Origin of the sequence: Allostigmatella hybrida, from assembly GCF_020103775.1 — a bacterium.
GTDB classification, from domain to species: domain Bacteria; phylum Myxococcota; class Myxococcia; order Myxococcales; family Myxococcaceae; genus Hyalangium; species Hyalangium aurantiaca.
The window spans coordinates 1-230686 of sequence record NZ_JAHXBH010000001.1; the positions used below are offsets into that span (position 1 = coordinate 1).

172 protein-coding genes and 2 pseudogenes (1 of these 174 cut by a window edge) are annotated in these 230686 nt (G+C 69.6%); 97 read left to right on the plus strand and 77 right to left on the minus strand.

The window, feature by feature from the left end:
- From KY661_RS00005 to KY661_RS00035, 7 genes are all read left to right on the plus strand, one after another.
- Nucleotides 1-1194, plus strand: a 1194-nt coding sequence (locus KY661_RS00005; protein ID WP_225408213.1) for a HEAT repeat domain-containing protein, incomplete at its 5' end; no start/stop codon positions are given.
- Nucleotides 1195-1237: 43 nt separating this feature from the next.
- Nucleotides 1238-2194 carry a ParA family protein gene (locus KY661_RS00010; RefSeq protein WP_225409155.1) on the plus strand — a complete coding sequence of 319 codons (957 nt, stop codon included), beginning with the start codon at nucleotides 1238-1240 and terminating at the stop codon, nucleotides 2192-2194.
- Between the two features lie 36 nt (nucleotides 2195-2230).
- Nucleotides 2231-3352: an extensin-like protein gene (locus tag KY661_RS00015; protein ID WP_225408214.1), complete on the plus strand. Its 1122-nt coding sequence runs from the start codon at nucleotides 2231-2233 to the stop codon at nucleotides 3350-3352.
- An 85-nt stretch (nucleotides 3353-3437) separates the two neighbouring features.
- Complete coding sequence (locus KY661_RS00020) at nucleotides 3438-4010, plus strand: hypothetical protein (RefSeq protein ID WP_225408215.1); 573 nt, start codon at nucleotides 3438-3440, stop codon at nucleotides 4008-4010.
- A 142-nt stretch (nucleotides 4011-4152) separates the two neighbouring features.
- On the plus strand, nucleotides 4153-5355 hold the full coding sequence (locus KY661_RS00025; RefSeq protein ID WP_225408216.1) for a hypothetical protein: 1203 nt from the start codon (nucleotides 4153-4155) through the stop codon (nucleotides 5353-5355).
- Nucleotides 5355-6113, plus strand: a complete 759-nt coding sequence (locus KY661_RS00030) for a ferritin-like domain-containing protein (protein ID WP_225408217.1) — start codon at nucleotides 5355-5357, stop codon at nucleotides 6111-6113. The genes KY661_RS00025 and KY661_RS00030 overlap by 1 nt, the downstream gene beginning before the upstream one ends.
- Nucleotides 6114-6154: 41 nt before the next feature.
- Complete coding sequence (locus KY661_RS00035) at nucleotides 6155-6667, plus strand: TspO/MBR family protein (RefSeq protein ID WP_225408218.1); 513 nt, start codon at nucleotides 6155-6157, stop codon at nucleotides 6665-6667.
- 42 nt (nucleotides 6668-6709) lie between these two features.
- Here KY661_RS00035 and KY661_RS00040 read toward each other — a convergent pair whose 3' ends face one another.
- The 3 genes from KY661_RS00040 to KY661_RS00050 all read right to left on the minus strand — a co-directional run bounded on the left by KY661_RS00040 (nucleotide 6710) and on the right by KY661_RS00050 (nucleotide 10157).
- Nucleotides 6710-6871 (minus strand): hypothetical protein, encoded by a 162-nt coding sequence (locus KY661_RS00040; protein ID WP_177233792.1) that lies wholly within the window; start codon nucleotides 6869-6871, stop codon nucleotides 6710-6712.
- Nucleotides 6872-7033: 162 nt separating this feature from the next.
- Entirely contained in the window at nucleotides 7034-8959 is a 1926-nt protein-coding gene (locus tag KY661_RS00045) for a PAS domain-containing sensor histidine kinase (protein WP_263436631.1), read from the minus strand.
- Nucleotides 8960-9188: 229 nt separating this feature from the next.
- A complete protein-coding gene (locus tag KY661_RS00050) occupies nucleotides 9189-10157 on the minus strand; it encodes an endonuclease/exonuclease/phosphatase family protein (RefSeq protein ID WP_225408220.1) in 969 nt (322 codons plus the stop codon).
- A gap of 118 nt (nucleotides 10158-10275) precedes the next feature.
- On the opposite strand from KY661_RS00050, the gene KY661_RS00055 reads away from it, so the two are divergent.
- The 5 genes from KY661_RS00055 (at nucleotide 10276) to KY661_RS00075 (ending at nucleotide 17389) form a co-directional block, all read left to right on the plus strand.
- Entirely contained in the window at nucleotides 10276-11121 is an 846-nt protein-coding gene (locus KY661_RS00055; protein ID WP_225408221.1) for an AAA family ATPase, read from the plus strand.
- A gap of 12 nt (nucleotides 11122-11133) precedes the next feature.
- On the plus strand, nucleotides 11134-12339 hold the full coding sequence (locus KY661_RS00060) for a vWA domain-containing protein (RefSeq protein WP_225408222.1): 1206 nt from the start codon (nucleotides 11134-11136) through the stop codon (nucleotides 12337-12339).
- Between the two features lie 200 nt (nucleotides 12340-12539).
- Nucleotides 12540-14330 (plus strand): hypothetical protein, encoded by a 1791-nt coding sequence (locus KY661_RS00065; protein WP_225408223.1) that lies wholly within the window; start codon nucleotides 12540-12542, stop codon nucleotides 14328-14330.
- Between the two features lie 102 nt (nucleotides 14331-14432).
- Nucleotides 14433-15602 (plus strand): Ig-like domain-containing protein, encoded by a 1170-nt coding sequence (locus KY661_RS00070; protein WP_225408224.1) that lies wholly within the window; start codon nucleotides 14433-14435, stop codon nucleotides 15600-15602.
- A gap of 14 nt (nucleotides 15603-15616) precedes the next feature.
- Entirely contained in the window at nucleotides 15617-17389 is a 1773-nt protein-coding gene (locus tag KY661_RS00075) for a serine/threonine-protein kinase (protein ID WP_225408225.1), read from the plus strand.
- A gap of 9 nt (nucleotides 17390-17398) precedes the next feature.
- On the opposite strand, the gene KY661_RS00080 is transcribed toward KY661_RS00075, so the two are convergent.
- Complete coding sequence (locus tag KY661_RS00080) at nucleotides 17399-18142, minus strand: hypothetical protein (RefSeq protein ID WP_225408226.1); 744 nt, start codon at nucleotides 18140-18142, stop codon at nucleotides 17399-17401.
- 84 nt (nucleotides 18143-18226) lie between these two features.
- Entirely contained in the window at nucleotides 18227-19876 is a 1650-nt protein-coding gene (locus KY661_RS00085; RefSeq protein ID WP_225408227.1) for an endo-1,4-beta-xylanase, read from the minus strand.
- Nucleotides 19877-20125: 249 nt separating this feature from the next.
- Between KY661_RS00085 and KY661_RS00090 the strand changes: the two genes are divergently transcribed.
- From KY661_RS00090 to KY661_RS00140, 11 genes are all read left to right on the plus strand, one after another.
- Nucleotides 20126-21931 carry a sigma 54-interacting transcriptional regulator gene (locus KY661_RS00090; RefSeq protein ID WP_225408228.1) on the plus strand — a complete coding sequence of 602 codons (1806 nt, stop codon included), beginning with the start codon at nucleotides 20126-20128 and terminating at the stop codon, nucleotides 21929-21931.
- Nucleotides 21932-22004: 73 nt separating this feature from the next.
- On the plus strand, nucleotides 22005-23147 hold the full coding sequence (locus KY661_RS00095; RefSeq protein WP_225408229.1) for an AAA family ATPase: 1143 nt from the start codon (nucleotides 22005-22007) through the stop codon (nucleotides 23145-23147).
- On the plus strand, nucleotides 23144-23596 hold the full coding sequence (locus KY661_RS00100; RefSeq protein ID WP_225408230.1) for a hypothetical protein: 453 nt from the start codon (nucleotides 23144-23146) through the stop codon (nucleotides 23594-23596). The genes KY661_RS00095 and KY661_RS00100 overlap by 4 nt, the downstream gene beginning before the upstream one ends.
- A 15-nt stretch (nucleotides 23597-23611) precedes the next feature.
- Nucleotides 23612-24940 (plus strand): serine/threonine-protein kinase, encoded by a 1329-nt coding sequence (locus KY661_RS00105; RefSeq protein WP_225408231.1) that lies wholly within the window; start codon nucleotides 23612-23614, stop codon nucleotides 24938-24940.
- A gap of 57 nt (nucleotides 24941-24997) precedes the next feature.
- Nucleotides 24998-25792 (plus strand): DUSAM domain-containing protein, encoded by a 795-nt coding sequence (locus KY661_RS00110; RefSeq protein WP_225408232.1) that lies wholly within the window; start codon nucleotides 24998-25000, stop codon nucleotides 25790-25792.
- A gap of 79 nt (nucleotides 25793-25871) precedes the next feature.
- On the plus strand, nucleotides 25872-26039 hold the full coding sequence (locus KY661_RS00115; RefSeq protein WP_225408233.1) for a hypothetical protein: 168 nt from the start codon (nucleotides 25872-25874) through the stop codon (nucleotides 26037-26039).
- Between the two features lie 292 nt (nucleotides 26040-26331).
- Entirely contained in the window at nucleotides 26332-26613 is a 282-nt protein-coding gene (locus KY661_RS00120) for a hypothetical protein (protein WP_225409156.1), read from the plus strand.
- A 75-nt stretch (nucleotides 26614-26688) separates the two neighbouring features.
- A complete protein-coding gene (locus KY661_RS00125) occupies nucleotides 26689-27462 on the plus strand; it encodes an SIR2 family NAD-dependent protein deacylase (protein WP_225408234.1) in 774 nt (257 codons plus the stop codon).
- Between the two features lie 8 nt (nucleotides 27463-27470).
- The gene (locus tag KY661_RS00130) at nucleotides 27471-28217 is read left to right on the plus strand and encodes an endonuclease/exonuclease/phosphatase family protein (protein ID WP_225408235.1); all 747 of its coding nucleotides are present in this window, start codon (nucleotides 27471-27473) and stop codon (nucleotides 28215-28217) included.
- Between the two features lie 56 nt (nucleotides 28218-28273).
- On the plus strand, nucleotides 28274-28801 hold the full coding sequence (locus KY661_RS00135) for a metal-dependent hydrolase (protein WP_225408236.1): 528 nt from the start codon (nucleotides 28274-28276) through the stop codon (nucleotides 28799-28801).
- A gap of 8 nt (nucleotides 28802-28809) precedes the next feature.
- Nucleotides 28810-29688 carry a hypothetical protein gene (locus tag KY661_RS00140; protein ID WP_225408237.1) on the plus strand — a complete coding sequence of 293 codons (879 nt, stop codon included), beginning with the start codon at nucleotides 28810-28812 and terminating at the stop codon, nucleotides 29686-29688.
- On the opposite strand, the gene KY661_RS00145 is transcribed toward KY661_RS00140, so the two are convergent.
- Nucleotides 29689-30825 carry a WD40/YVTN/BNR-like repeat-containing protein gene (locus tag KY661_RS00145; RefSeq protein WP_225408238.1) on the minus strand — a complete coding sequence of 379 codons (1137 nt, stop codon included), beginning with the start codon at nucleotides 30823-30825 and terminating at the stop codon, nucleotides 29689-29691.
- A 107-nt stretch (nucleotides 30826-30932) separates the two neighbouring features.
- Between KY661_RS00145 and KY661_RS00150 the strand changes: the two genes are divergently transcribed.
- On the plus strand, nucleotides 30933-32381 hold the full coding sequence (locus KY661_RS00150; RefSeq protein ID WP_225408239.1) for a hypothetical protein: 1449 nt from the start codon (nucleotides 30933-30935) through the stop codon (nucleotides 32379-32381).
- Nucleotides 32382-32778: 397 nt separating this feature from the next.
- Here KY661_RS00150 and tnpC read toward each other — a convergent pair.
- Together tnpC and KY661_RS37665 are read right to left on the minus strand one after the other, a co-directional pair.
- Nucleotides 32779-33870: pseudogene (gene tnpC / locus KY661_RS00155) on the minus strand (IS66 family transposase); the annotation flags it as partial.
- A gap of 181 nt (nucleotides 33871-34051) precedes the next feature.
- Nucleotides 34052-37657: a kelch repeat-containing protein gene (locus KY661_RS37665; RefSeq protein WP_398577122.1), complete on the minus strand. Its 3606-nt coding sequence runs from the start codon at nucleotides 37655-37657 to the stop codon at nucleotides 34052-34054.
- Nucleotides 37658-38489: 832 nt separating this feature from the next.
- Between KY661_RS37665 and KY661_RS00165 the strand changes: the two genes are divergently transcribed.
- Nucleotides 38490-41849 carry a kelch repeat-containing protein gene (locus KY661_RS00165; protein ID WP_225408240.1) on the plus strand — a complete coding sequence of 1120 codons (3360 nt, stop codon included), beginning with the start codon at nucleotides 38490-38492 and terminating at the stop codon, nucleotides 41847-41849.
- Nucleotides 41850-42009: 160 nt separating this feature from the next.
- Here the strand turns inward: KY661_RS00165 and KY661_RS00170 are convergent, their stop codons facing one another.
- Nucleotides 42010-43209: an MFS transporter gene (locus KY661_RS00170; RefSeq protein ID WP_225408241.1), complete on the minus strand. Its 1200-nt coding sequence runs from the start codon at nucleotides 43207-43209 to the stop codon at nucleotides 42010-42012.
- A gap of 30 nt (nucleotides 43210-43239) precedes the next feature.
- Here KY661_RS00170 and KY661_RS00175 point away from each other — a divergent pair, with 30 nt between their 5' ends.
- The 3 genes from KY661_RS00175 to KY661_RS00185 all read left to right on the plus strand — a co-directional run bounded on the left by KY661_RS00175 (nucleotide 43240) and on the right by KY661_RS00185 (nucleotide 46751).
- Nucleotides 43240-44277, plus strand: coding sequence for a lipid A deacylase LpxR family protein (locus tag KY661_RS00175; RefSeq protein ID WP_225408242.1), 1038 nt, complete (start codon nucleotides 43240-43242; stop codon nucleotides 44275-44277).
- A gap of 80 nt (nucleotides 44278-44357) precedes the next feature.
- Nucleotides 44358-45242, plus strand: a complete 885-nt coding sequence (locus KY661_RS00180) for a hypothetical protein (protein WP_225408243.1) — start codon at nucleotides 44358-44360, stop codon at nucleotides 45240-45242.
- Nucleotides 45243-45317: 75 nt separating this feature from the next.
- Nucleotides 45318-46751, plus strand: a complete 1434-nt coding sequence (locus tag KY661_RS00185; protein WP_225408244.1) for a golvesin C-terminal-like domain-containing protein — start codon at nucleotides 45318-45320, stop codon at nucleotides 46749-46751.
- Between the two features lie 128 nt (nucleotides 46752-46879).
- Here the strand turns inward: KY661_RS00185 and KY661_RS00190 are convergent, their stop codons facing one another.
- Nucleotides 46880-47884 (minus strand): fascin domain-containing protein, encoded by a 1005-nt coding sequence (locus tag KY661_RS00190; protein ID WP_225408245.1) that lies wholly within the window; start codon nucleotides 47882-47884, stop codon nucleotides 46880-46882.
- A gap of 233 nt (nucleotides 47885-48117) precedes the next feature.
- Between KY661_RS00190 and KY661_RS00195 the strand changes: the two genes are divergently transcribed.
- Nucleotides 48118-49275, plus strand: a complete 1158-nt coding sequence (locus KY661_RS00195; RefSeq protein ID WP_225408246.1) for an NAD(P)/FAD-dependent oxidoreductase — start codon at nucleotides 48118-48120, stop codon at nucleotides 49273-49275.
- A gap of 37 nt (nucleotides 49276-49312) precedes the next feature.
- On the opposite strand, the gene KY661_RS00200 is transcribed toward KY661_RS00195, so the two are convergent.
- Nucleotides 49313-51562, minus strand: a complete 2250-nt coding sequence (locus KY661_RS00200; RefSeq protein ID WP_225408247.1) for a LodA/GoxA family CTQ-dependent oxidase — start codon at nucleotides 51560-51562, stop codon at nucleotides 49313-49315.
- An 18-nt stretch (nucleotides 51563-51580) separates the two neighbouring features.
- Nucleotides 51581-53551 carry a fascin domain-containing protein gene (locus KY661_RS00205; protein WP_225408248.1) on the minus strand — a complete coding sequence of 657 codons (1971 nt, stop codon included), beginning with the start codon at nucleotides 53549-53551 and terminating at the stop codon, nucleotides 51581-51583.
- Nucleotides 53552-53755: 204 nt separating this feature from the next.
- Here KY661_RS00205 and KY661_RS00210 point away from each other — a divergent pair, with 204 nt between their 5' ends.
- From KY661_RS00210 to KY661_RS00225, 4 genes are all read left to right on the plus strand, one after another.
- On the plus strand, nucleotides 53756-54739 hold the full coding sequence (locus KY661_RS00210) for a DUF1801 domain-containing protein (protein ID WP_225408249.1): 984 nt from the start codon (nucleotides 53756-53758) through the stop codon (nucleotides 54737-54739).
- Nucleotides 54740-54757: 18 nt separating this feature from the next.
- Nucleotides 54758-55924, plus strand: coding sequence for a hypothetical protein (locus tag KY661_RS00215; RefSeq protein WP_225408250.1), 1167 nt, complete (start codon nucleotides 54758-54760; stop codon nucleotides 55922-55924).
- A 76-nt stretch (nucleotides 55925-56000) separates the two neighbouring features.
- Nucleotides 56001-56576 carry a hypothetical protein gene (locus KY661_RS00220; RefSeq protein ID WP_225408251.1) on the plus strand — a complete coding sequence of 192 codons (576 nt, stop codon included), beginning with the start codon at nucleotides 56001-56003 and terminating at the stop codon, nucleotides 56574-56576.
- 57 nt (nucleotides 56577-56633) lie between these two features.
- The gene (locus KY661_RS00225) at nucleotides 56634-57281 is read left to right on the plus strand and encodes a zinc ribbon domain-containing protein (RefSeq protein ID WP_225408252.1); all 648 of its coding nucleotides are present in this window, start codon (nucleotides 56634-56636) and stop codon (nucleotides 57279-57281) included.
- 58 nt (nucleotides 57282-57339) lie between these two features.
- On the opposite strand, the gene KY661_RS00230 is transcribed toward KY661_RS00225, so the two are convergent.
- The gene (locus KY661_RS00230) at nucleotides 57340-58677 is read right to left on the minus strand and encodes a hypothetical protein (protein ID WP_225408253.1); all 1338 of its coding nucleotides are present in this window, start codon (nucleotides 58675-58677) and stop codon (nucleotides 57340-57342) included.
- Nucleotides 58678-58950: 273 nt separating this feature from the next.
- On the opposite strand from KY661_RS00230, the gene KY661_RS00235 reads away from it, so the two are divergent.
- The 4 genes from KY661_RS00235 to KY661_RS00250 all read left to right on the plus strand — a co-directional run bounded on the left by KY661_RS00235 (nucleotide 58951) and on the right by KY661_RS00250 (nucleotide 64859).
- Nucleotides 58951-59280: a hypothetical protein gene (locus tag KY661_RS00235; protein WP_225408254.1), complete on the plus strand. Its 330-nt coding sequence runs from the start codon at nucleotides 58951-58953 to the stop codon at nucleotides 59278-59280.
- A 100-nt stretch (nucleotides 59281-59380) separates the two neighbouring features.
- Nucleotides 59381-60115, plus strand: a complete 735-nt coding sequence (locus KY661_RS00240; protein WP_225408255.1) for an EcsC family protein — start codon at nucleotides 59381-59383, stop codon at nucleotides 60113-60115.
- 93 nt (nucleotides 60116-60208) lie between these two features.
- Nucleotides 60209-61867, plus strand: a complete 1659-nt coding sequence (locus KY661_RS00245; RefSeq protein WP_225408256.1) for a family 43 glycosylhydrolase — start codon at nucleotides 60209-60211, stop codon at nucleotides 61865-61867.
- Between the two features lie 34 nt (nucleotides 61868-61901).
- Entirely contained in the window at nucleotides 61902-64859 is a 2958-nt protein-coding gene (locus KY661_RS00250) for a discoidin domain-containing protein (protein WP_225408257.1), read from the plus strand.
- 9 nt (nucleotides 64860-64868) lie between these two features.
- Here KY661_RS00250 and KY661_RS00255 read toward each other — a convergent pair whose 3' ends face one another.
- Nucleotides 64869-66041: a serine hydrolase domain-containing protein gene (locus KY661_RS00255; protein ID WP_225408258.1), complete on the minus strand. Its 1173-nt coding sequence runs from the start codon at nucleotides 66039-66041 to the stop codon at nucleotides 64869-64871.
- 255 nt (nucleotides 66042-66296) lie between these two features.
- On the opposite strand from KY661_RS00255, the gene KY661_RS00260 reads away from it, so the two are divergent.
- The 5 genes from KY661_RS00260 to KY661_RS00280 all read left to right on the plus strand — a co-directional run bounded on the left by KY661_RS00260 (nucleotide 66297) and on the right by KY661_RS00280 (nucleotide 71640).
- Nucleotides 66297-66887: a histidine phosphatase family protein gene (locus KY661_RS00260; protein WP_225408259.1), complete on the plus strand. Its 591-nt coding sequence runs from the start codon at nucleotides 66297-66299 to the stop codon at nucleotides 66885-66887.
- Between the two features lie 142 nt (nucleotides 66888-67029).
- Nucleotides 67030-68259: a S8 family peptidase gene (locus KY661_RS00265; RefSeq protein ID WP_225408260.1), complete on the plus strand. Its 1230-nt coding sequence runs from the start codon at nucleotides 67030-67032 to the stop codon at nucleotides 68257-68259.
- Nucleotides 68260-68456: 197 nt separating this feature from the next.
- A complete protein-coding gene (gene boxB / locus KY661_RS00270; protein WP_225408261.1) occupies nucleotides 68457-69881 on the plus strand; it encodes a benzoyl-CoA 2,3-epoxidase subunit BoxB in 1425 nt (474 codons plus the stop codon).
- Nucleotides 69882-69980: 99 nt separating this feature from the next.
- Nucleotides 69981-71192, plus strand: a complete 1212-nt coding sequence (locus KY661_RS00275) for an SGNH/GDSL hydrolase family protein (RefSeq protein ID WP_225408262.1) — start codon at nucleotides 69981-69983, stop codon at nucleotides 71190-71192.
- Between the two features lie 13 nt (nucleotides 71193-71205).
- Complete coding sequence (locus KY661_RS00280) at nucleotides 71206-71640, plus strand: organic hydroperoxide resistance protein (protein WP_075009409.1); 435 nt, start codon at nucleotides 71206-71208, stop codon at nucleotides 71638-71640.
- 3 nt (nucleotides 71641-71643) lie between these two features.
- On the opposite strand, the gene KY661_RS00285 is transcribed toward KY661_RS00280, so the two are convergent.
- Complete coding sequence (locus KY661_RS00285; protein ID WP_225408263.1) at nucleotides 71644-72819, minus strand: DUF6068 family protein; 1176 nt, start codon at nucleotides 72817-72819, stop codon at nucleotides 71644-71646.
- A 90-nt stretch (nucleotides 72820-72909) separates the two neighbouring features.
- Here KY661_RS00285 and KY661_RS00290 point away from each other — a divergent pair, with 90 nt between their 5' ends.
- Nucleotides 72910-74913: a hypothetical protein gene (locus KY661_RS00290; protein WP_225408264.1), complete on the plus strand. Its 2004-nt coding sequence runs from the start codon at nucleotides 72910-72912 to the stop codon at nucleotides 74911-74913.
- On the opposite strand, the gene KY661_RS00295 is transcribed toward KY661_RS00290, so the two are convergent.
- Together KY661_RS00295 and KY661_RS00300 are read right to left on the minus strand one after the other, a co-directional pair.
- The gene (locus KY661_RS00295) at nucleotides 74889-75959 is read right to left on the minus strand and encodes a serine hydrolase (RefSeq protein WP_225408265.1); all 1071 of its coding nucleotides are present in this window, start codon (nucleotides 75957-75959) and stop codon (nucleotides 74889-74891) included. The genes KY661_RS00290 and KY661_RS00295 overlap by 25 nt on opposite strands.
- Before the next feature lie 31 nt (nucleotides 75960-75990).
- Nucleotides 75991-77115 (minus strand): hypothetical protein, encoded by a 1125-nt coding sequence (locus KY661_RS00300; protein ID WP_225408266.1) that lies wholly within the window; start codon nucleotides 77113-77115, stop codon nucleotides 75991-75993.
- A 240-nt stretch (nucleotides 77116-77355) separates the two neighbouring features.
- Here KY661_RS00300 and KY661_RS00305 point away from each other — a divergent pair, with 240 nt between their 5' ends.
- Nucleotides 77356-79662, plus strand: coding sequence for a hypothetical protein (locus KY661_RS00305; RefSeq protein ID WP_225408267.1), 2307 nt, complete (start codon nucleotides 77356-77358; stop codon nucleotides 79660-79662).
- Here the strand turns inward: KY661_RS00305 and KY661_RS00310 are convergent.
- From KY661_RS00310 to KY661_RS00320, 3 genes are read right to left on the minus strand one after another with little or no spacing between them, the layout of a single operon-like run.
- Nucleotides 79652-80773, minus strand: coding sequence for a S1 family peptidase (locus tag KY661_RS00310; protein WP_225408268.1), 1122 nt, complete (start codon nucleotides 80771-80773; stop codon nucleotides 79652-79654). The two genes, KY661_RS00305 and KY661_RS00310, sit on opposite strands and share 11 nt — an antisense overlap.
- Entirely contained in the window at nucleotides 80770-81339 is a 570-nt protein-coding gene (locus KY661_RS00315) for a hypothetical protein (protein ID WP_225408269.1), read from the minus strand. The genes KY661_RS00310 and KY661_RS00315 overlap by 4 nt, the downstream gene beginning before the upstream one ends.
- A gap of 5 nt (nucleotides 81340-81344) precedes the next feature.
- On the minus strand, nucleotides 81345-82256 hold the full coding sequence (locus KY661_RS00320; protein ID WP_225408270.1) for a hypothetical protein: 912 nt from the start codon (nucleotides 82254-82256) through the stop codon (nucleotides 81345-81347).
- A gap of 197 nt (nucleotides 82257-82453) precedes the next feature.
- Between KY661_RS00320 and KY661_RS00325 the strand changes: the two genes are divergently transcribed.
- Both KY661_RS00325 and KY661_RS00330 read left to right on the plus strand, forming a co-directional pair.
- Nucleotides 82454-83974 (plus strand): GspE/PulE family protein, encoded by a 1521-nt coding sequence (locus KY661_RS00325; protein ID WP_225408271.1) that lies wholly within the window; start codon nucleotides 82454-82456, stop codon nucleotides 83972-83974.
- Between the two features lie 18 nt (nucleotides 83975-83992).
- Nucleotides 83993-84679 (plus strand): PEGA domain-containing protein, encoded by a 687-nt coding sequence (locus KY661_RS00330; protein WP_225408272.1) that lies wholly within the window; start codon nucleotides 83993-83995, stop codon nucleotides 84677-84679.
- A 12-nt stretch (nucleotides 84680-84691) separates the two neighbouring features.
- On the opposite strand, the gene KY661_RS00335 is transcribed toward KY661_RS00330, so the two are convergent.
- Together KY661_RS00335 and KY661_RS00340 are read right to left on the minus strand one after the other, a co-directional pair.
- Nucleotides 84692-86368, minus strand: coding sequence for an amidohydrolase (locus KY661_RS00335; RefSeq protein ID WP_225408273.1), 1677 nt, complete (start codon nucleotides 86366-86368; stop codon nucleotides 84692-84694).
- A gap of 98 nt (nucleotides 86369-86466) precedes the next feature.
- Nucleotides 86467-87240, minus strand: a complete 774-nt coding sequence (locus tag KY661_RS00340; RefSeq protein WP_225408274.1) for a rhomboid family intramembrane serine protease — start codon at nucleotides 87238-87240, stop codon at nucleotides 86467-86469.
- A gap of 126 nt (nucleotides 87241-87366) precedes the next feature.
- Here KY661_RS00340 and KY661_RS00345 point away from each other — a divergent pair, with 126 nt between their 5' ends.
- Nucleotides 87367-88260, plus strand: a complete 894-nt coding sequence (locus KY661_RS00345; RefSeq protein ID WP_225408275.1) for an alpha/beta fold hydrolase — start codon at nucleotides 87367-87369, stop codon at nucleotides 88258-88260.
- Here KY661_RS00345 and rnz read toward each other — a convergent pair.
- A complete protein-coding gene (rnz, locus tag KY661_RS00350) occupies nucleotides 88232-89155 on the minus strand; it encodes a ribonuclease Z (RefSeq protein ID WP_075009419.1) in 924 nt (307 codons plus the stop codon). The genes KY661_RS00345 and rnz overlap by 29 nt on opposite strands.
- Before the next feature lie 165 nt (nucleotides 89156-89320).
- On the opposite strand from rnz, the gene KY661_RS00355 reads away from it, so the two are divergent.
- Both KY661_RS00355 and purL read left to right on the plus strand, forming a co-directional pair.
- Complete coding sequence (locus tag KY661_RS00355) at nucleotides 89321-90010, plus strand: DUF2293 domain-containing protein (protein WP_075009420.1); 690 nt, start codon at nucleotides 89321-89323, stop codon at nucleotides 90008-90010.
- 428 nt (nucleotides 90011-90438) lie between these two features.
- Entirely contained in the window at nucleotides 90439-94353 is a 3915-nt protein-coding gene (purL, locus tag KY661_RS00360; RefSeq protein WP_225408276.1) for a phosphoribosylformylglycinamidine synthase, read from the plus strand.
- Here the strand turns inward: purL and KY661_RS00365 are convergent, their stop codons facing one another.
- Entirely contained in the window at nucleotides 94354-97308 is a 2955-nt protein-coding gene (locus KY661_RS00365) for a sensor histidine kinase (RefSeq protein WP_225408277.1), read from the minus strand.
- A gap of 366 nt (nucleotides 97309-97674) precedes the next feature.
- On the opposite strand from KY661_RS00365, the gene KY661_RS00370 reads away from it, so the two are divergent.
- Together KY661_RS00370 and KY661_RS00375 are read left to right on the plus strand one after the other, a co-directional pair.
- Nucleotides 97675-99021, plus strand: a complete 1347-nt coding sequence (locus KY661_RS00370; RefSeq protein WP_263436595.1) for a restriction endonuclease fold toxin 5 domain-containing protein — start codon at nucleotides 97675-97677, stop codon at nucleotides 99019-99021.
- A 13-nt stretch (nucleotides 99022-99034) separates the two neighbouring features.
- On the plus strand, nucleotides 99035-99766 hold the full coding sequence (locus KY661_RS00375; RefSeq protein ID WP_225408279.1) for an immunity 52 family protein: 732 nt from the start codon (nucleotides 99035-99037) through the stop codon (nucleotides 99764-99766).
- Between the two features lie 37 nt (nucleotides 99767-99803).
- On the opposite strand, the gene KY661_RS00380 is transcribed toward KY661_RS00375, so the two are convergent.
- Nucleotides 99804-100007: a cold-shock protein gene (locus KY661_RS00380; RefSeq protein ID WP_075009422.1), complete on the minus strand. Its 204-nt coding sequence runs from the start codon at nucleotides 100005-100007 to the stop codon at nucleotides 99804-99806.
- A gap of 239 nt (nucleotides 100008-100246) precedes the next feature.
- On the opposite strand from KY661_RS00380, the gene KY661_RS00385 reads away from it, so the two are divergent.
- Both KY661_RS00385 and KY661_RS00390 read left to right on the plus strand, forming a co-directional pair.
- A complete protein-coding gene (locus KY661_RS00385; RefSeq protein WP_225408280.1) occupies nucleotides 100247-100792 on the plus strand; it encodes a hypothetical protein in 546 nt (181 codons plus the stop codon).
- Nucleotides 100789-101109 carry a transcriptional regulator gene (locus tag KY661_RS00390; protein WP_225408281.1) on the plus strand — a complete coding sequence of 107 codons (321 nt, stop codon included), beginning with the start codon at nucleotides 100789-100791 and terminating at the stop codon, nucleotides 101107-101109. The genes KY661_RS00385 and KY661_RS00390 overlap by 4 nt, the downstream gene beginning before the upstream one ends.
- A gap of 32 nt (nucleotides 101110-101141) precedes the next feature.
- On the opposite strand, the gene KY661_RS00395 is transcribed toward KY661_RS00390, so the two are convergent.
- The 7 genes from KY661_RS00395 to KY661_RS00425 form a co-directional block, all read right to left on the minus strand.
- Nucleotides 101142-102866 (minus strand): AMP-binding protein, encoded by a 1725-nt coding sequence (locus tag KY661_RS00395; RefSeq protein WP_225408282.1) that lies wholly within the window; start codon nucleotides 102864-102866, stop codon nucleotides 101142-101144.
- An 18-nt stretch (nucleotides 102867-102884) separates the two neighbouring features.
- Nucleotides 102885-103844 carry an alpha/beta fold hydrolase gene (locus KY661_RS00400; RefSeq protein WP_225408283.1) on the minus strand — a complete coding sequence of 320 codons (960 nt, stop codon included), beginning with the start codon at nucleotides 103842-103844 and terminating at the stop codon, nucleotides 102885-102887.
- Nucleotides 103845-103862: 18 nt separating this feature from the next.
- Nucleotides 103863-104291, minus strand: coding sequence for an acyl-CoA thioesterase (locus tag KY661_RS00405; protein ID WP_225408284.1), 429 nt, complete (start codon nucleotides 104289-104291; stop codon nucleotides 103863-103865).
- 27 nt (nucleotides 104292-104318) lie between these two features.
- Nucleotides 104319-105308, minus strand: coding sequence for a ferritin-like domain-containing protein (locus tag KY661_RS00410; RefSeq protein WP_225408285.1), 990 nt, complete (start codon nucleotides 105306-105308; stop codon nucleotides 104319-104321).
- Entirely contained in the window at nucleotides 105305-105610 is a 306-nt protein-coding gene (locus KY661_RS00415; RefSeq protein ID WP_225408286.1) for a hypothetical protein, read from the minus strand. The genes KY661_RS00410 and KY661_RS00415 overlap by 4 nt, the downstream gene beginning before the upstream one ends.
- A 175-nt stretch (nucleotides 105611-105785) precedes the next feature.
- Nucleotides 105786-107168, minus strand: coding sequence for a hypothetical protein (locus KY661_RS00420; RefSeq protein WP_225408287.1), 1383 nt, complete (start codon nucleotides 107166-107168; stop codon nucleotides 105786-105788).
- Between the two features lie 278 nt (nucleotides 107169-107446).
- Nucleotides 107447-107965 carry an acid shock protein gene (locus KY661_RS00425; RefSeq protein ID WP_225408288.1) on the minus strand — a complete coding sequence of 173 codons (519 nt, stop codon included), beginning with the start codon at nucleotides 107963-107965 and terminating at the stop codon, nucleotides 107447-107449.
- A gap of 112 nt (nucleotides 107966-108077) precedes the next feature.
- Between KY661_RS00425 and KY661_RS00430 the strand changes: the two genes are divergently transcribed.
- From KY661_RS00430 to KY661_RS00440, 3 genes are all read left to right on the plus strand, one after another.
- Entirely contained in the window at nucleotides 108078-108974 is an 897-nt protein-coding gene (locus tag KY661_RS00430) for an efflux RND transporter periplasmic adaptor subunit (RefSeq protein WP_225408289.1), read from the plus strand.
- A gap of 76 nt (nucleotides 108975-109050) precedes the next feature.
- Complete coding sequence (locus KY661_RS00435) at nucleotides 109051-109986, plus strand: efflux RND transporter periplasmic adaptor subunit (protein WP_225408290.1); 936 nt, start codon at nucleotides 109051-109053, stop codon at nucleotides 109984-109986.
- Between the two features lie 19 nt (nucleotides 109987-110005).
- Entirely contained in the window at nucleotides 110006-112201 is a 2196-nt protein-coding gene (locus KY661_RS00440) for a peptidase domain-containing ABC transporter (protein ID WP_225408291.1), read from the plus strand.
- 4 nt (nucleotides 112202-112205) lie between these two features.
- On the opposite strand, the gene KY661_RS00445 is transcribed toward KY661_RS00440, so the two are convergent.
- On the minus strand, nucleotides 112206-113216 hold the full coding sequence (locus tag KY661_RS00445) for a polysaccharide deacetylase family protein (protein WP_225408292.1): 1011 nt from the start codon (nucleotides 113214-113216) through the stop codon (nucleotides 112206-112208).
- Between the two features lie 108 nt (nucleotides 113217-113324).
- On the opposite strand from KY661_RS00445, the gene KY661_RS00450 reads away from it, so the two are divergent.
- Both KY661_RS00450 and KY661_RS00455 read left to right on the plus strand, forming a co-directional pair.
- Nucleotides 113325-114761 carry a glycosyltransferase family 4 protein gene (locus tag KY661_RS00450; protein WP_225408293.1) on the plus strand — a complete coding sequence of 479 codons (1437 nt, stop codon included), beginning with the start codon at nucleotides 113325-113327 and terminating at the stop codon, nucleotides 114759-114761.
- A 32-nt stretch (nucleotides 114762-114793) separates the two neighbouring features.
- A complete protein-coding gene (locus KY661_RS00455; protein WP_225408294.1) occupies nucleotides 114794-115660 on the plus strand; it encodes a glycosyltransferase family 2 protein in 867 nt (288 codons plus the stop codon).
- Here KY661_RS00455 and KY661_RS00460 read toward each other — a convergent pair.
- Nucleotides 115644-117320, minus strand: a complete 1677-nt coding sequence (locus tag KY661_RS00460; RefSeq protein WP_225408295.1) for a hypothetical protein — start codon at nucleotides 117318-117320, stop codon at nucleotides 115644-115646. The two genes, KY661_RS00455 and KY661_RS00460, sit on opposite strands and share 17 nt — an antisense overlap.
- Nucleotides 117321-117391: 71 nt before the next feature.
- Nucleotides 117392-117556, minus strand: coding sequence for a hypothetical protein (locus KY661_RS00465; RefSeq protein WP_225408296.1), 165 nt, complete (start codon nucleotides 117554-117556; stop codon nucleotides 117392-117394).
- 145 nt (nucleotides 117557-117701) lie between these two features.
- On the opposite strand from KY661_RS00465, the gene KY661_RS00470 reads away from it, so the two are divergent.
- Nucleotides 117702-118517 carry a hypothetical protein gene (locus KY661_RS00470; protein WP_225408297.1) on the plus strand — a complete coding sequence of 272 codons (816 nt, stop codon included), beginning with the start codon at nucleotides 117702-117704 and terminating at the stop codon, nucleotides 118515-118517.
- Nucleotides 118518-118559: 42 nt separating this feature from the next.
- Here KY661_RS00470 and KY661_RS37495 read toward each other — a convergent pair whose 3' ends face one another.
- Entirely contained in the window at nucleotides 118560-121028 is a 2469-nt protein-coding gene (locus KY661_RS37495; protein ID WP_225408298.1) for a tetratricopeptide repeat protein, read from the minus strand.
- A gap of 77 nt (nucleotides 121029-121105) precedes the next feature.
- Nucleotides 121106-122470: a hypothetical protein gene (locus KY661_RS00480; protein WP_225408299.1), complete on the minus strand. Its 1365-nt coding sequence runs from the start codon at nucleotides 122468-122470 to the stop codon at nucleotides 121106-121108.
- Nucleotides 122471-122695: 225 nt separating this feature from the next.
- Between KY661_RS00480 and KY661_RS00485 the strand changes: the two genes are divergently transcribed.
- Nucleotides 122696-124288, plus strand: coding sequence for a sigma 54-interacting transcriptional regulator (locus KY661_RS00485; RefSeq protein ID WP_225408300.1), 1593 nt, complete (start codon nucleotides 122696-122698; stop codon nucleotides 124286-124288).
- A gap of 21 nt (nucleotides 124289-124309) precedes the next feature.
- A complete protein-coding gene (locus tag KY661_RS00490; RefSeq protein WP_225408301.1) occupies nucleotides 124310-124837 on the plus strand; it encodes a hypothetical protein in 528 nt (175 codons plus the stop codon).
- A 9-nt stretch (nucleotides 124838-124846) separates the two neighbouring features.
- On the opposite strand, the gene KY661_RS00495 is transcribed toward KY661_RS00490, so the two are convergent.
- Nucleotides 124847-128254: a protein kinase domain-containing protein gene (locus KY661_RS00495; protein ID WP_225408302.1), complete on the minus strand. Its 3408-nt coding sequence runs from the start codon at nucleotides 128252-128254 to the stop codon at nucleotides 124847-124849.
- Nucleotides 128255-128457: 203 nt separating this feature from the next.
- On the opposite strand from KY661_RS00495, the gene KY661_RS00500 reads away from it, so the two are divergent.
- Both KY661_RS00500 and KY661_RS00505 read left to right on the plus strand, forming a co-directional pair.
- Nucleotides 128458-129072: a Vps62-related protein gene (locus KY661_RS00500; protein ID WP_225408303.1), complete on the plus strand. Its 615-nt coding sequence runs from the start codon at nucleotides 128458-128460 to the stop codon at nucleotides 129070-129072.
- A gap of 99 nt (nucleotides 129073-129171) precedes the next feature.
- Nucleotides 129172-135540: an FG-GAP-like repeat-containing protein gene (locus KY661_RS00505; protein ID WP_225408304.1), complete on the plus strand. Its 6369-nt coding sequence runs from the start codon at nucleotides 129172-129174 to the stop codon at nucleotides 135538-135540.
- A gap of 44 nt (nucleotides 135541-135584) precedes the next feature.
- Here KY661_RS00505 and KY661_RS00510 read toward each other — a convergent pair whose 3' ends face one another.
- Nucleotides 135585-136928 (minus strand): short-chain fatty acid transporter, encoded by a 1344-nt coding sequence (locus KY661_RS00510; RefSeq protein ID WP_225408305.1) that lies wholly within the window; start codon nucleotides 136926-136928, stop codon nucleotides 135585-135587.
- A 76-nt stretch (nucleotides 136929-137004) separates the two neighbouring features.
- Nucleotides 137005-137391, minus strand: coding sequence for a DUSAM domain-containing protein (locus KY661_RS00515; protein WP_225408306.1), 387 nt, complete (start codon nucleotides 137389-137391; stop codon nucleotides 137005-137007).
- A gap of 170 nt (nucleotides 137392-137561) precedes the next feature.
- Here KY661_RS00515 and KY661_RS00520 point away from each other — a divergent pair, with 170 nt between their 5' ends.
- From KY661_RS00520 to KY661_RS00570, 11 genes are all read left to right on the plus strand, one after another.
- Entirely contained in the window at nucleotides 137562-138389 is an 828-nt protein-coding gene (locus KY661_RS00520) for a hypothetical protein (RefSeq protein ID WP_225408307.1), read from the plus strand.
- 186 nt (nucleotides 138390-138575) lie between these two features.
- Nucleotides 138576-144740, plus strand: a complete 6165-nt coding sequence (locus KY661_RS00525; protein ID WP_225408308.1) for a HAMP domain-containing protein — start codon at nucleotides 138576-138578, stop codon at nucleotides 144738-144740.
- Nucleotides 144737-145570 (plus strand): CheR family methyltransferase, encoded by an 834-nt coding sequence (locus KY661_RS00530; RefSeq protein ID WP_225408309.1) that lies wholly within the window; start codon nucleotides 144737-144739, stop codon nucleotides 145568-145570. Before KY661_RS00525 ends, KY661_RS00530 begins: the two co-directional genes overlap by 4 nt.
- Entirely contained in the window at nucleotides 145567-146109 is a 543-nt protein-coding gene (locus KY661_RS00535) for a chemotaxis protein CheB (protein WP_225408310.1), read from the plus strand. Before KY661_RS00530 ends, KY661_RS00535 begins: the two co-directional genes overlap by 4 nt.
- 10 nt (nucleotides 146110-146119) lie before the next feature.
- Nucleotides 146120-147043 (plus strand): response regulator, encoded by a 924-nt coding sequence (locus KY661_RS00540; protein WP_225408311.1) that lies wholly within the window; start codon nucleotides 146120-146122, stop codon nucleotides 147041-147043.
- A 101-nt stretch (nucleotides 147044-147144) separates the two neighbouring features.
- The gene (locus KY661_RS00545) at nucleotides 147145-147549 is read left to right on the plus strand and encodes a hypothetical protein (RefSeq protein WP_225408312.1); all 405 of its coding nucleotides are present in this window, start codon (nucleotides 147145-147147) and stop codon (nucleotides 147547-147549) included.
- Entirely contained in the window at nucleotides 147542-147799 is a 258-nt protein-coding gene (locus KY661_RS00550; RefSeq protein ID WP_225408313.1) for a DUF5985 family protein, read from the plus strand. Before KY661_RS00545 ends, KY661_RS00550 begins: the two co-directional genes overlap by 8 nt.
- 15 nt (nucleotides 147800-147814) lie before the next feature.
- Nucleotides 147815-148090, plus strand: coding sequence for a DUF5985 family protein (locus KY661_RS00555; protein ID WP_225408314.1), 276 nt, complete (start codon nucleotides 147815-147817; stop codon nucleotides 148088-148090).
- A 124-nt stretch (nucleotides 148091-148214) separates the two neighbouring features.
- Nucleotides 148215-150731 (plus strand): response regulator, encoded by a 2517-nt coding sequence (locus KY661_RS00560; protein WP_225408315.1) that lies wholly within the window; start codon nucleotides 148215-148217, stop codon nucleotides 150729-150731.
- 172 nt (nucleotides 150732-150903) lie between these two features.
- Nucleotides 150904-152775 carry a protein kinase domain-containing protein gene (locus tag KY661_RS00565; RefSeq protein ID WP_225408316.1) on the plus strand — a complete coding sequence of 624 codons (1872 nt, stop codon included), beginning with the start codon at nucleotides 150904-150906 and terminating at the stop codon, nucleotides 152773-152775.
- A 92-nt stretch (nucleotides 152776-152867) separates the two neighbouring features.
- Entirely contained in the window at nucleotides 152868-154172 is a 1305-nt protein-coding gene (locus KY661_RS00570) for an ABC1 kinase family protein (RefSeq protein ID WP_225408317.1), read from the plus strand.
- 36 nt (nucleotides 154173-154208) lie between these two features.
- Here the strand turns inward: KY661_RS00570 and KY661_RS00575 are convergent, their stop codons facing one another.
- From KY661_RS00575 to KY661_RS00585, 3 genes are all read right to left on the minus strand, one after another.
- Nucleotides 154209-154631 (minus strand): response regulator, encoded by a 423-nt coding sequence (locus KY661_RS00575; protein WP_075009454.1) that lies wholly within the window; start codon nucleotides 154629-154631, stop codon nucleotides 154209-154211.
- 436 nt (nucleotides 154632-155067) lie between these two features.
- On the minus strand, nucleotides 155068-156843 hold the full coding sequence (locus tag KY661_RS00580; RefSeq protein WP_225408318.1) for a hybrid sensor histidine kinase/response regulator: 1776 nt from the start codon (nucleotides 156841-156843) through the stop codon (nucleotides 155068-155070).
- A complete protein-coding gene (locus KY661_RS00585) occupies nucleotides 156840-158792 on the minus strand; it encodes a CheR family methyltransferase (protein ID WP_225408319.1) in 1953 nt (650 codons plus the stop codon). Before KY661_RS00585 ends, KY661_RS00580 begins: the two co-directional genes overlap by 4 nt.
- 245 nt (nucleotides 158793-159037) lie before the next feature.
- On the opposite strand from KY661_RS00585, the gene KY661_RS00590 reads away from it, so the two are divergent.
- A complete protein-coding gene (locus KY661_RS00590) occupies nucleotides 159038-159712 on the plus strand; it encodes a response regulator transcription factor (protein ID WP_225408320.1) in 675 nt (224 codons plus the stop codon).
- A 137-nt stretch (nucleotides 159713-159849) separates the two neighbouring features.
- Here the strand turns inward: KY661_RS00590 and KY661_RS00595 are convergent, their stop codons facing one another.
- The 8 genes from KY661_RS00595 to KY661_RS00630 all read right to left on the minus strand — a co-directional run bounded on the left by KY661_RS00595 (nucleotide 159850) and on the right by KY661_RS00630 (nucleotide 171322).
- The gene (locus tag KY661_RS00595) at nucleotides 159850-160872 is read right to left on the minus strand and encodes a methyltransferase (RefSeq protein ID WP_225408321.1); all 1023 of its coding nucleotides are present in this window, start codon (nucleotides 160870-160872) and stop codon (nucleotides 159850-159852) included.
- Nucleotides 160869-162014, minus strand: a complete 1146-nt coding sequence (locus tag KY661_RS00600) for an aminotransferase class V-fold PLP-dependent enzyme (protein WP_225408322.1) — start codon at nucleotides 162012-162014, stop codon at nucleotides 160869-160871. Before KY661_RS00600 ends, KY661_RS00595 begins: the two co-directional genes overlap by 4 nt.
- Nucleotides 162014-163123, minus strand: coding sequence for a tryptophan 2,3-dioxygenase family protein (locus tag KY661_RS00605; protein WP_225408323.1), 1110 nt, complete (start codon nucleotides 163121-163123; stop codon nucleotides 162014-162016). The genes KY661_RS00600 and KY661_RS00605 overlap by 1 nt, the downstream gene beginning before the upstream one ends.
- Nucleotides 163124-163249: 126 nt before the next feature.
- Nucleotides 163250-163648, minus strand: coding sequence for a response regulator (locus KY661_RS00610; protein WP_225408324.1), 399 nt, complete (start codon nucleotides 163646-163648; stop codon nucleotides 163250-163252).
- Nucleotides 163641-166544 (minus strand): response regulator, encoded by a 2904-nt coding sequence (locus tag KY661_RS00615; protein ID WP_225408325.1) that lies wholly within the window; start codon nucleotides 166542-166544, stop codon nucleotides 163641-163643. Before KY661_RS00615 ends, KY661_RS00610 begins: the two co-directional genes overlap by 8 nt.
- A gap of 3 nt (nucleotides 166545-166547) precedes the next feature.
- Entirely contained in the window at nucleotides 166548-167711 is a 1164-nt protein-coding gene (locus KY661_RS00620; protein WP_225408326.1) for an FIST signal transduction protein, read from the minus strand.
- A 34-nt stretch (nucleotides 167712-167745) separates the two neighbouring features.
- Nucleotides 167746-169584 (minus strand): cytochrome c3 family protein, encoded by a 1839-nt coding sequence (locus KY661_RS00625; RefSeq protein WP_225408327.1) that lies wholly within the window; start codon nucleotides 169582-169584, stop codon nucleotides 167746-167748.
- Between the two features lie 301 nt (nucleotides 169585-169885).
- Nucleotides 169886-171322 (minus strand): sensor histidine kinase, encoded by a 1437-nt coding sequence (locus KY661_RS00630; protein ID WP_225408328.1) that lies wholly within the window; start codon nucleotides 171320-171322, stop codon nucleotides 169886-169888.
- 218 nt (nucleotides 171323-171540) lie between these two features.
- On the opposite strand from KY661_RS00630, the gene KY661_RS00635 reads away from it, so the two are divergent.
- Together KY661_RS00635 and KY661_RS00640 are read left to right on the plus strand one after the other, a co-directional pair.
- Nucleotides 171541-172104 (plus strand): imm11 family protein, encoded by a 564-nt coding sequence (locus KY661_RS00635; protein WP_225408329.1) that lies wholly within the window; start codon nucleotides 171541-171543, stop codon nucleotides 172102-172104.
- 139 nt (nucleotides 172105-172243) lie between these two features.
- Entirely contained in the window at nucleotides 172244-175276 is a 3033-nt protein-coding gene (locus tag KY661_RS00640; RefSeq protein ID WP_225408330.1) for a helicase-related protein, read from the plus strand.
- On the opposite strand, the gene KY661_RS00645 is transcribed toward KY661_RS00640, so the two are convergent.
- A complete protein-coding gene (locus KY661_RS00645; protein ID WP_225408331.1) occupies nucleotides 175266-175991 on the minus strand; it encodes an immunity 52 family protein in 726 nt (241 codons plus the stop codon). The two genes, KY661_RS00640 and KY661_RS00645, sit on opposite strands and share 11 nt — an antisense overlap.
- A gap of 14 nt (nucleotides 175992-176005) precedes the next feature.
- The gene (locus KY661_RS00650) at nucleotides 176006-177430 is read right to left on the minus strand and encodes a restriction endonuclease fold toxin 5 domain-containing protein (protein WP_225408332.1); all 1425 of its coding nucleotides are present in this window, start codon (nucleotides 177428-177430) and stop codon (nucleotides 176006-176008) included.
- 430 nt (nucleotides 177431-177860) lie between these two features.
- Between KY661_RS00650 and KY661_RS00655 the strand changes: the two genes are divergently transcribed.
- The 3 genes from KY661_RS00655 (at nucleotide 177861) to KY661_RS00665 (ending at nucleotide 180342) form a co-directional block, all read left to right on the plus strand.
- On the plus strand, nucleotides 177861-178499 hold the full coding sequence (locus KY661_RS00655) for an SRPBCC family protein (RefSeq protein WP_225408333.1): 639 nt from the start codon (nucleotides 177861-177863) through the stop codon (nucleotides 178497-178499).
- 36 nt (nucleotides 178500-178535) lie between these two features.
- Nucleotides 178536-179705: a zinc-dependent alcohol dehydrogenase gene (locus KY661_RS00660; RefSeq protein WP_225408334.1), complete on the plus strand. Its 1170-nt coding sequence runs from the start codon at nucleotides 178536-178538 to the stop codon at nucleotides 179703-179705.
- A gap of 100 nt (nucleotides 179706-179805) precedes the next feature.
- The gene (locus KY661_RS00665) at nucleotides 179806-180342 is read left to right on the plus strand and encodes a hypothetical protein (RefSeq protein WP_225408335.1); all 537 of its coding nucleotides are present in this window, start codon (nucleotides 179806-179808) and stop codon (nucleotides 180340-180342) included.
- Between the two features lie 49 nt (nucleotides 180343-180391).
- On the opposite strand, the gene KY661_RS00670 is transcribed toward KY661_RS00665, so the two are convergent.
- From KY661_RS00670 to KY661_RS00685, 4 genes are all read right to left on the minus strand, one after another.
- Nucleotides 180392-183970 (minus strand): endopeptidase, encoded by a 3579-nt coding sequence (locus KY661_RS00670; RefSeq protein WP_225408336.1) that lies wholly within the window; start codon nucleotides 183968-183970, stop codon nucleotides 180392-180394.
- 301 nt (nucleotides 183971-184271) lie between these two features.
- Nucleotides 184272-185678: a HAMP domain-containing sensor histidine kinase gene (locus tag KY661_RS00675; protein ID WP_225408337.1), complete on the minus strand. Its 1407-nt coding sequence runs from the start codon at nucleotides 185676-185678 to the stop codon at nucleotides 184272-184274.
- Between the two features lie 26 nt (nucleotides 185679-185704).
- Entirely contained in the window at nucleotides 185705-186262 is a 558-nt protein-coding gene (locus KY661_RS00680) for a hypothetical protein (protein ID WP_075009473.1), read from the minus strand.
- A gap of 3 nt (nucleotides 186263-186265) precedes the next feature.
- On the minus strand, nucleotides 186266-187030 hold the full coding sequence (locus KY661_RS00685; RefSeq protein ID WP_225408338.1) for a hypothetical protein: 765 nt from the start codon (nucleotides 187028-187030) through the stop codon (nucleotides 186266-186268).
- Nucleotides 187031-187140: 110 nt separating this feature from the next.
- Between KY661_RS00685 and KY661_RS00690 the strand changes: the two genes are divergently transcribed.
- Nucleotides 187141-187752, plus strand: a complete 612-nt coding sequence (locus KY661_RS00690; protein ID WP_225408339.1) for a hypothetical protein — start codon at nucleotides 187141-187143, stop codon at nucleotides 187750-187752.
- 12 nt (nucleotides 187753-187764) lie between these two features.
- On the opposite strand, the gene KY661_RS00695 is transcribed toward KY661_RS00690, so the two are convergent.
- Genes KY661_RS00695 through KY661_RS00705 form a run of 3 tightly spaced genes read right to left on the minus strand, consistent with a single transcriptional unit; the run spans nucleotide 187765 to nucleotide 191589 of the window.
- Entirely contained in the window at nucleotides 187765-189363 is a 1599-nt protein-coding gene (locus tag KY661_RS00695; RefSeq protein ID WP_225408340.1) for a hypothetical protein, read from the minus strand.
- Nucleotides 189364-189400: 37 nt separating this feature from the next.
- The gene (locus KY661_RS00700) at nucleotides 189401-189781 is read right to left on the minus strand and encodes a hypothetical protein (protein ID WP_225408341.1); all 381 of its coding nucleotides are present in this window, start codon (nucleotides 189779-189781) and stop codon (nucleotides 189401-189403) included.
- Between the two features lie 44 nt (nucleotides 189782-189825).
- Nucleotides 189826-191589, minus strand: a complete 1764-nt coding sequence (locus KY661_RS00705) for an ABC transporter ATP-binding protein (RefSeq protein WP_225408342.1) — start codon at nucleotides 191587-191589, stop codon at nucleotides 189826-189828.
- A 152-nt stretch (nucleotides 191590-191741) separates the two neighbouring features.
- Here KY661_RS00705 and KY661_RS00710 point away from each other — a divergent pair, with 152 nt between their 5' ends.
- The 5 genes from KY661_RS00710 to KY661_RS00735 all read left to right on the plus strand — a co-directional run bounded on the left by KY661_RS00710 (nucleotide 191742) and on the right by KY661_RS00735 (nucleotide 200277).
- Nucleotides 191742-192188, plus strand: a complete 447-nt coding sequence (locus KY661_RS00710; protein ID WP_225408343.1) for a hypothetical protein — start codon at nucleotides 191742-191744, stop codon at nucleotides 192186-192188.
- Between the two features lie 112 nt (nucleotides 192189-192300).
- Nucleotides 192301-193425: a molecular chaperone DnaJ gene (dnaJ, locus tag KY661_RS00715; protein ID WP_225408344.1), complete on the plus strand. Its 1125-nt coding sequence runs from the start codon at nucleotides 192301-192303 to the stop codon at nucleotides 193423-193425.
- Nucleotides 193426-193625: 200 nt separating this feature from the next.
- Nucleotides 193626-196376, plus strand: a complete 2751-nt coding sequence (locus tag KY661_RS37120) for a protein kinase domain-containing protein (RefSeq protein WP_263436597.1) — start codon at nucleotides 193626-193628, stop codon at nucleotides 196374-196376.
- A 164-nt stretch (nucleotides 196377-196540) separates the two neighbouring features.
- The gene (locus tag KY661_RS00730) at nucleotides 196541-198685 is read left to right on the plus strand and encodes a penicillin-binding protein activator (RefSeq protein ID WP_225408345.1); all 2145 of its coding nucleotides are present in this window, start codon (nucleotides 196541-196543) and stop codon (nucleotides 198683-198685) included.
- Nucleotides 198682-200277, plus strand: coding sequence for a WD40 repeat domain-containing protein (locus KY661_RS00735; RefSeq protein WP_225408346.1), 1596 nt, complete (start codon nucleotides 198682-198684; stop codon nucleotides 200275-200277). Before KY661_RS00730 ends, KY661_RS00735 begins: the two co-directional genes overlap by 4 nt.
- On the opposite strand, the gene KY661_RS00740 is transcribed toward KY661_RS00735, so the two are convergent.
- Nucleotides 200274-200963, minus strand: coding sequence for a ferredoxin reductase domain-containing protein (locus KY661_RS00740; RefSeq protein ID WP_225408347.1), 690 nt, complete (start codon nucleotides 200961-200963; stop codon nucleotides 200274-200276). The genes KY661_RS00735 and KY661_RS00740 overlap by 4 nt on opposite strands.
- A gap of 54 nt (nucleotides 200964-201017) precedes the next feature.
- Here KY661_RS00740 and KY661_RS00745 point away from each other — a divergent pair, with 54 nt between their 5' ends.
- The gene (locus KY661_RS00745; protein ID WP_225408348.1) at nucleotides 201018-201794 is read left to right on the plus strand and encodes a transglycosylase domain-containing protein; all 777 of its coding nucleotides are present in this window, start codon (nucleotides 201018-201020) and stop codon (nucleotides 201792-201794) included.
- Between the two features lie 10 nt (nucleotides 201795-201804).
- Here the strand turns inward: KY661_RS00745 and KY661_RS00750 are convergent, their stop codons facing one another.
- The 4 genes from KY661_RS00750 to KY661_RS00765 form a co-directional block, all read right to left on the minus strand.
- Nucleotides 201805-203754 carry a serine/threonine-protein kinase gene (locus tag KY661_RS00750; protein WP_225408349.1) on the minus strand — a complete coding sequence of 650 codons (1950 nt, stop codon included), beginning with the start codon at nucleotides 203752-203754 and terminating at the stop codon, nucleotides 201805-201807.
- 134 nt (nucleotides 203755-203888) lie between these two features.
- Entirely contained in the window at nucleotides 203889-205559 is a 1671-nt protein-coding gene (locus KY661_RS37125; RefSeq protein WP_263436598.1) for a hypothetical protein, read from the minus strand.
- A gap of 8 nt (nucleotides 205560-205567) precedes the next feature.
- On the minus strand, nucleotides 205568-206551 hold the full coding sequence (locus KY661_RS00760) for a hypothetical protein (RefSeq protein WP_225408350.1): 984 nt from the start codon (nucleotides 206549-206551) through the stop codon (nucleotides 205568-205570).
- A gap of 201 nt (nucleotides 206552-206752) precedes the next feature.
- On the minus strand, nucleotides 206753-208495 hold the full coding sequence (locus KY661_RS00765) for a CpaF family protein (RefSeq protein ID WP_225408351.1): 1743 nt from the start codon (nucleotides 208493-208495) through the stop codon (nucleotides 206753-206755).
- A 138-nt stretch (nucleotides 208496-208633) separates the two neighbouring features.
- On the opposite strand from KY661_RS00765, the gene KY661_RS00770 reads away from it, so the two are divergent.
- The 4 genes from KY661_RS00770 to KY661_RS00785 all read left to right on the plus strand — a co-directional run bounded on the left by KY661_RS00770 (nucleotide 208634) and on the right by KY661_RS00785 (nucleotide 212118).
- Complete coding sequence (locus KY661_RS00770; RefSeq protein WP_225408352.1) at nucleotides 208634-209308, plus strand: uracil-DNA glycosylase; 675 nt, start codon at nucleotides 208634-208636, stop codon at nucleotides 209306-209308.
- Nucleotides 209309-209342: 34 nt separating this feature from the next.
- Nucleotides 209343-209843 carry a DUF3592 domain-containing protein gene (locus KY661_RS00775; RefSeq protein ID WP_225408353.1) on the plus strand — a complete coding sequence of 167 codons (501 nt, stop codon included), beginning with the start codon at nucleotides 209343-209345 and terminating at the stop codon, nucleotides 209841-209843.
- Between the two features lie 119 nt (nucleotides 209844-209962).
- A complete protein-coding gene (locus KY661_RS00780) occupies nucleotides 209963-210901 on the plus strand; it encodes a hypothetical protein (protein WP_225408354.1) in 939 nt (312 codons plus the stop codon).
- 29 nt (nucleotides 210902-210930) lie between these two features.
- On the plus strand, nucleotides 210931-212118 hold the full coding sequence (locus tag KY661_RS00785) for a tetratricopeptide repeat protein (protein ID WP_225408355.1): 1188 nt from the start codon (nucleotides 210931-210933) through the stop codon (nucleotides 212116-212118).
- Nucleotides 212119-212125: 7 nt separating this feature from the next.
- Here KY661_RS00785 and KY661_RS00790 read toward each other — a convergent pair whose 3' ends face one another.
- From KY661_RS00790 to KY661_RS00825, 8 genes and pseudogenes are all read right to left on the minus strand, one after another.
- Nucleotides 212126-213142, minus strand: a complete 1017-nt coding sequence (locus KY661_RS00790) for an H-NS histone family protein (protein ID WP_225408356.1) — start codon at nucleotides 213140-213142, stop codon at nucleotides 212126-212128.
- A gap of 142 nt (nucleotides 213143-213284) precedes the next feature.
- Nucleotides 213285-215552: a hypothetical protein gene (locus tag KY661_RS00795; protein ID WP_225408357.1), complete on the minus strand. Its 2268-nt coding sequence runs from the start codon at nucleotides 215550-215552 to the stop codon at nucleotides 213285-213287.
- A gap of 13 nt (nucleotides 215553-215565) precedes the next feature.
- A complete protein-coding gene (locus KY661_RS00800) occupies nucleotides 215566-215973 on the minus strand; it encodes a hypothetical protein (RefSeq protein WP_225408358.1) in 408 nt (135 codons plus the stop codon).
- A 150-nt stretch (nucleotides 215974-216123) separates the two neighbouring features.
- The gene (locus tag KY661_RS00805) at nucleotides 216124-218439 is read right to left on the minus strand and encodes a S8 family serine peptidase (protein ID WP_225408359.1); all 2316 of its coding nucleotides are present in this window, start codon (nucleotides 218437-218439) and stop codon (nucleotides 216124-216126) included.
- Between the two features lie 157 nt (nucleotides 218440-218596).
- On the minus strand, nucleotides 218597-219361 hold the full coding sequence (locus KY661_RS00810) for a sulfite exporter TauE/SafE family protein (protein ID WP_083423463.1): 765 nt from the start codon (nucleotides 219359-219361) through the stop codon (nucleotides 218597-218599).
- Nucleotides 219358-219690 carry a rhodanese-like domain-containing protein gene (locus KY661_RS00815; protein WP_225409159.1) on the minus strand — a complete coding sequence of 111 codons (333 nt, stop codon included), beginning with the start codon at nucleotides 219688-219690 and terminating at the stop codon, nucleotides 219358-219360. Before KY661_RS00815 ends, KY661_RS00810 begins: the two co-directional genes overlap by 4 nt.
- A 9-nt stretch (nucleotides 219691-219699) precedes the next feature.
- A pseudogene (locus tag KY661_RS00820) lies at nucleotides 219700-220383 on the minus strand (MBL fold metallo-hydrolase); the annotation flags it as partial.
- Between the two features lie 126 nt (nucleotides 220384-220509).
- Nucleotides 220510-221835, minus strand: coding sequence for a sigma-54 interaction domain-containing protein (locus tag KY661_RS00825; protein WP_225408360.1), 1326 nt, complete (start codon nucleotides 221833-221835; stop codon nucleotides 220510-220512).
- 136 nt (nucleotides 221836-221971) lie between these two features.
- Between KY661_RS00825 and KY661_RS00830 the strand changes: the two genes are divergently transcribed.
- Complete coding sequence (locus KY661_RS00830) at nucleotides 221972-223234, plus strand: NAD(P)/FAD-dependent oxidoreductase (RefSeq protein WP_225408361.1); 1263 nt, start codon at nucleotides 221972-221974, stop codon at nucleotides 223232-223234.
- Between the two features lie 16 nt (nucleotides 223235-223250).
- Here the strand turns inward: KY661_RS00830 and KY661_RS00835 are convergent, their stop codons facing one another.
- Nucleotides 223251-224012: an SDR family oxidoreductase gene (locus KY661_RS00835; RefSeq protein WP_225408362.1), complete on the minus strand. Its 762-nt coding sequence runs from the start codon at nucleotides 224010-224012 to the stop codon at nucleotides 223251-223253.
- A 261-nt stretch (nucleotides 224013-224273) separates the two neighbouring features.
- Here KY661_RS00835 and KY661_RS00840 point away from each other — a divergent pair, with 261 nt between their 5' ends.
- Together KY661_RS00840 and KY661_RS00845 are read left to right on the plus strand one after the other, a co-directional pair.
- Nucleotides 224274-225224, plus strand: a complete 951-nt coding sequence (locus KY661_RS00840) for a DMT family transporter (RefSeq protein ID WP_225408363.1) — start codon at nucleotides 224274-224276, stop codon at nucleotides 225222-225224.
- A gap of 26 nt (nucleotides 225225-225250) precedes the next feature.
- Nucleotides 225251-225457 carry a carbon-nitrogen hydrolase family protein gene (locus KY661_RS00845; RefSeq protein WP_225408364.1) on the plus strand — a complete coding sequence of 69 codons (207 nt, stop codon included), beginning with the start codon at nucleotides 225251-225253 and terminating at the stop codon, nucleotides 225455-225457.
- 15 nt (nucleotides 225458-225472) lie between these two features.
- On the opposite strand, the gene KY661_RS00850 is transcribed toward KY661_RS00845, so the two are convergent.
- From KY661_RS00850 to KY661_RS00855, 3 genes are all read right to left on the minus strand, one after another.
- Nucleotides 225473-225991, minus strand: a complete 519-nt coding sequence (locus KY661_RS00850) for a GNAT family N-acetyltransferase (protein WP_225408365.1) — start codon at nucleotides 225989-225991, stop codon at nucleotides 225473-225475.
- A gap of 139 nt (nucleotides 225992-226130) precedes the next feature.
- Nucleotides 226131-226262 (minus strand): hypothetical protein, encoded by a 132-nt coding sequence (locus tag KY661_RS37130; protein ID WP_263436600.1) that lies wholly within the window; start codon nucleotides 226260-226262, stop codon nucleotides 226131-226133.
- A gap of 9 nt (nucleotides 226263-226271) precedes the next feature.
- Complete coding sequence (locus KY661_RS00855; RefSeq protein WP_225408366.1) at nucleotides 226272-227288, minus strand: linear amide C-N hydrolase; 1017 nt, start codon at nucleotides 227286-227288, stop codon at nucleotides 226272-226274.
- 74 nt (nucleotides 227289-227362) lie between these two features.
- Between KY661_RS00855 and KY661_RS00860 the strand changes: the two genes are divergently transcribed.
- From KY661_RS00860 to gyrA, 3 genes are all read left to right on the plus strand, one after another.
- Nucleotides 227363-228166 (plus strand): acyl-CoA thioesterase, encoded by an 804-nt coding sequence (locus tag KY661_RS00860; RefSeq protein WP_225408367.1) that lies wholly within the window; start codon nucleotides 227363-227365, stop codon nucleotides 228164-228166.
- A 39-nt stretch (nucleotides 228167-228205) separates the two neighbouring features.
- Entirely contained in the window at nucleotides 228206-228994 is a 789-nt protein-coding gene (locus KY661_RS00865; protein ID WP_225408368.1) for a tetratricopeptide repeat protein, read from the plus strand.
- Between the two features lie 148 nt (nucleotides 228995-229142).
- A protein-coding gene (gyrA, locus tag KY661_RS00870) for a DNA gyrase subunit A (RefSeq protein WP_225408369.1) crosses the window boundary here: on the plus strand, nucleotides 229143-230686 show its 5' portion. It continues 1246 nt past the right edge of the window; the window shows 1544 of its 2790 coding nt (coding positions 1-1544); it begins with the start codon at nucleotides 229143-229145; its stop codon lies beyond the right edge, outside the window.

Below are 230686 nucleotides of genomic sequence, written 5' to 3' on the forward strand. Positions count from 1 at the left end.
CCCTCGGCGTCGATCTCCATCTCCAGGTGGGCTTTGCCCGAGGGGGAGAACAGCCCCAGCATGGTGCCGCGGCGCTCCGGCGAGACGCTGTTCGGCTTCTCCGTGCGCGAGCTGTCCGCATCGGACCCCGCGGCCCGCATCCGCGCCGCCGAGCGCCTCAAGGCCCTGGGGCAGACGGCCGCCGCGCCCGCCCTGGCCACCGCGCTCCACGCGGAGACGGACCCCGGCGCGCAGGTGGTGCTGCTCCAGGCCTTCGCCGGCCTGTGCCGTGAGCAGGGCGCCTCCGTCGTCTCGCCGCTCCTGGCCTCGCCCGTGGCCGAGGTGCGCATCGCCTCGCTCAAGGCCCTGCTCTCCCTGGCCCCGAAGGATGCCGCGCCCCACCTGGCCCAGGCCATGAAGGACCCCGACCGGGCCGTGCGCCGCCGCGCCTCGCTGCTGGCGCTGGGCCTGGAGGGGGAGGCCGCGCACCGGCTCGGCGAGGAGGCCATTCACGACACGGACCCCGAGGTGCGCAGCCTCGCCGCCCTGGCCCTGGGCGCCGGCAGCGGCGAGGGCGCCCGGCTGCTGCTGCTGGACGCGCTCCTGGATGCCGACCGCCGCGTGCGCAAGTCCGCCGCCCAGAGCCTCTCGCGCATCCTCGGCCAGGATGTCTCCGCCGTGGTGGAGCTCGACGAGCCCCAGCGCCGCCGGGAGATTCGCCGCCTGGCCCTGCTCCCCTCCCACCCCGTGAAGACCCCGCTGAGCGCGCGGCCTCTGCCCCGGCCCGTGGCCCCCGAGCCGCCCCCGGCCCCCGTGTCCCGGGCCCCGGTGCCCAGCGCCCCCAAGGTGGTGGTCCCTCCCACCCCGGCCCCGGAGCCCGCCGTCCGGCCCGCGCCCGCACGCCCCTCCCGGGAGGGGCCCGCCGTGGCCGCCGAGCGCACCGGCCCCGTCCGGGCCGCACTGGCGGTGATGGGCTCCGCGCCTCAGGGCTCGGCCGCGCCCCGTCCGGCAGTGAACCGGTCGGCGGGCCCCTCCCCCGTGGAGGTGCTCTGCGCGCCGCTGATGGAGGACATTCGAACCGCTATCCGAGGACGTTCGTTCGGCGAGCTGGCATCCATGCTATCGGCTCCCGTGGAGTTGGCCCAGGAGGCGCTCACCCTCCTGGTGGCCCGGGGAGCAGTGGTGCGGAGGGGCCACAAATACTTCGCCGCTTGAGGCAAGGTAGGCCCCCGCAGGTTCCAGGGATGAAGGGTTCTTGATGGAAGCTCCAACCTACAGCGCCAAGCAGGTAGCCGAGATGCTCGGCGTGACGCCCAAGGAGCTCTCCGGGGCGTTGAAGAAAGACGCCTATACCCCCGACGATGTGTGGGAGCTGCGCACCACGCTCCAGAAGTTCCCCGCCCCCATCGGCCACCGGCGCCAGCTGTTCCTCAACTTCAAGGGCGGCACGGGAAAAACGTCCCTGTCCACCTCCTATGCGTGGCGCCTGGCGGAGCTGGGCTACGCGGTGCTGCTCATCGACCTGGACAGCCAGGGCCACTCCACCAAGTGCCTGGGCTACGAGGGCGAGGACTACGAGAAGACGCTCCAGGACGTGCTGGTGCGCAAGGCGCCCCTGTCCCAGGTGATTCAGAAGTCCACCCTGCCCAACCTGGACTTCATCCCCTCCAACCTGAGCATGTCCACGGTGGACCTGGCGCTGATGCCCATGGCCGGCCGTGAGTTCAAGCTGCGCAACGCGCTCAAGGAAGTGGAGAGCCGCTACGACGTCGTCGTCTTCGACGCGCCCCCGTCCTTCGGCCTGCTCAACCTGAACGCGCTCATGGCCGCCTCGGACCTGTTCGTCCCGGTGCTCGCCGACTTCCTGTCCTTCCACGGCCTGAAGCTGCTGTTCGAGACGGTGCAGAGCCTGGAGGAGGACCTGAACCACGTGTTGGACCACGTGTTCATCGTGGTGAACTCCTTCAACGCCACCTTCAAGCTGGCCAAGGAGGCGCTGGAGGCGCTCCAGACGCACTACCCCGAGTACCTGCTGCCCACCATCATCCGGCAGTGCACCAAGTTCGCCCAGGCCGCCAGCGAGGGCCGCCCCGTGTTCGTCGCGGACCCGGGCTCCAAGGGCGCCACCGACATCCAGGCCATGATTGACAACGTGCTGCCGCGCATGGTGGCTGCCGCGGCGGCCCGCGGCGCCGAGGCCACGCGCGCTGGCTGACCCTTCTCCCTTCTCCTCCGCCCCCTTGTTCCGCTCATGAAGAAAGCCTTCGAACAGAATGTGTCCCGCGCCAAGCCCCGGGTCCGCCTCGGCGCGCTGACGGGCGTCCTGGAGACCGCGGAGGGCGCGGCCGACGCCGAGGCCTCGCACGAGCCCGAGGCGTTCGCCGCCGAGCCGGCCCCCGCCCCGGACCTGTCCGCCGAGGTGCGCGCCCGCATCGAGCGCGCCCGGGCCCCGCGCCCCACCGCCTCGGAGGCCGTGAGCGCCGCCTTGCGCGCCCCCCTGTCCGTGCAGGAGGCTCAGGCCATGGCCGCCCTGCACAGCGAGGTGTTCGGCGCACAGGCCCCGGCGCCCAGCGCGGAGGCATCCCCGCGCGTCACCGCCATGGAGCCGGAGCCCGTGTCCGTCTCCGCGCTGTCCTCTTCCCCCGTGGCGGTGTCTCCCATGGCCCACGCCGATGCGCCCCCCACCGAGGTGGAAATCCAGACGCCCACCGAGGAGATGGACACGGATGCCCGCCGCGAGCGGCTCAAGGAGCGCCTCAAGGCGGTGCGCGAGAACCCGCGCCCCGAGCCCCTGCCGGCCTCCGTGGCCGAGGCGGGCCAGCGCGCCGTGGAGCGCATCAACTCCCTGCAGGGCGAGCTCAACCGGCTGAAGGCGCTCAACCTGTCGCTCACGCAGGAGCTGGAGGTGACGCGGCGCCAGTCGGAGAAGGCCACCGAGGAGGCGCGCCTGCGCATGGACGAGGCGCGAAGGCTCTCCTCGGAGATGGAGGCCCGGGTGAAGCTCCTGAGCGACCTGGAGCGCGAGCTGGCCGCCCTGGAGGGCGAGCGCGACGAGGCGCTCCTGTCCCTGCAGGAGGCCCGCCAGGCGCTGCAGGCCGCCGCGCAGGAGCGCGACTCGCTGGAGGCCCAGGTGAGCCAGGGCAAGAAGGCCCTCACCGACAGCCTCGCCGAGGAGGAGCGGCTGGCCACGGAGCTGGAGGGCGCCCGCGACGAGACGAGCCGCCTGAGCCGCGCCGTGGAGACGCTCCAGGGGGAGCGCGACGTGCTCGCACAGCAGGTGGCCTCGCTCACCGCCGAGCGCGCCGAGCTGCTCGAGGCGCGCAAGGCGCTGGAGTCGGTGCACCGGGCGCTCAGCCAGGCCATTTCGCGCTGAACCCTCTGCCCCCCGGGGTGAAGGGGCGGCGCGGACGCCGCGCGGTGGGTACACTTCTCCCGGGAGACCATCGAGCGAGGGCGGCGTGGCGTTCGAGAAGCAGGGCAAGGAGCAGTTCTCCGGCAGCCTTTTCAAGGCCTGCCTCAGCGGCCTGGACACCCTGGGGCTCCGCTCGGTGGTGCGCACCATGGTGCCCCCCCACGTGCAGCGCCTCATGGATGCGCCGCCGCCTTCCACTGCCTGGCTGGACGGGGATGAGCTGCCGCTGCTCTTCAACGCGGTGCAGCGGCTCCAGGGCCAGGAGGGGCTGAGGCAGCTGGGCTACGCGGCGATGAGCATCACCATGGGGCGCTTTCTCAAGCCCCTGATGCAGACGATGTTCTCGCGCTACGGCCACGGCCCGGCGGCGCTCTTCCACCACCTGGAGTCCATCTTCCGGCCCTTCTTCCAGGAGCTGGAGTTCCACTTCCTGGCGGACGGGGCGCGCTCGGGCACCGTGCAGATCCGCTCCAAGCACCCCAAGGGCCCCGCCTCGTGGGCGGCCTGGGAGGGCGCGCTGCGCATCCTCTTCGAGGAGTGTGGCATCCGCACGGGCGTCATCAGCCCCGGCGTCCTCTCCGAGGGCGGCCTGCTGTCGAGCATGCGCGTGCGCTGGTAGCCCGCCCAGGAGCAGCCGGCCAGACAAGCGCCCGTGGCTCCCCGTGGGGGGTAATCGGCGTCGGGTACAAGATTGTCGGCCTGGGGGACACGCCCGAACTTAAGGCCCGATTCAGCATTCCATCCCCTTGAAGGAGTCCGCCGTGGCCTTGGATCTTTTCAAAGAAAAGGGTGTGCCGTTGGACCGCCAGGTCTTCACCTGGAAGGACCTCGTGCAGCGCCCTTACAGCAAGCTGGATGACGATGCCTTCACGCGCGTGCGCGTCATCCTCATGAACGGCATTGAGTCCGAGGCGGTGCGCTTCCAGCATGCGGCGGCCCGGTTCAACGGCCGGCTGCGCGAGGCGCTTGCGCTCGTGCGCCGCGTGGAGCACCACCAGCAGACGCTCATCAACTGGCTCAACCCGCCGGACCAGAGCGCCATCGAGACCACCATCGGCTTCGAGCAGGTGGCCATCGAGGTGACGGCGAGCGTGGCCCTCAAGGAGCCCGACCCGTACCTGGCGGCCACCTACCGCTTCGGCATGCTGGAGGACTTCGACCACCTGTACCGCTACTCGGCGCTCTATGACCGGCTGGAGGGCAAGGATCCCAACAACCTCATCCAGTCCTACTCGGACATCCGCCCGGGCCGGCCCACCGTGGTCGAGCACCGCCACCCGCTCGATGACCTGCGCAGGCCCTATGACCGGCGCACGGCCGCGCCGCTGTCGAAGATTCACGCGGCGCTCATCACCGCCGCCGAGCACCAGACGCACGACTACTACATGACCGTGGGCCCCATGTTCACGGACCCCGTGGCCCGGCAGCTCTACGCGGAGATCGCCTCCATCGAGGAGCAGCACGTCACCCAGTACGAGTCGCTGTGTGACCCCACCGAGTCGCTGCTGGAGAAGTGGCTCCTGCACGAAGTCATGGAAGTCTATTGCTACCAGTCGTGCCTGGCGTACGAGGGCAACACGCGCATCAAGGGCATCTGGGAGCGGTTCCTGGCCTACGAGCTGGGCCAGCTGCACTACGTGATGGAGCTCTTCAAGGAAATCGAAGGCAGGGATCCCGCCGAGGTGCTGCCCGCCACGCTGCCCGAGCCCATCGCGTTCAAAAGCCACCGCGAGTTCGTGCGGCGCGTGCTCAACCAGGAAGTGGACCTGCGCTCCAACGGCACCGAGTACGTGGACAAGGCGGAGCTGCCGCCCAACCACCGCTCCACGCTCGTGGCGCAGCAGCTCAACTCGGAGGGCTCGCCCTCGGAGACGGCCGCGGCGGGCTATCAGTGGTCTCCGGGCACCGAGCTGGTCAAGCGCATCGATGTCACGGCCGATGGGAAGGCCGGGAGGATCCAGTAATGAAGACGACTTCCAGTGACGTGGGCTTCAACCGTACCGGCATTCAAACCTCGCCCATCGAGACCGAGGAGGCCATCCAGGGGGCGCAGGAGGGCATCCCCAGCAGCCCGGGCGATGGCAGCGGCATCCTCGCGGTGCGCGCCGCCTACTCGGTGGAGAGCCCCAACGTGGGCTCGGTGCCCGTGCCGGCGACCTTCAAGGGCCTGTTGACGACCACCAAGGACTTCCTCAAGGGCAACAAGTCCACCGTGTTCATCGACAAGCTGGGCGAGCGCCTGGCCTTCGAGCGCTCGGGGGTGCGGCTCTACGAGGGGGCCCTGGCCAAGTTCGACCTGCATGGCACCTGGCCCGGCGGGCCCTCGCGCGAGCAGCTCGAGAGCATCTACCGCGATGAGCTGAGCCACTTCGCGCTCATCCGCGAGACGATGGAGACGCTCGGCGCGGACCCCACGGCGATGACGCCCTCGGCGGACCTCATCGCGGTGACGTCCAAGGGCGTTCCCGAGGTGCTGGCCGACCCGCGCACCAACCTCGTCCAGTCCCTGGAGGCGCTGCTGGTGGCGGAGCTGACGGACAACGCCGGCTGGGAGCTGCTCATCGAGCTGGCGCGCGGGCTGGGCCAGGACGCCATCGCCGACCAGTTCCAGGTGGCGCTGGACGCGGAGGCCGAGCACCTGCTGTTGGTGCGCCGCTGGCACGCGGCCGGCGTCACCGGCGAGGCGGGCGTGTGGTCCGAGGCCAGCGCCCCGGCGTTCTAAAGCCCCACGCGGAGTTACCTTCACGGGAGCGAGGCTCAACCATGCAGACAGACACCCTGGCGTTGAAGAGCCCCTCCCTGAAGGCGGAGTCCACCGCGGCCCTGGCCGTGTTCAGCGCCCTGAGCGCGGGCGCGGCCATCGCGGGGGCCCTGGCGACGAACGGGGCCACCCAGGGGTGGTACCAGACGTTGAAGAAGCCCCCGTTCCAGCCCCCCCGCGGCGTGTTCGGCCCGGTGTGGACGGTGCTCTACGGCCTCATCGCCGTGTCGGGGTGGCGGGTGTGGAATGGGCCCGCGGGCGTGGCCCGCTCCCGGGCCTTGAGCCTGTGGGCCGTGCAGCTTGGCTTCAACGCCGCCTGGTCCTGGCTCTTCTTCGGCCGGCGGCGGCTGCGCAGTGCCCTGGTGGATGTCACCGCGCTGAGCCTCTCCGTGGGGGCCTACCTGGCCGCCGCGCGGAAGGTGGACCATACCGCCGCGGTGCTCGTGGCGCCTTACCTGGGCTGGGTGTGCTTCGCCGGCCTCCTCAACGAGGAGATCGTCCGCCTCAACCGCTAAGGCGGGCCCTGCCCAGGTTCGCGCCGTGCGTGCGGTGAGGCTTCAGTTGCGGAAGCGCGTGGGCTTCAGCGGGTTCATGGCGAGCATGGCCGCGAAGTAGCGCGCCTGGTTCTCCGTGGCGCAGCGCACTTCCTGCACGCGTCCGGCGAGCTTCACGCGAATGAGCCAGCCATCCTTCTCGCGGGTCAGGGTGGGAGAATCCATCGTCAGCGTATCCATCGTGTTCGAGCCTCCATTCCTCTCGGCTCCCTTCTAAGCAGCGAACGTGCCAGCGCTGGAACCGTGGGGTTGCGGGCGGTTGCTGCCGGGGAGCGATCACCGGTGGACGCTCGGCCTGACTTTTTTGCAGACGGCTCTGCAAGAGTTTCAGTGCACCTGGGGCTCCGGGGTGGGCCCGGTGAGGGCGCGCGAGGCCTGCAGTGTTGGCAAGGCCACATAGAACGTCGAGCCCCGGCCCACCTCGCTCTCCACCCAGATGCTGCCGCCGTGGCGGGCGACGATGTCTCGGCAGATGTAGAGCCCCAGCCCCAGGCCGCCGTAGGAGTGGGTGGAGACGTTGCGCGCCCGGAAGTGGCGCTCGAACAGGTGCTTCTGCTGGTCCGAGGGGATGCCGATGCCCGGGTCGGACACCGTCATCAGCACCACCTCGCCCCGGGCCTCCAGGGAGACGTGGATGGTGCCGCCGTCCGGGCTGTACTTCAGGGCGTTCTCCAGGAGGTTGGCGATGACCTGCTCCAGCCGGTACGGGTCCCCCATCACCTCGATGGGGCGCACGGGCACGTGGAAGGCGATGCGGTTGCCGGCCTCGCGGAAGGACTCGGTGACGCGGATGACGTGCTCGATGAGCACATCCAGCCGTGTGGGCTGGGGGTGGAGTGCCAGCCCCCCGGACTCGATGCGTGAGGAGTCCAGCAAGTCGTTGATGAGGGTGGTCAGCCGCACGAGGTGCCCGCGCGCCTGCTGGAGCGAGGAGGCATCCAGCGGCTCGCCGCGCTCCAGCTTCCGCTCCAGGGTGGCCAGGCGCAGGGACAGGGGCGTGAGCGGCGTCTTCAGCTCGTGCGAGGCGATGGTGAGGAAGTCATCGCGCACGCGCACGGCCTCCTGGGCCTCGCGCAGCAGGCGCAGCCGCTCCTGCTCGGCGTGCTTGGCCCCCGTGGTGTCCTCCACCACCGAGCCGAGGCCGAGAACCCGCCCGTCCGGGGCGCGCACCGGGTACATGCTGACGGTGCAGTGCTCCCAGGTGCCCAGGAGCCCCATGTCCCGGGCGCTCACCTCGAGCCGCTCCAGGGGCTGGCCCGTCTCCATCACATGGCGCAGGAACTGCTCCAGCTGAATCCCCGGGGGGCCGAGCATCTCCGGCAGGGTATGCCCGATGTAGGCCTCCGGGGGCTGGCCGGTGACCGAGGCCAGCAAGTCGTTGATGTGCACGAAGCGCAGGCGCGTGTCGTAGAAGGCCATGCCCACGGGGGCGGCGCGCAGCAGGGTGCTGGCCAGGGCCAGCTGGGTGTCGCGCTCCTGCTCCATGCGGCGCTGGGTGGTGATGTCCTCGACGATGCCCACCCCGCCTACCACCCGCCCCTGCTCGTCGCGAAAGGGGGCGAAGTGGGCCCGGAGCGGGGTGCACGTGCCCGTGGTGGTGGAGACGTAGTTGCCCTCGTAGCGGGTGTGCTGGCCCTGGAGCGTGACGCGGATGCAGTCCACCACGCGCATGTCCCGCAGGGTGAGCAGGTTCAGCCCCAGGAGCTGCTGCCGGGTGGAGCCGAGCAGCCCGGCGAACTGGTCATTGCACGCGATGAGGAAGGGCGGGTTGCCAAAGTGGAACAGGCCCAGCGGCGCGTTCTCGACGATGAGCTGGTAGAGGCGCTCGGCGAGCGTGGGCGCGTGCGCGAGCCCCTGGTGGGCGTGCTGCCACGGGTAGGGGGCCAGGCCCAGCTCCAGCGGCTCGGCGGTGGCGTCCGGGACTTCCGGCAGGTGGCGCAGCGTGAGGATGACGCGCTCGGGGGCCTCCTCCCCCGTGTGGCTCACCACCGCCTCCAGGGCCAGCTCGGCGCCGGTGCGGTGGCGCAGGGGCACCAGGGTGGAGCGGCCCGCAGACGCCAGGCGCTTGCCCAGCAGGTGCCGCAGCAGCGAGCCCTCCTTCCAAGCCTGGAAGCGCGGGGGTACGAGCACCGAGAAGGACCGTCCCTGCAGCTCCTCGCGCGGCCAGCCCAGCAGCAGCTCCGCCGCCCGGTTGAGGTAGAGGATGTGCTCCACGCCGTCGCAGACGAGCAGCGCATCGGCCATGGCATCCATCCACTGCTTGAACTCATCCGCCTCGATGTGCGCCACCGCTGGCTTCTCCCGCCGCACGAGGCTCCCCGGACGCGGTGCGGCTGCACGGGAAGGGCATGCAGCCCTCTTCCCTGTAGAGTTATCCACTGTGCGGAGGGCTGGCTCGCAAGCGGCACGCGGGGGCGAGCCCCCGTTGCCCAGCCGTCATCCGGACGGCACCCGTCCGGGCATCCAGCCCCCCGGGCCCTGCTCACACGGCTTGCTGGGAAGGGCCCTCCAGGGTGAAGCGGGCAATGAGCGGCATGTGGTCCGACAGCCCATGGAAGCGGCTGCCCACATCCCCGAAGGGGCGCGTCTCCTCCATGTCCAGCCAGCGCACGCCGCTGCCGGAGAAGAGGTGGTCCAGGTGCATGCGCAGGTGCATGAAGCCCGCGGTGGGAAAGCCCCGGATGAGCGCGGGGTTGATCTGCCCCACGGTGGCCTGGGCGCACGTGAGCTGGGCCTCGTCACACAGGTAGCGGAACACGGGCGAGGCGGGCGGGGAGTTGAAGTCCCCCGTCACCACGAAGGGCTCACCCTGGGCGTGCTCCGTCACGAGCGCCACCAGCTTGCGCGCCTCGTGGAGCTGGTTGACGCCGCAGCCCATCTTGTCCTTGGTGGCCCAGAACTCGCGGGCAAAGGGGGTGGGCAGGCTCAGGTGGGTGTTGAAGACGTGGAAGGCCCGCCCGTCCGTGGCGCGCGCCAGGCGCATGTGCGCGCAGATGCGGCTCTGCTTGCGCTCCTTGAGCCGCTGCACGTGGTGGTGGGTGATTTGCGCGGGCGCATCCACGTTGTGCCGGTCCACGCGCAGGGTGTTGCGGTTCACCAGGATGGCCAGGCCCGTGGTGTAGAGCGAGAAGTCCCACACCTTGTAATGGTGGGCGCGGAAATAGAACGCGTCGTAGGGCATGACGCGGCCCTGCGCGGTGAAGATCTCCTCCATGCGGCCCATGAAGGCCTGGAGCTGCGTCTCGCCGGGCACCTTGCGGCGCTCGGCCACCGAGCTGCGGAACGAGGAGGTCTCCACCTCCTGGAGGCAGATGACGTCCGGCAGCGGCTCCAACGCGGCGAGCGCCGCGGAGACCCGTCGCTTGGGGCCTTGAGTGCTCGCCAGCCCCCGGAGCGCATGGCCAAAGTAGCGGACGTTGTAGCTGAGAATGCGGATGGGGGGCTCGGACATACCTGGAGTCATAAGGCGGTGAGGCCCAGGTGATAATCCACCCCCCCGTGGGCCGCCCACTTCCCAACGGTCCAGGCGCGCATCCGCCGGGGGGGGAGTGTTAAAGGAGGGAGCCACCATGACGACGCCCCTTTCCGCCCGCTTCCGTGGAACCGATACGTACCTCTCCGGCGAGAGCCTCCAGGCCGCCGTGGACTGCGCGCTGACGCTGCAGCGCCCCCTGCTGGTGAAGGGCGAGCCCGGCACGGGCAAGACGCTCCTGGCGGAGGCCATCTCCAGCGCGCTCGGCCTGCGGCTCATCCCCTGGCACGTGAAGAGCACCACGCGCGCCCAGGACGGGCTCTACCTCTATGACACCGTGCAGCGCCTGTATGACTCGCGCTTCGGCGATGGGGACGTGAAGGACATCCGCCGCTACATCCGCCTGGGGCCGCTGGGCGAGGCGTTCGCCTCCCGGGAGCGCGTGGTGCTGCTCATTGACGAAGTGGACAAGGCGGACCTGGAGTTCCCCAACGACTTGCTCCACGAGCTGGACCGGATGCGCTTCCGCATCCAGGAGACGAACGACGAGGTGGTGGCCACGCAGCGCCCCGTCGTCGTCATCACCAGCAACAACGAGAAGGAGCTGCCGGATGCGTTCCTGCGCCGGTGCGTCTTCCACTTCATCGACTTTCCGGACACGGAGCTGATGCGCCGCATCGTCGCGGTGCACCACCCGGGGCTGGACGAGGCGCTGACGGAGCAGGCGCTGAAGGTGTTCTACGAACTGCGCGGCTTCAGCCGGCTGCGCAAGCGCCCCTCCACGAGCGAGCTCATCGACTGGATTTCGGTGCTCAAGGCCAGCGGCGTGCAGAGCCTGAAGCTGGAGGAGCACCTGCCGTTCCTGGGCGCGCTCCTGAAGAAGGAGCAGGACCTCATCGCGGTGGCGGAGGCCTTCGGGCGCGGCCGCAAGACGCGGGCCTGAGAGGCGGACGCCATGTTCCTGCCCTTTCTCTATGAGCTGCGGCGGCGCGGGGTGCCCGTGGGCACGCAGGAGGCGCTGGCGCTGGCGGGCGCGCTGAAGGCGGGCCTGCACGACAGCAGCCTGGATGGCTTCTACCACGTGGCGCGCGCGCTCCTGGTGCACTCGGAGGCGCACCTGGATGCCTTCGACCAGGCCTTCCTCGCGCACTTCCAGGGCGTGGAGTCCGCGGGGCTGGAGCTGACGCGCGAGCTGCTCGACTGGCTGAAGGACGCGCGCGAGCGGCGCGAGCTGTCCCCCGAGGAGCAGGCGCTGCTCAACTCCCTGGACGCGGCCGCGCTGGAGAAGCTCTTCCAGGAGCGGCTCCAGGAGCAGCGCGAGCGCCACGATGGGGGCAACCGGTGGATTGGCACCGGGGGCTCCTCGCCCTTCGGCAACGGCGGCCACGCGCAGGCGGGCTTCCGGGTGGGCGGCACCGGCGGGCGCCAGGGCTCGGCGATTTTCTCGGCCGGGGCGCGCAAGTACCAGGGCTACCGGGATGACCTGGTGCTGGACACGCGCCAGATGGAGGTGGCGCTGCGCAAGCTCCGGGCCTTCGCGCGCGAGGGGATGCCGGACGAGCTGGATGTGGACGAGACCATCCGCGCCACGGCGAGCAACGCCGGGGAGCTGGAGGTGGTGACGCGGGCGCCGCGCCGGCCCAACACGCGCGTGGTGCTGCTGATGGACGTGGGCGGCTCCATGGACCCGTACGCGGCGCTGGTGAGCCGGCTGTTCAGCGCGGCGGGCCGGGCCACGCACTTCAAGGAGCTGCGCACCTACTACTTCCACAACTGCGTGTACGGCCGGCTGTACGCCACCCCGCAGATGACCGGCGGCACCACGGTGCCGGAGCTCATTGGCCAGGTGGGCAAGCACCACAAGCTGGTGCTGGTGGGCGACGCCTTCATGGCCCCGTACGAGCTGAGCATCCGCGCGGACGCCCAGGGGCGCTACTCACCCGAGGGGCTGGAGGGGCTCGTGTGGCTGATGCAGCTCGCGCAGCACTTCGAGCGCAGCGCCTGGCTCAACCCCGAGCCGCCCCGGCTGTGGCTCAACTCCACCATCGCCACCATTGCCCGCGTCTTCCCCATGTTCCACCTCACCGTGGACGGGCTGGGCGAGGCGGTGGGGCACCTGACGCGCGGCCGCACGCCGAAGGGGACGACGGCCCGGCGCTAGTAGGTGGATGTAAGCAGGGCCGGAAGGGGTCCCCGCTCCAGGGGGGGGGACCTTCGCCCTATATAATGATGCGGGGTGGCCGCGGGGCGCCGGGGTGTGTGGTTTCCTCCGGAGTTCCCACACTTTCCGGAATGCCGAGTCTATGGCATGCAGAGTGTCTGGCGGTTCACGTTGTTCGCCTCGGCCGCCTCCCCCTCGCGATGACCCAGGCTCGACTCTCCTCGATTCTCTTCTTGGCGGTGGCCGCGCTCCTCTTGAGCTGTTCGGGAGACGAGGACGCCGCGCAGGGCCCCTCCATCTCCGTGAGCCCGCGGGCGGTGAACCTCGGCGTGGGCCTGCAGCAGCGCTTCACGGCCACCGTCGAGGGGCTCGACGACACCTCGGTGCGCTGGGTCGTCGTGGAAGGGGAGGGGGCGGGAACGATTGATGCCTCGGGCCTCTACACGGCCCCGTCCACGGTGGGCACCTACCACGTGGTGGCCATCAGCGTGGGCGACCCCACCCGGAGCAGCTCGGCGGTCATCCACGTCCAGGCCTCGGCCTCCCCGGTCCAGGTGAGCCTCTCGCCGGAGAGGACCCAAATCCACGTCGCGGGCACCGTGCGCTTTACCGCCACGGTGACGGGCACGGCGAACACCGCGGTGACCTGGAGCGTGACGGAGGCGAACGGCGGCACCATCGACGCCACGGGGCTCTACACGGCGCCCACCGCCGGGGGCACCTTCCACGTGGTGGCCACCAGCGTGGCGGATCCGGAGAAGAAGGCCACCGCCACCGTGACGGTGGAGCCCGAGCTGGTGCCCGTCTCCGTGAGCATCTCCCCGGAGTCGGTGGACCTGCGCACCGGGGGCACGCAGGCCTTCACCGCCACGGTGACGGGCACGGCCAACACGGCGGTGAGCTGGAGCGTGGCGGAGACGGGCGGCGGCACCCTCGACGCTTCGGGCCTCTACACGGCTCCGTCCACGGTGGGCACCTACCACGTGGTGGCCACCAGCGTGGCGGACCCGTCGCAGAGCGCCTCGGCCACCGTGCACGTCACCGCCGCGGACACCGTGACGGTGACGGTGGCGCCCACGGAGGCGCAGCTGGGCACCGGCGAGACGAAGGACTTCACGGCGGAGGTGACGGGCACGGCGAACACCGCGGTGACCTGGAGCGTGACGGGCGGCACCATCGACACCGCGGGGCGCTACACGGCGCCGGCCACGGCGGGCACCTTCCAGGTGGTGGCCACCAGCGTGGCGGACCCGTCGCAGAGCGCCTCGGCCACCGTCCGCGTGAGGCCCTTCCCCACCGAGGGCCTGGTGATGCACTTCGCGGCCTCCGAGCTGCTGGGTCTGCAGGGCACGTTGCCCGCGGCGGGCGCCCCGGTCGCCTCCTGGGTGGACCTCTCCGGCAACGGGCGGGACCTGACCCAGACCGACTCCACCCGGCAGCCCGTCTTCAAGACCAACGCCCTCAACGGCCTGCCCACCGTGTCGTTCGATGGCAGCAGCACGAGCGGGGACTTCCTGCGCACGGCGGCCCTCGCTCCGGCGCTGGCGCAGCCCGTGACGATCTTCTTCGTCTACAAGGCCCCGCCGGTGAGCGTGAACAAGACCCTGCTGGACGCGCCCCCGGGCACGGGCGCCAACCGGGCCCGCATCCAGGTGACCCCCGTGCCCGCGGGGGCCCTGCAGCTCTACGCCACCAAGTTCTCCAGCCCCTTCAAGGCCAAGGTGACGGGGACCTTCTATTACGCCACCGCCGTGTTCAACGGGGTGAGCTCGCGCCTGCGCGCCAACGGCGTGGAGGAGGCGCCCTCCTCCAGCGCGGATCCAGGCACCACCGGCATGGCGGGCCTGATGCTCGGGGGCCGCCAGGAGCTGAACAGCGACGCCTTCGCCGCCACCGAGTTCGCCGAGGTGCTCGTGTACGGCCGTGCCCTCGACGCCGCGGACCTGGGCCGCGTCGAGGCTTACCTGAAGAGCCTCTACTTCCCCCCCTGACAGGCGAGCGTGAGGGAGCGCCGGCGAGCCACCGTCTTCACGAGGTACGCTTCGCCCCCGGCCCTCGCCCCGCCTCTCCGGTCCCCCTGGACCTTGCGTGTCATGAACAAACTTCTGTTTCTCACCGTGGGTTGCGTGCTGCTGGCTGGGTGCTCGGTGGACTTCACCGAGCCCGAGGGGCGCAGCTGTGACGACACGCACGCCTGCCCCGCCAATCAGATCTGCGTGGAGCTGCGGTGCCAGCCCTTCGAGGTCCCGCCCCCGCCGGACGGAGGCACCTCGGACGGCGGCACGCCGGATTCGGGCACCCCGGACGCGGGCCCCACCCTCGAGGTGCGGGTGAACCCGGTGTCCGCGAGCCTCACGCCCTCCGGGACGTGGCGCTTCACGGCCACGGTGAGCAACGCGGACGACACGCGGGTGAGCTGGAGCGTCCGGGAGGGCGCCGCGGGCGGCACCATCGACGCCACCGGGCTGTACACCGCGCCGGCGCAGACGGGCACCTACCACGTGGTGGCCACGAGCGTGGCGGACCCCTTGCGCTCCGCCTCCGCGGTGGTGAGCGTGGCCTCACTGCCCTCGAACCTGGAGCTGCACTTCTCGGCGGACCGGCTCAACGGCCCCACGGGCGAGCTGCCCGCGGACGGCGCCCGGGTGGCCTCCTGGACGGACCTCTCCGGCCACGCCCACACCCTGACCCAGACCGAGGAGAACCGGCAGCCGCTCTTCAAGGCGCGGGGGCTCCACGGCCTGCCGACGGTGGTGTTCGACGGGGACACGCTGGGCGCGGGGGACTACCTGCGCACGGCGGCCTTCCCGTCCGCGCTGCCGCAGCCGCTCACCTTCTTCTTCGTCTACCGCTCGCCGCTCACGGATGTGAACAAGACACTGCTGGATGCGCCCCCGGGCGTGGGCCCCAACCGCGCCCGCGTCCAGGCCACCATCGAGCCGCCGGGCGCGCTGCAGCTCTACGCGAGCAAGTTCTCCAGCCCCTACCTGCAGAAGGCCGCCGGGTCCTTCTATTCCGTCACCGCCGTGTTCAACGGCCCCAGCTCGCGCGTGCGCGCCAACGGCACGGAGGAGGCGCCCTCGGCCAACCGGGACCCGGGCACGGTGGGCATGGGCGGGCTGATGCTCGGCGGCCGCCAGGAGCTGACCCCCGACGCCTTCGCCGCCACCGAGTTCGCCGAGGTGCTCGTCTTCACCCGCGCGCTGAACGACTCCGAAATCGAGCAGGTCGAAACGTACCTGCGTGGCAGGTACTTCCCGTAAGCCCCCGAGTCCCCATGTCCACCGTCGCCGGCGTCCCCACGCCCGAAGTCCAACTCGGCAAGTACCGCCTGCTGAAGCTGCTGGCCACCGGCGGCATGGGCGAGGTGTTCCTGGCGCGCCAGGAAGGGCCCGCGGGCTTCGCGAAGACCGTGGTCATCAAGCGCATGCTGGCGCACCTGGGGAGGGATCCGAAGTTCGTGGAGATGTTCCTCAACGAGGCGCGGCTCGCGGCGGAGCTGTCCCACCCGAACATCGTCCAAATCTTCGAGCTGGGAGAGCACGCCGGCACCTACTTCCTGGCCATGGAGTTCATCCACGGGGTGAACCTGCGCACGCTCAAGCGGCGCATGGATGAGCGGCACCTGGAGGTGCCCGCGGGCCTGGCGGCGTTCATCTGCGCCCAGGCGCTCAAGGGGCTGCACTACGCGCACACGCTCACGGACGAGGCCGGCAAGTCGATGAACATCGTCCACCGGGACGTGAGCCCGGACAACGTGCTCGTCGGCTTCAACGGCACGGTGAAGATGGTGGACTTTGGCATCGCCAAGGCCTCCAGCTCCATCTCCACCACCAACGCGGGCACGGTGAAGGGCAAGTACGCGTACATGTCCCCCGATCAGCTCAGCGGGCAGAAGGCGGATCCGCGCACGGACGTGTACGCGATGGGCGTCGTGCTCTACGAGCTCCTCACCGGGGGCCGTCCGTTCCAGGGCCCCTCGGAGGGCGCGCTCGTGCGCTCCATCCTCCAGGACACGCCCAAGGCGCCCCGGGACGTGCGCCCGGGCCTGGCCCCGGAGCTGGAGGACATCACCCTGCGCGCCATCGCGCGCAACCCGCAGGAGCGCTTCGCGAGCGCCGAGAGCATGGCCACGGCGCTGGAGGCATACGCGCTGGGCGAGGGGGGAATGACGCCGCACAAGGTGAAGGGGCTGCTGCGCGGCCTGTTCGGCGAGGAGGCCGACATCATCTCCGCGGTCGGCACCCGGCCGAAGTCCGGCGGCTCGCTCAACGCCTCCCCGAGTTCCCAGGTGGGCAGTGCCGCGGGCCACCCGGGCACCTCCTCGGCGCTGAAGAAGACGGGCGATGCACCGCAGCAGACCTCGGCGCAGTGGGTGAACGTGGATCTCTCCACCCACTTCACGGTCTCCATCGCCGAGGTGCCCCTGCCGCCGCAGCCGTCCGCGGCCGCCGTGCCCGCGCCGCCACAGGCCAAGCGCCGGTGGGTTCCCTGGCTCGTGGCGGGAGGCGGCGTGGCCGCGCTGCTGGTGGGCGCGGGCGTGACGCTGCCGGCGCTGCGAGAGCCCGCGGTGGCGCCCCCGGCCCGGGTGTCGCTCCAGAGGCTGGAGCACGTGGACCCGAAGGCCCCGCCCCCCGCGCCCGTGGCGGTGGACACGGCGGCCCTGCCCCAGAGCCCGCCTCCCGAGGCGGTTGCGGCAGCCACGCCCGCCGCGCAGGCACAGGCTGCCCCCGAGGAGGCCGCCCCTGAGGAGAACGCCCCCGAGGAGGCCACCGCTCCGGAAGCCCCCCGGGCCCCTGAGGCCAAGCGCGCGGCGCGCTCTAGCAAGCACGCCTCGGGCACCGTGTCGCTGCGGGTGAACCCGTGGGCCGAGGTGCTCTACGCGGGCAAGTCGCTGGGGGTGACGCCGATGGCGCCCTTCGAGCTGCCCAGTGGCACGCACACGCTCACGCTGGTGAACCAGGATCTCGACGTGAAGCGCAAGGTGCGGGTGGTGGTGCCCGCGAGCAAGCAGGTGGTGCTGCGCATCAACCTGCTCGACGGGATGTAGCCGCCGCGCTCACTGAAGGACGTACGAGAGCAGCGCCCCGACGGCGGCCGTGGCGGCCACGCCAATGGCCACGTTGGCGAACTTCGCGTTCTGCCGGGCATCGTCGCGGTGGGCGAGCGAGTCCTCGTAGAAGGTGTCCCGGTCATTGGCCTTCTCCTCCTCGGAGCGCGCCTGGAGGCCGAAGTAGACGGCCCCGCCCGCGGCCACGGCGCTGGTGCTCGACAGCAGCACGGGGAAGAGCAGCTTCTTGGGCTGGGGGGCCGGAGGGGCCTGGGTGAGCAGGGGCTGCTCCGGGGGCGGCGCCGGTTGCAGCTCCACCTGGCGGGGCGTGTCCTGCGCGGGCGCGGGCGGAGCGGGGGCCGGAGCGGGGGGCGCGGCCTCCTCGTCGGGCTCCTCGGCAGGGGGGGAGCGCTGCGCGAGCGCATCGAAGAAGGTGACGAGCCGGGGGCTGGAGTAGGGCGGCAGCTCCACCTGCGGATCCATCTCCAGCGCGAGGCTGAAGGACTTGCGGGCCTCCTCCTCGTTGCCCAGGTTGAAGGCGCACAGGCCCGAGTACAGCTCGATGTCCACCTGCTCGGCGCGGGTGTTCTTCTTCCACCGGGTGGCCTGATCCAACCGCCGCAGGCACTTCTCGAACTCCAGCCCCTGGTAATGCACCTTGGCCTGCACGAGGAAGGGGTTGGGCTTGCGCGCGGCCAGCGCCGGCGAGGACAGACAGAGCATCAACAGCAGACAGGACCAGGCGCGGCGCATTCCAACTCCGGACGGTTCGCTTCCGCCCGCAGCGTAGTGCCCACCCGGGTGGGCCACAACCGGGATAAGCCGGACAGCAGGAACTCAGCGGCCGAGGATGCGCCGGGTCACCTCCATGGCACGCTTGGGAGCGTACTGGCTGTCAAAGAGGAGCGGCACGCCGGTGCTGCCCAGGTAGGTGTACTTGTCGGTGATGCCCCAGGTGGTGATGCGGGTGCAGCCGGGGCGGGCCTGACAGGCGGCCACCAGGCCCTGGTAAATCTGTGCCTGGAGCTCGAACTTCTCCGCGTCGGGGGTGTCCGTGAGCTTGGCGAGGCTCACGTCCAGCTCGGTGAGCTGGCCCTCGAGGCCGGCCTGCTCCAGGCGCGAGAGCACCGCCTCGAGCTGGGCCTGGGTGGGGTAGTAGTTGGGCGTGACGTGGGACTGCATCCCGATGCCGTGGAGGGGGATGCCCTGTTCCTGGAGCGAGCGCGCCAGGTTGTAGACGGCGGTGGACTTCGCGTTGATCCGCTCGACGTTGTAGTCGTTGTAGAAGAGCTTGGCGGACGGGTCGGCGCGGTGGGCGGCCTGGAAGGCCAGGGCGATGTACTCGGTGCCGATGGTGGTGAGCCACAGGTTGGGCCGCCAGCTCCCATCATCCAGGAAGGCCTCGTTGACGACGTCCCACTCGGGGATGCGGCCCCGGTAGCGGCCCACCACGGTGGCGATGTGCGTCTCCAGCACCTGGATGAGCTCCTCGCGCGTCCAGGTGCGCCCGGTGAGCCACGCGGGCAGCGAGTTGCCCCAGATGAGCGTGTGGCCGCGCACCTGCTTCCCGTTCGCCTCGGCGAAGGCGACGATCTGATCGGCGATGGCGAAGTCGAACTGGCCCTGGGCGGGCTGGAGCTGGGCGATCTTCATCTCGTACTCGGGCGTGAGCGAGTCGAAGTGCGCGAGGAAGGTCTGCGCGTAGGCGGGCTCGGCCGCGTCGAAGAGGCGCTTCTGGTGGGTGGCGGCGCCCAGGCGCACCTGGCGCCGGAGCGGCACGCGCTGCGAGGGGCCGAAGTGGGTGAGGCCCTGCGCATCCTCGTAGCTGGGCAGCACCTGCCACTCGCCGGCCGGCGCGGTGGGCAGGGGGCGGCCCAGGGCCTCCAGCGTCACCGTCTGGCCGGGGGCGAGGGTGACGGGGCCCAGCGTGGGCGCGAAGTCCACGCCCGCGGGCGCGCCGGCCGGGGCCAGGGCAGTGAGCCGCAGCCGGGGCAGCGTGACGGGCTGGGTGCCCGGGTTGGTGAAGGTGGCCGAGGCGCGGAGCATGTCCCCGAGCACGCCGCCCTTCGGGGCGACGGTGAGCGCCATGCCCACCGGGGCCATGGGCCTGCCCGCATCGAAGTTGCTCACCTCCACCGGGACGGTGGTGAGGCCGACGTTGCCGGAGGTGTCGGTGACGCGGACGGTGAGGGCGTGGACGCCATCGCTCAGCGGCGAGGTGTCCCACAGGTAGCTCCACTCGGTGGTGCCCGTGGCGGGGACGAAGGCGTCCGCATCGACCTGCACCTCGACGGAGGCCACGGCGACGTCATCCGAGGCGGTGCCCACGACGCCGAGCGTGCCGCTCACCCGGGCGCTGAAGGTGGGGGCCTGGATGGCGACGAAGGGCGCGGTCGAGTCCAGGGAAGCCCCCGGCTCCGAGGCGCTCCCGGACCCACACCCCACGAGGGCCAGGGACACCAGGCTTCCAAACCATCCACGGCGCATCGCGGCACCTCAGGGGCGCGCTCCTCCCCCCACGGGAGGGGCCAGCCGCCCACGGGGGGAGCCCATTGCGCGAAGCGTGCCGGGACGGACTCCGCTCGGAGACAGGGGGCACGGGAGGGGCCACCATGCAGCTTTGGCATGGTGGGGCGGCGCGGTGGCATGCAGCTTTGGCATGGTTGCCTGACCGCTGGCCGGGGATGCGGGGAGCGTTGTATGGACGGGGGGCCTATGGAAGGCTTTGGGCAACCCATGAGCAAGGCCAGTGAGGTCGGGGTCTCGACCGCCGTCAACGACGTGGGGCCCCCCGCTCGGCGGGGGCCTCCACCCGAGCTCGAGGGCCCCTACCTGCTCGTCTTCGAGAACGACTCCTCGCGAATCGTCCGCCTGCCCAGCACGGGGGAGGTGCTGGTGGGGCGGGGCGACACGGCGCACCTGCGGCTGCAGGACGGGGCGGTGTCGCGCTCGCACGCGCGGTTCGTGCTGAAGGAGGACGAGGCGCACCTCATCGACCTGGGGAGCCAGAACGGCACGGCGGTGAACGGGGAGCGCATCCAGTCGCCGAGGCTGATGCTCTCCGGGGACATCATCACGCTGTGCGGGGTGACGCTGGTGTTCCACGGGCCGGCGCGCTTGCGCACGCGCAGGCCGCTCCTGGCGCTGGGGGCGTTCCGGCAGCGCATCGAAGAGGAGCTGGAGCGGGCGGCGCGCTACGAGCGCACGTTCAGCCTGGTGTCACTCGTGTGCCAGCAGGGGCTGGAGGACGAGGCGGCGGACGTGCTGGTGGGGCAGCTGCGGCTGATGGACGTGGTGGGCAGGGCAGGGGGCGGACAGCTGCTGCTGCTGTTGCCGGAGGTGGGGGCGGACGGGGCGGGGGCGGTGGTGGCGCGGCTGCTGAAGGAGAGCGGGCGGGCGCAGTGGAAGGCGGGCTTTGCCTGCTACCCCTCGGACGGCTGTGACGTGGACACGCTGATGTCGGGGGCGGGGGCGGCGGCGGGGGCGGCGACGGAGGGACAGGCGGCGGCGGTGGCGCAGACCTTCAAGCTGCTGCGGGTGGGCGAGGCGTCGGTGGTGGTGGCGGATCCGGCGATGCTGCGGCTCTACGCCTTGATTGCACGGCTGGCGAAGGCGGAGCTGCCGGTGCTGGTGCTGGGGGAGACGGGGACGGGCAAGGAGCTGGCGGCCTCGGCGCTGCACCACTGGTCCAGCCGGGCGGGGGCGCCGCTGGTGGCGCTGAACTGCGCGGCGTTCCAGGAGAACCTGGTGGAGAGCGAGCTCTTCGGCCACGAGAAGGGAGCCTTCTCGGGGGCGGTGAGCCGGAAGACGGGGCTGCTGGAGGCGGCGGACGGGGGCACGCTCTTCCTGGACGAGGTGGGGGAGCTGTCGCTGGCGGTGCAGGCCAAGCTCCTGCGAGTGCTCGACACGCAGCGCTTCACGCGGGTGGGCGATACGAAGGAGCGCGCCATCAACATCCGCCTGGTCGGCGCCACGAACCGGGACTTGGAGCAGGAGGTGAAGGCGGGGCGGTTCCGCCAGGACCTCTACTTCCGGCTGAGCGCGGCGAAGCTGTGCCTGCCGCCATTAAGGGACCGCAAGCTGGAGCTGCCGCTGCTCAGCCAGAGCTTCCTGGACGAGGCGTGCCGGAAGGTGGGGCGGCCGAGGATGACCATCACGGCGGGGGCGCTGGAGCTGCTCTCGGCGCACCTGTGGCCGGGCAACGTGCGCGAGCTGCGGAACCTGATGAACTTCGTGGCGGCGGGAACGGCGGGAGAAGTGCTCGCGCCCGAGGACCTCTGGGACTCGCTCGGACCAGCCTCCCCGGAAGGAACGAAGGACGCCAGTGTGCCGGATGCCGCGAAGGGCTTCCGTCCCATCGAAGAGGAGATCCGCAACCTGGAGCGCAGCCGCATGCAGGCGGCGCTGGTGGCCTCGGGAGGAAACAAGACGCGGGCGGCGGAGCTGATCCGCATGCCGCTCAGAACCTTCCTGGCGAAGCTCAAGCGCTACACGGCGGCGGACCCCACCTTCGCACCAGGCCCTCCCTCTCGCGAGGGCTGAGGAGCGACCACACGTCCTAACTTGTCGGTCACAGGGCTCTGTGACAGCCTCGAAGCCCTTTCTCGGAGGCCACTTGCCAGCGGACGTTTTGGAGGTCCAAAACTTTGGGCAGATCGCGAGTGCACGCATCGCGTTCGGAGATCTGACCGTACTTGTGGGCCCGCAGGGAGCTGGGAAGAGCCTGTTGTTGCAAACCTGGAAACTCGCGCTCGATGGGGGCGAGATCATTTCCGCGCTTCACGATGCAGGGATCAAACCCTCAAATCCAGCGGAACTGATCGATGCGTATTATGGCGAAGGGATGCATGCTGCTTGGAGTTCCAAGACACGCGTGCTCGTCAATGGAAAGCCCCTGCAACTCAGAAAGGTGATGCGTGCCAGGAATGCGGTGCCGCGTGTCTTCTTCGTTCCCGCGCACCGCGCGCTGCTGATGAACGAGGGGTGGCCATCGCCGTTCATGCGTCTCAAGGCGGATACACCCGCGGTAGCGAGGCTGTTTAGCCAGAGCCTCTACGACCGCTTCACGGGGAATCAGGCCGGAGATCTATTTCCCGTCGAGCGGCGGCTCAAACAAAGTGTGCGGGAGTTGATCGACGGCGCTGTGTTCCATGGCGGCAAAGTGAGGCTTGAGAAGGCAGGGCTCCAAACCCGGCTGGAGCTCGGCTACGGCAAGACCCATCTCCCGTTCATGACGTGGACGGCAGGCCAGCGGGAGTTCACGCCACTGCTCCTGGGACTTTACCGGGTGCTGCCCGAGCGCCGCGAGACGAAGGATCCGGACATCGACTGGGTCATCATCGAGGAGCCGGAGATGGGGCTTCATCCGCAGGCGCTGAACGCCATCATGGCGCTTGTGCTCGATCTGCTCTGGCGGGGCTATCGCGTCATTCTCTCGACCCATTCGCCATTTGTGCTGGATGTGGTTTTCGCCATCCAAGCGCTCCGGGAAACCAAGAATGGAGCCCAGCAGCTGCGCAAGGCGTTCGGTCTGCCAAGCACGGGCGACGTGCGCAAGTTCATCACCGCGGCTTTGGAGAAGTCCACGCGCACGTATTTTCTCGGGTTTGATGAGCATCTGCGGGTCAGGAGCCGGGACATTTCAAGCTTGGATCCAAGCTCCGACGATCGTTCCACACGGGAATGGGGCGGCCTGACGGGCTTCAGCGGAAATTTCGGAAGGGCCATCTCCGACGCGATGAATGAGGAGAGCGCGTGAGCGTTCGCAAGGCACTGAAGCCGGGCTCTGGGCTCATGGACCGGGTGAAGCAGGGGAAGAAGGGACTCAAGAGCGCGGACCGTGGCCGCGTCCATGAGGCGGTGACCCGGGTGACGGACTCCATGGACCTCGATGCGGCAACGGAGCAGACGCATGGCAACGAGCATCGGTGGGACTATCTGCTAGGAACGGACCGGGCTTCTCTCGCCCTTGTGGCCGTGGAAGTCCATGAAGCCAATACGGGACAAGCAAAGGTTCTCGTGGCCAAGAAGCGCGCGGCCCAGGAAGTCCTGCGCTCCCATCTCAAGGGTGGCGAGACCGTCAAGCGCTGGTACTGGATCGCCAGCGGGAAGACGCGGGTGACGCGAGGCACACCTGAATCCAGGTTGCTCGATCTGGCAGGCATCGTCCTGGTGGGCTCCCAACTGAAACTCGACGACGAGGAGTGAGTTTCAGAGCTGCCCATGACGAACTCAGCTGGACTGGCGCCTGGAACGGAAGTCGGCGCCTGGCGCGTGGTGAGCCACCAGGGCCAGGGGGCCTACGGCGCGGTCTACCGGGCCGAGAGGGTAGGCGCTGAAAGCGCGGGCCCGTTTGCCCTGAAGCTGGCGCTCCATCCCTTGGATCCCCGCTTCGAGCGGGAAGGGGAGTTGCTCGCGCGCTTGAACTCACCCCACGTGCCGCAGCTTCAGGACCGGGGCTGGTGGATGCCGGAGGGGACGCCCTTCCCTTATCTGGTGATGGAGTGGGTGGAGGGGCTGCCCCTGTACGAGTGGGGCACGCGGCACGTCCTCACCTCCCGGCAAGCGCTGCGGCTCCTGGCGCACGTGGCCCGGGCGCTGGAGGCGACGCACGCGGTGGAGGGTGTGCATCGGGACGTGAAAGGGGACAACATTCGGGTGAGAGCCGATGGCACGGCGGTGCTGATGGACTTTGGCTCGTCGAACTACCGGCAGGCGCAAACGCTCACCCACCAGCATCCCCCTCCGGGAACGCCCGAGTATCAGAGCCCCGAGTCTCAGCGCTTCCAGTGGGAGACGAGACACCAGCCGAGGATCCGCTACGAGGCCCAGCCCGCGGATGACGTGTATGCGCTGGGGGTGACGGCCTATCGCCTGTGTACGGGACAGTACCCACCCGGCCTGGAACTGAAGCAGACCGAGGAGGGCTTCGAGTTCGTGGATCCGCCCTGGATCCCACCGGAAACGCTGGCCTCGGTGTGCCCGGAACTGGCGGCGCTGATCCGGCAGATGTTGCACGAAGATCCCTCTAAAAGGGGCAGCGCGGCCTCGGTAGCCCAGGCACTGGAGCGCGCGGCGAAGAAAGCAGGCCGTGCAGCGGACCTGCCACTGACCGGGGGCCAACACGTGGCCTCGCCACCTCCAGCGTCTGCCGCATGGAGGCCCGCGCTCGTGGCGGCCCTCGGGATGTGCTTGATGGTGGCTGTGTGGTGGCTGGGCCCCCAATCCCCTGGGGACGATAAGGTCATGGCAGAAGAGCATCAACCAGCGGAAGGTCCGGTGGGCCTCGCCGATTCAACGCTGGATGCCTCAACGGCAGAGCCGCCGGCTGAGTTCGAGCAAGGCGGAATGGCCCTCGATGTGCCAGAGAAGCCGTTTCCTGGCCAGCATCGGCCGCCCTGCGGCAAGCATGAGCTCAAGATCAATGGCGGATGTTGGGGACGGTTGAGCGAGGCCACCCCACCGTGCGGTACCCGTGCATACGAATGGAAGGGCATGTGCTACGTGCCCATGTTTGATCCACCCCGGCCCTCGACCTCGAATCCGCCATGAATGACTCAACCAACATGTGCAATGCGCCCATGCCCAGGCGGAAGCGGTGGGAGAGTCATGACGGATGAGGACCAACTGGACTGGGAACGCATTGAGGAACTGGACCGCAAGGTATCGGTGCAGGGAGAGCCTCTCGAACTCAGTGACGAGACCTGCGCCATCTTGAGGGGAGGCGCCCGGCTCGTGGCCATCCGCCCCGCGGACACCACGGAAGCGCTGCGGGAAGCCGCAACAGCGGCTCACCACTTGAAGGAGATCACACGGCGCCTCAGAGATGGGTCCGCACGATTGGGAACAGCGGATGCCCAGACGGAGCCCCTTCGCGACAAGGGGGACTTCGCGGGGGCGAGGAGGGTGCTGGAGGACGCGCTCGCTGCCGAGGCCGTTCCTTTCTACCGGGAGCAACTCACCGGCAGGCTTGAGGATCTGGCGACGCTTGAGGCGGTGTTCCGGACCGGGCGCGTGACCGAGGACTTCCACCCCTGGGGGCAGGTTCGAGCCCTCACTCTCCGGGTTCAGCAAGGCACGCCGCTGGAACTTCGCGATGACTTGCGTGGCTTCCTTCGGAAGACCGCCCCTTCTGTGGCCATCAGCGAGGCAGAGGCGGAAGAGGCTCTCAAGACACAGGAAGGCACGGCGGCGCTCCTCGCGCAGATGGTGAAGCGCATGGAAGACGGGAAGCAGCGAATCTCACAAGCGCTCTACCAGATGATCCGGTGTCAGGAGGCGGGGGATCTCGACGGGGCACGCCAGCAGATGCGTGACGTGCTGGCCGTGGAGGTCGTGCCCTTGTACCGCCGAGCTGCGGAGGAGAACCTGGCGAGCCTGGATGAACCCACTCCGGCACCTTGAATCCCGGAATTTCCCCCTTGCATGTGGACGCCATCGCCAACACCGTGAAGGCAGGACACAGCCCCGGAGGGTGCACACCATGAAGAAGAACCACTCGTTCGATTCGCAACCCGCCTGGGCGCGGGCCCAGTCCAAGAAGATGGGCAACCCCGTCTCGAAGATCACCAAGGTCGCGGGCCGCCGCATTGGCGGTGCCCTGCGTGCGGAGCAGGCGAGGCAGCAGAAGCGCAAGGACTCGCGGCACTGAGGCCTCGCCCGTCAGGACAGCAGACGGGCAGACACTCGCGGAGGCGATGGGAGTGTTGAAGAGACGCAGCGTCCGGAGGGACCCAGGTCCTTCCGGACGTCGTGTTTCGCGTGTCTGTGTTGCCGCTGTTTCAGCCCTCCAGGAGGCAAATGATGAAACGCGAAGGCTCTGTTACGGGAGTGTCGGAACGGAGTAAGCCCGCAGTGTCTCATTGCTCCCTGTGTGAGCACCCTGTAAATTGCTCCATGTCTCTTTAAGCGGACGAGACAGAAAGAACAGGAAGACCGTGAAGATGCTGCGAGCCAAGTTCATCCTCCTGGCGATGGCGATGTCCTGGGCGGGCTGTGGTGTGGCCCCGGAAGAGCAGGAGGCCCTGTCCGGCGGGGACGTGACAACGGAGGCCAGCGTCGAGGCGCCGATTCAGGTGGCCTGTGAGGCGGGACCGCCGTCGAACTTCTGCCAGAACGTCGAGGGCAAGGCCTGTGCGACGACGTCCACGCGCCGGTGCTACCTGCCCAATTACTGCGAGTGGTTCTTCTGCCGGTGCACCAACGGCGTTTGGACCTGTCAGTAGCGCTCCGTAGCCCCCGCCTCCGCGGTTCGAGCCTGTCCCGGCCACCCCCGGGGCGGGCTCTTCTCTTGGACTTCCATGGAACAAGATCTCACGCGAGTCATCGGGCACCTGTCCCGGGCCCGGAGTGTGCTGTTCGTCACCGGCGCTGGCATCTCGGCGGAGTCGGGCATCCCCACCTACCGGGGCATCGGTGGGCTCTACGAGGGGAAGACGGCCGAGGACGGCGTGCCCATCGAGGTGGCGCTCTCGGGGAGCATGTTCCGGTACCAGCCGGAGCGGACGTGGAAACACCTCCACGACATCGAGCGCGCCTGCCGGGGGGCGGTCTTCAACCGCGCGCACGAAATCCTGGCGCAGCTCGAAGGCTGCTTCGAGCGCTGCTGGGTGCTCACCCAGAACGTGGACGGCTTCCACAGGACAGCGGGCTCGAAGAACGTCATCGACATCCACGGTGACATCCATGAGCTGCGCTGCACGCGGTGTGATTTCGCGGAGCGTGTCGCGGACTACGCGCACCTGCCGCCCTGTCCGTCCTGTCCCCGGTGCGGCGCGGTGGTGCGCCCGGACGTGGTGCTCTTCGAGGAGCTGCTCCCGCCCACGAAGGTGGCGCTCATGGAGCAGGAGCTGATGCGGGGCTTTGATCTGGTGTTCTCGATCGGCACCTCCAGCCTCTTCCCCTACATCACCGCGCCGGTGCTCCAGGCGGCGAGGCGCCAGCGTCCCACGGTGGAGATCAACCCGGGGCGCACCTCGCTCTCGGAGTACGTCGATGTCCGGCTGGAGGTGGGCGCGGTGGCCGCGTGCGAGGCCTTGTGGGCCGCCCGCGGCCAGTGGGAGCGCCGCGGTTAAAGGAGCGCATGTTGCGAGTGCTCACGCTGAACATCGCCCACGGCGTGCCCACGAGCCCCATTCCGCTGCCCTTCCTGCTGCCCCGCCGCCGGCTGCTGGAGCACCTGGACCGGATGGCTGGGCTGCTCGCGGAGCGGCGGGCGGACGTGGTGGCGCTCCAGGAGGTGGACCGCGCGGGCCTCTTCAGCGGGACGGTGGATCCCCTGGAGCGGCTGGCCCACCGGGCGGGGTACGCGCACGTGCTGCACGGCCCGCACCTGCACTGGCCGGGCGTCTGCGCCCGGGGGACGGCGCTGCTGTCCCTGCGGCCTCTGCACGAGCCGGCGTGGAACTCCTTCGAGGCGGACCGGGCGGTGGACAAGGGCTATGTGGTGGCGGCGGTGGAGGACGAGGGCCGCTGGCTCGATGTGGTCTCCGTCCACCTGGACAGCTTCTCGGGGCGCTGCCGCCAGCGGCAGGTGGCGCGGCTGCTTCAGGCGCTCGGCCAGCGTCCGGCCCGGCCCCGGCTGGTGCTGGGAGACCTGAACGCCCCGGGAAGCCCTTCCGGGGAAGCGCCCGCGCAACTGATCCGGGCGCTGGCCCTGCACGCGCCGGACGTGGAGGGCGGCCTCGCCACATACCCCGCGGCGCGCCCCGCCCAGCGGTTGGATTGGATCCTCGCACCCCGCGAGCTGCGCTTTCACGCGCACCGGACGCTCCCCGAACCCGTGTCCGACCACCTGGCGGTGGAGGCGGAGCTGGAGTGGCTCGGGTGAAGCACGGCGGCGCCTCGGGAGGCCAGGACGTCTGCTAGGTTGAGCGCGGAGGGAACGTGGCGAGCTTCGGGCACATCGCGGTGGGACTGGCGCTGGGACGGGTGGGCGCGAGGGAGGCTTCACCTGGCAAGCGGGCCGCTGCGATGGGGGCGCTCGCCGCGCTGGCGATGCTGCCGGACGCGGACGTCATCGCCTTCGTGCTGAGGATTCCCTACGCGGCGCCCTGGGGACACCGGGGCGCCTCGCACGCGTTCGTGATCGCCGCTTTGGTGGCGCTCGCGGTGGCGGTGGGAGTGCGGGTGGCGCGGGGGCCCGCGCTCAAGGCCGGGCTGCTCACCTTCGCCGCCGTGGGCAGCCATGGGGTGTTGGATGCGATGACCACCGGAGGGCTGGGCGCGGCGCTGCTGTGGCCCTTCACCACCGCCCGCTACTTCCTGCCCTGGAGGCCCATCCCCGTGGCGCCCATCGGGGTGGGCATGCTCTCTGCGCGCGGCGTGTACGTGGTGCTGGTGGAGTTGCTCCTCTTCTTGCCCTTCTGGGGCTACGCCCTCTGGCCCCGCCGGAGCCGGCCCCCGGGCGGCTGACCCATTCCATGCGATCCCCTGTCCTGCTGTTCCTCCTGGCCCCCGTGCCGGCCATCCTCCTCGGCGCGGCCGTGGCGAGCCCCGCTCACACCCGGGCGTTTGTCCCGAACGCGCTGGCGCTCCTGCTGGGGTGCGCCTGCGTGTGGCTGTGGAGCCTGCGCTCCCCCTCCAGACGGGATCTGCGCCTGGGGGGCATGGCCCTGGCCGCGTTCGCCGCCATCGCCGCGACGCTGGCCTTCCCAGGCCTGGACGGGGTGCATCGCTGGCTGCCGCTCGGACCCCTTCGCTTGAACGCTTCCGCCGCCTTCCTTCCTTGGCTCCTGGTGGGAATGAGCGCCTCCCATGCCGGGGTGCGCCGTGGGTGCACCGTGCTCGCACTGCTGGCCCAGGGCGTCCACTGGCTTCAGCCCGACGCGGCCCAGGCCACCGCGCTCGCGGGGGGGACGCTCGTCCTGATGCGCCCCTGGGCGCCCGTGCCCGGCAGGCTTCTTCGGATGGCCGTGGTAGGCCTGATGGGGGGACTCGCGGCATGGACATGGGCCCGGGCGGACCCGCTGGCCCCCGTGGCGCACGTCGAGCGGATCCTCTTCCTCGCCGCGGACCGGGGCCCCGTCTGGCTGGGGGCCACCGGGGCGTTGGGGGCGCTCCTGCTCGGGGCGTTCCTGCTCACCGCCAGGGCCTCCGCCCCCGCGCGTGCCTGGGTTGTGCTTGCCTTTGGGATCGCGTTTGCCCTCGCGGTGGGGGCCACGTTCCTTGGGAACTTCCCCGTGCCGCTGATGGGGGCGGGAGCGGGCCCTGTCATGGGCTGGTACGCCTTCGCGGCGGCGCTGGCCCTCCCGGAGCGGCCTGCGCGCGAAGACACCGCTGACGCAGGCCCATCCGTCTGATCACGGGACAAGGCCCGTCTGTTTCAGCCGGACGAGCTGGTAGCCCCTGCCGCCGGGGCCGAAGCCCTGGACATTGGCGAGCTGGAGGACCAGCAATCCCGAGGGCAGCTCGAAGTAGACGTCGGCACGCACGTTGGCGTTGGGGTCCAGGCGGGGGTAGCTGCGCAGCTCCCGCCAATCGACGCCATCGAGACTGCCCCAGACGTGCGCGCTCACCTCGGAGGGAGGATAGATGTCTCCGCCCGGCTCCCGGGCGATGCCCGCCACGAAGCCTCCCGCCTTCAGGGCGTAGGTGGAGTAGGCGGGGCCTGTGAGCTGCACCAGCGCGGCATACGTCCCATCCGGCGAGAGCTGGGCAATGTGCGGCCGCTGCGGCAGGTAGGTGATGTCCTGCCCGAAGAGCAGGCTGCCATCACTGAGCGGCACCGCGTCGACCACGCACCCCTCCTGGCCTCCAAGGACGCGCACCCACGAGTTGCCCGCGTCCACCGAGCGAAAGGTGCCGGCCTTCTGGGGGGTATCTCCGAAGAAGGCCCACAGGGAATGGTGCGCCGGATCCGCCGTCAGCCCGTGGCCATGGCGGTGGCCGGTGAAGGTCTGCCGCACCTCCCAGGTGAGGCCCCGGTCCTTGCTGGCGTGCAGCCGGATGGGCGTGTCCTGGGTGGTGAAGGACTGATATTCGAGGAAGTACACGGTGCCATCGAGCTCCGCGATGTTGTGGGGCGTGAGCATGCGGAAGTCGCCGAGCGAGAGGACCTCGCTCCAGGTGGCGCCGCCATCCGCGGAGCGGGAGAGGTATTGCAGGCCGTCGCGGCTGGTGTTGGCCAGCAGCGTGCCGTCGGCCAGCGCGGACATGACGCGGAAGGCCCCTCCCAGGGGGTGCCGTGCCTTGAAGCTCCAGGTTTGAGCACCATCCGTGCTCGCATAGAGACGGCTGGCCGATTCATCCATCTTCAGCGCATACGCCGTCCCCGAAGGAGCGACCGCCATGAGCTGGTGCGTCGTGTTGGTGAGCACCACCTCCAGGCCAGGCGGGGCCAGGGGCGTGACGGGCTCCGCCGCGTGAAGGCTCGACGTGAAGAGCAGGCACCCCAGCAGGGTGACGTGAATCGGGAAACGCGTATGCAGTGGCATCATGAGCGTCCTGATGGAGATGACGCGCACTGTTGGAAACCCTCCCTTCGGGAGAGGGTTCCCGTCACGGCCCGGAACTTGCGAACCCTCCCTGCGTGGAGGTGGTACCCATGGGGATTCGTGCAGGGGCGGTGGGGGCGGGGCTGGCGTTCATGTCTGTGTTCGCGGTGGGTTGTAGTGATGAACCCAGGACAGTCGAGCCCCCGGAGCAACAGGAGCCCGGGCCACCGCTAGGAAATGAAGTTCCCCCGGAGCGCCCGCCGCTTCCCCCCGAGGAGGACGGCACACCCCCGGCCCCCGTGCCGGACGAGGAGACGGAGCCCGGGCCGGGCGAGCCTCAGAGCGCGGGGCCGTGGCCGGTGGAGGCCATGCTCGACTACACGCAGCGGTTTGGCACCGGGACACCGCAGAGCGTGGGGCTCGATGAAGGGCTGAACCTCTGGCTGCTCGATGGCGGCCGCATCGGCGTCTTGCGCCCGGGAGACGCGGCGCCCACCTGGAGCTCGGGCATCGGCCAGGCACGCCAGCCCTTTGGCAGGGAGTCGCTCGCCATCGGCTCGACGGTCATCTGCGGCGGCGAGGCCGGACGCGCCTACGTGGGCTACCGCGCCGCCGAGATGAAGCGCGCGGAAGGCATCTCCCAGCGCACGTACATCCCGGGCCCGGACGAGGCGTACTACACGCCCGAGCGCTATGCCGAGTACCAGAAGGGAGATCTCGACGCGGTCCGCCTCCAGCCCGATGGGTCCGTCGTGCTGGAGGAGCACCTCTGGCGCACCACGAGCGAGTCGAGCGCGGGCAAGCAGATCGGAATCCACAACACGAACGACTTTCACTACGACGAGGACCGCAGCATCCTGAACTGCGCCCGGGTGACGCGAGGCCCGCATCGCGGCGACCTCTACGTCACGACCAACCACGGGGTGACGCGCATCCAGGGGCTCACCTACAACAGCCACCGTCATCCCGGCTGGTACCTCATCACCGAGAACCCGGACGGAACGAAGGCCGAGTCCCTGCAATGCCCGCCCATGTATGGGCTCGGCATCGCGAAGAACGGAGACGTCCTCGTCGCGAACGAGCAGATGCTGGGCGTCCTCGTTCCGAGCTCGCGGCTGGAGGACTGGGACCGGGAGAACACCTGGGCGGGCCCCACCCCCTGGACGTTCAAGGGCTTCAACGAGGCGCTCAATGGCCAGGCCTCGGATGACTACTGGCGCGCCTTCGAGCAGACGGCCTCGGGCCGCTACTACCTGGGCAGCGCGGAGTTTGGCGTCTGGGCAATGACGCCCAGGTCGCGCTCCTCGGGCAACTGGTCGAAGCTCGCGGGGCTGCCGTCGGAGCGGATCCTCTCGCTCAAGGCGACGGACGATGGGGCGCTCTACATCGGGACGCAGGGCGCGGGGCTCTGGCGGCTGGAGCCGGACGGCGTGACGCTGGCCCAGGTGCCACAGGTGGCCGGCTCAAGCGTCTTGCAGCTCGTCTACGAGCCCACGGTGACGCCGAGCATGCTGCTCGTCCTCACCGACCAGGGGTTGACCGTCCTACGTGGACCATAAGCCAAGGAACGAACTGGCCCACAGAGAGTCCAAAGAGAAGGGGCCCTGCCGCATTGGAATTGCTGGGTGGGAAAGCAGATGCCGACGAGCGAGTACTCAGGTAGTACTCGCTCTCAACTCCGGCTGGCTGCGGCACTGCTGCTGGGCGTAGATGCTCATGGTGATAATGCAGCGAGTTATACTACCCAGCCAGCCGTTGACGGCCAAGGAAGGCGGAGCAAACTCGGCAATAATAGCCGCATTCGCGTAGGAAGAAATTGTGTAACCCGCCAAGGTTATCCAGTCTACGGAATTTGTGCTCCCTTATGCCCTTGGAGTGCTTGCGCGGAACTCAGCGCGGCTAGATATCCAGACGGCGCACAGAGGGGGTGTTGACTTACGGTAAGCGTTCACCAACTCAGGCCGCGATAGGGCGTTGGGTAGCGTCTCCGGCTGGCAGCAGCGACGGCGGCGGCAGGGCGCCTCGGTGCGCAAGGAGCGCCTCTGTCAGGTAATCCAGCACAGGGCAATTTTGGAGTTTGAGTGTCATGACTGCAGTGAGGAGATGCTCCCGACGAAAAGACTGCCCTCAGGGCTTTGTGTTCCAAACGACGTCTTCCTGTATACGACGCCGTGGCGGATGCAACGCTCCCCAAAATTGTTGGTCGGTTTTCCCCCCCCCCGGCATGTCGACAAACGTCTACAAGGCCTTCTCCTGCGTGAGGATTTCCCGGGCTATGCCCGCTGTCTTCTTCTCCGCACACACCGTCGCCTGACGCAACAGTTGGCCCACCCTCTGCTCCACCTGACTCATTTGCTGCGCGAAGTCCGAGCGGGGCAGGGGCCCGGCACGCATTTGGTGCCACCATTTGAACATGCGGTGTCTCTGTCTCATCAGCTTCTTGCCCATGCTCCCTGCCTGTCCCCTCTCTCGATGAAGCCTTGGAAGTCGCGTGTCAGGTGTGCACAGCACATTTGTCGAAGGCCCGGGTCATAACACTCGTACGCACTCCACCTGTCGGTGACGAGGAAGCCGGTGAAATCCTTTCCCAGCAGACTCTTGGCCACGGCGCTGCCCCGACTGGGGGAAATGCGGAAGAGAACCACCCGAGTGGTGGCCACCACCCACAGCCACGCTCTCTTGGCGCACCCCTGGTGTCGGCCTTCCACCCAGCGAGTCTCATCGGCGTGCGCCACTTGGGCCTCGCGGACATACCTTGGCGACGCAGTGACGACAGGGGCGAGGGGCTGGCTCATTTCCCTTTCCAGCGTCACCGCGCTGCCCAGCGACAGTTCCACCCCCAGCATGTCCGAGAGCGCCTCCAGCACCAGCCGCTTGGACAGGCGGTACTTCCCCGCCAGCAGGCTGCTCAGCGCGCAGAGCCTCTCTCCTAAAACGCTTTGCGCTTCAGCTGGCACCTGGGCGCGTCAGTACACCACATCCCGGGCATTTCAACTCGTGACACCGATACTCGGTCACCACCGCCGACAACGGCGGCACCTCCACCACGTCGATAGGTTCTTCTCCCCTCTGTGCGCTCTTGCTCACCCCTCAGACCGCCACTTTCGGTGAACGCTTACTCCCGCCTATACGTCGGCAGGAGGCAGCCAGGCTACGCGAGCAAACCGAGCGGATGGAGAATCCTTAGCCTTACCGCCTGCCTGCCTTTGGCTCCAATCACCCGAGGAACTCAGTACGCGTACAACTCTGCCGTTGCGCTCCCATTACCGTCAAAGCCCATCCCCCCACAGACGAGCACTCGGCCGTCCGGTAGTAGCGTCGTAGTATGGTAGACACGAGGCAAAGCCATGGATCTAGCCGAGTTCCAAGTGCCCAAGGCTGATATGTACACTTCAGCCTTTGAGACGCTTTCAAGAATGCTGCTGTATCCTCCCACGATGAGCACATTCCCGTTGGGGAGAAGCGTTGCCGTATGGTCGACGCGAGAAGAAGCCAGGGAATTGGTAGTGCGCCAAGTGCCTGTCAATGTGTCGTACACCTCTGCCAACAAGCGTCTGAGCCCATAAATGCCCGTGGTGTCGGACCCCCCCGCCACGAGCACTTGGCCGTTGGGCAACAGTGTCGCCGTATGATAGATGCGGCCCAAAACCATGGGGTCTGTAGTGCTCCAGACACCTGTGTCTGGGTCATATATCTCGTTTCCAGACATGGAATCGCCCCCTCCAGCCACAAGCACTTGGCCGTTGGGCAGCAGCGTCGCTGTATGGTATCCATGGCTAGACACTGTGGAGCCTGTAGCGCTCCAAGTATTTGTGGCAAAGTCGTACAGTTCAGCTGATGCGCGTGAGCTCGAACTTCCGTTAGAGCCTCCAACCACTAGCACTTTGCCGTTAGGCAAGAGTGTCGCAGTATGGGGATGATGAGGCGAAACCATAGAGCCAGCAGCACTCCAAATGCCTATGGCTGGGTCATATATCTCTGCGGACAAGAAAAAGTTGCCACCGGCGCCTCCCACGACGAGCACCTTGCCGTCAGGCAGTAGCGTCGCAGTGTGACTGGAGCGAGGAAGTGCCATAGAACCGGTAGCGCTCCAAGTCCCTGTGACCGGGTCGTACACTTCAGATGATGAGAGTGCTGCGTCGTTTCCATGCCCCCCTGCGACAAGCACCTTACCGTTGGGCAGCAGCGTCGCAGTGTGGTACTGACGGGGAGCGCCCATAGAACCAGTGCTCACCCAAGTTCCTGAGACTGGGCCCAGGCCATATACCTCCGCTGATGAGAATTGGTTGGTCACACCTTCTCCCGCCACGATTAATACCTGGCCGTTGGGCAGCAGCGTCGCGGTATGGCCATGGCGGAGGGAGTCCATCGATTCTGTAGTACTCCAAGAGCCCGTAGCCAGATCATACACCTCTGCCGATGAGAGGAAGCCTCTGTCGCTAGCCCCTCCCGCGACAAGCACTTGTCCGTTGGACAACCTCGTTGCCGTATGGCTAGAGCGAGAGTAAGCCATAGAGCCTGTAACGCTCCAGACACCTGTAACCGGATCGTACACCTCCGCTGATGATGCGGCAAAAGAATTGCTATCGTCATAGCCTCCTGTGACAAGCACCTTTCCGTCAGGCAACAGCGTAGCCGTATGGTCAGAGCGAGGCGAAATCATAGAACCTGTAACGCTCCAGATACCTGTAACCGGGTCGTACACCTCTGCCGATGAAAGGGGTTCGCTGCTATCAGCTCCGCCAGCGACGAGAACTTTGCCATTGGGCAACAGCGTCGCAGTGTAGGAGGCGCGAGGAAATGCCATGGAGCCGGAAACGCTCCAGGCACCTGTGGCCGGGTCGTATACTTCAGATGATGAGAGAGCTCCGTAGTTTCCATTCCCCCCTACGATGAGAACCTTGCCATTGGCTAGCAGCGTCGCCGTGTGCAGGACGCGAGGAGATGACATGGAACCAGTGTTACTCCACCTGCCAGTTGCCAAGTCGTACACCTCTGCTGATGAGAGGCTCGTTCTAAAGCTATTCCCCCCCGTGACGAGCACTTGGCCATTGGGAAGTAACGTTGCTGTGTGGGAGGAGCGAGGAACACTCATGGGGACGGCAGCACTCCAAACGTCTGCAGTTGGATCGTACATCTCTGCCGACGAGAGGATTTCTGAGTATCTATGGACCCCCCCCACGACAAATATCTGCCCGCTGGGCAAAAGTGTCGCCGTTTGGAGTCTGCGATAAGCTGTTAAGTATGCCGTTGTCCTCCACCCCCAGGACAAGTCAGGCCCATAGCCTTCGCTCAAACCGTTGCAGTTTTCATCTTCCGGAGTCGAGCCGATCTCCGGCAAGGGCAGTTGTTGCCCCTGACAGATGGTGTTTCCAAACAGATCGCATGCCAAGGCCCCTCCGTGGCAGATACCAACGCCATTGGTCCAACTGGCTCCCCCGTAGCAGGGGAGGCCCTGCCGGTCGGAACAGCCACAATGCTCATCCACTTCTCCATCGCAATCTTCATCAAATGGGCTTCGGCAACTTTCAACTGCAGGCAGTACTTCTCCCTGACAAGCGCTCCATGCGGTGCCAGAAATATTACATTGCTGGCGGCCTGCTCTGCACATTCCCTTACCTTGAGTTTCCGAAGGGCCAGTGTATGAACATGACACGTGAGCGCCCGGTGCGCATATAACCTCGGGCAGGACGAGGTTGACCTCAGTGCATGAGCCGCTACCGCAGACGGCTGCCTCCTGTGTCCCCCTGATTTCCACCACGGCTGTGCCAGGTTGGCCAGCCAGCCCAGAGTAGACGTTGGCTGTAGAGCCTCGCTTGATTTCAATGCACGTGAGGCCATTGCTACCCGTGTAGGAAGCCCAACTGAAACCTGAGTAGCTGATGCCTTGGGAATGGACCTCAGCACCCGAAATGGGTACCCCCATCTTGTCCACGACGGTGACGTTGACACAACTCTTGTCAGTCCAGGGTGCATCGCAATTCCACCAAGTAAAGTGGTTTACTTGAACGGCCCAAACCAGCCTTCCTGGTTGTGTCTGAGAGGAATGGAGGGTGCCAGAACCTTCTTCTCGCCAAAAGCCCGCGTCCAGATCGAACCACCAAGCGGGAATGCTGTCTCCCTCCTGGAACTGGCTGGAGAGCGATTCTGGCAGGACAAACTCCAGGGTGGCTGATTGTCCGGGAGCCAGTTGCACGGGAGCGTCGTTGCTCCATAGGCTCACCTCAGCCATGAAGATACTCTCCAACGACACGCGCTCACTGCCCGAAGAGGGACTTCCCTCCAAGGGACCAGGCATGGCCGAAAGTTGAACCGTGGGATCAATAGGGTTGATGGTAACATGGACGGTGCCTGAGACAGGCTGACCCAATGCATCCACTACAGCGTCAGGGGGGATGGTGACGCGAACCTGTTCTGTCTGAACGATGCCGCCTTGCTCTGCTTGGAAAGAAATGGGAGGGGGCCGCAGCAACAGCTTCACCTGGGCGCCTACGTGCGCGCCTTCCAACAACTCTACTACCGCCGTGGACGAAGTGAATCCTAGAGCATCTACCCGAGCCATGAAACGGCCCGGAGAAAGATTTTCCAAGAGCAGATGGCCAGAACTGTCCACGGGAAAGACAGCGCCCCGAGTGGATATGGCCGCGCCAGGGATCGGGTTGCCCGCCGCATCAACGACTTGCAGGAAGAGACTGGTGCCTGAAGGTTCAGACGGATGCTCCGGTTCCGGAGACCCCGTGGCAGGAGGCTCGCCCGGTCTCTCAACGGTTGAATTGTCACAACTTGAACTGCAGAGGCATAACAACGCCAGCAACAATGGATTCAAGTGATGCATGTCTTCCCCCCTATACAAATCAGCGGCTCTCACTCATCTGAACAAGACATTTGGAGTCTTGCGCCCAAGGTAGCAGGGATGCGGGCGGATTGTGCAAGACGTCCTTCGAGTCATTCACCTGAATGGGTGGAAGTGCGCACAAGAGGGTTAATGGGGGAATTCTGATTGTAACCGTTCTCAGCTCGCGAACGCGGCCTGAGGCGGTGAACGGTTACGACTTACGCACCCACAGCAGCTCCAAGCCGCGCGCCTTGGGCTCACCAGTTCGTGAATCTGGCTTCCGAAACCAGCCCGGTTTGCCCCCGCTCTGGCACGTCATGACAATAGGTCTGAGCCTCCAGTGGTTGGAGAAGTGGCTTACGGCAGAAAGCCTGTAAGACCATGTCAATCGCCCAAGGGTCGGAGTGATGTGCAGGCTCTCTCGCAAGATACCCGTTCTGGCCATGAGAAGGCAGATGCACGCCAACAAACTTCTAGGTCTTGGCGTCGTGAACCCAGTAAGAGCACAAAAGTAAGGACTAGCTCCCTTGCTCAGAGGGAAGGAACCTCTCGGAAGGGCCTCTTGTTAGGCGCTTTAATTTCTGGTCCGCACGTAGTGGGGGAACGCATGCACCATCCTAAGCAATGGCCGGGGCGATGGAGTTCAAATGAGCCTGTGAATGAACAGATGCTCAAAGGTGGAAGGTTGATCATTTCTGTTGTTTGGGGGGTGGTGCTATGCCTCGGAAGCCTTGGCTGTGGTCAATCCATTTCTGAGCCTCCGGACAGTCTCCCACCTACGGACTCTCCGGATCCAGGACAGATTTACGAGCCGTTGGGTGCCAGCTTGTTGATGAAGGTGGTCGATGAGGCTGGCAGCCCAATTGCCGGAGCCGCTGTTTCTTCTCAAGGCGCTGTGTTTTCCGTGGACAGTTCCGGCCATTTGCTCTTGGAAAACCTCTCGCCAGGACGCTTCCTTGCCAGGGTAGATGCTTTAGGTTTCACCTCTGCGACGGCAGTGGTTGAATTGTCGGAGGGGGCGCATCTGGGCACACAGGTAAAGTTGCTGCGCTTGGCTCCTCCGATCTCTTTCCAGGCCGCTCAGGGGGGCGTCATTCAGACGGAGCATGTTCGGCTCACCCTCCCGCCGGACTCCGTGGTGGATGCGATGGGCAAGTCTGTCTCTGGCACCGTGGATGTCACTATCAACCCTATTGATCCTACCCTGCAACTGGCAGCTATGCCTGGCCCACTGGAAGGCGTTGTCTCCTCAGGCAGTGAACGCGTGCAGTTGGAGAGCTTTTTCATGGCGGATGTGCGCCTCTGGAGTCATGGGGCTCCCGTGCAACTGGCTCCAAGCAAACTGGCAACTCTGGAGTTTGTCTTGCCTGATGCGTTGGCCAGCCAGTTTCAAGTGGGCGATAGCGTCCCTGCATGGTGGTTCGATCTGGACGCAGGCTACTGGCGCGAGGAGGGGGCTGGCACCATCCAACCTTCGCGGGCTCAGCCAGGCAAGCTGGTTTGGGTTGTTCAGGTGAATCACTTTACTTGGTGGAATTGCGATGCGCCTTGGACGGACACGAGCTGTGTCGACGTTTCCGTAGTGGACGAGCAAGGCTCTCCCATTTCAGGTGTTTCGGTCAGCGGCCAAGGAGTTAGCTACATGGGCATCAGCGGCCCTTTCTATTCTGGCACAGACGGCCGTGTATGCATTGGGATCAAGCGGGCAGCCACGGTCAACATCTACGCCGGGCTGGCTGGCCAGCCCATTGCTGCCATGGTGACGGTCACAGGGACACAGGAAGCGGCTGTCTGTGGTGGCAGTTCATGCACCGAACTCAATCTTGTCCTGAAAAAACCTGTTTGTTCACCAGGGGCTTACGTGCAGTGCCCGTACTCGGGACCTGCGGAAGCTCAAGGGCAAGGAATATGCCGCTCTGGCCGCCAACAGTGCAATATCCACGGAACTGAGTGGACTGCTTGTCAGGGTGAGGTACTTCCAAGGGATGAGAGCTGTCAGAGTCCGTTTGACGAGGACTGTGATGGGGCGGTGAATGAGGGCTGCGGTTGTTCTGACCTGCAGGGTCAGCCTTGTTATGGAGGCCCCAAGTGGACAGAAGGCGTCGGCATCTGCCACGGAGGGACGGTGGCCTGCGACTTGTTTGGGAATGCCGTTTGCCAAGAGCAGCAACTCCCCCTTGAGGAGATCTGCTCGACGCCTGAGGATGAAGATTGCAATGGCGTGAGTGAAAGTTGCGACCCCGTGACGTGGGGCACTATCGAAACAGAGCCCATGGTTTATTTTCGAACGGCCCACACGGCAACATTGCTGCCCAACGGGCAGGTGCTCATCATGGGAGGTAATGGCGCAGGCGACATAACGCTCTCATCAGCGGAGGTATACGATCCAAAGACAGGAGCTTGGCGTGTTGTCAGTTCCATGATTTCGGCCCGTCAACATCACACTGCAACGCTACTTCCCAACGGCCAAGTCTTTGTTACAGGAGGACGCAATGCGGGAGCGTATGTGCTCTCGGCGGAGATGTACGACCCTGCGACGGATACTTGGCACGCTGTGAGTCCTAGGAAAGGACCTCATGTAGGTCATACCGCGACGCTACTGCCCAACGGGAGGGTGCTTGTTGTGGGAGCTGACTATAGCCCAAATGCAGAGGTGTATGATCCAGCCACGGATACTTGGGATCCTACAGGTTCTATGAACGGATTGCCTAGCGGGCACACGGCGACCTTGCTGCTCAATGGGCAAGTGCTTGTTGCAGGAAAGAGTACGGGTTCAAGGGGTTCGCCGTCGTCAGAAGTGTATGACTTTGCCTCGAACACTTGGAGTGATGCAGGTGCCATGGTCTCGCCGCGCGGTGGACATACAGCGACGTTGCTGCGCAATGGGCAGGTGCTTGTCACAGGCGGATATTATGAGGGGTTGATCAGTACTTCATCGGCAGAGGTATACGATCCAATGGCAAGAGCTTGGCGATCAACAGGTTCCATGGCCTCGGTCCGCAGTTCGCACGCTGCGACGCTGCTTCCTCAGGGGCAGGTGCTTGTCACGGGGGGATTCGGCGAGGAGCCTGTCTTGGGAACCGGACAGCTATATGACCCAGTCTCGGGCTCCTGGAGCGCGGCTGGGGCTTTGGTTTATCCATTCCGCCATTCCCATACGGCAACGCTGCTGCCCGATGGCCGAGTACTTATCGCAGGCGGTTACTCCACCGTATATTCTGCTGAGATTTACGGTCCAGCCTTGGGTTCTTGGAAAACCTCGGGTTCTATGGCCTCACCTCGTTACAGCCATACAGCGACGGTTTTGCTCGACGGCCAAGTGCTCGTCGCAGGTGGGTTCAACGAGGGTCCTCTCTCTTTGGCAGAACTGTACAATCCTGCCTCGGGCATTTGGAGTGCGACGGCCGCTATGCGCTCGCCTCGAAGTCATCACACAGCAACACTCTTGCTTAATGGCCAAGTGCTCGTTGCAGGAGGCTCCAATGGGCTCGACAACCTCTCCTCGGCTGAACTGTACGATCCTTCGACAGGCAGTTGGAGAGAAACAGGTGCCATGCTTTCAGTTCGAGGAGGTCATACCGCGACATTGCTGCTCAATGGCCAAGTGCTTGTTACGGGGGGGCGTGACGGTTCACCGTCGGTGGAGCTATATGATCCTGCGGCAGGAAATTGGCGAGAGACAGGCGCTATGGTTTCAGTTTTCACCAATCATACGGCGATGTTGCTTTCCGACGGTAAAGTGCTGGTCACAGGGGGAACGTCGGCAGAGGTATACGACCCAGAGCTAGGCACCTGGAGCAGTTTGGGGGCCACGGTGGCGCATCACGCGGCAACGCTTCTGTCCAATGGAAAAGTGCTCCTCACAGGGGGAACACCTGCTGCGGTATATGATCCGGTGTCAGGCACTTGGAGCAGTTTCGCGTCTCCTCCCCTCCCTCTGCCAAACCACAGAGCGATGTTACTGCCCAACGGCAAGGTGCTTATTTCGGGCGGCTTTGGCTTAGTAGATGTAGATGGCCGGGCGAACGCAGAAGTATATGACCCAGGTCTGAGCCTCCGCTCAACTGCTGGCGCCATGGCTTCACCTCGCATGTTTCATACTGCGACCCTGCTGTTGAATGGGCAGGTGCTCATCGCGGGAGGGACAAGTGGCAGGAGCACATTGCCGAGTACTGAATTATACACCCCCTGAATTATGATTACTTCATTCAACTGCCCAGGCCTCTAATTCAGCACACGTGCTCTGCTCTGAGTGGGCCTGCGTGCTGGAGTCTGCTTCACAGCCTGAGCGACCAATCCCAAGTGGTGTAGGATTTGGTGGCAGCAGATGAAAGTGGGCGGGCCTGAACGCGTCAGCCCGCGGCGGGCGGCTCGGTGGGGAGGCTCAGGTGCCGCTCCTCGATGCGCGAGCCCGCCGCGAGCACGAGGATGCCCCCGCCCAGAAAGGCCAGCGTCCAGGACAGCGACCTCTCGGCGAGCAGACCGATGAGGGGATTCATCACCACAATTCCCAGCGTGCGCACCATCGACACGAAGGAGAGCACGGTGGCCCGCCGCTCCGAGGGCACGTGGTGGTTGATATAGGCGCTGAACAGGGGGATGCGCGGCAGGCTGAAGGTGAAGCCCAGCACGATCCCCAGGATGACGAGCGGCAGCCACTGGGTGGCCGAGAGCAGCAGGAAGCTCAGGCCGGTGAGGACGCTGGCCGCGAGCAGGAGCCGGCGCATGGAGCCGCTCCAGCGCTCGAGCCGCGCGGTGTTGCCCAGAAAGACGATCTGCCCGAGACACGACAGGGCATGCACGATGCCAAAGAAGCGCAGGGGCATCCCGGCGCGCTCCAGCAGGGGCTGGAACAACCAGATGATGCCCCAGGCGAGGGCATTCGTCAGGGCCAGCTCGACGGCGAGCAGCAGGACCACCTTGTGGCCCAGGAAGTAGCGGCCCCCCTCGGTGAGGATGCGCAGGTAGGGGACGCGGCCCGGGGCCTCCCGGGCCTGGACGGCGGGCTCCTGCAGGGTGAGCGAGAGCAGACAGGCGAGGGCGGCGGGAATCGCATAGGCCGCCATGGGGGCGCTCATGCCGAAGGCGCTGGCGATGAAACCTCCCGCGAGGGTCGCGGTGATGATGCCGCCGAGCTTGAAGGACTCCATGCGGCCGAGGATCTGGGCGGCGCGGTCCGCCTGTCCGCTCGCCTTGAGGCTGTCATAGGCGAGCGCCTCGTCGGCGCCGGAGTGCAGGGTGTAGGCGATGGCGAAGAGCGCCTCGGCGGCCATGAACACCCCGAAGGAGGGCCGCGACACGTAGAGCAGGGCCGCGCCCAGGCCCACGGCGCTGCCGAGCGCCAGGGACACCTTGCGCCCGAGGTAGTCCGCTACGGTGCCCGTGGGCACCTCGAAGAGGAAGTTGCACAGGAAGAACCAGGCGTTGAGGTAGAGCACCTGCGCCAGCGAGAGGCCGCCCCATTGCGTGTAGAACGGCACGAGGACGGCGGCGAAGAAGTGCATCCAGAACAGCAGCCGGATGACCTGGAGCTTCCAGAGATTGGACCTCACGCGCGTTCTCTCCCGGGATAGACTGGCGGCATGCTGCGTGTCCTCGTGCTGCTGTCCTCCGCCGCCGTGGCCCAGACCCCTGCGGCCACCGCCTTGCCGGAAGAGAAGCTGCCCTTCGTGACGGCCCTGCACTTCGAAAACGATGTGCTCGCGCAAAGCGACCGCTTCTACACCACCGGCCTCCGGCTGGAACACCACGGCGAGTACAACCCCTGCCGCAAGCTCGCCCTCGCGCTCGGCTTTCCGGACACCGTGGACCACCGCTATCCCTGCGGCGTCTCGCTGTCCCAGAACATCTATACGCCCAGCGACATCACCCCCCGCGAGGGCGAGACGCCCTGGCCCAACCCGGAGGACCGGCCTTACGGCGGCTGGCTCCATGCCGGGTTGCTCTTCCAGCACCTGGCCGCCGCGGATTCCCCCACCCGCTCATCGCGGCTCACGCTGGAGGCCACCGTGGGTGTCACCGGCCCGGCCTCGGGGGCGGAGCACGTCCAGCGCGGGTTTCACTCGGCGCTGCGGCACCTCTTCGGCCCGGACACGGCCAGAGACCCTGTTGGCTGGGAAGCGCAACTGCCCACCGAGCCCACCTTGCACTTCTCCGCGCTCCGCGAGCAGCCCCTGCTCTGGAGCCCCTTCGTGGACGCCACGTGGTCGGCGGGAGCCATGCTGGGCACGGTCTTCACGAACGCCAGCGCGGGCGCCACGGTGCGCGTGGGGTGGCTGGCCCGGCCGTTCGGGCTGGCCCCCCTCATGCCGTCCATCCGCCAGAGGTTGCGCGCGGAGCAGGCGCCCCCGGAGCGCACCTGGGAGGCGTACGTCTTCGCCCGGGGCCAGGTGCGGCTGGTGGCGCGCAACCTGTTCCTGGACGGGACCCTGTTCCGCAAGAGCCTCAGCGTCCGGAAGACGCCCGTGGTGGGAGACACCGAGCTTGGCGGGGCCGTGCGCACGCGCCACTTCCAGGCCACCCTGAGCATGGTCTTCCGCTCCCAGGAGATGGCCGAGCCGCCCGATTCCCGGCTGGGAGGCCACCGGTTCGCGCAACTTCAGCTCGCGTACTTGCGATAAGCTGCGCAGGCTCCCCTGCTGGGTACCCCTCCCGCTCGGGACATTCCCACATCCCCCTTGTGTTGCTGGAGGCGTTCTTCATGAAGAAGCTGCTCTACGTTGTCGTGTTCGCGCTGACCGTCCTGGTGGTTCCGGAAGCATCCGCCACCAACTACACCCTGTGGATTCACGGCAAGAACGGCGGTGGCACCCAGATTGGCAACTACAACGACTTCAGCAACTGGGGTCCCAGCAGCACCGCGGCGGGCGTGAACAAGAAGGCGGTGAACTGGAACGGCACGCAACAGATTGGCGGCCAGAACGGCTACATCCGGAACGCGCTGGACTGTTTCTGCACGGGAGACAACTGGTGCACCATCGCCGTGCACAGCGCCGGGAACCTGCAGATTGGCTACGCGCTGGCGCTCCACGGTGGCTCGGCGCGTTACAAGAAGAACGCCTCGCCCAACACGAGCGGCGTGTGCGGCAACACGGATGGCACCACGCAGGTGGGCTGGAACATCAAGCGGGTGTACGTGGCCTCGGGCGCCGGCGGTGGCAGCGAGCTGGCCGATGCCGGGGAGTGGGCGGTGAAGGACCCCATCGTGGGGGACCTGGTCACCACCCGGGCGCGCTCGATGTATGACCACAACGCCACGCGCGCCAAGATGTTCTACATGTACGCGGGCGCCAAGGGGACGTTCTACGCGGCCATCCTGGATGGCCAGGATGACGAGGCCGTCGGCTACCACTCCACGGGCGGCGTCTCGGGCAGCTCGGGCGGTGCCTACTGCAACCCCGGCGACTGGTTCTGCGACGGCACGTTGAACACCGGCACCAACGCGTGCAGCAACGGCAAGGCCAAGTGGAGCAACCACACGGTGGCCCTGCGCGACGATGCCGAGGCCTACAACCACCACGGCGCTGGCAACTGGGCGGGCATCATCGGGCCCGTCCGGGCCGCTGTCGTCACCTACTCCTACTGAAACACCGGCTCCTGGGAAAGACGGACTTTAAGGTATAACTGCTTAAACGTCTTTCTCTTTCCCGGGAGTCCAGGCATGCGCGCGTCGTGGCGATCCACCCTGCTGACGGTGATGTTGGGTTCGGTCTTGGCGGAGGGCGCCGCGTTCGCGGAGCAAGCCGCGGAGCCGCTCGCGGTGGAGGCAGGGCCCCAGCGCTGGACGGAGGCGCTGTCCACGGGCGAAGGCGCGGGGGACATCGTGCGCACACGGGAGGGGCTGCTGTACGAGCCCTTCGCCGTGATGCGCAGGTCCGAAGGGTTGAACCGGCTGACGGGCCTCTACACGTTCCCGGCGCGCAGCCTGGAGCGCACCGTGGACACGGTCCGGCCGGGCGTTCAGGCCTCGATGACGCGGGGGATGGGCGTGGAGGTGGACATGCGCGTGCGCGCTCCGGGGGGCGCCTGGAGCGAGTGGCGCACGGCGAACCCGGGGGAGGCCGTGCGGCTGCCCCGGGTCGGCACGGAGGTGCAGGTCCGGCTGGTGCTCCTGGCGGATGAGCACGGCCGGGGGCCCCTGGTGCAGGGGGTGGAGCTGGAAGGGTGGCACGAGGGGCACGGCGCCGGAGAGGACTTCCAGACGCTGGCGCCGCTGACCTACCGCATCTTCGCCACCCGCGAGGGGCTGGTGGGCGGCACGACGGCCAACGGCCACGTCATCAAGAGCAACGACCGCTTCGTGGCGCTGCCGTCCCGCCGGGGGCTCGCCTCCAACGGGGGCTCCGAGTACCAGGTGCGCGTGTGCTACGCGAAGACGTCGAAGTGCGCGACGGCCTCCGTGTGGGACGTGGGGCCCTGGAACACGAAGGATGACTACTGGAATCCGTCCAGCGTGCGCGAGTCGTGGAAGTCCTTGCCGCAGGGCAAGCCGGAGGCGCAGGCCGCGTACCAGGACGGCTTCAACGGAGGGCTGGATCAATTCGGGCGCCGGCCGTCGAACCCCGCGGGCATCGACATCGCGGACGGGACGTTCTGGATCGACCTGGGGATGACGAACAACGACTGGGTGGACGTGACGTACCTGTGGACCTCGGGTGGGGGCACGCCCGCAGGGCTCGTTGTTGACAGCAACAACGCGAACAACGACCAGGCGAAGGGCTACATCCAGCTCACGGGCTCAAGCTGGGCCTCCTCCACGAACGTGACGGGCTACTACGGCAGCAGCTACCTGGTGTCCCCCGGCGCGGCGGTGTCGGAGCCGGCGACGTTCTGGTTCTACCTGCCGGCGGCGGGCACGAAGACGGTGGATGCGTGGTGGACGGCGGCGGCGGACCGCTCGGCGGCGGCGCCCTTCATCATCCTGAGCGCGGCGGGCACGCAGCTGGCGAACGTGAAGGTGAACCAGCAGGTCAACGGCGCCCGGTGGAACACGCTCGGCACGTGGAGCTTTCCGGCGGGCTGGAACAAGGTCCAGTTGAGCCGCTGGGTCACCGCGGGCACCTACGTCGTCGCGGACGCCATCCAGGTCCGGTAGCGCCCGGGCGAGTCGCGGCCGTGTAAGCCGCCTACCGCGGCCTCAGCGATGACACCGGAAGGAACTCCCAGGCGCGCGGGAAAGACAGACGCCTGGGGTTCGCTGCATTGTCTATCGAGCCCGCGCCTTTAAGGGGCGTAGGTGATGTTCCACTGGGCGTAGGCCTCCTTGTTGGGATCCGTGGCGTGCACGGTGACGGTGTCGGCCTGCGCGGAGCCCGGCGAGCAGCCATTGCAGCGGGCCGCGTACTTGCCGGTGTCGGACTCAAGGGCCCACTTGCCGTTGTTGAGCAGCACGGGCTTGAACTGGGCATAGGCCGCGGCCGGGTCATCCACGTGGACGGCCAGGACGTCGGGTTGCTTGCCGCCCACGATGCAGGCATTGCAGCGGGCCACGTACTTGCCGTTGTCCGACTTGAGGGCGATCTTCCCGCCGCCCATCTCCTTCACCTCGAACTGGTCATAGGTCTCCGTGGGCGTCTTGACGTGGACGGTGACGGTGTCGGGGAACTTGTTGTTCACGGTCTTCTGGCAGCCATTGCAGCGCGCGAAGTACAGGCCCGTGTCCGCCTGGAGGGAGATCTTCTGGCCCTGGGGGAAGAGGGGCGTGACGGTCCACTGCGCGTAGGCCTCCTTGTTGGGATCCGTGGCGTGCGCGGTGACGGTGTTGGGAGACGAGGCGCCCGGCGAGCAGCCATTGCAGCGGGCCAGGTACTTGCCGGTGTCCGCCTTGAATGCGTACTTGCCGTTGCTCAGCCGCTCGATCGTGAACTGGGCATACGCCTGGGACGAGTTGTCCGCGTGCACGGTCACGAAGTCCGGTTTGGCGCCGCCCACGATGCAGTTATTGCAGCGGGCCACGAACTTGCCGTTGTCCGACTTCAACGCCACCTTCCCATTGCCCACGAGCACCAGCTCGAACTGGGAGTAGGCCCCGGTGGCATCCTTGGCGTGGGTGGTGACGGTGTCGGGGAACTTGTTGTCCACGGTCTTCTGGCAGCCATTGCAGCGCGAGAAGTACGTCCCCTCATCCGACTGCAGCGTGATCTTCAGCCCCGCGGCCTCGCTGGCCCCCGGAAGCAACACGCACATCGCCACCAGGCTCAATGCCCACTTCGTCAGTCCTGCGGTCATGACTTCTCCTTGCAGTAGGGAAGGCCTCCGCTGGGGACATGCTCCCCAGAAGGGCCGCGAGCCGATTGTGCAAAAGCCATGACAGGGGGAGCAGCCAGCGCATCCCTCTGAAGGCGCGTGACAACCAGCCCGGGCTGACACGTCAGGCGCCTGGGCTGACACGTTGTTCGCGCCGGTGGGGGGAAATCCCTGGAGGCCCCCGCTGGGTATGCGCGTTGCACAGGAGGGTGCTGATGACGACCGGCCCTCTCTCCAGTTCCGCGGACGCCCCGTCCGCTCCCGTGGTGCGAAGCCCGCAGGCCTCCTATGCCGTGGTGGTGGTGGGAGGCGGCATGGCGGGCTTGAGCGCCGCGCTGACCCTGGTCCGGGCGGGCGTGTCCGTCTGTGTGCTGGAGCGCACCGATTATTCCACCTGGCGCCCCGGGGAAACGCTCTCCCCGGCGGCGTATGCCGAGCTGCGGCAACTGCTGGCGCCCGCTCCACTGGAGACAGAGGGTTTCCTGGCCTCCCACGGCCTGGAGGCCACCTGGGGGTCGGAACAGCCGCACCACCACTCCTTTCTCACCAATCCCTACGGCAGCGGCTGGCATGTGGAGCGCCGTCACCTGGACGCGCTGTTGGCCCGGCATGCCCAGGCGCACCAAGTGCCCCTGTGGCAAGGCACCTGTCTCACCCACCTGGCGCGGGAGGGGACGGGGTGGCGGCTTCAGGTCAACACCCCTCAGGGGCCGTGCGAGGTGCGCTGCGAGGCCTTGGTGGATGCGACGGGGCGCTCGGCGCAGGTGGCGCGCCACTGTGGGGTGCGGCGCCTGAGCTGGGATGCGCTGTGCAGCGTGTCGGCCATCGTGGACCGGCCCCTGGCCCTCCAGGAGCAATCCCTGGTGGTGGAGGCCACGCGCTGGGGCTGGTGGTACGCCGCGCCGCTGCCCCAGGGACGCTTCATCCTCACCCTGATGAGCGACGTGGATGTGCTGGAGCGCCATGGATGCTGGAAGCCGGAAGGGTGGAGCGCGCTCTTCTCGGCCACCCAGCACCTGGCCCCCCGGGTGGGCGCCCTGCCCGAAGTGAAGCGGCTGTACGTCCGCCGCTGCGAGACAAGCTGCCTGGAGCGCGCGGCGGGGGAGAACTGGGCCGCCGTGGGGGACGCCGCGGCGATGTGGGATCCCCTCTCGTCGAGCGGCATCCTCAAGGGCCTGCGCACCGGACGCGAGGCCGCGCAGGCCCTGTGTGCCGCGCTGGGGGGAGACGGAGCGGCGCTGAAGCACTACGCCCAGCAGCGGGACGCGGAGTTCTTCCGCTACCTCTCCGCGCGCCGGGCCCATTATGCCCAGGAGCAGCGCTGGGCCCGGGAAGACTTCTGGCGCCGCCGGCTGAGCGCTGCCTTGGAGTAAGGAGCGCTCAGCCGAGGGCGGACAGCCTGTCCCGGTTCTAGGCCGGGCGGGACTCCAGGATCTCGGCCTGCCAGAGGTTGCCGATGCCCTCGCCCCAGGTCGTCACGCCGGAGGCCGAGTCGGGCCGGTGCAGGCAATCGCCCCTGGAGGACTTCAGGACGACCTGGCCGTTGAGCAGCTCGAGGATCCACTCACTGGCGGCCCCCACGGCGCCGGTGGTGACCCCTTGGGGAGTCTCGGCCCGCAGCAGGTAGTCGCCCTTCCACGACTTCAGCCGGAGCTTGCTCTCGCTCACCCACTCGACGGACCACTCCGTGCCCTTGCCCTCGCCCAGCGTGGTGACTCCCGAGGCCGCGTCGGGCCGGTGCAGGTAGTCGGTCTTCCATGACTTCAGCTTGATCTTCGTCGCGTAGCGCAGGTTCGAGCCCGGGGTGGGCGGAGGGCTGCGCTCCTGGGTCTCGAAGTGCAGCTCGCCCTCGCTGATGACGAAGCCGAGCTGGGGCCAGTTCTTCTGCATCTGGACGTACATGGCCAGGTCGATGGCGGGCACGTCCTCGGTCGCGATGCTCTGGAACTGCGGCTTCTTCGCCTCGGCCTCGGCCACCACGTCCAGCTCACGCGTCCAGGGCAGGAGCTGGAAGTCTCCCTTTTTCGCGTAGACGTCATCCGGCCGGTGAGCGGACCACCACATGTGGTACATGCCCTCGCCCTCGTAGGCGTGCCCCTTGGGCGGGAAGAGCTGCTTCTTGCACTGGTAGAAGTCCGCCTGCCAGGGCAGCGCCATCTGCTGGGAGAAGAACCCCGGGCCGATGGGAAGCTTGGCCGTGCCAGGGAAGGCTACCCCCGAGTGCTTCACCCGGAAGGGCGCCGCGTACAGCTCGGGCCGGCGCACCATCCAGCTGCAGTCGATGCCGGGGAAGAAGGGGCCGCCCACGCAGTTCTCCAGCGCGGCCCGGTCCAAGCCCTCGGCGGTGATGGCCGGATCAATCGCCCGGGCCGCCGCCTCGTTCCAGTCCTCCTCGAACGCCCCCTCGGACCACCGCTTGAGCAGCGCGTACTGCACATGCGTGAGGGTCATGAAGTAGCCCGGCCGGGGTCCCTCCGTGTCCGAGTAGTTGTCGCCCAGCCCCTTGGGCATCAGCAGGGGCTCGACGGTGGTGCTGGACGGGTCACGCAGGTAATTGAAGATGGTTTTTCGCAGGCGCTTGCCCTTGGAGGAACTCAGCGAGCCCAGATCCCCTTCCGCGCCCGCGAAGCTTCCATGGAACGCCTTGGAGGCCTCGGGGTTGTGCACCTGCCGGTGCTGCAGGGCGCGGTCCAGAATGGGGAAAATCTCCTGCCGGAAGGAGGGCAGGTACGTCTTGAAGGACTTGGCCGCCTCATCCCAGTCCTTGCGCTGCTTGGCGAGCCGGGAGAACAGGCCCTGGGAGAAGAGGCCGTCGGTGCCGAACAGCGGCACCTCGGGGAAGCGCACCGCCACATCCCATAGCGTGTCGATGAGGCGGATGACGTTGCTCGCCGAGGGCGCGAAGTCCGGCGGGCCCACCAGCAGCCAGGCTCCGGTGGCCCCCTCCAGCACCGCCTTCTGGGTCTTCCCGGCCTCGGTGTAGGTGACCTCGGCGCTCACGGGGCCGTCCGACATGTCATCGAACCAGAAGTCGTTGTTCACGTAGTTGTCGATGAGCTTGCCCTGCGGAAGCTTCTCGGCGCGTCCCAGGCCGCCCAGCACGAGCAGGTTTCCGTTCTCGTCCGTGCGCAGCTCGCCCAGCGTGGGGATGGGAATGTGGCTCTTGGTGTGGGTGAGGGGCACGGGGGGCTGGCTGCGGCCCGAGACCGTCTTGGGCCCCGGATCGATGACGAGCTGGCGCTCGCGCTCGGCGGCACCCTGGACATGGGCGTTGCGCAGGTTGACCCGCGGCTTGCCCTCCTCGGGCTCCGCGCCCTTCCAGATGCCGTCCACGCCGTCCTGGCCGTCGAAGGTGAAGAAGGCCGCCTTGCGGTTGGCCAGGTGGACCTTCCACTGGATGCTGACAACGCCATTCGTGCCCGCCGTCACCTCGCGCACGGGGACGATCGCGCCGTCCTTCTGCTCGTACTCGAAGATGCGGAAGCGGGCCGCCTGCCGCTTGATGCGGCCCTGGCTGTCCTTGAACGGCAGGAACTTCTTCTGGGCGAGGTCGAAGTTGGGGGGCTCCCCGGGGTGCTCGGGGCCCATGAAGAACTCATCGGGGGAATTGCCCACGCGGGCAACGCCCACGGCGGGGTGGATTCGGAAGAACTTGGGCATGACACGTCTCTCCGGGGATTAGTGGGTCTGGTCGTAAAGCTTTTCAACGAGCTCCAGCAGGCGCTGCTTGTCCTTGGCCGGCATCTCCCGGTCGGCGGGCATCCGGAAGCCGAGGATCTTTTGCTGTGTGGGATTGGGGTCCACGCGGTCGAGGATGGGGCTGCTCTGGTCCGCGACCATGTCCTTGCTGTAGAGGTCGAAGCGGATGGCGCCGTGGCAGCGGTAGCAATACTTGTTCATCAGCCCCAGCAGCTCCCGGTCCTCGGCGTTGGGGGTCCAGTTCAGGGGGCCAGTGGTGGGCTTGCGGTCCTTCTTGAGCGGGTGGCCGGTGTTGAAGAAGGAGATGGAGCGCTTGACGAGGTCCGGCTCCGGCGCGGCCGACGTCTTGTGCAGCTCCAGCCACTTCTGGGTGGCGGTCAGGTGGAAGGCGCCCGGGTTCGTCCGCTGCTGTGTGGTGGCGATCTCCTGGTTCAGCCGGCGCAGGATGTTGAAGGCCGCCACGTACTGCGGGCTCTTCGGATCCTTGCCCGCGTCGAAGAGCGGTGCGGGGGCATCGGGCTTGGCCAGGGCGGGGAAGTCTCCGTCCGTGAGCCGGTCCATCCAGTGGTCCGTGTCCAGGTGGTTGAGCACGGCATTGCCACGCAGCGCGCCATGGCAGGTGTCACACCCGTTGGGGACGAAGTAGGGGGCCTGGCCGTTGCCGGGCAGGGCGCCCGCATCGAAGAAGGCGTCGAGCTGGTAGGAGAGCTTGGAGCCCATCTCCGTGGCGCCGAAGTCCAGCCAGTAGATGCTGTTGAGCGCCAGATCCTTGCATGTGGGATTGCTCGAGGGGCAGTTCGTGACGAGGGCCACCTGCGTGTTGACGGAGCCGTTCTTCTTCGAGGCCGGCACGGTGACCGTCACGTCTCCCCAGGGGGAGGGCTTCACCTCCTGGGTGGGGGTGAGGCTGCCGCCAAAGGGGCTGTGGGTGGGCGGCTTCGTGAAGTGGTTGAAGAGAATCCAGGCGCTCTCCACGAAGTGTTTCTGTGCCTCGGAGCCAGGGCGGGCGTTGAGGCGCACCAGCCGGCGCCAGCCGATCTCCCGCTGCTCGGGCGCCACGGCGTAGTTGACGATCTTGGGGGCGAAGAAGCGCGAGACGAGAATCTCCCCGGGGCGCGGGGCCGGAACAGGCGCCGGGGCGGGCGCGGGCCTGCGCGTGACGACGGTCCACTGGGCCGTGGTGTCGGTCTTGGGCAGGGTGGCGTTGACGGTGACCGTGTCGGAGACAGCGGCGCCGGAAGAGCAGAGCCGGCACCGGTTCAGGTACTTGCCCGTGTCCGCCTTGAGGGCAAGCTTGCCGTTCGGCAGCAACTCCGGGGTGAACTTGGCGAACCCCGCGGACGGGTCGGTGGCGTGGACCGTGGCGAAGTCCGGATAGCGGCCCCCGGTGATGCAGTTGTTGCACCGGGCCACGAATTTGCCCGTGTCTGCCTTGAGGGCGATCTGGCCATTGCCTGCGTCCACCACCTCGAACTGCCCGTAGGTTGCGGTGTCCGCGTTGTTGATGTGGGTGGTGATCGTGTCCACGATGCCCGTGCTTGCGGTCTGCTGGCAATTGTTGCAGCGGGCGAAGAACGAGCCCGTATCCGCCTGAAGCGACACCTTGCTCCCGGGAGCCAGGGGTAGCGGGGCGGTGATGGGCTTCTGAACAGGCGCCGCCATCAACGCCTCGGGCGTGGCGAACTCAAGCTCGTCGGGGGTGAGGGCTGGATACCCGAGATAGTCCAGCAGCACCTTCACGGAGGCCTGCGTCTCGATGGTCGCGGGGGTGAGCATCCCCAGCTTCCCGGCGAGCTCCTTGTAGTACTTGGAAGCCTCCTCCGGGCTGCCGTTGTTGAGGGCGCTCGGCTTGGGTGCTGGCGCGGCGGGTGGGGTGGGTGCTGGGCTCTGGGCGAAACCTGGCTGGGCTTGCAGCACCGCCAGCAAGGTGCCGAAAGCGAGAAAGGACATTCGACGGGGCTGTAACGGTGGGGAGGGGAAGGGTTTCATCGGGGTTCCTGGTGGGGGCACCCCCAGACTCAGCAACAGCCGTGCCTATGTTTGGCCAAGCGCTGCGCGAGGACGGAGTCCGGAGCGTGCGTGTCCAAGGGCACCGCTGACATGTCAACGGGCCGCTTTGACATGGCGGAGCGGGGGCGGGGTAGAACGCCCGTCATGAAGCCCAAGTCACCGAAGCCCAAGCCGCCGAAGGCCCCGCGCGGTCAGCCCCAGAACAGCGTCGACGCCTTCCTGGCGGGCCTCGATCATCCTCTGAAGGCGGAGATTGAAGCCGTCCGGGCCATCATCCGGGGCGCCGACAAGCAAATCGGCGAGGCCATCAAGTGGAACGCTCCCAGCTTTCTCACCCAGGAGCACTTCGCCACCCTCAAGCTGCACCCGCCGAAGGCCGTCCAGGTCGTCTTCCACACGGGGGCCAAGGTGAAGGCCGATGCCAGGCCGCTGAAAATCGACGATCCCTCCGGCCTGCTGAAGTGGGCCGCCCCGGACCGGGCCGTGGCCACCTTCCCCGGCATGAAGGACATCTGGGCGCACAAGGCGGCCCTGGTGGCCCTCGTCCGGCAGTGGCTGGCGCAAACCAGTCCCGCCCAGGACGCCACGCCCTCGAACTTCGAGAAACTCTGGTCCACGGACCGGCAGGTGCAGCACCGGGCGTTCGTAGACGTGATGCAGGCCACGGCGCAGCCCGTGGACTGGGCCTATGACGTCTGGGAGGAGCTGCTCCAGAACCTGACCCATAAGGACAACCACCACCGCGCCATCGCCGTCCAGGTGCTGTGCAATCTGGCCAAGAGCGATCCGAAGAAGCGGATGCTCAAGGGCTTCGACGCCCTGTTCGCGGTGACGCGGGACGAGCGCTTCGTCACGGCCCGGCATTGCCTCCAGTCGCTGTGGAAGGTGGGCGCGGCGGGACCGGCGCAGCGCAAGCGCCTCCTCGCGGCGCTGGAGCGCCGGTTCGGCGAATGCGCCCCGGAAAAGAACTGCACGCTGATCCGCTATGACATCTCCCAGAGCCTGCGCGACGTGTATGACGCCACCCAGGAGCCCGGCATCCGGGAGCTGGCCCTGCGGCTTATCGAGACCGAGGAAGACCTCAAGTACCGCAAGAAGTACGGTACCGTCTGGAAGAAGACGGGATGAGAGGGTTGAGAGAACGATATGGTGATTCGAAGCATCGGAAGCCGCGTGCTGCGTGCGGGGCGGTGGAGCGTGTTGGTGGGGATGGTGTTGATGTTGATGGGCTGTTCCTCCGACGAGCCCAAGCCTCCTGAGGTGGAGAACCCGGAGCCCACCCTGCCCGAGGGGTGTACGGAAATCACGCTGGGGACGCTGGCCAATGGCATTCAGATCTCTCCCGTGAAGTACGGGGGCCAGCCGACCTTCCAGGGCACGTTTGGCGCGTTTGGGGATCCGGCGGTAGTGGACACCGCCTTCATCCGGTTGGATGCGAGCACGGTGCCGGGCGCGTATGACCTGGCCACGGGAGGCTCCAACCTCTTCACGTGTGAGCAGTGTGTGTATGGCTATCAGGACGCGGGCGCGGGGCAGAAGCTGTTCGTCGCGGTCTCGGGCACGCTGACCGTGGTGAATCAGGTGTCGCTGGAGCAGGTGCAGGGTGTCATTGAAAACGTGACGCTGCGCGAGTCGGTGAACGCGGCGCCGCTCAGCGCGCCGTACCGGGGCAGCGCGGTGGTAGCTGGGGGCGAGTGCAAGTGGATCCGCCGCGCGGAGTGGAGCACGGTGCGCCCGGGCGGGTGCGATCCCCGCCAGGGCTCGCCCACCGCGAGCCTGCCCGGCCAGACCTGTGTGGCCGTGAGCTACGCGGCGAACGACGGCACGCTGGAGAACTCGCTGGGCACCAAGACCCAAGGCGAGGCGTGTACCTCCACGCCGCCCGCGAGCGCTGAGGGGCTGGCCACGACGGACTGTGCGCAGGGCTATGCGTGCTCGAAGCGGTTCACGGACGCGGGCCAGTGCCTGAAGGTGTGCGATCCGCTGGCCGCCGTGCCCGGGTGCCCAGGCGGCACCCTCTGCGGCGTCTACGGCCTGTGCATCGAGCAGTCGGTCCTGGAGCCCATCGGCTTCGCGTTCGACGCGGCCCTCATCGGTCAGACGTGCACCGACAGCTTCGCCGAGTTCTGTGGCGTGGAGGGCGCGCGCGGCATCTGCGCCGACCTGGGAGGCGGTGCGCCTGCGCTCTGCTACCGCTACGCGCGCGCCCGGTCGGACTGTGGCCCGGGCGAGGAGCTGGGCTACGTCAGTTATCCGCTCACCGGGGGCGGCTACGACCGCACCTACGGGTGGTGCTACCCCGACGGCCTCTGAGCCCCGGGGACTGCCCCGCATGGCAGGCGTCCCGGTTCCGTAGAATACGAGGAGCCGGAGCGCCGTCTGCGGTGGCATGTTCATCCCCCGTTCGCGCGTCCTGAAGGGTGGCAGTGCGGTACTGGCCGTGGTGCTGTTCTCGCTCTCCGGCGGTGCCAGTGTGGCCCGGGCGGAGCCGGACCCGAGGGAGGGCTCACGCACGCATCGCCCACCCCCTCCTCCGCCTCCTCACCGGCCCCCACCGCACCGGCCTCCGCCGCCTCCCCCCACGTCCACCTTCAGCGTCCCACCTGACCGCGTTCCACCCAAGGGCCTGTGCCGCATCTGGTACACGGGCCTTCCTCCGGACCGGCAGCCCGCTGCGATGAGCTGTGGTTACGCGCACCGGACGGCCCGGTCCTCGGGAGGCCTGGTGATCAAAGCCCACTCGCCCCGGTCCTTTCAGACCGGCGAGGTGGCGGCGACGGACTATGGCCCGGTGGACTTCCACGGCGTGCCGCCGGACCGGCTCCCGCCCCCCGGGCTCTGCCGCGTCTGGCTGGAGGGCATTCCTCCCGACCGGCAGCCTCCTCCCATGAAGTGCCGGGATGCCCATGCTGCTCAGCGGCGCTCGGGTGGCCGGGTGCTCTTCATGCCCGCCTCGGATCTCTGAGCGGCCGGGGACGTGTTAACGTGGGGGGCGCTTCGACGCCCCTGAGGTTCGCGCGCCATGGCGATAATTCCTTTCACCCGCAACTACACCGACCGCTCCAACAACTTCGGGTTCCAGTTCGAGTTCCAGTGCGACAAGTGCCGCAATGGCCACATGTCGCCCTTCATCGCCAGCAAGGTGGGCATGGCCACGGGCCTGCTCAAGGCGGCGGGCTCGCTCTTCGGAGGCACCCTGTCGCGCGCCGCCTACGCTGGGCAGCACGTGAAGGACGCCCTGCGGGGCAGCGCGTGGGACGAGGCCTACGGCGAGGCGGTGGCCGAGGCGAAGCAGCACTTCCGGCACTGCTCGCGTTGCGGACATTGGGTGTGCCCCCAGGCGTGCTGGAACGAGGCGCGGGAGCTGTGTGAGGACTGCGCGCCGGACCTCCAGGAGGAGGCCGCGCACATCCAAGCCCGGGTGGCGGTGGAGCAGGCCTGGGACAAGGCGCGCAAGGTGGACCAGGTGGCGTCGCTGGACATGAAGGCCCCGCGCTCGGCGGCGGTCTCCGCCTGTCCGCATTGCCAGGCGCGAATCTCGGGCGGCAAGTTCTGCTCGGAGTGCGGCAAGCCCCTGGCGGCCGCCAAGGTGAACTGCACGGAGTGCGGCGTGGCGCTGAAGCCCCAGGCCCGCTTCTGCTCGGAGTGCGGCACGCCCCAGGGCCCGTAAAGACACAGGGCACCTTCCCCGGAAGGAAGATGCCCTGGCTCACCACCCCGAAGGGGCTTTAGAAAGTCAGCAGCGCGCCCGTCTCGATGCCCAGCGTGGTGCGCACCGGCTCGGCGCGGGGCACATCCAGCGCCTGGAGCCGGAAGTGCGAGTGGAAGAGGAAGCCCTCCAGCACCAGCGCGAGCTGGCGGGAGTGCCGGAACTCGTAGCCCACGCGCACCGAGCCGTTGTGCAGCATGCCCGGGCCGGTGCCGGAGAGGGCCGCGCTGCTGAAGGCGGGCGCCTCGCCGTTGGCCGGCGGGGTGCCGTAGCCGTAGCTGGGCAGCACCTTCTCGGAGTCCAGCACCTTCTGGTAGCCGCCCATGCCGTAGACGGCGTGCTTGGGCGTCAGGCTCTGGCGCACGGAGATGAAGCCGCCCACTTCCTGCAGGTCATCGGTGGCGCGGCCGGTGGCCAGGGTCAGCAGGCCCAGGTTGGCGGAGTTCTGGCCGTAGTTGACCTCCACGCGCACGTTGGTGTCCGGGGTGGGCGCCAGCTCGGTGAAGGCCGCGGCGGCGAAGGCGGTACGGAACGTCTCGTCCGGCGTCTCCAGGTTGAAGGGCAGCCGCGTGGCGATGGCCGAGGCGCCCACCCGGCTCTTGCCGAACTTGTAGGCGCCGCGCGCCGCGAAGGTGGGCAGGAAGCCCAGCTCGAACGCCGCGTCCTTGGCGGTGTTGTTGGGCGTGGGGAAGCCGAGCGCCACGCCCAGCTCCAGCGCCGGGTTGCTGTAGAGGTACTTCAGCTGCTGGCGCATGAAGGCGGAGTTACCGCCCACGAAGAGGGCGCCCACCAGGTTGATGCCGTGCGGGTTGAGGGGCGCGTGCAGATCCCAGTCCTGGCCCAGCGACAGGGTGTGGCCGGGATGGAAGACATAATCCACGTGGGCGATGCGCACGCGCGGCAGGCTGGCGACGGTGGGCGTGGCCTTGGTGAAGTCGACGAAGTCGAGCTCGAGCTGCGCGCGCGCCTGGCCCTTCTCGTTGAGCCAGAAGCCGACGCGGGACTGCGCCACCTGGAAGCTGAAGCGGGAGCGGTCCGGCAGGTTGGAGAAGACGGGGTTGCCCGCGGCGGTGATGGCCGAGGCGTTCGGCTGGCTGTAGGACTCCACCGCGCCCGAGGCGGCGATGATCCGCGGGTTGAAGGTGCCGTAGAAGCGGAAGATGTTCTCCTCGCCCGCGGGGGCGGCGGGGGGCGCGGGCGGCGGCGGGGGCGGCGGTGCGTCCGCTGGGGCAGGGGGCGGAAGCGGTGTGGCTACCGGCGCGGTGACTTCTCCAGCGGCGGGGGACTGGGCCAGCGCGGGGGTGGCAGCACAGAGTCCTCCAGAGACGAGCAGTGCGGCGAGTCGGGCAGAGGTCATGTCTTCTCCTGGGGCCGGGCACAATGGCCCCCTGCCGGGGCCCTGGCAAGAAGCTGCCTCGTGCCTCCGGGCGAGGGGACGCACCGGGGCCCGGGGCATGACACGCTGAGTCAGCCGTTGACGATGCAAGGGTCAGACGCTCCGGCGCAAAAGCCCGGGAGCCGGCACATGCCACGTCCTGGGGTCGGGGGCCCCCTCCCGCCAGGGCCAGCACTCCTTACCTCATGGCCGCGCACGGCATCCCGCCTGCCGCTTTCGAGCTGGAGCTCCGCTATGAATCGACGCTCACTGCTGCTGCCGGCCTGTGCCGTCCTGCTCCTGCTCCTGCCGGGGTGTGGCGAGGCCCTGGCCGCGTGGGCTCCCGCGGACGGCGCGTTTCCTGGCGAAGAGGACGTGGCCGGGAGCGCGTTCGACACGCAGTGCCGGGCGGCCTGTTCGGTGTCCAAGACGGGCGCGGGGATGTGCCCGTACACCTCCGGGGGCCGGGGCAGCGCCTCGCTCCTGGAGGGCTGTGCGAAGGCTTGCGGCAAGGCCAAGGAAGAGGCCGGGGTGAAGATTCCCCCGGGGTGCGCGGTTCAGGCGTGTGAGTACTCGGGCTGCTGAGCCCCGCGCCCGGGGCGTGGCTTGACAGCCCTGGCGATGTCGACAAGCGTCCCTGGCACTCCCGGAGCCCACGCGCCGGGATTTCCCGCCAGGGGGCCCCATGCCGCAGTCCGAGGAGCAGAGTCAGGGAAGCCAGTTGCTGACGGCGGTCGAGCGGATCCTCGCGGACACGGACAGCCTGGTGGCCCTGGCCCAGGAGCACCTGCGCCGGGCCCAGGCGCGCGCGGGAGAAGACGGGCCCGCCACGCGCGACGCGGCCGCCGAGTCGGTGGTCCAGCACTTCTCCCTGCGCACGGCCATCACCGGAGGCCTGACGGCCGCCCCGGCGATGTTTCCCGGGGCCGGGACGCTGCTGGCCGTGGCGGGCGGGGCCCTGGCGGACATGGGGCTGATGCTCAAGTACGAGGTGGAGATGGCGCTGGTGCTCAGCCACGTGTACGGCTTTGACATCACCCGTCAGGACGAGCGCCAGCTGGCGTTCCTGCTGGCCTCCGTGAGCGCGTATGACGCCAAGAGCGGGGGCAACTTCTTCATGGACGTGGCCCAGGCCGAGGGCGTCGCCGTCTGGCGCTACACGCCGCGCCAGGTGTCCAAGCTGCTGGTGAGCGTGATGGCGAAGCTCGCGCTCTTCAAGGTCTCCAAGGGGCTCCTGCGCGCGCTGCCGCTGGTGGGCATCGCGGTGGGCTCCTCCCTGAACAAGGTGCTCACCCAGCGCGTGGGGGAGCGGTGCATCCGCGAGCTCAAGACGCGGCGCCAGCTCGTGAAGAAGCCCGCCCCCGCGAAGAAGGCCGCGAAGCCCCCCGCCGCGAAGAAGGCCCGCAAGAAGGCGGTTTGAGCGTCATTCCGATTAGGCGTCGATTCACGTGAAATCGTGATTTGATAGGGGTTCGCCGGAACCTCTGTTGTGTCGCGGCGTGGGAGACGTCGAATGCATTCGAGACGGTCGTGGCAGTCCCTTTCCTTCTTCGCGCTCACGGCGCTCCTGGGGTGCGCGGGGGCCGAGGAGCCCCTGGAGCCCGCTCCGGCAGAGCCCGCCCCTCCGGTGGTGGAGGCCGCGCTGGCGCCCAGTGGCTGGGAGCGCACGCTCGTGCAGGCGGGCCTGGCCGACCCAGAGGTCTACAAGGAGAACGATGACCTGTTCTTCCTCACGGGCACGGGCGACTCCCGGTCCATCCCCATCTACGAGACGAATGACCTGACGGCCTTCCGTTTCAAGCTGGGCTACAACCCGTCGGTGGTCGACCCCGTCTACGACTACTGCCTGCTCTGGGCACCGGACCTCAACAAGTCCAACGGGGCGTACATCCTGACCTTCTCGGGCCAGCGCGTGGCCAACGGCGCGGCGTGCCCGGCGGCGGGGCTGGAGGTGACGACCTTCTCGGCCTCGGCGCCCGACCTGAACCTGCGCTTCGGCGTGCCCCAGCCCATCAACCCGGGCACCCCTTATCCGCGCAGCCTCATCACCACCGGGTGCGTGGCGGAGGGCTGCAACCGGACCGTGCGCATCGACGCGGCCACGTACAACGACCCGACGGGCCGCTGGTTCTTCTACGTGTGGTTCGACCGGGGCAACAACATCTCCGCGTTCAACACCGCCGCGCCGGGCACCGTCTACAACGTCACCGGCCCCGCGCTGAACGCGCTGCCCGCGATGGAGGAGGGCATCAACGAGGCCCCGGAGATCATCCAGCGCAACGGCATCTACTACCTGCTCTTCAGCCACGGCTGGTACAACAGCCAGTACGCCATGAGCTACATCATGGCGGACTCGCTGCCGCAGCTCACCCGGGCGCGCGCGGTGCGGCGGCTCTCGCAGGCCATGCGCAACGCCTCTGGCCAGCTCATCCAGAGCCACGGCCACAACGCCATCGTCGAGCGGCGCGGCGAGTACTTCAACTTCTTCCACGTGGGCGTCTTCCAGCCCGCGGGCACCTTCACCTCGCGCAGCACCTACAAGCAGAAGGTCGGCTTCAAGCCGGATGGCACGATGCACTCGCTCAACCAGGTCACCGTGCGCTGGCCGCACAAGGCGGGGTACAGCTACTCGTTGGATCTCGTCCTGCGTGACGGCTCGGTGGTGGGCCCCTGCCTGGACGTGAACCGGCTGGGCACCGCGAACAAGGTCACCTTCGACGGGGTGTGCTTCAGCGCGAGCAACCGCATGGTGAACAAGGGCGACATCGCCGCCATGCGCATCTTCTACGCGAACAACGGCGTCTGGGGCCCCTTCGCGGAGGCGGCCTATGACGGCATCTCCGACGACGTCCTCGTGTCCCTGCCCGGGGGCGCCCCCGCGTTCGTGGACCTGACGTGGAACGAGAAGCAGACCGGGGCGCAGTACTCCGTGGATGTGCAGCGCCGCGACACGGGGGCGTGGATCGGCCCCTGCATCGGCGTCAACACCATCAACAAGTCCCTGGCCTGGACGTACAGCGGCCGGTGCACCACGCCGGGCATCGACGTGCCGCTGTCCAACATCAGCACGTTCCGCATCTGCTCGGCGGTGAATGGGGACTGGTCCCGCGCCACCTGTGGCGCCACGGCCTATGACGGCAAGGGCATGCACGTGCCCGTCCTCATTCCCTGACGCGGCTGTTCCCGGACTCCAGCGAGGCATGGCGATGACGAGCGGCATTACGCGGTTGTTGTGGATTCTCGCGGTGGTGGGCGGAGTGTGGGCCCCCACCGCGAGGGCGGCGAGCGGCAACCTCGCCCTGGCGGGCATCACCACGGCCTCGTCTTCGCAAGCCGATGCGGCCAAGGCCCGGGATGGGAACCTGACGACGGCGTGGACGGCCAGCGGCACGGCCATGCCGCAGTGGCTCCAGCTCGACCTGGGCGCGCTGTACACGCTGAGCCGGGTGGAGCAGTCCTTCACCCAGTCCGGGACGTGGCGCTTCAAGGTCGAGGCCTCCCTCGATGGGGTGAGCTGGGCCACCGTGGTGGACCGGAGCACGGGCGTGGCGGGCCAGGTGTTCGGCGAGAGCCTCCACGGCACCTTCCGCTACGTGCGGCTGACCGTGACGGGCTCGCGGGAGGGCCTGCCCGCCTCCAGCCGCGAGTTCCGCGTCTTCGGCACGGACGAGGGGGACAACCTCGCGGTGGGCAGGCCCCTGTCCGCCTCCACGAGCCTCGCGGGGTATGAGCCCCGGAAGGCGGCGGATGCGAACACCTCCACGTACTGGGTGGCGGGCGCCGCGGGCCTGCCGCAGTGGCTGAAGGTGGACCTGGGCTCCCCGAGCCTCGTCACGGGCGTGGAGCAGAACTTCAAGGACGTCGACACCTACCGCTTCAAGATCGAAGGCTCCCTGGACGATGTGAACTGGGCGGTGCTGCTGGACGGCGGGGCGGGCCTCGCGGGCCAGGCCTTCTCCCGGAAGGTGAGCGGCACCTACCGGTACGTGCGGCTGACGGTCCAGGGCTCGGCGTCCGCCTACTGGGCGAGCAGCACCGAGTTCAAGGTGTATGGCTTCGCCAACCTGGCCCTGGGCCGCTCGGGCACGGCCTCCTCCGTGTCGCCGGGCTATGACATCACCCGGGCCACGGACGCCAACCCCGCCACCTACTGGTGCGCCACCAGCGCGGCCATGCCCCAGTGGATGGTCATCGACCTGGGCGGCCTGTCCGCTGTGCGGCGGGTGGAGCAGACCTTCGTGGATGTGGACACCTACCAGTTCAAGGTGGAGGGCTCCGTGGACCAGTCCGCATGGACCCTGCTCCTGGACAAGACGGCGGGCGCCACGGGACAGACGTGGAGCCAGGCCGTCACGGGCAACTACCGCTACCTGCGGCTCACCGTGCTCTCGTCCGCCGCCGGGCACTGGGCCAGCAGCCAGGAGTTCCGCGTGTTCGGCACGCCGCTGGAGCGCAACCTCGCCCTGGGCGTGTCCGCCTCGTCCTCATCCCTGGCCCCGGGCTATGAGCCCTCCCGGGCGGTGGATGGCGATGGCGTGTCGTACTGGTGCGCGAGCAGCCCCAGCATGCCCGAGTGGCTCAAGCTGGACCTGGGCCACCTGAGCCTCATCCAGCGCATCGAGCAGTCCTTCGTGGACAGTGACACCCACCGCTTCAAGCTGGAGGGCTCGAAGGACAACAGCACCTGGACGCTGCTCCTCGACAGGACCGCGGGGGCCTCGGGCAAGACGTTCGTCCAGACCGTGAATGGCGCCTACCGGTACATCCGCCTCACCGTGTACGGCTCGGCCGCCGGGCACTGGGCCAGCAGCCAGGAGCTGAAGGTGATGGGGGTGGGCGCGCCGCTGCGGAGCCGGTGGTGGGAGGAGTCGGCGGGGGTGATGCGGTACTACCCGAAGTATTACGGCATCACGCTGAACACCATCGCCAGCGAGCTGGACGAGCTGCGCGCCCGGGGCTACGGGGCCATCGAGCTGATGGCGCCCTACACCGGGCCCGCCGATGTGTGGGCGGGGCTGGGGGCCACGGACAACTACAGCATCGACTCGTCCATCGGAACGATGGCGGACTTCCAGAACCTGCTCACCCAGGCGCACGCCCGGGGCATGCGCGTGCTCATGTTCGGCAACGTCGGGTATGCGCGCGACACGGCGCCGTTCTTCCTCAAGGCCCAGGACGACAACCGCAACAACGTCTACAGCAAGGAGCGCATGTGGTTTCACTTCCGCGCGACGGGCGGCGAGCGCTGGTACTGGAGCAGCCGCGCGGGGGCCTACTACTACGCGTTCTGGGGACAGAACATCCCGTCCTACAACTTCAACACCCAGGAGTGGCGGGACGAGACGCGCAAGTACATCCGCTTCTGGATGGACAAGGGGCTGGATGGCTTCGCCCTGGACGCGCCCGCCGTCTACGACGGCATCACCCCGGCCATCAACAATGCCCACATCACCGATGTGCTGCGCACCTATGACACCTGGGCCAACTCCGAGGGGGCGCCCGGGCCGGGCTACGTGACGGACTGGCACTACAACAGCATCCAGGACTACACGCTGACCAACTGGGGCGGGGACGGCTTCAGCACCCTCATCCCCGCCATCAACGGCCAGAACCCGGACGGGCTGGAGGGCATCCTCAAGGGCAACCGGGACGCCATCACCGCCGCGGGAGGAATTACTCAGACGCCGCCGAGCTGGGAGGTGGCCGGGGTGCCCGCGAACAAGCGGCTGCTGGAGATCGCCACGCTGACCACGCTGGGAACGCTGTTCTATCTGCACAACGGCCAGCACACGCTCCTGCCCCACGAGACCGTCATCCCCGATTGGTCCCAGGCGGATCAGCACCGGCTCTGGAGCTTGATGCGGGCCCAGGGGGCCTACAAGGCCCTGGCCCCGGCGGGCGCCCGGGTGAAGCTCAACACCCAGGACAACCGCCGCTTCTATGCGTTCAAGCGCACGAGCAAGGACGGCGCCCTCCAGGCCCTGGTGATTCTCAACTACCAGGCCAGCCCCCAGGCCATCACCGTCAACCTGGCGAACACGGGCATCCAGACGTCCCAGACGCCCGTGGACCTGCTGACCGGCGGCGCGGGGCCCGCCATCACCTCGGCGAGCTACACCGTCAACCTGCCCGCGTACGGCTACACCGTGCTCGGGGTGGATTGAGCCGCCCGTTCACGGCGCGGTGAGCACCTCCAGGAGCCTCTTGGTCATGTCCGAGAGGCCCGCGGACTCCGTGTTGACCAGGATGGCGATGGCCGCCTGCGGCTCCGGAAAGTAGGCGGCGTCCGCAGAGTAGCCGGGGAAGCTGCCACTGTGGCCGTGCCCCGGCCCCACCGGGGTGGTGCGGCGCATGAGGGCCAGGCCGTACTCGGGCACCTTGGGCTCCTGCGTTTGAATCCACGCCATCATCTCCCCGCGCTGCGCGGGGGGGAGCAGTGGGCGCTCGAACAGCGACTGGTAGAACAGGCTGATGTCGTCCGCGCTGGAGACCAGGGCGCCCGCCGCCCACGCCGCGGAGGGGTGGAGCGCCCCGGTGACGTCGCTCCAGGGCTCGGCTTGCGTGGGCCGCTCGTAGCCGTGCACGGTGATGGGCAAGAGCACCTCGTCGCCATCGAGCCCCGTGCTCCGCAGGCCCAGGGGCTCGATGATGCGCGCGCGGAGCTGCTCCGCGAGCGGCGTGCCCACCACGCGCTCGAGGATGAAGCCCACGAGCAGGTAATTGGTGTTGGAGTAGTTCCAGCCCGTGCCCGGCGGGCGCGCGGGGGACTCGCTGGCCCCCAACGCCACCAGCTCATCGAACGTCCACGTCCGGCCCAGGTGCGAGTGGGTCTCGGCGCGAAACGCGGGGTGCGTGGTGTAGTTGGCCACGCCGCTCGTGTGGTTGAGCAGCTGGCGCACCGTGATGTGCTCCGCGTTGGGAAAGCCGGGCAGGTACTCCGCGAGCGTGGCGTCCAGGGACAGCCGGCCTTCCGCCTGGAGCTGCAGCGCCACCGTCGCGACGAACGTCTTGGTGATGCTGCCCACGCGCAGCCGGCTCTCGGCCCTCATCTTGGTGTCTGGCTCCACCAGGGCCTCCCCGGCCGCACCATGCCAGTGGCACCCCGGCAGGCGGACCGACGCCGTCACGCCCGGCAGATCCTTCTCCCGCGCCAGGGCCTCGAGGCGCTCCTGGAGCCGGGGCGCGAGCTGGGCACAGCGAGGGGAGGTCTCGTCCTGCGCCTCCCCACAGCCCACGAGGGCCAGGGTGAGGGTCACGCCCAGCGCGAGCCGCGGGAGCCCTGGACGCCCCTCCCGGAAGAAGGTGCTCCGTGACTGCTGCCTCCGGGCGTCTGCCGTGGTCTCCATGACACCTCTCACCTCTTCGTGGCCCCCGACGTGGATCCGGCCGGCAGTGCTTGTAACGTGTGCCCGCGGCGCCCGGAGCTGTCCCCAGGGAGGCCCCGAGTAGAGCGGCGTCAACAGTCACGGATTCATTGCAAACGCAGCCCAGTCTGTTTTCGAGGGAATGAGGCGCGGGGCCGGGAGGCAAGCGTTCCGGGCACCACATCTGTCCAGGAACGTCCTGCGAGGGACTGAGGCGGCGCGCCATGATGGCGTCACATGAAACCCTCCTCTTCGTACATCGTCCTGGTCCGGCACGGAGAAACCGCCTGGAGCCGCAGCGGCCAGCACACGGGCCGCACGGACATTCCCCTCTTGGAAGACGGGCGGCGGATGGGCACCGCCCTGGGCGCGCCCCTGAAGGGCTGGAACTTCGCCGCGGTGTGGACCAGTCCCCTGAGCCGCGCCCGGGAGACCTGCAACCTCGCCGGCTACGGCCAGGCCGCCGAGCCGCGCGATGAGCTGATGGAGTGGGACTACGGGGCCTACGAGGGCAAGACGGGGGTGGAGATCCGCTCCCAGCTCCCGGACTGGAAGATCTGGCGCGATGGCGTCCCCCAGGGCGAGACGCTGGACCAGGTGCGCGCCCGGGCCGACCAGGTCATCGCCGCGGCCCGCCAGGTGGACGGCAACGTGCTGATTTTCTCCCATGGCCACTTCCTGCGCGTGCTCGCCGCGCGCTGGCTGGAGCTGCCCGCCTCCGAAGGGCGCCTCTTCTCGCTGAGCACCGCCTCCATCAGCGTGCTCGGCTGGGACGGCCAGCAGCCCCTCCTCATGAGCTGGAACGACACCACCCACCTCCGGGAGTGAGCCGGGAGCCCCGCCAAGGTCTCGATTTCTCAAGTGGCGACAATGTAGGTGTTTTGAGTTATTTGTGCGCGCGGGTGGCAACTTGCCGCGTCATGGGCCGATAACTGTTTATCCCCCCTGCTGAAACATCGAGTTCAACGCCATGACGACGCTCTCCAAGCTCTCCTCCGCCGCCCCCCGCTCCACCCCCACCGCCCGTCCCGAGGCGGAAGCGCCCCGCGCGCCCACGGCGGCCCCTCCCGCGCGCGCGGAGGTCCGCTCCCCGGCGGATGGCTTCGAGGGGGCGAAGGCGGCCCGCTCGAACTTCGTGGACCGCCCGGGCCAGAACACCTTCGTGGACCGGCCCACGGGCCTGCGGCCGGCCGCGACGCTGCTCTCCTCGCCGGAGCGCGCCCCCGTGGCCCCGCTGGCGCGCACCGCCAGCGTGGACGGGCAGCCGCCGGTGAAGCCCTCCGGTCCTCCCGTGGTCGCCATCTTCGACGGCGGCGTGGACACGAAGCACACGGATCTCGACGGCGCCCTGTGGACCAACCCGGGTGAGGTGGCCGGCGACGGCCTCGACAACGACGGCAACGGCATCAAGGACGATCTCCACGGCTTCAACGTGGGCTTCAACTCGGGCGACCCGATGCAGGGCGCCGGCACGGACCACGGCACGCACGTGGCGGGCATCATCGCCGCGGAGGACAACGGCGAGGGCAACACCGGCGTGGCCGCGGGCAAGGCGCAGGTGCTCTCGGTGGGCGGCCTGTACGACGGCAAGGACTTGCTGACGAACTTCGAGCGCTCGGTGGACTACGTGGTGGACCTGAAGAACAAGGGCGCCAACATCCGCGCGGTGAACGCCAGCTTCGGGGACGAGTACCGGGATGCCGCCTCGCAGAAGCGCTGGAACGCCGCCGTGCAGAAGCTGGCCGACGCGGACATCCTCCTGGTGGCCGCCACCGCCAACGGCAACGGCAGCAACATGAACAAGGTGAAGGACTTCCCGGCCAACGTGGACCTGCCCAACGTCATCACCGTGGCCTCCATGGACAAGAAGAACGACAAGCTGGCGAGCTTCTCCTCGCACGGCGACAAGGTCGTCGAGCTGGCCGCCGTGGGCGAGGACGTGCTGAGCACCGTGCCCGGCAACAAGTGGGAAGAGATGAGCGGCACCTCCATGGCCACCCCGCGCGTGGCGGCCACCGCTGCCTTGATGTTCGCGGAAAACCCGGATCTCACCGCGGCCCAGGTGCGCGACATGCTGGTGAAGACGGTGGAAGTGGATCCGGATCTCAAGGGCAAGGTGAGCACCAGCGGCAAGCTGGACATCGAGGCGGCCGTGGCCTCGGCGCGCGCCTCGGCGGCCGCTGCCTTCGCCGCCCGCTAGGCAACTGTTCACGAGTCGATGGGCTATCTTCCCCTCGCTTTCGGCCGCCCATGTGTGTTCGTGGTTCCGCGAACACTTCCTGGGCGCCGGGGCGTGGCATTGTACGAACGGCGGATCCCTTCCAGCCCGTGCTGAGCAACTACAAGCACGCGGCACCCTCGGCCCCGGGGTGATACGCGACTGGAGGAGTTCTCACCGTGCAACACATCCGCAGCGAGCCCATCCCCAACAACGTGGACTTGGAGAGCGCACCCGGCCTGGTGCGCGCGATGTCTCACTGGCAGTCCCGCTTCAAGAGCTGGTGGATGGAACGAGGACCCTCTGGATTCCAGTCTCACGAAGTGTATTTGCGTACGGCTGTCAGCGTGGAGCCCGATGGCTGGGCGCAGTACGAGCACGTGCGGATGCCGGAGTACCGCTGGGGCATCTTCCTGGCGCCCTCGGTGCGTGAGCGCACCATCGGCTTCGGGGACATGCAGGGCAAGCCCGTGTGGCAGGAGGCCCCCGATGAGCACCGGGACACGCTGCGCTGGCTCATCGCGATGCAGGGCGACGCGGAGCCCGCGTCCGTGGAGCAGCAGCGGCTGCTGGGGAGTACCTGCCCCTCGCTGTACGACTTGCGCAACCTGCTGCAGGTGAACGTGGAGGAAGCCCGCCACCTGTGGGGCATGTCCTACCTGCTGCTTCGCTACTTCGGCACCGAGGGCTGGAACGCGGCCGAGGAACTGCTCGACCGGAGCAGTGGCGACACCCAGCGGCCGCGCGTGCTGGATGCCTTCAACGCGCCGGTGCGCGACTGGCTGCACTTCTTCATGTACACGGCCTTCACCGACCGGGTGGGCAAGGTGCAGCTCCAGGCGGCGGCCGAGTCCGCGTTTGATCCGCTGGCGCGCACGGCGCGCTTCATGGCCACCGAGGAGGCGCACCACCTGTTCGTGGGCGAGACGGGCGTGGGGCGGGTGCTCCAGCGCACCGCGGAGCTGATGAAGGAGTCCCCCAACGGCAGCGCCAGCGAGGCGGGCGGCATCGACCTGCCCGTCATCCAGCGCTACCTCAACCTCTGGTACTCGCTGACGATGGACCTGTTCGGCGCGGAGATGTCGCGCAAGGCGGGCGCCATCTTCGCCAGCGGCGTGAAGGGCCGGCCCCGGGAGGCGATGTTCGAGGACCACTGCGAGCGCAACCGCACGCTCCGGGTGGAGTCCTGGGACGCGGCGGCCCACACGATCCAGCACCAGGACGTGCCGGTGCGTTTGGCGATGAACGAGGTGCTCCGGGGACTGTTCACGCTCGACTGCCGGGGTGTGGTGGAGCGCTGGAACAAGGTGCTGGCCGGCCAGGGACTTCAGGAGCGGTTGCAGTTGCCGTCCCGACGCTTCCACCGCCAGCAGGGCTTGCTGTCCTCGGGCCGCTTCGCGCCGGACGGAACCCCCGTGTCCGAGGAGGAGTGGGCGCGGCGCAAGGACGAGTGGCTGCCCACGGAGGCCGACGAGGTGGCGGTGCGCCATGTTCAGGCCCGGGCGGTGCTGGCCCGGGGTGAGATGGCGAACTGGATCGCCCCGCCGTCCCGGGGCATTCACGGCAAGCCGCTCGACTTCGAGTACGTGCGCACGGAGACGTAGCGCCCGCCCGGAGGGAAGGCCCAGGTCCGGGGGCGCACGTGGGGCTCGTCCCAAGGTGTGCCTTCAGGACGCTGGGGTGGGTTACAACACTCTGGCGCCATGGCCTCCTCTTTTCCCAAGCGCCTTCTGGCACGCACGCTCATCCCCCTGCTGTTCATCGGGTGTGCCCGCGTCATCCTGGGGCCCCCCGGGGAGCAGCCCCCCCGCGAGCGCATCGCGGCGGACCATCCGCTCCTGCGCTACACGGGCCGGTTCGACTTCACCGCGCCCCAGGCCCCGGTGTTCGACTGGCCCGGGGTGAGCATCGAGGCCGCGTTCGAGGGCACCTCGTGCGCCGTCCACCTGGTGGACGGGAACAACAACTACAACGTCTCGGTGGATGGGCAGCCGCCCACGGTGCTGCGCACCTCGGCGCGGGACACGTACGTGCTGGCCCAGGGGCTCCAGGAGGGGCGGCACACGGTGCGGCTCACGCGGCGCACGGAGTCCGGCTTCGGGCCGGGCACCTTCCACGGCTTCCTCCTGGACAAGGGCCGCACGCTGGTGCCGCTGCCGCCCGCGCGGGACCGGCGGCTGCTCTTCATCGGGGACTCGTTCACCGCGGGCTATGGCAACGAGGGGCAGCTGGGCTGCCAGTTCTCGCGGGGCACGGAGAACGTGGAGCGGGCCTATGCCGCGCTGGTGGCCAGCGAGCTGGGGGCGGAGTTCTCCATCCTCGCCAAGTCCGGGCGGGGCGTGGTGCGCAACTACGCCGAGCCCGGCCCCGTCTCCGAGAAGCCCATGCCCGCGTACTTCGCCCAGGCGCGGGCCGAGCAGGCGCAGCCGCCCTGGGACTTCCAGCGGTGGGTGCCCGATGCGGTCGTCATCAACCTGGGCACCAATGACTTCTCCACGCTGCCGCATCCGCCCCGGGAGGTGTTCCTCGCGGGGTACGAGGCGCTCATCGCGGAGGTGCGCGCGGCGTACCCAGACGTGCCCGTGCTGTGCGTGGCGGGGCCTCGCATGAAGGAGCCCGGCACGGAGCTCATCGAGACGCTCGTGGCGCGGCAGCACGCAAAGGATGGGGGCCGCACGCACCTGGCCCTCATCCACGACACCCTGGAGGTGCCCCACGACTATGGCTGCGACATGCACCCGGGCCTCAGCGGCCACCGGAAGATCGCCGGCCAGCTCAAGCCCATCCTCGCCTCGATGCTGGGGTGGCGGCAGGAAGTCAGTCTGGGTGACAGTTTCCCGGGGATTCCATTGCAAGCCGGGCGGCTGCCCATTACGCCGGGGCCGCCTGCTTGGCCAGCACCCCACCCGAAGTGACACGAGGACGCTCATGGCTCCCATCTCCATCACCCCGCTGTACACCGCCACCGCCACCGCTCAGGGAGGCCGCAATGGCCGCGTCCGCTCGACGGATGGGGTGCTGGACCTGGCGCTCTCCATGCCGAAGGAGCTGGGGGGCGCGGGCGGCGCCAGCACCAACCCCGAGCAGCTCTTCGCGGCCGGCTACGCCGCGTGCTTCGAGAGCGCGCTGCGGCTGGTGGCGGGCAAGGCGGGCAAGAACGTGAAGGAGGCGGCCATCACCGGCTCGGCCACCATCGGCAAGACGCCGGATGGCGGCTTCGGGCTGGCGGTGGAGCTCAAGGGCAAGCTGCCGGGCCTGTCGCAGGAGGAGGCCCAGCAGCTCATGCACGCCGCGCACGAGGTGTGCCCGTACTCCAAGGCCACGCGCGGCAACATCGACGTGAAGCTCTCCGTGGAGACCTGAGGCCTACTTCGCGCCGTTCACCCAGGTGCCCCAGCCCATGAGCTGGGTGAAGTCCTGGGGCTTGCGCTTGCCCTGGGCGTCCAGCGTGTCCACGCCCTCGGTGAGGTAGCGGAAGCGGGCGTCGTAGGGCAGCCCCGCGAGCGAGGCATCCCACGGGTCCGCCGCGTAGGTCTCGAAGCGGATCCGGCGCACGTTGCCCTCGCTCTCCGGCGTCTCGACGGTGACCGAGGGCACCGCGCGGCCCTGGATGCGGAAGGTGCCCCGCGTGGGGGTACCGCCCGCGAAGGGCGGCCAGCCCTCGGTGGAGAGCGCGCCCGTGATGAGCCGCATCAGCCACTCCTCCAGTGGCGCCACCGAGGCCTCGGCGAAGTTCGGGCAGGCGGGGCCCTGGGAGGGCGCGGGCCCGTCCGCCTGGAGGATGTAGCCGCGCTCGGCGGTGACGCACGTGCGCAGGGTGGTGTCCTCACCGCCCACCTTCGCGCGGCAGTCGAACCACGTGCCGGGCCCCAGCGGCCGCTCCAGGGAGGGGGCCGCGGCGGTGCTGCCCTCGGCGCCCTGGCGGACCTCGAGCAGGGTGAGCTGCGTGCCGCCGCTGGCGCCAAAGCCCGACAGCGTGACGCTGAGGCTCAGCAGTCCCCGGGTGAGGTACAGCGGCCCGGGCTCGGCCGCGTAGAGCGAATTGACCAGGTTGCCATCCACCGGCCGCTGGTCATCGAGGTAGCGCCGGGCCTCCCAGTGCCGGCCCGCGGCGGAGAGCTGCTCGAGGCTCTCGATGCCCCGGGGCGTCACCTCCAGGGGGCGGGAGGTCTCCATGCTCACCGGCAGCGTCAAGTCCCGGGCCAGCCAGGGGTGGCCGAAGGGCTTGCCCGCGTCATCGGTGACGGAGAGCTTCAGCCACACCCACGGCGCCTGGACGGCGGTCACCTCCACCTGGAGCCGGCCCGCGAGCGCCCGGGGGGGGAGAGGACGGCGGCCGGGGCCCTGGTTGGTGGAAAAAGCATAGACGGCGCGGTCCCCCACGCGGGCCTTGCCCCAGGGCGTGTTGTTGGGCGTGGAGGGGGCCTGGGTGGGGGGCTCCTGCGGGGGCGGGGCCTCGGGGGCGGACTGCCGCGTGCTGGCGCAGTGGGTGAGCAGCGCCAGGGCGGCACTGCCGGCGAGGAGGGAGGGGATGAGGCGCATCGGAGCTCTCCGGGAGGGACGCAGGGTGTTTTCCCCGCGGGGGGTTGATACACCGGGGGCCCGCCAGTCCCCAATCTTCCGGAGCAGTCCATGTCCTCCGTCCTGCCCATCCGCCGCGTCGTCCTCTACAAGCACGGAGTCGGTTACTTCGAGCGGAAGGGCTCGGTGAGCGGCAACGAGGCGCTGCACCTCGACTTCAAGGCGCGCGACATGAACGACGTGCTCAAGTCGATGACGGTGCTGGACTTGTCGGGCGGCTCCGTGTCGGCGGTGAGCTACGACTCGACGAAGCCCCTGGAGCAGCTCCTCCAGGAGGCCACCATCCGGATTCCCGAGTCCGGCAGCCTCACGGCGCTGCTGGGGCAAATCAAGGGCGCGCGGGTGCGCGTGCGCCTGGGGGCCAAGGAGCCCCTGGAGGGCATCATCGTGGGGCTGGAGCCGTTCGCGGTGGTGGAGGGCAAGGCTTCGGTGATGCGGCCCTTCCTGTCGCTGCTGGTGGGCGCCTCGCTGCGCACCTTCGACCTGCTGGAAGTCACCGAGCTGGAGTTCCTGGACGATGCGGTGCGCAAGGACCTGGAGTTCTACCTGGCCACGGTGCTCTCCTCGTACAAGAAGGACAGCAAGCGCATGTCCATCCTCACCTCGGGCACGGGCGAGCGAGAGCTGTTCGTCAGCTACGTGGTGGAAGCGCCCGTGTGGAAGACGAGCTACCGCATCCTCCTGGACGAGCAGAAGCCGCCGCTGCTCCAGGGCTGGGCGCTGGTGGACAACGTGGGGGACGAGGACTGGATGAACGTGGACCTGGCGCTCATCGCCGGGCTGCCGGTGTCCTTCGTGCATGATTTGTACAACCCCCGCTACATGAAGCGCCCCGTGGTGCAGGTGCGCACGGAGGCGGCCGCCGCGCCCGTCATCCCCGAGGAGGCCTTCGGCCAGGCCTATGGCGGGGCCGATGACGGGGAGAGCGAGAAGGCCTTCTTCCCCCCGCCGGCGCCCGCGCCGGCCGCGGCCCCCATGCGGGCCATGGTGGGAGGAGGGGGCCCCCTGGCCCGGAAGGGCGGGCGGATGCGCGAGGTGGCCGAGAAGAGCGTGGAGGTGAAGACGCTCACCAAGGAAGTCGGGGACCTGTTCGAGTACCGGGTGGACCACCCGGTGACGGTGCACCGCAACCAGAGCGCGCTGGTGCCCATCCTGCAGCGGCCGTTCGAGGGCCGGCGCGTGCTGCTCTACAACCGGACCACGCGCGAGAAGAACCCCATGGCGTGCATCGAGATGAAGAACACGGCGGGGCTCACGCTGGAGGGCGGGCCCGTGACGGTGATGGAGTCGGACACGTACGTGGGCGAGGCGATGCTCGACACGATGAAGCCGGAGGACCGGCGCTTCGTGCCGTACGCGGTGGAGCTGAGCTGCACGGTGTCGGTGGAGGACCGGGTGGAGGATGGGCCGGTGTTCCGCGCGGTGGTGAGCCGGGGCGTGCTGTCCGTGGAGTACTACCACCTGCGCCGCACGAAGTACTTCGTGCGCAACAAGGCCCCGCGCCCGGCGGTGTTCTTCCTGGAGCACCCGCGCACGGGCTGGGAGCTGCGGGAGACGCCGGAGCCGGCGGAGACGACGGACAGCTTCTGGCGCTTCAAGCTGGAGCTGGCCGCCGGGGCCACCCCCGAGCTGATGGTGACGGAGCGCTCGCGCGGCATCCGCCAGTATGCCTTCAGCAGCATCAACCTGGAGGAGGTCTCCTTCTTCCTGAGCTCGCACTATATCGATGCGGGACTCGCGGAGTCGCTGCGGGAGATCATCGCCCTGCGCGACCGCGTCACCACGCTGGCGCGCGAGGCGCAGCAGTTGACCGGCGAGCGCGAGCAGGTCTTCAAGGACCAGGAGCGCATCCGCTCGAACATCGAGTCGCTCAAGTCAGGGGCCTCGCAGCGCGACCTGGCCGAGCGCTTCGTGACGAAGCTGAACGAGCAGGAGAACCGGCTGGATGCCATTGGCGAGGCCCTGGAGCGGCTCGCCGAGGAGCGCACGGTGGCGAGCGAAGAGGTGGCCCGCCGCCTCCAGGCGCTGAGCTACTCCGCGGACCTGGAGACCTGAGCGCCTGCCGCGCCCAGGGTTCGCCAGACGCTCTCGCCCAGGACGGCGAACAGCCGCTCGGCGTCCGCGACGCGCCAGAAGTTCCGGGTGCAGGCGGCGATGACGGCGGGCTGGCCGGAGGGGAGCGTCAGGAAGCCCATGTCACAGGCCCGCCGGTGCTGGGTGCCCGTCTTGTGCGCCCAGGCCGCCGTCGTGGGCAGCCCGGCGGCGATGCGCGCGCTTCCCGTCTGGCACGCCCGCATCAGCGTGTGGGCCCGGGTGCAGCTCGCCGCGCTCAGCCCCTCGCAGCGGGCCACCTGCCGGAGGAGCTGGCCCATCTGCCGCATGGGGGCGGAGTTCACCTGCTCCGCGTAGAAGGCGCCAAACGCCCCATCCAGGTCCTTGCCTGTCCAGGCGGTGCGGGGCGCCAGCAGCCGTGAGAGCACCTGGGCCCGGGACGCCGGGGAGTCATACCGGCCCAGGGTGCGGATCTGCTCCGGGGTGAAGGCGAGCGCCCGTGAGTCAAGCTGGGCGTAGATGCGGCGGCGCTCTTCCAGGAGGGACACGACCGGGCCCGTCTGGACGCCCCGGGCCGCGAGCTGGGCCTTCACGGCGTCCACGCCCACGCGCGCTATCAGGAGGTCCGCGGCGGCGTTGTCGCTGTCCACCATCATGTATTCCAGCAGGGTGGAGACCGGCAGCGCGTCTCCGGGCTGGGCCCGGTGGAGCCGGTGCATCCCATCGCGGAGGGCATCCGGGGTGAACGTCAGCGGCTCATCCCAGGAGAGCCGTCCTGCGTCCACCTGGTGCATCACCTCCAGCATCACCCCGAGCTTGATGGCGGAGGAGAGGTAGGTGGGGCGCTCGGCGTCGTAGGCGTACTCCTCGCCGGACTCGACATCGAGCACGTAGAGCGAGAGCTCCCCGTCGAAGTCCCGGACGGCTGTTTCCACGAGCCCGTTCAGCTCGGCCGTCCAGCGCGGCGCCTTGGGGGCAGCGAGTGCTTCCGCGGAGGCGGTGATGAGCACGGTGAACAGGAAGGCACAGAGGCAGGCGGTCCGGGTCATCGTGTCATCACCTCCGTGGGAGCGCTGGCGCTCACCCCCCACCGCCCCCCGCGCCGCCCATTCCGGTGTCCTGGAACTGGCTGTCCACGGGGGCTGGCTCACTCGCGGGAGCCGCCTGGGTGTCCGCGGGAGCAGGAGGGGGCGAAGCGGCGCCGCCGATGGCGTTCTGCCCGGCCGGTGCCGACGGGAGGGTGACGTCCTCGTCCGTGTTGCCCACGCTGCCGGTGTTCAGGTCCGTGTTGCCCGCGCCGCCAGTGCCCTGGTCTGGGACCGGCGGGAGGGTGACATCCTCGTCCGTGTTGCCCACGCTGCCGGTGTTCAGGTCCGTGGTGCCCGCGCCGCCGGTGCCCTGGTCCGGGACCGGCTCATTCGTGGGCGCCGCCTGGGTGTCCGCGGGAGCGCGGTCCTGCGGAGCCGCGCCGCTGCGGGTGTCCTGCCCGGCCGGCGCTGGCGTGACGTTGACGTCCGCGTCCGTATTGCCCGCGCCGCCGGTGCCCAGGCCCTCGGCCGAATCACTCGCGGGAGCCATCTGGGTATCCGCGGGAGCGCTCTCCTCAGGGAGGGTGTTGCCGACGGCGTCCAGCCCGGAGGGCGCTGGCGCGGCGTTGATGCCCACGCCCGTATTGCCCGCGCCGCCGGTGCCCAGCTCATCGGACGGCATGTCTTCGGACAGGATGTCCGGGGGGGCCACGTCCCGTTCGCTGCGCGTCGCGGGCGGAATGATGGCGCTGTCCTGCTGGATGGAGCTTCCGATGTTCGGCTGGCCCGGCTGCATCGGCGCGGGGTTGTCATCCACCTCCGCGTTGCCCGCACCGCCCACGCCCGTGTCCGTGCCGGTGTCCATGTTGCTCTGGCCGAGGGAGGGGTCCTGGTCCGTCTCGGACGGGACGCATTCCGAAGCGGCCGAGCCACCGGTGCCGGAGTCTTCCTGGAGGGACTGCGAGCGCTGGGTGGTGGAGGCGCCCGGGCGAACCACGGTGCAGGACAGAGCAGGCGAGCCCTGCGAGGACGTCATGCTTCCTGCTTGCGCCTGCTGCGCGATGGGGCTCGTGTCCTGGGGATCAGGCACCTCGGCCCGGGCTTGCCCCTTCTGCCCGTGCGCGCAGCCGATGCCGAGCAAGGCCGCGGCGGCGATGGATCCAAGAATCTCTTTCATGATGCCCTCGATCGTTCACGTGGCTCATGAGAACGGTGAGGACCGCCCCCCTTGACGACAACGTGTCGGAATCCGGACACCGGTGGATTCCCGAGGGCTGGTGGGACCCACGGCGGACGCCGAAGGGCCTGCTTGCCCGTGAGGTCTCCTCCGCGAGTCTCATGCAAGGGGAAATAAGTTGTTACAGCGCCCGCACACGGTGCTTGACCCGGTGCGTTCATCCCTTTTTAGAAGGGGGGGATGCTATCCGCACGAGCGCTCTCCTTCGCAGCGTTGATGGTGGCCGGCCTTGCCGCCGCGGCCCCCACACGGCAAGTGCCCGAGGGCGGACGTGCCATCGAAGCCGTCTCCCGGGGCATCATCTGCGGTCCGGTCCGTGGCGGGTGGACCCTGTCCTCCGATGGGCGGTCCATCCGGCCTCCCGCGAAGGCCGACGAGAACTCGCGGACGCTCGAGCTCAAGGTCGCCGACGACGAGGCCCTGTGCAACACCAGCCAGGAGACCGTCACGGTGATCGCCACCGGGCCGTTTCCCCGCATCGATGCCGCGGCCACCCTCTTCTATCCGGACGATGGGCGCCTGGAGCTCCGGGGCACGAACCTCCAGGGGGTGGCCATCGCCTGGTCGGGCGTCTCCCGGGCCGATCCCGCCCGGGGCCCCATGGAAGGGCAGGACCTCTGCCTCATCCCCAACCCGGGCAACAAGCCCTCCGACTGTGCCGTGCCCGTGACGCAGGGGCTGCCCACGGATGCGGCGCTCTACTGGGTTCCGCCCTACGGCAAGCGGGGGCCGGACGTGACGACCTATGACGCGGCCGGCAACGTGGTGGATCCCGAGACCTTCCGCATCCGCCCCGGCCGCATCGTCCTGACGCAGCCGCTCGTCCAGTCCAGCGGCATCGATCTGTCCAAGGGGCCCGAGGGCTCGCTGTCCGTGAGCCACCCCGAGGCGGTGGTCTCCGCGGACTGCGGAATCGCGCGCTGCGAAGTCAACGATGGCTCCATCGCCATCCGCAACGTGCCCGGGGTGGACGTGAGCGTGACGCTGCGGCTGCGCCTGGCGGCCCGTGTCTTCTTCGCCCGGGGCGAGGCGCTCGAACAGAGCGTCTCCGCGACGCTGCCCGTCCTGGCCTGCCCGCTGACCGCCGTGGAGGGCACGGTGCTGCGCGACGTCGATGATTCGGCGCTCGTGCTCCGGTTGGACCCTTCGTGCGCGCTGGAGCCCCGGGCCCTGGTCTGGACGGTCAACGGCGAGCGGGCCCGGGTGGAGCGCGTGGTGAAGACGGCCGAGGGCATCTACGGTGTGCTGCGCACCCGGGGCACCTCCAACCCCCAGGTGACCATCACCGCGGCGACGTCCCGGGTGGATGGAACCGTGGTGGCCTCGACGACCGCGGAGACGGTGCCGCTGCCCGCGCCCCGGGCCATGCTCGAGCTGAAGGACGCGGGGACCATCGACTTCATCCCCACCAACCGCCCCGCCGGGGTGAAGGTGGCGGGCCTGGGCGGGGCCGGGCGCTTCGTGCTGCGGCCCCTGGAGGGCATCTACTCCGTCACGGTGGAGGGCAACACCACGCTGATCCAGGGCGACGAGACGGCCGGTGGGTTCGTGTCGCTGCGCTTTGGCTACCGGGTGCCGTCCCTGCCGGCGGAGCTGGCCACGACGGACCTGGTCTCCGTCCACGAGCGCATCCAGCGCGTGGTGCGCGAGGCCAGCGTGCCCGTGGACATCTCAAGCATGGTGGAGTTCGTCTGCGCGGACGAGCACGGCCAGGACCAGGTGCTGGCGCCGAGCCGGCCGCACCGCATCGAGTACAAGATGCGCAACTCCTGCCGCGTCATCGTCCACCGCGAGCGCCTGACGCCCGGGCAGGGCAACCAGGAAGTGGTCCTGCGCATCACCGTCAATAAGTCCAACGGCTCCGTGCGCGGCGAGAGCTCGCTCGAACAGCGGATGATCCTGCGTCCCCTGGGAGAGCAGCGCATCATCCCCATCTCCGGCAGCCTGGACCAATACGACCGGATCCTCATCCAGGTGTCTCACGTGGCGGATGAGTCGCGCTATGCCCTGAACACGACGGACCGCCCCGGGCTGCCCTCCGCGCAGTGGACGGCCATCGTCGAGGGCGGCCTCCTGCGGCTCTACACGATGGCCACCATCCCCGCGGGCCTCTTCCGGGCCACCGCGCCAAGCGGCCAGCTCGCCATCAACTTCGGCGTGCTCTCGCGCCTGGCCGTGTTGAACAGCGAGGGGCAGGAGCGCCTGGTGGGCATCGAGCTGGGGCTGATGGGGCTGGGGCTCGTGCCCCAGTCGGGCGACATCCAGTTTCCCCCGACGCTGGCCGTGGTCGCGGGCCTGGGCCTGCGCGTTCCCATCGGTCCGGGCGCCGCCGTGGGGGCCCAGGCGTGGGTGGCCCGCGAGTTCCGCGGGGACATCACCCGGAGGACCAATGGGGACCCGGCGACGGACCGGGTGGTGCCCTCCAGCAAGTGGTCCTTCATCTTCGGACCGAGCATCTCCATCGGCAACGTGGGCTTCAACCTCTGAGCCGCCGGCGCCCTCGCACCGCGAGCCAGCCGAGCAGCGCGGGCAGCACCGGGCCGGGCATGCCCTCGCAGCCGCCCGTTGCCTCCTGGGGCGCTGGGGCGGCGCACGGGGTGAAGCAGCGGCAGGCGTCCGCACCCTCGGGTTCGAGCCGGGCGCACAGCCCGCCCGCGCCGCACGCCGCGTCCTCCGTGCAGGCCGTGCCGTAGTTTCCCTCCTGAAGGGCGGGCAGCAGGCAGCGGCCGGGGGCGCCGTCGAGCGACTCGCACGTGAGGCCCGAGGGGCAGTCCGCATCCTGGGTGCAAGGCGCCTGGCACAGGGACTCGGCGGGGAGCACGGGCGGGGTGGGGGCGGGAGGCTCCTCCAAGAAGGGCTGAAGGAAGGTGTCCCAGAGGGCCTCGGTGCGGACGTGGAGCGCCTCCGTGCGGCAGGCGAGGTCTCCGCTCACCGTGATGCCCGCGAGCACCTCCCGCGCGCCAGCGTTCACCAGCACCGGGCCTCCGCTGTCGCCCACGCAGCTCATGGCGGGCGAGGGCCCGGCCCGGAAGGCGCTGGCGCTGACTTCCTGCACAGAGAGGGTTCCCTGCCTGCGGCGGCCCGAGGGACGCAGCGGGTCCCGGGTGTCTCCAAAGCCCACGGCCCGGAGCGCCGTTCCCGCCGTGAGGGGCAGGGTGCCCGGCATGGGGAGGGGAAGGGGCGCCGTGCTCACGGGCGTGGCCAGGCGCAGCAGGGCCGCGTCGAAGGCGTGGCTCTTCGGGTCATAGTCCGGGTGGCGTATCGCGCGGGTGACCCGGACGAACCGGCCCCGGGGCTCTGGCAGCAGCTCCAGGCCGAAGAAGACTTCGTACGGCCCTTCCGGGCCGAAGATGTCCAGGCAGTGCGCCGCCGTGAGCACCACGTCCGGGGCGATGAGCGCCCCCGAGCACAGCAGCGTCAGGGGCTCTCCCGTGCACCGCGTCCGCCGGGCCACCAGCGCGGCCGTGGCCTCGTCTCCGGGCGCGTCCGAGCCGTTCACCACCGGCTGCGTCCCCGTGGTGAGGGAGGGCGGCTCCTCGACGGGCAGGCAGCCCGCGAGGCTCAGCATGAGCAGGGCCGCCGTGGGGCCTGGCCTCATGGCTCGGGAGGTTCGCTCGCTGCTTGAGCCGCCAGCTTCGAGATTTCCTCCCGGAGGCTCGTCAGCCGGGCCTGCTCGCGGCGGATGAGGATGTCGAGCCGCTGGCGCTCGCCCGCGTCTCCCCGCGCCCCGGCTTCGTCCCGTTCGCGCTCCAGCCGCCGCACATCCCGCTCGAGGAGCTCCGTGATGCGCTCGGTCTTGCCCAGCCGCCATCGGGCCGTCTGGGGCTTCTCTGGCTCGATCGGATCATTCTCTTGCGGCAGGGGATGGGAGGACTCCAGCTCGGGAACCTCGTCCTCGGGTCCCAGTGGCACCTCCGTGGCGTGGGGGTGGGAGTCGTGCTCCGCCGTCACGGAGGGTGCAACGGGGGCCTTGGGCGGGGGCCGGGCCGTCCGGGCCGCCGGGGCTGCCGGTGGCGGAGGCGCCGGAGCGGCGGAGGGCCCCGCGTCCGGCGGAGGTGGCCGGGGCGTGGGCCTCGAGAAGAGAATGAATCCGGACGCCAAGAGGAGCGTGGTGCCCGCGAGGGCCCCGGCGACGAGCCGTGCTTGTTTCCGCAGGGATGCCATGCCGCTCAGTAGCAGTTGGGCGCGAACAGCTCGTCGTCGCTGGCCGAGACGAACTGATCATCGCAGTATCCGCTGGCCAGCATGTGCCCGTTGCGCACGCAGCCATCGTGGTTGGTGGCATCCAGCGTGTACTGGGTGTCCCCGCCGCAGCCTCCGCCGCAGCGGCCAAAGCAGTTGCCCATCACCTTGGGCCGCGACCAGTGGTCCGGCTCGCCGCACACCCACGCGCCGTTGCTCATGTAGAACTCGTCCCCGTCGCAGGTGCCGTGGTCCCCGAGCTGCGCGAGCTGCTGGTTGATCGCCACCTCGAAGCCGCCCTTCGCGCAGTCGTGCTTGGCGTAGGCGTACCAGTTGAAGGAGCTGCCGCAGCTGCCGGTGTTCTTGCCGTTGCACTTCGCGTAGCTGCACAACATGGTGTAGCCGCGCCCCTGCTCGCCCATCACCGTGCGCTGCATCGCCACCGTGTCCGGGTGCTGGACCCAGAGGCTGACGGTGCGCCGCAGGTACCTGGCCTCGGGCGTGGCCGCATCTCCCGAGGGCAGCTCCGCGTTCAGCGCGGCCGACAGCCCGGCCAGCACCTGGCGGTCCGCCTCCTGAATGCGCGTGTCCTGGCCCGTCGCCTCGGCGAAGCCGTCCAGCGTGGACACTCCGCTCTCCGCGTCCAGCAGGGCCCGGAACATCGTCCCGTTGAGCCGCAGCTCGACGCGGTACACGCCCGGCTCCACCTGCCGCGAGGAGAACACCGCCTCGCCGCCGGCGCCCGTGAACGCGCCTTGCGTGAGCGCCTCGGCCACCGTGAGCGACAGCCCTTCCGAGGGCTGCACCGCGCCCGGGGCCGCCGGGGTTCCAGACGTGCTGCCCGGGCTTCCACAGGCAAACAGCATTGCTGCGGCGACGGCTCCTAGAAACGTCTTCATGCGGTACGGCCCTCCGGCCCGGGCCTCCGGCGATGCCGGGAACCCGATGGTGAAATCTTCCCGGGTGCGTGAAACGTGTTCAAGGCGGGGTGCGTTGTTTTCAGTCACATCCACGGGAGACCTTCGTGACGCGGACAGGGAGCCTGCCTTCGGGTCCGAGGCACTGTGGTAGGGTTGACCCACCCATGAGCGCGTTGATGAGCAAGGCCACAAGCTTGCTGTGGAGCTTGGCCGGATTGGTCCTCGTGGCCGGTATCGGCTGGGGGCTCTACCGGCACTTCCCCTCGGATGCGGGGGCCGCGTTGCAGCAGGGGCGGCTCTACCTGGGGGTCGCCGTCACCCCGCTGTTTCTGCTGAGCGTGGGGCTCGCGGTGGTACTGGGGGTGGGGGCTTCGGCCGCCTCGAGGCTGGCCTCGCGCGCGCCGCCTCCCCTGGCCCGGCGCCCGGCGCTGTCGCCCCTGGAGGTGGTCAACGAGGACGTGGCCATCGCCGTGCGCGAGATGCTCGTGGAGCTGGGCCAGTACCTGCAGGGGCTCGCCTCCCGGCCCGAGCCGGACATCATCCTCTTCATGGACACGCTGATGGATGGGGCCATCCGCCTGGGCGCCAGCGACGTCCACATCCATCCCCTGGAGGCGGGCACGCGCATCGCCTTCCGCGTCCACGGGGTGCTGGAGGAGGTGCTGACCGTTCCCCGCGAGGTGCACCCGCGCCTCATCAACCGCATCAAGGTGCTGGGCAAGCTCACCCTCTACAAGCTCGACAAGCCCCAGGACGGGCACTTTCCGTTCTCCACGCAGGAGGGGCCCGCGGACATCCGCATCTCCATCCTGCCCACCAACCACGGCGAGGCCGTGGCGCTGCGCATCGCCCGCAGCGGGGTGCGGCTGCCCCAGCTCACCGCGCTGGGCTTTCCCCCCGCGCTGCACACGAAGTATCAGCAGCTCCTGGGCCTGCCCCAGGGCGTCATCTTCGTGGCGGGCGCCACCGGCAGCGGCAAGACGACGTCGCTGTATGCCTCGCTGGGCTACATCAAGGAGTCCCGCGGCGCGCTCACCCGCATCGCCTCCATCGAGGACCCCGTCGAGTTCGACGTGCCCCTCTTCGCGCAGACGCAGGTGAACTCCGAGCAGGGCTTCACCTTCGCGCAAGGCCTGCGCTCGGTGCTGCGCCAGGACCCGAACGTCATCATGGTGGGCGAGATTCGAGACCCCGAGACGGCGCGCACCGCCATCCAGGCGGGCCTGAGCGGCCACCTCATCCTCACCACCATCCACGCCAACTCGGCGGCGGGCGTCTTCAACCGCCTCATCGAGATGGGCGTCGAGCCCTTCCTGCTGGCCTCCGCCACGGTGGCCACGCTCTCGCAGCGGCTGGTGCGCGCGCTGTGCCCGCACTGCCGCGCCCCCTCGCCCATCAGCCCCGAGGAGGTGGCCCGGCTGGATGCGGCCGGCCTCGCCAGCGGCACGTTCTACGGCCCGGTGGGCTGCGAGCGCTGCGGCGGCAGCGGGTACCTGGGCCGCACCGCCATCTACGAGATGATGGCCGTCAGCCCCGCCATCCGCGAAGGCATCAACGAGAAGCTTCCCTCTCCCCAGCTCCATGAGATCGCCAAGGGCGAGGGCATGGTGCCGCTGCTGGCGGCGGGGGTGGAGCGCGCGCGCGCGGGGGCCACCACCCTGAGCGAGGTGTTCCGGGTGGTGGGCGGTGGGGCCTGAGACGTTGGGAGAGGACTCGTGAGCAACTCGCAGCCACCGAAGACGCCCCCAGGGCCCGCCCCCGGCTCCGATGACATGGAGACCGCCGTGCTGCGGCGTGACCAGGAGATGGCGCACGTGCAGTCGCGCACCGCCTCGGCCTCCTGGCAAGCGCCGCCGGGGGGCGCCTCTCCGGACGCGCCGGTGGGTCGGGGGGGCACGGGCGGTACGCTCCTGACGCCATCCAGAAGCGGCAAGGGAACGCTGGCCGCCGTGCTGCGGCTGGCGTCCGCCGCCTGTGGGCTGGGCGCGGCGGTGCTGTTCGTCCTGCCCGAGCTGACGGGGACGTTCGTGGTGCCTCCGCCCCAGGCGGCCACGCCGGCCGCGCAGAAGGTCAAGGTCATTGCCCCCACCTTCGAGGATCCGGAGCCCGCCGAGGGCCTGGACGGCACGGTGTCCGAGCAAACCTCCGCCTTCGACGGGGCCACGGTCCTGGTCGTCTACTCCAACCCGAGCGGCGTGGCCGTCGAGGTGGATGGGAACGACCAGGGGGGAACCCCAGTCTCCCTCACGCTCGACTGCCTGCCGGGAAAGCCCATCCGCGTGGAGCTCTTCAAGCGCGGGTATGAGCGCATCCAGCACACCGCGTTCTGCCGGAAGGACACGATGATCAAGCTGTTCGCCCCCCTGAAGAAGGCGGCGAAGGCCTCCGGCGGGAAGCGCTGAGCGCCCTGGGGCTCAGGGCGCCCGGTACACCTCGGTGCCCGCCACCACCGTGAGGCGCACCTGGGCGGTGAGCAGGGCCTCGGCCGCGCCGTCCACCGGGTCCACGGACAGCGCGACGAAGTCCGCGTCCATGCCCGGCTTCAGTTGTCCCCGGACCCCTTCCGCGAACGCGGCGAAGGCAGGCCCCCGGGTGAAGCCTTCCAGGGCTTCCTCCCCGCTGAGGCGCTGCGCGGGAAGCCAGCCCCCCGGCGGCTGCCCGGCGGCGTCCTGCCGGGTGCGCGCGGCGTAGAGCCCCGCGCGCATGTCCGGCCGCTCCACGGGGAAGTCGCTGCCGAGCGCCAGCGTGGCCCCCGCCGCCTTGAGCCGCTGCCACGCGTAGGCGCCCTGAATGCGCTCGGGCCCCACACGCGCCTCCGCCCACGGCATGTCGCTGGTGGCATGGGTGGGCTGCACGCTGGCGATGACGCCGTGGGCCCCCAACGTCTGGATGTCCTCCAGGCGCATCACCTGGGCGTGCTCCACGCGGTGCCGTCCGGCCCGCACGGCCTCGGGGCCCATCACCTTCAAGAGGGTGTCGAGCACGAGCGTGTTGGCCCGGTCGCCGATGGCGTGCGTGGCCACCTGGAAGCCGCGCGCGGTGAAGGCCCGCACCCGCGCCTCGTACTGCTCCGGGGTGAGCAGGAGCAGGCCCCGGTGGCCCGCCTCGTCGCTGTAGGGCGCATGCAGCGCCGCGCCCCGGCTGCCCAGGGCGCCGTCCGCGAGGAGCTTCACCGCGCGCATCGTCAGCCGGTCTCCCTGGAAGGGGCCTTGGGCGAGGTAGGCCTCATGCTCCGCGCCCTGGCCGTCCGCCATCGCGTAGACGCGCAGGGGCAGCCGCCCCTCGGCATCCCAGCGCTGGAGCAGCCGGAAGGTGCGCAGGTCCATCCCCGCGTCGTGGACGCCCGTCATGCCCTCCGCGGCGCAGCGGGCGAGCGCCGCCCCGAGCTGGGCCTCGTGCTGCGCGTCCGTGGGCGGCGGCATCACCGCGTAGACAAGGTTCATGGCGTTGTCCACGAGCACCCCCGTGGGCTCTCCGTCCGGGCCGCGCAGGATGCGGCCGCCTTCCGGATCCTTCGTGTCCCGGGTGATGCGCGCGCGCCGCAGCGCCTCGCCGTTCACCCACAGCGCATGGCCATCCACGCGGTCCAGCGCCACCGGGGTGGAGGCCCAGCGCGCGTCCAGCTCCGTGCGGTCCGGGAAGGCCTTCTCCGGCCAGTCGTTCTGGTCCCACCCGTTGCCGACGAGCCAGTCCCCCTGGAAGGCCGAAGGAGGGGCGGCCTTCAGGCGCTCCAGGATCTCCGCGCGGGAGCGGGTCTCCTCCAGCCGCACCGTGGCCAGGGCACGCCCGAGCGAGGCCAGGTGGCCGTGCGCATCGGTAAGGCCCGGCACCACCGTGGCCCCGCCCAGGTCCACCACCCGGGCACCGGCGCCCGCGGCGGCGAGCACCTCCTGGCGGTTGCCCACCGCCAGCACCTTGCCGTCCCGGACGGCGAAGGCCTCGGCCCGGGGCTGCTTCGGGTCCTGCGTGCGCACCGTCTGGGCGGTGTACACCGTCACGGGGGAGGTGGAGGGTTCGGCGGCGCGCCGGGCGCAGCCGGCCGCGCAAGCCACGAGGAGCACCGCCACGAGGGAACACCGGACACGTCGCATCAGGACACCTGCCAGGGGCCGCCCCCGGGCACCGGGGCGCGGGCGCGGCACTGTGGCGTACCTGGCGGGCGCTGGCTACGGCCTTGGACGCTGGCGGCTCAGGGGTGGTCCGGGTGCAGCCGGTGCCGCCACGAGGTGCGCCGGTCCGTGTAGCTCCGGTTCTCGAACAGCTTGATGAGCACCATGCCGGCCACGAAGCCGCCGATGTGGGCCCACACGGCCACGCCGCCGGACACCTCCGGCCGCAGCGTCATGAGCTGGGGCAGGCCGGTGATGACCTGGAGGACGAACCAGTAGATGAGCACCACCCAGGCCGGCAGCGAGATGAAGGTGATGAAGATGAACAAGGGCAGGAGCAGCTTCACCCGCACGCGCGGGTAGAGCACCAGGTACGCGCCGAGCACTCCCGAGATGGCCCCCGAGGCGCCCACCGTGGGCACCGGCGAGGTGGGGTCCACCAGCACGTGGGCCCCGGCGGCCACCAGCCCGCACACGAGGTAGAACACGAGGAAGCGCCCCCGCCCCATGCTGTCCTCGACGTTGTTGCCGAAGACCCAGAAGAACAGGCAGTTGCCGAGGATGTGGCCCCAGCCCCCGTGCAGGAACATGGAGGAGAGCGGGGTGAGCCAGTTGAACGGCTCGTTGTCCACCACGCACGCGAGCCCCTCGCCCAGCGGCACCGCGAAGCCGAGCTGCGCCCGGCCGCTCAGCTCGCCGGGCACCATGCCCCAGTTGCACACGCTCGAGGCCAGGGCCACGGTGTTGAATCCCGCGCCCTGGACCAGCGCCCAGACCGCCACGATGGCCCCCAGCAGGCCATACGTCATCACCGGAGTACGAAGGGTCGGGTTGTCGTCACTGATGGGAAACATGGTGGGGCGCCATCATGGGCATTGGGTTGGGCTGAGGACAGCGCCGAAGCGGTGGCGTGTATGACGCCTGACGTCTGTCCCGGAGTACGCTTTTCCTTCAGGGGCGCCTGACTAGGGTCAAGGCCCATGACCGCCCTTTCCACGCTCTCGTTGCCGTTGCCGTCGCTTCGCATGCAGGCCCTGGAAGCCGGGCCTTCGGATGGACCGCTCGTGCTCTTGCTGCACGGCTTCCCGGAGTCCTCGGAGAGCTGGCGCGAGGTGCTGCCCATCCTGGGCGCGGCGGGCTTCCGGGCGGTGGCGCCGGACCTGCGGGGTTACGGCGGCACCGACCGGCCGAAGTCCGGGTATGACATCGACACGCTGGCGCGCGACATCCAGCAACTGGCCCGCCACCTCCAGCCGGACCGGCCCGCGCACGTGGTGGGGCACGACTGGGGCGGCGCCATCGCCTTCCACCTGGCCGCCTGGCACCCGGGCTCCGTGGACCGGCTGGCCGTCGTCAACGCGCCGCACATGGAGGCCATGGTCCGCAACCTGACGAACCCGGTGCAGCTCCTGCGCTCCTCGTACATGTTCTACTTCCAGCTGCCCTGGCTGCCGGAGCACCAGCTCTCCCGGAAGGGGGGCGCCGCCGTGGCCCGGCTCATCCGCCGCTCCCTGGTGGACCCCTCGCGCGTGTCCGAGGAGCGCCTGGCGCGCTACGCGGAGAACTTCTCCCGCCCGGAGGCGGTGAGCGCGGCGCTGGCGTATTACCGCAAGGCGCTGATTGGCCTGCTCCTCCAGCAGCGGCCCCGGCGCACCCCGCGCATCCGCGCCCCCTTCCGGCTCATCTGGGGCAAGGAGGACAAGGCCCTGGGCATCGAGCTCACGAAGGGGTTGGATCCCTGGTTCGAGCAGCCCATCCAGGTGGACTACCTGCCGGGGGTAGGGCACTTCGCGCCCCTGGAGGCCCCCGAGAAGGTGGCGGCGCTCGTGCGCGAGCACCTGACCGTCAGTCCCGGAGCGGCAGCTCCACGGTGAGCCCGTCGTGGGCCACTTCCACCGGCCCCGAGAACTCCTCCCGGGCCTGGCCCAGGAGCTTCGAGGGGTCGGTGTCGTGGCGGCTGGACAGGTGCGTGAGGATGAGGCGCCGCACGCCCGCCTCGCGCGCCACCCGCGCCGCCTCGCGCGCCGTGGAGTGCCGCGTCTCCAGCGCCCGCTCCTGCTCGTCGTCGCTGAAGGTGGACTCGTGTACCAGCAGGTCCGCGTCCTTCGCGGCGCTGATCAATGATGCGCAGGGGCGCGTGTCCCCGGAGATGACCAGCCGCCGCCCGGGCCGCGAGGGGCCCACCACGTCCTCGGGCCGCACGGTGGTGCCATCCGCCAGCGTCACCGCCTCGCCGCGCTGGAGCTTGCCGAAGCTCGGCCCCTCGGGCACGCCCAGCTCGCGCGCCTTCGCCAGGTGGAAGCGCCCGGCCCGGGGGTCCTCCGCCAGCACGTACCCCAGCGCGTTGATGCGGTGGTCCACCCCCACCGCGTGCACGGTGTAGCCGTCGCGGCGCACCGAGTCCCCGTCTTTCAGCTCGTGGATCTCCACCGGGAAGGACAGCGAGTCCACGCCCAAGTGCACCGCCTGGTGCAAGAGCCGCCGCGCGGGGGGCGGGCCATACAGCCGCAAGGGGTGCTCGCGGCCCATCATGCCCAGCGTGCGCAGAAAGCCGATGATGCCCAGGTAGTGGTCCGCGTGGAAGTGCGTGAAGAAGGCGGCCTCCACGGTGAAGCCGGTGCCGAAGCGCACCATCTGCCGCTGGCTGCCTTCGCCACAGTCGAACAGCAGCAGATCCGAATCCGCCTTCACCGTGAGCCCCGAGAGGTTGCGGTGCAGCGTGGGCTGCGCGGCCGAGGTGCCAAGGAAGGTGAGCCTGAGGAGGGACATGCCGGCGCTTCCCACGGAACAGTAGTCTCCCACGCCCGCGTCCCGGCCTCCCGGGCAGGGGAGGACTCCACGGGCGCACACGCTGGGGAGGCCCTTTAGCAGGCTTGGGCGGCGCTGCGCTTCCCTCTCCGGCACGCGGTACGCTATGCAGCCGCGCCCTGTCCCATGCCTGACTCCCTGACGGTTGCCCCCACCCCGGACCCGCGCCGCGTGCGCGCCCCCGATGGCTCCCTCCTCACCCCCCCCGCCGGCTGGGCCCTGCTGCCCCCCGGGGACGCGGGCCTCACGCGCCGCGTGAAGGCCGCCGGCCCCAGCTGGACGGTGGTGGAGAAGGTGGGCCGCAAGCTCTTCTCGCGCGGGGTGTGGGCGCCCGAGGCCCACATCCTGGCGGCCCGCGCCGGGCTGGAGGCCGAGCGCGCCACCCCCGCCTACGCCAAGCGCCGCGCCTCGGACGTGGCCCGCCGCGAGCGCGAGCAGGCCGAATACGAGGTGGAGTTCGCCAACGCCGTGCTGCGCTTCCTGCGCTTCGCGCCCGCCTTCGCCGCGCTGGGCAAGCGCCTGGCCGTGGCGGTGACGGCCCATGCCATTCCCGTGGGCAGCGGCACCGTGGCGCGCACCGAGCGCATTCCCCTGGAGCGCCGCGCCGAGGCCGCCGTCATCGCCTGGCTGCGCCACCAGACGACGGCGTACGACCACATGCGCATCGCCCGGGTGAAGGGCGCCCGCCGCGAGGTGCGCCGCGAGCTGGCCGAGGTGTCCCGCGCCCTGCTCGACGTGCACCGCCGGGACGTGCCGCACGCCCCGCCCTCCTGCACCCTGTGCACCGCCGTGGAGAACCCGCCCCGGCCCCCATGAGGGGTGGCCTCAAAAGGGACACCCCCCGGTGTCCTCTTTTCGGACAGGCCGGGAGAGCCTTCAAGGCCTTGAATTCTCAGCCTCTTTCCCGGCTGACGAAGCGCGTAATCAAGAACAGGCTGGGAAACCGGTGGAGCATGGTTGCTCCAGTATTGTGAGACGCTGGTTCTCGAATCCTGAATTTACCCGCGTTTGAGGGCTGGCCTGGCCTTTGCTACGGTCGCGTCACGCTTGGACGGGTTTCAATCCCCCGGCCGTCCAGGCGTGTTTCCCAAAAGTCCTCCGTTCCACCCCCCTGCCGCTGGGGGGCTTCGTCCCCTTTTTGCCTGCCCTGGAGGCAGGCGGGCCGGGCAGAACTCTTCCGGACGGGCCTTCGGGCATCGGTGATAAGCACACCTCGGCCGTTTTCCCCGGTCCTGGTGATCACCATGTCCCCCATGAATCTGCTCACCCTGCGCGGCGCCCCTGCCCTTTCCCTGTTCCGCCGGGACAAGCTGCTCGCCCAGTGCCGCGAGCGGGTGTCCGAAGTCACCTCCGTCTACGCGGAGTTCATGCACTTCGTTGACGTGGATGGGAGCCTGTCGGCCAAGGCGTTCAGCACCCTGCTCCAACTCCTGGAGTACGGCCCGAGCATCCCGCGCGGGGACTGGCTGGGCAGCCGTCTGGTCATCCTGCCCCGGCCGGGCACCGTGTCGCCCTGGTCGTCCAAGGCCACGGACATTGCCCGCAACTGCGGCCTCACCCAGGTGCGGCGCATGGAGCGCGGCACGGTCTTCTTCGTGGCGGGCGAGGACGGGCTGCCCCTGGAGGACGCGGACCTGGAGCAGCTCAAGCCCCTCTTGCACGACCGGATGACGCAGGTGGTGCTGGGGCGCATGGAGCAGGCCTCCCTGCTGTTCTCCGCGCAGGAGCCCCGGCCGCTCACCTCCGTGGACGTGCTGGGCGGCGGCCGCGCGGCGCTGGTGGCGGCCAACCAGGCGCTGGGGCTTGCCCTGGCGGAGGATGAAATCGACTACCTGTGCGCGCGCTTCGGGGCGCTGGGGCGCAACCCCACGGACACCGAGCTGATGATGTTCGCGCAGGCCAACAGCGAGCACTGCCGGCACAAGATCTTCAACGCGAGCTGGACGGTGGACGGCGTGCCCCAGGAGGGCTCGCTGTTCCAGGCCATCAAGAACACCCATGCGGTGCACAGCGAGGGCGTGCTGTCGGCCTACAAGGACAACGCCTCGGTCATCGAGGGGTTCGAGGCCGAGCGCTTCTTCCCGGATGCCACCACCGGCGAGTGGACCTCCGTGCGCGAGCCCACGCACATCCTCATGAAGGTGGAGACGCACAACCACCCGACGGCCATCTCGCCGTACCCCGGCGCGGCCACGGGCGCGGGCGGCGAAATCCGCGACGAGGGGGCCACCGGGCGGGGCGCGAAGCCGAAGGCGGGGCTCACGGGCTTCACCGTGTCGAACCTTCTCATCCCCGGCCAGGAGCAGCCCTGGGAGCAGCTCTATGGGCGGCCCGGGCGCATCGCCTCCGCGCTCGACATCATGCTGGAGGGGCCCATTGGCGGGGCAGCCTTCAACAACGAGTTCGGCCGGCCGAACCTGAGCGGCTACTTCCGCAGCTTCGAGGTGCAGGTGCCCACGCCCGAGGGCGTGGAGGTGCGCGGCTACCACAAGCCCATCATGATCGCCGGCGGCCTGGGCAACATCCGCGCCGGGCACGTGCGCAAGGGCCAGCTCCAGCCGGGCGACAAGATTGTGGTGCTGGGCGGGCCCTCCATGCTCATCGGCCTGGGCGGCGGGGCCGCCTCCTCCATGACGCAGGGCACGAGCGCGGCGGACCTCGACTTCGCCTCGGTGCAGCGGGACAACGCGGAGATGGAGCGCCGGTGCCAGGAGGTGATTGACCGGTGCTGGGCCCTGGGCGAGCAGAACCCCATCCGCTCCATCCACGACGTGGGGGCGGGCGGCCTGTCCAACGCGGTGCCGGAGCTGGTGCACGACAACGGCCTCGGGGGCCGCTTCGAGCTGCGGGAGGTGCCCAACGCCGAGCCGGGCATGTCCCCGGTGGAGATCTGGTGCAACGAGGCGCAGGAGCGCTACGTGCTCGCCGTGGCGCCGGAGAACCTGGCGCGCTTCGTGGCGCTGTGCGAGCGCGAGCGCGCCCCGTTCTCGGTGCTGGGCGAGGCCACGGCCGAGCAGGTACTGAAGCTGGGGGACAGGCTGCTGGGCGCCGCCCCCATCGACTTGCCGATGGACGTGCTGTTCGGCAAGCCGCCGCGCATGCACCGGGACGTGAAGTCGCGCCCGCTCACCCACGCGCCGCTGAACCTGGAGGGCGCGGAGCTGGGGGACATGGTGGCGCGGGTGCTGGGCCACCCGACGGTGGCGGACAAGTCCTTCCTCATCACCATTGGGGACCGGACGGTGTCGGGCCACACGAGCCGCGACCAGATGGTGGGGCCCTGGCAGGTGCCGGTGGCCGACTGCGCGGTGACCACCACCACGCTCACCAGCCACACGGGCGAGGCCATGGCCATGGGCGAGCGCACGCCGCTGGCGCTGCTCGACGCGGCGGCCTCGGCGCGCATGGCGGTGGGCGAGGCCATTACCAACATCGCCGCGGCGCGCATCGCCCGGCTGCCGGACGTGAAGCTGTCGGCCAACTGGATGGCGGCGGCGGGCAGCCCCGGCGAGGACGCGAACCTCTTCGCGGCCGTGCGGGCGGTGGGCCTGGAGCTGTGCCCGGCGCTGGGGCTCACCATCCCCGTGGGCAAGGACTCGCTGTCCATGCGCACCGTGTGGGAAGAGGAGGGCACGCGCAAGGCCGTCACCGCGCCGGTGTCGCTCATCGTCTCGGCGTTCGCGCCGGTGCTGGACGTGCGCCAGTCCCTGACGCCGCAGCTCCAGGTGCCGGGCGAGGACACGCGGCTGCTCTTCATTGATGTGGCGGCCGGGAAGCAGCGGCTGGGCGGCTCGGTGCTCGCGCACGTGTACCGGCAGGTGGGCCACGAGTGCCCGGATGTGGAGCGCCCGGAGGCGCTCAAGGGCTTCTTCGCGGCGGTGCAGGCGCTGAACGCGGCGGGGCTCCTGCTGGCCTACCACGACCGCTCCGACGGCGGCCTGCTGGCCACGCTGTGCGAGATGGCGTTCGCGGGCCACTGCGGGCTGGACGTGGACCTGTCGGGGCTGGGCGGGGACGCCACGGCGGCGCTGTTCAACGAGGAGCTGGGCGCGGTGGTGCAGGTGCGGGCCTCGGAGGTGGCGCGCGTGCGCGAGGTGCTCGGCCAGCACGGGCTGGGCGGCCACTGCCACGAGCTGGGGCGGCCCCGGGCGGAGCTGGAGGTGGGCCTTCGCCACGGCGGGCAGACGCTGCTCGCGGTGCCCACCATGGCGCTGCGGCAGACCTGGTCCCGCGTCAGCTACGCGCTGCAGCGGCTGCGCGACAACCCGCGCTGCGCCGACGAGGAGTACGCCGCGAAGTGCGACGTGGCGGACCCCGGCCTGTCGCCGAAGCTCACCTTCGACCCTGCCGAGGACGTGGCGGCGCCGTTCATCGCCCGGGGCGCCCGGCCGCGCGTGGTGGTGCTGCGCGAGCAGGGGGTGAACAGCCAGTCGGAGATGGCGGCGGCGTTCACCCGCGCGGGCTTCACCGCGGTGGACGTGCACATGAGCGACGTGCTCGCCGGGCGCGTCTCGCTGAAGGACTTCGCGGGCGTGCTCGCGTGTGGCGGCTTCTCCTACGGTGACGTGCTGGGCGCGGGCGGCGGGTGGGCGAAGTCCATCCTCTTCAACGCCCGGGCGCGGGACGAGTTCGCGGCCTTCTTCGCGCGCCCGGACAGCTTCGGCCTGGGCATCTGCAACGGCTGCCAGATGATGGCGCAGCTCAAGGAGCTCATCCCCGGGGCTGGGCACTTCCCGCGCTTCGTGCGCAACACCTCCGAGCAGTTCGAGGCGCGGCTGGTCCAGGTGGAGGTGGCGCCGAGCCCCTCGCTGTTCTTCCAGGGCATGGCCGGCAGCCGCATGCTCATCGTCTCCTCGCACGGCGAGGGGCGGGCGGAGTTCGCCAGCGACGAGGAGGCTGCGCAGGTGAACGGGCTGGGGCTGGTGACGGCGCGCTTCGTGGACAACCACGGCCAGGTGACGGAGGCCTACCCGGCCAACCCCAACGGCTCGCCCTTCGGCATCTGCGGGCTGACGACGCCCGAGGGGCGCTTCACGCTGATGATGCCGCACCCGGAGCGCGTGCACCGCACGGTGCAGCACTCGTGGCGGCCGGACGGGTGGGGCGAGGACGGGCCGTGGATGCGCCTGTTCCGCAACGCCCGGGTGGCGCTCGGCTGATTACCGCGCCAGCGGCAGCTCCACCGTGAAGAGCGTGCGCACGTTGGGCTCGCTCTCCACGCGGATGGTGCCGCCGTGGGCCTGGACGAGCTCCCGGGTGATGTAGAGCCCCAGCCCCAGGCCCCCGTAGTGGCGCTCGGACACGGCGCGCTCGAACCGCTCGAAGATGCGCGACAGGTGCGTGGGCTCGATGCCGATGCCCTGGTCCATCACCGTCACCACGGCGCGCTCCGCCTCGGCGCGCACGTGCAGGGACACCGGGCGCCCGAAACCATACTTCAGCGCGTTGTCCAGGAGGTTGGTGAGCACCTGCTCGATGCGCGCCGCGTCCCACGAGCCCACGCACGCGTGCTCCACCCGCACCGAGAGCGTGGAGCCCGCCAGGGCCGCCGCGGGCTCGAAGCGGGAGGCCACCTCGCGCGCCAGCGCCCCCAGGTCCACCTCGGTCCGCGCCAGCTGCAGCCGCCCCGCGCCGATGCGCGACACGTCCAGCAGGTCCCCGATGAGCTCCGTCAGCTTGCTGATCTGCTTGCGGCCCGTGTCGATGTAGCCCTGCACCCGCCGGGTGAAGGGCGTGTCGGGCTGCTGCGCCACCTCGCGCGCGAGCACCTGGAGCTTGATGCTCAGGGGCGTCAGCGGCGTCTTCAGCTCGTGGCTGGCCACGGAGAGGAACTCGTCCCGCACCTGGATGGCCTTCTGGAGCGCGGTGTGCAGCCGGGCGTGGTCGATGGCCACGGCGGCGCGCGAGGCCAGCTCCTCCAGGAGCCCCACCTCGTCCGGATGGAAGGCGCGGCTGGGCGGGGCCACCACCGACATGGTGCCCAGCGTCCGGCCTCGCACGCGCAGCGGGAGGATGCACACGGCGCGGCCCTCGCGGAACACCAGGGGCCGGTCCGCGCCCAGGGCCTCGTGCCTTCGCTCCAGGGGGGCGCTCAGCGTCCAGTCCCGGTACGGCTCGTGCGCGGTGGCCGGCTTGTGGGGAATGGCCACGGCCTGCTCCAGCCGGCCCTGCTCGTCGAGCAGGTCCACCAGGCAGCCCTCGGCGAGCGTCTCCACCATCAGCCGCGCCACCTGCTCGAGCGTCTCCTTCTCGTCGAGCGAGGCGAACACCCGCTGCCCGGCCTCGGCCAGGAGCGCCAGCTGGCGGCGGGCCTTCACCTGGTCCGTCACCTCGATGAAGGTGGTGCCCACGCCGGCCACCTCCCCATCCGAGCCCTTTACGGGGAAGTAGCTGGAGAGGTAGTGGCGGATGACGCCCGGGTGGGTGGAGGACTCGGTGGAGTTCTCCTGGTTGATGAGGGGCTCGCCCGTCTCCAGCACGTGGCGCAGGGGCTTCTCCACCTCGCCCCAGACCATGGGCAGCACCTCGCGCACCGAGTGGCCCACGTGCTCTTCCTGGGGCACGCCGTTGATGCGCGCCAGGGCCGGGTTCACCTTGAGGTAGCGCAGCTGGGTGTCGAGCAGCGCGAAGCTCACGGGGCTGGCGGCCACCAGCGAGTCCACGAGCGCCAGCGCCCGCTCCGTCTCGCCCCGGGCCTGGCGCTCGCGCTCGGCGCTCTGGCGCAGCGCCTGCTCCACCTCGATGCGGGCGGTGATGTCCCGGTGGATGCCGATCCACTCCCGGAGGGTGCCGTCCTCGTTCTTCACGGGCACGGCGCGCCCCTGCATGTAGCGGTACACGCCGTCATGGCGCCGCATGCGGTGTTCCACCTGGTAGGTGGTGCGGTTGTGCACCGCCTCGTCCCAGGCCCGCCGGGACAGGGCCCGGTCCTCCGGGTGGACGGCCTCGAGCCAGCCCCAGCCCTTCAACTCCTCGAAGGGCTGGCCGGTGAAGGCGCTCCAGCCGGGCTGCTTGGTGGTGAACTGCCCCGAGGGCGGGGTGTTCCAGACGATCTCCGAGGTGGCCTCCACGAGCGAGCGGTAGCGCTCCTCGCCCTGGCGCAGCTCGGTGGCCAGGGCCTCCACCTTGCGGATGGTGCGCACCTGGGCCGTCACGTCCTGGTGGACGCTCACCCAGTGGCGCGCGCCGTCCAGCTCCGTCGCGGTGATGCGCACCCGCGTCATGACGGAGGTGCCATCCTTGCGCAGGTTGATCCACTCCCCGGTCCACTCCTCCTGGGTCTTCAGGGCATCCCGCACGGCCGTGGCCCGCAGGAGGAAGTCCTCCGCGGCGGCGTCGTACAGGCTGGAGACGTGCTGGCCCAGGAGCTCACCGGGCGCGTAGCCCAGCAGCCGTTCCAGGGCGGGATTGGCATAGCGCACGGTGCCCTGCCCATCCGTGACGCTCACCCCTTCCGCGAGGCTCTCCAGGATACGGGTGTGCAACGTAAGTTCCTCGGACGGGAGGGGCCGCCGCGCTGGGCGCCCCTCGGCTTTCTTGCGCGAGTGTTGCGCGGCCTCGAGCAGGCGCGCATCGTGGAGACGGAACGCGGCCCGGTCGGCCAGCTCCTGGAAGAGATCCAGGTCCTCCTCCGTGAGGGGAACCTCCCGGCCCACGGCCAGCACGCCCAGCAGGGCGCCCGGCACGCGCAGGGGCACCGCGAGCAGGCTCAGCGGCGGGTGCCGCTCCAGGAGCGCGAGCATCTCGGCGGGCAGGCGGTCCGCCTCGGGCGGCAGGGCGGTGTCGAGCTGGGCCCGTCCGGTCTGGACGGCCAGGCCGGGAAGGCCCTCACAGGGCGCCAGCCGGATGGGGGTGGCGCGCACCTGGAGCGCCTCGGTGAGCGGGGGGGTGACGTGCTGCGCGGCGCGGAGCACGAGGCTGGCATCCTCCGCGGGGCAGAACACGGCGGCCAGCTCCGCGAAGGGGCCCACGGAGAAGCGCGCGAGGGTGCGCAGCAGGGCCTGGGGCTCGAGCCGGGTTTCCATCAAGGCGCGCGAGGCGTCCGAGAGCCACTGGAGCCGTCCGGGCGCATGCCGCACGGGCGTTGCATCCGAGATGAGTGCCGCGAAGCCCATCACCTTGTCCCCCTGGGTGACATGGGAGTGTACTTCAGTGTGACGTGAGTGGTGCTGTCCTGCCTGTCACGCGTCCAACACTCACGCCGAGGGGAGGCTCCGTCTTGGAGATTGATAAACCGATACTCTCCAGCGGTGTGCTCGGACACGGGCAATCCCAGGTAAGGGTCTGACATCCAGCGTGACGCGGCTGCACGGCTTTCGTAGCAGACGGGAGCGACAGCCAAGCCGTGTCCGTGACGCGGATGTGAACAGGAAGACTCGGAGAACCCGGTGGCAGGGGGCGCCGCCGCGGCGACTGTGGCGCAGGACACGGTGCGCGCGGTGAAACGTTGTCAGCGAGACATTTTCTTCGGAAAAGCGCGCATGAGCGTCCGGTGGATCGCGTGGGGATTCCTGCTGATTTGGGCCAGCGCGTGTGGAAGTGCGCGCAGGGTGCGGCTGGAAACGGGAGAGGGGCCGCCGAAGGACTATACGCCGTCTTCCTGGAACACGTCCGTGTGGGTTCCAGAGGAGGCATTCGAGGAGGCACTGGCGGCCTGGGTCTTGGAGGCGCCGCTGGCGCTCCGCGCGCCTCGCGCTCGCGGGCTGGTGCGCACCTCCCACGCTGGCCCTGGGGCGGACACGCCGTGGCATGTCCTGCTGCGCAAGAGTCATGGGGGCGTTTGCGAGGCTGCTCGGCCCCCGGTGGATTGCCTGTCTCCCCTGGAGGAGGTGGGCAGGTGGGGAAGCGGGGACAGGCTGGGGGTGGCGCTGGGCCTGTCCCTTCGGCCACTCCAGAGGAGCATCGCCGAAGCGGTGAAGGAGACGCTGACCCCTCAGCTCTTCTATGCGGCGGCGGTTACCGGGATGGTGTCCTGGGTGGTGCTGGCGGCGGCACCCGAGCCGGTGTTCACGAAGACGGCCGCGGTGGTGGCCGCCGTGATGATGGCCTACCTGGGGGTGGATGCCTTCCTGGAGGTGGTGAAGGCCAGCATGGAGCTGAAGCGGGCCACGGACACGGCGGCCACCGTGGAGGACCTGGAGCGGGCAGGGCAGCGCTTTGGCCAAACCCTGGGCACTCAAGGCGCGCGGATCTTCATCCTGGCGGTGACGGTGGCGGTGAGCCATGGCACCGGCGGGGCTTCCTCGTGGCTGGCGGCCCGGATGCCGCTGCTGCCGAGGTTCACGGAGGCGGCGGCGCTGGTGGCTTCTCAGGCCGGTCTGAGGCTGTCCGCAGTGGGGCAGGTCACGGCGGTGGCGGTGGTGGAGGGGCAGCTTGCGCTCACGTTGGCGCCCACGGCGGTGGCCATGGCGGCCACGGGTTCAGGCGGCGCGGCCGCCCAGGGGCCTGGAGAATGGATCCAGGTCAACGAGAGCATGTCCGCGAGTGCCCGGAAGTACCAAGCGCAGGTGACGGGCGCTCCGGAAGGTTCGGCCTACCGGGTCAGGGGAGGAGGGGAGAAGGCGGACTTCGACGGTTACAGGGATGGCGTTCTGCTGGAAGCCAAGGGGCCTGGATACGAGGCTTTTTTCGAGAAGAATCTTGAGCCCAAGCGCTTCTTCAAGGGAGGAGAGGGGCTCTTGCAGCAGGCGCAGCGTCAAATGGTGGCGGCTCAGGGAGCGCCCATCCAGTGGATCGTCGCGGAGAAGCGCTTCGCGGAGGCTCTTCGCAAGCTGTTCACGAACAGTGGTTTCAATATCGAGGTTGTTTATGTCTCACCGGTTCCCTGAGAGGGCCAGAGCCATGGGAGAGTCCTACTACATCGGTGCGTATTGGCTCGCTCGCCGCGAGACGCCCCAGGCGTGCGCCAGCCGTGCGGAGGCGTTCTTCCGTGAGCTTGGCCCGTGCGAGCAGACCTGGAGCCGCTGGCATGAAACAGCTGGCTCGTTCGCGGAGGCCCGCGCGCTTCGGTTCCAGCCTGAGCACGGGGCTTTCGAGGGGCTCTTCGGGCGCAAGGCGAACCGGGTGGGCGATGGCTTCAATTTCTGGCTGTGGGCAGGGGACCCTCCAGAGGAGGCGACGTCCGTCAGCGTGGCTTGCGGCAGCTCCACCCCGTTTGTGAATTCAATGTGTGTCCTCACTCCCCCGTCCGCAGGCTCCGTGGCCTCACGGGTGCAGACGGTGTCTGTCATGACGAATGCCCTGCGAGCCATGGTGCTCGCGTGGGAGCCGGAATGGGGGGTTGCCACCTCGTCAGACCACCGGGATGCGGTCTGGCCATCCCCCAAGCCGGGGACGTTCACCGGTTGGGTGACGTATGTCTCACGTCACCGAGGCACGGTCCCCCCGCTGCCCGGGCCGGTGCGGGTGGAGCCCGTGGAGGACAAGGGGGCACTCGTGGTCCTCACGCCGGAGCGGTTCACGGTCTCCAACCCAGAGCACGTGGCCCTGGCGGACCGTGTTCAGACGCTGCTGGCGGGGGCGGGACTGCTCAGGCCCTTGCGGCCTGAAAAGACGGAAGCCCGGCCTCCGTGAGGAGACCGGGCTCCGGCACTTCACCAAGAATTCCGAATCAGGCCGCGCGAACGTTCTGCGCCTGGAGCCCCTTGGGGCCGCGCGTCACTTCGAAGGAGACCTTCTGACCCTCGGCCAGGGTGCGGAATCCATCCATGTTGATGGCGGAGTGGTGGCAGAACACGTCCTCGCCGCCCCCGTCCTGCGTGAGGAATCCGAAACCCTTCGCATCGTTGAACCACTTCACAGTACCAGTTGCCATGAGCCTTTTTCTTTCGTTGCGAGGCGGCTTCCGCCACCCTTCTTCTACCCAAAAACGGGCGCCATCGACTTAGCCCGCGTGGATCGGAAAGTCGAGCCAACCCCGGGCAGGTCTGCCCCCGTGGCTATCGCCCGGTGGACAATTGGGGAAACGCCCTGGCCAGGAGAGAACATCCCGCCCCATCCTCTCCGGCCCCGGCCATGCCTAGCTTGGAAGGATACCTTCCCAAGGAGTTGCACATGGCCGATTCCCCTCCTGGCGAGCGCTCTTCCCACCTGCGAGGTGGCTCCTCGCACACCGTGCAGGGCTCCCTGCGCCACATGTGGGACCGGAGCGCGGCGGCGGGAATTCCCGCCCACCCCCTTCCCGGCGAGCTGCCCTTGCGCCGCTGGGTGCCTCAAGGCACCCACTCCCTGCTCGACTACGCCGTGGGCCTGGGCGTCGCCGGGGCCGGCTGCCTCTCTTCCGAGCCGGCCGCCCGGCGGGCAAGCGTGGCCCTGGGCCTGGGGTTCGCCGGCCTGAGCCTGCTCACGGACACCCGGCTGAGCCTCTCGCGGCTGGTGCCCATCGAGCTGCACGAGCTGGCCGACTACGGCTGGGGCCTGGCCGTGCTCGCCGCGCCCTTCGTGGGCGGCTATGCCCGCCGCGCGCCCGCCGTGGCCGCGGTGCAGGTGGTGGCGGGCGCCGCGCTGCTCGTGGCCTCCCTGCTCACGGACTACCGCTGCACCAGCGGCATGCACCTGGGCCGGGAGCGGATGACGGACCTGGGACCCGTGGGCGGATGAGCGAGCAAGTCCCTCAAGCGCGAACCACCACGGTGCGCGCCGCGCTGGAGGCCGCGCTCGTGGCCGCCCCCGAGGCGGGCCTCACCGCGCGCGAGCTGTCCGCCGCGGTGGGCATCTCCGAGAAGGACGTGGCCGAGCACCTCGTCCACCTGCAGAAGTCCCTCCAGGCCTCGGGGGGACGGCTGGAGGTGCTGCCCGCGGAGTGCCTCGCCTGCGGCTTCGTCTTCCGGGACCGCAAGCGCTTCACCCGCCCGGGCGCCTGTCCCCAGTGCCGCGCCACCCGCGTGGATCCTCCCGCCTTCCGCGCGGAGCGCTGAGCCATCCCCAGACGGCGGCGGCCCCCTGCTGCTCAGCGCTTCGGGCCGCGAATCACCGATTGGAGCGCCTGCTGCCCGGACTGGAGCCACCGGCTGCCGCGCTTCCGGACGTCGAGCAGCGAGCCAAAGAAAAGCCGTTGCGCGCGCATCCGCAGCCAGTCCGCGCGCAGCTCCATGGGCGTGGCGATGCGGAGCTGCCCTTGCACGTAGGCCTCGGTGATGGCCCGGCGCTGGAGCTTGCCGCTGCTCGTCTTCTGGATCTGCCCGTAGCGGATGAACAGCACGTCCTCCTGCGCCACCGACACGCCCACCACCGCCAGGAGCTTCTCACACACCTGGAGCTGGCTCTGGGCTCGCTGCTGGAGCGCCGCCGCGTGGCTGACCTCGGCGAGCACCACCACGCGCCCCTGCGTCTGGATGACCACGGACCTCCCAGGGCGAATGAACGGGAGCTGCTCGATGGCCTGCTCGAAGTCACTGGAGAAGTAGCTCTGCCCGTTGACCTTGATGCGATCGTTGATGCGCCCGGTGATGAACAGCTCGCCGTCCTGCAGGAAGCCCAGATCCCCGCTGGGGTAGTAGCCCTCGCCGTTCCGGAGCGGGCGCTCGTCCGTGTAGTACGAGTCCGCGAGGCTCCCGCCCTTCAGTTCGATCTCCCCCAGCTCCCGCTCGCCACAGAGCGCGCCGTCTTCGGTGCGCAGCCGCACCTCGAACTCCGCCAGAGGCCGTCCCACCGAGATGGCCTGCTGCCCGTTGGGGGCGGTGACGGCCCGCCAGGCCTCGTCCCGGCCCACACAGGCCACCATCAGCACCGCCTCGGCCATGCCGTAGCAGGGCTTGATCGCCTCGCGCCTCAGTCCCCGGGGCGCGAGCATCTCCGTGAACAGCTCCAGGTTCGGGATGTTGATGGGCTCGCTGCCCAAGTAGACGTTGCGCAGCGCGGAGAGCTCCACGCGCGCGAGATGCTTGGGCTCCAGCTCGCGCATCGTCTTGAGCGCGTAGTCGATCGCGAAGTTCGGGATGACGGAGAGGGTGGCGCGCCGCTCGGACATGAACTCCAGCCAGCCCATCGGATCCATGAGGAAGCTGACGGGCTGGCTGACGTAGGCATCGACGCCCGCGTAGATGCACGTCAGCAGGCCGATCAGCCCCATGTCATGGTAGAGCGGCAGCCACATCACGCCCCGGTCCTCCGCCGTCCGGCCGTCGTGCTGGCTGATCATCCGCAGGTTGGCGAGCAGATTGCGCTGGGTGATGGGGACGCCCTTGGGAAACGACGTCGAGCCCGACGAGAACTGCACGAAGGCCAGCTCCTCGGGCCCCATCTCGCGCAGCCGGACGCCTTCCAGGTGGGCCCCCGCGGGCGGCAGCGGCACCCGGCGCAGCGGCAGCTCCAGCTCGCCGAGGCTTGGCACGTCGAGGATCCGGTGCACCGGGTAGCGCTCGGAGAGCCGCCCCAGGAACTCGCGGTAGCCCTGCCGGGGCGTGCTGAGAATATAGGGCTTCACCGAGAGCGGGATGGCCCCCACCTCCATCAAGCCGAACAGCGAGAAGAGAGCCGCCTCCGTTGTCTCGAAGGGCAGCACGACGTGGTCGCCGCGCTGAATGCCCTGGGCCCGGAAGTGCTCCGCACAGGCCGCCACCCGGGCTGGAAAGCGGGCATAGGGCAGCAGGACCGGCGGCGTGAAGAAGTCTTCGACCAGATACAGCCCGCGGCGGGCATCGGTCTCTGCCAACCGTTGGATGACGTCGAGCATCGCCGTCCCCCTCCGCGGTCAGGCGCCGCCTGCGTGGGCGCGCATCCACTCATGGACGCGCGGGAGGACCTCCTGCTGGGCCCGGCTGCCGCGGAGGATATCGAAGTGGCCGAAGTCGCTCGCGAAGCCGTGAGAGCGCCCGCAGATGACGAGCGTCTTGTCCCCGCTGCCCAGCTTCTCCACGAGCTTCCCGGCGCGGCGCGGCGAAGCATGGAACACATCGGCCTCCCCCACGCCGGAGAACACGGGGAGCGTCACCTGCCCCAGGGCCTGCCAGTAGTCCGTGGCCCCGTCCAGGCTCCGGAACGCACCCGTGGGAGCCCAGTCGGCGAACTGCCGCATGAGCGCGGCGGGCTCATCCGCGGGGCCCTGCTTGAGCGCCTTGGCGGGGAAGCGGCCCAGCATCCCGGCCAGCTGGCTGGAGAAGCGGACCATGAGCGCCTTCTTCAGCCCTCCATCGCTGTAGTCATTCACGGCCGAGGACAACACACACACACCACTCAGCATGCGCTGGACCTCGGGCTGGAGTCCCAGCCCGGCGAGCGCCGCATAGCCGGCCATGCTGTGGGCCAGCAGAAAGAGGGGGCCGGTGTGCCGCTCCCGTGCCGCGCGCACCAGGGCCGGGATGTCCTGCTGCGCGTAGGTGTCGAAGCTCCAATCCCACACCCGCTTCTCGGGCCACCGGCTGCCTCCGTGGCCCCGAAGCTCCGCGGCGTAGACCGTGCAGCCTTGATCGATGAAGTAGCGCGCGGGTCCCGTGCCGTTCGAGCTCAGGAAGAAGCGCGCATCGGAGAACAGCCCGTGCAGGCACAGGATGCCGACCCCTGCCGCGCTCTGAGCCGTCTCGCTGCGCGCTTCCAGGACGTGGAGCTGATGGCCTCCGGTGGCCTCGGTCCACCACTCGTTTCGGATCAGCCCCGTGGCGGGCGCGGGGTGGGGGGAGGAGGGCGGCGTGCTGACGGGGGTAGGCTGAGACATGTGTGTCGAGACCTTTGCTCAGGAAGCCGGTTGCCGAGCGGAGGCGAGGAACTCCTGCACGGAGCGCACGGCGCGATCCTCCGTGCTGACGAAGGCCGCCTGCACGCGCGCCTCGACCGCTACGGTCCGCCCGGAGTCCACGAGGATCTGCTGATGGAAGCGCGCCCGGTAGTGGATCGCATCCACGTCCTCCACCTCCTCCGCGAGCGGCTCTTCCAGCCGTGTGCGCACCACCACCTCTTGTGGGGCGATCTCACGCTTGTAGTCCACCTCGATGCGCAGGGTGACGGCGATGATGCCGCCACCCCGGCGCAGGGAGTGCAAATCCATCCACGCCCACCGCCCCGCCTCCAGGTACTCCAGGGCGATCGCGTTGTTCACGTGGCCCAGGCTGTCCAGGTCATTGGGCCGGACGCGCAGGAGCAGAGACGATTCTTCGAGGCGCAAGACAGGAGACTCCCGGAGCGGGGCCAATCAGCAGCCGACCAGTTCCATCCACTTGTCCTTGACCTCTTCGGCCGAGGAGACGGTGATGCCGGTGATGCGCTTGAGCGCGTTGAAGATCAGCATCTCCTTTTTGTCGATCGCGTCCGGCGAGTACATGCCCTCGCGGTACTCGAGCTGATCCCACCAGTTGACGTGGGTGTCCCGCTGCACCACGCGCTCGCGCTTGCTGCCGTGCACCTCTCCGTCATCGCGCAGGAAGAAGTACGCCACCGCGAACGCCTCCTTCGCGTGGTACTCCCCGCTGTCCACCAGGGCCTTGGCGAACGCGACGAAGTAGTTCATGTGCTGAATCTCGTCCGCCCCCACCTGCTTGAAGAGCGCCTTGAGGCCCGGTTGTTGGATGACGCGCGCGCAGTTCCCGTAATTGACCGCGGCGACGATCTCCGAGACCGCCAGCAGCGTCAGCGTGCGGAGCATGTCGTCATCCGGGAAAATCTTCCGGAACTCGATGAAGGTCTCGTCCGAGACGCGCTCGAGCCCGAACAGGGTGGCCAGCCGGTTGAAGCTGGTCTCGTGGTGCGCCTCCTCCTCGTTCCAGTAGCGGCTCCAGGTGCCACAGGCCTGCATGATGGAGGCGACGGTGGCGTTCTTGCCCTGCCACCGGCGGCACTCGCTGTCGGACAGCCGCGCCAGCCGGTCCGCGCCGGGCTTGGTGGTGAGCTCCGCCCGTCCCGCGTTCCACACCAGCAGCCGGTCCGACTGGGACACGCTCTCCACGTCGATCGCGGACAGCGCCTCCATGACACTCCAGCGCCGGGACTCGTGCAGGCGTTGCTGCTCCCAGGTGATGTCCACCAGAGAGCGGCCCTCCTCGGTGAATGCCCGGTAGAGGTCCGCGACGATGACCGGCTTGCCGGCCTCCCGGGTGTCCTCGGCCTGCACCGGCACCTCCACGTGCTGCGCCGTGACATGGGGCTGCGGCTGTCCACTGTCGACGCGCTTGGTGTGCGTGCTCATGCCGGCCTCCCCTGCTGACGGGCGATCTCTTCCATGAGGAGCTCGAGGACCTTGGAAATCGGCGCGTCCAGCGCGAGCGCGGGCAGCCGGATGCGGATGTCGTGATCCTTGCGCAGGGCGTTGGCGGTCCGCGCGAACGACTCCATCAGGTCCACGCTGTTGGTCATCTTCTCGGAGCGGGCGATGATCTCCGCCAGCGTCAGGTCGGGCCCGAACACGGCCTCCGACGGCATCCCCACGCTCTCGCAGAACTTCTTCTGGATGTACGCCTTCAACTCGCTGGTGGCTGCGGTGTCCGCCATGGACTCCTCCTCGACAGGGAAGGGAGGCGCCTCGTGCAGCGAGAGCCCTCGGCTCCTTGACCTGCGAAGCCTCAAGCGATGACCTGGCCCCTCCCTCTGTGCAGGAGTTAACGCTCAATGCCGGGGCAAATCAATAGCGGCTCACGTCCCAATGACACACAGAAGGGACGAAGGCTCAGGGCTGCACGGGCAGCAGGAACCCCTCACGGAAAGGCCCCTGGCCGGGCCCCCGCGCCTGCACCAGGCTGCCCGCCACGTGGGCCTGTCCGGTGGCGTCGATGCCCAACGTATGGGCCCGGGCCTCGCCCCGGCTGGCATAGCCCCGGGACCACACGGACGTGCCATCCTCGGGCAAAAGTTTACTCACATAGAGGCCCGCGCTTCCCCCTGCCTCCCAATCCCTTCCACCATCGTGCTCGCCGGCCACCAGCACCTGGCCCGCGCCATCCGTGGCCAGCGCCGTGGCCGAGGCGGCGAAGGAGCGCGCCCAGCGGGAGTGGCCCTGCGGGTCATAGGCAATCAAGAACCCATCCTGCCAATCGGACTGGAACGTCGCGCTCTGGAAGAAGAAGCGGCCCGTGTACGTGCCGGACACGAAGACGCGCTCGGGCCCCACGGCCACCGCCTGGGCGGTGCCCTCCGCGCCCGTCACGTCATGGCTCCAGCGGTGGCGGCCTTCCGGCGACAGCTTGAGGAGGTACGGCGTCCGGGACAGGACGGTGGCGAACGTGGCGCCGCCGAAGCTCACCGCGCCCGAGTAGCCGCCCGCGACGAGGATGTCCCCTTGCGCGTCCACCGCCACGGCACGCGCGGAGACATCCCCCCGGAGGCTGCCCAGCGCGCGGCTCCAGCGCGGCTCGCCCGCCGCGGAGAAGCGCGCCACGAAGGCGCCGGACCGGTCCACCGGCACCGAGAGGGGGCCGGTGCCGAAGTCCCTCTGGCCGCCGAAGTCCCCCGTCATCACCAGTTCGCCCGAGGAGGGCTCCACCGCCAGCGCCGTCACCGTGAAGGGGCCCTCGCCGGGAAAGGAGCGCGTCCAGTCCAGGTGCCCCTCCGGGGACAGCCGCGCGAGAAAAGGCCCCTCGGCGAGCCATGCGCCGCCGAGCTGGAAGCCCGCGGAGGTGCCCGCCAGCACCATGCCGCCTTCGGGCTCCACGGCCACGGCCCCCACCTGGGCGCGCACGGCGCCCTTCCCAGCAGGGACGAGCCCCTGGGCCCAGCGCAGCTCCCCTTGAGAGGACAGACGGGCCACCAGCATGTGGGGCCCCGAGACTTCACGTTCGAAGGGCAGGGGTTTCCCGCCCAGGCTCACAGGTCTCTCGTAGTCAGCCGCCAGGAGGACATCCCCATTGGGTGCCACCGCGGCACGTAACGCCTGGCTGACCCCCAGCGCCAGCGCCCGCCGCCCCTCGGCGCCACCCATGCCCTCACCCGCGGCCGGCCTTACTTCCTCGAGACCCGCTCCTTCCACCCCCGCGGCAGGGGGCGCTTTCTCGCATCCCGCGAGGAGCCACCCCACCGCGAACACCCCGCCCACGCCCCGAACCCACCCCACCATCCCCCGCCCCCGCCTCACCCCACCTGCCCGCCCTGCCACCCCTGCCCTTCGAACCTGCGAAGGGTTTCATTGCATGGGGGGTGCCACCCGCGCTCCGCGCGCACTTCCGCTCGGAAAAAGGAGGCGAAGCCGGCCCGGAGGGAGGGGCTCGAAGTCCGCTGAACCTGCAAAGTTTTCTGCCCCCCTCCGCGCAAAAAGGAAGGGGTGCCCACCCAGGCAAGCGTCCCTGAGGGCAGGCAGGCGTGGGGCGCCGAACGGCTGCGTCCGGCGACCGTGACTCAATTTACTTTGACCTGGATCTCCTGGAGTACTTGATCTCCCCGGAGAATCGCGACCGTCCAGTTTCCCGGCTTGTTCAGCCGGAGGCCGGTCCACTGGCGGGTGCGCCAGCCCTCGCCCTTGAGCTTCACGTCCTTGGTCTCGCGCACGGTGGTGCCCTGCTTGGTCTGGACCATGATGTCCTCGACGACGGCACCCTGGGGGACGAGGTAGGACTGCCACAGCATCAGGCCGGTGGCATTGGCCTTCACGCCCACGGCGGGGTCCACCTCGGTGAGGCAGTCGAACTTGTTGGGGCCGTCCTTGGCCACCTCGGTGCAGACCTTGGCCTCGACGAGGACGGGGCCCTGGTCCTTGCCCTTGTAGAAGTAGTTCCAGGTGTCCTTCACGGCCTCGGCGCTCGGCTTGTTCACCGCGGGCGCCTGGGGCGCCGCCGCCGTCTCCGCATCCTGGGCCAGGGCGCCCGACGACAGGGCCAGCGCCGCACACACCACGCTCCGGGTCAGCATCTTCTTCATGGGAAACCATCCCCCTTGAGGGTGAGGGGGTGGCTCTTAGCCCACGCGCGGACGAACCGGAACTATCATGGCGCCCGTCCAAGCGGGGAGCCGTGGCACTGTGCGAGGAGGCGTGAGCAGCAAGGTGGCGTGGGGCCTGGCGCTCGCCGGGGCCCTGGGCGTGGCCCTCTGGGCCGGGGCGCGCTCGTCGCGGCCCGCGGAGGCGCCCCCGGCGGTGACGCACCGGGACGTGCCCGCCGGGCCCACGCGCCGGGAGCCCCGGGGCTTCGTGGGCGTCGCCGTCAGCGAGAGCGTGGAGATCCGCGCCCCGTTCGAGGGCCGGCTGGAGCAGCTCACCGTGCGGCCCGGCGACGCGGTGGCGGCGGGGGCGGAGCTGGGGCGGCTCGATCCGCGGCCGGTGCAGCAGGAGACGGCCATGGCGGAGGCGCGGCTGGCGGCGGCCGAGGCCGAGGTGAGCCGGCTGGAGCTGGAGACGCGCGAGGCGGGAGAGACGCTGGCGCGCTACCTGCGCTCGCCCACCGAGGCCTTCTCCGAGCAGGAACTGGCCACGGCGCGCCACCAGGAGCAGAGCGCGCGGATCCGCCTCACCGCGGCCCAGGCGCAGGTGCGCGAGCGGCGGGCGCTGCGGGCCCAGTCCCGCCAGCGGCTGGAGGAGGCGACGCTCCGGGCCCCGGGCGCGGGCAAGGTGGTGGAGCGCCGGGTGGACCCAGGCGGGTGGGTGGCCAGTGGCGCGCTCCTGCTGCGGCTGCTCCGGGAGGGGCCCGTGCAGGTGCGCTTCGCCATTCCCGAGGAGGCGCTGGGCGAGGTGCGCGTGGGCTCGCCCGTGTGGGTGGAGCTGCCGTCGCTGGGGCGCACCGTGAAGGGGCACGTGCGGGAGGTGGCGCCCGAGGTGGATGCCGCCTCGCGCATGGTGTTCGCCCAGGCGGCGTTCGAGGCGCAAGGGGAGGTGGAGGGGCTGGTGGTGGGCACCGCGGCGCGCGTGCTGCCCCACAGCGCGCAGGCCCGCTGAGGGCCCCGCAGGGCGAGAGATTGCGGGGCCCTCGGGTGGGGGCTACGCTGGACCTTTCCGGAGGAGAGAGGCCGCTGTGGAGGACGAGGGCGCGGGGCTGTTCAGGACGGAGGCGCTCCAGCACTACGCGCAGGGCGGCGAGCGCGGCGGGCTGTTGAAGCTCTCCCCCCAATGGACGGGCCCGGTGTTCTGGGTGCTGCTCGGGGCGTGCGTCTTCGCGCTCGTCTTCAGTGCCCTCGTGCACGTGTCCGAGTACGCGGAAGGCCCGGCGGTGGTGCAGCTTGAGGGGCGCATGGACCTGCCCTCGCCCGTGCGCGGCACCGTGGCCTCCGTGGAGGTGCGCTCGGGCGAGCGCGTGGCCGCGGGGCAGGTGCTGGCCCGGCTGGGCGCGGCGGCGGAGCTGGCCGAGCTGGAGCGCTACGAGCGGGAGTTCGAGCTGCTGCTGCGCCAGCGCCTGCGGTCGCCCTCGGACGAAGGGGTGAGCCAGGCGCTGGCCTCGGTGCGGGCGCAACTGGAGCTGGCGCGGGCGCGGCTGGAGCAGTGGACGGTGCGCGCGCCCGAGGCGGGCATCGTGAGCGACGTGCGCATCCGCCGGGGCCAGCACCTCGCGGAAGGAGAGCTGGTGGCCTCGCTGATGCGGGAGGACTCGGCCGCGGTGGTGACGGCCATGCTGCCCGGGGAGTACCGGCCGCTGCTCGCCGTGGGCAAGCCGCTGCGCCTGGAGCTGCGCGGCTTCCACCACCAGTACCAGGAGCTCACCATCGATGAAGTCGGCGGCGAGCTGGTGGGTCCCCAGGAAGTGCAGCGGGCCCTGGGCCCCACGCTGTCGGCGAGCCTGCAGGTGAACGGGGCGGTGGTGCTGGTGCGCTCGCGCGTGGCCTCCCGCTCTTTCCTGGCGGATGGCGAGCGCTTCCCGTACTTCGATGGGATGCTGGGCGAGGCGGATGCCCGCGTGCGCTCACAGCCCATCCTGTTGATGCTCATTCCGGGGCTCCGGGCCGTCTGGCCCTGAGGCCCGCGCCCCTTCCGTCATGTCCGAGTCCTCCCCGTCCCTCCTCGAACGGTTCCCGGTGCTGAAGCGGCTGGGCCTGGAGCCCGCCGGGAAGCGCATTCCGCACGTGCAGCAGGTGAGCGTGTCCGAGTGCGGTGCGGCGTGCCTCGCCATGGTGCTGGCCTACTTCGGCCGGGACGTCCCCATGGAGGAAGTGCGGGACGTGATGGGGGTGAACGTCAACGGGGTGAGCGCGCTGGACATCCTCGACGCGGCGCACCGGTATGGCCTGCGGGGCCGGGGCACGCGCCTGGAGATGGAGGACCTGGAGTACCTGCCCAAGGGCTCCATCCTCCACTGGGACTTCCGCCACTTCGTCGTCTTCGAGGGGCTGCGCGCGGGGCACGTGGACATCGTGGACCCGGCCATGGGCCGGCGCGCGGTGCCGCTGGAGCAGTTCCGCCGGCACTTCACGGGCGTGGCGGTGCTGCTGGAGCCCTCGGAGTCCTTCGAGCGGGCCGGGCGCGAGGCGCGCTCCTCGTGGCGCTACGTGCGCCACCTGCTGTCGCACCGGGCGCTCCTGGGGCGCATCCTCGTCACCTCGCTCATGGTGCAGACGTTCGCGCTGGGCCCGCCGGTCCTCATTGGGCTCGTCACGGACCGGGTGATTCCCCGGGGCGACACGGCCCTGTTGTGGGTGCTGGGCGCGGGCTCCGTGGGGCTCCTGCTCTTCCAACTGCTCACCTCGCTGGTGCGCTCGCACCTGCTCCTGCACCTGCGCACCGAGTTCGATGCGCGGGTGACGCTCGGCTTCATCGAGCACCTGATGGAGCTGCCCTATGCCTTCTTCCAGCAGCGCACCGCCGGAGACCTGAGCAACCGCCTCAACAGCAACACCACCGTGCGCGAGCTGCTCACCTCCGGGGCGCTGTCCGGCCTGCTGGATGGGGCGATGGTGCTGGGGTACCTGGGAGTGCTGCTCGTGGCCAGCCCGGCCATGTGCGCGGTGGTGCTGGTGCTGGGGTTCGCCCAGGTGTCCATCTTCCTCGTCTCCCGCCGCAAGCAGCGCGAGCTGATGGCGCGCAACCTGGAGACGGAGGCGCGCTCGCAGGCGTATCAAATCGAAGTCCTGGCGGGCATCGAGACGCTCAAGGCCACCGGCTGCGAGCCCCGGGCGCTGGAGCACTGGTCCAGCCTCTTCGTGGACGTGCTCAACGTGGCGCTGGAGCGGGGCCGGCTGTCGCTGCTTACCGAGTCCTTCATGGGCACGCTGCGCCTGGGCTCACCGCTCCTCATCCTGTGCTTCGGCGCGAGCCAGGTGCTCCAGGGCGAGCTGAGCCTGGGCGCCATGCTGGCGCTCAACGCGCTGGCGCTCGGGTTCCTGGGCCCTCTGTCCAACCTGGTCTCCACGGTGATGCAGTTCCAGCTCCTGGGCACCTACCTGGCGCGCATCGACGATGTGCTCGACACCCCCCGGGAGCAGTCCGCGCAGGTGCGGCCGTGTCCCAAGCTGCAAGGGGGAATCTCCCTGGAGAAGGTGTCCTTCCGCTATGCCCGCCAGGGGCCGCTCATCCTGGAGGACATCTCGCTCGACATCCGCCCCGGCCAGCTCGTGGCCATCGTGGGGCGCTCCGGCTCCGGCAAGTCCACCCTGGCGCGCCTGCTGCTGGGCATGTACCGGCCCGACTCGGGGCGCATCCTCTACGACGGGCAGGACCTGTTCGAGTTGGACCTGCGGGGCGTGCGGCGCCAGCTCGGCATCGTCATGCAGAACCCGTACGTGTTCGGCTCCACCGTGCGCTCCAACATCGCCCTGGCGGACCCCAGCCTGACCCTGGACGCGGTGGTGGAGGCGGCCCGGCTGGCGCAGCTTCATGACGAGGTGCTCGCCATGCCCATGGGCTACGAGTCGCCGCTCGTGGACCAGGGCACCTCGCTGTCCGGCGGGCAGCGGCAGCGGCTGGCGCTGGCGCGGGCCCTGGTGCGCAAGCCCGCCATCCTCCTGTTGGACGAGGCCACGAGCGCCCTGGATGCCATCACCGAGTCCCAGGTGCAGCAGGCGCTCTCGGGCCTGTCCTGCACGCGCATCGTCATCGCCCACCGGCTCAGCACCATCATGGGCGCCGACCTCATCCTGACCCTGGATGAGGGCCGCCTGGTCGAGTCCGGCCGCCACGAGGAGCTGCTCGCCCACGGGGGGCGCTACGCCGAGCTGGTAGCGGCCCAGCTCCGCTGAGCCCTCAGCGGCAGATGGCCTCCAGCAAGTCCAAGGGCTGGAGCGGGAAGGGCGGGTGCGGCGGCTTGCGCGCCTGGATGACCTGCTCGATGAAGCTGTCGCCCCATGTCTGGGCGATGCCGGGGTCCTCCGCGTAGATGGGGTCCTCCATCGCCGCGTCGAGGGTGATGAAGCGGACGCCCGCCTTCTCGTAGCTGGTGAGCAACGCGTCCAGGGTATCGGCCTGGAAGGAGCCCGCGTGCAGCAGCAGCACGTGGCGGATGCGGCGGCCGAACACCTGCTGCGCGGCGGCATCCGCCCAGCGCAGGAAGGAGCGCGCGGTCTTCTGGTAGCCCTTTCGCAGCGACTCCTGAAGCTGGGGCTTGCCCTGGGCCGCGCAGCGCGCCGCGGCCTCGTTCCACGCCCAGTCCCCGAAGTCGATGGTCACCTGCGCCACGCGGTAGCCCTTGCCGGCGAGGTGAGCGCGGATGGCGGTGCGGGACTCCGCGTCCACGCCCTCCTGGAGAAAGGGGTACCGGAACGTCTTCCACGCGCGCTCCGGGGTGCCCGGGCCCGCCAGCTCGCGCAGCAGCGGCTCGTTGCGGTCGATGTCCTGGAGGTACGCCGCGAGCCCCACCTTCCCGAGGTCCACGTGGGACCAGGTGTGGTTGCCCAGCAGGTTGCCCGCCGCGAGCCACGCTTCGAGGACGGCCCGGTCCGCGGGCTGCTGCTCCACGAGCTGGCCGTTGACGTAGCCGACCGCGGACGGCACGCCGTGCTTGCGCAGCGTGGCGTTGATGGACTCGATGACGGCCATGCGCGACACGCCGGGGAACGCCGGGCCGTGGCTGGGCAGATCATCGAACGTCAGCGCCACCTCGATGGGAGGCTTGGGCGCGGCTTCGGCCGGGGGCGGGGCGGCGGAGGGCGTCATGGGCGTTTCCGGGCGCGCGGTGGCGCAGGCGCAGAAGGAGAGCACCGTGACCGGGGCGAGCCAGCCGGCCAGGCGCCGGAGCACGGGGGACAGCAAGGACATAGGGAACCTCGGTGAGAACCTCGGCGAAGCGGGGCATGCCCGGCAGAGCCCGCCGAAGATGACACAATGGGGGTTCACGACAAGCACGGCTTGGCCCACTGTGCGCCCATGCGCGTTGCCCTGCTCGGATTCGGTCCTCACCCCTGGCCCAGCGTGGAGCGGACCCGCCGCTTCTACGAGCGGGCGCTCTCCGCCCGCTTCACCTTGGAGGTGGTGGAGGAGGGGGCTCCGGTGCCCGAGGGCGTGGAGGCCGTGCTCTCCTTCTCCGGCCGCCGGGGGTGGGAGGAGCGGCCCCGGGTCCCGGTGCCCTTCCTCTTCGCGATGCACGGGGGGCCCATCCTGGAGCAGGAGGCCCTCGCCGCGCGGCTGGGCACGCTGGCGCGCTCGGACGTGCTGCTCGTCAACTGCACCTCGGACATCGCCATCTTCCGGGAGGTGTTCGCCGGGGAGACGCCGCACCTGTGCCACCTGCCCCTGCCGGGCAACGCGGCGCTCTTCCACCCGCGCGAGAAGGCGGAGTGCCGCGAGCTGCTCGGCATCGAGTCCCATGAGCTGGTGGTGGGCTTCGTCGGCCGGCTGGTGCCGCAGAAGAACGCGCACCGGTTCCTGCGCATGCTGGCGGAGCTTCGCCGGCGGCTGCACCCGCGCCGCGTGGCGGGGGTGGTGATTGGCAACTACTGGGTGGACTACCCCGTGCTGAGCTACACCCCCGACTACCCCGGGGAGATCGCCCGCCTCATCTCGGGGCTCCAGCTCACCGACGACGTGTTCTACTTTCCGGCGAACCTGGAGGACGAGGACCTGGCCTCGGCGTACGCCGCGCTGGATGTTCTCATCCACCCCACGCACTCCATCGACGAGAACTTCGGCTACGTGCCGGTGGAGGCCATGGCCTGCGGGGTGCCCGTGGTGGGTGCGGCATATGGCGGGCTGAAGGACACCGTCGTCCCGGGAGAGACGGGGGCGCTCATGCCCACCTGGGTGACGCGCTCGGGCCTGCGCTCGGACCTCCTGCACGGGGTGGACGCGGCGGAGCGGCTGCTCACGGACGCGGCGCTGCGCCAGCGCTTCTCCGAGGCGGCCGTGAGGCGGGTGCGCGCTCATTATAATGAGGAGACCTGTGCCCGCGTGCTGTGCGAGGCGGTGGAGGGCGCGGTGAAGGCCCGTCGGGAAGGGCCCGCCCAGCCCCTGGTGCTGGCGCCTCGGCCTCCCACGCCGGAGCCCTCGGGCCTGTTGCCGCCCCTGCCGACGCCCTGGGAGTTCTACGCCCGCGAGGTGCGCCACTACGCGAGCGGCCCCGTGCCGGTGCCGGGGCCCCGGTCCCGCCTGTCCCTGGCGGCCCCGCTCACCGAGGAGTCTCCTGGGCTCTGGCGGCTGGAGGACGCGGCGTGGCCCGCGCGCTTCCGGCTGGATGCGGCCGGGCAGGCCCTGGCCGAGCGCTGCCGCGAGCCTGTCACCGTGGCGGAGCTGGAGCGCGAGGGGCTGTGGCACCGCGAGCGGGTGGAGGACTTCCTCCAACAGGGGCTGCTCCTGTGCGGAGATTGACGGGGGAGGCCCCCCGTGGCTTTGCTCCCCGGGTGAGCGCCCGTCCCGAACTGTCCATCATCATCCCCTGGAAAGACCGTCCCGAGCTCGGCATCACCCTGCGGCGCAACCGCCGCGTCTTCGTGGCGAACGGCTACGAGGTGCTGGTGGTGAGCTGCGGCGGCGCCCCGAAGCCCTTCCGGGAGCTGCTCGGCGAGCACCGCTTTCCGGGCCTGCGCGGCGTGGAGCTGCCGGACACCATGTTCAACAAGGGGCTGGCGCTCAACATCGGGGCGTCCCTGGCCCAGGCCGAGCGCCTCTTCTTCCTCGATGCGGACATTGTCCTGCGCGGCGACTTCCTGGGCGAGTCCATGAAGCGCCTGGGCACGAAGTACTTCCTCACCGTGGACCGCGTCTTCGAGTCCGAGAAGCCCGAGACCGAGCGCAGCTCGTACCTGCGCGAGCTGTCCTACGCGATGAGCTTCGTGGACAACAAGGGCCGCACCGCCCACGTGGAGACCAATCACCTGAACCTGCGCGATGGCAGCCGCAGTGGCCCCGGCATGGTGCTGCTGCGCCGCAAGCACTTCGAGGCGGTGAACGGGATGAACTCGGACCTGTTCGGCTGGGGCTGGGAGGACCTGGACCTGCTCGTGCGCCTGCAACTGGAACTGGGCCTGTCACAGCGCAAGCACGGCAACATCGTCCACCTCTCCCACGGGGACGAGCGGAGAGATCTCGGCGGCGAGAACCGGGGCATCAGCGAGCACCGCAACCTCGCCCGCTGCCTGGAGAACTACCAGCGGGGCCACTACTGGGGCACGCGCGTGGACGACGTGCAGACGTGGGAAGGGCGCGCCGTCCGGGTTGAGCCCGAGCCCCGCAAGCGGAGCAGGAGGGGCCTCACCCCGGCCGCGTAGGCGCAGAAGCCCAGGGCCCCACCGGCACGGTCAACTGGGTGGCCGCCGTGTCGAGCGCCGAGAAGGTCTCGTCCACGAGCTGCTGGACGCCCTCCGCCACGGCCTCGGGCGCCAGCTCCTGGGGGAAGAGCACCTTCAGCCGGCCCCGGCCCTTGGACCAGTCCCCGTCCCAGTGCACGTCCCGGCCGGGGAAGCGCCGGGCCACGCGCTCCACCAGCTCCTTCACGCGCGGGCCCATGGGGCGCACCGCGTCGCTCTCCAGGTGGATCTCCACGCCCACGTCGCCGCCGTAGTCGAGCAGCTCGTAGTGCATGGCGCGTGGCCAGGACGGGGGGCCCATGCGGCGGAAGTGCGGGAAGCCGCCTCGGGCCTGGAGGTGGGGCGGGGCATGGCGTGAGTAGCGCGCGACGATGTCCTCGAACTCCGGGCGTCCCCCGGGCGCGGGCGGGGCCAGCGTGTAGAGCCCTTCCTCCACGGGCGAAGGCCCGAGCGGCTCCAGGGAGACGCCGGCCGGCAGGGGCGGCAGGGCGTCGAAGTCCACGGTGAAGCGCGCGAAGTCCTCCTGGGTGAGGGCCCGGCCCTCGGCGCGGGCGCGCTGCGCCTCCTGGAGCAGGGTGATGCCTCGGCGGTAGTGGCCGAAGTGCAGGAAGCACTCCTGGAAGTCCGTGTACGGCAGGAAGCGGGGCAGGGTGCGGTTGAGCCGGTTGGCCACGAAGGCCATGGCGTTCCAGTGCTCGGGCGCGATAGGGTAGCCCGCCGCGTGCGCCAGCCCCGCGAGCTCGATGAGGTGCCCGGCGTAGTAGCAGTGGTTCTCCAGCGGGCTCTCGATGAGGATCGCCTCGCGAAGCTGGGTCAGCAGGGTGCCCGGCCCGGCCCGGCCGCCCGAGGCCGCGAGCACGTCCACCTGCTCCAGCACCGCGCCGAGCAGGAAGAGGATGTCGAGCTGGCCCGTCAGGAAGCCCTGGGCGTCCTCCCGGAAGCCCTCCATGCCGTGAATGCGCGCCGCCGCGGCGCAGAGCCCTTCCGTGAGGTGAACCTTGCGGCAGACCTCGAAGCCGCCGTAGTGGTGCGCCTCCACGGCGCACGACAGCAGGGACTTCACGTCGTGGACCTCGTCGCCCATGAAGAAGGGCGCCTGGGCGGGCTCGGGCTCCAGGTAGGCCAGGGCGAAGAGCAGGTGTCCCAGCTCGATGCCGTCCGTCACGTTGAGCTGGCGGCTGTTGAGGGCAATCTCCCGGAAGGAGGCGCGCGCGCCGGGCAGCGGGTGGCCCGGGGAGACGCCGGCCATCACCGTGTAGGCGATGCCCTGCCAGGGGTGGAACTCGCCCTCGGGGTCTCTCTGGAGGATGAAGGGGCGCCCGGCCTCGTTGCGGTGGACGAAGGGCTCCAGGTGCTCCAGCAGGGGTCGGCCCCGCAGCCGCGCGTTGCCCCAGCCATTGAGCAGGTGGCCGGTGTGGGGCAGCGAGTCGCGCTCCAGAATTTCATCGATGTGCCGGCCCATCATGTGGGCCAGCAGGTCCGACGCCTTCTGGCAGGCGTCCACCTCCAGGGCACAGGGTTCGCGCCGCATCCGCTCCCGGAAGGCGTCGAACGCCTCTTGCTCACGGGGGGACAGCTCGAAGGGCCACCAGAAGCGGTTGTCGGACGGGGATTCGGACACGGGCTCGGCTCGGAAAGGGGCAAGAGGGCTTTCGCCCGGGAAGAGGTTCCCGGGAGAAAGCCCAGGACTGACTACTTGGACACGTCGGGCAGATGGGGCTGCTCACAGCAGCCCTGGGTGCAGCAGCCACGGATGAGGGCTCCGCCCACGGTCTTGGACAGATCCTCACGGGTCAGCTTGCGGCCAGGGGTACGGCCCTGGAACTTCTCGTTCTGGTCGATCTTCTTGTCGCTCATCGCATGCGCCTCCTTTCAAGGTCGCCCGGTGACGCTAAGGGAAGCTCCAGGAAAGGGTCAATCCGTTGACCTGGAAGACCCGGCCCGCCGAAATGCTCCCATGGACACGGAACGGCGGGACGAGCAAGCGCACCGGGCACCTGTGATGGCCTTCACCCTTATGCACGCGGCGTTCGACACGAGCCGTGCGGGAATGTTGCGGCGTCTGGAGGAAGCACTTCGCGCGGAGCTGGGCGGAAGCGACCGGCTGCACGTGGAGCGTGACACCGTGCGGCGCGGCGTCTGGTCCGTGGCGAGCGCCTGCTGGGAGTGGGGCATCGCGCAGGCCGCCCACGGTATCACCCACGTGGTGTTGCTCAACGATGATGCCGAGCCCTGTCCCGGCTTCGTGGAGGCGGTGAGGCGGGCCCTGGCCGCACGCCCCATGCACCCGGTGTGCTTTTATTCCAACCACGAGACGGCCCTCTTGGCCTACGAGCAGGGGGATGCGTGGTGGACCTCCGATGATGGCCTGGTGGGCGTCACGTGTGCGTTGCCCGTGGCGCTGGCCCGGGACTTCCTGGCGTGGGAGCGGGACGCGCTCGTGGAGCGCCCCTTTCCGGGGATGCCCGACGACACGCGCCTGAACATCTGGGCCATGGCGCACGAGCGCCCCATCTGGCACGCCCGCGGGCTGGTGGAGCATGGCGCGCCCGCCGCGAGCCTCGTGGGCAATGACGGCCACGAGGGGCGGCGCTCCCTCACGCCAGTGCCCGCCACGCGCGAGGAGGCGCTGGCCATCGACTGGAGCCAGGGCCTGGAGGCGCCGTTGCATGATTTGGTGTACGGACGCTCGCCCATCCACCTGCTCCACGAAGTGAGGCCGGAGGTGCGTGAGCGCATGGGGCTGGAGCGCATCGTCGATCAGCTCTGGGGCGAAGAGGCCCCCCAGGCCCGTGCCTTCTATGGACGGAGACGCTGAGCGTCTGCATCGAAAGCGACTCAAGAAGCGTGGGCGGGAGGGTCAGCGCTGCTTGCCGGCTCGACTGGCTGCGATGTGACGCAGCTCCGGGAGCGCTTGTTGGGTGGTGGGGTGTTTGGAGCCAAATGCGCTGCGGAGCGCGTCCATTGCCTGTTTGGCCCGTTTCGCAGCACCTTTTTTATTCAAGGCGTATTCGACCCGCGCGAGCTGATTGAGGATTTGTGCGGTTATAGGGTGTTGGTTTCCCAAGCGCTTCTGGGCTGATGAGAGTGCGCGCACAAGGATTGGTTCCGATTCTTGAGTTCTCCCTTGCTTGAAGAGGTTGACCGCCAGGATATACAGGGGCGCAATGACTTCAGGATGCTCTGGGCCCAGTTCCTGCTCCAAGATGGTGATCGATTGGCGGAGCACCTCTTCCGCCTCGGGATAGCGTCCCTGGGCATCAATCAGCAAGGCGAGCTGATGCAGGGACGCTGCGTAATCCGAAGAGGTTGGGCCAAGGGTTTCTGCCGTGAGCGTGGTGGCTTGCCGCATCAAATCCTCTGCCTCGGCGAACCGGCCTTGCCTCATCCGCACCCGGGCGAGTTCATGAAGCGATGCGGCATAGCCCGCATGCCGTGAGCCTACCGTTTGCTCGGTGATAGACTGGGAGCGCAGCAGGAGTTGCTCGGCCTCGGCGAGCTGGTTTTGTCTGATACGCAAGACGGCCAGATCGTGCAGTGACGCTCCATACGATGGATGCTGCTGTCCAAGAGCTTGCTCCTGGATGGTCAGTGCGCGCAGCAGTGATTTTTCCGCTCCATCGTATTGGCCCTGCATCTGCAAGAGCCACGACAGGGAATACAACGATTGGGCGTAAGCTGGGGCGAGTGGACCCAGCGCCCGTTCTTGGAGGGCCATGCACTTGCGCAGGAATTTCTCGGCCTCTCGATAGCGTCCTTGCTCTTCCAGCACCGAAGAGAAATCGCGAAGCAGAGAGATGTAATCGGGGTTCTGTTCTCCATGCTCGCGCTTGGTAATGGCCAGGGACTGCCGTAGCAGCTCTTCGGCCTCGGTCTGCTTCCCCTGGTGGGAAAGGACAAGGGCCAAGAGGTGAAGCGATGCAGCGGAGTCGCCGTCCCAAGCCCCTTTCAGATGTTTGTCGGCGGAGAGGAGTTGACGGAGCAGCGTCTCCGCCTCGGCGTTCTTGCCTTGCTCACGAAGTACATCGCTCAAGTGATGATGAATCCAGGCGCGATCCATGCCCGGCATCTGTTCATTGGTCGCGAGGTGGTGACGCAGGAGGGCTTCGGCTTCGGGGTACCGTCCTTCCGCATGGAGCGTCTTGACGAGAGAACTCCACCGGGAGGGGTCGGCTGCTGCGGTCCGCTGAGCCCATGAGCGGGCGGTTTCCAGATCTCCCGTGGCGATGGCGAGGGTGGTCAACGTTTCCCAGAGCAGGCCTGTCCTCTGGCGCTGCTGAAGCAGCGCCTCCGCGATTTCGGCCCGTGGCGCAACACCTTCCAGGTCTACCTGCGAGGTGCGTGCTCCCAGCCATGCGGACCACCATGCCGCGTCTTCGGCCGTCACCTTCCCGCCTTGTTTCAGCTGCTGCCCGATGCGGCTCAGCTCCGAGGCGCGCAGTGCCCGGGACTGGCCAGGGAACTTCTCAAGGGCGCGCACCACTGGCGGGGGGGCCTTCCCGCGAACCGCATCGTGCTCGGTGCTCAAGCCCCGCTCAAGGGCCAACCTACCGAGGTAGCACCCCGGATCCGATTCTTCGAGAAGTCCCTCATGTAGTGCTGTTTCGGAAACGCCCTGCTCTAGGAACTGGCTCAGGAGATGGATGGACTCGGGTTCCAGTTCCGCCAACGAAGCCAAGCGGCCGGGCCATTTCGCTCCAGCCTGCTCCAGGCGCGCCCGCGCCTCGGCGGGCCCCATCACGAGTCCATGCACGGCGAACCATCCTGGAGCGCGCACCGAGGAACTCACCAACAGGGTGGGCGTCCGGCGCCTTGCCTCCGCCAACGCCCACCGGATTCGCCGCGACTGAAAGTCTCCTTCCACATCCGTCCAAGCGAGCCACGCTCCCCGGTGTGCCTTCGCCGCCGAGAGGAGCTCCACATAGGGGCTCGCGGCGCTGACCTTCCGGAGTTTCCGGCGTGGCCGCGCTGCGGCAAAGCTCGCTTCCAGGTCACCCTCCGTCCATACGAGGCCAGGCGCCCGCGCAGCCAGCGCGGCCCGGAGGCCCGCGACGGCGAAGGGGGCGGGGCCGGAAGGACACTCCACCCGGAGCGACATCCAATCGATGAAGTCCACCGCGCCTCGTGCGAGCGCCACGGATACTTCCCGGGTGCAGAACAGCACGGCGCGCAGTTCCCGTGAGGCGAAGAGGGGACGGTTGAGGTTCAGCCAGTCCGCGTCCTCCACGCGGGGGACCAGCACCACGGTTGAACCCGGTGCGGCTTCCGCCAGCCGCCGCGCCTCGGTATGGACTTCCAGTTCCGGGGCAATGGGCAGGAGGACTCGCACCAGCTCCCCCAACCGCTCCGGGCATGCATGGTCCACGAGGAGCAGCAGTCCCGAGCGGGACAGCTCCAGCGAGACCTTCAGCCTGCGGAGCCAGCCGGGGAGGCCTGGACGAGGTGCATCGTGAGCAGCGGATGGGGGTAGTACCATTCGGAGTCGTTGGGATAGGGCAGCAGGTGCTGGTAATCGAGCAACTCATACGCCAGCGGCCCTGAAGGCAGCCGGTGCTCGGGATCCTTCACGACTTCCTCCAGCAACCGGATGTGGTCCTTGTGCAGTCCCGTCTCCTGTCTCAAACGCCACTCGTCGAGGACTTGCCCCACCCGCTCCGGATCCGCGCTCGGCGCGTCCGCATCCCAGGCCAGCTCCGCCAGAGAGCGGATGAACCGGACGAAGTCCCGGGAGCGCCCCCCGGAGCGGTAGGCCAGCGTGGTGAGGTGCTCTTCGCTCACCAGTCCTTGTGCCTCCGGGCCTAGATCGCTGACCCGCCGGGCATACAATTCCAGGAAGAATTTGACCCCAGGGCCGGGACGTTCCGGATGGTCATGATCCAGGACAGGTTCGTTGACCAGGGGCATGGGCTTGAAGCCCTGGATTCCTGCGGTGGCATGGTGGTGCCGCAGCGCGGCCGGGCCGCACACCACGACGGGACACTGGAGCTGGGAGAGAAGCTGGGACTCGACGAAGAGGGCCTTGGCGCGGGGGAGATCCCGGATGCGGTCCAGGCCATCGATGACGAGCAGCACCCTGCGGTGCTTGGACTGTACCTCACCCAGCAGCACGTTGACGGCGCTCAGCAGATTCTGCACATGGCGGTCCTGATCCGGGAGCGTCTTCTCGCTGCGACCGAGTGGCAGGTTCCAGTTGCGAAGACCACTGACCACGCTCTTGAGGGACTTGGCACCCAGGGACACGCCTTGTGCCTCCAGCCCCAACGCTCCCGTGGCGGCGAGGGTGGCGCCCAGGTCCAGGGCCTCTTTGGCGAACACACCCAGGTCGAACTGGGGATTGGGCGTGCCGGTCACGGCGGTGAGTTCCTTCCACGCCTTTCCGAGATTTTTCACCAGCTCGGGATCCAGCTCGATTCCCAGCCGCGTCTTGAAGCGGTTGATGAGCGTCAGTCCGGCCAGGAAGCAGACTTCCCAGGCATCGAGCCTTTCCAGCGCGCGCGGGTCCTTCACCACCTCGGCGAAGTGCTGAGCGAGGTCCATGAAGACGACCAGATCTGTCTTCTCCCGTTCTTCGGCGACACGGAGCAGCTCCGTGGTCTTGCCCGTTCCCACGGTGCCCATCAACAGCAAGCGTGAGGTTCCGAAGGGCCGCTCCAAGGTCTCCAGCATCTTCTTGGCCAGACTCTTGGTGCGAGTGGCTCGCCATTCGGGAGGAGCGGGCAGTTCCGGGTCGAAGCGCTCATGGAGCGTCCGCCATAAATCGCGGCGTGACATGGATGTGCTTCTAGCAGCAGTCCATGTCCTGTGCGAGCCGTACGGCGGCGGCCGCCTGCCTCACCAGCGAGTCGCTGCTACAGGTCCAAACAACGCTCCGGAGCCGCCCAATTTCCGTGCCCCCTTCCCAATGGGGTGGAGGGTGTCGATCATCGGAGCTGGGGTGCTGAGCCTCCAGAAACAGGGCTAGACTGGCCCCGCCCGGAGCAGCAGGGCGGGAGTTTCATGCGAGAGCAACCCCTGGCCGACATCTCGACGGTGGACGCGGTGGAGCGCCAACGCGGGCCGCAATCCTCTTCGCTCGTGCCCGCGCTGACCCTGGTGTCCCACCCCGTGGCGGGGCGCGCGGGAGAGCGGGTGCTGCTCTCCTCCCTGCGGGGTGTGGCCGTCTCGCGCAACGAGCCCCTCTTCATGCAGCCGGGCCAGGAGACCGGCACGCACCTGGCGGATCCGTTCCTGAGCCGCAAGCCCGTGACGTTCTTCGCGCAGCCGGACGGGCGTGTCCGGCTGGAGCCGGGCGAGGGCAGCCGCGTGGCCGTGGCGGGCCTCGTGCTCGAAGGGCCCTGGGAGTTCTCCGTCGAGGAGGTAGCGGCCGGGGTGCCGCTGGAGCTGGCCGGGCGCGTGGTGCTGCTGCTGCACCTGGCGGAGCCCGCCTCGGCGGAGGCGCCGGACGCGCTGGGCATGGTGGGCGGCAGCGTGGGCCTTCAGCGCGTGCGCCGGCTCATCGAGCAGGTGGCGGACCTGAACGTGCCGGTGCTCATCCGGGGCGAGACGGGCTCGGGCAAGGAGCTGATTGCCCAGGCCATCCACCGGCGCAGCCCCCGCCGCAACAAGCCCTTTGTCAGCGTGAACCTGGGCGCCATTCCCAAGGAGCTGGCGGCCGTGGAGCTGTTCGGGGCGCGCAAGGGCTCTTTCACGGGCTCGGTGCGGGACCAGGAGGGCTTCTTCCAGGCGGCCCACGGGGGCACGCTCTTCCTGGACGAAGTGGGCGAGGCCCCGCCCGAGGTGCAGGTGATGCTGCTGCGCGTACTGGGCACCGGTGAAATCTACCCCGTGGGCGAGCGCTCCCCCGTCACCGTGGACGTGCGGCTGGTGGCCGCGACGGATGCGCTGCTGGAGCAGCAGATTCAAGAGGGCCGCTTCAAGGCACCCCTGCTGCACCGGCTCTCGGGGTTCGCCATCCGCGTGCCGCCCCTGCGGGAGCGGCGGGAGGACGTGGGGGTGCTGTTCCACCACTTCGCCCGTGAGGAACTGGAGCCGCTCGGCGAGCTGAAGCGCCTGAGCCCGGAGGAGGCCACGGCCGAGCCCTGGTTGCCCACGGCGCTGGCGGTGCGGCTGGTGCGCCATGACTGGCCCGGCAACATCCGGCAGCTTCGCAACGTGGTGCGGCAGCTCGTCATCGGCAACCGGGGCCAGCCCCGCCTCCAGCTCGATGCCCAGCTCGAACAGGAGCTGGCCACGCTGAACGCCGCGGCCTCGGGCCGTCCCAGCGAGAAGACCGCGGCTCCCGCAGCGAGTGCCTCGCCCCGCCGCAAGCCCTCGGACATCACCCCCCAGGAGTTGCTGGCCGCGCTCCGGGAGAGCGGTTGGGAGTTCCAGGCCGCCGCAGACCGGCTGGGCATCTTCCGCACGTCCATCTACGACTTGATCGAACGCTGCCCCGGCATCCGTACCGCGGGCTCGCTGAGCGTGGAGGAAATCACCCGCTGCCACCGGGAGTGCGCGGGGGATGTGAACGCCATGGTGCGCAAGCTCGAGGTGTCCAAGCGGGCCCTGGTCCGCAGGCTCAAGGAGCTGGGACTGGGCGCCCCGGAGTGATGAGCGATGGAAAGGATGAGCATGCAGCCGAAGTGGGTGTCGAAGTGGAATGGGAGTGGTCTTCGCGCGGGGCGGGTGCTGTTGGGAACAGCCCTCTTCGCGGTGGCGGCGTGCAAGAGCGCGGGCCACTCCAGCGAACTGCGCGCGAGTGAGGCGGAGGCTTCAACGCAGCGCTGCCAGGGCAACCTGCGCTCCGCCCAGCGGCAGGTGTCCTACCTGGTCGGGTGTGATGGCTTGAGTACGAGAATGCAGTGCGCCTTCCAGGGCGCCAGGGTCGAGTTCAAGTCGGACTGCGACAAGCACGTCGACATCTACTTCAGTGAGCCCGAGACGCTGTTCACGAGCAAGAAGGCCCACATCGGCCTGAAGAACAAAGGTGATGCGCAGACGGAGACGGTGGGCTCCGACGGCGGGAACCACTGCGTGTGTGTCGGCGAAGCCCTGTGTGACAGCAATGCCTGCTTCCAGTTCGGCCGCGAGTCCAAGACGGGCAGCCTGGATGTGTACACGAGCGGTCCCGGAGACGACGACGAGCACAAGCCACGGTAGGCCGTGACGTCACGGCCGGGAGTGCCAGCGGTTCCAGCCGTGGGTGAGGTGCGGGTTGGCTTTCAGCGCCGCCTGGATGTCCTTCTGCGCTTGCAGCCGCTCGGGAGCCTCCCGATCCAGGCGGAACCCCGCCTGGAGCAGCAGGGCCTCGGGCCAGGCGGGATGGACGGCGAGCAGTTCGCCGGCCAGGGCCAGGCCCCGCGTCAGGGGCGGCAGCGGATCCATCCCGGCCTTCTTTCGCCACCGGGCCCAGTCCTGGCACAGGTGGCCAAAGGCGGCGCGGTGCTCCAGGCTCCGGGGCAGGAGCTGGAGGGTCTTCTCGAAGGCTTGCGCCGCTTGCGCGAAGGTCTCGTCCGCGGGAGAAGCGGGCTGCCGGGCCATCCACCGGGCACGGAGTCCCAGCACCTCGGCCCGGATGCGCCAGGCCTCCGGCTCCTCGGGGTTGAGCCGGAAGGACTGGGCGAGGGCCTCCTCGGCCTTCGCCAAGTCTGGCTCGGGATTTCTCGCGCGCTCCAGGACGAAGGCGGCTCGGATCGCGCGCCCCTTGGCCACATTCGCCCAGGGCGCCGCCTGGCCTGGCAGCCGCGAGAGGGCTTGCTGGTAGGCGGCCTCGGCCGCGCGAAGCTCGGCTTCCGGATCCTCTCCCAGGGAGAGCTGGTACGCGGCCCGCGTGGCGTGGATCTCTCCCACGTTGTTCTGGCCCCAGCCCTGTTGTGGGGCGACGGAGATGGCCCGTGCGTAGGCGGCCTGGGCCTGATCCAGCAGGCGGAAGGGGTCTTCTCCCCGGTCCCAGGCCTCCCGCGCTTGCCCGGCCAGGGCGATGCCCAGCCCATTGTGGAGGGGGGCCACCTGGGCGTTGATGCCAATGCCCCGCTGGAACAGCTCCGCCGCCGTGGTGAGGTCCGGCCGGGCATCGCCCCCGAGGCTCCGGCGCCGGGAGGCCAGCTCCGTGTGAAGCGTTCCGCCCAGGAACCATGCCACGAAGTTCTGCGGGTTGAGGGCTCGTGACTTCTCGAGCGCGAGCCGGGCCTGCTCCAGGTCGGCGAGGGGATCCACGGCGCGGGTGCCCGAGGCCCGCTTGAGGTAGGCCTGCCCGAGGTTGATCCACGCATCCGGCAGGTTCTCATCGAGCTGGATGGCCTGGCGGTACGCCGCGATGGCCTGGGCCTGGTGGGCCGAAGGGTCCGCGCCCGTCTGGTCCTCATGGTCCGCCCAGACGCGGAAGAGCAGCCCGCGGGTGGCGTGGAACTCGTAGTCCTGGTCCTTCGGCGGGAGGGCGTCGAAGGCCCCGAGCGCGAGCTTCAGAGACTCGCCTGGATCCTCTCCCCGGCCCTGCCGGGCGCGAGCCTGGCGCAGCAGGCTCTGGCCCAGCTCCCTGCGGGCCCGCGAGTCCCCGGGCGCCAGGGCCAACGCGGCCCGTGCGGAGGCAATCGCCTTCTGGAGGGTCTCCTCCGCGGCGCCTCCCTTGTTGAGCTGATCCTCCGCCAGCCGGTTGTGAAAGCGGGCTTCCCAGAAGCACGCCTCGGCGGAGTCCGCGTCGGCCACGAGGGCCCGCGCCACGGCCTCCAGCCCCCGCGTGTACGCGGGCAGGACGTTCCCCCGGCCATAGAGCTCCAGCACCATCGCGGTGTATTCGAGCTTGGCGGCCGAGAGGTGCACCTCGGGCAGGCTCTCCCCGGTCGCCACGGCGGCCGCGAGCACCCGGCGGCCCGCCTCCAGGTCCGCGAGCGCGCCCTCGCGGTCTCCCTGGTTCCAGCGCTGGGCGGCCCGGCTCTGGAGGATGCCGCCCCGAAGCAGGGGGGCCTCGTGGAACCAGGGCAACTGGGCGCCCATCGCATCCAACTGGGCGAGCGCCGCCTCCAGCCGGTTCTCGTGGAAGGCCAGCAGGGCGGCGACGTACTCGGTGGCGGGGACCTCGGCGCCCGCGCTCTGGCGCAGGTACGCCAGGGCCGGGTCCCGGTATTGCCGCTCGGCCTCTTGCCGGCGCGCCTGGCGCCGCCCGGCGTTCGGAAGCGCCTCCACCTCCAGGAGTTGCTCCCGGTACAGGTGGCCGATGACCAGCGCGAGCGCCCAGGCCACCCGGGGCTCCTGGAAGCCCTGGCGCCAGGCCGCCTCCAGGTGCTCACGGGCCTGCGGCCGGTCCCCAAGCGCCAGCGCCCCGCGCCCCAGCGCATAATGTCCCGGCCCGAGCGCGTCCGGGCCCGCACGCTGAATCTCCGCCTCCAGCTCCGCCATGTGCTGGCGGAGCGCCGCGCGATCGGCGCGAATGTCATGCAGCCGGGCCATGCCGGCGTACCGGGCGAGGGCCTCGATGCGCTCCACCCGCTCGGTGAAGCGGCGGGCGAGCCGCTCGCGCTGCGCCGCTTGCTGGCGGGTGAAGGCCGCCCAGCCCAGGGCGCTCAGGACGGCCAGGAGCGCCAGGGTGGCCCCTGCCACCGCGAACCGGTGCCGGCGCACCTTCTTGCGCAGCCGGGCCCATGGGCCGGTGGGGCGTGCCCGCACGGGCGCGTCGGCGAGGAACCGGTCCAGGTCCTCGGCCAGGGCATGGGCCGAGTCGTAGCGGGCCGAGCGGTCCTTCTCCAGGCACTTGAGGACGATGGCCTCCAGGTCCGGGGGGATGTCCGGGTTCAGCGCGCGCGGAGGGCGGGGCTCCTGGGTGGCGATGCGGTTGAGCAGCTCCAGCCCGTTGGCGCCCGAGATGGGAAGCGCTCCGGTGAGCAGGTGGTAGAGCGTGGCGCCGAGGCTGTAGACGTCCGCGCGGCGGTCGAGCCGCCCCACCTCGCCCCGGGCCTGCTCCGGGGACATATAAGGAGGCGTGCCGAGCACCGAGCCCGTGGCGGTGGCGGCCTGGGCGTTCCAGTCGTGGGCCAGGCCGAAGTCCATCACATAGGGCTTGAGGCGGCCGTCCGGGGTGCGCTCCACCAGGATGTTGGCGGGCTTCAAGTCCCGGTGGATGAGGCCCACGCGGTGGGCGGCGTGCACGCCCTCGGCCGCGTCCCGGAGCATCAGCGCCTTCTGCTCCACGGTGAGCGTGTCCGCGAGCTGGCCCAGCGGGGTGCCATCGATGAACGGCATGGCGATGTACGGGCGGCCCTGGACTTCGCCGACCTCGTACACGGGGCAGACGCGCTCGTGGGAGATGCGGGCCTGCGCCCGGGCCTCCGACATCAACCGGTGGAGGAGGCCGGCGTCATCGCCCCGGACGAACTTCAGGGCCACGTTGCGGCGCAGGCGCGGATCATAGGCGAGGAACACCTGGCCCATGCCGCCCTGGCCCAGGAAGCGGAGGCACTGGTAACGCTCCCAGCCGGGCACCGGGAAGGGCGGAGAGGACTCCGTGCTTGTGCCTGGAGTCGGCAGGGTCGGAGGCCCGGAGGCTGAGGCGATGCGCGGTTCCTCGTCGTGCTGGTCGTGCATGGCGCGGGGATGATCCGTCCGGGAGCGGGAGGAAGGCAACTCCTCGGGGGACTGGGGGCGTTCGACGCCAGGGCGTCGAACGTCGCGTCGAGCGACGCGTCGACGGCAGGCAAGGCCCTCCCTGTCCGAGCGGGACAGTCCGGCATGTCGATTGCTCAATGCCTGGAGCGAAGCACTCACGCTCCACACGGAAGGTCTTCCCCATGCAGCCGCACCCTCACCACCGCCCCAAGCTCGTTCGCGCTTCCCAGTCCGTTCAGGGGGAGCCGTCGCTGATCATCTCCACCACGGCCTCCTACACCTGGATCTGCGACGATGTGGGCTCCGGCGCCGACAGCGACGTCACGCTCTTCCGGCCGAACCCCGATGACACCAGCTACTGCATCCTCGGGGACTATGCCCAGGGCAACTACGGGGGGCCCACCGGTAACTCGATCATCGTGAAGGCCATCAACGATGACCCCACCGCGCCGCTGCTCAAGCCGGCGAAGAGCTGGAGCCTCGTCTGGACGGACAAGGGCAGCAGGGGCGACTACGACTGGTCGGTCTGGGCCGCGGTGGCGCCGGATGGCTATGTGGCGCTCGGCATGGTGGCCACCCTGGGCTACAGCGCGCCCGACATCCAGAATTACCGCTGCGTGAGGAAGGACCTCGCCCAGCAGTCGTCCGCCCCGGCGCAGATCTGGAGTGACAAGGGCTCGGGCGCCGACAACGACGTCACGCTCTGGGGCGTCACCGGCATGCCGAACACGTTCGTCGCGCAGGCCAACTACGACGCGTACAACGGCACGGCCTACGTGCTCAAGGGCATCTCCTAACCGTCTCCGGTTGTCTCCCCTCACTTCCCCTTCTTCCAACGGCGGCCCTCTAGGGGGCCGCCGTGCTGTGTCCTTTTTTCCTTCGAATGGATGTGTGTGATGTCCGCGACAGACTCTCTCTCCGCCGTGGGGCTGGCCCAGGGAACGTTCCAGGTCGATGCCAACGGTCAGGCCACCTACAAGCTTCCGGTTGATCTGCCGCCCGGCATCGCCAACCTCCAGCCCCAGCTCTCGCTCGTCTACAGCCACCGGCAGCCCAACGGCCCGCTGGGCGTGGGCTGGGCGCTCAGCGGCCAGTCGGCCATCACGCGCACCAAGGCCACCTATGCCGTCGATGGCTTCAACGGCGCGGTCTCCTACGGTCCGGAGGACCGCTTCGCGCTGGATGGCGCCCGGCTCATCAACGTGCAGGGCGAGCAGGGCGCGGGGGGCACCGTCTATTACACGGAGATGCAGAGCTGGAGCCGGGTGGTGGCGGGGGCCACGCCCCAGGACGGCTTCACCGTGTACGGCAAGTCCGGGGAGGTTCGCGCCTACGGCACGACGGCCAACAGCCGCATCCTCGCGCCAGGCAGCCAGAACATCCGGGTGTGGGCCCTGGCCTCCATCACGGACCTGCACGGCAACCGCATCGAGTACACCTATACGCTCTCCCCCGACGGCCAGCATGCGGACGCGGGCTCCTACTTTCTCCAGGAGATCGCCTACACGGTGCGCGACGATGGCACCCAGGCGAACCGCTTCGTCCGGTTCACCTACGAGCCGCGGCCTGACCCCATCGAGGACTACGTCGCGGGCGCTCCCGTCCACCTGTTCTACCGGCTGAAGCAGCTCTCCACCGTGCTCGGCGCGGACGAGACGGTCCGCACGTACACCCTCGGCTACCGCACCAGCACCGCCACCCAGCTCAGCTGCCTCGAGTCCGTGACGCTCACCGGGGCGAAGGCCGAGGGGGCACCGTCCCTGCCGGCCACCGTGCTGGCCTGGCAGGACGTCGCCACGCCCGGCTTCGACATCGGCGTGTCCTCGACGCTGGACCAGCACCTGGACCAGGCGGACATCCGCCCCATGGACGTCAACGGCGATGGCCGCACCGACATCGTCCAGCTCTGGAACGACGGCCAGAACGCGCTGCACGCCACGGTGTACCTGGCCACGCCAGGCGAGGAGGGAACCCCCTTCGTCCGGGCCTCGGACACCCCACTGGGTTCCTTCCCCAGCCAGCGCGAAATCTACCCCGTGGACCTCAACGGCGATGGCCGCACGGACCTGCTCGTCGTCTACCCGGGAGGGCCGGACAGCGAGCTGCGCCTCGCCGCGTTCCTCTGGAACGGCACCGCCTTCGAGGACGCGGGCGTCTTCCAGACCGGCTACGCCTGGGATGCCTCGCACCTTCAGTTCTTCGCCATGGATGCCAACGGCGATGGCCGCACGGACCTGGTGCAGGCCTACTCGCACTACGACGCGGCGACCCAGGGGCACCAGCTGTACTTCCGCTCGTTCCTGTCTCAGTTCGGCGATGCGCCGGGGGCGATGTTCACCCAGGCTCTCGTGAGCCCCACGGACGACCCGGCGCAGCCCACGCAGCCGCTGGCCTTCTGGCCGATGGACGTCAACGGCGATGGGATGGTGGACCTCGTCCGGGTGTGGCAGAGCGGCTCGGATCAAACCATCCGGGCCACGGCCTATCTGGGCTCGGGCAGCAGCCGGGACACGGTCTCCTTCACATCCTCGGTCCGCAGCAACCTGGGCACGCTCAACCTGTCCAACTCCCTGGCCTTCCTGCCGGTCGATGTGAACGGCGATGGCGTGCTCGACCTGCTGCAGATCTGGAAGACGCAGGGCGCCTCCTCCACGACGCTGCACCTCACCCCGTTCCTGTGCAACGCGGCGGGCGGGTTCGTCCCGGGGCCGGACTCGGCCTTCGAGAACGCGCAGCTCGATCCGGACAACTTCTTCCCCATGGACATCGATGGGAGCGGCCTCACCGCCATCGTGAACAAGTGGATCGGCAACGGCCGCCTCATGTTCACCGTCTACCGGGGCTCGCCCTCGGGCAGCTACCGCATGCTGGAGCCCTTCGACGCGGGGGCGGCCGGGACCACCATCCTCAACTCGAAGTTCTTCGCGTGTGACGTGAACGGCGACGGCAAGGCGGACCTCGTCCGCGCTGGCATGGACGCGAACCAGCAGTTCGTCCTTGCCCCCTACACCTCCTCTGGGGCGTTCCCCGACATGGTGTCGTCGTTCACGAACGCGCTGGGGGGCACCGTCACGGTCCAATACGCGGCACTGTCCGACGCGAGCGTCTACGGCCCCGGAGACCCGCTCACCTTCCCCGCGGGGGAGGGCTCGCGCTACCCCAATCCGATGACGCCGGGCCAGTACCCCGTGCAGGCCGTGCTCGGCCGCGCGACGTATGTCGTGTCCCGGTACGGGCAGGCCAACAATGCCTCGGCCAACCGCTTCGCCTACGGCATGACGAACACCCTGACGTACGCCGGTGCGCAGCTCGACCTGCTGGGCCGGGGCTGGCAGGGGTTCAAGACCGTCACGAACCTCTCCTTGGACACCGGCCTGGTCACGGTCGACACCTACAACCAGGACTTCCCGTACACCGGCACCAGGGTGTCCTCCCGGGTGGAGGCCAACGGCGCGTACACCACGGATCCGCGGGTGCCCAGGGGCCAGACGGTGCTGATGAACACGCTGGCCGAGGTGTACACGGCCTATCCGCGGGCCACTGGCGCCACCGCCCCGAACCCGGTGGTATACGAGACGCTGCGGGCCTCGTCCCGGTCGGAGAGCTGGAGCTACGGCACGTTCGGCTTCGCGCTCGCCCACACGTACGGCTACGACGAGTACGGCAACCAGACGCTCGACGCCAACCTGGGCTACGTCGACGCCTCCAACCAGCCGCTCGCCCCCACCGAGGCCGTCTACCAGCACCGGCAGTACCAGAATGAGCTCCTCGGGGCAGGCTGGGCGCTCGGCTACCTGCGCTATGCCAAGGAGAGCGCCAACGCCCAGGACACCGACATCACCCGGTTCCTCCCGGGCGACTACCACCTGCAGGCGTGCACCTACGCCCCCACCACGTATGACCTGCTGACCCAGGGCCAATGGGATGACACCCACGGCGCCTTCCTGACCGTGGGCTACGGGTATGACGGCTTCGGCAACAAGACGTCCGAGACCCGTCCCGGGGGCTCCATCACCACGTACGGCTACGAGCCGGACTACCACACGTACGTCATGCAGACGCACACGCCCCCCAACGCGCAGGGCACCGTGCTGGTGACGGCGAGCGGGTACGACCCGCGCTTCGGGACCCAGGTGGCCAGCATGGACGCCAACGGCGTGGTCACCCTCTCGGTGCTCGATGCCTTTGGCCGCAAGGCGCGCCTCCAGGGCCCGGTGCCCGAGGGCACGCAGGGAGATCTCAACGGGGTGACGCCGCTCGTCACCGGCTCGGACACGCTTCGCGCCGCGTTCCAGGGGGCGGCCACCGTCACGGTGCAGGCGCTCCAGTACCTCGACGACGGCCAGGGCGGGCTCTACACCGGGACGCAATCCCTCCAGGCGTTCCCCACGTCGGACGCCCGGGAGCTCCTCTGGACGCAGGGCTACGTGGACGGCCGCGGGCGGACCCGGCAGTCGGTGCGTCAGACCGGGCAGCAGGCGGGCAATGCCATCACCCTGACGGAGTACAACACCCAGGACCAGCCCACTTCGGAGAGCTTCCCCTTCTTCTCGAACACGCTCCTCGTCTCCAGCGCGCCGTTCTCGGCCACCACGGCCTACGACGTCCTCGGCCGGCCGCTTCAGCGCACGGTGCCCTCGGGCCCCACGGGGACGGAGTCCTCGGTCACGCAGTGGTTCTACGGCAGCGGGCAGGCGGTGACGCTCACGAGCGCCGCCGGCTCGGACGCGGAGTACGTCGAGGTGAGCGTCCACCATTTCTCCAACGGCAAGGACACCGTGGTCTCCGTCACGGTGGACCCCGAGGGGGCGAACGCCACCACCCGGTTCACGTTCGATCCGGTCGCCCGGCTCACCGCCGTGAAGGACCCGCCCACGGCGGACAACCCGGACGGCGTCACCACCCGCCTCGCCTACGACTCCCTCGACCGGCGGCGCTGGCTGGACAACCCTGACCAGAACACCACGGGCAACGCGTCCATCCAGGCGATGGCGTTCGCCTACGACGCCACGACGGGCCGGCAGTCCGGACAGACCGATGCGGCCCAGGCCGTCACGGCCTACACCTACGATGGCCTGGGCCGCATCCTCACCAAGACGCTCAGCGACGCGCGGACCTTCACGTACACCTACGATGACGCCGCGACGGGGGGCAACGGACGGCTGTCCCGCGTGGTGGCCACCCAGGAGGATGGAACCGTGGAGTCCGCGTACGCCTATGCGTATGACGCGTACGGCAACATCCGCTCCAACACGGTGACGATCCAGGGCGAGCAGGCGCCCTTCGAAATCACCCGCGTCTTCGATCCCCAGCAGCGGACGGTGCTCCAGACTTACCCAGATGCCACCTCCCAGTCGTGGAGTTTCTCCTACGGCCAGCTCATCACCGCGTCGCTCGATGGCGCCCGGGCCGACTACCCCCTGGAGGACCACAGCCCCTCGCAGAAGGCGGGCACGCTCATCTATGGCCAGGGGCTCCTTCCCGGCAGCGGGGTGGTGACGGGCTACACCTTCAGCCCCGCTGGCCAGGTCATCTCGGAGCGCGTGCAGTCCCCGGCGGCCCAGGTAATCGGCTTCTCGTACACGTATGACCTGCTCAACCAGCTGCGCACGGTGGAGGACCTGCTGGGCACCGGCCAGTCCCAGGCGTTCACCTACCTCAACCGCCGGCTCATGAGCGCCTCGGTGCCCGGGTTCTCCGGGGGCGCCTACACGTACGACAACGCGGGTAACCTCACCTCGAAAGATGGCGTCGTCTACACCTCCCGGGCCCACTTCGCGGCCACCGGGACGCTCGGCGGAGACACCGTGTACTCGGCCACGCCCGATGCCTGCGGGCGCACGCTGTCACGCACCGCCAACGGCGTGACGCTGGGCTTCGCGTACGACGGCCTCTCGTGCTTGCGCAGGGTGACGGCGGAGGATGGCTCGACGCTGCGCGAGATGATGTCCGACCACCTCGGCAACCTGCTCCGCCAGGTGGATGCCGGGGGCAACATCACCCTGTTCATCGATCCGTGCTACCAGGTCTACCGGCCGCGGGAAGGAACCCCCACCGTCACCAAGTACATGACCGACGCGCGGGGAACGGCCGCCTCCATCACCAACGGGGCCGTGCTCTACCTGCGGCGTGACTTCAAGGGGAACAACACCCACGCGTTCGGGCCGGACGGGACCGTCGTGTCGCAGGTGGCCTACGGAGGGTACGGCGAGCGGCAACTCGTGAGCGGCGAGGGGTTCCGGCCGCAGTACGAGCAGCGCACGTTCGATGCGGACCTGGGGCTCTCCTACTTCGGGGCGCGCTACTACGATCCGGCGCTCGGGCGCTTCCTGACGCCCGACTCCCAGCCGGGCTCGGACAACATCCTGCGGCCCGATGCCTTCAACCGCTTCGCCTTCGAACTGAACAACCCCATCAACCTCGTGGACCCTACGGGCCACTCGGCCTGGTCGGTGGTGTTGGGAGTGCTGCTCGCCGCCACGCTCGTCATCGCCGGAGCGATCATCCTCGTGGCCTCGGGAGGCACGGCGGTCCCCGCGCTGGCCGCCGCGGCGGGCGCCATCATCGGCGGGGGGCTCGTGGGGGCGGGGATCAGCGCGGGCACCTACTCGGTCACGCACACGCACGAGAGCAACGCCAACTTCTGGAAGGGCTACGCCGTGAACGCTGCAGTGGGCTTCGCGGTGGGCGCCGTCACGGGAGGCCTGGCCACGGCGGCGGGCATGGGCGTCAATGCCGCTGCGGATGTCGTGGCCCAGCGGGGCGCGTCGTGGCTCGTGGGGCGGGGCATCAGCGCGCTGTCTCAGCAGACGCTGGAAAAGGCGCTCTCTGGCGTGACGCGGGCCACCCTGTGGGCGGCCTTCGGCGCCATCACCACGTCGGGCGGAGACGTCTTCTCGCAGTTCATGTCGAACGTCACCGACGAGAAGGTCCTCGACCACAGCGATGTCTCGCTGTCGCATGGGCTGTGGCTCGCTTTCGGCACGGGCGCGGCGTTCGGCGCGGCCGCCGGAGCGGCGCAGGGCATCGGTGAGGCGCTGCTGCTCAAGCCGAAGAGCTACGGTGCGGAGGGGTTCTCGACGCAACCTCAGGAGATGGTCAGCCTGCGGGGCGAGACGACGCCGCTGCTCGGCAGCAGCGAGATGGCCTGGTACACCAAGCCCAACCTGGCGGTGCAGACGACCGTCCGGAGCCGCATCATCCTCTTTGGCGTCAGCACGGGCGCGTCCCTCACGGACGCGGCCGTCGAGTCCATGGGGTACTGAGGTCAGGGCCTGGGCCGTCCCGCGAGGGGAGGGCCTGGGCCCCCTCATCCGAAGAGGAAGAAGGCCGCGGTGACGAAGGGGAAGTAGAGCAGGAACGCGAGCAGGAGGAACCCGAGGATGTCCTTGAACTCCAGCCGGGCCACCGTCAGCAGGGGCAGGGCCCAGAAGGGTTGGATGAGATCCGTGGCCATGTCGCCCCAGGCGTACGCCAGCACCACCTTCTCCGGCGCGACCCCCAGCGTGCCCGCGGCGGTCAGCAGGTAGGGCGCCTCGATGGCCCACTTCGAACCTCCCGAGGGCACGAAGTAGTTCACCACCCCGCTGTAGAGGTAGACGATGGCGGGGAAGGTCTCCTTGGTGGACATCGAGACGAACAGCTCCCCAATCTGGTCCGTCAGCCCGGTCGTCTTGAAGATGCCGTAGATGCCCGCGTACAGCGGGAACTGGAGGACGATGCCGTGCAGCACGCTGCCGGCCTCCTCGCCGGCCTTGATCAGCCGTGCCGGGGTGCCGTGCAGCAGCACCGCCAGCACCAGGAACAGGAAGTTCACCACGTTGAGGTTGAGCGCCTTCCAGCCCCCGTTGAGCGCCAGGTGCCGCGCGAACCACACGAGCCCCAGGACGCCGAAGATCAGGTTGAGCCACCGCGTGTGGTCCAGGGACACCGCGAGGCTTCGCTCCGCTGGGCGCTCCGGGGGGACGAAGTCTCCCAGCTTCTCCAGCACCGCCGGGTCCACGCGCACCGTGTGCTCGGGCTTCGGGTGCAGCGCCCAGGCGAGCAGCGTCAGCCCGGCCACCACCGTCACGGTGAGCCCCAGGTTGAAGGGGGAGAAGAGGGTCCGGTCAATGGACAGCACCCCGAGCTGCTTCTCCAGGAAGTGCCCGGGCGTGGCCACCAGCAGCGGGGCGGAGGCGGACAGCCCCGAGTGCCACGTGGCGCCCAGGCCGAAGTAGGCACAGGCCACGAGCAGCCGGTAGTCCACCTCGGGCCGTCGCCGCGCCACGAAGCGTACCAGCATGGCGCTCGCCACCAGGGAGAGGCCCCAGTTGAGGTAGGCCAGCGCCATGGAGACGAAGGCCATCAGCGCCACCGCGCCGCGAGGGCCTTTCGCCAGCCCCGCCAGGGCCTCCAGACCCTTGCGCACGGGCGCGGTGAGCGCGAGCAGGTAGCCGGTGAACATCACCAGCGCCATCTGCATGGAGAAGGAGAGCAGCTCCCAGAAGCCGCTGCCCCAGCCGCCCAGCACCGCCTCGGGCGCGGCGTCCGCCCACCCGAGCGCCATGCCCATCGTCAGCAGGCTGAGCAGCACCGCGATGGCGAAGGCACTGGGCACGAAGCGCGCGGAGAAGCGGCCCAGCCCTTCCGCGATGCGAACCAGGGTTTCCATGAAGCTCCCATCCACCGGTGTGAAAGGCGGACAAGGTTACCCAAGGTCAGGCATTGGGTCCTGCCGGAACATGCTCTTATTCGCTCTCCGGATCGTCCAAGGACTCCAGCGAGGTTTCAGCGATGGCGCGGTAGTGGGGCACGACTTCAACGGCGAGGACTTCACGCATCTGCTGGCGTGCCCCTTCAAGGTCTCCCGCATCTCGAAGACGGTACATCTGCGCCAGCGCGCGAGAGAGCCGGTGGGAGCCGTCGCGGATTCGCCGTGTCATCTCCTTTAGAAGGGCGGTCGCTTCCGGCTCGGCGCGAAGAGCCTGTTCCGCCTCATTGGCATCGATGGCTACCTCACGAGCGGTGCGGCGCAGAATGGCGCGAACCTCATCGGAGAGAAGGAGCGGTCCACCTTCTTCGAGGACTCGCCTTCCCAGTTCCCGCACATCGTTCCAGTTGAGGGCGCCGGACATGGGTTCACCTAGTCCACGACGACGATCAGACCCAGCGAGAGCGTGCGGCACAAGGCCTTCATGCGAACCACGATAGTCCAGGAGATGCCGGCACGAGGTTCGAGGAGGTCTAATGCGGAGGCGGGTAACACTCGCCAGAAGGCGCCGGACGCGATAGCCCTGAGGACACCATGTTCCACCTGCTTAAGCTGGGCCCTGTGTTGCTCTCCCAATCCCAGGAAAGCACCAACGTGTACCTGCGGGTGTCCGACTCCGGGGAGTTTGCCTCCCCTGTCTTCGAACGGGAGGACGCCGCGGGCGTGCAGGCCCTCCTCGAAGGCGTGGAGGTCTCGGAAGTGTCCTGCGAGCCCGCCCTGGAGGACATCGCCCAGAGCCTGGGGCTCCCGGTGGCACCTCCCCCGGACCAGGCCCTCTCGGCGCGGGCCGCCATCGCCACCTTCATGGCGTGGGAGCAGCGCGGCGTGGCCGCGCTCGGTGCCGACAAGGCGCTGCTCTTCGTTCAGGCCGCCACCGAGTTCTGGGATGCCCGGCCCTGGGAACATTGGGATGACAGCCAGCCCTTCGCCGTCACCCTCTCGGGTGTACACGCGCGCACCTACGAGGGCAGCGTCTTCGGCGGTGGCGAGGAGGGCGGGGAGGGGATGGCCCTCTACGAGCAGTCCGGGGCCCTCCAGGTGCTGATGGAGCTGCAGGGGCAGGGAAAGGCCCGGGCTGCTACCTCGCTGCCCGCCATCGCCGTCACCTTGGACCATCGGCCTGCCTATGCGGTGGAGGCCCTGGCTGCCGCCCACCGGGCCCCTCGGTTGCCCCTGCCGCTCAAAACAGGGCCCTCGGGGCTGTCCGTTCCCTCCACCGTGGAGGCCGTGGTGCTGATAGCAGCCTTGCGAGCGATGGCCCGGCTGACGCCTTCCCGCCGCGAGGTGGTGAGCACCCTCGTGGCCGGTGAAGAGCAGATGGCGGTCCGCGTCGTGGCCCCCGCGCCGCGCGTGCGGAACTGACCCTGCTGGGCAGGCCTGTGTTGAGTGGACAACACAGGCTGTGAGAACTGCTCCCTGCCTACCAGCCGGCCTCAGGAGAGGCCCAGGTGCCTGGGAAGCGGATCCATGAGAAAACAAGCCCGTTCAGTATTCCCGTGCCAACAGTGGGGGAGCGCTTTCTCCCGTGTGGGCCAGCCAGGGGCTCGAATGCGTACCCAGAAGAACCCGGTCCAGAAGGTCTCCGCCAAGGCGAAGGTGGTGGAGTCCACTTCGGATTCGCTCGACACCCGTCAGCTTCTCCGCGTGCTCGCCGCCGTCCAGAAGGGGGACTTCACCGTCCGGATGCCCGTGGACACGGTGGGGGTCGCCGGCAAGGTCGCCGACACGCTCAACGACATCATCGATCTCAACGAGCGCATGGCCAAGGAGTTCGAGCGCATCGGCACCATGGTCGGTAAGGAGGGCCGCATCACCCAGCGCGCCACCGTGGCCAGCGCCGTGGGCTCCTGGGCCGACTGCGTCGAGTCCGTGAACATGCTGGTGGCGGACCTCATCCAGCCGACCACGGAAATGGGACGCGTCATCGGCGCCGTGGCCAAGGGCGACCTCTCCCAGACCATGGCGCTCGAGGTGGATGGCCGCCCCCTCAAGGGCGAGTTCCTCCGCACCGCCCGCCTGGTGAACGGCATGGTGGAGCAGCTGGGCTCCTTCGCCTCGGAAGTGACCCGCGTGGCGCGCGAAGTGGGTACCGAAGGAAAGCTGGGAGGCCAGGCCAAGGTGAAGGGCGTGGCCGGTACGTGGAAGGACCTCACGGACAACGTGAACTCCATGGCCTCCAACCTCACCTCCCAGGTGCGCAACATCGCCGAGGTGACCACCGCCGTGGCCCGTGGCGATCTGTCCAAGAAGATCACCGTGGACGTGCGCGGTGAAATTCTGGAGCTGAAGAACACCATCAACACGATGGTGGATCAGCTCTCCTCCTTCGCCTCGGAAGTGACGCGTGTGGCGCGCGAAGTGGGTACGGAAGGAAAGCTGGGCGGCCAGGCCGTCGTGAAGGGCGTGGGTGGTACGTGGAAGGACCTCACGGACAACGTGAACTCCATGGCCTCCAACCTCACCGCCCAGGTGCGCAACATCGCGGAAGTCACCACCGCCGTGGCCAACGGTGACCTCTCGCAGAAGATCACCGTGGATGTGCGCGGCGAGATTCTGGAGCTGAAGAACACCATCAACACGATGGTGGACCAGCTCTCCTCGTTCGCTTCCGAAGTGACCCGCGTGGCGCGCGAGGTGGGTACGGAAGGAAAGCTGGGTGGCCAGGCCGTCGTGAAAGGCGTGGCCGGTACATGGAAGGACCTCACGGACAACGTGAACTCCATGGCCTCCAACCTGACGGCTCAGGTGCGCAACATCGCCGAAGTGACCACGGCCGTTGCGAACGGTGACCTGTCCAAGAAGATCACCGTGGACGTGCGCGGCGAGATCTTGGAGCTGAAGAACACCATCAACACGATGGTGGACCAGCTCTCCTCCTTTGCCTCGGAAGTGACCCGCGTGGCGCGCGAGGTGGGTACCGAAGGAAAGCTGGGTGGTCAGGCCGTCGTGAAGGGTGTCGGTGGCACGTGGAAGGACCTCACGGACAACGTGAACTCCATGGCCTCCAACCTCACCGCTCAGGTGCGCAACATCGCCGAGGTGACCACGGCCGTTGCGAATGGTGACCTGTCCAAGAAGATCACCGTGGATGTGCGCGGCGAGATCCTGGAGCTGAAGAACACCATCAACACGATGGTGGATCAGCTCTCCTCCTTCGCCTCGGAAGTGACCCGCGTGGCGCGCGAGGTGGGTACGGAAGGAAAGCTGGGCGGCCAGGCCGTTGTGAAGGGGGTCGGTGGTACGTGGAAGGATCTCACGGACAACGTGAACTCCATGGCCTCCAACCTCACCGCCCAGGTGCGCAACATCGCGGAAGTCACCACCGCTGTGGCCAACGGTGACCTGTCCAAGAAGATCACCGTGGACGTTCGCGGCGAGATCCTGGAGCTGAAGAACACCATCAACACGATGGTGGACCAGCTCTCCTCGTTCGCTTCCGAAGTGACGCGTGTGGCGCGTGAAGTGGGTACCGAAGGAAAGCTGGGTGGCCAGGCCATCGTTCGCGGTGTCGGTGGCACGTGGAAGGATCTCACGGACAACGTGAACTCCATGGCCTCCAACCTGACGTCTCAGGTGCGCAACATCGCCGAGGTGACCACCGCCGTGGCCCGTGGCGATCTGTCCAAGAAGATCACCGTGGACGTGCGCGGTGAAATTCTGGAGCTGAAGAACACCATCAACACGATGGTGGATCAGCTCTCCTCCTTCGCCTCCGAAGTGACCCGCGTGGCCCGTGAAGTGGGTACGGAAGGAAAGCTGGGTGGTCAGGCTGTCGTGAAGGGCGTGGGTGGTACGTGGAAGGACCTCACGGACAACGTGAACTCCATGGCCAGTAACCTCACCGCCCAGGTGCGCAACATCGCCGAGGTGACCACCGCCGTTGCGAATGGTGACCTGTCCAAGAAGATCACCGTGGACGTGCGCGGTGAGATCCTGGAGCTGAAGAACACCATCAACACGATGGTGGATCAGCTCTCCTCCTTCGCCTCGGAAGTGACGCGTGTGGCGCGCGAGGTGGGTACGGAAGGAAAGCTGGGTGGCCAGGCCGTCGTGAAGGGCGTGGCCGGTACATGGAAGGACCTCACGGACAACGTGAACTCCATGGCCTCCAACCTCACCGCCCAGGTGCGTAACATCGCGGAAGTCACCACCGCTGTGGCCAACGGTGACCTGTCCAAGAAGATCACCGTGGACGTGCAGGGCGAGATCGCCGAGCTGAAGAACACCATCAACACGATGGTGGATCAGCTCTCGTCCTTCGCCTCGGAAGTGACCCGTGTCGCCCGTGAAGTGGGTACGGAAGGAAAGCTGGGTGGCCAGGCCGTCGTGAAGGGCGTGGCCGGTACGTGGAAGGACCTCACGGACAACGTGAACTCCATGGCCACCAACCTCACCACCCAGGTGCGTGGCATCGCCAAGGTGGTGACCGCCGTCGCCAACGGCGACCTCAAGCGCAAGCTCGTCGTGGATGCCAAGGGCGAGATCGCGGAGCTGGCCGACACCATCAACGGCATGATCGACACCCTGGCCGTGTTCGCCGACCAGGTGACCACCGTTGCCCGCGAGGTGGGTATCGAAGGAAAGCTCGGTGGCCAGGCCCGCGTGCCCGGCACCGCCGGCATCTGGCGCGACCTCACGGACAACGTGAACCAGCTCGCCGCCAACCTCACCACCCAGGTGCGCGCCATCGCCGAGGTCGCCACCGCCGTGACCAAGGGTGACCTCACCCGGTTCATTACCGTGTCCGCCCAGGGCGAAGTGGCTGCCCTCAAGGACAACATCAACGAGATGATCCGGAACCTCAAGGACACCACGCGCAAGAACACCGAGCAGGACTGGCTGAAGACGAACCTCGCCAAGTTCACCCGCGTCCTTCAGGGCCAGCGCGACCTGCTCACCGTCTCCAAGGTCATCCTCTCGGAGCTGGCGCCGCTCGTGGATGCCCAGCACGGCGTCTTCTACATCTCCGAGCGCGTCGAGGGAGACCAGGTCCTCAAGCTGCTCGCCTCCTACGCCTACCGCGAGCGCAAGGGCCTGGCCAACGCCTTCAAGCTGGGCGAGGGCCTCGTCGGCCAGTGCGCCCTGGAGAAGGAGCCCATCCTCCTGTCCGACATCCCGGACTCCTACATCCGCATCTCCTCCGGCCTCGGCGAGGAGGTGCCGCGCAACATCGTCGTGCTGCCGGTGCTCTTCGAGGGTGACATCAAGGCCGTCATCGAGCTGGCGAGCTTCCACAAGTTCAGCGAAGTGCACCTGGGCTTCCTGGAGCAGCTCACCGAGTCCATCGGCATCGTGCTCAACACCATCGCCGCCAACATGCGCACCGAGGCGCTGCTCAAGCAGTCCCAGGCGCTCACCGACGAGCTGCGCAAGCAGCAGGAAGAGCTCACCGAGACGAACAAGCGCCTGGAGCAGCAGGCCAACTCCCTCCAGCAGTCCGAGGAACTCCTCAAGCGTCAGCAGGAGGAGCTGCGCCGCACCAACGAGGAGCTCCAGGAGAAGGCCAAGCTGCTCTCCGAGCAGAAGAACGAGGTGGAGCACAAGAACCTCGAGGTGGAGCAGGCCAAGCGCGCCCTGGAAGAGAAGGCCGAGCAGCTCAGCCTCACCTCCAAGTACAAGAGCGAGTTCCTCGCCAACATGAGCCACGAGCTGCGCACCCCGCTCAACTCGCTGCTCATCCTCAGCCAGACGCTCAGCGAGAACACCGACGGCAACCTCACCGGCCGCCAGGTGGAGTTCGCCCGCACCATCCACGCCTCCGGCGCCGACCTGCTGGAGCTCATCAACGACATCCTCGACCTGTCGAAGATCGAGTCCGGCACCATGGCCGTGGACGTGGGGCCGCTGCGCTTCAACGACCTGCGCGAGTTCGTGGATCGCACCTTCCGCCAGGTGGCCGACAAGAAGACGCTCCAGTTCGACATCTCCCTGGAGGGCACGCTGCCCGGCGAGGTGCAGACGGACGCCAAGCGCCTCCAGCAGGTGCTCAAGAACCTGCTGTCCAACGCCTTCAAGTTCACCGAGTCCGGCCAGGTCACCCTCTCCATCCAGCGCGCCCGCGGCGGCTGGGCGCCCGACCACCCCATCCTGCGCACCGCCCCCACCGTGGTGGCCTTCGTGGTGCACGACACGGGCATCGGCATCCCCAAGGACAAGCACCAGATCATCTTCGAGGCCTTCCAGCAGGCCGACGGCTCCACCGCGCGCAAGTACGGCGGCACGGGCCTGGGGCTGTCCATCTCGCGTGAGATTGCCCGGCTGCTCGGAGGCGAGATCCGCCTGGAGAGCGAGGTGGGCCGCGGCAGCACCTTCACCCTCTACCTGCCGCTCAAGTACGTGGCCCCGCGCCCCGCGGAGAATGTCCCCAGCACCACCATGGCGCGCGTGGCCGCCAACGTCCAGGCGCTGCCGCCCCCCGTCCCGGAGGCCCCCGCGCCGCAGATGGACGCCGGCCACCACCGGGACATCGAGGACGACAGCGCCTCCATCCTCCCCGGGGACGCGGTGCTGCTCGCGGTGACGCACACGCAGGACCACGCGGCGCGGCTGCGCGCGGCGGCCCAGGGCGTGGGCTTCAAGCTGCTCGTGTCCACCGAGTCCGAGTCCGCGCTGGAAATGGCGCGCAACGCCCGGCCCGTGGCCATCGCCGTGGACCTGGACCTGCCGGACATGGCCGGCTGGGTCGTCCTCGACCGGCTCAAGCACGATGCCGCCACGCGCGCGCTGCCCGTCTACACGGTCTCCGGCACGGACCACCGCGAGCGCTCGCTCAACCTGGGCGCCCTGGGCCACCTGCTCGCCTCCGCCGACCCGGAGGCCGCCGCCCAGGCCCTGCGCGAGCTGCGCGACTTCGTGGACCGCAAGGGCCGCAGCCTCCTCATCGTCGAGGACGATGACGTGCACCGCCAGACGCTCGTGGAGCTGTTGGGCAGCGAGGAGGTGCACACGGTGGCGGTGGGCACCGCCGCGCAGGCCCGGGAGGCCATCGCCGGGCGGCGCTTCGACTGCATGGTGCTGGACTTGGGGCTGCCGGACGTGCCGGGCTCGGACTTCCTGCGCTCGCTCCACGCCGAGCACGGCTCGACCACCCCGCCGGCCATCGTCTACACGGGCCGCGAGCTGACGCGCGCCCAGGAGACGGAGCTGCGGCGCGTGGCCGAGGCCATCGTCGTCAAGGACGCCCAGAGCCCCGAGCGGCTCCTGGAGGAGACGAGCCTGTTCCTCCACCGCGCCCCCGCGCAGCTCTCCGAGCCCAAGCGCCGCATGCTGGAGAAGGCCCGCGAGAAGGATCCGCTCCTCATGGGCCGCAAGGTGCTCGTGGTGGACGATGATGTGCGCAACATCTTCGCCCTCAACACCGTGCTGGAGCGCTACGGCATGAAGGTGGCCTTCGCCGAGAGCGGCACCGAGGGCATTGCCCTCCTGGAGAAGGACCCCGAGGTGGAGCTGGTCCTCATGGATGTCATGATGCCGGAGATGGACGGCTACCAGGCCATGCGGGCCATCCGCCACATGGAGCGCTTCGCCCACCTGCCCATCCTGGCGCTCACCGCCAAGGCGATGAAGGGCGACCGGGAGAAGTGCCTGGAGGCGGGCGCGTCCGACTACATCACCAAGCCGGTGGACATCGAGAAGCTGCTGAGCCTGCTGCGCGTGTGGCTGCACGTGCCGCGCGGCACCGTCCGCTCCGCGCGCCCGGAGGTTCCGGGGTGAGCCCCCCGGAGCGGGGCTCCGAGCTGGAGCGGCTCGAGCTGGAGCTGCTTCTGGAGGCCGTGTGGCGCCACCACGGCTTCGACTTGCGCGACCATGCCCGGCCGCTGCTGCTCCGGCAGCTGCGGCGGCACCTGCGCGAGGAGCGGATGGAGAACCTCTCCGTGCTCCAGGGCCGCGTGCTGCACCACGCCGAGGCGCTGGATGGCCTGCTCCGGGCGCTGGCGGGCCCGCCGAGGCCCCTCTTCGCCGACCCGGGCTTCTTCCGGGCCTTCCGCACGCGCGTGGTGCCGGTGCTGCGCACCTGGCCCTCCGTGCGCGTGTGGCACGCCGGGTGCGGCTCGGGCGAGGAGACGTATGCCCTGGCCATCCTCCTGATGGAGGAGGGGCTGTGGGGCCGGTGCCGGCTGTATGCCTCGGACTCCAGCGAGGGGCTGCTCGCCGACGCGCGCACCGGCGCGGTGCCGCTGCCGGACGAGGAGGAGGCCCGGCACTACCTGGAGGCCGGCGGAAGGCGCGCGCTGTCGGACTACTACATGCGGGATGGGAACTGGGCGGTGTTCGCCCGCACCTTGCGCGAGGGCATCTTCTTCACCCAGCACAACCTGGCCACGGATGGCTCCTTCAACGAGTTCCAGGTGGTGGTCTGCCGCGACACGCTGCTGTCCTACAACCGCGCGCTCTCCCACCGGGTCCACCAGCGCCTGTACGAGAGCCTGTCGCGCTTTGGCTTCCTGTGCCTGGGGCGCAAGGAGTCCGTGGCGAGCACGCCCCACGCGGCGGCCTACGAGGAGATGGAAGACTCGGGCCGCGTCTTCCGGAGGGTGGCATGAGTCCCTTGGGATTGCTGGTGGTGGGCGCGCCGCGCGAGGCGCTGGAGCGGGTGCAGGCCACGCTCGCCGTGCTGCCCGCGCGCATGCCCGTGCCGGTGGCGCTGGTGCTCCACCGGGGCCGGCACGAGGTGCTCGCCGGGCCCCTGGGGCACCGCTGTCCGCTGCCCGTGGTGGAGCCGGATGACAAGGAGGCCCTGCTGCCCGGCCGGGTGTACCTGGCCCCCGCGGGCTACCACCTGCTGGTGGATGGGGGCTTTGTCTGCCTGTCGCGCGAGCCGGCCGAGCATGGCCAGCGCCCCGCCATCAACGCCCTCTTCGAGTCCGCCTCCGAGGCCCATGGGCCCGGCGTGGCGGGCCTGCTCTTCAGCGGCCACGAGGATGGGTGGGCGGGGCTCTCCGCGCTGCGCGAGCAGGGCGGCCGCGCGGCCGTCACCCCGCCGGGGGACGAGGCCGAGGGCGTGGAGCGCGTGGCGCCGGGCGAGGTGAAGGGGTGGTTGGAGCGGCTCATCTCCGGTACACGAGGGAAGGTCCAGCCATGAGGCCGATGCCATGAGTCCGATGTCCCGGGAGAAGGTCCCCATCCTGCTGGTGGATGACCAGGCCGAGGGGGTGATGGCGCTGGAGGCCACCCTGGCGCCCTTGGGCCACCCGCTCGTCATCGCCCGGAGCGGGCGCGAGGCGCTGCGCCACATGCTCCACCAGGACTTCGCCGTCGTCCTGCTGGACGTGGTGATGCCGGGCATGGACGGCTTCGAGACGGCGCAGCTCATCCGCGAGCGCGAGAAGAGCCGCAACACGCCCATCGTTTTTCTCACCGCCCTGTCCCGCGGCGAGGTGCCCGAGTTCCGCGCCTACGCGGTGGGCGCGGTGGACTACCTGCTCAAGCCCTACGAGCCGGGAATCCTCCGCTCCAAGGTGAGCGTCTTCGTGGAGCTGTTCCGCAAGACGGAGTTGGTGCGCAAGCAGGCCGAGGCGCTGCGCGAGGCCCTGCAGCGCGAGCACGAGCGCGAGCGGGCCGAGCTGCAGCACCGCCTGGAGAGCGAGCGGCTCCGGGTGCGCGAGGAGCTCTTGCGCAAGGAGATGGAGGCCGGCCGCCACCACCAGCGCTGGCTGGAGGCGCTGCTCGCCGAGCTGCCCACCCCCCTGGCGCTGCTGGAGCCCGGCACCGGCCGCACCCTGTTCGCCAACCGCGCCGCCCAGGGGCTCGCCGACGGGTGCCTCGTCTACGCCGAGGCCCGGAAGCTGCGCCCGGACCTGGTGCTCACCGGGGAGGGGGAGGCGCCCCTTTCCGAGGAGTCCTTGCCGGCCGCACGCGCCGTGCGGGGCGAGGTGCTCGCCGGCGTCCGCGTGGAGTGGCGCATGGATGGGCAGCAGGGCGCGGCCCTCGCCTTCTCCTCCCGCCTGCCCCCCATGCACGGCCGGCCGGAGACGGCGCTCCTGGCCTTGTTCGACGTGGCCACCATGACCAAATAAGGCCCCAGTTCCGGGCAGAGGGGCCGCTCAGGCGTGAACAAGCTGGGCTGACCCCTCGAAAAAGTAATTGACCTTCAAACTATCGTGAGCAAGGTGGGCGTGTGAGTGATGCAGCCATCCCACCGCGCGTCCAACGGTTCATCGCGACGCACATCGACTCCATCGAGAAGCTGGAGGTCCTGCTGCTATTGCGGGCCCATACCACCCGGGAATGGAATGCGAAGGACGTCAGCCTGGAGCTGCGCATTACCGAAGCGTCCGCCGTTGCCCGGCTGAAGGATTTGACGGCGCGCCGGCTGCTGATGGAGCTGAGCACCAGTCCGCCGACGTACCGGTACTACCCGGCCAGCTCCGAGGATGCGCAGGACATCGCCGAGCTGCAGGCCACCTACAGCCTGCGGCGGGTGAGTGTCATTTCGTTCATCTTCTCCAAGCCGCTTGACCGGGTCCGGGGATTCGCGGATGCCTTCCGGCTCAAACGGGACAAGGATGAGGGCGATGGCTGAGGCGGTCTACATCCTGTGTGCCCTGACGAGCCTGGCGTGCGCGGTGCTGCTGCTGCGCGGCTATGGGCGCTCGCGGACGCGGCTGCTCCTGTGGAGCGGGCTGTGCTTCGTGTGGCTGGCGGTGAGCAACGTGCTGCTCTTCCTGGACCTGGTCATCTTCCCCGAAGGGGACCTGGCCGTCTGGCGCAGCGCCAGCGCGCTGGTGGGCATTGGCACGCTGCTCTATGGCCTCATCTGGGACTTGCCCTAGGAAGGGGACGGCGCCGTGGTGCTGAAGACTCTGCTGAACGGAGCCCTGGTGATGGCGTGCCTGGCGTGCGCGCTGTTCTTCGTGCGCTTCTGGCGCGAGTCGAAGGACCGGCTCTTCGCCCTCTTCGCCCTGTCCTTCACGGTGATGAGCCTCAACTGGTTCGCCCTGAGCCTGCTGCCCGTGGACGACGAGCGGCGCAGCTACGTCTACGTCATCCGCCTTGTCTCCTTCCTCCTCATCCTGTTCGCCATCTGGGACAAGAACCGGGCCAGCCGCCAGAAGCCCTCGTGATATGTCTGGTGGCCCACCGGCCAGGCAGCCGTCCGAAAAGAGGACGGCCCGGTGCCAGTTGCCGTGCCTGGAACCCATCACCATGGTGTGGCGGCTGTACGCCCGCTGGTGGGAGTAACCGCTCATGAGCGAAGAGCCACCCGTCGCGAGCATTCTGCTGGTCGACGACAACGTCCAAAACCTCGTGGTGCTGGGGGCGGCGCTGGAGCCGCTCGGCCAGCGGCTGGTGAAGGCCACCTCCGGCCGGGAGGCGCTGCGGCGCCTGGAGGAGGAGGACTTCGCCGTCATCCTGCTGGATGTGCGGATGCCGGACATGGACGGCTACCAGACCGCACATCTCATCAAGGCGCAGGAGCGCACCCGCCACATCCCCCTCCTGTTCCTCACCGCGCTGCAGCGGGAGGACCGGCACCTGCTGCGCGGCTATGCGCAGGGGGCGGTGGACTACCTGCTCAAGCCCTTCGAGTCCGAGGTGCTGCGGGCCAAGGTGGGCGTGTTCGTGGATCTGTACCGGCGCGGCGAGGCGCTGAAGCTGCGCGAGGCCAAGCTCCGGGAGCAGGAGCGCGAGGCGCTGCTGCGCCAGGGCGAGGCCTACTCGCGCGCGCTGCTCAACGCCATGCCGCAGGCGGTGTGGGCAGCGCGGCCGGATGGGACGCAGGCGTGGTGCAACGCGGCGTGGACGGCGCTCCTGGGCTCCCAGGGCACGGAGCCGGAGCCGCGCTCGCTGGTGGACTCCGTGCACCCCTCGGAGCGTGAGGCGGTGCTCGCGGGCATCCGCGAGGCCCTGCGCTCGGGCAGGCCGTGGGATGGGCAGCACCGCCTGGGCCGGCCCGACGCCTACCGCTGGCACCACCTCAAGGTGACGCCCCTGCCCGCGAGCGGCCAGGCCTGGAGCGGCTTTCTGTGCACCGCCACCGACATCGATGACGAGCGGCGCACCCAGCAGATTTCGCAGCTGCTGTCGCACGCCAGCGTGATGCTCTCCTCGTCGCTGGACTACCACGCCACGCTGGCGCGGCTCGCGCAGCTCGTGGTGCCTCGCTTCGCCGACTGGTGCACGGTGGACGTGCTGGACCGGGGCGCCTCGCTGGCGGGCCTCACGCGCGTGGCGGTGGCGCACGCGGAGCCGGGCAAGGCCGAGCGGGTGCTGGAACTGCACCAGCGCTATCCGCCCCGGGAGGACGACGTGTCGGGCGTGGCGCGCGTGCTGCTCTCCGGCCAGCCGGAGCTGCTCTCCGAGGTGCCCGAGCCGGTGCTGCGGCGCATGGCTTCGGACGAGGCGCACCTGGCGCTCTTGCGCGAGGTGGGGCACCAGTCGCGCATCTGCGTGCCCATCCGCGCGCGCGAGCGGAACTTCGGCGCGCTCACCTTCGGCATCTCCGGCGACCGCCAGCGCTATGACCGGCGCGACGTGGCGCTGGCCGAGGAGCTGGGCCGGCGCGCCGCGGTGACCATGGACAACGCGCTGCTCTACCGCGACACCCAGCGCGCGCAGCAGGAGGCCCAGGAGGCCAACCGCCTCAAGGACGAGTTCCTCGCCACGCTCTCGCACGAGCTGCGCACGCCGCTCACCTCCATCCTCGGCTGGACGCAGATGCTCCTGCGGCGCGACGACCTGGACGAGGCCGGGCGGCGCCGGGGCCTGGAGACCATCGAGCGCAACGCGCGCGTACAGCGTCAGCTCGTGGAGGACCTGCTGGACGTGTCGCGCATCACCGCGGGCAAGCTGACGCTGGAGCTGCGCGAGGTGCCGCTGCGCGAGGTGGTGGAGTCGGCGCTGGAGAGCGTGCGCCCCACGGCGGAGGCGCGCGGGGTGCAGCTGCAGACGGACCTGGACGGCGTCTCCGAGAGCGTGCTGGCGGACCCCACGCGCCTGCAGCAGGTGCTGTGGAACCTGCTCACCAACGCGCTGAAGTTCACCGAGCGGGGCGGGCGCGTGCGGCTCCTGGCCCGCCGCGACGGCCCGTGCGTGGCGCTCACGGTGAGCGACACCGGCAAGGGCATCGAGCCCAGCTTCCTGCCCCACGTCTTCGAGCGCTTCCGCCAGGGCAACACCGGGCGGGGCCACGGCGGGCTGGGGCTGGGCCTGGCCATCGTGCGCACCATGGTGGAGCTGCACGGCGGCACCGTGGACGTGCACAGCGATGGGCCGGGCACGGGCGCCACCTTCACCGTGCGCCTGCCCCTGCGCGAGGGCCCGGAGGTGGAGCAGGCAAGCGGGCAGCCGGCCGGTGCCTGCCCGCTCGCCGGGGTGAAGGTGCTCGTCCTGGGCGACCCCGTGGACGCGCGCGAGTCCGTGGAGGGCTTCCTGCGCAGCGCGGGCGCCGAGGTGCGCGTGGTGGGCTCCCTGGCCGAGGCGCTGGCGGCGCTCGCCCAGCTCCGGCCGGATGTGCTGGTGAGCGACATCCTGCTGCCGGGCGAGGACGGATTCGCGCTGATGCGCAACCAGGAGGTGCGCGGCCGCATCCCCGCGCTGGCGCTGTGCGGCCACGCCCATGCGGAAGATCCACGCCGGGTGCTGGACGAGGGCTTCCAGATGCACCTGTGCAAGCCGGTGGCTTCCGAGGAGCTGACGGCCGCCGTGTCCGCGCTGCTGGGCCGCACCCGCGCCGAGGCGCGCGTGGACGCCCAGCCCGTGTAAATCCTTCCCGCGCGGGACTGGAGTTTCTTCTCCGGGCCCCTGCCCGGCGCGGCGTAAAGGGCCGCACCCACAGGCGCCCACGCGGGAGGCATGATTGTCGCATAGGGAATGGTGACCCGGGCGGGGAGGGTGAAAGCCTGGGAGCAGTTCCTCGTGTTCTCCTGGCGGCCTCGTGCAAGTTCCTGCGCTCCATTGCTCCTGCGCACCACCGCACCCGGACCGGGTTCAGTGCCCCACGCTCATCCGTGAGCCGGCGGCACCGGGCACCGAGCCGGCGTGGGAGGCACTGAGCGCGCCGGAGGTGGACCCGGAGGACTTGACGGGCCAGCAGTTCGGCAGCTTCCGCATGGTGCGCGAGCTGGGCCGCGGGGGCATGGGCACGGTGTGGCTGGCCGAGCACGCCCTCATCCAGAAGCGCGTGGCGGTGAAGGTGCTGCATGCCCACCTGCTCCGCGACCGGCGGCTGGTGACGCGCTTCCTGTCCGAGGCGCGCACGCTCACGCTCATCCAGCACCCGAACGTCGTCTCGCTCTTTGATTTGAACATGCGCGAGGGGCGCCCCTACCTCGTCATGGAGTACCTGGAGGGGCAGAGCCTGGCCTCGCTCGCGCAAGGGCCCCTGGCGCCGGCGCTCGCCGTGGAGCTGCTCTCGCAGGTGTGCGACGCGCTGGGCGCCGCGCACGCTCACGGCGTCGTCCACCGGGACTTGAAGCCCGCCAACGTCTTCCTCGTCCCCCAGGAGAAGGGGGGCTACCGGGTGAAGCTGCTCGACTTCGGCATCGCCAAGCTCCTGTCCTACCCGGCGGGGATGATGCCCACCCAGAGCGGCACGCTGCTGGGCACCCCGGAGTTCATGGCGCCCGAGCAGTGCAGCGGCGCGCCCGTGGATGGGCGGGCGGACCTGTACGCCGCGGGGGTGCTGGGCTACCAGCTGCTCACCGGGCAGGTGCCCTTCACCGGCAGCCACCCGGCCGAGGTGCTGCTGGCGCACCTGATGAAGCCGCCGCCCCTGGCGCACGCGCACCACCCGGGCGTGCCCGAGGCGCTCTCGCGCGTGCTGGTGCGCGCCATGGCCAAGAAGCCCGAGGAGCGCTTCGCCACGGCCGAGGCGCTGCGCCAGGCCCTGCAGGAGGCCCTGCGCCCGGCGCCGCCGCCGCCGCTGACCGTGCACGTGCGCCGCAAGGGCGCTTCCGCGCCGCTGGTGCTGCGCGGGGAGCGGGCGGGCCGCCTGGGCCTCTTCCTTTATATGGAGGGCGCGCCGCCGCCCGTGCTGGAGGACGTGGCGCTGCGGCTCCAGCTTCCCGGCGGGGAGCTGTCCTGCACGGGCCAGGTGGTGCGGCACGTGTCCGCCGAGCAGGCCCGGGCGTGGCACATGGCCCCGGGCTTCGGCCTGGAGCTGCGCGACTCCTCGCCGGACTTCCTGCACACCTTCGAGCGGCTCCTCGCCGGAGGCCCCCCGGCGCCGGCCGCGCCCCCGGCCGCCTCGGCCCAGGAGGAGGCGCGCGCGGAGGCGCTGCTGCGCAACTTCCGCGGGGGCACGGACCTCTACGCGGTGCTGGGGGTGTCCAAGGACGCGCCCACCGACGCCATCCGCCGCCGGGCGCGCGAGGCCCGCGCGGTGCTCGAGCCCCTGCGTGAGCGGCCCCTCTCGCCCGCGCTGCACCAGCGCCTGGAGGCGGCGCTCGCCCGCGTGGGCGAGGCGCTCCACACCCTGGGCCACCTGGAGCGGCGCGTGGAGCATGACGCCCAGCTGCGCAACCTGGAGGGGCTCCTGCGGTGCCTCGCCGAGGGGCTCACCGTGACGGCCCTGGAGCAGTGCCGCACGCGCTTCCTCTCCCGGCAGCGCGTGCCCCAGGGGCGCGCCACGCTCTACCTCGCCACGGGGCTGGCCTTCGCCGCCCAGGGCGAGCTGCACCAGGCGCTGGAGGCCTACGAGCAGGCGCTGCGCATCGACCCGCTCCACCTGGAGGCGCTCAAGCACTGGCGCATGCTCCGGGCGCAGCTGCGCGGCACGCCCGCGCCCTCCGAGGGCGCAGCCCGCTGAGCCAGGCCCCTGGGCGGAGGGGCGGGCACACGCCATGCGGGCATGTGGCTTGCGCCCCCACGGGGGCAGCCCGTTAAAAGACGGGGATTCCCATGGCCGCCGACTCCGACGACACCCTTCCCCCGCAGGGCCGCTTCACCCGGTTTCGCAAGCTCGCGGGGCTCTCCGCGCAGCTCGGTGCGGAGGTGCTCAAGAGTGGCGCGCGCCGCGTGGTGGGCCAGGAACAGGAGCTGCTCAGCAAGGGCATGGCCGAGAAGCTCGTCGCCACCCTGGGCGACTTGAAGGGCGCGGCGATGAAGTTCGGCCAGGCCGTGTCCATGGACCCGGACCTGATGACGCCCGAGGTGCGCCAGGTGCTGGCCCGGCTCCAGAACCAGGCCCCCGCCATGGGCTACGAGACGGTGGCCCGGGTGGTTCGCGAGGAGCTGGGCGCGCCGCCCGAGGCGCTCTTCCGGGAGTTCAGCCGGGAGCCGCTGGCCGCCGCCTCGCTGGGGCAGGTGCACCGGGCGGTGCTGGAGGATGGCCGCGCGGTGGTGGTGAAGGTGCAGTACCCCGGCGTGGGCGACTCGCTCCAGGGAGACCTGGACAACGTGGGCCTGATGGTGAAGACCGTGTCCAAGGCGCACAAGCGCATGGACGGCACGGCCTACTTCCAGGAGATGCGCGAGGAGATGCTCCTGGAGCTGGACTACCGGCGCGAGGCCCGGCAGTGCCAGGGGTTCGTGCGCGGCGTGGCGCGGCTGCCGGACCTGAAGGTCCCCGAGGTGATTGAGTCCCACTCCTCCGGGCGCGTGCTGACGCTGGAGCTCCTGGAGGGCCTCACGCTCAAGGACTGGGTGGTGACGGAGCCCTCGGCCGGGGAGCGCTTCCGCGTGGCGCGCCAGCTCATCCGCGCCATCTACGGGCCGTTCTTCTGCGCGGGGGAGATTCACGCCGATCCGCACCCGGGCAACTTCATGGTGATGACGGACGGGCGGCTGGGCCTCTTGGACTTCGGCTCCATCAAGCGCTTCTCGGAGCGCTTCGTGGACGCCAACCGGCTCATGTTCGTGCAGGCCATGAACAAGGAGCCCATGGACGTGCTGCGGCTGAGCCGCCAGGTGGGCTTCACCGTGGACCTGCCGGACGCGGAGGCCGAGGGGCTCATCCGCGAGATGCTGGCCATCGCCGGCCGGCCCATGCACCAGGAGGCGTACGACTTCGCCACCTGTGACATCAACCGTGACATGCGCCGCTATGTGGCTCAGAACGCGGGCAGCATCCTGAAGATCCGCCCGCCCGCCGAAGGGGTGATGTTCTTCCGCTCCACCGGCGGGTTGATGCACAACCTGAAGCTCATCGGCGCCCGGGGCGACTTCCGCGGCGTGTACATGGAAGTCGCCGGCCTGCTGGCGTGAGCCCGGCCCCCGGTGTTCCACGGGGGCCGCGGAGGCCTACTTGTTGAGGGCGTGTGGCGGGGAGCCCGCGGGGCTCGCCGTACGGCCGCGCTTGTAGAGGTCCGTCAGCTTCTTGGCCAGGTCCGCACCCTGGACGCTCTTGGAGATGTAGCCGTCCGCGCCGGAGGACAGCGCCAGCGAGCGCAGCTTCGTCTCGTCCGAGGCCGAGTACAGGATGAACTTGGTGCCCAGCGGCGCCTGCGCGCGCGCCAACGACAGCACCTTGTCCCCGCTCAGCGCGGGGATGTTCACGTCCAGCAGCACCAGGTCCGGCGCGGCGGAGCGCACCAGGTTGGACACGCCCAACGATGAGCGGTGCGTGCGAACATCAAAGCCGTAAGCCGAGAGCGTGCGCTCGGCCAGCACGAGCTGATCCTGATCGTCGTCCACGACGAGGATTCGGATCTTGGTTTCCGACATGTCATTCCCCCAAGGGGCAGGGTTGAGGTCAGCCCACCCGCATCTCTCCGTGAGACACGGGCGCTGACGCAACATCGAGAGTATGGCCTGTCTGGGCGAACTTATTGAAGGGGGGGTCTGAAGAAGCGCCCCCGCTTGGAAGGCAAGCCACACGTCCCGTGATAACAGTGTAACCGTTGATGCGGTAACTTTTCGTTATTTCCGTTCGACGCAGGGCCCCAGGGGGGGACTCCGGGCAGCCGAGCGGAAACCCGTTGAGGCCGGCTGCCCGGGCGCGGGGGGAGTCCCCGTCTTTGGCGTGGGCTCCAGAAGGGACACCATGGCACGGCGCGACAAGCATGAGCTCGTGCCATCAAGCGGGAAGCCGGCAAGCTCCGGGGGAGCTGGCCATGGCCAACTGACGAGCGGGCGCGGGAGGCCGAGGAGCAGGCCCTGCTCATCCGCCAGGTGGCCATGAAGGGGACACCGCCCCCGCCGAAGGCTTCCTTGCCCGCGGAGGAAATCCAGGAGCCGCCGTCGAACCGAGCCGTGGGCCTCCGGGGGCTCGCGCCTTGCCCGGGAGGACAGCCCACAGCGCCTCCCAGAGGGGCTCCAGCGCCAGGGGCTTGGGGAGCAGTCTCAGCACGTTGCTGGATCTCTTGGCCTCCGGCAGGGCCTTGGGTGGGCGGGCCGTCATGAGGTAGAGGGGCAGCCGGGGCGCCCGCTTTTTCATGCGCTGGGCCACCGTCCACCCGCTCATCCCTGGCAGCTCGAGGTCGCAGAACACGGCGTCCCAGGGGACGCCCTTGCGCAGCTTCTTCAGCGCCGCGGCCCCGCTGTTGACCGCCTCCACGCTCACCCCGAGGGATTCGAGGGCCAACCGGAGCGCCTCGCGGCTGGCGGGCTCGGCATCGATGAGGAGCACGTGGCCCGACAAGGGAGGCCGGAGGGGGAAGGCCAGGAGCTCGGGAGCGGGGGCCGGCACGGGAGCAGCCGGGGGGATGGGAAAGGTGAGGGTGAAGACCGCGCCCCCCTTGGGGCGGTTGCCCGCGGTGAGGGTGCCCCCCGTCCGCGACACGGCGCCATACGCCATGGACAGGCCCAGGCCCGTGCCCTTGTTCCCCTTGGTGGTGAAGAAGGGCAGGAAGAGCTTGTCCAGGTGGGCCTCGGCAATGCCCGTGCCCTCGTCCTCCACGGTGATGACCACCCGTGAGCGGCTGGCGCTGCCGCGCAGGTAGACCGTTCCTCCCCGGGGCATGGCATCCCGCGCGTTGAGCAGCAGGTTGAGGAAGACGTAGCGCAGGTCCGAGGGCTCGCCATTCACCGCGGGCAGCACGGGCACCTCGTTCACGAGGTGCACCTTGACGCCGGTCCGGGCCTGGTGCGCGATGCTGTCGCGCGCCAGCTCCGTGGCCTCGCGGGCCACGTCGTGGAGCAGCGCCCGCTCCTGGCTGGGCTCGGTCTGCTGCCGGGAGAACTCCTGCAGATGGCGCACGCGCAGGCCCGCGTCGGAGACGATCTGCATGAGGGCCTTCAGGTGATGGGCCTGAAGCGCCGTGACCGCCGCGTCCCGCTGGAGCAGCTCCAGCCGGAGCCGCATGGCGTTCAGGGTGTTGTTGAGATCATGCGCGATGCCCGAGGACATCTCCCCCAGCGTCTTCATCTGCTCTTGCCGGGCCAGCGAGGCGCGCGCTTGCTCCAGCTCGGCCGTGTGACGCATCTCCTGGGTGACGTCGTGGATGAGGGCCAGGGCCATCTGGGTAGGGCGCACAGGCGCCTGGGGACCTGCCCGCTCCACGCGGATCTCCAGGGTCTCGTCCGAGCCTTGCTTCTGGTAGCGCTGGACGCGGACCCCCCGGTCTTCCGAGGCGAGCAGGATGCCGGCTTCATGGCAGGCCACCTGGCGCAAGGTGGCCATGACAAGGCCCGTGGCCTTGCCCTGGCTCAGCAACTGCCAGGGGCCGGTGCGCGCCAGCGCATGCCAGCGCCGGTTGGCCTGCAGCGTGGACCCGGCCCGCAGCAGCACGAGCGCGCTCGCGGTGGTCTCCAGGGCCCAGGTGGAGAGCTGGTAGGAAGAAATGTGCTCTTCGTTCCGGGCCTCCAGCCGGTGCACCAGGGCTTCGTGCTTGGTGGTCAGCTCCTGATACTTGCGCAGCAGGGCACCCTGAGGCCCGGCCTCGGGCACCCGGGGGAAGCCCGGAGAAGAACGCGAGGGAAGGCGGCGGGGGCTCATGCCTTTAATCGCTCCTTCAGTTCCCGGTTTTCTTGCGACAGGGTGCTCAGCCGCGTCGTGTCCTCGAAGAGGATGACGGCCCCCAGGACCTGGGAGTCCAGGATCAAGGGGGTGGCCACCAGCGTGGCGCGGCCCCGGCCCCCCTGAGGGAGCTGGTAGCGGAGCTCCTCTTGGCGCAAGGGGTGATGGGCGGCCAGGTTCTTGTGGAGGCGGCTCAGCAGGGACCGGCTGAGGGCGGGAATGCGCAGGGTCCACAGCAGCTGTCCGATGGCCTCCCGCTCCGTGAGGCCCAACAGCCGCTCGGCGGCCAGGTTCCACGCGGTGATATGGCCGGTGGCGCTCAGCACCACCACCCCCGCGGAGACGGTCCGGATGAGGGTGTGCTGGCAGAAGTCCATCGCGTCGATTTCCTGGGTGCGGTGGGCCAGCTCCCGGTTGGTGGTGTCCAGCTCGGCGTTGGTGGACTGGAGCTCCTCGTTGGTCGTCTCCAGCTCCTCGTTGGTGGACTGGAGCTCCTCGTTGGTCGTCTGGAGCTCCTCGTTGGCGCTCTGGAGCTCCTCGTTGGTCGTCTCCAGCTCCTCGTTGGTGGCGCGCAGCTCCTCGTTGGAGCTCTGGAGCCGGAGGTTGGCGGTGTTCAGCTCGTCGTTGGCCCGTTGCAGGCTCTGCTCCAGGCTCCGCAGGGCCGTCACATCGTGCGCCGCGTACAGCAGCCCGGCGTGTTCGGCCGACTCGGAGCGCAGGGGGACGACCTGGGTCCGGATGGCCAGCGGTTCCGCACCGGGGACTTCCAGGATTCCGTCCCCCGACTCGCGCTCGGAGCGGCCGGCCTTCACGCGGGCGCTCTGCTCCACCAGCAGCTTCTGGCTCAGCCCGGGCAGCGCCAGGGGCACCAGCCGTTTGCCGGTGACGTCCTTCGCATGGCAGTCCCACAGCCGCGCGGCGGCCTGATTGAACAGGGTGATGGTGCCCTGGCCGTCCGTGGCGATGAGCGGACAGGGGTGCGAGTCGAGCACGTCGCGCAGGAACGCGTGTTGGGGGGATGGGGGAGGCAGTGCATCCGCGGAACGCCGGGAGGGCTCCTGGGGCTCGCTCGAGGGCACCCCCTGGTGCTGGGGCGCCCAGGGCAGCTCCTGCCGCCCATCCTTGCGGTAGATGCGCCGGGGCAGGTCCTCCGGCGCGAAGAGCTTGGCCGCGAAGGGGATGAGCTCCGAGCGGCCCAGGGCCAGCACGCCGTCCCGGCGCAGCGCGAAGTGGAAGCGCGCCAGCGCCCGCTTCTGGAGTTCCGAGTCCAGGTAGATGAAGACGTTGCGGCAGAGGATGAGATCAATCCGCGAAACGGGCGCGTCGGAGACAAGGTTGTTCACCCCGAAGATGACCGAACGGCGGATCCCCTTGCGCACTGCATACCCCCCACTGGCGGGCAGGAACCACCGCGCCAGTTGCTCCTTGCTGCACCCTTCTAGCTGCTGGAGAGTGTACACGCCCCGCCGCGCGAAAGCGATGGCGCCCTCGTCCACGTCGGTGCCAAAGACTTTCAGCTCCGTGCCAGGCATGCCGGGGCCCATGGCCTCGGCGGCGGCAATGGCAATGGAGTACGCCTCCTCGCCGGTGGCGCACCCCGCGCTCCAAATGCGCAGCTCCTGCTCGGGCCGGCGCTTGCGCACCAGTTCCTTCACCACCTTCCGGAGCGACTCCCACACCTCCGGGTCCCGGAAGAAGGTGGTGAGCTTGATGAGCATGGAGGAGACGAGGGTGTTGACCTCGTTCGTGTCCCGCTCGAGCAGGGCCAGGTACGCGGACCGGGTCCGGCAGCGCGTGGCGGCCATTCGCCGCTCGATGCGGCGCTGGAGCGTGGCCCGCTTGTAGTTCCGGAAGTCGAAGTTCCGGACCTGCCGTACCTTCTCGAGGATGGCTTCGAGTTCGTCGTCGCGGGGAGGCTTGCTGGCCATTGGGCTCGGCTGTAGCCCAGGGCGTGCGGGAGGGGCAAGGGGCCGGTGCCCCGTTGGGTTTGACCTGACAGGTTGGTCCCTTTCGGCGGGGTCTGCCATTGGACTCGGGAACTATTCGGAGCCCCCGGGGGGTATTTATTGATTTGAACAAGTTGCCGGGAGTTGAGAGAGACGGCCTCTTTCTTCCCGTAGCGGTGCATTACAGTTGACGTGATTGGTAGTGCTTGAGGGTGAGGAGAATGCTTATGGCGGACAGTTCAATCCGGGTGGGAATCCTGGAGGACCAGCAAGTCTTCCTGGAGAGCCTCGTGTCGCTCTGCGAGGGGTCGGGCTTCGAGGTGGTGGCGAGCTGTTCGAACGTCGAGGAGTTCATGGCGCGCACGCGCCAGCATCCGCCGGACGTGGCGCTCGTGGATTTGAGGCTCGAGCGCACCCAGCAGGACCGCATGACGGATGGCGTCCGGGCGGTGGAGCTGTTGCATGACTTCTTCCCGGGCGTGCGCTCGCTCGTGCTGTCCGCCAACCAGGACACCGAGGTCATCGAGCGGTGCTTCCAGGCCGGCGCCGCCGGCTACCTGTGCAAGCTGCACGTGGGCTGCACGGAGCTGGTGGAGGCGGTGACGCGGGTGGCGCAGGGCGAGAGCCTGCGTCCGCTGACGTCCTTCTCCACCGGCGCCGCAGAGACGGATCAGGCCACCGAGGACTCGGGGGTCCGGCGGCTCACCCCCCGCGAGTTCGAGGTGCTGCGCTACGTGGCCACCGGGGCGGACAACCTGAAGATCGCCGCCTGCCTGGACATCACCGAGCGCACGGTGAAGGCCCACATCACCAGCATCTACCGCAAGCTCAAGGTGGAGAACCGCACGCAGATGGCGATGCTGGCGTGCCAGCTCGGCCTGGAGCGCCCCGCCGTCGGATGACGGGCTGGTGCGCTGTTCGATGGTGGACTGAAGTCCAATGGGGGGGGAAGGGGCACTCTGGAACACTCTCGTGTGTGCAGGCTGTTGCCACTGGCCGGGATGGTGTTGGTACCCCCCCTCATCCCGAGCCGGCTTCCCTACGGCTTGGTGGCGGTGATGATCTCGAACGGCCCGGGCAGCACCTCGGCCCGCTGGAAGCCCAGGTCCTTGAAGGCCTGAAGGTAGAACTCCACCTCGCGCAGCCGGCTCACGCAGCTGTCCACGCCCATGAGGAAGTAGGTCCAGAAGAACTGGGCCGCCAGGCGCTCCTGGGTGCGGAACTCCTCGCAGACGAGGATGCGGCCGCCGGAGGGCAGCGCCGCGTACGCGGCCGTCATGAGCTGGCGCGCCGTCTCCGCGGGCCAGTCGTGCAGCACGCGCACGAAGGAGAGGGCGTCATAGCCGCCGGGCAGCGGCTCGCGCAGGAAGTCTCCGCCCACGAAGCCCAGGCGGTCTCCCAGCGCGTGCTTCTCGCGCGTGCGCGCCACCAGCCCCTCGGTGGAGGGCAGGTTGTAGACGTCCACGGTGAGCCCGGGGTGCTCCTCCACCAGGCGCGCCGCCAGCGTCCCGTCCCCGCCGCCCACCTCCAGCAGCCTCTGGCCGGGGCGCCACAGCTTGGTGCCGTGCGTGCGGAACACCTCGAGGATGGGGCCCAGCCCCGCGGCCATGCTGGCCTCGAAGCCCGCCACCTGCTCCGGGGTGCTCGGCGGCCAGTCGAAGGACTCGCGCGGCATGCTCCGCTCGCCCCGGAGCACCTCCGGCAGGTGCCCGTGCAGCGCGCGCCAGTCGTACTTCTCTCTGTCTCTCTCCAGCGAGCGCGGGCCCACCACGGCCTCCGCCGCCGCGCTCAGGCCCGGCGCCGCCGTGTAGCGCGCCTCCACGAGCGCGTCCGTGGTCTGCTCGCGCTGCACGAGCCCCAGGCTCTCCAGGCAGTCGAGGAACTTGTAGAGGCGCCCGGGCACGAAGCCCTGCTTCTCGCACAGCGCCCCGAGCGTCACCGGCCCCCGCTCCAGGGCCTCCAGCAGCCCGAGCTGGTGCGCCGTCTGCACCACGTCGAGGGCGCGCGCGCCGTTGAACAGCAGGTGCAAGAGCGCACGCGGGGAGGCGGCTTGTGTGCTCATGCCGCCTCCTTCCGGGCCTCGGCCACGAGCCGGTCCATGAACAGGTCCACCTCTTCCAGGGTGTTGTAGAAGTGCGGCGCCACGCGCAGGCCGCCGCGGTAGCTGCACACGAAGCCGCCCGCCACCAGCCTTCGCGCCACCTGCGCGTCGCCGGGGAAGCGCAGGGTGACGATGCCGGCGCGGTGGGCGTCCTGGCGCGGCGTCACCACGGGCAGGCCCGCCTCGTCCGCGCGCGCCATCACCCGCGCGGTGCAGCGCAGCGAGTGCTCGCGGATGGTGTGGATGCCCGCGGCGTTGAGCAGGTCGAGCCCCACCTGAGAGAGCTGCGAGGGCAGCACCGCCGGGGTGCCGCCCGCGAGCCGCCGCGCCGTGGGGGCCCAGGCCTTCGCGGGCTCGAAGGTGAGCGGGTTCTCACCGGCCATCCACCCGGTGGCGGCCGGCCGCAGCGAGTCCGTCAGGTCCGGGCGCACGTACAGGAAGGCGCTCTCCACCGAGCCGCACATCCACTTGTGCGCGCCGCCCAGCAGGAAGTCCACCCCCAGCGCGCTGACATCAATGGGGACGGCGCCCACGGACTGGTAGGCATCCACCACCACCTGCGCGCCCACCGCGTGCGCGCGCTTCACCACCGGCTCCAGGTCCATGAGCGCGCCCGTGGCGAAGCTGGCGTGGCACAGGCTGACGATGCGCGTGCGCTCGTCGATGGCGGCGCACAGCGCCTCCGCGTCCACGCGGCTGCCTTCGGCGGGCACCACCACGGTCTCCGCGCCGTAGCGCGAGAAGCCGCTCCACAGGAAGGGCACCGTGGGGAACTCCAGCCCGGTGATGACGACGCGGCGCCGCTCCCCCTGGAAGTCGAAGCACGTGCCGAGCCGGCCCATCAGCGTGGTGAGGTTGCCGTCGGTCACCACCGAGCCCGGGGGCCCGCCGATGAAGCGCGCCACCGCGTCCGCGTAAGCGTGCCAGTCGGCCCACCAGCCCTCCCACACCTCGTCCCGCCACTCCTGCATCGTGCGGGCGTAGCGCTGGAGCACCGCCTCCATGCCCCGGGGGAACGCCCCGGTGGAGTTGCTGTTGAGGTAGGTGCACGTCTGGAGCAGCGGGAACTCGGCCCGCAGGGCCTGGAGCGTCTTGCCGGTCATCAGAGCTGTCCCTGGGCCTTCGGGGGGCGGGTGGGCCGGGCCTCGGCCTCCGGCGAGCTGGCCGCTTCTTCCTGCGGCTCGCCAGAGACGCGGCGCGAGGTGGGCGGCTCGGGGCGCGACCACGGGTCTTCGGAGGTGGGCACCGCGGCGGGGATGGGCGGCGGCGTGGCCGTGGTCGGGTCCCCGAAGCCCCGGCGCGAGGTGGGCGGCTCGGGCTTGGACCAGGGGTCATCCGAGGGCGCCTGCGAGGGCGGCGCCGTGGACACCGACACCGTCACGGGCGGCGGGAGCACCGCGGGCGGCGGGGGCGGTGACAGGGGCGGCGGGGACGGCGGAAGCGCCGCCTGGGCCGGGGCCTGCCCGGTGCTGTCCGCGGGGCGGTTCACGCCGGGCTGGTACCCGCCGTCGCGCTTCCACGCGTTGGTCATCTCCACGCGCACCTCCCACAGCTTGCGGAAGAGCGGCAGCGTCATGCGGCCCGCGAGCACCTGCGTGGGCAGCCCGTCCAGCGCCTTGATGGAGCGGTCCACGCCGATGATGCGGCGGACCATCTGGTAGTGCGTGTAGAGCCAGTTCTGGAACAGCTCGTCCAGGTCCACCAGCTGCTCGCACACGCGCTTCAAGTCCTCGGAGCCGTAGGCGCCGACCTTGTAGACGTCCAGGAGCCGCAGCTGGCGCCGCGTCAGCACGCGCTCCAGCGCCGCCTCCAGCCCGTCCGCGGCGAGGCGCAGGGCGTTGTAGCCCGGCGACTCCTGCCCGCTGCCGTTGCCCAGGCTGCGGCGGATGATCTGGTAGGTGTCCGGAGTCATCGTCTCCAGGATGTTCATCTCCGCCACCAGGCAGCGCATGGCGCGAAGCATGCGCTCCAGCCGGCCCGTGGCGGGCCAGAGCAGGTCGCCGTCCATCTCCGCGACGACCTCCACCGCCTCCATGGAGACCAGCTTGAGCCACAGCTCCTGCGCCTGGTGCGTCAGCTGGAAGAGCAGCTCGTCGTGGTGCACGAGCTGTTCGGACGGCGTCTGCAGATTCAGCAGGGTCGGCGTCTTCAGGTAGACCTCGTAATCGAGTTCTCCTTTGCCGACCCACTTCTTCAACAGCGCGTTGAACATCGGCGACTCCAACTGGCGCCGTAGTTTTTCAGCCTCACTGTAGTCGGGGGTACGCACGACGGGGGGCCCTCCGGGAGAGCTCTGGCAATTCGAGGGAAGTCGGACAGCCGGAAAGGGGACGGAACTTCAGACAAGGACCACTGCGGGGCGCGGCTGGAGGCGGAAGGAGTGGATCTTCTGCGCCAGTTCAGCGCCCTGAACACTCTTGGACAAGTAACCGTCTGCGCCTGACGACAGGGCAAGCGAGCGCAGTTGGGCCTCATCGGAGGCCGAATACAGGATGAAGCGGGTGTCCTTGGGCGCGCTCAAGCGCGCCAGGGACACCACCTTGTCGCCCTTGAGGGCGGGGAAATTCACATCGATGAGCACCACGTCCGGGACGGTGTCCCGGACGCGGTTGGAGACGCCCAGGGCCGAGGGGTGGGTTTCCACCTCGATGCCATGGGCGCTCAGCGAGCGCGCCACCAAATCAAGCAGGTCGGGATCATCATCCACGACCAGGACGCGCAACTTCCCTTCAGGCATGGGGCTTCCCCAGGTGCTTCCGGATGGTGTCGAGCAGCTGCTCGCGATCCAGGGGCTTGGTCAGGTAGGCGTCGCAGCCGGCCGCCATGGCCTTGTCCTGGTACTCGCGGCCGGCATGGGCCGTGACGGCGATGACGGGCACCTTGGAGATGGCCGCGGGCAGCGCCCTCAGGCGCCGGGTGGCCTCCCAGCCGTCCACGCGGGGCAAGGACAGGTCCATGAGGACCAGGTCCGGCGTCTCGCGCTGCACGCGCTCCAGGCCGTGCTCGCCGTCCTCCGCCTCCAGCAGCTCGTAGGTGCCGCCGAGGTAGCGCCGGACGATGTCGCGGTTCTGGGGGTTGTCCTCCACGTAGAGGATGCGCGGGATGCGGGACGGGGAGGCGGCGCGCTGCTGGAGCAGCAGCGTCTTGGCCTGGCCGATGACGTCCTCGAGCGCGTGGCCGCCCTTGCGCACGAAGGCGATGAAGCCGTCGCGCAGGGTGGCCTGCTCCTGGGCGGACAGCGTCTTGCCGGTGAGCACCACCACCGGCATGTTCAGCTTGTCCGAGCGCAGGCGGCGCAGCACCTCGAAGCCGTCGAGGTTGGGCATCATCAGGTCGAGCACCACGAGCACCGGCGGCGACACGCGCGCCTTGAGCAGCGCGTCCTCGCCGCTGTGGGCCTCGCTGGTGGAGAAGCCCGCGCGGCGCAGGCTTCGGCTGACGAGCTCGCGCGTGCTGGCGTCGTCATCCACCACCAGCACCTCGCCGCTGGCCAGGGCCGCGGTGCCCAGGGTGCGCGTCACCACGTCCACCAGGTGGTCGGGCTCCACGGGCTTGACGAGGTACTCGCACGCGCCCAGGGAGTAGCCGCGCGCGCGCTGCTCCTCCACGGACACGAGGATGACGGGGATGCCCGACAGCGTGGGCTCGCTCTTGAGCTGGCTGAGCACGCTCCAGCCGTCGAGCTTGGGCAGGTGGATGTCCAGGATGATGGCCTGGGGCTTCACCTCGCGTGCCAGGCGCAGCGCGTTCACGCCGTCATCGGCCGGCACCACCTTGAAGCCCGCGGGCTCCAGCTGGCCCGAGACGAGCTGCTGCATGAGCGGATCATCGTCCACCACCAGCACGGTGCTGCCCGCGGCCAGGGGCGCCAGCTGCGCCGCCACGTCCTCCACGGACACCATCTTCTCCAGCTCGGGGGCGGGCGCGCCCTGCATCTCGCCCTCCAGCACCCCGGCCAGCCGCACCGTGAAGGTGGAGCCGCGGCCCAGCACGCTGGACACCGTCACGTTGCCGCCGAGCACCTTGCTCAGCTCGCGCACGATGGCCAGGCCCAGGCCCGTGCCGCCGACTTTGCGCGTGGTGGAGCCGTCCACCTGGCGGAACTTCTCGAAGATGTACGGCAGCTGGTCGGCCGGCATGCCCACGCCGGTGTCCTCCACCGTCATCACGAACTCGTTGCCCTCGGCGCGCATGCCCAGGGACACCTCGCCGGACTCGGTGAACTTCGCGGCGTTGCTCAAGAGGTTGAGCATCACCTGCCGCATCTTCAGCGCGTCCGTGTTGAGGTAGCGCGCGCGCTCCTCCACGTGCAGCGTGAGCTCCACGTCGCGGCCCTTCACGTACTCGCGCACCGTGGCGAGGCACTCCTCGCCCAGCTCCTGCGCGTCCACGCGCTCGACGACGACTTCCACGCGGCCCGCTTCAATCTTGGACAGGTCGAGGATGTCGTTGATGAGCGCGAGCAGCGTCTTCGCGTTCGTCTTGACGACGTTCAGGTCGCGGCGGCCGTGCGCGGTGAGGCGGCTGCCCTCCTCGCGCATGAGCAGGTCGCAGTAGCCGATGATGCCGTTGAGCGGCGTGCGGATTTCGTGGCTGAAGTTGGCCAGGAACTCGCTCTTGAGCCGCGCGGCGCCTTCGGCCTCACGGGCGCGCTCCTCCTCGTTGCGCTTGGAGATGGCCAGGTCCGTGGCGAGCTTGTCCAGGTCCTCGTTCTGCTGGCGGATGATCTCCATCTGCAGCGCGCGCTGCTGGTAGCTGGCCAGCGAGCGCGCGGAGACGGCGCGCGAGCGCTTGAGCTCCTCGAGGCTCTCGGCGAGCTTGAGGTTGGCGGCCTCCAGCTCTGCCTTCGAGTTGCGGAGGATCTCCTCGCTCTTGCGGCGCTCGGAGACGTCCTCCGTCACGCCCATGACGTAGAGCACCTCGCCCTGCGCGTTGGTGATGGGCACCTTGCGCGTGGCGAACAGGCGGTCCGTGTCGACGACGCGGGCCACCTCGTCGAACGTCTTCATCTTCTTGTTGGTGATGACCTCCCGGTCATCCGCCATGAAGGCGGTGGCCTGCTCCGGCGGGAAGTAGTCGTGGTCGAGCTTGCCCAGCAGCCACTGCTTCGTCGTCTTGAAGCGCTCGGCGAAGGTGCGGTTCACCATCTTCAACCGCAGGTCCTTCGCGTCCTTCACGAAGACGATGAAGGGCAGGTTGTCGAGGATGGTGTCGATGGGCAGGTGCTTCTCATCGGCGAACGTCGTGGTGGGGCGCAGCTCGCGCTGGACAATCATCGCGAGCCGCCCGAGCTGCTCCTCCGTCAGGAAGTCCGAGGCCCCGGCCTGGATGGCGGCCTGGAAGGCCTCGTCACTCCACTTCTTGGCCAGCACCACGAAGGGGAAGTAGACGCTCGCGTCGCGGCGGGCCTGCTGCAACTGCGCGAGGGTGAGCGGGGACTCCGAGCCCATCACCGCCAGCGCCCAGGGGCGCGAGAAGGACGGAAGGAGCGCCTCGGGCGTGACGACGCGCTCCACCTGGACCTTGAGGGAGGAGGCGTTCAACGCGTTCTGAATCTGTTCGGTCTCGCGATCGCTGGTGAGCAGCAGAATGCGAGGGGTCGATCCTTCGGCCTGCACGGAGGAGGAGCTCATCGGTTAATTGGACCCGAACGCCAAGACGGTCAGCGTGGTGTTGATGTGGAACCCGGAGTAGATCTCGAATTGCACATTCATTCCAGCCGCCGTGGGGGCGAAGCGCAAGGTCTCGGCCAGCTCGGGGACCTTACCTGTGGCGTGCGCGTACCACATCCGCCCACCGCAGTGGAACAGGAGGGCGGCCTGGGGGTTGGGGACGCGGCGCGGCAATTCCTCGGCGAAGAACTGCTTGGTCATCCCGGCCATGTCACCCAACTTCATCAGTTCCAGCTCGCTGCCCTCCTCCAGCAGGTTGGCGAAGAGGATGGAGTTGTCCTCGAGGATGGGCTTCCACGGGGTGCGGATGAAGTACTCGCGGCCGACCTTGAGGGCGGTCGGGCGCACGGCGAAGCCCTTCGGGGTGCCGAACTCCAGGTCGGTCGGCTCCACGCCGAGCATCTCGGCGTAGCGCAGCGCCGCGGGCTTGTTGTCGATTTCGAGCGCGCGCGTGTGCGTCTCGTCCACCTTGGTGATGGTCATCCGCTCGTTGGTGGGGATGTACCAGTGCGAGCGCAGCGCGCCCCAGGGGGCGTTGGTGCGGAAGAGGGCCACGAGCACCGCGTCGGTGGCCACCTCGCCGTCCACGTGCAGCACGGCGGACTGCTTGGCCGGATCGCGGTTGTCGTCGCTGGCGCCGCCGCCCACGAGCACCAGCGTCTGGTTCTTCTCGAGGATGCCCAGCAGCAGCTCTTCCTTCTTGTAGCGGAAGCCGTCGTCAATCACGAGGCCCACGTACTTGCGCGGATCCAGGTCGCCCTGGCGCACGCCCAGCTCCTCGCACGCGCGCTTGATGGCGGCGCCGCCGGCGGACACCGCGTCATTGGTGAGGCCGGTGCCCAGGCCGACGCCCACGTCGAAGTCGCCCCAGAGCGCGCCGAGCACCACGGTGCCGTAGTAGATGCCGGAGTTGTCCAGCTCGCCGCCGGTGGTGGAGCCCACCAGGCGGCAGCCCTTGGGCAGCCGCTCGCGCACGGCGCGGTTGAGGGCCACCTGGTCCCGCTCACGCGAGGCGTACATCATCACCAGCTTGGGGACCACACCCCCCAGTTGTTTGAACAGGTCCTCCGCGGCAGCGGCCGGCTCCTTCAACGTGGTTCGAGCCGTCTGCATCTTCACTTGCGCCATGGAGGACCTCCAAAAAGGGTGGTGCAGGAGGCGGCTAGAGGCCGCTCTGCGGGTGTGTAGTGTGGCAGGTACTGGTGCACTGCTGGAAGGATTCGCGGCCCCCCCCCACGTACATGCTCGTGATGGGGCCAAAACTCTGCTCGTGGCTCTTCGGGTAGCTCTTGTGGCACGAGAGGCACGCGGCCTTGCTGGTGCGCTGCACGCTCTGCTTCGTCAGGTGGCACTTGCTGCACTGCGCCAAGGAGGTGTCCACCCGCTCGGAGCGGCTGTGCACGAAGTGCACGCGGACGAAGACGGGGCCCTCCAGCTCGAAGCCCAGGGGCGCGTGGCACGCGGCACACGCGGCGCGGTTGTCGTTGCCGTGCAGCACCGTGGAGAGCTCCCCGCCCTCGCTGTGGCAGGTGTTGCACGGGCCCGTGGTGAGCGCCGGCTGGGTGCGCTGCTTCGTGCCCACCTGAATTTCCACCGTCTTGCTGGACGGGATGTCCTCGCCGAGGAACACGCGGCGGCCCTTGACGGTGACCAGGTAGGTGCCGGGCTCGGCGTTGGCGGGCACGGTGAAGGTCCACGTGTCGCTGACCGGGGCGGCCCAGGCGGCGTGCACTGGATCGAACGCGCCGCCGAACAGCTTGTTGGCGCTGGGAAACGTCCGGAACTGGGAGAAGACGCCATCCTGGGCCGCGGTGCTGATGGTCTGCACGTCCACGGCGGGGTCCACGAACGCGTCCATGTCGATGATGGCCCGGATGGGCTGGATGCGCTGCGCCGGGCCGATGATCTGCGCCATCATCATGCGTTCGCGGTGTTTCCTGCGGTAATACGTCGCGGTCGGGTCGAAGAAGGCGCGGTAGTACTGGATGCCCGCGTCGTTGGCGCCAAAGATGACATCATTGTACGTGGGAAGCCAACCCACTGGGTGGAGCCGCTTGCCCGACCCATCCTTCAAGGTCAGCCGGAAGGTGACGGCCGTGCCGGGCGCGTAGGTGCCGTCCTTGAGGGGCGGCGTCACGGGCGTCACGTCCATGGAGAAGCCGTAGTCATACGCCGGCTGGGCCACTTGCTCCACGGGGATGGTGTACGCGGAAAAGGGGCGCAGCGTCCAGCGCAGGCGCAGCCCCTGGGTCTTCGCGTTGAGCGCCAGGGTCTTCTGCTTGGCCTGCGTGCGGGCGTTGCGCAGCTCCAGCAGCGCCTCCTCCAGGTAGTTGGACGCGCCGGTGCAGTCGTGCAGCGCCGGGCAGTCATACGTCCACTGGATGGCGCGGAAGCGGCGCACGAAGAAATCGTCCGTGTCCTGGCGCTGGCCGTTCTGGCCGGCGTTCAGGAAGATGGGCGCGCCGGTGAGCCGGCCCGCCTCGTCCACCGGCTCCACGAAGAAGCCGCTCGGCAGGTCCATCCACGCCGCGTTCCGGTAGAAGCGCCGGCGCTTGTAGCCCTCCTCGCCGCTCAGGATTTCGAACTCCTCATCCACCTTGCGCACGCCCAGCCAGCCCAGGCCCGCGAAGTCGCCGATGCGCACCAGCCCCGCGAGCCCCTCGTCCCTCGAGGCGGCCACGCTGGAGCGGATGTCGATCTGGTTGATGTAGACCGTCTGCCCGGCGCGCACGCGCAGCGGCATGCCCACCCCGTCCTCCACCTCCAGCGCCACGCCCAGCGCCGCCTTCGGCGAGCCGCGCCGCTCGCCCTCGTCCGAGAGCGCCTGGGCCTGCGCCTCCAGCGCCTCGCCGGTGCCCAGCTCCGCAGGCTGCGCCTCGGAGAGCGCCTCGGGCCCGCCGCAGGCGGTGCTCAGCAGCAGTGCCACCAGCAGCACACCCAGCGTTGAGCCCGCGTTGCCGGGAGCATTGCCCTTCACGGTCGGTGCGTTCGTTCCACGCATGGTGGCCCCTCCTCCACTCTCACTGGGCGCGGTATGCGCCCTGGCTTCCCGGCTCCGAGGTGTCACTTTGGATGTGAGCCCACAGGGGTGGAATTCATGCCCACCAGAGGCTCCGGGAGAGGCCTTTTCGAGCCACACGGATAATATCCGCTTCTAACGGAACGACACAAGAGAATGAGAAAGAGTGCGAGCCCGCTGAACAGCAGGTTTATTCAAAATGTATTTTTGTCTTTACATGGGAATGAGACACCGTTGAGGAGACGACTTCCGCACGGGGGCCTACACCCTGGGGCCTCTGGGTTTACGTGGAAGCCGGGGAGTGGGGCAGGCGGACGGTGAACTCGGTGCCCTTTCCGGGCTGGCTGGAGACGCGGATGGTGCCGCCGTGGGCGTGGATGAGCTGGCGGACGATGTAGAGGCCAAGCCCCACGCCTGCCTGGCGCTCGGCGCTGGGGGCGCGCTCGAAGCGGCCGAAGATGCGCTGCTGGGCCTCGGGGGCAATGCCGATGCCGTGGTCCTTCACCTTCAAGAGGGTGTGGCCGGGCTCGTCGTGGACGCTCAGCACCACGGGGGCGCCGCGGCCGAACTTGAAGGCGTTGCTGAGCAGGTTGGTCACCACGCGCTCCAGGCGCAGCCGGTCCCAGGGCCCCGGGGTGCTGGGCCCCGCGTGCACGGTGAGCGTGCACCCGCTGGCCTGGGCCTGGTCCGCGTGGCGCTCCGCGAGCTGCTGGGCCAGGGCGGAGAGATTCAAGGGCTCCTTCTCCAGGCGGAGCGCGCCGCTGTCCACCTGGGACAGGTCCAGCAGGTTGTGCACGAGCTGCCCCAGCCGCCGCGTCTCCTGCTCGGCGTGGGTGAGCCCTTCCTGGAGCTTGCCTTCGGGGGTGCCCGCCAGGGTGCGCAGCCGCCGCAGCCGCAGCTGGAGCGCGCACAGCGGGTTGCCCAGGTCGTGCGCCGCGACGCCGATGAACTCCAGGGTGCGCTGGGCCTCGGCCTTCAGGCGCAGGTTGTCCAGGGTGAGGGCGGCGCGGCCCGCGAGGGCCTCCATGAAGGCTTGATCCACGGCGCTGTAGCTGCGCCGGTCGCGGATGGACATCAGCACGAGGACGCCGAGCACCTGGGGGCCCACGGTGAGGGGGAGGGCGAGGCAGGAGCGCACGGAGAAGGCGCGGAGGAACTGGCCCTCGGGCGTCTCGCGGCACAGGCGCTCCAGGGCGCCTTGGTCGAAGCGCTGGCCCTGGCCGGTGGTGAGCGCGCGGGCGATGCGGCCCTCGCGGTGCGAGGCCAGCAGGCGCGCGAACTCCTCCAGGCGCGGCTCCAGCTCGGCGCAGGCGTGCGCGGAGGCCACGGTCTTCGGGGTGCCCTCCTCGCCGGAGAGGAGCAGGAGGCAGGCATCGGCGGCCTCGGGCACGCAGAGGCGGGCCAGGGCGCGAGCGAGCAGCTCGGGGGACTGGACCGAGGGGAGGATGCGGCCGGCGGCGGTGAAGAGGGCCTCGACGCGCTCCACGCGGTGGGGCGAGGCGCTGGAGGTGGACAGGGTCAGGCGCGGGGCGGTGCCGTTGAGGACGAGGAGGCTGCCGAGGAGCAGCAGGCCGGGGACGAACGTGAGCGGCAGGGCGTCGGCGTACGTGCTGGGCAGCGAGAGCAGGGCCAGCGCCAGCGCGGTGAGGGGCAGCAGCCCGGACAGGGCAAGGGCGGACAGTCCAATCCCTGCACGTGGCATGAAGTTCCGGCGGCGCATGATGTGAACTCCCCCCCCGCAGAGACCGTGCTTCCGCTCACGTGCGGTCGAACCGCGAGCATTCCTTTGCCCGCGTTGGGGAGATATTGCCCTTTCGGCAGGGGCGTCTGTCAATAGCTGGACAGCATGAGGCTTTGCGCGGAGGGGAGCGGGGAGGGGCGTGCCTCCTCGCCCCTCCTCGGCTTGCATGCGGAGGTTCCTGCGGTGCTTCTTGCCGTATGGCCCAGCGTTTCTTCAAACTCACCGACGACGTTGAGTTTCCTCACCGCTGGCATCTCGATACGCCCATCGATGGTCATGGCCACAAGGTGCATGACTGGGATTTCAAGCGAGGGATGCCTGTACATGTCGAGGGACGGTTGAAAATCCCCATCGAGATTCCAGGCAGGCGCCTGGACTACTCCGGGGCGGGATTGAGGATCCCCGTCGTCCACGTCAAGGTGGCTTCCCTGCTGTCGGAGTTGGCCGCCGGGGATGTGCAACTCATCCCAGCGGACATCGAGGGCCAGCCGGATCAGTACCTCGTCCTTGTGGCGACGCGCCTCATCCGATGCATCGATGAACAGGCGTCCGAGGTCAGCTTCTGGACGCCGGAGGATGGGGTTCCCTCCAAGGTGGGGCAGTACATGGGCGTGGATCGCCTGCGCATCGACAAAACGAAGGTAGGGAACGCTCAGGTGTTCCGGCTTGAAGGGTGGTCAGGCACCCTGGTTGTCTCCGAGGAGATCAAGAACGCCCTGGAGCGCATGAACGCCACGGGCACATGGTTCGAGGAGGTCTAGGGGACGGCTCTCCCGGAGGCCCGCCAGGCTGCCGGGTTCCAGGGGCTGGGGATTTCCCGGTGGCCGCGGAGTGGCCATCCGCCAGCCAGGAGGTTAAGAGGCGAACCCCCTTTTTTACTCTTCCGCACCCGGACGTCCCATGTCTCTCGTCGAAGGTCTCAAGGTCCGCTACCTCCCCCAGCCCGAGTGGGGCGTGGGGCATCTCGCCGCGCTGATGGAGGAGGGCGCCAAGGCGGTCATCTTCTTTCCGTCGCGGGAGGACGCGCCGGTGCTCGTGTCCACCAAGGGCGGGGCCCTGGTGTCCTATGCGCTGCCCGCCGGAGAGCCCATCGTCACCGCCAAGGGGCGCGAGGCCACCGTGGTGAACGAGGAGCCAGGCGCCCGGGGGCTGCGCCGCTACGTCATCCGCTACACGGACACGGGCGAGGAGGACGAGATGCCCGAGTCCGAGCTGCGCGCCCTGCCGCCGCGCTCGGACCTGCTCAGCACCCTGCGCGAGGGCCGGGTGGGGGATGCCAAGGCCTTCACGCTGCGCAAGCAGGCGCTCGTGCTGGACGACGAGCGGCGCTGTGACGCGCTCGGCGCGCTGCTGGCCAGCCGGGTCATGGTGAAGCCGCACCAGGTGGGCGTGGTGCAGCGCGTGCTGTCGGCGCGGCGCCCGCGCTTCGTGCTCGCCGACGAGGTGGGTCTGGGCAAGACCATCGAGGCGGGCATGGTGTTCAGCGCGCTGCGGCTCGCGGGGCTGGCGCGCCGGGTGCTGGTGGTGGCGCCCAGCCACCTGACGGTGCAGTGGCTGGTGGAGCTGTTCCACAAGTTCAACCAGCTCTTCACGCTGATGGACTCGGACCGGTACGCCCAGTCCTTGAAGGAGCAGCCGGACGTCTCCCCGTGGGAGCGCTTCCCGCTGGTGGTGACGAGCCTGGAGCTGCTCTCGCGCACCGAGGAGCACCGGCGCGCGGTGGCCGAGGACGAGGCGTTCTGGGACCTGGTCATCATCGACGAGGCGCACCACCTCAAGGGCGAGAAGGCCTTCGAGGCGGCCCAGGGGCTGGCGGAGAACAGCTGGGGGCTCCTGCTCCTCACGGCGACGCCCATGCAGTTGGACCCCGCCGAGTACCACGGGCTGCTCACCCTCATCGACGCGGCCACGGCGCCCACGGTGAAGGGCTTCGAGGAGCGGCTGGCGAGGCAGGAGGAGCTGTCGAGCGCGGTGCGCGCGCTGCTGGAAGGGGGCGAGTCGGCCGCGGCCGTGAAGGCGCTGGCCAAGCGCTTCCCCGGGGACGCGAAGCTCCAGGGGCTGAAGGAGCGGGATGCGCTGCTGGGGCACCTGGCGGAGACCTACAGCCTGTCCGAGCGGCTGGTGCGCAACCGGCGCGCGGTGGTGGGCGGCTTCTCCACGCGGCGGCTGCACCGCCACCCCGTGCAGCTCTCCGCCGAGGAGTTGAAGACGCGGGACGCGGCGTTGGCGGCCCTGGCGGGCTCCTCGCTCCGGGGCGCGCCGCTGGCCAACGTGCTGCGGCGGCTGGAGTCGAGCTCCGCGGCGTTCGCGGGCGCGGTGGGCGCGAACCCGGTGCTCAAGGCGGCGAACCTCAAGCTGCCCGCGCGGGATGCGAAGCTCACCGCCTTCCTGGGCGTGCTGCGCGGCGTCTGGGCGCAGGAGCGGGACGCGAAGGTGTTGGTCTTCACCGAGAGCCGCGACACGCTGGAGGCGCTCCAGGCGGAGCTGGGGCGCGAGGGCATCGAGGCGCTCGGCTACCACGGAGACCTGCCGCTGGTGGAACGGGACCGGCAGGTGGCGCGCTTCCGGGACCCCGAGGGGCCGCTGGTGCTCTTGTGCACGGAGGTGGGCGGCGAGGGGCGCAACTTCCAGTTCGCGCACCACCTGGTGCACTACGACTTGCCGTGGAGCCCGGCGACGGTGGAGCAGCGCATTGGCCGCCTGGACCGCATCGGACAGTCGAAGCCGGTGGAGATCCACGTCTTCGAGCCCGCGGGGACGCTGGCCTCGGACGTGCTGATGCTGCTGGCGGACGCGGTGGGGGTGTTCGGCGAGACGGTGGGCGGCCTGGACGCGGTGCTGGAGGAGGTGGAGCCCCGGCTGTCGGAGCTGGCGCTGCTGCCGCGCGAGGCGCGGGTGGCGTACGCGGCGGAGCTGAAGGCGAAGGTGGAGGCGGCGCGGGCGCAGGTGAAGCGCGCGTATGATCCGCTGCTGGACCTGCGCTCCTTCGACAAGCCGGCGGTGGAGCGGCTGGTGGCGCGGGCCCAGGCGCGCATGGGCATCGAGGAGGACGAGGACGAGGAGACCGGCGCGCTGGAGGATGGGCTGTGGGGCGTGGCGAGAGACCTGGACGAGCGGCTGGAGGAGACCGTCACGGAGCTGGCCAAGCGGGTGGGCATCCGGGTGGACACGGACGATGAGGTAGACGCCTTCCAGTGCGCGTTCCACTTCGGCCACGCGCTCAACGTGGAGGGGCTGCCGGGGCTGGACGTGATGGAGGACCGGACGGTGCTGGGCACCTTCTGGCGCGACACGGCGGTGGAGGCCGAGGAGCTGGAGTACTTCGCGACAGGCCACTCGCTGGTGGAGGCGCTGTTCGGCTTCCTGCGGGACGGGCCGTACGGGCGCAGCGGCTTCCGCTTCATCGAGAAGCGGGGGACGCTGAAGGCCAAGGGGCTGGAGTTCCTCTACCACGTGCAGTTGCCGGAGCCGGAGGACACCTCGCCGGGCGCGCGGGTGCCGAGCCGGCAGATCGCGCGCTTCCTGGAGCGGACGCTGCTGCACGTGGCGGTGGCGGAAGGGCAGGGCGGGCCGAAGGCGGAGCCGGGCCTGCTATCCTCGCTGGAGGCGGACGGCAAGGCGCTCAAGGGCGACGAGGTGGCGCGCGCCTTCCCGGGCTTCAGCCTCTTCGTGGAGGCGGCGGTGCCGGTGGCCAAGAAGGTGGCGGAGGCGGAGCTGGGCAAGCTGGCGGCGAAGGCGAAGAAAGCCATCGAGGCCGAGCGGGACGCGGCCCTCTCCCGGATGAAGCTGTCCCTGGGCCACCAGGGACTCCCGGACGAGGCGGTGCAGGAGCAGCTCGACGCGGAGAGCCTGCACTACGACCGGCTGCTCCGGGCCCTGTCGGGGGCGAAGGTGACGCTCGACTCCGCCTGCGGCTTCGTCATCAACCGCTGATTGGCCAGGGCTGCAGCGGCTGGAGCAGCCCCGCTCCGTTCAGCACTTCGTGGACGCGCGAGGCCAACGCCAGGTGCTCCGCGGCAGAGACGGTGAACTTTTCGGGAGTGAGGAGGACAAGGGTGCCCTTGTCCTCCACGGGCTCGATGCGCACGGGAGAAGGAAGGGGCGGTACCTTTCCTCTCATCCGTGAGAAGTACATGAGCCACCCCACGAAGGTGCCGGGATGTGGAAACCCTGGGACTGCCAGCTCGCGGTGTTGATGCGAGGTGGCAATTGCCCATTCGGGTTCCCAGGCCAAGGCCATGGCGCGCAGGGCCTCCATCATGGTGGGCGCGGTCAGCATCCGCTCCGCGACAGGCCCCTCATCGTAGGGTTGGAGCACGCAAGTGGACGAAAGCCAGGGGTCTTCTGAACCGCACGTCCCGTTCACGCTGGACGTTTCTCGCAGGTTCTCCCCTGTCCACAGGTGGAAGGAAAACCCATCGCCTATCCGATGCTCCTTTCGCGCGAACAGGTTCTGGAAGCTCGCGGCGCTTGTCATGAACTGGCGTTTGCGCGCTTGCTCGAACGAGTTGGCGGTTTCATGCCAATGGGTCCAGGCCGGATCACAGCGGCTCAGGAGTTCGAAGAAATGCTCCGCACGCCGCGCGCACGCTTCGATGGACTCAGACCGGGCGCGCCAGTACGCGCCAGCGTAGTAGGTCTCAGTCATCGAGTGGCCGCTCCTCAGGGCGCTGGAAGAACATGGATGACCTCGATCGGGAGTCCGGCGTCCGCGAACATCTTCCTGAGTACACCCACGAGTTTCTCTTCAGCAACGATCCACCGGACCGGCGTTCCACGGGCCGCCCTGAATTGACGCCGTGCCTGGTCAAGCATCTTGGGACCGCCCTCGAACATCTTGAGGAAGCTCAGCTTGTTGTCGACCCACTGCGCATACCCAGTGCCTTTGACCTCGAGCAGCGCACCTTGCGCGAAGCCATCGAAGTCCACGGCTTCGTCACCGCCTTGAACGCGATAGACATGGCCCTTGGGCGCCCCCGTGACCTGGGCTTGGTAATTCCGGGCGCTCTCGGACATGTGCTCGGCCACGCGGACCCACTCGCCAGGGCCTCCGGAAGGAGGCGGTTGGGCCGTCTCTCCAGGATTGCCGCGCGCCGTCATGGCGACTGCGGTGGGGGCCAGCGAAACAATCACCCCCTCGGCATGGATGGCCACCGATTCCACCTGGGCCAATGCCGCCGCGGAAAAGCGGATGTTCAGTTGAGACTCGGCCAGCACGGCCGCTTGTCCGGCTCCCGGAAGCCCCGGCATCCTCGCCGCCATTCCCGCAGCGGTGTTCCCCACCGCCACAGCCGTCATCATCACGAGAGCCTTTGCTCCCTTGTCCCCCATGACCTGGGCGAAGGTCTCACCTGCTGCACGGATCTCTTCGAGCGTGGTGGCCTGATCCACCGTTGCGGCCAGTTCGCGCCACCCGGCGATGAGCTTCCACACCAACTCCCACCCCAGGTAGCTCACCAGGCCCACGGTCACGAGCGCGGCCACGCCCTTCGAGATGGGCTCGGGCAGGAGCCACAACATGAGGTACATCGTCATCGCACCGGTGAGGGTGGTCAGCACGGCTTCGGGATTCACCATGTGCCGGAAGGCGTTCTTCATTTCTCCGAGCACCGCTCCCTGGGCGATGGCCATTGCCAAGGCATACTTGCCATCGCCGTCCAGCACCGGGCTGTCCACCAGCAGGCGCAAGCAGTCCCTGGGCGGTGGTCCCCACGCGCGGCTACACCACAGGCCGTATTGGCGGTTCAAAGCCGCGCCAATGGGAGAAATCTCCACCTGCAGTTCGTTCTCCGCTCCCAGCGGGAACAGGCGCCGGCTCTTGCGTTCATAGTGGTACCAGCCACTGCGCTCACTCAGCCCAAAAAGATGCCGGGCGGACTGCAGAGGCCGTTCAGTGGGCGCTACCCTGCGGCCATGCTCCGCTACGGTCTCTTGGAAGGCTGTGAAGCCGACCTTTACGGGGGCAACGCCGAGGCGCGGAACATGGACGATGCGCTTGTCCTGGCCTGTGTCCAGATGGACGGCTTTCGTGGTGGCGCTGCACGCTACGAAGAAGACACACAGCACCAAGACTGCTTGGCGTGGCATGAAATGCCTCCAAAGTGTACGCCGCTTGGAGATCTTCGTGGTGACGCACCACGGGGCCCGGCACCGCGTTCACCAGGGCCTCCACATCCCCGAACTCGCGCTCGATGGCGTACGCGGAGGCGTCCCCGCTCCGTCCCCGTCCCCGCACGGACATAGGCCAGCCGGGTGCCGTCGTTTGAAAGCAAGGTCTCCAAGGTGCGCTCCTGAGAAGGGGGGCCTGTCTGACGGAGGAAGCCCGGACATTCAAGGCCGAAGCCGTGCTTCAAGAGCCCCGGTGAAGCCAGACACCGGGGCTTTGCCTGGTTCCTCCCCTGCCCTGATGCCCACCCTTCAGGCGTTCACCTGAAGTACGGCCGTCTCCGGTTGTCCCCCCGGGGCCTGCTCCCAATGTTGGGGAAGCAGAAGGATTTGCTCGTGCGGGGGAGCTGCGATGAGAACGGTCAACCTGGGGCAGGTGGGGCGCATTGCCGTCGTGGTGCTCGGCGGTTCGCTCTTGAAACTCGGCTGGGCACACCGCCGGGGCCTTCGTCCCCATACCGCGGGCCGCCGGAAGCCCTCCGAGGAGGGCGCTCCCGCCGAGGCCGTGGGCCTGGAGCGTTCCGTGACGATTGGAAAGTCCGCGGAGGAGCTCTACCGCCTCTGGCGCGCGCCGGAGACGCTGTCGCGCCTGCTGGGAGACTTCGCCGAGGTCTCCGCCGCGGGCGGGGACCGCATGCACTGGAAGGTGCATGCCCCGCTGGGCCAGAGCGTGGAGTGGGACGCGCGCATCGTGGAGGACCGCCCGGGCGAAGTGGTGCGCTGGGTGTCGCCGGAGGGCGCCGCGTGGTCCATCGAGGGCGCCGTGCGCTTCCGTCCCGCCCCGGCCAACTGGGGCACCGAGGTGACGTTCCGCCTCCACATCCGTCCCCCCGGCGGGGCCGCCGGTGAGGCCGCCATGCGGCACCTGCAGTCCGTGCCCGGGGCGCTCGTGCACAAGGTGCTCCGGCGCTTCAAGAGTCTCGCCGAGACGGGGGAGATTCCCACGCTTCACCACAACCCTTCCGCCCGGAAAAGCGCTTCGGCCTCGTGAGCCCGCGCCGGGCCAGAACCCTCAAGGAGACGTCACATGCGTGCACTCTGCTGGAATGGCATCAATGACTTGCGGGTGGAGACCGTCCCGGATCCGGAGATCGTCAACCCGCACGACGTCATCCTGCGGGTGACGATGTCCACCACCTGTGGCTCCGACCTGCACTTCATCGATGGCTACATCCCCTCGATGCGCGAGGGGGACGTCATCGGCCACGAGTTCATGGGCGAAGTCGTGGAGGTGGGCCGCGAGGTGAAGAAGGTGAAGAAGGGAGACCGCGTGGTCGTCCCCTCGTTCATCGTCTGTGGCAATTGCTGGTACTGCCAGCACGACCTCTGGTCGCTGTGCGACAACACCAACCCGAACCCCGAGCTCCAGATGGAGACGTTCGGCCACTCGACCGCTGGCATCTACGGCTACACCCATGCCTTCGGCGGCTACGCGGGCGCGCACGCCCACTACGTCCGGGTGCCACACGCGGATCAGGACTGCTTCCTCGTGCCCGAGGGCCTGAAGGACGAGCAGGTCATCTTCCTGTCGGACGCCGCGCCCACCGGTTACATGGGCGCGGACTTCTGCAACATCCAGCCCGGGTACACCGTCGCGGTGTGGGGCGCGGGGGGTGTGGGGCTCATGGCCATGGAGAGCGCCTACCTCCTGGGCGCCGAGCGCGTCATCGCCATCGACCGCTTCCCGGAGCGGCTCCGGCTCGCCCGGGAGCAGGCGGGCGCGGAGACCCTCGACTACACCCAGGTGGACAGCGTCGTGGAGGCGCTGCGGGAGATGACGGGTGGGCGCGGCCCCGATGCGTGCATCGACGCGGTGGGCATGGAGGCCCACGGCACGGGCATTGGCTATGCGTATGACCGGGCCAAGCAAGCGATGCACCTGCACTCGGACCGGGGCCAGGCGCTGCGGGAGGCCATCCTCTCCTGCCGCAAGGGCGGCACGCTGTCGATCCTCGGCGTCTATGGCCTGATGGACAAGTTCCCCCTGGGCGCCATCATGAACAAGGGGCTCACGGTGCGCACCGCGCAGCAGCATGGCCAGAAGTACGTGCCCCGCCTGCTGGAGCACGTGGCGCGCGGGGAGCTGGATCCCTCGTACCTCGTGACGCACCGGTTCCCGCTGGAGGAGGCCCCGCGGGGCTATGAAATGTTCAAGAACAAGGAGCAGGGCTGCGTGCGGGCCGTGTTCACCCCCTGAGGGGCACCCGCGGCGTCGGGAAGAGGACGCCGCCCGGCCGGCCCGGTTGAATCACTGTCCGGAACACGGATAACGGTTTCCCCCAAGGGGGGAGCCGTTCATGACACATGGGTGGAACTCGAGCGCATGCCGTGGGCTTCAGACGTTCTGCATGCTGGCCCTGATGGCTGGCTGTGGTGAGGAGGACTCGACAGACGTCCAATCCCTGTCGCTGGACACGAGAGACCCCTACGCCAATGCCGTGGGCCCGGGCTCCAGCGCGGTCGCGCACGAGGCCTTCCAGGCCGTGGGGCCCCCGGATGGGGAGTCCGCCATCATGCTGGGCCTGCTGGGCACCTCCCTGGTGCTCGACATGGGGGAGGGCGAGGAGGGCACGGGCGAGCTCTCCGTCTACTACAGCGGCGTGTCCATCGGCGTGGTGACCTCCGTGGACTTCCTCGGGGCCGACGGCACGCTGCTCAGCAGCGGCCTGCTGCACCTGGCGAAGATCCGGGGCGGCAAGCAGGTGACGCATGTGCCGTACCCTTCGGCGCCCACGCCCTACCGCTACGTCCGCATCCGGGGACTGTTGGCGGTGCCCTACGCCATCGACGCGGTCGAGGCCGCCAGCATCGTGGCGCCCCCGTCCGCCCTGTGAAGCGCCTCCTCCCAGCCTCAGCGTGCTGGGAGGAGGAAGTCCCGGACGCTTACGGCCGCTGGGACTGGGTCAGCCCCGGCAGGAGCAGCGCCTGCTTCGGCGCCACGGCCGCCGAGACCGGGAAGACGAGGTCGTCCCGGTCGTTGTAGCCGCCGCTGGTGCACGCCACCACGGTGCTGCTGGTGCCGTAGCGGAACTGGGCGCGCACGGCCTGCTGGCCCGTTGCGGTGCCGTGGAGCGTGAAGGTCTGCGAGAACGTCTTGCTGCCGGCGCCCGTGCAGGCCAGGTTCTTGACCAGCTCCGTCCAGGACGGCGTGCCCACGGCCGTCGTGTAGTAGAGGTCCAGGAAGTCCGTCGAGCCGTAGCACCACACCGTCACGTCCACCGTCACCTGCTTGCCCGGGGCGAAGGCGCCCTGGTCCACCGTCTTGATGGCGATGCGGTCGATGCTCTCGTCCGACTGGTAGGTGCCGCTGTTGCCATCGGCGCACGTGCCACCGAGGGTGTTGGGCCGGTTCAGCTCGTTGCCGCCGCTCATGGTTCCACGGCCCTTGATGAGCGTGGCGCCCGTGTCACAGCCACAGCCCGCCGTGCAGGCCGGGGTCTTCGTGGTGGTGTTGTAGGCCGCGGTCAGCGGCGTGCACTGCGTGGTGGTGGTGAACTTGAACGCGCTGCTGTAGGCGCCCGCGCCGCACGTGTCGTTGGCGCGCACCCGCCAGTAATACGCGGTGTTGCTGGCCAGGCCCGGGGACACCGTCCAGGTGCTGGCCGTGGGCGTGGCGGAGGCCACCACGCTGGTGAAGGCCGCGTCCGTGGCCACCTGCACCTGGTACCCCGTGGCGCCCGTCACATCGCTCCAGTCCAGCACCGCCGCCAGCCCAACGCCCGTGGCGTTGTTCGCCGGGCTCTGCGCCACCGGCGCCGCCAGGCTCACGCAGCCGCGCGTGGTGAAGGTGCGCGCCGCGCTCCACGTGCTCGCGCCGCCGCAGGAGTTGGAGGACCGCACCCGCCAGGAGTAGGCGGTGTTGGCCGCCAGCGCCGGGGACACCGTCCAGGTGCTGGCCGTCAGGCCCGTGGCGGAGGCCACCACGGTGGTGAAGGCCGCGTCCGTGGCCACCTGCACGTCATACGCCGTGGCGTTCGCGGCATCCGCCCAGTCCAGCACCGGGGCGGGCTCCACGCCCGTGCTCCCCGAGGCGGGTGTGCTGAGCGCCGGCACCGCCGGTCCCGCGCACGCGGGCGTCACGCAGGTGCAGGCGCTCGCCGGGCTGTAGCACGCGGCGCTCGCACCGGCCGCCACCACCGAGTAGCAGTACGAACGGCCATTGGCCACCTCGCTGTCCACGTAGCCGGTGCCGGAGACGGTGGCGATGTTCGCCTTGCCGAAGTCACAGCCCGCGAAGCCCTCGGTCTTCATCACCCAGTACTGCTTGGCGCCATCCACCGCGGACCACTTCAGGTCCACCTGGCCATCGCCCGGGGTGGCGGTGGGGGCCGGGGCCGCGGAGGGGCCGGCGGCGCAGCCCGAGTTGACGGGCGCGGGCGTGGAGCAGGCGATGCCGTGGCGGTTGAAGGCCGCGTAGAGCGCGGACATGTGCGGGGTGCCGTCGGCCAAGTTGCCGTTGTCATCGTCCGCCGCCAGCCACTGCATGTAGCCGTTGGTGGCGCCGCAGCCGTCGGAGGTGCCCGCGGTGCAGTTGCAGCCGTGCCAGGTGCCCACGTTGCCGCTGCCCTGGTAGAAGATCTTGTTGGCCACCAGGAAGGCGGTGTCCGAGTCGTAGTTGAACGGCGAGGCGCGCAAGTCCCGCGCCACGAAGTCCCACGCCGCCTGGCGGGTGGGCGAGGCCGAGCAGTGCACCTGCCTGCCGCAGGGGCCGGTGCCCGAGTTGCAGCGGGTGCACACGAAGTTGGCCGGGGTGGCGGGCGTCTTGTTGACGTGCTTCTCCCAGTCCGCGTCGCGCACGCCCGAGCAGTTGGTGTTGCACCAGGCCGCGCCCGTCTGGGCCTCGTTCTGGTTGTAGCCCGAGCCGTCCGGCGTCAGGCCGCAGCCCGTGTTCGTGGTCTGGAAGAAGCCAAAGCCGATGCACGAGGTCTGCAGGCGGTAGATGGCGGCGATGTCCGCGTAGCCCTCGCTGGAGTTGCTGAGCGTGCCGTTGGCATCGAAGTCATCCATGCCGTGGCCCCACTCGTGGTCGAACACGGCGCCAATCTCACCCGTGTTCCGGCACCCGCCGCCGCTCTTGTAGAAGTTGACGGTGGAGCCGTTCCAGAAGGCGTTGCAGGTGCTGGAGAGGTTGACGTTGGCGGTGAGCTTGCCCTGGAGCCAGGTGTTGCTGGGCAGCCAGCCACGGGCCTGCTCCTTCAGCTTGTTGAGCTCGTAGAAGCACGAGCGCGCCGCGGCCGTGTTGCCCGTGCCGCCGCCGCCGGTGGTGCAGTCATGGTCGTTGTTCTTGCCGCCCATGTCGATGAAGCCCGTGGCGGAGCTGAAGCTCGGCGTGCCGCAGCTGTCGCTGATCTTCACGTACTTGCCGTCCAGCGTGGTGGACACCGTGCCGGAGGTGTAGCTGTAGACGCCCGCGCCATCCGTGTAGTTGTTGGGCGCGGCGAAGCCCGTGTTCGCCCACGGCATGGGGGTGTTGGGCTGCAGGGTGCCGCACACGGTGTTGTCCGCGCACGTGCCGATGTTGGTGGAGGGGTAGACGCCGCCCTTGAGGGTGGCATCCAGGTAGTGGTTGTCGTCCTCCATGGAGAGGACCTCACCGGTCTGCGCGTCCACCGTCACCTTCCAGCGCTCCAACTCGCCGGGGCGCTGGAAGCCGTAGGTCCACGCCAGGTTGTAGGTGTAGCCCTGGCCGAAGGTGCCCACGAAGGTCTGGCCCCGCTGCGCGTCCGCGCGTACCTGGGGAACCACTTCCAGCGTGGGCTGCATCCACAGGGTGCTGGGCGTCTCCAGCAGGCCCAGCCGGTCACCGGCGAAGGCGATGGCCTGCTCGGCCGCCACCGTGGGGCGCACCGAGAGCCGCTGGGGCGTGGACCACGCCTCGGTGCCGATGAGGATGAGGTTGCCGTGGCTGATGGTGGCCGCCACGCGGCTGTGCCGCACCGGCACCCCGTCCACGAGCTGGGGAATGTGCACCTGCCACAGCTGCGGGGTGACCTGGGTGACGCGCGGCTCACCGAGCATCACCGGGTCCACGGCCAGCGCGTCCTGGTTCTCCGCGATGAACTGCACCACCAGGTCGGCGACCGTGGCCGCGTCCACCTGCGCGACGTTGCGGCCCAGGCGCTGGCGCAACCCCTGGAGGGTGACCTGGTTGCCCACGCCGTCGCCGGGGATGAGCGGGATGGAGCCCTGGATGGCGGTGGGCGTGCCCGTGCGCGCATCGAGGTAGACATTGAAGCCGCGGCCATGGCGCGCGAAGAACGCGTCCCATCCGCGCGAGCTCGCGGCGGACAGCTGCGGCTGGAGCTCGCCCAGGGGCACGTTGCTGATGGTCAGGGCCAGCTCGGGCTTGAAGAAAGCCTTGCTCGCCAGGGTGGCAGGACCTGACTCGGGGGGGACAATGGCCCAGCTCGCCGCTGCACCCAGCAGCGCGCAACAGGCGGTCAACTTCGCGACATGACGCATTCGAGGCTCCTACGAAACCAGCCAAAGACAATGCACGGCCGTGCCAAGCCCATGGCCATGGGCGGCGCGGTGACGATGAGAGGGAGGGTGGGGTGAACGGTGAGCGAAATCGAACTGCACCCCGGGTTCTAAAGGAGAATCCAGAAAGGCACAATGATTGGGACTATTTTGCCCTCATTGTTTTCCCTTGGATGTGTTGCAATTGAAAGATTGCCGCGACCCTGGGCGGGCCTGTCACATGGCAGGGGTTGTTTCACGGTGACAACAGCCGGACAGAGACACTGCCCTCAGAGGCAATGGCTTAGGGCAGGGGGAGGCGGAAGCGGAAGGTGGAGCCCACCCCGGGGGTGCTCTCCACCTCGATGTGGCCGCCGTGCGCTTCGAGGATGCGCCGGGCGACCGACAGCCCCAGCCCCACGCCGGGGATGGTGTCCCGGTTGCGGGTGCTGCGCCGGAAGGGCTCGAAGATGCTCTCGCGCTCCGTGGCGGGGATGCCCACCCCGGAGTCCCGCACGGCCACCCGGGCCTCGCCGGCCGTGGTGCTCAGCGCGACGTGCACCTGGCCGCCCTCGGGCGAGTACTTGATGGCGTTGCTCAGCAGGTTGTTGAGCACCTGGGAGATGCGCGTCGGATCACACCGCACGGACACCGGCGCCTCGGGAAGCTCGGCCACCAGCTCGTGCGCCGGCGAGAGCCCCTGGTGCAGCGCCACGGCCTCGTGCACGAGCCCGCGCAGATCCTGGCTCTCCAGGCGCAGCTCCAGCCGCCCCGCCTCGATGCGCGCCGTGTCGAGCAGGTCCTCCACCATCCGCTCCAGGCGCTCCACCTGGCGGGTGATGAGGGCGAAGCGCTCGCGGAGCTTCTCCTCGGGGGGCAGCGGCTGGTGGGGCCGCATCGTCGAGGCGCCCAGCTTCAGGGCGCTCAGCGGGTTGCGCAGGTCATGCGCCACGCCCGCCACGAAGCTCAGCTGCACCTCGCGCTGGCGCTGGAGCCGCTCGGCCATCTGGTTGAACTCGTGGGCAATCTCGCGCAGCTCCTGCGGGCCCACCTCGGGCGCCACCTCGGGCGCCGTGCCCGGGCGGAAGTTCACCAGGGCATCCCGGATGGAGAGCAGCGGCTGGTACAGCGAGCGGCGCACGCTCCACAGCCCCACCCCCAGGCCAATGGCCATCGCCGCGGTGAGGCCCAGCCCCAGCAGGTTGGCCAGCCCATCCCAGCGGTCCGTCTCGTCCGCCACCGCGCGCGCGTCGGCGAAGTTCACCTCGATGAGCTTCTCGGCGCTCTCCAGCGCGTGGCCGATGAGCTCGGGCCCATCCGAGAGCAGCACCCCGGGGGTGCTCTGGTGCTCCGCGGAGCGCCGCAGGTAGAGCTCCACCGCGGCCGTCACCTCGTTGACGATGACCGTCTCGGCGGGGCTGCCCACGAAGGCATGGGACTGCTTGAGCCAGTATTGGAGATCCTCCTCCGCCTTCTGCATCGCCTGGGCGTGCTTGAGGGCCCCGGTGAGCGCCAGCATCCGCTGCTCCCGGTTGTGCAGGAGCAGGGCGATCTCCAGCTGCTCCACCGCGCGCACGCTCTCCACGGCCTGCCAGAGCTGGCCGTTGTTCTGCTCCATCCGGCTGGTGATGACCATCAGCGCGGCGGCGATGAGGCTGGCCAGCACCAGGAGAATCCCCGCGAGGCTGGTGAGCAGACTCCGGAGGCTCATGGCGCGGGGCACGTGGACCACGCCCCTTATGCCTTGAGCTTCTCGCGCAGCGCCTTGGCCCGGCCCTGCATGTCGGGGTCCATGCTGGTGAGCTGAATGGACTTCAGGCGCTCGTCCAGGCTCTTGGGCACCTTCGTCTTCAGCTTGCCCTCGGCCTCCAGCGCCTCCAGCTTCGCGAGCGCCTTGTCGGAGATGCGCTCGCGCGGGTGGTCCAGCAGGCTGTCGAGGAAGTACGCGTCCTCGGGCAGCTCCGGGTACTTCTCCAGGTAGGCGATGACGCCCTGGACCCATTCCTGGCGCGTCTCGGCCTCGGCCAGCTTCTGCATCGCGGCCTTCTGGGCCTTGCGCTTGCCGTCCGGGTCGAACTTCTCGGCGAGCCCCTGGGGCAGCTCGCCCCCGGTGAACAGCGCGTCCGCGGCCGTCTTGTACTTCTGATACGAGGCGCTGCGCTCGATGCGCTGCTGGGCCGGGTCATCCTGGCGCGAGTGGCTGCGGCTCTTGCCGCGCTGCGCGTCGATTTCGCGCCAGCTCTTGTTGCGCTTGCCCGTGAAGCCGCCTTCGCTGTCGTCCTTGTCGCGAGCCATCCGTCAACGTCCCTTCCGAGCCTCCCACAGCGCCGTCAGCCCACGCCGCACCAGGGTGCGCACCTGCGTGAGTTCCTCGGGTGACAGCGGGTGCTCCTCGTCCTGCTCCGCCTCGAACAGTGCTTCTTCCGCGTATGCGGCGAGGGCCTCGGGCACCGGCGGAGTCTCCGTGCCCGCCCGCTCCAATTGCGCCGGGTCCACGCTGGCAATCCCTGGTGGCCAGCCCAGCTCCAGCATGGCGTGCAACTCGAAGAGGAGGTGCCGGGCTGCCCCGTATCCTTCGTCCGTCAGGCCCGCTGCGTCAAGAGCGCCCAGCAGCGCATCCTGCCGGTTCTCGAAGGCGTGGGTGCGCCGCGTGCGCCCCTTTTCATCGTCTTCCAGGTAACGCCAGGCGGCCTCCACGAATTCGGCATCCGGCTCGCCGGGGGCAAAGGGCCGGGGCGGCTCGAGCTTCTCCTTCTTCGGCCGGGGCGGGCGGGGGCCGTCGTCCAGGCGCGGGGTGAGCCCCTCCTCCACCATGTCCCAGAGGCCCAGCAGGTTCTGGAACAGGCGGCGGGCGACCTCCGGGGAGGGGAAGTGGGGCTCGCCCTCGAACAGCGTGGGAATCACCGCGCCGTGCGGCTGGCCCTCGGCCTGGGCGGCGCGCATCCGGGCGAGCACCTCCTCGGAGCCGTAGGGGCTGCCGGACAGCTCCAGCAGCCCGTCGAGCGTCTGCGCGCCCTCGAAGTGGTGAACGAATTCGGTCTGTTTTCCGCGGGGACGGCTCATGGAAGGCAAACGCTAACCTCATGCGTCAAGGGACGCACGCGGCGTTCACGGGGCATTCGCCGCTCAACGCACGGGCATGCCCGCTCTCGCATGCTAGGCTGGTTCGTGGGATGGACAACCCCTCGCCCGAAAAGTTGAAGGCCGCGGTCCAGGCGCTCGCCCACGTGCGGGCCGTCGAGGGGCCTCCGGGAGACAACGGCCAGCGGCCCGTCTGGCACATGAGCACCCAGGGCGTGGAACTGCTGTCGCTCGTGGACCCCGAGGGCCGCGTGCAGCGCCAGGAGATGACGCTGCTGGATGACCACTACGTCTGGTCCAGCGGGGAGGGGCTGCTCACCGGCTGGGTGGAGCGGGGCGGGGGCGCGAAGGTGAACCCCGCCGCGGCCACCATCCGCACGGATCCTCAGCTGCTGCCCTTCCGGCTGGTGCGCGGGGCCCGGGCGCTCGCGGGCTACGAGGGCGAGGACCGCTACATCCTGCACATGAAGCGGGTGCTCGCCCTGGCGCGCGAAGGGCTGGAGCTGCGCGGGGAGCCCGCCGTGCCCGTGCGGCCTCAGGAGCCCGAGGAGGCCACGGTGACCGCGGCGCCCAAGGTTCTCCCCGGCCTGCTGCGGCCGTGGACGCCGCCCCCCTCCTCCTCGAAGCACGAGGGGTTGATGATGCTGGGCGTGCTCATCGTCGGACTCCTCGTGGGCATCGGCCTGTTCCTCTGGCTGCTCTGAGGGCCCCCCGGCTCAGAACCCGGAGCCCCCGGTGGCGGGCGCGGGAGCCCTGTCCGGCGGCGTGCCAAGCAGCACCACGGGGGAGGCGCCCGACAGGGCGATGACGTCGGCGGCGGCGCCCAGCTCCTTCAACGAGACGTCCTCCGAGAGCTCCAGCCCCACGAAGGCGCCCGCCAGCACGTTGGGCACCTCGGCGGGCCGCGAGTGGAGGGACACGCGCAGCGGCGGGCCGCCTTCCACGGGGGACAGGTGCAGGACGGAGTGGCCCTCGATGTGGGCGCGCCAGGACAGGCTCAGCGGGCCCGAGAGCGCCGAGGGAAACAGCAGCCGCAGCGTGCCGGACTGCGCCGCCAGCAGGGCGAAGAGGGGCAGGCGCGCCTCGAGCCCCTGGAGCGTGGCGAGCCGCACGGCCTCCGGGGGCCGTCCCACGAACGCCACGGAGCGGGCCCCCGTCTGGGCGCTGGCCCGCAGCAGGTGGTGGAGCGCCGCGCCCGTGAGCCGGGCATCGGCCTGGAGCGGCAGCACGGGCTCCGGGGTGAGCCCCAGGGGCAGCCCCGTCCCCGCACCGTCCGAGGCGAGCGAGGGGGAGAGGGCGCCGGCGAGCGCCGGGGCGGAGGCCGTCCACGGCAGGTGCGTGCCCCCGGGGGACACCAGCCCCTCCAGGGCGGCGAAAACGGCCCCGGGGGGCAGGGGCGACGTCTGGGAGGTGCGCAGCGTCTCGAAGCCCGTGGGCGGCAGCAGCGGCCCGAGCCCCGCGGCGCGCGCCCCGTCCAGGGCCGTGCGCAGCGGGTGGCCATCCAGCACGAACAGGGCGGTGACGGAGGCCACGAGGACGAGGCCGCCCATCCACTCCTTGCCCCGGCGCCCCCCGCGCGCCACCCAGAGCAGCAGCAAGCCCCCCAGCACCGTGAGCAGCCCCATGCCCGCCCAGCGCACCGGACGCAGCCAGAGCACCTCGTCCGTGGCCTGCGTGAGGAAGTCCGCGCGCCCGGCGAGGGGCACCTGCGCCAGGCCCATGAGCGGCACGAAGAGCTGGTAGGCCTCCAGCGCGCTCACCGCCGCGACGGCCGCCAGCACCCCGGCGACGATGACGCCGAACAGCCGGCCCGCCGGGGTGTCCTGCCCCTCCTGGCCCGGCTCGGACTCGTTCCGGGTCAGCCCCAGCCCCAGCCCCAGCCCCAGCAGCAGCGCCGCGCTCGTCCAGGCCCCCAGCATCCGGGGCGCCATGGCCATGCCGGTGCCCCGCGCCAGCAGGCTCCGCGCGTCCGCGGGCTCCAGCGCGCCCAGCGCCTCCACCGTCCGGCCCACCAGCACCTCCGTGCCCAGCAGCCCCACCGTCCACGGCAGCGTGGCCAGCCCCAGCATCACCGCCAGGGGCACCACGCGCCCCGTACCGGCCTGGCACAGCATCAGGGTCAGGAAGCCCACCTCCACCAGCCCCGAGAGGACCACCAGCAGGGTGAAGGGCCCCGCGGCGCTCACCACCCGGGAGACCGCCTCGGACCCCGCCAGGCAGCTCAGGGCCACGGTGGAGGTGAGCAGGACCGTTGCCGGCGCCGCGGCGGCCGCGAGCGTTCCCGGGGCAAGGCTGGGTCTGGCGGTGGCGAACATTCCCCGGAAATTAGGGACCCCCTTAATTCTTGGAAACTCAGGCTGGGGGACGTCCGACCAACCAATAAACAACGGTGAACAACACCCCCACAATCGGTCCCAGTAACGCGCCCAGAGTGATGAGTCCGAAGCACTTGCCCGGCTCACAGCCAATGTGCGCTCCCGCACAGAAGCCCAGCACCCACAGCGGCACCTGGAAGCCGAGCACGAACAGCCCCACCCCGCGCACCACCAGCCCCCGGTACCAGCTGCGCGTGAGCAGGCGGAAGACGATGGGCACCAGGAAGAGGGTGCCGGAGGCCGCCACGGCCACCGCGGTGTGCCGGGCCACCACCGCCCCGCACGCCAGGGCCGCCAGGGCCAGGGCCGGCACCAGCAGCAGGGTGTTGAGGTTGGGCGAGGGGGGCTCGGGCGTCATCCCACCCGCCACGCTGGCAAAGCCCGCGCGGCCGGGCAAGGCCCTCAGGCGGCCACGGCGCCTTCGCCCAGCAGCCGCGCGTAGCGGCCCTGGCGCGCGAGGAGCTGCTCGTGGGTGCCGGCCTCCACCACCTGGCCCGCCTCCATCACCGCGATGAGGTCCGCGTCGCGCACCGTGGAGAGCCGGTGCGCGATGACGAGCACCGTGCGGCCCTTCATCAGCGCCGCGAGCCCCTCGCCCACCGCCGCCTCGCTCGCCGCGTCCAGGGCGCTCGTCGGCTCATCCAGGAGCAGCAGGGACGGGCGGCGCAGGAAGGCCCGGGCGAGCACCAGGCGCTGGCGCTGGCCCCCGGACAGCCGGGAGCCGCGCTCGCCCACCGGCTCGTCGAGGCCCGCGGGCAGCGCGTTCACGAAGTCCTTCGCGTGCGCCAGCGTGAGCGCCTCCCACAGCTCCGCGTCGCTCGCCCCTGGGCGGCCCAGTAGCAGGTTGTGGCGCACGGTGCCCGAGAAGAGCACGGGCTCCTGCGGCACCCACGCCATCTGCGAGCGCACGCTGGAGGGCTTCAGCGCGTTCAGGGGCTCCCCGTCCCAGCGCACCGTGCCCCCGCTCGTGGGCAGGAAGCCGAGCAGCACCGAGAAGAGCGTCGTCTTGCCCGCCCCCGAGGCGCCCACCAGCGCCACGCGCGCGCCCACCGGCACGGTGAGGTCCACGCCGCGCAGCCCCTCGCGGCCATCCAGGTAGGTGGCCCGCACGCCCTCCAGCACCAGCGCCCCCTTCAGGGGCTGCGCCGCGCGGCCCTCGTCCGGGGGCGCGGGCTCGTCCGCGATGGCGAAGAGGCGCTCGGCGGCCACCAGCCCCGTGAGCACCTGCGAGAGGGTGCCGCTCAGGGACTTCACGGGCTGGTAGAGCAGGAGCGAGGCGGCGACGAAGGACAGCAGCCGCCCGGCCAGCGCGGGCTCGGCGGCCACCGCGCGCGCGCCCCACATCACCACCAGCGCCACCCCGGCGATGCCCAGCATCTCCACCGTGGGGCTGAAGGCGCCGCGCAGAAAGAGCGAGCGGCGCATCTCCCCGAAGTAGCGCCCGGACTCCTCGTCGAAGCGCGCCAGGGCCCGGGGCACCCCGCCGTAGGCCTGCACCACGGGCAGGTTCTGCAGCTGCTCCGCGGTGAGCGAGGTGAGCGCGCCCAGGCTCGTCTGGGAGCGCAGCGCCACCTTCTTCAGCGAGCGCGCGAAGCGGGCCACGGGCACCACCGTGGCGGGCATCACCACGAAGGTGAGCAGGAACAGCTTCGGGTCGATGAGGGCGCAGGTGACGAGCAGCGCCACAATCTGCATCCCGTCCTTGGCGTACGAGGACAGCGCCTGCGTCACCGAGAACTCCACCAGCGGTACGTCCGCGGTGAAGCGCGAGAGCAGCTCCCCCGAGTGCCGGCGCTCGAAGAAGGCCGGCGGCTGGGCAAGCAGCCGGGCGTAGAAGAAGCCGCGCAGGTCCGCCATCACCCGCTGGCCGAGCCGCTGCATCCACCCGCCCTGAAGAAATTGCGCGGTCGCTTTGAGCGCCGCCACCGCCACCACCAGCAGGGGCAACCGGCGCAGCATCTGGTCCGGGGGCAGGCTCACCCCCGCGAGCGAGATCGGATCTCCGGTGAGCACCGCGCGCAAGAGCGGCCCCACCAGCCACGCGTAGGCGGAGGTGGCCGCCGCGGCCATCACCGAGGCACCCAGGCCCGCCAGGAGCAGCCCGCGATAGGGGCGCAAGTAACCCAGAAGCCGGCGGTAGACGTGAGGCGAAGGACGGGGGGCCACGGCGGCGCGGACTCTCGCACCCCGGCTGGCAATGGCCAAGCCACCCTCGGGGGTATGAGGGCTGCTTACCTGCCTGCCCTGCCGCCTACCAACCCCTACATGTGGGCCCATTCGTTGCTGGGCCGGGAAGGGGCAGCCAACTTCAGGGGGCCATGGAGATCAACGACACGAACCAGAAAGAGGCGCTGTTCAGTCCGGGCTGTGAGCCAGTTGTGGAGGACGAGGAGCGGCGGAGGCTCCTGTGGCTCATGGCCGAGTACTTCCGGACGATCGGCTATTCGGACATCAAGGCACGGCTTCCGGGCTTCATGCCCCCACCGGTCCTGTCGGGGACCATCGAGGATCATCGCCCGGACTTCACCTGCCGGCAGACGGACTCGGGCCACACCCCCATCATCCTGGAGATTGTCACCCCGTCGATGGTGGATGACGCGCTCGCGGAGAACCGGTGGAGCCTGCTGGGCAGCGCCGCGAAGCTCTACAACGCCGAGCTGCACTTCGTCGTGCCCAAGTGGTCCCCCCTGGGGCCCGTGGACGCGGCGCTCAAGCGGCGGCTGGCCCGGATGGAGCTGACCGTGAACCGCGTCTGGACAGTCTAGCCGTGAACCGGCCGCTCCGTTGCCCCCTGGATTGCTGGCTCTGAACCCTGCGTTATAGTGCGTCGGCTCAAGACGCGGGTCGAAAAGCCAGGAAATCCAGGGGTTTGACGCGATGCCATCGGTGTCGGGACAGAAGCGCGATTATTACGAGGTACTCGGCGTCCAGAAGGGCGTGAATCCTCAGGAGCTGAAGAGCGCCTTTCGCAAGGTGGCGCTCCAGTACCACCCGGACCGGAATCCGGGGAACAACGAGGCCGAAGAGAAGTTCAAGGAGGCCTCCGAGGCCTATGAAGTCCTGAGCGATCCGGAGCGCCGGGCGCGCTACGACCGCTTCGGCCACGCCGGCGGGGGCGCCGAGGGCTTTGGCGGCGGCTTCCAGAACGTCAACATCAACGACATCTTCGGGGACATCTTCGGAGAAATCTTCGGCGGGGCCCGGGGCGGCCGCGGCCGGGGCGGCACTGGGCGCGGGGCGGACCTGCGCTACAACCTGGAGATCTCCTTCGAGGAGGCGGCCTTCGGCTGCCGTCCCAAGGTTCCGATTCCGCGTCCCAAGAAGTGCGACACCTGCACCGGCTCGGGCAGCAAGAGCGGCGCGGCGCCCAAGCCGTGCGGCACGTGCGGCGGCTCCGGCGAGGTGCGCTTCACGCAGGGCTTCTTCGCGGTGTCGCGCACGTGCGCGGACTGCAACGGCACGGGCGCGTTCATCCCGGACCCCTGCCCCAAGTGCAAGGGCGCGGGCAAGGTTCCCTCCGAGGAGGTGCTCGAGGTGGCCATCCCCGCCGGCGTGGACAACGGCACGCGGGTGCGGCTGTCGGGCATGGGCGAGCCGGGAGACCGGGGCGGCCCCGCTGGCGACTTGTACGTGACGGTCATCGTGCGCGAGCACCCGCTGTTCCAGCGCGAGGACTACGAGGTGTTCTGCGAGGTGCCCATCTCCTTCACGCAGGCGGCGCTGGGGGCGAAGATCGACGTGCCCACGCTGGACGGGAAGGTGAAGATGACGGTGCCGGCCGGCACGCAGTCCGGCAAGGTGTTCCGGCTGCGCGGCAAGGGCATCCCCCACCTGCACAGCCAGCAGCGGGGAGATCAACACGTGCGCGTGATTCTGGAGACGCCCACGGAGCTGACGGCCCGCCAGCGCGAGCTGCTGGAGAAGTTCGCCGAGGAGGCCGGCGAGGAGACGCACCCGCACTCCAAGAGCTTCTTCGCCAAGGTGAAGGAGCTGTTCGGCTAGCGCCGCCGGGCCTGCGGCCTCCTCCTTATATAAGGAGGACGGCCGGGCGGGCCCTTGGCGGGTTTCCCCCGGGGCGTGCCGTTCTTAACCCCGCCGCTCCGGGGGCCTGCTCAGCCCCAGACGGTCCCCGGTGCCCGAGTGACTTTGGGCCGACGTTCCCCCCACCTGGCGTTCTGAGGCACTGACCCCGGCGCGAGGCCATGCACATCAACACCCTCTGCACCAGCTTCGGGGGGGGCGCCGTGGGCATCTATCGACTGGTCCGGCAGCTGGCCTCGGGAGGCATGGCGGAGGTCTTCCTCGCGAAGGTGTTCGGCGCCGAGGGGTTCGAGAAGCCGGTGGCCGTCAAGCGCGTGCTGCCGTCCCTGGCGAAGGACCGGGAGTTCGTGGAGCTGTTCCTGCGCGAGGCCAAGCTCACGGTCTCGCTGCAGCACGCCAACGTGCTCCAGGTGTTTGATCTCGGCGAGGTGCGCGGCCAGTACTACATGGTGATGGAGTTCGTGGACGGGGAGAACCTGCGCACGCTCCAGCGCGCGGCCGCCGCGGCGCAGGTGCCCATGGGGCTGCGCGAGGGCGTCTTCATCGTCCAGCAGGTGGCCGAAGGGCTCGCCTATGCCCACGACAAGCTGGATGCGGCGGGCCGGCCCCTCAACATCATCCACCGCGACATCAACCCCTCCAACGTGATGATTTCCGTGGCGGGTGAGGTGAAGCTCGCGGACTTCGGCATCGCCAAGGCGGCCAACGTCCAGGGTGGCACCCAGGCGGGGGTGGTCAAGGGCAAGGTGGGCTACCTCGCCCCGGAGCAGGTGCGCGGCGGGGCGGTGGATCAACGCTCGGATCTGTTCCTGCTGGGGCTGCTGCTCTACGAGCTGCTCTCGGGCCACCAGCTCTTCTCGGGCACGGATTACTTCCGGGTGCTGCGCAGCATCTCGGCCTTCGACGTGAAGGCGATGGAGCCGCTGCCCGGGGTGCCCGCGCCGCTGTGGAGCATCGTCACCCGGGCCCTGGCGCAGGAGCCCTCGGTCCGCTTCCAGCGCGCCCGGGACATGGCGGATGCGCTGCAGGACTTTCTCTTCGAGCACCGCCTGCGCGTGGGCCCCCAGGACGTGGCCCGCCTCTTCGCGCGCTGTCTGCCGGGCCGGCGCTCGCCGCTGGAGGCGGGGCCGCACACGGAGTTCCGGGGCGAGGAGATCCGCCTCGGCGGGGAGGGGGCCGCGAATGCCGCGGAGCCCGTGCGCACCGGCGGCTGGCGTGCCGTGCCGAGGCTGGAGCCGCACCGGCCCACCCCCCCGCCCGTGGACAACATCCCCGGCACCCCCGGGGTGAGGACGGTGGCCCTCCGGCCCCAGCCCCGTCCGGATGCCGCCCGCCCGCAGGGGACGCCGCCCCCGGCCGAGCCAAGCCTCCGCGTGGCGCTGCCCCTGGCCACGCCGGTGCTGCAATTGGCCCCGCCGCGCGCCCGCCCCCCCGTGCGCAGGCCGCTGGGCGAGCTGCTGGTCTCCTCCGGGAAGCTCTCGGAGACGCAGCTCCACACCATGCTGGGGCGGCAGCGGCGCGACGGCGGCAAGCTGGGCGAGTGGCTCGTGGCCGAGGGATTCGTCACCGACGAGGAGGTGGTGGCCGCCATCAGCGAGCAGCAGGGCATTGCCTTCATCGCCGAGCACCAGCTTCGCCACCTGCCCGTGCCCACGCCGCTCCTGGCCCTGTTGCCGCTGGAGCACGCGGCGCGCTTCGAGGCGGTGCCCCTGGCGCTCCACGGCAAGGAGCTGGTGTGCGCCATGCGCGAGCCGGAGAACCTGGACCGCCTGAGCGAGCTGCAGTTCCTCACGGGCTACGCCGTGCGCGGGGTGCTCGCCAGCGATGGGGCCATCCGGCGCGCCATCAACCGCTTCTATCTCGGAGAGGAGCTTTCGATGCGCATGGACTGGGGCAGCATGGTGAAGGCCAGCGTGATGGGGGCGCCGCCCATCCCTCCCCCGCCCGTGGTGGACTCCTCCCAGGAGAAGACGGACGAGGAGCTGCCCCGGGAGCCCTCGCGGAGGGAAGGGCGGGGCGAGGCGGTGGAGCCCGGGGGCCGGGAGGCACGGCTGCTCGCGCGGGTGCTGGAGTCGGCCCTGGCGGCCCTGGGCGGCGCGGGCGTGCAGGGCGCGGTGCTGGCCCGGCTGACGCGGCAGGTGGCGCTGCGCCTGGGCGCCTCGCCCGGGGAGGCCGGGCAGGGCGCCGCCGTGGCGTATGCCCTCGTCTGTGCCGCCCGCCTGGAGGGCAAGCCGTTCCTGGCGCGGCCCACGTGCGAGTCGGTGCGTGCGGTGCTCGGCCGGGAGGCCGGGGAGGTGGCGGCGCTGATCCAGGGCTGCGCGGAGGCCGTGCCTGCCGGCCATCGGACGGCCCAGGCGCTCGCGGCGGCCCTGGCGCTCCTGGAGGTGCTGGGCGCCACGGCGCTGTCCCCGGAGGCGGCGGCGCGTGCGCTCGGGCGGCTGCGGGAGGAGGGCCGGCTGCCGGGCGGGGTGCTGGAGGCACTGTCCGTGGAGACCGCCGAGCTGGTGCTCGGGGAGGCCCGGGTGGGCAGCGTGGTGCTGGCCGAGCCGGACGCGCAGCGCTCCGCCACCCTCCAGGCCCGCTTCCTGGCCGACGGGGTGCGGGTGCTGCTGGCGGACTCGGCCGCGCGCGTGCGGCAGCTCCTGGGCGAGGGCGCGCAGGCGCTGGTGGTGGCCTCGCACCTGCCGGACGGGGACGGCGCCGCCCTGACCCGCCTGCTGCGCGAGGCGGCGGACACGGCGGCCCTGCCCATCTTCGTGCTCGCCCCACCGGAGGACCCGGCCCTGGTGGAGGCGGGGCTGGATGCCGGGGCGGACGACGTGCTGGCCTACCCGGTGAACCCGGATGTGCTCGCGGCGAAGGTGCGCCGGGCACTCCAGCCGCGCCGCGCCCTGGTGCCTGGGGTGGGGTGAGGCTTCCCGCCCTCACCCCGCCGTCCCGCTCAAAGGGCTTCTCCTGAAGTCCCGGGGGCTTGCGGGGGGCATGGGCGGTGCATATCCGAGACGTTCGCTGCGGAATCTTCTGCCCGCTCGATTGTCGACGGAGACGCACCCTCGCTGCTATGCACCCGCCCACCATGGACGTCCTCTCCCCTGCGCGCCGCGTCCTGGCGCTGGCGCTGGCGTTGTTCCTCACCGCCTGCCCGAAATCCTCCTCGCACGTGAGGCCGGATGACGGCTCCGGCGACCCCTCCGGGGGGACTTCCTCGGGCAGGCCCCGGGTCGAGGCGAAGAAGGACCCTGCCGCGGACGCCGCGCTCGCCCAGGCCGTGGAGGCCGCGGCGCGCGAGCAGGACCCCAAGCGGGCGGCCGAGTCCTACCTGGTGGTGCGCAAGACGTACCCGGAGACCACCGCCAGCCAGGAGGCCCTCTACCGCGCGGGCGTCCTCTTCTACGAGGCGGAGGACTACGTGAATGCACGCAAGTCCTTCAACGAGCTGCTCTTCGAGAACCCCATCTACCCGCAGGCGCAGGAGGTGAAGCAGAAGCTGGCCCGCTCCGCGCTGGAGGTGGGCGCCTACCGGGATGCGTACCAGACGCTCTCCAGCCTCGCCGAGCGCGCCGAGGGCGCCGAGCGCCTGAAGCTGCTCGAGGACGCGAGCCGCGCCGCGCAGGGCGCCGGGCTCTACTCCTCGGCGCTGACCATCGAGGTGGAGCTGGCCGAGGAGGCCAAGACACCCGAGGCCCAGGCCGCCGCCGCCAAGCGGCTGGAGCAGGTGGTGGAGGGCCGCGCGGACTTCGTGGACATCGCGCGCGTGGCGGAAGGGTTGTCGCCGCGCCACCCCGCCTGGCCCATCCTCACCTTCAAGCTGGCGCGCATCTACTACCACCTGCGTGACTGGACGCGGCTGGAGGAGACGCTCAACCGCTTCCTCCAGGAGGCCCCCACCAGCGCCTTCGCCCCCCAGGCCAAGGAACTGCTCGCGCGGGCCACCCGCCGCGTGGAGGTGCGCCCGCGCACCGTGGGCGTGCTCCTGCCCATGACGGGCCGCTTCAAGCCCATCGGCGAGGCGGTGCTGCGCGGGGTGCAGCTGGCGCTCAACGGCAGCGACATCGAGCTCATCGTCAAGGACACGCAGGGCGAGGTGAACCTCGCGGGCCAGGGCGTGGAGCAGCTCGCGTTCGACGAGGGGGCCATCGCCGTGCTGGGGCCCCTGGTGCCGGACGAGGCCCGCCGCGCGGCGCTGGTGTCCGAGGAGCTGCAAATCCCGCTGCTGACGATGGCGCGCCAGGAGGGCATCACCGGCATCGGGCCGTACATCTTCCGCAACATGCTCACCAACTCCGCGCAGGCGGAGGCCATCGCCGAGTACGCTCTCAACGTCCGGGGCATCAAGCGCTTCGCGCTGCTCTACCCGAACCTCTCGTACGGCGTGGAGCTGGCCAACACCTTCTGGGACGAGGTGCTCAAGCGCGGCGGCGTGGTGCGCGGCGCGGAGACGTACTCGCACGACCAGACGACGTTCACCAACGAGGCGAAGAAGCTCGTGGGCCGGTACTACCTGGAGGACCGGGCGGACTACATCGAGGGCGTGCGCGAGGTGAACTCCCAGGAGCAGGACGCGTTCCGCCGCCGCAAGGCGATGGAGAAGATGAAGAGCGGGGTGGAGCCGGTGGTGGACTTCGACGGCATCTTCATCCCGGATGACTGGAAGCGCGTGAGCCTCGTGGGGCCGGCGCTCGCGGTGGAGGACATCATCACCAACGCGTGCGACCCGCGCGACCTGGAGCGCATCCGCAAGACGACGGGCAAGAGGGACCTGAAGACGGTGACGCTCTTCGGCACCAACCTGTGGAACAGCCCCAAGGGGCAGAGCGGGCTGCCGGAGCTGGTGGAGCGCGGCGGCAAGTTCGTCACCTGCTCGGTGTTCGTGGATGGCTTCTTCATCGACTCGCAGCGCCCGGCCACGCGCAAGTTCGTCCAGGCCTTCCGCACCGCCTACAAGGCGGAGACGGGGCGCGATCCGGGCCTGCTGGAGGCCATCGGGTACGACTCGGCGCTGATGGTGCGGCAGATCATCGAGAAGGGCCGCCCGGCCACGCGCGGCGCGATGCGCGATGCGCTCGCCAACCTCAAGGACTTCGAGGGCGCCACGGGCCGCACCTCCTTCAATGATCAGCGCGAGGCCATCAAGCCGCTCTTCCTGCTGTCCGTGGACAGCAAGGGCGTGAAGGAAATCACCCCGGAGGCCACGGGAGGCACGGGGGGCTCGGGTTCATGAGCCGAAGGGCGTGGCTGCCGTGGGGGCTGCTGGCGTTCGCGGTGGGGTGCAGCCATGCGCCCGTGCTGGCGCCGGACGTGGCCGCGCAGCTGGCGGCGGCCCCCGGCGGGTACCTGCAGGGCGAGGGGCGGGGGCTGGAGCCAGGGCCCGTGCTCAACAACAAGGACTTCGTCTGGTCCCTCGCCTTCTCGCCGGACAGCACGCGCGTGGCGTACACGCACTTGGGGGCCAAGGCCTACCTGCTGGCGCTGTGGACGCTGGGCCCGCCGCCCACGCTCGTCACCGACACGCCCATCAATCGTTACGAGCAGGACCTGGAGGCGGTGGCCTTCTCCGCGGACGGCGCGCGGCTGGCCACCGCGGGGCGGGATGGCCAGGTGCGCCTCTTCGACGGCGCCACGGGCGCGCCCCAGGGCCAGATGCTTCTGGAGGAGCCGCTCACGGCGGTGGCCTTCCACCCGGAGGGCCGCTACCTCGTGGCGGGCAGTGCCCAGGGGCTGCTCACCGTGCTGACGGTGCCGCAGCTCACGTATGTGTATGAGGTGCGCGCGCACCGGGACGCGGTGAGCGCGCTGGCCTTCGCGGCGGATGGGACGCTGTACACGGGCAGTTGGGATCAGCACGTGCGCGTGTGGAGCCCCCGCGAGGAGGCGCTGCGGCCGGACCAGGTGCGGGCACGCTTCGAGCGGCGGGGCGGCTTCGCGGTGGTGCGGGCCTCCGTGAATGGCAAGGCGCAGGCCACCTTCGCGCTGGATGGGCGCCTGCCCGCCATCGTCCTGGACACCCGGACGGCGGCTGAGGCGGGCATCGACGTGGCCTTTCTGAAGGACACGCTCCCGGTGCCCACGGCGCTGGGCAACACCGTGGCGCCGCTGGCGCGCGGCCAGTCGCTGCGCTTCAAGACGCTGCTCGTGGAGGGCGTGGACATCGCGGTGTGTGACGCGTGCGTGCCCACCGGCACGCAAGGCGTGCTGGGCGCGCCCTTCACCGGCCGCTTCGAACTGTCCTTCGACGAGCAGCATGGCGAAGTCCTCCTCGCGGCCAAGGAGGCCTCGCAGGCCGAAGGGGCCCCGGTGCGCGGGCTGGTGCTGGCGCCCGGCACGGACTTCACCTTCGAGGCCCACGTGAACGACGTCACCGTGGACGCGCGCGGCCAGCGCCTGGGCGTGGCCTTCTCGGAAGCCAAGGCCGAGCGCACGCGCACGGTGTACGAGCGGGAGAAGAAGGGCATCGAGGAGCCCCAGGCGCCCTTCAACGCCGGCGCGCTGGTGGATGCCGCCTCGGGCCGCATCCTCCAGAAGTGGACGGGGCCCCGGGGCGTGGTGTCCACGGCGAGCATCTCGCCGGATGGGCGCTCGCTGGCGGTGGGCGGCTGGGACAAGCGCCTGCGCCTGTACACCGAGGGCCAGGCGCAGCCCTGGGGCGAGCGGGCCTTTGGCTGGTCCGTGCGCCGTGCGCGCTTCAGCCCGGATGGGCGCTGGGTGGGCGTGGCCGCGTGGACGCCGCAGAACCCGGTGGGCGACCAGGAGAGTGATCCCGCCGCGGCGCTCTACGAGGTGCGCTACGCCTCGCCCACGGTGGGGCGGCGCTAGACGTTCTGGTGGATGTCCCCCGCGGCCAGGCCGCGGGCCTTGAGCGTCTCGATGACCGTCTGGAGCATCTCCTTCTGGCCGCACAGGAAGGCCACGGTGCCGGGGGCGAGGTCCTCCTCGGCGAGGTGGGCCTGCACGTAGCCGGTGAGCCCCTGCCAGCCGCTGGCGCCCGGCTGGCTCACGGTGGCCACCACGCGGATGCGCGCCTGCTCCCAGGACTGGAAGTCCCGGGCGTAGGCGAAGGCGCTCGGGGTGCGCACCCCGAAGTAGAGCGTCACCCGCCCATAGGTGTCCCGGTTCTGGCGGAGGCTCTCGATGACGGAGCGGATGGCGGAGATGCCCGAGCCGGTGGCGAACAGGAGCAAGTCCCGGCCCCGCGCCTGGTCCAGCGGGAAGCCCCGGCCCTCCGGGCGCGTCACCTCCATCACGGCGCCCAGGGGCAGCTGGATGAGCGCCTCGGGCAGCGGGCTGCCGGCCTTCACGAGCAAGTCCCACTGCCCGGAGGTGCCCGGGGCCGAGGCGATGGCGAACACCCCTTCCTCATGGCCCGGCAGGCGCACCCAGGTGTACTGGCCGGGGCGCTGGTGGGCCTGGGCCAGGGGCGTGCGGGACACGTCGAGGGTCAGGTCCGTGAGCCCATCCGCGGCGAGCGCGCGGGCCGTGAGGGTGGCGGGGTACCAATCCATGTTCCCCCCTTAACCCACGCGCCAGCGCCGTGCAGCCCTGGTAGCGTGGGGGAGGTGAAGAGCGTTCTGTGGATTCTGCTGTTTCTTCTAGGGCTGGCCGGCGTGCTGCTGCCGGTGGCCTACCTCTACAACGCGAGCAAGCTGCCACAGCTGGACAGCGAATACGACGTCGAGAAGCTGCTCAAGAGCAGCATCGAAGGCGAGCGGATGAGCCTGGTGGTGGGCTTGATGGTGAAGCCGGACCGGCCCATCACCTTCACGCGCCCGGACTTCGCCCGGCTGCCGAAGGACCTGGTGGCGCTCTACATCACCCAGATGGGGTGCCCCACCTACTTCCAGACGCCGCGCGAGGACGGGGTGGCGTGGGCGTGGCGGCTGCTGCTGGGCGTGACGGTGAATGCCCGGCCCGGCGGGGATGGCCGGTGTGAGCGGCTGCTGGCCGCGCGCATCGCGCTGAAGCTGGGGGTGAACGAGTCGCTGCCCCTGGCGGTGGCCATCAACAAGATTCACGCCTCGCTCCAGAAGGATCAGCTCATCGCCTACGACTTGGCCATCATCAGCTTCGAGCGGGGCGTGGTGGGCGTGGAGGACGTGGCCTACAAGTTGTTTGGCAAGGAGCTGGACCGGTTGCAGCTGGCCGAGCTCGCGGAGCTGCAGCTGGCGCTGCCGCCGCACAACTATTACGGCGCCCTGAAGCGGTGCCAGAACGCCGCCATCATCAAGCAGAACCGCGACTACATGCTCACGCAGCTCGTGGAGCTGGACCTGCTCACCGACGAGAAGGCGCGCAACGCCATCGCCCAGCCGGTGACGTGCATGCAGCGCCGGTGAGGCGGCACGCCTACTTGCGCTTCAGGTAGTTCTTCTCCAGGAACTCGATCCCCCGGGAGATCTCGCGGCGGAGCTCGGGTTTGCCCGCGGACTGCTTCGAATCGTCCCGCAGGCGCGCGAGGTGTTTAAGGGCATCGGACATGTTCTGTCCCGCCGCGGCACGGGACTCCAGGTCGCGCTCGATCATGTCGAGGTTCTGGGTCAGATCCGTCTGCGAGGGGGTGAACTCCTGCTGCGCAGGGGGCTTGTTGCGTACGGGGGGCACCGCCTTCGGGGCGTCTGCCCGGACCGCGGGCTTGTCCTTCTCGGGCGCGGCGGGCACCGGGGCCTGAGGGGGCGGCACGGGCGCCGTCTCGACGGGCGCGGGAGGCGTGGGCGCCGGGGGCTGCTGCGCCGGGGGCGGCGTGGTCACCGGCGTCCGGGGCTCGGGCTCGGGGCGGGGCTCCTGGGTGGAGTCTCCCCCGCGGAGCAGCAGCAGGCCGCCCGCGGCGAGCAACGCCACGATGCCCACGGCCACCGCCACGGTGCGCGGCCGCAGGGGCGGACGCAGCCCCGCAGCCCGGGCCTCCTCGGCGGTGAGCGTCGAGGGGTGGGGCAACGTGGGCGTGGGCCGTCCCCCGTACGCGGGGGACTCGGGCACCTTCACCGTCTCGTTGGGAGCGGTGGGCGCCTCCTGTTTCGTGAGGGGCGCGGGCACGGGCGGCGGCGGCGGGGCCACCGGCAGGGGGGCGGGCGCGGGAATCTCCGGCGGGGCCAGCTGGCCGAGCGCCCGGGCGGGCGGAACGGCGCTGTTGGGCGCCACCTGGGCGCGCGTGGGCCGCAGCAGCGTGCGGCGCAGCCGGTGGAGCTGCTGGCGCAGGGCGTCCGCGGAGCCGGGACGGGCCTCCGGGTCCTTCGTCAGCATCTGGAGGATGAAGGCATCCAGCGCCGGGGGCAGCTCGGGGACGAACTCCGAGGGGCGCGGCGGCCGGGCATCCACGTGCTTCATGAGCAGGTCCACCGGGGAGCTGCCCGTGAAGGGCAGCCGGCCGGTGACCATCTCGAAGGTGACGACGCCCATGGCGTACAGGTCCGTCATGGGGCCCACGGCCTGGCCGCGGGCCTGCTCGGGCGCCATGTACTCCGGGGTGCCCACCACCATGTCCGTGCGCGTCTGGGCGGTGCGCGCGGTGGGGCCCTGGCCCTGCTTGGCAAGGCCGAAGTCCAGCAGCTTCACGTAGCGGGAGTTGCCCGGCTCGCGCACGAGGAAGATGTTGCTCGGCTTGAGGTCGCGGTGGACGACGCCCGCGCCGTGGGCGGCGCCCAGCGCGGCGAGCACCTCGTCGAGGATGGAGAGCGCCTCGGTGGGCGCGAGCCGGCCCTTCTCGGCCAGGTGGGCATCGAGCGGCTGCCCATCCAGGAACTCCATGACGATGTACTGGCGGCCGTCGGGCACCTGGCCGAAGCCGAAGATGTCGATGATGCCCCGGTGGCGGATGGCGTTGACGGCGCGGGCCTCGGCGAGCAGGCGCGCCACCTGCTCGGGGGCCTGGGCCAGCTCGGGGCGCAGCACCTTCACGGCCACGCGCTTGCCGATGAGCGGTTGGATGCCGTCATAGACGAAGCCCATGCCGCCCACGCCGATGCGCTGGCGCAGCTCGTACTCGCCGAGCTTCATGCCGATGAGCGCGTCGCGCGTGGGGGGCTCCTCGCCCCAGGGAGAAATGGCCACGGTGACTTCCGGCGAGGAGGACGGGGAGCTGCTGCGCAGGGGAGGCTCCTCGCCCCAGGCGAAGGGGGAGGCCTTGCCGCCGCGCGCAGGAGGCTCCTCGCCCCACACGTTGCTGGGCGTGCCGATCTGCGTCACCTCATCGTCGTGCGCCGCGTAGGACGCAGCGATAGCGGTGCCGTCCCGAGGGCACGTGCCCAGTCCGGGCGGAACTTCTAAACCACAGGTTTCACAGGTTCGCGCGGAAGCCATCGGAACGCAGGGCTTGCAGCCTAGCAGAATGGAGGACTGTCGCCGATCTGTCCTTTCCAGGAAAGCAGCCCTTCGGACAGGCGCTCAGGCGCGCCCATCCATCCCCCCTGATGCGTCGGCCTCCAGGGGGTGACCTAGAGGGGAGGATTACAGTCCCGGCTGAGAGCGCTTTCCCCCGTGCCGCCATCCAAGCCTCCCTCGCCGCCGGCTCCCCCATCGCCGAGTTCAGGCACGAGGGTGGTGCTGGAATTGGTGATGCTGGCGCCTGGCTGACACCACACGCCCACGGAAGGACCCCCTCCGCCGCCGCCTCCCACGCCGCCATTGCCGCCCGGGCCGCCCTTTCCCCCGTATCCGCCCGCGCCGCCCAGGGAATTGTAGGTGTTGGAGGCATTCGTGGAGGTTTGCACCCCTCCGTCTCCTCCGGGGCCCCCCTCTCCGCCGGTGCCCCCATCGCCTCCCAGTCCTCCCTTTCCGCCCCGTCCCCCTCCCGTGGTGCGCAGCACCGTGTCGCCTTCCAGGGTGACGGTGGAGCGAATCAAGAGCACCGCGATGGACGCGCCGCCGCCGCCGCCCCCATTCCCACCTCCACCCCCACAGCCCCCCGCGCCGCCGCCACCGCTGGCGCCACTCGCGGCCCCCGTCAGCGCCCCGAAGGGCGCACAGCTACCGCCCGCGCCGCCCCCACCGCCTCCGCTGCCGGGAGTCCCCCTCCCACCATCTTCTCCGCCGTGGGTGGCCACCCAGGTGCCTCCCTGCAGGGAGCCCCAGCCGGTGCCGCCCTTGCCCACGGGGCCCCCAGCGCCGGGAGCGCCCGGGGTGCCCTCGCCCCCGCTCGCCGCCTCGCACGAGATGAGCCTGCCGGTGCCGGAAGGCTGACCGCCTGGACCGCCGGTGCCGCCATCGCCTCCAAATGGAGGATTGGGCGCCCCGGGGTCTCCACTGAGCCCAGCGGTGCCCCCCAGCGTGCCGACCTTGCCTGCCCCGCCGTTGTACCCACCCCCCACACAATTGCTCTCGCCTGCAATGCCAGGGACGGTTCCCGGGGTGGCGCCCTCCGCGTTCCCTCCGGCGGTGCCCACACCGCCATCGAACCCCTGCGCACCCGTGGCGCCGGCCTGGCCCAGCGCGCCACGGCCCGCCCAGAGGGTGTCGTTGCGCAGCCGCACCGCCTGCGAGTCGATGACATGCAGGGCGATGGAGGGCGTGCCCGGCGTGGTGGGCTCCGAGGATGCAACCACGAGCCGGTCCAGGACGACGCCCGCGTCCTCCTGCAGGTTGCGCACCGTCAGGCCGACCGCGCCACCCTGGATCCGGGTGACGTTGGCGGCGGCGCGCAGCCAGTTTCCCGCGCCGTTGTAGCCGCCGTGCAGCGACACGGGCACATCCAGCACCAGGCCGGTCTCGGGGTAGGTGCCTTGGGCCAGGTACAAGAAGGACGGCCGGTTCGGGCCCGTGTTGTCCCGCAGGCGCTGGAGCGCCTCGCTCAGGGTCTTCAAGGGCGCTTCCTTCGTACCGGTGGCCCCCTCGGTGCCGCTGGCCGGATCCACGAAGAGGCCGGCGGCGGCCAGGCCGTCGACGCCATCGCAGTTGGAGTCCTCGAACGTGTCGTCCGGCTCGTCGGTGTCGCGGGTGGGCGTGCAGTCATAGCCCGCGTCGGGCGGGCCGGCATCGGTGCCGCCCGGAAAGCACCGCCCCTCGCCTTCGCAGTCTTGCTGGGCCTTGTCGAAGTCGAAGCAGCCCACGGTTGTCAGGACCGCGCCCATGGCCGTCCAGCCCAGGCGCAGCTTCCAAGTCTTCAGCATAGATGTCCTCAAGGCAGCGTTCCGGCCACGCCGACCATGCCGCCCCCCGGGCCCACGGAAACGGTGGGCTTCACGTCGCTCTTCCCGGGCGGCAACAAATACAACACGGTGCTCGTCGCGACTCCCGCCACGCCCAGCCCCAAACCAATCCGGCCCAGCAGCTGGTGGCGCTTGCCATCCTTGGCCACCTGGTCCGCGTTGAACAGCGGGTTGTCCACCGTGCTGTTCTTCAGCGCATCATGCTTCTTCTGCGCCTGCAGCAAGAAGTACGTGCCCGCCCCCGCGGTCACCGCGCCGCCCGCCGCGGGCATCCAGATCCACCAGGGCCGCGAGGCCTTCACGCCCTGCGTGGGCGCGTCCGGCGTCACCTCGGGCCTCACCGCGGGCAGGGGCTCGGGAGGCTTCACGGCCAGGGGAACGCCGGGCTTCACTTCGGGCGAGGGCTCGAGCACGGGCGCGGGCGTCTGCTCCATCGGCACCGAGGGCCTCGGCTCGGGGGGCGGCGTGGGCACGGAGCCCGGGCGCAGGCTGGCGGCGACCTTGGGCGACACCACCTCCAGGGACTGGGTGAGCGCATCGAGCATGCCATCCTCGCGCACCCCGGGAATGAGGTGCTCGGCGATGAGCGCGCCATCCTTCGAGTTGTAGAGCTTGGTGCCCACGCGGTACCCGTCCGAGCGCTGAATCAGCTCCGCCACCAGCACGGCCTCGGTCTTGCCGGCCTGGCCCAGAGAGGTGAGGCACCGCAGATCGGTGCGCTTGCACCGCAGCAGGGCGCGGCGCCGGGCCGCGGGCATCCGGCGCAGGATGTCCTTCATCCGCTTGACGGTGAAGCCCTTGGCGCGGGCCTGCTCGGTCACGTGCTCTTGAGCGAACTCCACGATGTGGGTCGGCACACCGACGGTGTCGGAGGGCGCGACCAGCACGGTGATGGGCTCTTGAGGCGCCTCGGGCGCTTGGGCGAGCAGGAACAGGGTAGAAAGCAAAGGCATCAGCACGGGGCGACTTTCTCCTCATGCCGCCCCATGAGCAAGGCCGCCTCACGGTCCCCTGGCGATCATTTCACCTCGTACGGCTTTGGAGCGCCCCTTCCGTCAGGTCTCCCGGCACCCACCGGTCCATCGGGGTGGTGGGACAACTGCCCACGTACCGCCCGGAAGAACGTCCGGAACAGGAAAGCCGGGGGCCGCGCTTCAGCGGCGGGGCCGCTCGGGGACCGCGCGGATCTGCGTCTTCTCGCCGGGGGCCTGGCCCTCGGCGGGCGCGTCCTCCTCGTCCTCGGCGGCGGGGCGTCCCGGCGCGGGCCTCCGGGGCGGGGCGGCGGCGGGGCGCATCATGGGCACGGAGCCCGAGGCCTGCTTGGGCGCCGTGCCCAGCGCGGGCCTGCGGGAGGGGGGCAAGGTGGCCTCGGCGAGCAGGTCCTCGGAGACCTCCACCTTGGGCTCGTCCTGGGGCGGCATCCCCGCGTGGGTGACGATGTCGGCGGGGGCGCTCAGGTCATCCTCCTCCTGAACGAAGGGGTTGCGGGTGGGAGGCGGCGTCTTGTCCTCGTCCGAGAGGGGCGGGGGCGGCGGGGGACGGACGGCGGAACGGGCCTGGACGGGAGGCGGCGGGGGGCGCACTGCGGGCGGAGGCCGGGCGGCGGGCACCTGCACCTGCACGGGGGCGGCCTTGCCGTCCTGGGCGCCCCGGGCGTCCTCCTGGAGCTTGCGCTCGAAGTCGGCCCACTGCTTCTTGTACTCGGCCGGGTCGGGGTGGCCGCGCTCGCGGTGCTTGAGCGAGGGGGCCCAGCGCACCTCGTAGGAGGAGCCCACCTGGAAGCTGGGCGGCGGCGGCAGGCCATAGGTGGCGGGGTCGAAGAAGGCCTCGTCCAGGTCGCTGAAGCCGTAGGCGCGGGCCTTCGAGACGAAGGTGGGGATGATGCCGGTGGGGGCGTGGTAGCCCAGCACGTGGCCGTCCGCGTCCTTGGTGACGGGGGTGAAGACGAAGATGTCCTGGGTGCGGTAGTCGCCCTTCTCGTTGAGGGGCAGCACCTCGGAGAGGGCAATCGTCTTGCGGCTGCCGTCGTGGAGGCGCTCGCAGCAGATGATGAAGTTGATGGCGCTGGCCACCTGGGCGCGCACGGCCACCATGGGCAGCTCCACGGCGGACATGAGGCACAGCGACTCGATGCGCCGCAGCGTGTCGGTGGGGGTGTTGGCGTGGCAGGTGGCCAGCGAGCCGCCGTGGCCGGTGTTCATCGCCTGCATGAGGTGGAAGGCCTCGCCGCCGCGCACCTCGCCCACCACGATGCGGTCGGGGCGAAGCCGCAGCGCCGAGTGCAGCAAGTCGCCCATGTCCACGCCGCCCTTGCCGAACTTGTCCGGGGGGCGGCTCTCGAAGGAGACCAGGTGGGACTGGTTGAGCTGGAGCTCCGCCGAGTCCTCGATGGTGAGGATGCGCTCGTCGTCCGGGATGAGGCCCGAGACGATGTTGAGCAGCGTCGTCTTGCCCGAGCCGGTGCCGCCGGACACCAGCATGTTGAGCTTGGTGTGGATGCCCGCGTCGATGAGCCGCGCCATCTGCTGCGTCAGCGACTGGTACTTGATGAGCGCATCGATGTTCAGCTTCTCGCGGAAGAACTTGCGGATGGAGATGGTGGTGCCGCGCCGGGCGATGGGCGGGATGACGACGTGGATGCGGCTGCCGTCGGGCAGGCGCGCATCGAGCCGGGGGCGCTCGTCGTTGAGGAGCCGGCCGACGAACTGGGCCATGTTGCGCGCCGCGCCGATGAGCCCCTCCTCGGAGAAGGTGGCGTCGGTCTTGGAGAGCTTGCCCTTGCGTTCGATCCAGACGTCCGCCGGACCGTTGATCATGATCTCCGAGACGGACGGATCATCCAGGTACGGGAGGACCGGCTTGAGAAAGGCGCGGAGGGACTCGTTGTACATGGACATGGCACCCCCGAGGCTAGCGCGAGCCGTGCCATGAACCCAAGACTTCGCCGGAGACTCCCTGGCGGCAGGGCAGGCAGCCATTTTCCCTCCCAACCCGGCACGTGGGTATGATGGTATCGGACCCAGGAGGGAGGATTCATGTGGGAACGGCTGCCGAAGGGTTGGAAGAAGGTCCTTGAGGGGGCGCTGGAGACGCCCTCCGCGGAGGCGCTGGAGCGCTTCGTGGACGCGGAGCGGAAGACGGCCACCGTCTATCCCCCGGAGGACGAGATGTTCTCGGCGTTCCAGCTGACGCCGCCGGACGGGGTCCGGGTGCTGGTGCTGGGGCAGGACCCCTACCATGGGCCGGGGCAGGCGCATGGCCTCGCCTTCTCGGTGCGCCCCGGGGTGCGGCTGCCGCCCTCCCTGCTCAACATCTTCAAGGAGCTGCGCAGCGACCTGGGGCTGCCCCCGGGCATGGATGGCTCGCTGGTGCCCTGGGCGAAGCAGGGGGTGCTGCTCCTGAACGCGGTGCTGACGGTGCGGGCGGGCACCCCCAACAGCCACGCGGGGCACGGGTGGGAGGCGTTCACGGACGCGGTCATCCAGGCGGTGAGCGCCGGGCCGCAGCCGGTGGTGTTCCTCCTGTGGGGCAGCTACGCGCGCAAGAAGAAGAAGCTCATCGACACCGGGCGGCACGCCATCCTCGAGTCGGCGCACCCCTCGCCGCTGTCGGCCTCCCAAGGCTTCTTCGGCAGCCGCCCCTTCAGCCGCATCAACCAGACGCTGAAGGAGTGGGGGCGGGAGCCCATCGACTGGCGCTTGCCGGCGTAGGCCCCGGGGGCCCCGCATCTGCTAGCCTGGGGCGGTGCGGCTGCTCTGGGGCTTCCTTCATGTGCTGTGTGCGTTGATCGCCGCCGTGGGCGTGGTGTTCCTGGGGGCGGGGCTGAAGCAGCTCTGGCGGGCCTCGCGCACGCGGCGCTGGCCCACCGCGCCGGGCAAGGTCATCTCCACGGACGAGCTGATGCACCTGCGCAAGGTGCCGGAAGGGGAGGGCGGTGGCAGCCGCCTCCTCTATGAGGCCCAGGTTCACTACGAGTACACGGTGGGCCGGGTGCTCATCGGCTCCACCCGCGTGCGCGTCACCCCCTCCGAGACGAGCAGCGAGGCGCGCTCCCAGGCCACCCTGGCGCGCTACCCCCCGGGCCAGGAGCTCCGGGTCTTCTATAACCCAGAGGACCCGACCGAATCGGTGCTCGAGCCGGGCGCACACCCCCTGGACTTCGTGCGCGCGGGGGTCGGCGGGACCCTGGTGCTCGTGGCCGGGGCCGCCCCGCTCATCGCCCGGTGGTTCGCCGCGCGGCTCTGAGGCTTCTCAGAAAATGAGAAGCAGCGGGGCTGATCGCGGAATCTTGTACCATTACGCAACCTGGCGCCGCCCCCCGGCGATAACCGGATCAAGACTCTCTTTCGAATGAGGTTGCTGTCATGTCCGTTCGTTCCACGAACTCCTCTGGCCCTGGTCTGGCGAACCGCTCCGCTCCGCAGGACAAGCCGGCCGCGCCGCCCGCGAAGCCCGCCACCCCCAACGTCGTGGACCGGGCGCTGGCGCGCCTGCCCAAGGACGTGGACAGCCACTTCGAGCGCAGCGGGGAGAGCACGCGGACGTTCAGCAAGACGGGCGGCACCGAGCGCGACATGTTCACCCCGAAGCTGGGGGACAAGGGCGCCGCGGGCCTGCTGGGCACTGCGCTGCGCAACCTGCCCGCCATCACCAAGGAAGGCTCCTTCGCGAAGAGCGCCTCGGTGTTCAGCGCCGAGGGCAGCGTGTCGGACCCGAGCGGCCGTGCGTCGGCCTCGGGCCGCGTGGCGGTGCTCGAGGCGGACGTGAGCGGCAGCGGCTCGGTGGGCCTCGAGGGCGGGGCCCTGAAGGCGCGCGGCGAGGTGAAGGCCGAGGTGACGCTGGTGGAGGCCGAGGGCCGCGCGCAGGCGGACCTGGGCATCCTGAAGGCGGAGGCCGAGGGCCGGGGCTACATCGGCGTGCAGGCCAAGGCCAACGGCGAGCTGACGATTGATCCGCTCAACGGCGTGTACAAGGCGCAGGTGGGCGGCGAGGCCTTCGCGGGCGCCAAGGTCGGCGGCCGGGCGGCGGTGTCGCTGGGCGAGTTCGGCGGCGCGGGCGTGAAGGCGGAGGCCTGGGCCGGTGTGGGTGTCTCGGGCCGTGCGGAGGCCAGCCTGGAGAAGGGCCGCTTCAAGGCGCGCTTCGAGCTGGGCGCGGCGCTGGGCGTCGGCTTCAAGATTGGCTTCGACGTGGACATCAACTTCGGCAAGATTGCCGACGCGGTCAAGAACGTCATCAGCAAGCCGGTCGAAGTCATCAAGGACATCGGCAAGTCGGTCGGCAACTTCTTCAAGAAGCTCTTCTAGGCCGCGAAGAGCTTCTCCAGCGGGTACGGATGAGCACGCCGCGTTTCGAGGCACTTCTCAAGTCGGGTGATGTGCAGCAAGCGCGGGAGGAGGCCGAGCTGGCCTTCCGCCGCAACCCCGCCGACCGGCGGGCGCTGATTGCGTTGGCGAAGCTGGCCTCCCTGGACGGAGATGCGGCCAAGGCGGAGTCCTACCTGCAGAAGGCCGCGGGGGGCACGCCCGCGGACGAGGTGGACATCGGGCTGGTGCGCGCCTCGCTGCTCATGCAGCGGGGTGAGGCGGGCCCGGCACAGGCGCTCTACAGCAAGCTGACGCAGTCCCAGCCGCCCCGCGCGGAGGCCTTCTACGGCCTGGGCTTCCTGCTGGCCGAAGCGAATGACAACACCGCGGCGTGCGCGGCCTTGGAGCGCGCCGTCCAGCTGGAGCCAGAAGGCGCGGTGTACCACTTCCAGCTCGCGCGGGTGCTCTTCGCGCTGGCGCGGCTGAAGGACGCGTTCCACCACCTGGAGCAGTCGCTGCGGCTCAACCCGGGGCACGTGCCCACCTACCTCGTCTTCGCCATCGCCCTGCAGGCGGGCGGTGAGCTGGAGGCCGCGGAGGACATGCTGCGCCAGGGGCTGAAGGTGGCCGCGGACGAGCCCCACCTCTTGAAGGCCCTGAGCAACGTGCTGGCCGCCAAGGGGGACTTCCCCGGGGCGGTGGAGGCCGCCGAGGCGCTCGTGCGCGTGCAGCCGGACCACCCCTCGGCCCTGGGCAACCTGGCGCGCTTCCGGATGGCGCAGCGCAACTACGCCGACGCGCTCTCGCTGTGCCGCAAGCTCTCCGAGCGCGGCCAGGCCACCTCGCTGAGCCGCTCGGTGGAGGCGATGATCTACGAGACCCAGGAGCCGCCCGACCTGAAGGCGGCGGTGGCGGCATGGCGCTCGGCCATGAAGCTGGATCCGCAGGACTGGGGCGCGGCCAACAACCTGGGGCTGCTGCTGCTCACGCGGCTGGAAGGCCCGGACGTGAAGAAGCAGGCGAAGGAGGCGCTGGAGGAGGCCATCCGCCGCGCCCCGGAGCAGCCCGAGCCCCAGCTCAACCTGGCGCTGGTGTGCGCGCAGCTGGAGGACACGGCCCGGGCGAAGGAGCTGACGCAGGGGCTGCTCGCGCGCGGCGCGGCGCTGGCCCCGGAGCTGAAGGAGCAGGCCGAGCGGCTCATGAAGCAGCTCGGCTGAGCCCGGCTCAGAGGGCGAACTCGATGCCGAGGGTGAGCCCCAGGCGCAGGCCGAAGGTGCTCCAGTTCTTGTCGAACTGGACGCCGTTCACGTCCTGGCTCGTCTTGAAGAGGTAGAGCTTCTCGAGCTGCGCGGACAAGTCCCCGCGCGCGGCGAAGTGGGTGCTGAAGTGCCAGCGCCCTCCCACGTTCAGGCCCACCAGCCAGCCCAGGCGCGGCACGTTCCACGCATCCACGTCATTGTCCCGGAGCCGTTGAATCTCCTGGCTCAGGTCCTTGCCCGGGATGAGCAGCGACAGGCCCCCGCGCGCGCCGAACAGGGCCTCCACGTTCTTCGCCACGGGCAGGCCGTACTCGCCGAGCACGAACAGCTGATTGAGCACGCCGAAGCCGAACACGCGGTCGCCCCCGGAGCCGTAGTTGCCAAAGGCCCGCAGGCCCGCGCCCAGGCGCGTGCGCTGGCTGGCGATGGGCGCGGGGAAGCTCAGGGTGAGCGTGGCGGACAGGAGGCTGTCGCTGCTGTAGTCGAACGACTCGTCCCGGCGGGCCCCGTTGATGATCTGCTCACCCGACAGGTGCGAGTTCTCGCTGTAGAAGTCCAGCCCGAGGCCGATCCGCAGCGGCGTTTGCGGCTTCTCGGGGGGACGCGCCTTGGCCTTGGCCTGCTCCTGGGCGCGAGCCCGGACCCGGGCCCGGGCCTCCTCTTCGGCCTTGGCCTGCTCACGGGCGCGCTCCAGGGCCTTGGCCTTCTCCTGCTCCCGGGCCTTGGCCTGCTCCTGCTGGAGCTTCTCCTGGCGGGCCTTCTCCTCGCGGGCCTGTTCCTCCCGGGCCCTCTCTTCCTCGGTGGGCTGCGGCTCCGGGGGCTTCTCTTGCGCCTGGAGCTTCTCCGGGGGGGCCGGTTTGGCTTTGGCCTTGGCTTTGGACTTGGCCTTGGCTTTGGACTTGGCCGAGGACTTGGCTTTGGTTTTGGCTTTGGTCTTGGTCTTGGCCTGCGGGGTCTGGGCTTCCACGGGGGTGGGAAGCACGGCGGACACCAGCATCACAGCGAGAAGCGCCTTCCAGAGGAATGGAGCGACGGACGAGGGGCGCATAGCGGGTGGCGGCAAAATGGGTAGGCGCGGAGCTTAAGCCATCGGCCGGGGGTTGTGTCCCGGATGTCGCGGGGGCCTACGGGAGGGGCGGCACGGTGAAGGTGCCGGCCAGCACCCGTCCATCGGGGATGGGAGTGCCCCCGGGCGCGAGCGCGGCGATGCGGCTGCCGTCCTCCCGCATGTTCCACAGCCCCACCAGGACGCGCCACGTCCCCGGAGGCAGGCGCGGGGCGCTGACGGTGAACGCATCCCGGAGCAGCGGCCCCCGGGGCGCGTTCTTGAAGAAGAACGTCCCCCCCAGGACTTCATGGTCCACGTTGATCATCCGCCCGTGTTCATCCACCACGTGAACGAACACGCCCACCGAGCGAGGCACGCTCCCGGTCACCTTCCAGAACAGCTCGAACGACAGCAGGCCGTTCGCGTCGGGCCGCGGGGGCACGAGCGCCCCGTGCAGCTCCACGGGGACCCCGAAGTCCGCCCGCGTGGGGCTCGCCTCCGGGGGCAGGGCGTCCACCAGCAGGGGCGTCCCGTTGGGATTGGTGAGGACGGGGGGCGCGGCGGGCTCGCGCCAGGCCACCCCGAGCAGGGCCCAGACCACGAGCGGCCCCGCGGCGAGCGCCCCCACCTTCCACGCGGCGATGGGCCGCCGCCGGCGGTGCCACACAACGAGGACGCCCAGGCCCCCCCACGCGAGCAGGGACACCAGCGCGCCCCCGATGCCCGAGCGGGGAAGAAAGCGCAGCGTGACGGTGTGCTCCCCGGCCGGAAGGCTCACGCCCAGCAGCCCCTCGCGGGAGACCACCTCTCCCACGGAGCTCTTCCACCCGGGGTGCCAGTTCTGATTGACGCGCAGGTGGACGGGGCGCGTGGCGTGGACCGCCAGCTCCAGCCGGTTGGGAGACCAGGCACGGCGGTGGACCTGCCCGGCCGAAGGGTCCTCCAGGTACTCCTCCTGGGGCAGGTCTCCCCGGAGCTTCGCGGACATGGGGACGGGATAGGCCTCGCCGCAGGCAATGGAGCCCCGGTTGAGCGCGACGAAGTACCCCAGGGCCCAGCGGTTGCCCCGGGCCTGGGCAAAGGGCTGCTCCACCCGCACGGGCTCGGGGACGACACCGGTCCGCTGGACGATGGCCTCGAACCCCTGCCGCGCCATCACCGTGCCCCCGAGCGCCGCCGCGCACAGGCCCACCACGCCCCACGCGGCCAGGGAGGAGCGGCGCGCCCGGACCCACAGCACGCCCAGCCCGGCGGCCCCCAGCACGGCGAGGAAGAACGCCAGGAACAGGGCGAAGCGCTCCGGGTAGCGGAGCGTGTCGAAGAAGGGCAGGGCCCTCAGGGCCTCGAAGAGCGAGACCCGGAAGTGGTACCCGGCCGCGAGCCAGGCGGAGAGCCCCGCCGCGAGCCACGGGTAGCGCGCCCGCCTTGAGAAGAGGCTGGCGGCCACGAGCAGGAGCACGGGCGGCGCCAGGAAGAAGTAGCCTTCCCAGCGCCCCGGGCTCCCCAGGAGCATCGTGGCCAGGTGCTCGGGCGAGGCGCCGGGCTGGCCGGCCATGATGCGGGGCGCGCTGCGCATCGTCTCGAGCAGCGGCCAGAGCCGGAAGGCGCTCGTGCCCAGGGTGAAGAGGGCCGCGGCCCCCAGCCATCCGGCCACCCGGAGGCGCTGGGGCCAGGTCCGTGGGGCGAGCAGGCCGCTCACGGCCTCGAACGCGACGAACAGCGCCGTCATCGGAACGGGATAGGTGCCCCCGAACCCGAGCATGACCGCGAAGGCCCCCGCGAGGAGCACGAGCCCCACGGGCCGCCTCCGGCACACGAGCGCCGTGCCCAGCAGGCACCAGGGCAGGAGCAGGAAGCCGAAGAAGTTGATCCACCCCTGCAGCCACGACATGGCGAACAGGCCATTGAGGGCAAAGAGCGGCGCGGTGACGAACGCCCCCAGCACGGAGCCCGTCCGGAGCCGGGCGTAGCGGAAGAAGCCCTCCATGCCCAGCACGAGGAACAGAAAGAGCAGCACGGGCTCCGCGCGCCGGGCGCCGAGCAGGAGCGAGAACAGGAAGGGGGGCGCGGCGAATCGGGTTTGCGGGCTGCCCAGCGCGTACAGCCCCCCGCACGTCCACGGCGTCCACAGCGGCCACTGGCCATGGTCCAGCACCGTGCGCACCGCCATCTCCTCATAGGAGTGGATGACCTGCGAGTCGCGGAAGTCGTTCATCCCCCCGGCCTGTCCCAGGGGGCTCCACGCGGCCCAGAGCGAGACGGCGCAGAAGACCATCAGCCGGAGGCTGGCCATGGCCGCCACGCGGTGGGCAAGGCGCAGGAGGCGGAAGGGGAGCACGGCCATGGCGCGGAAGCTCTCAGTCGTAGAAGGGGCGCGGCTTGCTCGGGCTCGCGCTGGCCTTGCGCGGCGGCGCCACGGGCTGGGCGTGGAGCTCCTCGTCGATGGCGCGGAAGACTTCCGTGGGCGAGACGCCCTCCCGGCGGGACAGCTCCAGGGCCCAGCCTCGCTCCGAGGCATGGAAGTCATCGTCCTGGGACCAGTGGTCGCCGGGGAAGCGGTGCATCGTGCTCAGGCGCCACCGGGGCTCTTCGGCCGCGCACAGGCGCCCCACCGTGGTCCGCTCGGCCTCGGACAGCCGCCGCGGGGGCACGGGGTGGGAGGCGCTCATCGCCCGCACGAGCGCCCCGGCGAACGCGAGCCCGCAGGCCCCCCATCCCAGGCGGGGCAGCCACTTCGAGCGGAGCAGGGGCGGGGGCAAGGCCATGGGGGTGGGCCCATCATGGGATTGCCCGCGCGGGGCTTCAAGCAAAGCCACCGGCTGGCCGCCCAGCCGTGAAAAGACAAGACGCCGGGAGGAACGAGTCCTCCCGGCGTCCTGGTGCGGCGCGCCGTGGGCGGGCGCCCCGCGAAACGGCTAGTTCTGGATGGTGATGGACACGGGCTGGGACGTGGTCTGCTGGCCCGCCGAGTCAATCGCCCGCACCGTGACCGGGTAGGTGCCGTTGGTGAAGTTCAGCGAGTTGAACGTCAGGGCGTACTCATCCCCGGTGCCCTTGGTCTTGTAGGAGATGTACCTGCCGCCCACGTAGAAGTTGACCTGCTTCACCTGCTTGTCGTCCGTCGCGCGGGCGTTGATGGTGACCTGGCCCAGCACCTGGGCGCTGGCCGCCGGCGAGAGCACCTCGGCGGTGGGCGGCGCGTCCAGCTCGCCCACGGCGAAGATGAGATCGTCGTGGTCGTCGTAGCCGCCCGTGGAGCAGCTCACCACGGTGGTGCCGCTGTAGCGGAAGAGGCCGCGGATGGCCTGCAGCGAGCCGGCCGGCAGCGTGAAGGTGGCCGTGAGCACCTGGCTCTTCGCCTGGGTGGGCGCCAGGGTGGCCAGGTGCGTCCACACAGGGGTGTTCGCATCCGGCGCGTGGAACAGCTCCAGCTTGTCGCTGCTGAAGGTCGTCCAGGCCCACACGGTGGCCGAGACGGTCACCTGCTTGCCGGGCAGCAGCGGGCCGCCGTCCACGGTGGCGATGCTCAGCCGGTCCAGGGACTCATCGACGTGGTAGGTGCCGGAGTTGCCGTCCGCGCAGCTGGAGGCAATCGTGTTCGGCGCGTTGGCCTCGGGCCCCTTGGTGCCCCGGCCGTTGATGAGCCCGCCCGTGTCGCACCGGGCGCCCACGTTGGCGCAGATCGGCGCCAGGCGCGTCGAGTCGTAGCTGGCGAAGCCCGGGTTGGTCACCGTGAGGCTCAGCGGGGCGCTGGAGGCGGCGTTGTAGGAGGTGTCGAACGCCTTGGCCACCAGCGTGGCCGGGCCGTTGAAGGACTGCAGCGTGTCCCACGACAGCTCGTACGGCGCGGTCTCATCGCTGCCCAGGAGCTGGCCGTTGAGCCAGAACTCCACGCGCTTGATGGCCACGTCGTCCGCGGCGTTGGCCGCCAGCGTCACCGTGCCCTGCACGGCCGCATCCGGGGCCGGCGCGGTGAGCGCCACCGTTGGGGCCGTGACGTCGCCGCCCGGCTGGATGAAGCCCGAGAAGAGCAGCTTGTTGGGCGAGTTGGGGCGCGCGTCCGTCACGCGGCCGTCGGTGGCGAAGCCCACCAGCGCGGCGCCCACCGTGGCGGGCGAGGCCGTGGGGTTGCCCTGCAGGTAGAGCGCCGCCGTGCCGGCCACGTGCGGGCTGGCCATGGACGTGCCGCTGATGGTGTTGGTGACGGTGTCGCTCGAGTGGTAGGCGGAGGTGATGTTCTGGCCCGGCGCGAAGATGTCCACGCAGCTGCCGTAGTTGGAGAAGGACGCCCGGGCATCGGTGTTGGCGGTGGCGCCCACGGTGATGGCCTCGGCGGTGCGCGCCGGCGACTTGGTGCACGCATCCCCGTTGTCATTGCCCGCGGCCACCGCATAGACGACGCCCGCGGTGATGGAGTTGCGGATGGCCTGGTCCAGCGCATCCGACACGCCGCCGCCCAGGCTCATGTTGGCCACGGCGGGCTTCACGTGGTTGGCCGTCACCCAGTCCACGCCCGCCACGACGCCCTCGTAGGTACCCGAGCCGCCGCAGTCGAGCACGCGCACCGCGTGCAGCTTCACGCCCTTGGCGACGCCGTAGGTGGCACCGCCCACGGTGCCCGCCACGTGGGTGCCGTGGCCGTTGCAGTCATTGGCCGTGCCGCCGGTGGTGACCGCGTCGAAGCCCGTCACCGCGCGGCCCTGGAACTCGGTGTGCGTCAGGCGGATGCCCGTGTCGATGATATAGGCATTCACCCCAGCGCCCGTCAGGTTGTAGCTGTAGGTGCTGTTGAGGGGCAGGTCCGTCTGGTCAATGCGATCCAGGCCCCAGGTGGCGCCCGCCTGATCCGCGGAGATGCGCACCACGGCGTCCTGCTCGATGAAGTCCACGCGGGGATCCTGGCGCAGCGCCTCGGCCTGGCGCTCGTCCATGCTCGCGGAGAAGCCTTGCAGCGCGTGGGCGTAGGTGCGGGAGACCTTCGCGCCGTACTGCCCGGCGACGCTCAGCGCGAGCTGCTGCACGTCCGCGGCCGCCAGCGCGCGCTGCGCGGGCTTCTTGAGGACGACGATGTAGCGGTTGGGAATGAGTTCCCGGTCAGCGTTGGAGCGCTTCAGCTCGAACGCGGCGGCCTGGGGCGCCTGGGGCTCGGGTGGGGAGGATTCGGTTCCACAACCGGCCAGCACGAGGCCCGTGAGGGCGCCCGCGAAGAACTTCAAACCAGTCTTGTGCACTGTTCACCTGTTCCGTCTTGGGGGATTAGGCCGGGATGTGGGTCTATCAGCACCTTTCCCGGTTAACGGCTTTATAACTGAAACATCTGACGTTCACGAGCCCCCAAATGCTCGCTTCAAGCATTAGCGTTTTCTCAAGTCACGGGTGTGATGCGTTTCACACCCGTGGCAGTTCCTGGACGAGGATGAAGAGGCCGAGCACCACGGTGAAGAGGGCGAATCCCCGCCGGAGCCCCTCCGGGGAAAACCTCCGGGACAGCGACGTTCCCAGAAAGGATCCGGCCACGGTGGCCAGGGACATGCCCGCGGCGAGGCCCCAGTCCACGGGGGCCCCCGTGAGCCACGCGCTGAGGAACCCCGAGGCGGAGTTGAGGCAGATGACGAGCAGGGACGTCGCCACCGCCTCCGGCATGGAGAGCCCGCCCACGAGCGCCAGCGCGGGGACGACGATGAAGCCGCCGCCTGCGCCCACGAGGCCCGTGAGCACGCCCACGCCCAGGCCGTTGCGCAGCACGGAGGCCCACGGGTTGCGCGGGGGCGGGGCGGGAGGCTCACTCGGGGCCCGGCGCGGACGCAGCATGGCGAACGCCGTGACGAACATCAGCCCCGCGAAGACAATGAGCAGCAGTTGAGAGGGAACGGCCCGGCCGAGCCTGCCGCCGAACGCCGCGCCCGCCATCCCCGCCGCGCCAAAGAGCAAGCCTTCCCGCCATTGCACTCGGCGCTGCTTCGCGTGAAGGAGCATGCCCACCAGGCTCGTCACCCCCACCACGGCCAGGGAGGTGGCGATGGCCCCCCGGGGCTCCATTCCCAGCACGTAGACCAGGATGGGGACGGTGAGGATGGAGCCTCCGCCGCCCAGAAGGCCCAGCGTGAAGCCCGCCACCAACGACAGACACGCTCCCAGCAGGAGCGCCGTCATGCGCGGGGCGCTCCATCCTGCGCGCGCTCTGCTTCCCTCACCGCGAGCATGCCTCCCTCCAGGTTGTAGAGCTGGAGGAAGCCCCGCTCCGCGAGCAGCCGCGCGGCCTTCAGGGAGCGGTTCCCCGAGCGGCAGATGAGCAGCAGGGGCTCGGAAGGGGACCACGATGCGGCGGCGGTGAGAAGGCGCTCCAGGGGGACCAGCTCGGCATCCGGCAGGTGGCCGAGGGGGCCCTCGAACTCGGCGGGCTCGCGCACGTCGATGCGGCGGGCGGCGGTGGCGGGGGGCAAGTCCGGGGGGCGCACGGCATGAATGGGAGCCGGGGACACGGGGAGTGGCGAGGGAAGCAGGCCACAGGCCCGGTTGGCCGGCACCGCGATGGCCAGCTTCCGGGGAGGCGGCAGGCGGAGCTGGGCCATCAGCGCGATGAAGTCCGCGCGGTCCTTGCCCGCCAGGCGTGGGTTGAGGCGCTGCTCCTCGCCAATCGTTGTCACCGTATGGCCATGGTAGTCATGCCCCGGGTGCACGAGTGTCTCCTCGGGAAGCGCGAAGAGCACCTGGGTGATGGAGTCGTGGAGCTGCCCGGCGTCTCCATTCTGGAAGTCGGTGCGTCCCGTGCCCCGCACGAGCAGCGTGTCGCCGGTGAAGACGTGCCCCTCCACGTGGTAGCTCAGGCTGTCATCGGTGTGGCCGGGCGTGGCGAGCACCTGGAGCTTCAATCCCCCCACGCCGATGTGCTCGCCATGGCGGACATGCAGATCCGCACAGGAGGCCCCTTGCGCGCTGGCCACGAGCTGGCAGCCGGTCCGCTCGCGCAACCGGCCCGCGGCCGTCACGTGGTCGGCGTGGACGTGGGTTTCCAGCACATGCGTCAGCGTCAGCTCCAGCCCCGCCAACAGCGCGAGGTCCCGCTCCGCCTGTTCCAGCACGGGATCAATCAGCGCGGCGTGCCGGGTGGAGGGATCCGCCAGCAGATAGGTATAGGTCGAGGATTCGGGATCAAAGAGTTGCCGGAAGAGCATGTGCCGTGTCTCCAGGCCTGGGGGCTTGTGCGAGTCCCATGCCAGTCCTGGCGTGCCTGGGATGCCGGGCACAGCCTCTCCAGGGGAGAGGGGGGCAAGCGTTTCACGGCCGTTTCCTGAAACGTTTCAGCGTTCCGCACCTTTGGAGGCCTGGCGCAGCCTGCGCCACAGGGTGATGCGGCTGATGCCCAGGAGGGCGGCGGCCTTGGCCCGGTTGCCCTGCGTCTGGGAGAGCGCGCGGTGGATGTCTTCCACGCCAACGGGGGCCGTGCTCCGGTGCGACGCTTCGGACGCCCTGGGCGCAGGGTGCGCCTGCTCATTGAACTCCGGGGGAAGCTCCGCCTCGGAGAGGGCCGGGCCCTCGCCCATGACGTGGGCGTACTCCATGACGTTGCGCAGCTCCCGCACGTTGCCGGGCCAGGGGTACTCGTGAAGCTGGCGCTGGGCCTGGGGGGAGAAGCGCAGCACCTGGCGTCCTCCCCGCGCGTTGAGGTCCTTCAGGAACCGGCGGGCCAGCGGAAGGATGTCCCCGGGCCTCTCCCTCAAGGAGGGCAGGAAGAGGGGCACCACGCGCAGCCGGTACATGAGGTCCGCGCGAAAGCGGCCCTGCTCCACCTCCCGCCGCAAGGCGCGGTGCGTGGCGGCCACGATGCGCACATCCACCGAGATGGGCTCGCGTCCTCCCACGGGGATGACCGAGTGCGTTTCCAGCGCCCGGAGCAGCTTCGCCTGGAGCTCCAGGGGCAGCTCGGCCACCTCGTCCAGGAAGAGGGTTCCCCCGCCGGCCAGCCGGAAGTGCCCGGGGCTGTCCCTCACGGCGCCCGTGAACGCGCCCCGGACGTGGCCGAACAGCTCGCTCTCCAGGAGGCTGGGGGACAGCGCGGCGCAGTTGATGGCCCGAAAGGGGCCCTTCGCCCGGGAGGAGAGGGCATGCAGGGCATGCGCGGTCAGCTCCTTGCCGGTGCCGCTCTCGCCCCGGACGAGGACGCTGGCCTCCGTGCGGGCCGCCCGCTCGATGGTGCGAAAGAGCCGGCGCATGTGCGGATCCTGCGTCCACAAGCCATGAAAGAGCTCCTCCGCCGCCTCGGGTTCCGCCGGGGCCAGGGAGAGGTGAACCGCCCAGCCCACGTCCCGGGGGCCCTCTGTCAGGCCCGTGGCGCGCAGGCGCAGGGCCCGTGGTGCGCCGGGGCCCGCGGGCTCCCGTAAGGTGAGCGAGAGCGCCTCGTTCGCGCTCAGGGCCGTCCGGAGCTTCTCGGTGGGGTCCGCCTCGAAGGCCTCCGAGAGCCGCTGGCCCGGCTTCAGACGGCTCTTCAGGAGCGAGGTGGCCTGGGCCCCCAGGGCCAGCACCCGGGTCTGGGCATCGAGCAACACGGTGGGCCCGGCGAAAGCCTCCAGGGCCCGCAGGGACTGTTTCAGCGCGTCTGCCAATGGCACGTCGCCCCCCAGGTTCATGAGCGCTTCATACCGCGACGCCGAGGGGCAAGCGGCCCGGCGTTTCACGGCGTTTCATTCGCCCGCCTCCAGGCAGGTCTTCCGGGAGCAGGCCCAGGAAGGGAAGGTTGGCATGGGCCATGCTCTGAGAGAGGGCATGACCTTCCAACAGACGGCTTCTCCCGCTTCGGCGGCCCTGGTCCGAGTCCCTGCGCGCGAACACTTCCGTGTCGTCCTCATCGGTGGAGGAACGGCGGGCATCACGGTGGCGGCGCGGCTGCGGCGCCGGGGGGTGACGGACATGGCCATCATCGAGCCCTCGGCCAAGCACTACTACCAGCCCTTGTGGACGCTGGTGGGGGCGGGGGTCTCGCGCGTGGAGGACAGCGTGCGGGACGAGGCGGACTTCATCCCCCGGGGCACCCGGTGGATCCAGGAGCGCGCCGAGGAGGTGGATCCCGTGGCCCGCGAGGTGCGCACCACGTCGGGCCTGCGCGTGGGGTATGACTTTCTCGTGGTGGCGCCGGGCATCCAGCTCGACTGGGATAAGGTGCGCGGCCTGCGCGAGGCGCTCCAGACGCCCTGCGTCTCCAGCAACTATGACTTCCACCTGGCGCCGAAGACCTGGGAGATGATCCGGGGCTTCCGGGGGGGCACGGCCCTCTTCACGCATCCGGCCACGCCCGTGAAGTGCGCCGGGGCGCCCCAGAAGATCATGTACCTGGCGGCGGACCACTGGCGGCGCACGGGCCTGCGCGAGCAGGTGAAGATCCTCTTCGGCTCGGGCGGAAAGGTCATCTTCGGCGTCAAACCCTTCGCCGAGGTGCTGCAAGGGGTGGTGAACCGCTATGGCATCGACACGCGGTTCCAGCACAGCCTGGTGGAGGTGCGCGGGGACCGGAAGGAGGCGGTCTTCGAAGTGCCACGTTCCGAGGGAGGCACGGAGCAGGTGGTCATTGGCTATGACTTGCTTCACGTGACGCCGCCGCAGAGCGCACCCGACTTCATCCAGAAAGGCCCGCTCTCCCACGCGCAGGGGCCCAACAAGGGCTGGGTGAAGGCAGACAAATACACGCTTCAGCATCCGGATTATCCGGAGGTGTTTGCTTTGGGAGATGCCTCGGACCTGCCCACCTCGCGCACGGGCGCGGCCATCCGGGACCAGGCGCCCGTGCTGGTGGAGAACCTCCTGGCGGTGATGGCGGGCCGCAAGCCCGAGGCGCGCTACGACGGCTACGCCTCGTGCCCGCTCACCACCGCCTACGGCAAGCTGCTCCTGGCCGAGTTCGACTACGAGGGCAAGCCTGCGCCGACCTTCCCCTTCATCAACACCTTCCAGGAGCGCCGGGACATGTGGCTGATGAAGAAGCACGGCCTGCCCCGGCTCTACTGGGGCTTCATGCTGCGCGGCCTGGCCTGAGAGAAGGGAGGGCCGCTCAAATCGCCGTGGCGCCGCCGTCCACCGGCAGGGCGATGCCGGTGGTGAAGCCCGCCCCATCACTGCACAGGTAGATCACCGCCGCGGCGACCTCCTCGGCCTTGCCGATGCGCCCGATGGGGTGCACGGCGGCGGCGAACTGGGCCTTGCGCGGGTCGGCCTCGTGGGCGCGGCGGTACATCTCGGTGTCGATCACCGCCGGGCAGACCGCGTTGATGCGGATGTTCTTCTTGGCGTACTCGACCGCCACCGACTTGGTCAGCCCCAGCACCGCGTGCTTGGAGGCGGCATAGATGCTCATCTTGGGCGCCCCGCCCAGGGCCGCGACGGAGGCGGTATTGACAATCACCCCGCCGCCCTGCGCGAGCATCACCGGAATCTGGTGCTTCATGCACAGCCAGACGCCTTTGACGTTCACGCCCATGATGGCGTCGAACTCCGCCTCGCTGCCGTCGGCCAGCTTGCCCTTCTCGATTTCGATGCCCGCGTTGTTGAAGGCATAGTCGAGGCGCCCATAGGCCGCCACGGTGCCCTGGACCAGCGCGTGGACCTCGGCGGCCTGGGTGACATCGCAGCGGATGAAGCGGGCCTCGCCCCCCGCGGCGCGGATCTGCCCGGCGGTGGCCTCGCCCCCGGCTTCATCGATGTCGGAGACCACCACCTTGAGGCCCTCGCGGGCGAAGGCCAGGGCGGTGACGCGGCCAATGCCGGCGGCGGCTCCCGTGACCAGGGCGGTGTGTCCTGAAAGTAGGCGGCTCATAACGGACTCCTCGTAGAAAGACAGGCGTGAGAACGCTCCCGTGGGTTTCGCAATCGTTTGTGCCGGAGGCAAGCCCTATTCCGATGAGAAGGATGGGGTGCTCATCCGACGTACCTCGAGTTCCACACCGAGGATGCTTCACCGTTGAAGACTTCCGCCGCCCCGCGTTTTCCCGGTCGCCTGGACAGCACCTTTGCTCGCCGCTGAGCATTGTGTTTTCCATGCAGGGCGCGGGTCATGCGCGCGCCAGTGAGTCGAGACATGAGCCGAGCTTCCACCCTCAGTCCTGCCCTCCCCCGGATCTCCTCGAGCTGGACGGCCGACCTGTCGTTGTTGCTGGTCGCCGTCGTCTGGGGATCGTCTTACCTGGCCGCGAAGACGGTGCTGGCGTCGGCACCGGTGTATCTCTTCCTGTTCGCGCGCTTCGGGCTGACGGTGGTGCTGATGCTGCCGTTCGTCTGGAAGCACCTGCGCAACTCCACCCGCGAGGAGTGGTTCGTGGGGGGCATCCTGGGGCTGTTCCTCCTGGCGATCTTCTCCCTGGAGACGCGCGGGGTCAGCCTGACCACGGCCACGAACGCCGGGCTCATCATCTCCCTGGCGGTGGTGCTGGTGCCGCTGGTCGAGGGGGCGGCCTTCCGCCGCTTCCCCGGCTGGGGGCTGTTGGGGGCCGTGGGGCTGTCGTTCGCGGGAACGGCGCTGCTGACGGTGCGCGAGGGCTGGAATCTGCAATTCAATGCAGGCGATGTGCTCATCTTCGGGGCGGCCCTGGTGCGCGCGTTCAACATGACCTACACCCAGAAGCTGACCGCGGGCAAAGAGCTCAACTCGCTGGCGCTCACGGTGATTCAGTTCATCGTGGTGACGGTGGGCACGGGCGTGGTCTCGGTGGCGACGCTCGACTCCTCGGCCTTGCGGTTTCCGGTGGATGCGCAGTTCTGGGTTTTGACCCTCTACCTGACGCTGTCTTGCACGCTCTTCGCCTTCTATATCCAGCTCACGATGATTCGCCGCACGTCCCCGTCGCGGGTGGGGCTGCTGATGGGCACCGAGCCCATCTTCGCCGCGCTGTTCGCGATGCAACTGGGCGGGGAGCAGCTCTCGTGGCAGGGGTGGTTGGGCGGGGCGATCCTCGTCGGGGCGACGTTCTGGGGCCGGAAGGCCGAGGAGCGGCGGAGGGTCCTGACGCAAGCGCAGACCGCGCCGGCGTGAGGTTTGAAGCGCTCCATGGGGAGTGATTGCGCTCGGATTGCCCGGACGGCTCTCCGGATGGGGGCCGCAATGCTCCCGAGACTGTCTTCATGCGGGGCGGAAGCTGCATCCTCGGTCCGGGGGGACAGGTGCTGGCCGGGCCGGTCTATGGCCAGGAGGTTGTTCTGACCGCGGAGGTCGACCTGGCGGAGATTGCGCGCAGCAAGTACGACTTCGTGGCGCGCAAGGCGTAGGCAGGGCGGGGCGCCTCAGACCCGTTTGTAGAACAGGGTGGTCCCGGAAGGCTGGCCGTCGGGCATCAGGGCGTAGTCTGGGATGACCCCAACGCGGGTCCACCCGAGCTGGGCATAGAGCTGCTCGGCGGCGGAGCCTGTCACGGTGTCCAGCACGAGCAGCGTCCGGTTCAGCCGGTGGGCCTCCTGTTCGAGCTGTTGCACCAGGGCCTGCGCGATGCCCCGGCGCCGGGCCCGTCGGTGGACGAGCAGCTTCTTCACATCCGCCCGGTGCTGCTGGTTGTCGGGCATGTGGAGGTCCATCTGCACGGTGCCCTGAATGCCGGAGCCGTCCCGGGCCACGAGGAGCACGGTGGTGCCGTCCCGCACCGCGCCGAACACCTTCCGCCAGAAGGCCTCGGCGCGCTCCCGGGGCAGCCCGGCCATGAAGCTGACGGACGCGCCCCCTTCGACACAGTCCATCAGGACCTCCGTCAGCGCGGGGACAAGCTCCGCCTCGCCGCTGGCCGAGGCCCGTTCGATGCTGAAGTCCATGGCGCCATGGTGCGCGGCTCACGCCTTGGCGTGCAATGGCTCCGGAGGCGAGGTCTCGGGCCGTCCAAGGTCCCACGCGCCATCGAGGACGCGCTTGTTCACGTGCGTGCCGAGCCGCAGCGCCTCCAGGGCTGCGGCACTACCGCGACCGCTTGGCCCTGTCGGCCCTGGCCTTGTCGTCCTCCTCGGCGAGGATGGCCCCCGACGCGGTGGCCGGCAGGGTGGCGCAGCCTGTGGCGAGCAGGCACAGCAGTGGGAGTGCGGTCCTCATGGAGACAGCCTATGCCGGCAGCGGCAAGGCCACCTGGCCCGTGGGAATGGGCAGCTGCTTGCCGCTCAGGGCCGTGAAGTCCAGGGTCTTGAGATCGATGCTCCACGCCAGGGGGCTGCCATAGACGCGGATGTTGAGGAGCCGGTTCGTGAGGTCCTTCACCACCGCCCACTGCGTATAGTCATACTCTACCCCCTCGGGGTTCGTGAGCGTCGGCTGGGTCTTCGCGCGCACGGTGCCCAGCGGGATGTCCACGCTGTTCAGCAGGTGGAAGGCCAGCACCGCCGTCTCCGCCGCCGTCTTGGGTTGGAGGGCGAATTGTTTCAGGTACGCGGCCCGGACGAAGCGGGCGGGCGGCGTGGCGTGGCCCGGCAGCCCATCCATGCCCGTGCCATGGCCCGTGGGGGCGAAGGATTGGCTTCCCAGCGTGATGCTCTCCTTGTCCCAGGGGGTGAGGTTCACGTAGTTGCGCAGGTTCTCCAACTGCCAGGGAAACACCGGCCGGTTGGTCAGCACGCCCACCGGGTTGTTGCTGATGACCGGTTTGCCCTCCAGGAACTCGATGACGATGCTGTTGCCCTTCGCGTCGTGGACGGGGAAGTGCAGCGGTCCCGCCTTGGCCACCCACTGGCCGCCCACCACGTGCACCGAGCCGCTCTCCAACGCGTGGCGGACGTCGTCCGTCGTGGCGCAATGGCTCAGCATCCAGTTCACGAAGAAGGCGCAGAAGACATTCTTGTGAGACAGGCTGATCGGTTGGTACTCGGTGCCCGGCAGCCACAGGGCCCCCGTGGAGAGCCCCGCGGTGTTCAGGCCATCGGTCACCACGGGCAAGTCGAAGGACGACGTCCCCACGTAGCCGTAGTCCGGCGTGGTCTCGAACGCTTCGCCTTCCAGGCCTCGCAGCACGGCCTTCTGCTTGGGCGCTTGCACGTAAATCTTCGTGCGCAGGTCCGCCCCGAATTCCATGCTGCGCCCATTCACCCAGGCGCCATCCGCTGACTGAATCAGAAAGTCCGTGCACATGAATTCCCCCCCTTTGGCTGCGTGCGACGGCCCATTGTAGTCAGAATTGTTTCTGCTGGTAGGGTGCCCGGTCCATGAGCTCGCCTTTTCTCGCCGCCACCCTCGTGACTCCCCTGGGAGAGGGGCGTTACCGCAGCCGCTTCGATGCCTCCTGGTACCAGGGGCGCGGGGCCTACGGGGGCGTCGTCGCGGGCCAACTGCTGCGCGCCATGGAGCACCAGGTGGCAGACCCCACCCGGCCCGTGCGCTCGTTCACCGTGCACTTCTGTGCGCCCGCCGTGCAGGGAGAGGCGGAGCTGGAGGTGCGCCTGGAGCGCGTCGGCAAGCTCATCACCCACGCCACCGCCCGGACCGTGAACGCTGGGGGCGTGGTGGCCGTGGCGAGCGCCACCTTCGGCATTGCCCGCCCGGGCCTCGAATACCTGGAGGCACGGCCTCCCCCGGTTCCTCCCGCCGATGATGTGCCGGTGCTGCCGGAGGACGTGCCCATGCCCGACTTCTGCCGGTTCTTCGAGTACCGCTACTGCCTGGGCGGTGCCCCGTACTCCGGCGCTTCGGAGGCCCGCACGGGCGGATGGATTCGCCCGAAGGGCGAGCCGCTGACGCTCGACGCGGCGCTGTGCGTGGGGCTGCTGGACGCCTATCCGCCCTCGGTGCTGTCACGCCTGGAGGGCTTCCGGCCCGCGGCCAGCGTGGACTTCACGGTGCACTTCTTCCAGGCTTTGCCCCGGTCCTCCGGGACTCCCGGAGAAATCTTCCTGCGCACCGGAATTTCCCGCCAGGCGGGCGAGGGGTTCTCGGAGGATCTCCAGGATCTCTGGAGCGCCGACGGGGTGCTGCTGGCCCAGTGCCGGCAGCTCGTGGCGGTGCTCGGCTGAGAGCGAGCGAACGGGGCGCGGCTGGCCTAGAGTGCGCCCATGGCGAAGACTCCTCCCCGTGGTAAGTCCCCGGCGAAGAAGCAGCCCCCCCGCGCGGCGGCTCCCAAGCCTCGCAAGGCCCCCGTGAAGGCTCCGGTGAAGGCCCCCGTGAAGGCGGCCCGGCCGCCCCCGGCGCCGGTGCCCGAGGGCCCCGTGGCTCGCGCCCCCGTGGCCCCTCGCCGCATCGCCGTCGAGGTCGAGCCCCCCGCGCCGCCCCGGCCCGCCCCCAAGGCCCTTCCTGCGGGCGAGCCCGTGGACAAGGGGGCCACGTTCCCCCTGGAGATCGACCCCAAGCGCATCGAGGAGGGGCTCAAGAAGCTCCAGAACGAGGTGGCCCACTGGGCCAACAAGGGCCGCTACACCAAGGTCCGCTTCAAGTTCCGTGGAAAGCAGCTCCTGCCGGACCTGCCGCTGGCCGCTGTGGCCGCCGCCGAGGGGCTCACGTTCTACTGGGGCGGCGTCCTGCGCCTGCTCATCGCCAACGTGGTGGGCAACAGCGTGCTCCAGGTGGAGTTCGTCAACGACGCCGACAAGCGCGTCCAGGCAGGCAGGGAGGCCCTGCTGTCCGGCGACGTGGAGCAGGCCCTCTCACTGTTCCGGGAAGCCCTGGTGATGGACCGGGACAACGCCGCCGCGCACCTCAACGTGGGCGTGGCCCTGAAGCTCAAGGGAGACCGGGAAGCCGCGCTTGTGGCCTTCGAAAAGGCCCGCAAAAGCGATCCCGAAGGTCCCACCGGCGCCGAGGCGGAGCGGCTCGCCGCGCCCCTGCGTCCCAAGGGCGTCGCATAGCCCACCCCCTGCGGCCGAGCAACCCTGCCGACACCCCCTCGTTTCCCTTGTTGACGCTCGGATATCGGGGGGTTACGTACGCTCCTAGCTTTGGCGGATGCCCCCTTTCAGGCGGGCCCGCCACCCTGCCTTGCCAACCTGAAAAGCCATGGCCGACGACACCACCGACAAGCCGGCAACGCCCCCCGCTTCTCCGCCTCCGCCGCCCCCGGGGAGCGCCGGAGAGCTCATCCCCGTCAACATCGAAGACGAGATGCGCCGCTCGTATCTCGACTACTCCATGTCCGTCATCATCGGGCGCGCGCTGCCCGATGTGCGTGACGGCCTGAAGCCCGTGCACCGCCGCGTGCTCTACGCGATGCACGACCTGGGCAACACCCACAACCGCGCCTACAAGAAGAGCGCGCGCGTGGTGGGCGATGTGATCGGCAAGTATCACCCCCACGGTGATGCCTCCGTGTACGACGCCATGGTGCGCCTGGCCCAGGAATGGAGCCTGCGCTACCTGCTGGTGGACGGCCAGGGCAACTTCGGCAGCGTGGACGGCGACTCGCCCGCGGCCATGCGCTACACCGAGGTGCGCATGGACCGCCTGGCCGAGGAGCTGCTGGCGGACATCGACAAGGAGACCGTGGACTTCGGGCCCAACTACGACGACTCGCTCACCGAGCCGCTCGTGATGCCCACGAAGTTCCCCAACCTGCTGGTCAACGGCTCCACCGGCATCGCGGTGGGCATGACGACCAACATCCCGCCCCACAACATGGGCGAGATCATCGATGGGACGCTGCACCTCATCGATCACCCGGAGGCCACCGTCCGGGACCTGATGCAGTTCATCCCCGGGCCGGACTTCCCCACCGCCGCCATCCTCACCGGCCGCGAGGGCATCGTCCGCGCCTACGAGACGGGCCGCGGGCAGATGACCATCCGGGCCCGCACGGAGATCGAAACCAGCAAGAAGGGAGACCGTGAGGCCATCATCGTCACGGAGATTCCCTACCAGGTGAACAAGGCGCGGCTCATCGAGAAGATCGCCGACCTGGTGCGCGAGAAGAAGCTGGAGGGCATCAGCGACATCCGCGACGAGAGCGACCGGCAGGGCATGCGCATCTTCATCGAGCTCAAGCGCGACGCCATCGCCGGCGTGGTGCTCAACAACCTGTTCTCGATGACGCCGATGGAGACCACCTTCGGCGCGGTGATGCTGGGCATCGACGGCGGACAGCCCCGCACGCTCAACCTCAAGGAGCTGCTGGACCGGTTCATCTCCCACCGCCGCGACGTCATCACCCGCCGCAGCCGCTACGAGCTGCGCAAGGCGCTCGCGCGCCTGCACATCGTTGAGGGCTTGCTCGTCGCGCAGGACCTCATCGACCTGGTGGTGAGCCTCATCCGCGCCTCGAAGGATCCGGACGAGGCGCGCTGGGGCCTCATGCACATCCTGTCCTCGGAGCTCTACGAGCACGAGCGCTTCGGCAACCTGCCGCGCATCGACTACGCGCAGGCCAAGGCGCAGATGGAGAGGCTCGTCAGCCGCGCGCGCGCCGAGGAGCCTGACTACTTCGGCCTGGAGCACAAGTACGAGGGCCAGGGCTTCAGCGAAATCCAGGCGCAGAACATCCTGGAAATGCGCCTGCAGCGGCTCACCGGCCTGCAGCGCGAGGAGCTCTTCAAGGAGCTGCTGGCGCT

Coding starts and splice junctions, on each gene's coding strand:
- KY661_RS00010 (WP_225409155.1), top strand. CDS start 1,238: ATGGAAGCTCCAACCTACAGCGCCAAGCAGGTAGCCGAGATGCTCGGC.
- KY661_RS00015 (WP_225408214.1), top strand. CDS start 2,231: ATGAAGAAAGCCTTCGAACAGAATGTGTCCCGCGCCAAGCCCCGGGTC.
- KY661_RS00030 (WP_225408217.1), top strand. CDS start 5,355: ATGAAGACGACTTCCAGTGACGTGGGCTTCAACCGTACCGGCATTCAA.
- KY661_RS00035 (WP_225408218.1), top strand. CDS start 6,155: ATGCAGACAGACACCCTGGCGTTGAAGAGCCCCTCCCTGAAGGCGGAG.
- KY661_RS00040 (WP_177233792.1), bottom strand. CDS start 6,871: ATGGATTCTCCCACCCTGACCCGCGAGAAGGATGGCTGGCTCATTCGC.
- KY661_RS00045 (WP_263436631.1), bottom strand. CDS start 8,959: ATGGATGCCATGGCCGATGCGCTGCTCGTCTGCGACGGCGTGGAGCAC.
- KY661_RS00050 (WP_225408220.1), bottom strand. CDS start 10,157: ATGTCCGAGCCCCCCATCCGCATTCTCAGCTACAACGTCCGCTACTTT.
- KY661_RS00055 (WP_225408221.1), top strand. CDS start 10,276: ATGACGACGCCCCTTTCCGCCCGCTTCCGTGGAACCGATACGTACCTC.
- KY661_RS00060 (WP_225408222.1), top strand. CDS start 11,134: ATGTTCCTGCCCTTTCTCTATGAGCTGCGGCGGCGCGGGGTGCCCGTG.
- KY661_RS00065 (WP_225408223.1), top strand. CDS start 12,540: ATGACCCAGGCTCGACTCTCCTCGATTCTCTTCTTGGCGGTGGCCGCG.
- KY661_RS00070 (WP_225408224.1), top strand. CDS start 14,433: ATGAACAAACTTCTGTTTCTCACCGTGGGTTGCGTGCTGCTGGCTGGG.
- KY661_RS00075 (WP_225408225.1), top strand. CDS start 15,617: ATGTCCACCGTCGCCGGCGTCCCCACGCCCGAAGTCCAACTCGGCAAG.
- KY661_RS00080 (WP_225408226.1), bottom strand. CDS start 18,142: ATGCGCCGCGCCTGGTCCTGTCTGCTGTTGATGCTCTGTCTGTCCTCG.
- KY661_RS00085 (WP_225408227.1), bottom strand. CDS start 19,876: ATGCGCCGTGGATGGTTTGGAAGCCTGGTGTCCCTGGCCCTCGTGGGG.
- KY661_RS00090 (WP_225408228.1), top strand. CDS start 20,126: ATGAGCAAGGCCAGTGAGGTCGGGGTCTCGACCGCCGTCAACGACGTG.
- KY661_RS00105 (WP_225408231.1), top strand. CDS start 23,612: ATGACGAACTCAGCTGGACTGGCGCCTGGAACGGAAGTCGGCGCCTGG.
- KY661_RS00110 (WP_225408232.1), top strand. CDS start 24,998: ATGACGGATGAGGACCAACTGGACTGGGAACGCATTGAGGAACTGGAC.
- KY661_RS00115 (WP_225408233.1), top strand. CDS start 25,872: ATGAAGAAGAACCACTCGTTCGATTCGCAACCCGCCTGGGCGCGGGCC.
- KY661_RS00120 (WP_225409156.1), top strand. CDS start 26,332: ATGCTGCGAGCCAAGTTCATCCTCCTGGCGATGGCGATGTCCTGGGCG.
- KY661_RS00125 (WP_225408234.1), top strand. CDS start 26,689: ATGGAACAAGATCTCACGCGAGTCATCGGGCACCTGTCCCGGGCCCGG.
- KY661_RS00130 (WP_225408235.1), top strand. CDS start 27,471: ATGTTGCGAGTGCTCACGCTGAACATCGCCCACGGCGTGCCCACGAGC.
- KY661_RS00140 (WP_225408237.1), top strand. CDS start 28,810: ATGCGATCCCCTGTCCTGCTGTTCCTCCTGGCCCCCGTGCCGGCCATC.
- KY661_RS00145 (WP_225408238.1), bottom strand. CDS start 30,825: ATGATGCCACTGCATACGCGTTTCCCGATTCACGTCACCCTGCTGGGG.
- KY661_RS00150 (WP_225408239.1), top strand. CDS start 30,933: ATGGGGATTCGTGCAGGGGCGGTGGGGGCGGGGCTGGCGTTCATGTCT.
- KY661_RS37665 (WP_398577122.1), bottom strand. CDS start 37,657: ATGCATCACTTGAATCCATTGTTGCTGGCGTTGTTATGCCTCTGCAGT.
- KY661_RS00165 (WP_225408240.1), top strand. CDS start 38,490: ATGAAGGTGGTCGATGAGGCTGGCAGCCCAATTGCCGGAGCCGCTGTT.
- KY661_RS00175 (WP_225408242.1), top strand. CDS start 43,240: ATGCTGCGTGTCCTCGTGCTGCTGTCCTCCGCCGCCGTGGCCCAGACC.
- KY661_RS00180 (WP_225408243.1), top strand. CDS start 44,358: ATGAAGAAGCTGCTCTACGTTGTCGTGTTCGCGCTGACCGTCCTGGTG.
- KY661_RS00185 (WP_225408244.1), top strand. CDS start 45,318: ATGCGCGCGTCGTGGCGATCCACCCTGCTGACGGTGATGTTGGGTTCG.
- KY661_RS00190 (WP_225408245.1), bottom strand. CDS start 47,884: ATGACCGCAGGACTGACGAAGTGGGCATTGAGCCTGGTGGCGATGTGC.
- KY661_RS00195 (WP_225408246.1), top strand. CDS start 48,118: ATGACGACCGGCCCTCTCTCCAGTTCCGCGGACGCCCCGTCCGCTCCC.
- KY661_RS00200 (WP_225408247.1), bottom strand. CDS start 51,562: ATGCCCAAGTTCTTCCGAATCCACCCCGCCGTGGGCGTTGCCCGCGTG.
- KY661_RS00205 (WP_225408248.1), bottom strand. CDS start 53,551: ATGTCCTTTCTCGCTTTCGGCACCTTGCTGGCGGTGCTGCAAGCCCAG.
- KY661_RS00210 (WP_225408249.1), top strand. CDS start 53,756: ATGAAGCCCAAGTCACCGAAGCCCAAGCCGCCGAAGGCCCCGCGCGGT.
- KY661_RS00215 (WP_225408250.1), top strand. CDS start 54,758: ATGGTGATTCGAAGCATCGGAAGCCGCGTGCTGCGTGCGGGGCGGTGG.
- KY661_RS00220 (WP_225408251.1), top strand. CDS start 56,001: ATGTTCATCCCCCGTTCGCGCGTCCTGAAGGGTGGCAGTGCGGTACTG.
- KY661_RS00225 (WP_225408252.1), top strand. CDS start 56,634: ATGGCGATAATTCCTTTCACCCGCAACTACACCGACCGCTCCAACAAC.
- KY661_RS00230 (WP_225408253.1), bottom strand. CDS start 58,677: ATGACCTCTGCCCGACTCGCCGCACTGCTCGTCTCTGGAGGACTCTGT.
- KY661_RS00235 (WP_225408254.1), top strand. CDS start 58,951: ATGAATCGACGCTCACTGCTGCTGCCGGCCTGTGCCGTCCTGCTCCTG.
- KY661_RS00240 (WP_225408255.1), top strand. CDS start 59,381: ATGCCGCAGTCCGAGGAGCAGAGTCAGGGAAGCCAGTTGCTGACGGCG.
- KY661_RS00245 (WP_225408256.1), top strand. CDS start 60,209: ATGCATTCGAGACGGTCGTGGCAGTCCCTTTCCTTCTTCGCGCTCACG.
- KY661_RS00250 (WP_225408257.1), top strand. CDS start 61,902: ATGACGAGCGGCATTACGCGGTTGTTGTGGATTCTCGCGGTGGTGGGC.
- KY661_RS00255 (WP_225408258.1), bottom strand. CDS start 66,041: ATGGAGACCACGGCAGACGCCCGGAGGCAGCAGTCACGGAGCACCTTC.
- KY661_RS00260 (WP_225408259.1), top strand. CDS start 66,297: ATGAAACCCTCCTCTTCGTACATCGTCCTGGTCCGGCACGGAGAAACC.
- KY661_RS00265 (WP_225408260.1), top strand. CDS start 67,030: ATGACGACGCTCTCCAAGCTCTCCTCCGCCGCCCCCCGCTCCACCCCC.
- KY661_RS00275 (WP_225408262.1), top strand. CDS start 69,981: ATGGCCTCCTCTTTTCCCAAGCGCCTTCTGGCACGCACGCTCATCCCC.
- KY661_RS00280 (WP_075009409.1), top strand. CDS start 71,206: ATGGCTCCCATCTCCATCACCCCGCTGTACACCGCCACCGCCACCGCT.
- KY661_RS00285 (WP_225408263.1), bottom strand. CDS start 72,819: ATGCGCCTCATCCCCTCCCTCCTCGCCGGCAGTGCCGCCCTGGCGCTG.
- KY661_RS00290 (WP_225408264.1), top strand. CDS start 72,910: ATGTCCTCCGTCCTGCCCATCCGCCGCGTCGTCCTCTACAAGCACGGA.
- KY661_RS00295 (WP_225408265.1), bottom strand. CDS start 75,959: ATGACCCGGACCGCCTGCCTCTGTGCCTTCCTGTTCACCGTGCTCATC.
- KY661_RS00300 (WP_225408266.1), bottom strand. CDS start 77,115: ATGAAAGAGATTCTTGGATCCATCGCCGCCGCGGCCTTGCTCGGCATC.
- KY661_RS00305 (WP_225408267.1), top strand. CDS start 77,356: ATGCTATCCGCACGAGCGCTCTCCTTCGCAGCGTTGATGGTGGCCGGC.
- KY661_RS00310 (WP_225408268.1), bottom strand. CDS start 80,773: ATGAGGCCAGGCCCCACGGCGGCCCTGCTCATGCTGAGCCTCGCGGGC.
- KY661_RS00315 (WP_225408269.1), bottom strand. CDS start 81,339: ATGGCATCCCTGCGGAAACAAGCACGGCTCGTCGCCGGGGCCCTCGCG.
- KY661_RS00320 (WP_225408270.1), bottom strand. CDS start 82,256: ATGAAGACGTTTCTAGGAGCCGTCGCCGCAGCAATGCTGTTTGCCTGT.
- KY661_RS00325 (WP_225408271.1), top strand. CDS start 82,454: ATGAGCAAGGCCACAAGCTTGCTGTGGAGCTTGGCCGGATTGGTCCTC.
- KY661_RS00335 (WP_225408273.1), bottom strand. CDS start 86,368: ATGCGACGTGTCCGGTGTTCCCTCGTGGCGGTGCTCCTCGTGGCTTGC.
- KY661_RS00340 (WP_225408274.1), bottom strand. CDS start 87,240: ATGTTTCCCATCAGTGACGACAACCCGACCCTTCGTACTCCGGTGATG.
- KY661_RS00345 (WP_225408275.1), top strand. CDS start 87,367: ATGACCGCCCTTTCCACGCTCTCGTTGCCGTTGCCGTCGCTTCGCATG.
- rnz (WP_075009419.1), bottom strand. CDS start 89,155: ATGTCCCTCCTCAGGCTCACCTTCCTTGGCACCTCGGCCGCGCAGCCC.
- KY661_RS00355 (WP_075009420.1), top strand. CDS start 89,321: ATGCCTGACTCCCTGACGGTTGCCCCCACCCCGGACCCGCGCCGCGTG.
- purL (WP_225408276.1), top strand. CDS start 90,439: ATGTCCCCCATGAATCTGCTCACCCTGCGCGGCGCCCCTGCCCTTTCC.
- KY661_RS00365 (WP_225408277.1), bottom strand. CDS start 97,308: ATGGGCTTCGCGGCACTCATCTCGGATGCAACGCCCGTGCGGCATGCG.
- KY661_RS00370 (WP_263436595.1), top strand. CDS start 97,675: ATGAGCGTCCGGTGGATCGCGTGGGGATTCCTGCTGATTTGGGCCAGC.
- KY661_RS00375 (WP_225408279.1), top strand. CDS start 99,035: ATGGGAGAGTCCTACTACATCGGTGCGTATTGGCTCGCTCGCCGCGAG.
- KY661_RS00380 (WP_075009422.1), bottom strand. CDS start 100,007: ATGGCAACTGGTACTGTGAAGTGGTTCAACGATGCGAAGGGTTTCGGA.
- KY661_RS00385 (WP_225408280.1), top strand. CDS start 100,247: ATGGCCGATTCCCCTCCTGGCGAGCGCTCTTCCCACCTGCGAGGTGGC.
- KY661_RS00390 (WP_225408281.1), top strand. CDS start 100,789: ATGAGCGAGCAAGTCCCTCAAGCGCGAACCACCACGGTGCGCGCCGCG.
- KY661_RS00395 (WP_225408282.1), bottom strand. CDS start 102,866: ATGCTCGACGTCATCCAACGGTTGGCAGAGACCGATGCCCGCCGCGGG.
- KY661_RS00400 (WP_225408283.1), bottom strand. CDS start 103,844: ATGTCTCAGCCTACCCCCGTCAGCACGCCGCCCTCCTCCCCCCACCCC.
- KY661_RS00410 (WP_225408285.1), bottom strand. CDS start 105,308: ATGAGCACGCACACCAAGCGCGTCGACAGTGGACAGCCGCAGCCCCAT.
- KY661_RS00415 (WP_225408286.1), bottom strand. CDS start 105,610: ATGGCGGACACCGCAGCCACCAGCGAGTTGAAGGCGTACATCCAGAAG.
- KY661_RS00420 (WP_225408287.1), bottom strand. CDS start 107,168: ATGGTGGGGTGGGTTCGGGGCGTGGGCGGGGTGTTCGCGGTGGGGTGG.
- KY661_RS00425 (WP_225408288.1), bottom strand. CDS start 107,965: ATGAAGAAGATGCTGACCCGGAGCGTGGTGTGTGCGGCGCTGGCCCTG.
- KY661_RS00440 (WP_225408291.1), top strand. CDS start 110,006: ATGTCCGAGTCCTCCCCGTCCCTCCTCGAACGGTTCCCGGTGCTGAAG.
- KY661_RS00445 (WP_225408292.1), bottom strand. CDS start 113,216: ATGTCCTTGCTGTCCCCCGTGCTCCGGCGCCTGGCCGGCTGGCTCGCC.
- KY661_RS00450 (WP_225408293.1), top strand. CDS start 113,325: ATGCGCGTTGCCCTGCTCGGATTCGGTCCTCACCCCTGGCCCAGCGTG.
- KY661_RS00465 (WP_225408296.1), bottom strand. CDS start 117,556: ATGAGCGACAAGAAGATCGACCAGAACGAGAAGTTCCAGGGCCGTACC.
- KY661_RS00470 (WP_225408297.1), top strand. CDS start 117,702: ATGGCCTTCACCCTTATGCACGCGGCGTTCGACACGAGCCGTGCGGGA.
- KY661_RS00480 (WP_225408299.1), bottom strand. CDS start 122,470: ATGTCACGCCGCGATTTATGGCGGACGCTCCATGAGCGCTTCGACCCG.
- KY661_RS00485 (WP_225408300.1), top strand. CDS start 122,696: ATGCGAGAGCAACCCCTGGCCGACATCTCGACGGTGGACGCGGTGGAG.
- KY661_RS00490 (WP_225408301.1), top strand. CDS start 124,310: ATGCAGCCGAAGTGGGTGTCGAAGTGGAATGGGAGTGGTCTTCGCGCG.
- KY661_RS00495 (WP_225408302.1), bottom strand. CDS start 128,254: ATGCACGACCAGCACGACGAGGAACCGCGCATCGCCTCAGCCTCCGGG.
- KY661_RS00500 (WP_225408303.1), top strand. CDS start 128,458: ATGCAGCCGCACCCTCACCACCGCCCCAAGCTCGTTCGCGCTTCCCAG.
- KY661_RS00505 (WP_225408304.1), top strand. CDS start 129,172: ATGTCCGCGACAGACTCTCTCTCCGCCGTGGGGCTGGCCCAGGGAACG.
- KY661_RS00510 (WP_225408305.1), bottom strand. CDS start 136,928: ATGGAAACCCTGGTTCGCATCGCGGAAGGGCTGGGCCGCTTCTCCGCG.
- KY661_RS00515 (WP_225408306.1), bottom strand. CDS start 137,391: ATGTCCGGCGCCCTCAACTGGAACGATGTGCGGGAACTGGGAAGGCGA.
- KY661_RS00520 (WP_225408307.1), top strand. CDS start 137,562: ATGTTCCACCTGCTTAAGCTGGGCCCTGTGTTGCTCTCCCAATCCCAG.
- KY661_RS00525 (WP_225408308.1), top strand. CDS start 138,576: ATGCGTACCCAGAAGAACCCGGTCCAGAAGGTCTCCGCCAAGGCGAAG.
- KY661_RS00535 (WP_225408310.1), top strand. CDS start 145,567: ATGAGTCCCTTGGGATTGCTGGTGGTGGGCGCGCCGCGCGAGGCGCTG.
- KY661_RS00540 (WP_225408311.1), top strand. CDS start 146,120: ATGAGTCCGATGTCCCGGGAGAAGGTCCCCATCCTGCTGGTGGATGAC.
- KY661_RS00550 (WP_225408313.1), top strand. CDS start 147,542: ATGGCTGAGGCGGTCTACATCCTGTGTGCCCTGACGAGCCTGGCGTGC.
- KY661_RS00560 (WP_225408315.1), top strand. CDS start 148,215: ATGAGCGAAGAGCCACCCGTCGCGAGCATTCTGCTGGTCGACGACAAC.
- KY661_RS00570 (WP_225408317.1), top strand. CDS start 152,868: ATGGCCGCCGACTCCGACGACACCCTTCCCCCGCAGGGCCGCTTCACC.
- KY661_RS00575 (WP_075009454.1), bottom strand. CDS start 154,631: ATGTCGGAAACCAAGATCCGAATCCTCGTCGTGGACGACGATCAGGAT.
- KY661_RS00580 (WP_225408318.1), bottom strand. CDS start 156,843: ATGAGCCCCCGCCGCCTTCCCTCGCGTTCTTCTCCGGGCTTCCCCCGG.
- KY661_RS00585 (WP_225408319.1), bottom strand. CDS start 158,792: ATGGCCAGCAAGCCTCCCCGCGACGACGAACTCGAAGCCATCCTCGAG.
- KY661_RS00590 (WP_225408320.1), top strand. CDS start 159,038: ATGGCGGACAGTTCAATCCGGGTGGGAATCCTGGAGGACCAGCAAGTC.
- KY661_RS00595 (WP_225408321.1), bottom strand. CDS start 160,872: ATGAGCACACAAGCCGCCTCCCCGCGTGCGCTCTTGCACCTGCTGTTC.
- KY661_RS00600 (WP_225408322.1), bottom strand. CDS start 162,014: ATGACCGGCAAGACGCTCCAGGCCCTGCGGGCCGAGTTCCCGCTGCTC.
- KY661_RS00605 (WP_225408323.1), bottom strand. CDS start 163,123: ATGTTCAACGCGCTGTTGAAGAAGTGGGTCGGCAAAGGAGAACTCGAT.
- KY661_RS00610 (WP_225408324.1), bottom strand. CDS start 163,648: ATGCCTGAAGGGAAGTTGCGCGTCCTGGTCGTGGATGATGATCCCGAC.
- KY661_RS00615 (WP_225408325.1), bottom strand. CDS start 166,544: ATGAGCTCCTCCTCCGTGCAGGCCGAAGGATCGACCCCTCGCATTCTG.
- KY661_RS00620 (WP_225408326.1), bottom strand. CDS start 167,711: ATGGCGCAAGTGAAGATGCAGACGGCTCGAACCACGTTGAAGGAGCCG.
- KY661_RS00625 (WP_225408327.1), bottom strand. CDS start 169,584: ATGCGTGGAACGAACGCACCGACCGTGAAGGGCAATGCTCCCGGCAAC.
- KY661_RS00630 (WP_225408328.1), bottom strand. CDS start 171,322: ATGCGCCGCCGGAACTTCATGCCACGTGCAGGGATTGGACTGTCCGCC.
- KY661_RS00635 (WP_225408329.1), top strand. CDS start 171,541: ATGGCCCAGCGTTTCTTCAAACTCACCGACGACGTTGAGTTTCCTCAC.
- KY661_RS00640 (WP_225408330.1), top strand. CDS start 172,244: ATGTCTCTCGTCGAAGGTCTCAAGGTCCGCTACCTCCCCCAGCCCGAG.
- KY661_RS00645 (WP_225408331.1), bottom strand. CDS start 175,991: ATGACTGAGACCTACTACGCTGGCGCGTACTGGCGCGCCCGGTCTGAG.
- KY661_RS00650 (WP_225408332.1), bottom strand. CDS start 177,430: ATGCCACGCCAAGCAGTCTTGGTGCTGTGTGTCTTCTTCGTAGCGTGC.
- KY661_RS00655 (WP_225408333.1), top strand. CDS start 177,861: ATGAGAACGGTCAACCTGGGGCAGGTGGGGCGCATTGCCGTCGTGGTG.
- KY661_RS00660 (WP_225408334.1), top strand. CDS start 178,536: ATGCGTGCACTCTGCTGGAATGGCATCAATGACTTGCGGGTGGAGACC.
- KY661_RS00665 (WP_225408335.1), top strand. CDS start 179,806: ATGACACATGGGTGGAACTCGAGCGCATGCCGTGGGCTTCAGACGTTC.
- KY661_RS00670 (WP_225408336.1), bottom strand. CDS start 183,970: ATGCGTCATGTCGCGAAGTTGACCGCCTGTTGCGCGCTGCTGGGTGCA.
- KY661_RS00675 (WP_225408337.1), bottom strand. CDS start 185,678: ATGAGCCTCCGGAGTCTGCTCACCAGCCTCGCGGGGATTCTCCTGGTG.
- KY661_RS00680 (WP_075009473.1), bottom strand. CDS start 186,262: ATGGCTCGCGACAAGGACGACAGCGAAGGCGGCTTCACGGGCAAGCGC.
- KY661_RS00685 (WP_225408338.1), bottom strand. CDS start 187,030: ATGAGCCGTCCCCGCGGAAAACAGACCGAATTCGTTCACCACTTCGAG.
- KY661_RS00690 (WP_225408339.1), top strand. CDS start 187,141: ATGGACAACCCCTCGCCCGAAAAGTTGAAGGCCGCGGTCCAGGCGCTC.
- KY661_RS00695 (WP_225408340.1), bottom strand. CDS start 189,363: ATGTTCGCCACCGCCAGACCCAGCCTTGCCCCGGGAACGCTCGCGGCC.
- KY661_RS00700 (WP_225408341.1), bottom strand. CDS start 189,781: ATGACGCCCGAGCCCCCCTCGCCCAACCTCAACACCCTGCTGCTGGTG.
- KY661_RS00710 (WP_225408343.1), top strand. CDS start 191,742: ATGGAGATCAACGACACGAACCAGAAAGAGGCGCTGTTCAGTCCGGGC.
- dnaJ (WP_225408344.1), top strand. CDS start 192,301: ATGCCATCGGTGTCGGGACAGAAGCGCGATTATTACGAGGTACTCGGC.
- KY661_RS37120 (WP_263436597.1), top strand. CDS start 193,626: ATGCACATCAACACCCTCTGCACCAGCTTCGGGGGGGGCGCCGTGGGC.
- KY661_RS00730 (WP_225408345.1), top strand. CDS start 196,541: ATGGACGTCCTCTCCCCTGCGCGCCGCGTCCTGGCGCTGGCGCTGGCG.
- KY661_RS00735 (WP_225408346.1), top strand. CDS start 198,682: ATGAGCCGAAGGGCGTGGCTGCCGTGGGGGCTGCTGGCGTTCGCGGTG.
- KY661_RS00740 (WP_225408347.1), bottom strand. CDS start 200,963: ATGGATTGGTACCCCGCCACCCTCACGGCCCGCGCGCTCGCCGCGGAT.
- KY661_RS00750 (WP_225408349.1), bottom strand. CDS start 203,754: ATGGCTTCCGCGCGAACCTGTGAAACCTGTGGTTTAGAAGTTCCGCCC.
- KY661_RS37125 (WP_263436598.1), bottom strand. CDS start 205,559: ATGCTGAAGACTTGGAAGCTGCGCCTGGGCTGGACGGCCATGGGCGCG.
- KY661_RS00760 (WP_225408350.1), bottom strand. CDS start 206,551: ATGCCTTTGCTTTCTACCCTGTTCCTGCTCGCCCAAGCGCCCGAGGCG.
- KY661_RS00765 (WP_225408351.1), bottom strand. CDS start 208,495: ATGTCCATGTACAACGAGTCCCTCCGCGCCTTTCTCAAGCCGGTCCTC.
- KY661_RS00770 (WP_225408352.1), top strand. CDS start 208,634: ATGTGGGAACGGCTGCCGAAGGGTTGGAAGAAGGTCCTTGAGGGGGCG.
- KY661_RS00780 (WP_225408354.1), top strand. CDS start 209,963: ATGTCCGTTCGTTCCACGAACTCCTCTGGCCCTGGTCTGGCGAACCGC.
- KY661_RS00785 (WP_225408355.1), top strand. CDS start 210,931: ATGAGCACGCCGCGTTTCGAGGCACTTCTCAAGTCGGGTGATGTGCAG.
- KY661_RS00795 (WP_225408357.1), bottom strand. CDS start 215,552: ATGGCCGTGCTCCCCTTCCGCCTCCTGCGCCTTGCCCACCGCGTGGCG.
- KY661_RS00800 (WP_225408358.1), bottom strand. CDS start 215,973: ATGGCCTTGCCCCCGCCCCTGCTCCGCTCGAAGTGGCTGCCCCGCCTG.
- KY661_RS00810 (WP_083423463.1), bottom strand. CDS start 219,361: ATGACGGCGCTCCTGCTGGGAGCGTGTCTGTCGTTGGTGGCGGGCTTC.
- KY661_RS00825 (WP_225408360.1), bottom strand. CDS start 221,835: ATGAACCTGGGGGGCGACGTGCCATTGGCAGACGCGCTGAAACAGTCC.
- KY661_RS00830 (WP_225408361.1), top strand. CDS start 221,972: ATGACCTTCCAACAGACGGCTTCTCCCGCTTCGGCGGCCCTGGTCCGA.
- KY661_RS00835 (WP_225408362.1), bottom strand. CDS start 224,012: ATGAGCCGCCTACTTTCAGGACACACCGCCCTGGTCACGGGAGCCGCC.
- KY661_RS00840 (WP_225408363.1), top strand. CDS start 224,274: ATGAGCCGAGCTTCCACCCTCAGTCCTGCCCTCCCCCGGATCTCCTCG.
- KY661_RS00850 (WP_225408365.1), bottom strand. CDS start 225,991: ATGGACTTCAGCATCGAACGGGCCTCGGCCAGCGGCGAGGCGGAGCTT.
- KY661_RS37130 (WP_263436600.1), bottom strand. CDS start 226,262: ATGAGGACCGCACTCCCACTGCTGTGCCTGCTCGCCACAGGCTGCGCC.
- KY661_RS00855 (WP_225408366.1), bottom strand. CDS start 227,288: ATGTGCACGGACTTTCTGATTCAGTCAGCGGATGGCGCCTGGGTGAAT.
- KY661_RS00860 (WP_225408367.1), top strand. CDS start 227,363: ATGAGCTCGCCTTTTCTCGCCGCCACCCTCGTGACTCCCCTGGGAGAG.
- KY661_RS00865 (WP_225408368.1), top strand. CDS start 228,206: ATGGCGAAGACTCCTCCCCGTGGTAAGTCCCCGGCGAAGAAGCAGCCC.